At 63.5% G+C, this 229,885-nt stretch carries 202 protein-coding genes and 2 pseudogenes (2 of these 204 only partly in view); 84 read left to right on the forward strand and 120 right to left on the reverse strand.

The window, feature by feature from the left end:
- The 6 genes from AC0L2F_RS04245 to AC0L2F_RS04270 form a co-directional block, all read right to left on the reverse strand.
- On the reverse strand, positions 1–330 hold the 5' portion of the coding sequence (locus tag AC0L2F_RS04245) for a sensor histidine kinase (protein WP_473247593.1). Its footprint begins 1,719 nt before the window's first position; 330 of the gene's 2,049 nt are visible here — the first part of the coding sequence; its start codon is at positions 328–330; the stop codon falls past the left edge of the window.
- 142 nt (positions 331–472) lie between these two features.
- Positions 473–3,568 carry a MexW/MexI family multidrug efflux RND transporter permease subunit gene (locus tag AC0L2F_RS04250; RefSeq protein ID WP_007607851.1) on the reverse strand — a complete coding sequence of 1,032 codons (3,096 nt, stop codon included), beginning with the start codon at positions 3,566–3,568 and terminating at the stop codon, positions 473–475.
- Between the two features lie 76 nt (positions 3,569–3,644).
- Positions 3,645–4,838 carry an efflux RND transporter periplasmic adaptor subunit gene (locus tag AC0L2F_RS04255; protein WP_473247594.1) on the reverse strand — a complete coding sequence of 398 codons (1,194 nt, stop codon included), beginning with the start codon at positions 4,836–4,838 and terminating at the stop codon, positions 3,645–3,647.
- A 1-nt stretch (position 4,839) separates the two neighbouring features.
- Positions 4,840–5,541, reverse strand: a complete 702-nt coding sequence (locus AC0L2F_RS04260) for a TetR/AcrR family transcriptional regulator (RefSeq protein WP_084777318.1) — start codon at positions 5,539–5,541, stop codon at positions 4,840–4,842.
- A gap of 134 nt (positions 5,542–5,675) precedes the next feature.
- Positions 5,676–6,266: a thiamine pyrophosphate-dependent enzyme gene (locus tag AC0L2F_RS04265; protein ID WP_473247595.1), complete on the reverse strand. Its 591-nt coding sequence runs from the start codon at positions 6,264–6,266 to the stop codon at positions 5,676–5,678.
- Positions 6,263–6,817 carry a phosphonopyruvate decarboxylase gene (locus AC0L2F_RS04270; RefSeq protein ID WP_473247597.1) on the reverse strand — a complete coding sequence of 185 codons (555 nt, stop codon included), beginning with the start codon at positions 6,815–6,817 and terminating at the stop codon, positions 6,263–6,265. The genes AC0L2F_RS04265 and AC0L2F_RS04270 overlap by 4 nt, the downstream gene beginning before the upstream one ends.
- 107 nt (positions 6,818–6,924) lie before the next feature.
- Between AC0L2F_RS04270 and AC0L2F_RS04275 the strand changes: the two genes are divergently transcribed.
- Entirely contained in the window at positions 6,925–8,145 is a 1,221-nt protein-coding gene (locus AC0L2F_RS04275; RefSeq protein WP_473247598.1) for a cytochrome P450, read from the forward strand.
- Positions 8,146–8,281: 136 nt separating this feature from the next.
- Here AC0L2F_RS04275 and AC0L2F_RS04280 read toward each other — a convergent pair whose 3' ends face one another.
- The 9 genes from AC0L2F_RS04280 to AC0L2F_RS04320 form a co-directional block, all read right to left on the reverse strand.
- Positions 8,282–9,145, reverse strand: a complete 864-nt coding sequence (locus AC0L2F_RS04280) for a sugar phosphate isomerase/epimerase family protein (RefSeq protein WP_473247599.1) — start codon at positions 9,143–9,145, stop codon at positions 8,282–8,284.
- Positions 9,145–10,350, reverse strand: a complete 1,206-nt coding sequence (locus AC0L2F_RS04285; protein ID WP_473247600.1) for a dihydrodipicolinate synthase family protein — start codon at positions 10,348–10,350, stop codon at positions 9,145–9,147. Before AC0L2F_RS04285 ends, AC0L2F_RS04280 begins: the two co-directional genes overlap by 1 nt.
- 137 nt (positions 10,351–10,487) lie before the next feature.
- The gene (locus tag AC0L2F_RS04290) at positions 10,488–11,639 is read right to left on the reverse strand and encodes a Gfo/Idh/MocA family protein (RefSeq protein ID WP_473247601.1); all 1,152 of its coding nucleotides are present in this window, start codon (positions 11,637–11,639) and stop codon (positions 10,488–10,490) included.
- Positions 11,636–13,033: a hypothetical protein gene (locus AC0L2F_RS04295; RefSeq protein ID WP_473247602.1), complete on the reverse strand. Its 1,398-nt coding sequence runs from the start codon at positions 13,031–13,033 to the stop codon at positions 11,636–11,638. The genes AC0L2F_RS04290 and AC0L2F_RS04295 overlap by 4 nt, the downstream gene beginning before the upstream one ends.
- A gap of 204 nt (positions 13,034–13,237) precedes the next feature.
- Complete coding sequence (locus AC0L2F_RS04300; RefSeq protein ID WP_473247603.1) at positions 13,238–14,083, reverse strand: ABC transporter ATP-binding protein; 846 nt, start codon at positions 14,081–14,083, stop codon at positions 13,238–13,240.
- 151 nt (positions 14,084–14,234) lie between these two features.
- Positions 14,235–15,227, reverse strand: coding sequence for an ABC transporter substrate-binding protein (locus tag AC0L2F_RS04305; RefSeq protein WP_473247604.1), 993 nt, complete (start codon positions 15,225–15,227; stop codon positions 14,235–14,237).
- A 63-nt stretch (positions 15,228–15,290) separates the two neighbouring features.
- A complete protein-coding gene (locus tag AC0L2F_RS04310; protein WP_007593901.1) occupies positions 15,291–16,100 on the reverse strand; it encodes an ABC transporter permease in 810 nt (269 codons plus the stop codon).
- A 327-nt stretch (positions 16,101–16,427) separates the two neighbouring features.
- Complete coding sequence (locus AC0L2F_RS04315; protein ID WP_035973911.1) at positions 16,428–17,087, reverse strand: TetR family transcriptional regulator; 660 nt, start codon at positions 17,085–17,087, stop codon at positions 16,428–16,430.
- Between the two features lie 230 nt (positions 17,088–17,317).
- On the reverse strand, positions 17,318–18,166 hold the full coding sequence (locus AC0L2F_RS04320) for a VOC family protein (RefSeq protein WP_473247605.1): 849 nt from the start codon (positions 18,164–18,166) through the stop codon (positions 17,318–17,320).
- A 209-nt stretch (positions 18,167–18,375) separates the two neighbouring features.
- On the opposite strand from AC0L2F_RS04320, the gene AC0L2F_RS04325 reads away from it, so the two are divergent.
- The gene (locus AC0L2F_RS04325) at positions 18,376–19,269 is read left to right on the forward strand and encodes a sugar kinase (RefSeq protein ID WP_007593904.1); all 894 of its coding nucleotides are present in this window, start codon (positions 18,376–18,378) and stop codon (positions 19,267–19,269) included.
- A 32-nt stretch (positions 19,270–19,301) separates the two neighbouring features.
- Complete coding sequence (gene rbsK / locus AC0L2F_RS04330) at positions 19,302–20,219, forward strand: ribokinase (protein ID WP_473247606.1); 918 nt, start codon at positions 19,302–19,304, stop codon at positions 20,217–20,219.
- Between the two features lie 150 nt (positions 20,220–20,369).
- On the opposite strand, the gene AC0L2F_RS04335 is transcribed toward rbsK, so the two are convergent.
- Positions 20,370–21,590 carry an NAD(P)/FAD-dependent oxidoreductase gene (locus tag AC0L2F_RS04335; protein ID WP_473247607.1) on the reverse strand — a complete coding sequence of 407 codons (1,221 nt, stop codon included), beginning with the start codon at positions 21,588–21,590 and terminating at the stop codon, positions 20,370–20,372.
- A 225-nt stretch (positions 21,591–21,815) separates the two neighbouring features.
- Between AC0L2F_RS04335 and AC0L2F_RS04340 the strand changes: the two genes are divergently transcribed.
- Positions 21,816–22,610, forward strand: coding sequence for an enoyl-CoA hydratase/isomerase family protein (locus AC0L2F_RS04340; protein WP_473247608.1), 795 nt, complete (start codon positions 21,816–21,818; stop codon positions 22,608–22,610).
- Between the two features lie 3 nt (positions 22,611–22,613).
- Here AC0L2F_RS04340 and AC0L2F_RS04345 read toward each other — a convergent pair whose 3' ends face one another.
- From AC0L2F_RS04345 to AC0L2F_RS04360, 4 genes are all read right to left on the reverse strand, one after another.
- A complete protein-coding gene (locus tag AC0L2F_RS04345; protein ID WP_007607804.1) occupies positions 22,614–23,954 on the reverse strand; it encodes a TRAP transporter large permease in 1,341 nt (446 codons plus the stop codon).
- Positions 23,951–24,532 carry a TRAP transporter small permease gene (locus AC0L2F_RS04350; protein WP_473247609.1) on the reverse strand — a complete coding sequence of 194 codons (582 nt, stop codon included), beginning with the start codon at positions 24,530–24,532 and terminating at the stop codon, positions 23,951–23,953. Before AC0L2F_RS04350 ends, AC0L2F_RS04345 begins: the two co-directional genes overlap by 4 nt.
- A gap of 172 nt (positions 24,533–24,704) precedes the next feature.
- Positions 24,705–25,712 (reverse strand): TRAP transporter substrate-binding protein, encoded by a 1,008-nt coding sequence (locus AC0L2F_RS04355; protein WP_473247610.1) that lies wholly within the window; start codon positions 25,710–25,712, stop codon positions 24,705–24,707.
- 63 nt (positions 25,713–25,775) lie between these two features.
- On the reverse strand, positions 25,776–27,506 hold the full coding sequence (locus AC0L2F_RS04360; protein ID WP_473247611.1) for an IlvD/Edd family dehydratase: 1,731 nt from the start codon (positions 27,504–27,506) through the stop codon (positions 25,776–25,778).
- A 176-nt stretch (positions 27,507–27,682) separates the two neighbouring features.
- Here AC0L2F_RS04360 and AC0L2F_RS04365 point away from each other — a divergent pair, with 176 nt between their 5' ends.
- Complete coding sequence (locus AC0L2F_RS04365) at positions 27,683–28,387, forward strand: GntR family transcriptional regulator (RefSeq protein ID WP_063993224.1); 705 nt, start codon at positions 27,683–27,685, stop codon at positions 28,385–28,387.
- Positions 28,388–28,741: 354 nt separating this feature from the next.
- Entirely contained in the window at positions 28,742–31,006 is a 2,265-nt protein-coding gene (locus AC0L2F_RS04370) for a hybrid sensor histidine kinase/response regulator (RefSeq protein ID WP_245313418.1), read from the forward strand.
- 126 nt (positions 31,007–31,132) lie between these two features.
- Here the strand turns inward: AC0L2F_RS04370 and AC0L2F_RS04375 are convergent, their stop codons facing one another.
- On the reverse strand, positions 31,133–31,546 hold the full coding sequence (locus AC0L2F_RS04375; protein WP_473247802.1) for a hypothetical protein: 414 nt from the start codon (positions 31,544–31,546) through the stop codon (positions 31,133–31,135).
- A gap of 299 nt (positions 31,547–31,845) precedes the next feature.
- On the opposite strand from AC0L2F_RS04375, the gene AC0L2F_RS04380 reads away from it, so the two are divergent.
- Complete coding sequence (locus tag AC0L2F_RS04380) at positions 31,846–33,117, forward strand: MFS transporter (protein WP_007607789.1); 1,272 nt, start codon at positions 31,846–31,848, stop codon at positions 33,115–33,117.
- Positions 33,118–33,155: 38 nt separating this feature from the next.
- Here the strand turns inward: AC0L2F_RS04380 and AC0L2F_RS04385 are convergent, their stop codons facing one another.
- Positions 33,156–33,980, reverse strand: coding sequence for an NAD-dependent epimerase/dehydratase family protein (locus AC0L2F_RS04385; RefSeq protein ID WP_007607787.1), 825 nt, complete (start codon positions 33,978–33,980; stop codon positions 33,156–33,158).
- Positions 33,981–34,069: 89 nt separating this feature from the next.
- Between AC0L2F_RS04385 and AC0L2F_RS04390 the strand changes: the two genes are divergently transcribed.
- Positions 34,070–35,047: an SMP-30/gluconolactonase/LRE family protein gene (locus AC0L2F_RS04390; protein ID WP_473247612.1), complete on the forward strand. Its 978-nt coding sequence runs from the start codon at positions 34,070–34,072 to the stop codon at positions 35,045–35,047.
- Between the two features lie 155 nt (positions 35,048–35,202).
- Here the strand turns inward: AC0L2F_RS04390 and AC0L2F_RS04395 are convergent, their stop codons facing one another.
- Complete coding sequence (locus AC0L2F_RS04395) at positions 35,203–36,633, reverse strand: aldehyde dehydrogenase family protein (RefSeq protein WP_007607780.1); 1,431 nt, start codon at positions 36,631–36,633, stop codon at positions 35,203–35,205.
- A gap of 142 nt (positions 36,634–36,775) precedes the next feature.
- A complete protein-coding gene (locus AC0L2F_RS04400) occupies positions 36,776–39,139 on the reverse strand; it encodes a transketolase (RefSeq protein WP_473247613.1) in 2,364 nt (787 codons plus the stop codon).
- Between the two features lie 133 nt (positions 39,140–39,272).
- Here AC0L2F_RS04400 and AC0L2F_RS04405 point away from each other — a divergent pair, with 133 nt between their 5' ends.
- Positions 39,273–39,734: an Lrp/AsnC family transcriptional regulator gene (locus AC0L2F_RS04405; protein ID WP_007607777.1), complete on the forward strand. Its 462-nt coding sequence runs from the start codon at positions 39,273–39,275 to the stop codon at positions 39,732–39,734.
- A gap of 96 nt (positions 39,735–39,830) precedes the next feature.
- The gene (gene ppk2, locus AC0L2F_RS04410; protein ID WP_473247614.1) at positions 39,831–40,751 is read left to right on the forward strand and encodes a polyphosphate kinase 2; all 921 of its coding nucleotides are present in this window, start codon (positions 39,831–39,833) and stop codon (positions 40,749–40,751) included.
- A gap of 160 nt (positions 40,752–40,911) precedes the next feature.
- Here ppk2 and AC0L2F_RS04415 read toward each other — a convergent pair whose 3' ends face one another.
- The 8 genes from AC0L2F_RS04415 to AC0L2F_RS04450 form a co-directional block, all read right to left on the reverse strand.
- Positions 40,912–41,991, reverse strand: coding sequence for a zinc-binding dehydrogenase (locus AC0L2F_RS04415; protein WP_473247615.1), 1,080 nt, complete (start codon positions 41,989–41,991; stop codon positions 40,912–40,914).
- A 59-nt stretch (positions 41,992–42,050) separates the two neighbouring features.
- A complete protein-coding gene (locus AC0L2F_RS04420; protein ID WP_473247616.1) occupies positions 42,051–42,992 on the reverse strand; it encodes a DMT family transporter in 942 nt (313 codons plus the stop codon).
- 185 nt (positions 42,993–43,177) lie between these two features.
- On the reverse strand, positions 43,178–44,017 hold the full coding sequence (locus AC0L2F_RS04425) for an aldo/keto reductase (protein WP_473247617.1): 840 nt from the start codon (positions 44,015–44,017) through the stop codon (positions 43,178–43,180).
- 45 nt (positions 44,018–44,062) lie between these two features.
- Positions 44,063–44,965, reverse strand: a complete 903-nt coding sequence (locus AC0L2F_RS04430) for an SMP-30/gluconolactonase/LRE family protein (protein ID WP_063996600.1) — start codon at positions 44,963–44,965, stop codon at positions 44,063–44,065.
- Positions 44,966–45,219: 254 nt separating this feature from the next.
- Positions 45,220–47,925 carry a nitrate reductase gene (locus AC0L2F_RS04435; RefSeq protein WP_473247618.1) on the reverse strand — a complete coding sequence of 902 codons (2,706 nt, stop codon included), beginning with the start codon at positions 47,923–47,925 and terminating at the stop codon, positions 45,220–45,222.
- Positions 47,926–47,940: 15 nt separating this feature from the next.
- On the reverse strand, positions 47,941–49,158 hold the full coding sequence (locus AC0L2F_RS04440; protein WP_084777320.1) for an NAD(P)/FAD-dependent oxidoreductase: 1,218 nt from the start codon (positions 49,156–49,158) through the stop codon (positions 47,941–47,943).
- A gap of 10 nt (positions 49,159–49,168) precedes the next feature.
- Positions 49,169–49,597, reverse strand: coding sequence for a globin family protein (locus AC0L2F_RS04445; RefSeq protein WP_007593949.1), 429 nt, complete (start codon positions 49,595–49,597; stop codon positions 49,169–49,171).
- A 119-nt stretch (positions 49,598–49,716) separates the two neighbouring features.
- Positions 49,717–51,096, reverse strand: coding sequence for an MFS transporter (locus AC0L2F_RS04450; RefSeq protein ID WP_473247619.1), 1,380 nt, complete (start codon positions 51,094–51,096; stop codon positions 49,717–49,719).
- A gap of 107 nt (positions 51,097–51,203) precedes the next feature.
- Between AC0L2F_RS04450 and AC0L2F_RS04455 the strand changes: the two genes are divergently transcribed.
- A complete protein-coding gene (locus AC0L2F_RS04455) occupies positions 51,204–51,443 on the forward strand; it encodes a hypothetical protein (RefSeq protein ID WP_473247620.1) in 240 nt (79 codons plus the stop codon).
- Here AC0L2F_RS04455 and AC0L2F_RS04460 read toward each other — a convergent pair.
- From AC0L2F_RS04460 to AC0L2F_RS04470, 3 genes are all read right to left on the reverse strand, one after another.
- Positions 51,424–53,139: an ABC transporter ATP-binding protein gene (locus AC0L2F_RS04460; protein ID WP_473247621.1), complete on the reverse strand. Its 1,716-nt coding sequence runs from the start codon at positions 53,137–53,139 to the stop codon at positions 51,424–51,426. The genes AC0L2F_RS04455 and AC0L2F_RS04460 overlap by 20 nt on opposite strands.
- A 7-nt stretch (positions 53,140–53,146) precedes the next feature.
- Positions 53,147–54,235: an ABC transporter permease gene (locus tag AC0L2F_RS04465; RefSeq protein ID WP_473247622.1), complete on the reverse strand. Its 1,089-nt coding sequence runs from the start codon at positions 54,233–54,235 to the stop codon at positions 53,147–53,149.
- Positions 54,236–54,314: 79 nt separating this feature from the next.
- Complete coding sequence (locus AC0L2F_RS04470) at positions 54,315–55,778, reverse strand: CmpA/NrtA family ABC transporter substrate-binding protein (RefSeq protein WP_473247623.1); 1,464 nt, start codon at positions 55,776–55,778, stop codon at positions 54,315–54,317.
- Positions 55,779–55,915: 137 nt separating this feature from the next.
- On the opposite strand from AC0L2F_RS04470, the gene AC0L2F_RS04475 reads away from it, so the two are divergent.
- The 3 genes from AC0L2F_RS04475 to AC0L2F_RS04485 all read left to right on the forward strand — a co-directional run bounded on the left by AC0L2F_RS04475 (position 55,916) and on the right by AC0L2F_RS04485 (position 59,099).
- Positions 55,916–56,158, forward strand: a complete 243-nt coding sequence (locus AC0L2F_RS04475) for a hypothetical protein (RefSeq protein ID WP_473247624.1) — start codon at positions 55,916–55,918, stop codon at positions 56,156–56,158.
- Between the two features lie 309 nt (positions 56,159–56,467).
- On the forward strand, positions 56,468–57,307 hold the full coding sequence (locus tag AC0L2F_RS04480; protein WP_007607755.1) for a formate/nitrite transporter family protein: 840 nt from the start codon (positions 56,468–56,470) through the stop codon (positions 57,305–57,307).
- Positions 57,308–57,362: 55 nt separating this feature from the next.
- On the forward strand, positions 57,363–59,099 hold the full coding sequence (locus AC0L2F_RS04485; RefSeq protein ID WP_035973908.1) for a bifunctional protein-serine/threonine kinase/phosphatase: 1,737 nt from the start codon (positions 57,363–57,365) through the stop codon (positions 59,097–59,099).
- Positions 59,100–59,122: 23 nt separating this feature from the next.
- Here AC0L2F_RS04485 and AC0L2F_RS04490 read toward each other — a convergent pair whose 3' ends face one another.
- A complete protein-coding gene (locus AC0L2F_RS04490; protein WP_063993236.1) occupies positions 59,123–59,797 on the reverse strand; it encodes an NAD(P)-dependent oxidoreductase in 675 nt (224 codons plus the stop codon).
- 42 nt (positions 59,798–59,839) lie between these two features.
- Positions 59,840–60,709 carry an SDR family oxidoreductase gene (locus AC0L2F_RS04495; RefSeq protein ID WP_007607740.1) on the reverse strand — a complete coding sequence of 290 codons (870 nt, stop codon included), beginning with the start codon at positions 60,707–60,709 and terminating at the stop codon, positions 59,840–59,842.
- Between the two features lie 102 nt (positions 60,710–60,811).
- Here AC0L2F_RS04495 and AC0L2F_RS04500 point away from each other — a divergent pair, with 102 nt between their 5' ends.
- Positions 60,812–61,705, forward strand: a complete 894-nt coding sequence (locus AC0L2F_RS04500) for a LysR family transcriptional regulator (RefSeq protein WP_473247625.1) — start codon at positions 60,812–60,814, stop codon at positions 61,703–61,705.
- 30 nt (positions 61,706–61,735) lie between these two features.
- Here the strand turns inward: AC0L2F_RS04500 and AC0L2F_RS04505 are convergent, their stop codons facing one another.
- The gene (locus AC0L2F_RS04505; protein ID WP_473247626.1) at positions 61,736–62,653 is read right to left on the reverse strand and encodes an intradiol ring-cleavage dioxygenase; all 918 of its coding nucleotides are present in this window, start codon (positions 62,651–62,653) and stop codon (positions 61,736–61,738) included.
- A gap of 171 nt (positions 62,654–62,824) precedes the next feature.
- Here AC0L2F_RS04505 and AC0L2F_RS04510 point away from each other — a divergent pair, with 171 nt between their 5' ends.
- Positions 62,825–64,099: a serine hydrolase domain-containing protein gene (locus AC0L2F_RS04510; RefSeq protein WP_473247627.1), complete on the forward strand. Its 1,275-nt coding sequence runs from the start codon at positions 62,825–62,827 to the stop codon at positions 64,097–64,099.
- A gap of 48 nt (positions 64,100–64,147) precedes the next feature.
- Here the strand turns inward: AC0L2F_RS04510 and AC0L2F_RS04515 are convergent, their stop codons facing one another.
- The 4 genes from AC0L2F_RS04515 to AC0L2F_RS04530 form a co-directional block, all read right to left on the reverse strand.
- A complete protein-coding gene (locus AC0L2F_RS04515) occupies positions 64,148–65,467 on the reverse strand; it encodes a TRAP transporter large permease (RefSeq protein ID WP_007607727.1) in 1,320 nt (439 codons plus the stop codon).
- The gene (locus AC0L2F_RS04520) at positions 65,464–65,979 is read right to left on the reverse strand and encodes a TRAP transporter small permease (protein WP_473247628.1); all 516 of its coding nucleotides are present in this window, start codon (positions 65,977–65,979) and stop codon (positions 65,464–65,466) included. Before AC0L2F_RS04520 ends, AC0L2F_RS04515 begins: the two co-directional genes overlap by 4 nt.
- Before the next feature lie 84 nt (positions 65,980–66,063).
- Positions 66,064–67,062, reverse strand: a complete 999-nt coding sequence (locus tag AC0L2F_RS04525; RefSeq protein ID WP_473247629.1) for a TRAP transporter substrate-binding protein — start codon at positions 67,060–67,062, stop codon at positions 66,064–66,066.
- Positions 67,063–67,440: 378 nt separating this feature from the next.
- On the reverse strand, positions 67,441–67,674 hold the full coding sequence (locus AC0L2F_RS04530; RefSeq protein WP_007607722.1) for a hypothetical protein: 234 nt from the start codon (positions 67,672–67,674) through the stop codon (positions 67,441–67,443).
- Between the two features lie 138 nt (positions 67,675–67,812).
- On the opposite strand from AC0L2F_RS04530, the gene AC0L2F_RS04535 reads away from it, so the two are divergent.
- The 3 genes from AC0L2F_RS04535 to AC0L2F_RS04545 all read left to right on the forward strand — a co-directional run bounded on the left by AC0L2F_RS04535 (position 67,813) and on the right by AC0L2F_RS04545 (position 71,113).
- Positions 67,813–68,157, forward strand: a complete 345-nt coding sequence (locus AC0L2F_RS04535; protein WP_063993242.1) for a DUF1236 domain-containing protein — start codon at positions 67,813–67,815, stop codon at positions 68,155–68,157.
- A gap of 348 nt (positions 68,158–68,505) precedes the next feature.
- A complete protein-coding gene (locus AC0L2F_RS04540; protein ID WP_473247803.1) occupies positions 68,506–69,963 on the forward strand; it encodes a sensor histidine kinase in 1,458 nt (485 codons plus the stop codon).
- Between the two features lie 13 nt (positions 69,964–69,976).
- Positions 69,977–71,113, forward strand: a complete 1,137-nt coding sequence (locus AC0L2F_RS04545) for a mandelate racemase/muconate lactonizing enzyme family protein (RefSeq protein ID WP_473247630.1) — start codon at positions 69,977–69,979, stop codon at positions 71,111–71,113.
- Here AC0L2F_RS04545 and AC0L2F_RS04550 read toward each other — a convergent pair.
- Positions 71,110–71,841, reverse strand: coding sequence for a cytochrome c biogenesis CcdA family protein (locus tag AC0L2F_RS04550; RefSeq protein WP_473247631.1), 732 nt, complete (start codon positions 71,839–71,841; stop codon positions 71,110–71,112). The two genes, AC0L2F_RS04545 and AC0L2F_RS04550, sit on opposite strands and share 4 nt — an antisense overlap.
- A 206-nt stretch (positions 71,842–72,047) precedes the next feature.
- A complete protein-coding gene (locus AC0L2F_RS04555) occupies positions 72,048–72,314 on the reverse strand; it encodes a hypothetical protein (protein WP_473247632.1) in 267 nt (88 codons plus the stop codon).
- 528 nt (positions 72,315–72,842) lie between these two features.
- Between AC0L2F_RS04555 and AC0L2F_RS04560 the strand changes: the two genes are divergently transcribed.
- The 5 genes from AC0L2F_RS04560 to AC0L2F_RS04580 all read left to right on the forward strand — a co-directional run bounded on the left by AC0L2F_RS04560 (position 72,843) and on the right by AC0L2F_RS04580 (position 77,372).
- Entirely contained in the window at positions 72,843–73,889 is a 1,047-nt protein-coding gene (locus AC0L2F_RS04560; RefSeq protein ID WP_063993246.1) for a LysR family transcriptional regulator, read from the forward strand.
- 29 nt (positions 73,890–73,918) lie between these two features.
- The gene (locus tag AC0L2F_RS04565) at positions 73,919–74,290 is read left to right on the forward strand and encodes a helix-turn-helix domain-containing protein (protein ID WP_026233304.1); all 372 of its coding nucleotides are present in this window, start codon (positions 73,919–73,921) and stop codon (positions 74,288–74,290) included.
- Between the two features lie 370 nt (positions 74,291–74,660).
- Positions 74,661–76,010 (forward strand): L,D-transpeptidase family protein, encoded by a 1,350-nt coding sequence (locus AC0L2F_RS04570; RefSeq protein WP_473247633.1) that lies wholly within the window; start codon positions 74,661–74,663, stop codon positions 76,008–76,010.
- Positions 76,011–76,121: 111 nt separating this feature from the next.
- Positions 76,122–76,943 carry an enoyl-CoA hydratase gene (locus AC0L2F_RS04575; RefSeq protein ID WP_473247634.1) on the forward strand — a complete coding sequence of 274 codons (822 nt, stop codon included), beginning with the start codon at positions 76,122–76,124 and terminating at the stop codon, positions 76,941–76,943.
- A 144-nt stretch (positions 76,944–77,087) separates the two neighbouring features.
- Positions 77,088–77,372: a hypothetical protein gene (locus tag AC0L2F_RS04580; protein WP_473247635.1), complete on the forward strand. Its 285-nt coding sequence runs from the start codon at positions 77,088–77,090 to the stop codon at positions 77,370–77,372.
- A gap of 33 nt (positions 77,373–77,405) precedes the next feature.
- On the opposite strand, the gene AC0L2F_RS04585 is transcribed toward AC0L2F_RS04580, so the two are convergent.
- The 3 genes from AC0L2F_RS04585 to AC0L2F_RS04595 all read right to left on the reverse strand — a co-directional run bounded on the left by AC0L2F_RS04585 (position 77,406) and on the right by AC0L2F_RS04595 (position 81,065).
- Complete coding sequence (locus AC0L2F_RS04585) at positions 77,406–78,485, reverse strand: isocitrate/isopropylmalate dehydrogenase family protein (RefSeq protein WP_473247636.1); 1,080 nt, start codon at positions 78,483–78,485, stop codon at positions 77,406–77,408.
- Between the two features lie 131 nt (positions 78,486–78,616).
- Positions 78,617–79,684 (reverse strand): alcohol dehydrogenase, encoded by a 1,068-nt coding sequence (locus AC0L2F_RS04590; RefSeq protein ID WP_473247637.1) that lies wholly within the window; start codon positions 79,682–79,684, stop codon positions 78,617–78,619.
- Positions 79,685–79,868: 184 nt separating this feature from the next.
- Complete coding sequence (locus AC0L2F_RS04595; protein ID WP_473247638.1) at positions 79,869–81,065, reverse strand: CaiB/BaiF CoA transferase family protein; 1,197 nt, start codon at positions 81,063–81,065, stop codon at positions 79,869–79,871.
- A 195-nt stretch (positions 81,066–81,260) separates the two neighbouring features.
- Here AC0L2F_RS04595 and glgA point away from each other — a divergent pair, with 195 nt between their 5' ends.
- Positions 81,261–82,676, forward strand: a complete 1,416-nt coding sequence (glgA, locus tag AC0L2F_RS04600) for a glycogen synthase GlgA (RefSeq protein ID WP_473247639.1) — start codon at positions 81,261–81,263, stop codon at positions 82,674–82,676.
- A gap of 138 nt (positions 82,677–82,814) precedes the next feature.
- On the opposite strand, the gene AC0L2F_RS04605 is transcribed toward glgA, so the two are convergent.
- The 3 genes from AC0L2F_RS04605 to AC0L2F_RS04615 form a co-directional block, all read right to left on the reverse strand.
- Positions 82,815–83,795 (reverse strand): oxygenase MpaB family protein, encoded by a 981-nt coding sequence (locus AC0L2F_RS04605; protein WP_473247640.1) that lies wholly within the window; start codon positions 83,793–83,795, stop codon positions 82,815–82,817.
- A 94-nt stretch (positions 83,796–83,889) separates the two neighbouring features.
- Entirely contained in the window at positions 83,890–85,035 is a 1,146-nt protein-coding gene (locus tag AC0L2F_RS04610; RefSeq protein ID WP_473247641.1) for a patatin-like phospholipase family protein, read from the reverse strand.
- A 69-nt stretch (positions 85,036–85,104) separates the two neighbouring features.
- On the reverse strand, positions 85,105–85,929 hold the full coding sequence (locus tag AC0L2F_RS04615; RefSeq protein ID WP_473247642.1) for a 3-hydroxybutyrate dehydrogenase: 825 nt from the start codon (positions 85,927–85,929) through the stop codon (positions 85,105–85,107).
- A 185-nt stretch (positions 85,930–86,114) separates the two neighbouring features.
- Here AC0L2F_RS04615 and AC0L2F_RS04620 point away from each other — a divergent pair, with 185 nt between their 5' ends.
- The gene (locus tag AC0L2F_RS04620; protein WP_063993255.1) at positions 86,115–87,002 is read left to right on the forward strand and encodes a LysR family transcriptional regulator; all 888 of its coding nucleotides are present in this window, start codon (positions 86,115–86,117) and stop codon (positions 87,000–87,002) included.
- 53 nt (positions 87,003–87,055) lie between these two features.
- Here AC0L2F_RS04620 and AC0L2F_RS04625 read toward each other — a convergent pair whose 3' ends face one another.
- Complete coding sequence (locus tag AC0L2F_RS04625) at positions 87,056–87,772, reverse strand: peroxiredoxin-like family protein (RefSeq protein ID WP_063993256.1); 717 nt, start codon at positions 87,770–87,772, stop codon at positions 87,056–87,058.
- An 85-nt stretch (positions 87,773–87,857) separates the two neighbouring features.
- Positions 87,858–88,124: a hypothetical protein gene (locus AC0L2F_RS04630; protein WP_473247643.1), complete on the reverse strand. Its 267-nt coding sequence runs from the start codon at positions 88,122–88,124 to the stop codon at positions 87,858–87,860.
- Positions 88,125–88,352: 228 nt separating this feature from the next.
- Between AC0L2F_RS04630 and AC0L2F_RS04635 the strand changes: the two genes are divergently transcribed.
- From AC0L2F_RS04635 to AC0L2F_RS04650, 4 genes are all read left to right on the forward strand, one after another.
- Positions 88,353–88,847 carry a DUF302 domain-containing protein gene (locus tag AC0L2F_RS04635; protein ID WP_473247644.1) on the forward strand — a complete coding sequence of 165 codons (495 nt, stop codon included), beginning with the start codon at positions 88,353–88,355 and terminating at the stop codon, positions 88,845–88,847.
- A gap of 10 nt (positions 88,848–88,857) precedes the next feature.
- Positions 88,858–90,219, forward strand: coding sequence for a dihydrolipoyl dehydrogenase family protein (locus AC0L2F_RS04640; RefSeq protein ID WP_473247645.1), 1,362 nt, complete (start codon positions 88,858–88,860; stop codon positions 90,217–90,219).
- A gap of 114 nt (positions 90,220–90,333) precedes the next feature.
- A complete protein-coding gene (locus tag AC0L2F_RS04645; RefSeq protein WP_007607691.1) occupies positions 90,334–90,816 on the forward strand; it encodes a cupin domain-containing protein in 483 nt (160 codons plus the stop codon).
- A gap of 100 nt (positions 90,817–90,916) precedes the next feature.
- Complete coding sequence (locus AC0L2F_RS04650) at positions 90,917–92,119, forward strand: MFS transporter (RefSeq protein WP_473247646.1); 1,203 nt, start codon at positions 90,917–90,919, stop codon at positions 92,117–92,119.
- On the opposite strand, the gene ccoS is transcribed toward AC0L2F_RS04650, so the two are convergent.
- The 10 genes from ccoS to AC0L2F_RS04700 all read right to left on the reverse strand — a co-directional run bounded on the left by ccoS (position 92,116) and on the right by AC0L2F_RS04700 (position 101,668).
- On the reverse strand, positions 92,116–92,283 hold the full coding sequence (ccoS, locus tag AC0L2F_RS04655) for a cbb3-type cytochrome oxidase assembly protein CcoS (protein ID WP_007607689.1): 168 nt from the start codon (positions 92,281–92,283) through the stop codon (positions 92,116–92,118). The genes AC0L2F_RS04650 and ccoS overlap by 4 nt on opposite strands.
- A complete protein-coding gene (locus AC0L2F_RS04660; protein ID WP_473247647.1) occupies positions 92,283–94,475 on the reverse strand; it encodes a cation-translocating P-type ATPase in 2,193 nt (730 codons plus the stop codon). Before AC0L2F_RS04660 ends, ccoS begins: the two co-directional genes overlap by 1 nt.
- Positions 94,476–94,486: 11 nt before the next feature.
- Positions 94,487–94,972: a FixH family protein gene (locus AC0L2F_RS04665; RefSeq protein WP_007607687.1), complete on the reverse strand. Its 486-nt coding sequence runs from the start codon at positions 94,970–94,972 to the stop codon at positions 94,487–94,489.
- 15 nt (positions 94,973–94,987) lie between these two features.
- On the reverse strand, positions 94,988–96,454 hold the full coding sequence (gene ccoG, locus AC0L2F_RS04670) for a cytochrome c oxidase accessory protein CcoG (protein ID WP_473247648.1): 1,467 nt from the start codon (positions 96,452–96,454) through the stop codon (positions 94,988–94,990).
- 109 nt (positions 96,455–96,563) lie between these two features.
- Positions 96,564–97,439 carry a cytochrome-c oxidase, cbb3-type subunit III gene (gene ccoP / locus AC0L2F_RS04675; protein ID WP_007607683.1) on the reverse strand — a complete coding sequence of 292 codons (876 nt, stop codon included), beginning with the start codon at positions 97,437–97,439 and terminating at the stop codon, positions 96,564–96,566.
- Between the two features lie 6 nt (positions 97,440–97,445).
- On the reverse strand, positions 97,446–97,610 hold the full coding sequence (locus AC0L2F_RS04680; protein WP_007594016.1) for a CcoQ/FixQ family Cbb3-type cytochrome c oxidase assembly chaperone: 165 nt from the start codon (positions 97,608–97,610) through the stop codon (positions 97,446–97,448).
- Between the two features lie 13 nt (positions 97,611–97,623).
- Entirely contained in the window at positions 97,624–98,358 is a 735-nt protein-coding gene (gene ccoO, locus AC0L2F_RS04685; RefSeq protein ID WP_007607682.1) for a cytochrome-c oxidase, cbb3-type subunit II, read from the reverse strand.
- A gap of 10 nt (positions 98,359–98,368) precedes the next feature.
- Entirely contained in the window at positions 98,369–100,018 is a 1,650-nt protein-coding gene (gene ccoN, locus AC0L2F_RS04690) for a cytochrome-c oxidase, cbb3-type subunit I (protein WP_007607681.1), read from the reverse strand.
- Positions 100,019–100,370: 352 nt separating this feature from the next.
- Positions 100,371–100,796 (reverse strand): CBS domain-containing protein, encoded by a 426-nt coding sequence (locus AC0L2F_RS04695; RefSeq protein ID WP_007607679.1) that lies wholly within the window; start codon positions 100,794–100,796, stop codon positions 100,371–100,373.
- Positions 100,797–100,834: 38 nt separating this feature from the next.
- Entirely contained in the window at positions 100,835–101,668 is an 834-nt protein-coding gene (locus AC0L2F_RS04700) for a universal stress protein (RefSeq protein WP_473247649.1), read from the reverse strand.
- A gap of 204 nt (positions 101,669–101,872) precedes the next feature.
- Here AC0L2F_RS04700 and fixL point away from each other — a divergent pair, with 204 nt between their 5' ends.
- The 4 genes from fixL to AC0L2F_RS04720 all read left to right on the forward strand — a co-directional run bounded on the left by fixL (position 101,873) and on the right by AC0L2F_RS04720 (position 105,295).
- Complete coding sequence (fixL, locus tag AC0L2F_RS04705; RefSeq protein ID WP_084777322.1) at positions 101,873–103,390, forward strand: sensor protein FixL; 1,518 nt, start codon at positions 101,873–101,875, stop codon at positions 103,388–103,390.
- A gap of 3 nt (positions 103,391–103,393) precedes the next feature.
- Positions 103,394–104,011, forward strand: coding sequence for a response regulator FixJ (gene fixJ, locus AC0L2F_RS04710; RefSeq protein WP_007607675.1), 618 nt, complete (start codon positions 103,394–103,396; stop codon positions 104,009–104,011).
- A gap of 59 nt (positions 104,012–104,070) precedes the next feature.
- Positions 104,071–104,493: a response regulator gene (locus tag AC0L2F_RS04715; protein WP_063993263.1), complete on the forward strand. Its 423-nt coding sequence runs from the start codon at positions 104,071–104,073 to the stop codon at positions 104,491–104,493.
- Positions 104,494–104,596: 103 nt separating this feature from the next.
- On the forward strand, positions 104,597–105,295 hold the full coding sequence (locus tag AC0L2F_RS04720) for a helix-turn-helix domain-containing protein (protein ID WP_007607671.1): 699 nt from the start codon (positions 104,597–104,599) through the stop codon (positions 105,293–105,295).
- Positions 105,296–105,334: 39 nt separating this feature from the next.
- Here AC0L2F_RS04720 and AC0L2F_RS04725 read toward each other — a convergent pair whose 3' ends face one another.
- The 4 genes from AC0L2F_RS04725 to AC0L2F_RS04740 are packed head-to-tail and all read right to left on the reverse strand — an operon-like array spanning position 105,335 to position 111,237.
- Positions 105,335–106,645 carry an MFS transporter gene (locus AC0L2F_RS04725; RefSeq protein WP_035973900.1) on the reverse strand — a complete coding sequence of 437 codons (1,311 nt, stop codon included), beginning with the start codon at positions 106,643–106,645 and terminating at the stop codon, positions 105,335–105,337.
- Between the two features lie 23 nt (positions 106,646–106,668).
- On the reverse strand, positions 106,669–107,190 hold the full coding sequence (locus tag AC0L2F_RS04730; protein WP_063993265.1) for a PRC-barrel domain-containing protein: 522 nt from the start codon (positions 107,188–107,190) through the stop codon (positions 106,669–106,671).
- A 22-nt stretch (positions 107,191–107,212) separates the two neighbouring features.
- On the reverse strand, positions 107,213–109,417 hold the full coding sequence (locus AC0L2F_RS04735) for an amylo-alpha-1,6-glucosidase (RefSeq protein WP_473247650.1): 2,205 nt from the start codon (positions 109,415–109,417) through the stop codon (positions 107,213–107,215).
- Positions 109,418–109,473: 56 nt separating this feature from the next.
- Positions 109,474–111,237 (reverse strand): ABC transporter ATP-binding protein, encoded by a 1,764-nt coding sequence (locus AC0L2F_RS04740; RefSeq protein ID WP_473247651.1) that lies wholly within the window; start codon positions 111,235–111,237, stop codon positions 109,474–109,476.
- Between the two features lie 277 nt (positions 111,238–111,514).
- Between AC0L2F_RS04740 and AC0L2F_RS04745 the strand changes: the two genes are divergently transcribed.
- On the forward strand, positions 111,515–112,585 hold the full coding sequence (locus tag AC0L2F_RS04745; RefSeq protein WP_007607665.1) for a glycosyltransferase family 4 protein: 1,071 nt from the start codon (positions 111,515–111,517) through the stop codon (positions 112,583–112,585).
- A 177-nt stretch (positions 112,586–112,762) separates the two neighbouring features.
- Here the strand turns inward: AC0L2F_RS04745 and AC0L2F_RS04750 are convergent, their stop codons facing one another.
- The 6 genes and pseudogenes from AC0L2F_RS04750 to AC0L2F_RS04775 all read right to left on the reverse strand — a co-directional run bounded on the left by AC0L2F_RS04750 (position 112,763) and on the right by AC0L2F_RS04775 (position 120,151).
- On the reverse strand, positions 112,763–114,697 hold the full coding sequence (locus AC0L2F_RS04750; protein ID WP_473247652.1) for an alkyl/aryl-sulfatase: 1,935 nt from the start codon (positions 114,695–114,697) through the stop codon (positions 112,763–112,765).
- Between the two features lie 69 nt (positions 114,698–114,766).
- On the reverse strand, positions 114,767–115,933 hold the full coding sequence (locus tag AC0L2F_RS04755) for a diguanylate cyclase domain-containing protein (protein ID WP_473247653.1): 1,167 nt from the start codon (positions 115,931–115,933) through the stop codon (positions 114,767–114,769).
- Between the two features lie 120 nt (positions 115,934–116,053).
- Positions 116,054–117,334 (reverse strand): TRAP transporter large permease, encoded by a 1,281-nt coding sequence (locus AC0L2F_RS04760; protein ID WP_473247804.1) that lies wholly within the window; start codon positions 117,332–117,334, stop codon positions 116,054–116,056.
- Between the two features lie 222 nt (positions 117,335–117,556).
- A pseudogene (locus AC0L2F_RS04765) lies at positions 117,557–118,114 on the reverse strand (TRAP transporter small permease); the annotation flags it as partial.
- Positions 118,115–118,181: 67 nt separating this feature from the next.
- Positions 118,182–119,195 carry a DctP family TRAP transporter solute-binding subunit gene (locus AC0L2F_RS04770; RefSeq protein WP_473247654.1) on the reverse strand — a complete coding sequence of 338 codons (1,014 nt, stop codon included), beginning with the start codon at positions 119,193–119,195 and terminating at the stop codon, positions 118,182–118,184.
- A 185-nt stretch (positions 119,196–119,380) separates the two neighbouring features.
- Positions 119,381–120,151: a methyltransferase domain-containing protein gene (locus AC0L2F_RS04775; protein WP_473247655.1), complete on the reverse strand. Its 771-nt coding sequence runs from the start codon at positions 120,149–120,151 to the stop codon at positions 119,381–119,383.
- A 138-nt stretch (positions 120,152–120,289) separates the two neighbouring features.
- Here AC0L2F_RS04775 and AC0L2F_RS04780 point away from each other — a divergent pair, with 138 nt between their 5' ends.
- Positions 120,290–121,033 (forward strand): SDR family NAD(P)-dependent oxidoreductase, encoded by a 744-nt coding sequence (locus tag AC0L2F_RS04780; RefSeq protein WP_473247656.1) that lies wholly within the window; start codon positions 120,290–120,292, stop codon positions 121,031–121,033.
- 657 nt (positions 121,034–121,690) lie between these two features.
- Positions 121,691–122,725, forward strand: a complete 1,035-nt coding sequence (gene lpxD, locus AC0L2F_RS04785) for a UDP-3-O-(3-hydroxymyristoyl)glucosamine N-acyltransferase (RefSeq protein WP_473247657.1) — start codon at positions 121,691–121,693, stop codon at positions 122,723–122,725.
- Between the two features lie 116 nt (positions 122,726–122,841).
- Here the strand turns inward: lpxD and AC0L2F_RS04790 are convergent, their stop codons facing one another.
- From AC0L2F_RS04790 to AC0L2F_RS04800, 3 genes are all read right to left on the reverse strand, one after another.
- Positions 122,842–123,693, reverse strand: a complete 852-nt coding sequence (locus AC0L2F_RS04790) for an ABC transporter substrate-binding protein (protein ID WP_473247658.1) — start codon at positions 123,691–123,693, stop codon at positions 122,842–122,844.
- A 325-nt stretch (positions 123,694–124,018) separates the two neighbouring features.
- On the reverse strand, positions 124,019–124,975 hold the full coding sequence (locus tag AC0L2F_RS04795) for a c-type cytochrome (RefSeq protein ID WP_063993277.1): 957 nt from the start codon (positions 124,973–124,975) through the stop codon (positions 124,019–124,021).
- A gap of 348 nt (positions 124,976–125,323) precedes the next feature.
- Positions 125,324–126,385, reverse strand: a complete 1,062-nt coding sequence (locus AC0L2F_RS04800) for an isocitrate/isopropylmalate dehydrogenase family protein (RefSeq protein ID WP_473247659.1) — start codon at positions 126,383–126,385, stop codon at positions 125,324–125,326.
- Between the two features lie 170 nt (positions 126,386–126,555).
- Between AC0L2F_RS04800 and AC0L2F_RS04805 the strand changes: the two genes are divergently transcribed.
- A complete protein-coding gene (locus AC0L2F_RS04805) occupies positions 126,556–127,944 on the forward strand; it encodes an MFS transporter (protein ID WP_473247660.1) in 1,389 nt (462 codons plus the stop codon).
- Positions 127,945–127,948: 4 nt separating this feature from the next.
- Here the strand turns inward: AC0L2F_RS04805 and AC0L2F_RS04810 are convergent, their stop codons facing one another.
- Positions 127,949–129,568, reverse strand: a complete 1,620-nt coding sequence (locus AC0L2F_RS04810) for a B12-binding domain-containing radical SAM protein (RefSeq protein ID WP_473247661.1) — start codon at positions 129,566–129,568, stop codon at positions 127,949–127,951.
- A 257-nt stretch (positions 129,569–129,825) separates the two neighbouring features.
- On the opposite strand from AC0L2F_RS04810, the gene AC0L2F_RS04815 reads away from it, so the two are divergent.
- The 10 genes from AC0L2F_RS04815 (at position 129,826) to AC0L2F_RS04860 (ending at position 138,976) form a co-directional block, all read left to right on the forward strand.
- Positions 129,826–130,275, forward strand: a complete 450-nt coding sequence (locus AC0L2F_RS04815; RefSeq protein WP_473247662.1) for a (2Fe-2S)-binding protein — start codon at positions 129,826–129,828, stop codon at positions 130,273–130,275.
- A gap of 11 nt (positions 130,276–130,286) precedes the next feature.
- Positions 130,287–132,473, forward strand: coding sequence for a xanthine dehydrogenase family protein molybdopterin-binding subunit (locus AC0L2F_RS04820; RefSeq protein ID WP_473247663.1), 2,187 nt, complete (start codon positions 130,287–130,289; stop codon positions 132,471–132,473).
- Between the two features lie 54 nt (positions 132,474–132,527).
- On the forward strand, positions 132,528–133,799 hold the full coding sequence (locus AC0L2F_RS04825; protein WP_473247664.1) for an FCSD flavin-binding domain-containing protein: 1,272 nt from the start codon (positions 132,528–132,530) through the stop codon (positions 133,797–133,799).
- A complete protein-coding gene (gene soxX / locus AC0L2F_RS04830) occupies positions 133,792–134,244 on the forward strand; it encodes a sulfur oxidation c-type cytochrome SoxX (protein WP_473247665.1) in 453 nt (150 codons plus the stop codon). Before AC0L2F_RS04825 ends, soxX begins: the two co-directional genes overlap by 8 nt.
- Before the next feature lie 8 nt (positions 134,245–134,252).
- Positions 134,253–134,720 (forward strand): SoxY-related AACIE arm protein, encoded by a 468-nt coding sequence (locus AC0L2F_RS04835; RefSeq protein WP_473247666.1) that lies wholly within the window; start codon positions 134,253–134,255, stop codon positions 134,718–134,720.
- A complete protein-coding gene (gene soxZ / locus AC0L2F_RS04840; protein ID WP_007607634.1) occupies positions 134,720–135,037 on the forward strand; it encodes a thiosulfate oxidation carrier complex protein SoxZ in 318 nt (105 codons plus the stop codon). Before AC0L2F_RS04835 ends, soxZ begins: the two co-directional genes overlap by 1 nt.
- Positions 135,034–135,813: a sulfur oxidation c-type cytochrome SoxA gene (gene soxA / locus AC0L2F_RS04845; protein ID WP_063993285.1), complete on the forward strand. Its 780-nt coding sequence runs from the start codon at positions 135,034–135,036 to the stop codon at positions 135,811–135,813. The genes soxZ and soxA overlap by 4 nt, the downstream gene beginning before the upstream one ends.
- A gap of 81 nt (positions 135,814–135,894) precedes the next feature.
- Positions 135,895–137,220: an ABC transporter substrate-binding protein gene (locus AC0L2F_RS04850; RefSeq protein ID WP_473247667.1), complete on the forward strand. Its 1,326-nt coding sequence runs from the start codon at positions 135,895–135,897 to the stop codon at positions 137,218–137,220.
- A gap of 5 nt (positions 137,221–137,225) precedes the next feature.
- Positions 137,226–138,155, forward strand: a complete 930-nt coding sequence (locus AC0L2F_RS04855) for a carbohydrate ABC transporter permease (protein ID WP_371449403.1) — start codon at positions 137,226–137,228, stop codon at positions 138,153–138,155.
- Entirely contained in the window at positions 138,152–138,976 is an 825-nt protein-coding gene (locus tag AC0L2F_RS04860; RefSeq protein WP_007607625.1) for a carbohydrate ABC transporter permease, read from the forward strand. The genes AC0L2F_RS04855 and AC0L2F_RS04860 overlap by 4 nt, the downstream gene beginning before the upstream one ends.
- Here AC0L2F_RS04860 and AC0L2F_RS04865 read toward each other — a convergent pair whose 3' ends face one another.
- The 3 genes from AC0L2F_RS04865 to AC0L2F_RS04875 form a co-directional block, all read right to left on the reverse strand.
- A complete protein-coding gene (locus tag AC0L2F_RS04865) occupies positions 138,977–140,632 on the reverse strand; it encodes a regulator (protein WP_473247668.1) in 1,656 nt (551 codons plus the stop codon). It abuts the gene before it with no gap.
- A 10-nt stretch (positions 140,633–140,642) separates the two neighbouring features.
- The gene (locus tag AC0L2F_RS04870; protein ID WP_007607621.1) at positions 140,643–141,347 is read right to left on the reverse strand and encodes a cysteine hydrolase family protein; all 705 of its coding nucleotides are present in this window, start codon (positions 141,345–141,347) and stop codon (positions 140,643–140,645) included.
- A gap of 204 nt (positions 141,348–141,551) precedes the next feature.
- On the reverse strand, positions 141,552–142,508 hold the full coding sequence (locus AC0L2F_RS04875; RefSeq protein ID WP_473247669.1) for a hypothetical protein: 957 nt from the start codon (positions 142,506–142,508) through the stop codon (positions 141,552–141,554).
- Between the two features lie 165 nt (positions 142,509–142,673).
- Between AC0L2F_RS04875 and AC0L2F_RS04880 the strand changes: the two genes are divergently transcribed.
- Positions 142,674–146,150: an indolepyruvate ferredoxin oxidoreductase family protein gene (locus AC0L2F_RS04880; protein WP_473247670.1), complete on the forward strand. Its 3,477-nt coding sequence runs from the start codon at positions 142,674–142,676 to the stop codon at positions 146,148–146,150.
- Between the two features lie 140 nt (positions 146,151–146,290).
- On the opposite strand, the gene AC0L2F_RS04885 is transcribed toward AC0L2F_RS04880, so the two are convergent.
- The 4 genes from AC0L2F_RS04885 to AC0L2F_RS04900 form a co-directional block, all read right to left on the reverse strand.
- On the reverse strand, positions 146,291–148,015 hold the full coding sequence (locus AC0L2F_RS04885) for an FAD-dependent oxidoreductase (RefSeq protein WP_473247671.1): 1,725 nt from the start codon (positions 148,013–148,015) through the stop codon (positions 146,291–146,293).
- A gap of 59 nt (positions 148,016–148,074) precedes the next feature.
- Entirely contained in the window at positions 148,075–149,094 is a 1,020-nt protein-coding gene (locus AC0L2F_RS04890) for a S1C family serine protease (RefSeq protein ID WP_473247672.1), read from the reverse strand.
- A 91-nt stretch (positions 149,095–149,185) separates the two neighbouring features.
- A complete protein-coding gene (locus tag AC0L2F_RS04895) occupies positions 149,186–149,635 on the reverse strand; it encodes a hypothetical protein (protein WP_473247673.1) in 450 nt (149 codons plus the stop codon).
- Between the two features lie 198 nt (positions 149,636–149,833).
- Positions 149,834–151,432, reverse strand: coding sequence for a GMC family oxidoreductase (locus AC0L2F_RS04900; RefSeq protein WP_473247674.1), 1,599 nt, complete (start codon positions 151,430–151,432; stop codon positions 149,834–149,836).
- Positions 151,433–151,628: 196 nt separating this feature from the next.
- Here AC0L2F_RS04900 and AC0L2F_RS04905 point away from each other — a divergent pair, with 196 nt between their 5' ends.
- Positions 151,629–152,417: a thermonuclease family protein gene (locus tag AC0L2F_RS04905; RefSeq protein WP_473247675.1), complete on the forward strand. Its 789-nt coding sequence runs from the start codon at positions 151,629–151,631 to the stop codon at positions 152,415–152,417.
- Between the two features lie 219 nt (positions 152,418–152,636).
- Here the strand turns inward: AC0L2F_RS04905 and cyoD are convergent, their stop codons facing one another.
- Genes cyoD through AC0L2F_RS04925 form a run of 4 tightly spaced genes read right to left on the reverse strand, consistent with a single transcriptional unit; the run spans position 152,637 to position 156,487 of the window.
- Positions 152,637–153,026 carry a cytochrome o ubiquinol oxidase subunit IV gene (cyoD, locus tag AC0L2F_RS04910; RefSeq protein ID WP_007607599.1) on the reverse strand — a complete coding sequence of 130 codons (390 nt, stop codon included), beginning with the start codon at positions 153,024–153,026 and terminating at the stop codon, positions 152,637–152,639.
- Entirely contained in the window at positions 153,023–153,664 is a 642-nt protein-coding gene (locus AC0L2F_RS04915; RefSeq protein WP_473247676.1) for a cytochrome (ubi)quinol oxidase subunit III, read from the reverse strand. Before AC0L2F_RS04915 ends, cyoD begins: the two co-directional genes overlap by 4 nt.
- Positions 153,664–155,664, reverse strand: coding sequence for a cytochrome o ubiquinol oxidase subunit I (cyoB, locus tag AC0L2F_RS04920; RefSeq protein WP_473247805.1), 2,001 nt, complete (start codon positions 155,662–155,664; stop codon positions 153,664–153,666). Before cyoB ends, AC0L2F_RS04915 begins: the two co-directional genes overlap by 1 nt.
- Positions 155,654–156,487: a cytochrome ubiquinol oxidase subunit II family protein gene (locus AC0L2F_RS04925; protein ID WP_473247677.1), complete on the reverse strand. Its 834-nt coding sequence runs from the start codon at positions 156,485–156,487 to the stop codon at positions 155,654–155,656. The genes cyoB and AC0L2F_RS04925 overlap by 11 nt, the downstream gene beginning before the upstream one ends.
- Positions 156,488–156,947: 460 nt before the next feature.
- Between AC0L2F_RS04925 and AC0L2F_RS04930 the strand changes: the two genes are divergently transcribed.
- Positions 156,948–157,502 (forward strand): carboxymuconolactone decarboxylase family protein, encoded by a 555-nt coding sequence (locus AC0L2F_RS04930; RefSeq protein WP_035974910.1) that lies wholly within the window; start codon positions 156,948–156,950, stop codon positions 157,500–157,502.
- 1 nt (position 157,503) lies between these two features.
- Entirely contained in the window at positions 157,504–158,304 is an 801-nt protein-coding gene (locus AC0L2F_RS04935; RefSeq protein WP_473247678.1) for an SDR family NAD(P)-dependent oxidoreductase, read from the forward strand.
- Positions 158,305–158,404: 100 nt separating this feature from the next.
- Here AC0L2F_RS04935 and AC0L2F_RS04940 read toward each other — a convergent pair whose 3' ends face one another.
- Positions 158,405–159,745 carry a PQQ-dependent sugar dehydrogenase gene (locus AC0L2F_RS04940; protein WP_473247679.1) on the reverse strand — a complete coding sequence of 447 codons (1,341 nt, stop codon included), beginning with the start codon at positions 159,743–159,745 and terminating at the stop codon, positions 158,405–158,407.
- A 233-nt stretch (positions 159,746–159,978) separates the two neighbouring features.
- Between AC0L2F_RS04940 and AC0L2F_RS04945 the strand changes: the two genes are divergently transcribed.
- On the forward strand, positions 159,979–161,169 hold the full coding sequence (locus AC0L2F_RS04945) for a urate hydroxylase PuuD (RefSeq protein WP_473247680.1): 1,191 nt from the start codon (positions 159,979–159,981) through the stop codon (positions 161,167–161,169).
- 145 nt (positions 161,170–161,314) lie between these two features.
- Positions 161,315–162,172, forward strand: coding sequence for a VOC family protein (locus AC0L2F_RS04950; RefSeq protein WP_473247681.1), 858 nt, complete (start codon positions 161,315–161,317; stop codon positions 162,170–162,172).
- Positions 162,173–162,247: 75 nt separating this feature from the next.
- Here the strand turns inward: AC0L2F_RS04950 and AC0L2F_RS04955 are convergent, their stop codons facing one another.
- Complete coding sequence (locus tag AC0L2F_RS04955) at positions 162,248–163,282, reverse strand: L,D-transpeptidase family protein (protein ID WP_473247682.1); 1,035 nt, start codon at positions 163,280–163,282, stop codon at positions 162,248–162,250.
- 183 nt (positions 163,283–163,465) lie between these two features.
- On the opposite strand from AC0L2F_RS04955, the gene AC0L2F_RS04960 reads away from it, so the two are divergent.
- Both AC0L2F_RS04960 and AC0L2F_RS04965 read left to right on the forward strand, forming a co-directional pair.
- Positions 163,466–164,422, forward strand: coding sequence for a lytic transglycosylase domain-containing protein (locus AC0L2F_RS04960; RefSeq protein WP_473247683.1), 957 nt, complete (start codon positions 163,466–163,468; stop codon positions 164,420–164,422).
- A gap of 104 nt (positions 164,423–164,526) precedes the next feature.
- The gene (locus tag AC0L2F_RS04965) at positions 164,527–165,012 is read left to right on the forward strand and encodes an NUDIX hydrolase (RefSeq protein ID WP_473247684.1); all 486 of its coding nucleotides are present in this window, start codon (positions 164,527–164,529) and stop codon (positions 165,010–165,012) included.
- Here the strand turns inward: AC0L2F_RS04965 and AC0L2F_RS04970 are convergent.
- Positions 164,999–165,973, reverse strand: a complete 975-nt coding sequence (locus AC0L2F_RS04970; RefSeq protein WP_473247685.1) for a Bug family tripartite tricarboxylate transporter substrate binding protein — start codon at positions 165,971–165,973, stop codon at positions 164,999–165,001. The two genes, AC0L2F_RS04965 and AC0L2F_RS04970, sit on opposite strands and share 14 nt — an antisense overlap.
- 455 nt (positions 165,974–166,428) lie before the next feature.
- Here AC0L2F_RS04970 and AC0L2F_RS04975 point away from each other — a divergent pair, with 455 nt between their 5' ends.
- From AC0L2F_RS04975 to AC0L2F_RS04990, 4 genes are all read left to right on the forward strand, one after another.
- Positions 166,429–167,085 (forward strand): hypothetical protein, encoded by a 657-nt coding sequence (locus AC0L2F_RS04975; RefSeq protein ID WP_473247686.1) that lies wholly within the window; start codon positions 166,429–166,431, stop codon positions 167,083–167,085.
- Positions 167,082–167,363 carry an HGGxSTG domain-containing protein gene (locus tag AC0L2F_RS04980; protein WP_473247687.1) on the forward strand — a complete coding sequence of 94 codons (282 nt, stop codon included), beginning with the start codon at positions 167,082–167,084 and terminating at the stop codon, positions 167,361–167,363. Before AC0L2F_RS04975 ends, AC0L2F_RS04980 begins: the two co-directional genes overlap by 4 nt.
- 340 nt (positions 167,364–167,703) lie before the next feature.
- The gene (locus tag AC0L2F_RS04985) at positions 167,704–168,201 is read left to right on the forward strand and encodes a hypothetical protein (RefSeq protein ID WP_473247688.1); all 498 of its coding nucleotides are present in this window, start codon (positions 167,704–167,706) and stop codon (positions 168,199–168,201) included.
- 299 nt (positions 168,202–168,500) lie between these two features.
- Entirely contained in the window at positions 168,501–168,851 is a 351-nt protein-coding gene (locus AC0L2F_RS04990) for a hypothetical protein (protein WP_063993311.1), read from the forward strand.
- A 557-nt stretch (positions 168,852–169,408) separates the two neighbouring features.
- Here the strand turns inward: AC0L2F_RS04990 and AC0L2F_RS04995 are convergent.
- On the reverse strand, positions 169,409–170,437 hold the full coding sequence (locus AC0L2F_RS04995) for a lysozyme family protein (RefSeq protein ID WP_473247689.1): 1,029 nt from the start codon (positions 170,435–170,437) through the stop codon (positions 169,409–169,411).
- A gap of 356 nt (positions 170,438–170,793) precedes the next feature.
- Between AC0L2F_RS04995 and AC0L2F_RS05000 the strand changes: the two genes are divergently transcribed.
- Both AC0L2F_RS05000 and AC0L2F_RS05005 read left to right on the forward strand, forming a co-directional pair.
- A complete protein-coding gene (locus tag AC0L2F_RS05000; protein ID WP_063993313.1) occupies positions 170,794–172,185 on the forward strand; it encodes a serine hydrolase domain-containing protein in 1,392 nt (463 codons plus the stop codon).
- A gap of 406 nt (positions 172,186–172,591) precedes the next feature.
- On the forward strand, positions 172,592–173,596 hold the full coding sequence (locus AC0L2F_RS05005) for a hypothetical protein (RefSeq protein ID WP_473247690.1): 1,005 nt from the start codon (positions 172,592–172,594) through the stop codon (positions 173,594–173,596).
- Positions 173,597–174,383: 787 nt separating this feature from the next.
- Here AC0L2F_RS05005 and AC0L2F_RS05010 read toward each other — a convergent pair.
- Complete coding sequence (locus AC0L2F_RS05010; protein ID WP_007607565.1) at positions 174,384–174,665, reverse strand: DUF3551 domain-containing protein; 282 nt, start codon at positions 174,663–174,665, stop codon at positions 174,384–174,386.
- Positions 174,666–176,342: 1,677 nt separating this feature from the next.
- On the opposite strand from AC0L2F_RS05010, the gene AC0L2F_RS05015 reads away from it, so the two are divergent.
- On the forward strand, positions 176,343–178,184 hold the full coding sequence (locus tag AC0L2F_RS05015) for a caspase family protein (RefSeq protein WP_473247691.1): 1,842 nt from the start codon (positions 176,343–176,345) through the stop codon (positions 178,182–178,184).
- Between the two features lie 133 nt (positions 178,185–178,317).
- Here the strand turns inward: AC0L2F_RS05015 and AC0L2F_RS05020 are convergent, their stop codons facing one another.
- A complete protein-coding gene (locus AC0L2F_RS05020; RefSeq protein WP_473247692.1) occupies positions 178,318–179,349 on the reverse strand; it encodes a serine hydrolase domain-containing protein in 1,032 nt (343 codons plus the stop codon).
- A gap of 259 nt (positions 179,350–179,608) precedes the next feature.
- Here AC0L2F_RS05020 and AC0L2F_RS05025 point away from each other — a divergent pair, with 259 nt between their 5' ends.
- Both AC0L2F_RS05025 and AC0L2F_RS05030 read left to right on the forward strand, forming a co-directional pair.
- Complete coding sequence (locus tag AC0L2F_RS05025) at positions 179,609–179,899, forward strand: hypothetical protein (RefSeq protein WP_473247693.1); 291 nt, start codon at positions 179,609–179,611, stop codon at positions 179,897–179,899.
- A 193-nt stretch (positions 179,900–180,092) separates the two neighbouring features.
- Positions 180,093–180,516, forward strand: a pseudogene (locus AC0L2F_RS05030) (bleomycin resistance protein).
- A gap of 182 nt (positions 180,517–180,698) precedes the next feature.
- Here the strand turns inward: AC0L2F_RS05030 and AC0L2F_RS05035 are convergent.
- Complete coding sequence (locus AC0L2F_RS05035) at positions 180,699–181,889, reverse strand: lysozyme family protein (protein ID WP_473247694.1); 1,191 nt, start codon at positions 181,887–181,889, stop codon at positions 180,699–180,701.
- 196 nt (positions 181,890–182,085) lie between these two features.
- On the opposite strand from AC0L2F_RS05035, the gene AC0L2F_RS05040 reads away from it, so the two are divergent.
- Positions 182,086–183,372: a L,D-transpeptidase gene (locus AC0L2F_RS05040; protein WP_473247695.1), complete on the forward strand. Its 1,287-nt coding sequence runs from the start codon at positions 182,086–182,088 to the stop codon at positions 183,370–183,372.
- A 135-nt stretch (positions 183,373–183,507) separates the two neighbouring features.
- Here the strand turns inward: AC0L2F_RS05040 and cax are convergent, their stop codons facing one another.
- Positions 183,508–184,608, reverse strand: coding sequence for a calcium/proton exchanger (gene cax / locus AC0L2F_RS05045; RefSeq protein WP_473247696.1), 1,101 nt, complete (start codon positions 184,606–184,608; stop codon positions 183,508–183,510).
- A gap of 391 nt (positions 184,609–184,999) precedes the next feature.
- Between cax and AC0L2F_RS05050 the strand changes: the two genes are divergently transcribed.
- The 5 genes from AC0L2F_RS05050 (at position 185,000) to AC0L2F_RS05070 (ending at position 187,010) form a co-directional block, all read left to right on the forward strand.
- Entirely contained in the window at positions 185,000–185,518 is a 519-nt protein-coding gene (locus AC0L2F_RS05050; protein ID WP_473247697.1) for a Spy/CpxP family protein refolding chaperone, read from the forward strand.
- 76 nt (positions 185,519–185,594) lie between these two features.
- Entirely contained in the window at positions 185,595–185,924 is a 330-nt protein-coding gene (locus tag AC0L2F_RS05055) for an SHOCT domain-containing protein (RefSeq protein ID WP_473247698.1), read from the forward strand.
- 34 nt (positions 185,925–185,958) lie between these two features.
- On the forward strand, positions 185,959–186,174 hold the full coding sequence (locus tag AC0L2F_RS05060; protein WP_473247699.1) for a DUF302 domain-containing protein: 216 nt from the start codon (positions 185,959–185,961) through the stop codon (positions 186,172–186,174).
- Positions 186,175–186,234: 60 nt separating this feature from the next.
- Positions 186,235–186,603: a hypothetical protein gene (locus AC0L2F_RS05065; RefSeq protein ID WP_473247700.1), complete on the forward strand. Its 369-nt coding sequence runs from the start codon at positions 186,235–186,237 to the stop codon at positions 186,601–186,603.
- 173 nt (positions 186,604–186,776) lie between these two features.
- Entirely contained in the window at positions 186,777–187,010 is a 234-nt protein-coding gene (locus AC0L2F_RS05070) for a hypothetical protein (protein ID WP_473247701.1), read from the forward strand.
- 274 nt (positions 187,011–187,284) lie between these two features.
- Here the strand turns inward: AC0L2F_RS05070 and AC0L2F_RS05075 are convergent, their stop codons facing one another.
- The 4 genes from AC0L2F_RS05075 to xylB all read right to left on the reverse strand — a co-directional run bounded on the left by AC0L2F_RS05075 (position 187,285) and on the right by xylB (position 192,564).
- Positions 187,285–188,232, reverse strand: coding sequence for an ABC transporter substrate-binding protein (locus tag AC0L2F_RS05075; protein ID WP_473247702.1), 948 nt, complete (start codon positions 188,230–188,232; stop codon positions 187,285–187,287).
- A 95-nt stretch (positions 188,233–188,327) separates the two neighbouring features.
- Positions 188,328–189,383 carry an ABC transporter permease subunit gene (locus tag AC0L2F_RS05080; RefSeq protein WP_473247703.1) on the reverse strand — a complete coding sequence of 352 codons (1,056 nt, stop codon included), beginning with the start codon at positions 189,381–189,383 and terminating at the stop codon, positions 188,328–188,330.
- The gene (locus tag AC0L2F_RS05085; protein WP_473247704.1) at positions 189,376–190,911 is read right to left on the reverse strand and encodes a sugar ABC transporter ATP-binding protein; all 1,536 of its coding nucleotides are present in this window, start codon (positions 190,909–190,911) and stop codon (positions 189,376–189,378) included. Before AC0L2F_RS05085 ends, AC0L2F_RS05080 begins: the two co-directional genes overlap by 8 nt.
- 207 nt (positions 190,912–191,118) lie before the next feature.
- Positions 191,119–192,564, reverse strand: coding sequence for a xylulokinase (gene xylB / locus AC0L2F_RS05090; RefSeq protein WP_473247705.1), 1,446 nt, complete (start codon positions 192,562–192,564; stop codon positions 191,119–191,121).
- Between the two features lie 143 nt (positions 192,565–192,707).
- On the opposite strand from xylB, the gene AC0L2F_RS05095 reads away from it, so the two are divergent.
- The 5 genes from AC0L2F_RS05095 (at position 192,708) to AC0L2F_RS05115 (ending at position 199,125) form a co-directional block, all read left to right on the forward strand.
- On the forward strand, positions 192,708–193,961 hold the full coding sequence (locus AC0L2F_RS05095) for an MFS transporter (RefSeq protein ID WP_473247706.1): 1,254 nt from the start codon (positions 192,708–192,710) through the stop codon (positions 193,959–193,961).
- Positions 193,962–193,985: 24 nt separating this feature from the next.
- The gene (locus AC0L2F_RS05100) at positions 193,986–195,179 is read left to right on the forward strand and encodes a M20/M25/M40 family metallo-hydrolase (protein ID WP_027516586.1); all 1,194 of its coding nucleotides are present in this window, start codon (positions 193,986–193,988) and stop codon (positions 195,177–195,179) included.
- A 325-nt stretch (positions 195,180–195,504) separates the two neighbouring features.
- Complete coding sequence (locus AC0L2F_RS05105) at positions 195,505–196,512, forward strand: alpha/beta hydrolase (RefSeq protein ID WP_473247707.1); 1,008 nt, start codon at positions 195,505–195,507, stop codon at positions 196,510–196,512.
- 102 nt (positions 196,513–196,614) lie between these two features.
- The gene (locus tag AC0L2F_RS05110; protein ID WP_473247708.1) at positions 196,615–197,703 is read left to right on the forward strand and encodes a mandelate racemase/muconate lactonizing enzyme family protein; all 1,089 of its coding nucleotides are present in this window, start codon (positions 196,615–196,617) and stop codon (positions 197,701–197,703) included.
- A gap of 273 nt (positions 197,704–197,976) precedes the next feature.
- Complete coding sequence (locus tag AC0L2F_RS05115; protein ID WP_473247709.1) at positions 197,977–199,125, forward strand: amidohydrolase; 1,149 nt, start codon at positions 197,977–197,979, stop codon at positions 199,123–199,125.
- 27 nt (positions 199,126–199,152) lie between these two features.
- On the opposite strand, the gene AC0L2F_RS05120 is transcribed toward AC0L2F_RS05115, so the two are convergent.
- Entirely contained in the window at positions 199,153–199,464 is a 312-nt protein-coding gene (locus AC0L2F_RS05120) for a hypothetical protein (protein WP_231171106.1), read from the reverse strand.
- Here AC0L2F_RS05120 and AC0L2F_RS05125 point away from each other — a divergent pair.
- Complete coding sequence (locus AC0L2F_RS05125; RefSeq protein ID WP_473247710.1) at positions 199,463–200,248, forward strand: DUF72 domain-containing protein; 786 nt, start codon at positions 199,463–199,465, stop codon at positions 200,246–200,248. The two genes, AC0L2F_RS05120 and AC0L2F_RS05125, sit on opposite strands and share 2 nt — an antisense overlap.
- Here the strand turns inward: AC0L2F_RS05125 and AC0L2F_RS05130 are convergent.
- The gene (locus tag AC0L2F_RS05130) at positions 200,245–201,432 is read right to left on the reverse strand and encodes a CaiB/BaiF CoA transferase family protein (protein ID WP_473247711.1); all 1,188 of its coding nucleotides are present in this window, start codon (positions 201,430–201,432) and stop codon (positions 200,245–200,247) included. The genes AC0L2F_RS05125 and AC0L2F_RS05130 overlap by 4 nt on opposite strands.
- Before the next feature lie 165 nt (positions 201,433–201,597).
- On the opposite strand from AC0L2F_RS05130, the gene AC0L2F_RS05135 reads away from it, so the two are divergent.
- On the forward strand, positions 201,598–202,485 hold the full coding sequence (locus tag AC0L2F_RS05135; RefSeq protein ID WP_456765465.1) for a VOC family protein: 888 nt from the start codon (positions 201,598–201,600) through the stop codon (positions 202,483–202,485).
- 238 nt (positions 202,486–202,723) lie between these two features.
- Here the strand turns inward: AC0L2F_RS05135 and AC0L2F_RS05140 are convergent, their stop codons facing one another.
- The 3 genes from AC0L2F_RS05140 to AC0L2F_RS05150 are packed head-to-tail and all read right to left on the reverse strand — an operon-like array spanning position 202,724 to position 206,334.
- Positions 202,724–203,785, reverse strand: coding sequence for an ABC transporter permease (locus tag AC0L2F_RS05140; protein WP_063993327.1), 1,062 nt, complete (start codon positions 203,783–203,785; stop codon positions 202,724–202,726).
- Positions 203,782–205,308: a sugar ABC transporter ATP-binding protein gene (locus AC0L2F_RS05145; RefSeq protein WP_473247712.1), complete on the reverse strand. Its 1,527-nt coding sequence runs from the start codon at positions 205,306–205,308 to the stop codon at positions 203,782–203,784. Before AC0L2F_RS05145 ends, AC0L2F_RS05140 begins: the two co-directional genes overlap by 4 nt.
- Before the next feature lie 60 nt (positions 205,309–205,368).
- Positions 205,369–206,334 carry a sugar-binding protein gene (locus AC0L2F_RS05150; RefSeq protein ID WP_007607528.1) on the reverse strand — a complete coding sequence of 322 codons (966 nt, stop codon included), beginning with the start codon at positions 206,332–206,334 and terminating at the stop codon, positions 205,369–205,371.
- Positions 206,335–206,589: 255 nt separating this feature from the next.
- Here AC0L2F_RS05150 and AC0L2F_RS05155 point away from each other — a divergent pair, with 255 nt between their 5' ends.
- Positions 206,590–207,852: an ROK family protein gene (locus AC0L2F_RS05155; RefSeq protein ID WP_473247713.1), complete on the forward strand. Its 1,263-nt coding sequence runs from the start codon at positions 206,590–206,592 to the stop codon at positions 207,850–207,852.
- Between the two features lie 797 nt (positions 207,853–208,649).
- Here AC0L2F_RS05155 and AC0L2F_RS05160 read toward each other — a convergent pair.
- Positions 208,650–208,820, reverse strand: a complete 171-nt coding sequence (locus AC0L2F_RS05160) for a hypothetical protein (RefSeq protein ID WP_156526760.1) — start codon at positions 208,818–208,820, stop codon at positions 208,650–208,652.
- A gap of 1,100 nt (positions 208,821–209,920) precedes the next feature.
- Here AC0L2F_RS05160 and nhaD point away from each other — a divergent pair.
- A complete protein-coding gene (gene nhaD, locus AC0L2F_RS05165) occupies positions 209,921–211,201 on the forward strand; it encodes a sodium:proton antiporter NhaD (RefSeq protein ID WP_473247714.1) in 1,281 nt (426 codons plus the stop codon).
- Positions 211,202–211,340: 139 nt separating this feature from the next.
- On the forward strand, positions 211,341–212,561 hold the full coding sequence (locus AC0L2F_RS05170; RefSeq protein ID WP_473247715.1) for a cytochrome P450 family protein: 1,221 nt from the start codon (positions 211,341–211,343) through the stop codon (positions 212,559–212,561).
- A 342-nt stretch (positions 212,562–212,903) separates the two neighbouring features.
- On the opposite strand, the gene AC0L2F_RS05175 is transcribed toward AC0L2F_RS05170, so the two are convergent.
- The 7 genes from AC0L2F_RS05175 to AC0L2F_RS05205 form a co-directional block, all read right to left on the reverse strand.
- Positions 212,904–213,065, reverse strand: coding sequence for a hypothetical protein (locus tag AC0L2F_RS05175; RefSeq protein ID WP_473247716.1), 162 nt, complete (start codon positions 213,063–213,065; stop codon positions 212,904–212,906).
- A gap of 83 nt (positions 213,066–213,148) precedes the next feature.
- Positions 213,149–214,522: a Na+/H+ antiporter NhaA gene (gene nhaA / locus AC0L2F_RS05180; protein ID WP_473247806.1), complete on the reverse strand. Its 1,374-nt coding sequence runs from the start codon at positions 214,520–214,522 to the stop codon at positions 213,149–213,151.
- A gap of 512 nt (positions 214,523–215,034) precedes the next feature.
- Positions 215,035–216,240 (reverse strand): ABC transporter substrate-binding protein, encoded by a 1,206-nt coding sequence (locus tag AC0L2F_RS05185; RefSeq protein ID WP_473247717.1) that lies wholly within the window; start codon positions 216,238–216,240, stop codon positions 215,035–215,037.
- 78 nt (positions 216,241–216,318) lie between these two features.
- Positions 216,319–217,017 carry an ABC transporter ATP-binding protein gene (locus AC0L2F_RS05190; RefSeq protein WP_007607511.1) on the reverse strand — a complete coding sequence of 233 codons (699 nt, stop codon included), beginning with the start codon at positions 217,015–217,017 and terminating at the stop codon, positions 216,319–216,321.
- Complete coding sequence (locus tag AC0L2F_RS05195) at positions 217,014–218,861, reverse strand: branched-chain amino acid ABC transporter ATP-binding protein/permease (RefSeq protein WP_473247718.1); 1,848 nt, start codon at positions 218,859–218,861, stop codon at positions 217,014–217,016. The genes AC0L2F_RS05190 and AC0L2F_RS05195 overlap by 4 nt, the downstream gene beginning before the upstream one ends.
- 11 nt (positions 218,862–218,872) lie before the next feature.
- Positions 218,873–219,748, reverse strand: a complete 876-nt coding sequence (locus tag AC0L2F_RS05200; protein ID WP_473247719.1) for a branched-chain amino acid ABC transporter permease — start codon at positions 219,746–219,748, stop codon at positions 218,873–218,875.
- Positions 219,749–219,847: 99 nt separating this feature from the next.
- On the reverse strand, positions 219,848–221,182 hold the full coding sequence (locus AC0L2F_RS05205; protein ID WP_007607508.1) for a substrate-binding protein: 1,335 nt from the start codon (positions 221,180–221,182) through the stop codon (positions 219,848–219,850).
- Positions 221,183–221,640: 458 nt separating this feature from the next.
- Between AC0L2F_RS05205 and AC0L2F_RS05210 the strand changes: the two genes are divergently transcribed.
- Positions 221,641–222,051: a hypothetical protein gene (locus AC0L2F_RS05210; protein WP_473247720.1), complete on the forward strand. Its 411-nt coding sequence runs from the start codon at positions 221,641–221,643 to the stop codon at positions 222,049–222,051.
- 113 nt (positions 222,052–222,164) lie between these two features.
- Positions 222,165–222,659, forward strand: coding sequence for a MarR family winged helix-turn-helix transcriptional regulator (locus AC0L2F_RS05215; RefSeq protein WP_473247721.1), 495 nt, complete (start codon positions 222,165–222,167; stop codon positions 222,657–222,659).
- 145 nt (positions 222,660–222,804) lie between these two features.
- Here AC0L2F_RS05215 and AC0L2F_RS05220 read toward each other — a convergent pair whose 3' ends face one another.
- From AC0L2F_RS05220 to AC0L2F_RS05255, 8 genes are all read right to left on the reverse strand, one after another.
- Positions 222,805–222,996 (reverse strand): hypothetical protein, encoded by a 192-nt coding sequence (locus tag AC0L2F_RS05220; protein WP_007607498.1) that lies wholly within the window; start codon positions 222,994–222,996, stop codon positions 222,805–222,807.
- 150 nt (positions 222,997–223,146) lie between these two features.
- Entirely contained in the window at positions 223,147–225,411 is a 2,265-nt protein-coding gene (locus AC0L2F_RS05225; RefSeq protein WP_473247722.1) for an alpha,alpha-trehalose-phosphate synthase (UDP-forming), read from the reverse strand.
- 105 nt (positions 225,412–225,516) lie between these two features.
- Positions 225,517–225,711, reverse strand: a complete 195-nt coding sequence (locus AC0L2F_RS05230) for a hypothetical protein (protein WP_007607496.1) — start codon at positions 225,709–225,711, stop codon at positions 225,517–225,519.
- Between the two features lie 360 nt (positions 225,712–226,071).
- Positions 226,072–226,347, reverse strand: coding sequence for a DUF5985 family protein (locus AC0L2F_RS05235; RefSeq protein WP_007607495.1), 276 nt, complete (start codon positions 226,345–226,347; stop codon positions 226,072–226,074).
- Positions 226,347–226,604: a DUF5985 family protein gene (locus AC0L2F_RS05240; protein ID WP_007607494.1), complete on the reverse strand. Its 258-nt coding sequence runs from the start codon at positions 226,602–226,604 to the stop codon at positions 226,347–226,349. The genes AC0L2F_RS05235 and AC0L2F_RS05240 overlap by 1 nt, the downstream gene beginning before the upstream one ends.
- Positions 226,605–226,606: 2 nt before the next feature.
- A complete protein-coding gene (locus tag AC0L2F_RS05245) occupies positions 226,607–226,978 on the reverse strand; it encodes an SMC-Scp complex subunit ScpB (protein WP_007607493.1) in 372 nt (123 codons plus the stop codon).
- 170 nt (positions 226,979–227,148) lie between these two features.
- On the reverse strand, positions 227,149–227,655 hold the full coding sequence (locus AC0L2F_RS05250) for a PRC-barrel domain-containing protein (RefSeq protein ID WP_473247723.1): 507 nt from the start codon (positions 227,653–227,655) through the stop codon (positions 227,149–227,151).
- A 390-nt stretch (positions 227,656–228,045) separates the two neighbouring features.
- Positions 228,046–228,843 carry a Crp/Fnr family transcriptional regulator gene (locus tag AC0L2F_RS05255; RefSeq protein ID WP_354056810.1) on the reverse strand — a complete coding sequence of 266 codons (798 nt, stop codon included), beginning with the start codon at positions 228,841–228,843 and terminating at the stop codon, positions 228,046–228,048.
- A 137-nt stretch (positions 228,844–228,980) separates the two neighbouring features.
- Here AC0L2F_RS05255 and AC0L2F_RS05260 point away from each other — a divergent pair, with 137 nt between their 5' ends.
- Positions 228,981–229,885: the 5' portion of a sensor histidine kinase gene (locus AC0L2F_RS05260; protein ID WP_473247724.1), read on the forward strand. It continues 1,189 nt past the right edge of the window; only the first 905 of its 2,094 coding nucleotides appear in the window; it begins with the start codon at positions 228,981–228,983; the stop codon falls past the right edge of the window.

The raw sequence follows: 229,885 nt of genomic DNA on the forward strand, positions 1-229,885 counted from the left end.
CGAGCCCGCCGACCACGGCAGCTGCGTGGTCCAGCCGAGCTGGCTCTCGATCTCCTTGACGAACTGACCGATCTTGGCCGCTGCCGCCTCCGCCTGTTCATGCTGAACCCGGATCAGCGCGGCCTTGTGCTCGCGATAATAGAAGAAGACCTCGAACAGCCCGTTGGCCAGCAGCGCGATCGCGACGACGGCCACGAACAGCGCGACATATTTGGTGAAGAGCCGGCTCCTGATCCCCTGCCCCGGCGTCGTACCGGACGCGACGCCATCCGGCGCCGCGCTTGGCAGCGTCCTGGATTGTGGGGTGTCGGGGTGGAGGAAAAGGCTCATCCTGCCGAACCTAGCAAGAAGACCGGACCTTGTCTCTCGCGAGCGCGGGAAAGCCTGATGGGCAGTCGGGGGACCCGGGGCAAATAGAAAAGGGCGGCAGCGGATTGGCCGCTGCCGCCCTCTCGTTCGCTTGTCTGCGGCCTCAGGTCGGGCGCAGCGCCTTGGAGCCGAGGTCGAGATCGTTGACCTGCTTGTTCCGCTCGGAATCGGCCGCCGCGCGATGGTCGGTCGCCAGCACCACGTAGACCGCCGGCAGCACGAACAACGTGAACAGCGTGCCGATCGACATTCCGGCGACGACCACCAGACCGATCGAGAAGCGGCTGGCGGCGCCCGCGCCGGTCGCGGTCAGGAGCGGGATCAGGCCCGTCACCATCGCGGCCGTGGTCATCAGGATCGGCCTCAGACGAATGCGGGCCGACATTTCGATGGCGGAGCGGCGATCGAGCCGCTCGTTGATCTGGAGCTCGTTGGCGAATTCCACCATCAGGATGCCGTGCTTGGTGATCAGGCCCACCAAGGTCAGCAGGCCGACCTGGGTGTAGATGTTCATGGTCGCCACGCCAAAGAACAGCGGGATCAGCGCGCCCACGATCGCCATCGGCACCGAGATCATGATGACCAGCGGATCGCGCAAGCTCTCGAACTGCGCCGCCAGCACCAGGAAGATGATGATCAGCGCGAAGCCGAAGGTGATCGCGAGCTGGTTGCCTTCCTGCACATATTGCCTGCTGTCAGCCAGATAAGCATGGCTGAAGCCTTGCGGCAGGTTTTTGGCCTCGCTCTCAAGGAAGTCGACCGCCGCACCGACGGTCACGCCGGGCATCGGCACCGCCGAGAAGGTGGCCGAATTGAGCTGATTGTAATGTGTCAGCGAATTCGGCTCGGTCTTGGTCTCGATCGACACCACCGTCGAGAGCGGAAGCTGCTGTCCGGTGTTGGTGGTCACATAGTAGCCGGCAAGAGATTCCGGCGAGAGCCGCAGGCCGCGCGGCACCTGCGGGATGACCTGATAGGAACGGCCCTCCAAGTTGAAGCGGTTGATGTAGTTGCCGCCGAGTAGCACCGCGAGCGAGCTGCCGAGGTTCTGCATGCTGACGCCGAGATCCTGCGCCTTCGTGCGGTTGATCGTCACCTTCACGTTCGGCTGGTTGTAGGCAAGATCGCTGTCGGAGACGATGAACATTCCGCTCTTGCGGGCGGCAGCCTTCAGCTTCTCCATCTGTTCGTAGACAGTCTGGAAACTGGCGGTGGAGTTGATCACCATCTGCACCGGGAGGCCGCCCGGGCCGCCCGGCAGCGGCGGCAGGTTGAACGCGAACGCCTGCACGCCCTCGATCTTGGAAAGCTCGGCCTGCACCAGCGACTTCAGCTGGATCGACGAGCGCTTGCGCTCCTCCCAGGGCTTGAGCAGCATGCCGGCGATACCGCCCTGCGGGCCGTTGATGCCGTTCAGCACGAAGCGCAGATCGGTCTCGGGGAACTTCTGGAATTCCTTGTCGAGCTTTTCGCCGTAGAAATCGACGTAGTCGATGTTGGCATATTTCGGCGCCTTGGTCACCGCGAACACGATGCCCTGGTCTTCCTCAGGCGCCAGCTCCTTCGACGTGTGCATGTAGAGGAAGCCGACGAGCCCGAGGATGGTCACCGCAAACAGGCCGGTGATGGCCTTGTAGTCGAGCGAGCGGTCGAGCCTGCGCCCGTACCACCGCGTCAGCGCGCCAAACACCTTGTTGACCGCCTTGGCGAAACGACCTTCTTCGGTGTTCTTCAGCAGCACCGAGCACATCATCGGCGATAGCGTCAGCGCGATCACGCCGGACACGATCACCGAGCCCGCAAGCGTGAAGGCGAATTCACGGAACAGCGAGCCGGTCAGGCCGCCGAGGAAACCGATCGGCGCGTACACGGCTGCGAGCGTGATGGTCATCGAGACGACGGGACCCACGATTTCGCGCGCGCCTTCCAGCGACGCCTGGACCGGCGTTTTCCCTTCCTCCAGATGACGATGGATGTTTTCCACCACGACGATGGCATCGTCGACCACGAGGCCGATCGCGAGCACCATCGCGAGCAGGGTCAACAGGTTGAAGCTGAAGCCCAACGCCAGCATCAGCGTGCAGACGCCGATCATCGACAGCGGGATGGTGACGACGGGAATGATCACCGAACGGAACGACGCCAGGAACAGGAAGATCACCACGATCACGATGATCACGGCTTCACCCAGTGTCTTCTCGACCTCGTCGATCGAGGATTGGATGAACTTGGTCGAATCGTAGGCGACCTTCATCTTCATCGACGGTGGCAGATTGCGCTCAAGCTCGGGGAACAGCGCCCGCACGCCCTTGACCAGCGTCAGCGGGTTGCCCTGCGGCGTTGCCTGCACACCGATGAAGATGGCGTGCTCGCCGTTGAAGGCGACGCTCGCGTCCGTGCTCTGGGCCGCAAGCTCGACGGTGGCGATGTCCTCCATCCGCACGAAGCCGCCGTCCTTGGCCTTGACGATCATCTTCTTGAACTGGTTGACGTCGGTCAGGCCCGTATTCGTCGAGACGTTCGAGACGATGAGATAGCCCTTGGTCTGCCCCGCCGCGGACTGGAAGTTGTTGGCGGTGATCGCGGTCGCGACATCCGCAGGCGACACGTTGCGGCCGGCCATCTTCAGGGGATCAAGCCACAGCCGCATCGCAAAGGTCTGGCCACCGAGAATGTCGGCGGAGGCCACGCCGTCGACGGTCGACAGCACCGGTTGCACAACGCGCGTCAGATAGTCTGAGATCGCCGAGCCCGACAGCTCTTCGGACGAGAAGCCGAGATACATCACGGCCGTGGTCTGGCCCGTGGTCTTGGTGACGATCGGGTCGTTGGATTCCTTCGGGATCAAATATTTGACCGAGTTCGTCTTGGCCAGAACCTCGGTCAGCGCCTGGTTCGGATCGAAATTCAGCTTGATGTAGACCTGGATCGTCGAGGTGCCGAGCACCGAGGACGAGGTGATGTAATCGACACCTTCGGCGGAAGCGACCGCCTGCTCGATCGGCGTGGTGATGAAGCCCTGGATCAGGTCCGCGGACGCGCCCGGATAGACGGTCGTGATGTTGATGACCGTGTTCGACAGCTTCGGATATTGCCGGATCGGCAGCGTCGTTGCCGCGCGCAGGCCGATCAGCAGGATCAGTAGGCTGACGACGACCGACAGGACCGGGCGTTTGATGAAAATATCAGTAAAGCGCATCGCGGCGATCTCGATTTCTTTGACTTGCAAAGCGCATGACCCGGCCGTGCCGGATCATGCTGCAACGTGTACGATGTCAGTAGCGCGGGGGCTGCGCCGGGATCTGCGGAGCCGGGTCGGTCGAAATCGACACCGCCGCGCCCGATTGCAGCTTGAGCTGGCCGACGGCGACGACCTTGTCGCCCGGCTTCACGCCCTTGACGATTTCGACGCGGCCTTCGACCCGGCTGCCGGTCTGCACGAAAGTGCGCACCGCGCTCAGGCTGGTCTTGCCGTCAGCTTCCTTCTTCTCGGTGATCACGAACACCGAGTCGCCGTACAGCGTGTAGTCGACCGCCGTCTCCGGCACGGTGACCACGGCCGGCTTGTCCGGCAGCACCACCGTGGTGGTCACGAACATACCGGGCTTCAGGATCTTCTCCGGATTGGAGACGGTCGCCTGCACGCGGATGTTGCGGGTGTCGGCCGAGATCTGCGGCTCGATCGTGGTGATCTTGGCGTCGAAGGTGCGACCCGGATAGGCGTCGACCTTCAACCGGACCGGCTGACCGACCTTGAGGCTGCCCGAGTCCTTTTCCGTCACCGTGAAGTTGGCCCACAGCTCCGACAGATCCGTCAGCGAAACGATGGCCGTGCCGGCGGTCAGATACTGGCCGACCTCGACCTTGCGGACGCCGAGATCGCCGGCGAACGGCGCGCGGACCAGCTTCTGGGAGATCAACGCTTCGGTCTTGGCGATACCCGCCTGCGCCTGGTCGTACGCGGCCTGCGCGGTGTCGACGGTTGCCTGCGGGCCGAACTGTCGCGATGCCAATTGCTTGGCGCGGTCGAGCGACAGCTGCGCGACGGTGGACTGCGCCTTGTAATTGGCAAGGTCGCCCTGCTCCGGCGCGTCGAACATCTGCACCAGCGGCGTGCCGGCCTCGACATGCGTGCCTGGCGCGAACTTGATCTCGGTGACGCGGCCGTTGACGTCGGCGCTGACATCGACCTGGTGCACGGCGGCGAGACCACCGACCGCGGTCAACACGTTCGGCACCACCTCGGACTTCGCCTCGGCGGCGCTGACCGCGACCGGCGGCGGCTTGTTGTTGGCGAAGAACTGCTTGATCATCTGGCCGCGGAAATAATTGAACCAGACGAGGCCACCGACGAGCACGGCCAGAAGCGTGCCGACGATGATGAACCAGAGCACCGGCCGGACCGGACGCTTGGGAGCCTTGTTGTCGATCGGTTCGCCCGAAATCTTGTGTTCGGTGACGATGTTCATGTCATGCACTCTCTGCAATCGCCGACTTGTCCGCACACACGGCCTGATTGCGGCCCAAATGCGAGACAATTGCGGCGTCGTTAAGTCCGATACCCCTCAGGAGAAACTCACAGAGCTGCCGCTCGAGGTCGTTCGCCTTGCCGTAAGCGAGACACGGCGTGGCCGGCAGCCTGGTCAGCGCAGCGGTCATCACGGTGTGATGCGCAAACCAGAACAGGTTGAGCGGTTCGCCGTTGTATGGCCGCGCGTCCCCCGCGGCAACCGCACGCTTGAGCGAGGCAACGAAGGCCGCCCCGATCAGCGCCTCGATCTTGGCATATAGCAAACGCGCGAATTCGCCATCATCCAAATGACTCGTGGTCATCAGTCGCAGGCGCTGGGCTTCTTCCTGGTCGGGCCCGTCGGCGATGTGCATGAAATGCCCGACCATGCCGCGGATCACTTCGACCAACGTAGCGGTCGACGGCTCACGTTCGAGCAGCTCCATGAGCGCCGGGTCCGCCTCGCATTCGTCGCTGAGAATTTCGGCGTACAGCGCGGCTTTGGATGGGAAATGTTTGAACAGCAACGCTTCGGAAATGGCAGCGGCGGCCGCCACGCTCTTTGTCGTGGTGCCGGTATAGCCGTGTCGGGCAAAGCAACGCTTTGCGGCGCCGAGGATCAATTGACGCCTCAGGTCGCTCGTCATACGCAATGAGCTCATGCTAGTGAGTAAGCACTCACCGACGCAAAAGTCAAGCACTATGCTGCATCGCAACCTGAATGCGTTGTAATTCCAGTGGAAATTGACCTCGCCCACACGGCCCCCGTGCAGGACGGGAGCGCCAGAAGGCCCGCCTAGATTGGCTGGAAACCGAGGTCGCCGCGAATTCGGTTGAGGATGTAGGTCCCATCCCGACTCGGCAAGATCCGCTCCAGATTGGCGCTGTCGATCTTCACATTGGCAAAGCGCGGCCCGGCCGTGACGTCGTGGACGGCTTTGGAGAAGGCCTCGACCTCGGCCATGGTCGTCACAGACCGACTGTCCCCGATGCCGCAGGCCTTGGCGACGCCGACGAGATCGGCGGCCGCGGCGGTATGGCTGGTCTGACCGCCGGTCTCGCCATAGGCCTCGTTGTCGAGCACTGCGATCGAGAGATTGGGCGGCTTTTGCAGGCCGATGGTGGCAAGGCTACCCATGCCCATCAGCATCTCGCCGTCGCCGGTGATGACCAGCACCGGCAACTTTGGCTGCGCCAGAGCGAGTCCCAGGCCGATCATCGCCGCCCCGCCCATGCCGCCCCAGAGGTAGAAATTCCGGGCGTGGTCGCCGGCCGCGCACATGTCGTTGGTGGAGGCCCCGAGGCCGCCGATCGCAACCACATTCTTGCGGTCCGCGAGAAGCGTGGACACCACCTGACGGCGGTCGAGGAGATTGGCCTTGCTCATTTGGTGAAAACCTTGGCGCCGATCAGGCGCTGCGACAGCAGAACGGCGGTGGGCGTGAGGGCGCTGTAGGCCTGCGCGGCCGCCGCCTCGAGCACGGCCGGCACCTCGGCTGCGGTCGAAGCCCGCAGCACCTTGACGCCCGAGAGCTCGAATATGCCCTGCGTGGTCGACCCCATCGGCACCTGCCACGGATTGAACTCGCCCCACTCGCCTCGCATGGTCACCAACGTGAGGAAGGGAAAGCGCAGGATCGGGATCAGCGACAGCATGTTGATGCAATTGCCGACCCCGCTCGACTGCATCAACAGCACACCGCGCTGGCCGCCGGTCCAGGCGCCGGCGAGAAGCGCCACGCCCTCCTCCTCCGTCGTCAGCGGAATGCCGCGCATCGTGGACGAGGCCAGCACGCGCTGGATCAACCTCGAATGACCGGCGTCAGGCACGTAAGGCACCTGCCGAACGTCGAAGCGTTGCAAGGCCGCGAAAATATCGTCGGGCCAATGAGTGCCGGACTCGGTGGCCGTATCGGCAGCGTCAGAGCGGGCGTGCATTTTCCTGTCCGGTCGGCTTGCAAATCGCAGCTCGACTGTAGACGGTGAACCGAGCCGCTCAAAAGAGCGAATACAGCATATCGGACTCAACCGGCGAGTATGGTGGCATGAACGCAAGTGCGAATGAACTGGCGGCCAGTTTCGATCTGGAGCAGCTGACGCCGGAATTCTACGACAATCCCTACCCGACCTATCGTGCACTGCGGGAGAACGAGCCGGTCAAGCGCCTGCGCAACGGCACCGTGTTCCTGACCCGCTATGACGATCTCGTCACGACCTACAAGAACACAAGATCGTTCAGCTCGGACAAGAAGCGCGAGTTCGCGCCGAAATACGGCGACACCCCGCTCTACGAGCACCACACCACGAGCCTCGTCTTCAACGATCCGCCGGCACATACGCGCGTGCGGCGGCTGATCATGGGCGCGCTGTCGCCGCGCGCGATCGCGGGGATGGAACCTGATATCATCAAGCTGGTCGACGGCCTGCTCGACGCCATCGCCGTCAAGGGCACTTGCGAGCTGATCGAGGATTTCGCCGCCTCGATCCCCATCGAGGTGATCGGCAATTTGCTCGACGTGCCCCATGACGAGCGCGCGCCGCTGCGCGATTGGTCGCTGGCGATCCTGGGCGCCCTCGAACCGGTGGTGTCGCCCGAAGTCGCTGTCCGCGGCAACAAGGCGGTGACGGATTTCCTCGGCTACCTCCGAGCGCTGGTCGCGCGCCGGCGCAAAAGGCCCGGCAATCCCGAACGCGACGTGCTGACGCGCCTGATACAGGGCGAGGACAACGGCGAGCGGCTGACCGAGAAGGAGCTGCTGCACAACTGCATCTTCCTGCTCAATGCCGGCCACGAGACCACCACCAACCTGATCGGCAACGGCCTCGTGGCGCTCGACCGCAATCCGGATCAGAAGCGGCGGCTGATCGACAATCCCGAGCTGATCAAGACTGCGGTCGAAGAGATGCTGCGCTACGAGAGCTCGAACCAGCTCGGCAACCGCATGACCACGGAGCGGGTCGAGCTCGGCGGAATCATGCTCGATGCCGGCACGTCGATCACGCTGTGCATCGGCGCGGCCAACCGCGATCCGGCGCAGTTTCCGGACCCCGAGAGATTCGACATCGCGCGCACGCCGAACCGGCATCTCGCCTTCGCCACCGGCGCGCATCAATGCGCCGGCATGGCGCTGGCGCGGCTGGAAGGCGCCATCGCGGTCTCACGCTTCTTGGCGCGCTTCCCGAACTATGCCGTGAGCGGACAGCCGGTCAGGGGCGGACGGGTGCGTTTCCGCGGGTTTTTGAGCGTGCCTTGCGCGATCGGCTGAGGCCTCAAACAAAAAAACGCGAAAACAACCCCATGCACAGTAGAAAGTTACCGCCGCGCGATGCGCCGGTGATCCCGCGCAACCATTTGACATCTCAGGCCATCGGCGCCGCCGCGCGCAACAAATTCCGGAAGGCCTAAACCACCGTCTTGTGCCGCGCGATGCAGGTTTGCAGCACCTCGTCCATCGGTTTGCTCCACCAGTCGTTGGAGAAGATTTCGATCTCCGAATAGCCGGCAAAGCCGCGTGCTTCGACGGCTTCACGCACCGATTTGATGTCGATCACGCCGTCGCCCATCATGCCGCGGTCGTTGAGAATGTCCCTGGTCGGCACCAGCCAGTCGCAGACATGGAAGGCGAGCAGGCGATCTCGGCCCGCGCGCGCGATCTGGGCCATCAGCTCCGGATCCCACCAGATGTGATAGACGTCGAGCGCGACGCCGAGCATGCCGCTGCGTTCAGGATCGAGCCGGTCGCAGATATCGAGCGCCTGCTTCGTCGTGTTGACGCAGGCGCGGTCCGCCGCATAGGCCGGATGCAGCGGCTCGATCGCCAGCGGCAGCTTTGCCTGTCTGGCGCAATCGAGCATATCCGCGAGCGCTTCCTCGACCTGCGTCCGCGCGCCGGCGATGTCCTTCGACGCCTCGCTGCCCGGCCGCGAATATTGCGGCAGGCCACCGACGACGAGCACGATGCAGGGGGCCCCCAGCGCCTTGGCTTCGTCGACGCAGCGCCGGTTGTCGTCGCGCACCTCGCTCCGGCGCGATGCGTCCGACGTGAACATGCCGCCACGGCAATAGCCCGACAGGTCGAGACCGGCATCGCGCACCGCACGCGCGGCGCGATCGAGGCCGACGGAAGCGACTTGGTCACGCCAGGGGTCGATGGCGCGGATGCCGTGCCTGGCACAGGCGTCGATGATTTCGACGAGGTCACCCTGCTTGCGGATTGTCGCCGTGTTGAGCGAGAGCCAGCGATGGTCGGACGAAAAATCACGCATCAGGATTCGATTCCGTGCGTTGAGAGCACCGCCTTCATCCGCCGCGTCGCCAACTCCGGATGGGCGAGCAGCCCGGCCTTGTCGGCCAGCCGGAACAGCTCGGCCAGATGCAGCATCGAGCGCGTGCTCTCCTGCCCACCGACCATGGTGAAGTGGTCCTGGTGACCATTGAGGTATGCCATGAACACCACGCCGGTCTTGTAGAACCGCGTCGGCGCCTTGAAGATGTGCCGCGACAGCGGCACCGTCGGCCCCAGCACGTCGTGGAAGCCCGCCTCATCACCAGCAGCCAGCCGCGACAAGGCGTAGGACGCCGCCGGCGCGATCGCATCGAAGATCCCGAGCAGCGCGTGCGAAAAGCCCTGTTCGTCCCCGGCAATCAGCTCCGCATAATTAAAATCGTCGCCGGTGTACATCTTGATGCGCTTGTCGAGACGACGGCGCATGTCGATCTCGCGCTGCTTGTCGAGCAGCGAAACCTTGACACCGTCGACCTTGGCGGCGTTGCCGTTGATGATGGCGACCGCAATATCCATCGCCTTGTCGAGATCGTTGGTGCCCCAATATCCCGTCAGCGCCGGATCGAACATGTCGCCGAGCCAGTGGATGATCACGGGTTCGCGAACCTGCGACAGCACGCGATCGTAAACCTTGGCGTAGTCGTCGGCGTTGCGACCAAGTTTCGCCAGCGCGCGCGATGCCATCAGGATGATGCGGCCGCCGACCTTCTCGACCGCCGAGATCTGCTCCTCATAGGCGCGGATCACGTCGTCGAGATTCCTGGCGTCCTCGACTGCGAGATGGTCGGTGCCCGCTCCGGAAAACACCAGCGCGTTGCGCCGCTTCGCGGCAGACACCGAGCGCGTGATCAGCTCCAGCGAGGTCGGCCAATCCAGCCCCATGCCGCGCTGCGCGGTATCCATGGCTTCGGCCACGCCAAGACCGAGATCCCAGACGTGCTCGCGAAAGGCGATGGTCTTGTCCCAGTCGACGGCGGCGGAAAGCCACGGATCGTTGTCGGCGAATGGATCGGTCACGGTATGGACGGCCGAGAACGCGATGCGGTTCAGCGGTCCCTCGAGCTTTGCGGGAAACGTTCGCGAGGCCGCGAGCCGGTAGGTCTCGATCGAGCGATCGGCCTTCGGCAGCTTGAGCGACAACGACGACATCGGCTGGACGGGCTTGGGCTGGACGGGCTTGTTCATGATTTCAGACCTCTCCCCGTCATTGCGAGGAGCGAAGCGACGAAGCAATCCAGACTCTCGCCGCGGAGACACTCTGGATTGCTTCGCTTCGCTCGCAATGACGGCTCAATAACATCGACACACTTGTCCAATAGACCTCAGACCTTGATCGGGGCGACGTCGATCCAGCGCCGCTCCTTCCAGCTCTTCAGGGCGCATTCGGCGAGTTGCACGCCCTTGACGCCTTCGAGCAGCGTGAACTTGTAGGGCGCATCCTCGTAGACGTGGCGGATGAACATCTCCCACTGCTCCTTGAAGCCGTTGTCGTAGGTGACGTTGTCAGGCAGCTTCTGCCAGTCGCCGTAGAAATCGTGCAGCCGCTTCTCGTCCGGATTCCACACCGGCCGGGGCGTCGCCTGCCGCGTCTGGATCATGCAGTCAGAGAGGCCGGCGACCGCGGAGCCGAGCGTGCCGTCGACCTGGAAGGTGACGAGATCGTCGCGATAGACGCGCGTCACCCAGGACATGTTGATGTGGGCGATGGCGCCGCCCTTGAGCTGGAACGTGGCATAGGCGGAGTCGTCGGCGGTCGCCTTGTACTTCTTGCCCTGCTCGTCGAAACGCTCGGGAATGTCGGTGTTGCCGACACAGCTCACGCTCTCGACCTCGCCGAAGAGATTGTCGAGCACGTAGCGCCAGTGGCAGACCATGTCGAGGATGATGCCGCCGCCGTCCTCGTCGCGGTAGTTCCAGGACGGTCGTTGCGCCTCCTGCCAGCCGCCTTCGAACACCCAATAACCGAACTCACCGCGCACCGAGAGGATGCGGCCGAAGAAGCCGGAGTCGCGCAGGAAGGCGATCTTCTTCAGGCCGGGCAGGAACAGCTTGTCCTGTACCGTGCCGTGCTTGACGCCCTTGGCGTTGGCGAGCTTGACGACCTTGAGCGCCGCCTCGAAATTGGTCGCGATCGGCTTCTCGCAATAGACGTGCTTGCCGGCATTGATGGCCTGGGTCAGAAGGCCCGGCCGCGCCTGTGTGGTCGCGGCATCGAAGAACATGGTGTCGTTCTTGTCGGCGAGGGCCGCATCGAGATCGGTGGTCCAGCGCGTGATGTTGTAGCGCTTGGCAAGGGCCTCGACCTTCTCGGCGCTGCGGCCGACCAGGATCGGATCGGGCATCACGCGGTCGCCGTTCTTCAAGCGGACGCCGCCCTGCTCGCGCATCGCGACGATCGAGCGGATCAGATGCTGGTTGAGGCCCATGCGGCCGGTGACGCCGTTCATGATGAGGCCGAGGCGTTGGGTGGTCATGCCGATTGCTCCTGCAGTGATTTGGGCCATTCGAGCGGGCGTAGCGCCGACCAGTCCGGATGGACCGACGTCGCAAAGCCCGTTGCATTGAGCGATCCGGTCAGGAGATCGCCTTGGTGAATCGAGAGACGGATGCCCTGCCCGGCATCGGCGTAGAGATCCGGGTGGGCGGCGGCGAAGGCCTGGGCTTCAGCGGCGGGCGTGTCACCGAAGCCGTCCACGTAGTGATGGCCGTTGCGCTCCGCGTGGGTGATGCCGATGAACGCGCCGAGCGCAAGGTCCTGCTGCACGGCAAGACCCGCTTGGCAGGTGAGGTCCTCGCCGGTCACGAAAAATCTTTCGCCGGCCGCGCTCCATTTCGCTGCGCGCGTCGCGTTGACGATGGACTTGTAAGGCCCTTTGCAGGATTTCGACGAGATGCCGCGATAGCCAAGCGCCCGTGCCGCAGGAAACGCGTCGTAGGAATCGTCGGCTTCGTCGATGATGAAGCCGCGCGCAGCGAGCGGGCCGAGCGGCGACTGCCTCGTGACATCGCGCGGCATCGGCTGCTCGACATAGAGCAGCCTGGATGAAATCGATCGCAGGGCGGGATCATGGTCGAGCCGGTCGATCAGCGCATGCAACGCCGCGAGATCGGCATATTGCTCGTTGGCATCGAGCGTCACCTTGTAGTCACGGTCCAGCGCATCGAGCTCCTTGCCAATGCGCGCCAGCCGCGCTGCATCGGCGACGGGGCCCCCCGACAGCTTCAGCTTGAAGTATCTTGCACCGGAGTTCTCGCGGGCATCCGCAACCCCGCCCTCACCTTCAATGGTATCGTCGAGGCCGACGGTATGCCTGATGGCAACACGCGACAGCGGCTTCCGGCCGGATAGAAACGTCGTGAGATCCCCTTCCCTCAGGTCGGGCGAAAGCCGCGCATCGATGCCGGCGATGTTGCCGGCCATGCCATCGAAAAAATTGGTCTCGGCAGCGCGGAGCAGCGCATCGAGGATCGCTTTGTCGATTTCGGCGGGGCCGTAAGCCGCCGCAAGCGCCGGAATGTTCTTTTTGGCACAAGTTGCGACCTGGGCGCCGATGCAGGAGGCATGCAGATCGAATGCCGTCAGGAACCCCGTTCGCGCAAGATAAAGCCCCCGCGCGATTTCCAGGGAACGGCGCAAGTCATCGACGGTCTGCGCCGGCGACAGCTCCGGCCGCTTGTCGAACCATTTTGGCACCAGCAGCTCGGCACTGGCACCGACCGCGCTTCCCCTGCCCTCCACCTCGATCTCGACCCGCACGAACAGCTGCGGCGTCGCGTTGATGGTGATCGCGCCGAAGCGGAACGGCCGCGCGAAATGCACGGGACGTTCGAAGAAGGTAATGTCTCGCAGCTTCAGGCGCGGGGACATGGTGCTACTTGGCTTCCGAGACGCGGCTCAGGCGGCAGTGCACCTCTCCCGCCTGCGGGAGAGGTCGGCACGAAGTGCCGGGTGAGGGCTTTCTCCTCTGGGGGGTTCTCGCGCGTGGAGACACCCTCTCCCCAGCCCTCCCCCGCAGGCGGGGGAGGGAGCGCACCGTGCTTGCGGTCACGATCAAGGGACATCCCATCCGTCCTAATCCAATGCCCCTTGCGAGAAAAAGTGCTTGCGGATGCGCTGCACCAGCTCCGTGAAAACAGGATCAGCCATCACGTCCAGCGAACGGGGCCGCGGCAGCGGCACGTCGTAGATCGCGGCGATCGCGCCGGGCCGCTCGGTCATGACCAGCACGCGGTCGGCGAGGAACACGGCCTCAGGGATCGAATGCGTGATCAGCAGGACCGTCTTCCGGGTTTCGCGCTGGATCCGCATCAACTCGACATTCATGCGCTCGCGCGTCAGCGCATCAAGCGCGCCGAACGGCTCGTCCATCAACATGATCCTGGGATCATGCACCAGGGCACGGCAGATCGAGGCGCGCTGCTGCATGCCGCCGGAGAGCTGCCACGGCAGCTTCTTCTCGAAGCCTTCGAGCCCGACCAGCTTCAACAGCGCCTTGGCGCGGTCGAGATATGTCTGGCGCGGCAGCCGCTTCATGTCGATCGGCAGCATCACGTTGGACAGGATGTTGCGCCATGGCAGCAGCAGCGCGTTCTGGAACACGATGCCGACATTGCCGTGCGGCGCCGTCACCTTCTCGCCCTCGACCAGGATCTCGCCCGTCGTCGGCCGCAACAATCCGGAGATCAGCTTGAGTAGCGTGGACTTGCCGCAGCCGGATGGGCCGACCACGACGAAGAACTCGCCGTCGTTGATATGGAAGTCGAGCGGCCGCAACGACGGCACATCGCCGTCGCGCGTCCGGTAGGTCTTCGACACGCCGGAGAGCTTGATGCCCGATGCATCGCCGGCAGCCCGGTCGCTCACCAGCCTCAGATGCGCGGTCGGTTGCGTTTCGATTGGTTGGGTCGCAGCGTTCATCGCAGCTCTCTCCGACCGTCGTCCCGGCGAAAGCCGCGACCCATACGCCGTGCCGGCGCGTTTGAGCTCACGGGTGGGGACCTTTCGCAACAAGTGTTGCCGGTGGTTATGGGTCCCGGCTTTCGCCGGGACGACAGCCGAACTTTATGACTCACGAGCCGCTCTTCGGCAGATAGTCGTTGGTGTAGAACGCCTTCGGGTTCTCCTTGGCCTTGGCATCGAGCCCGCCATATTCGACCATCAGATTGACCGTATCAGTCATGTTCTGGTCGGTAACCTGGAACGGCCGCTTGCTCTTGGTCTCGGGTGTCCGGTAGAGCGGAATGGTCAGCTCAAAACCCTGCGTCAGCGTGTCGATCTTGCCGCCCTTGGGGTTGGCATCGAGGATCGACTGCGCCGCGGCCTTCGGCTCCTTCTCGGCGGCTTCGACCGCCTTGGTCGTCGCCGACATGAAGCGGCGGACGAGGTCGGCATTGGCTTTCACATAATCAGTGTTGGCGATGATGCCCGAGGAGACCATGTTGATGCCGTAGTCGGCGAACTTGATGGGATAGACGTCCTTGCCCGTGGCGTCCTTGATCTTCATCGACTGGTCCATGACGTAGCCGAGCAGGAGATCAGCCTGGCCATTGATGACAGCGTTGAGCTTGGTCTGGCCATCGCCCGCCACCGTCTGGAAGTCGCTTTCCTTGAGGCCGGTCTTCTTCAGGAACAGCGGCCAGATCTGGGTCATGGAATCGGCCGGCGTGATCGCCACCGTCTTGCCCTTGATATCCTCGGGCTTCCTGATGTTCTTGTCGACGAAACCCATGGCGGACATCGGGCTGGTCTGGAGCAGCACGCCGGTCGCAACCACCGGCGCGCCCTTGATCGCTGCGCGCATCATGGTGGGCACGTCGACATAGCCGAAATCGGCGGTCTTGGCGGCGACGGCCTGCGTGGTCGCGGCCGAGCCGCGGCCTTCCTGGATCTCGAGGTCGATGCCTTCGGCGGCGTAGATGCCCTTCGCCTTGCCGTAATAGAACGGCGCGTGCTCACCATAGACGTACCAGTTGAGCATCAGCACGACCTTGTCGGCTGCTTGCGCCGGCATGGCCGCGAACACCATCAGCGCCGCCGAGACAGCTCCTATCCACCGCTTCATCGTCACTCTCCCTTGTCGTTGTTTGCGTCGGCCTTTGGCGGCCGTTCGTTGCTTTGGTTGGTGTCAAGAGGCGAAAATCACGTCCTCGCGCTGGCTGACATGCCAGGGAATGACCAGCTTCTCGATCCGGTCCACGATCCAGAACAGGATGACGCCGAGCAGCGCGAGGATCACGAGCGCCGCGAACATCGTCGGCAGGTCGAAGGTGCCGATCGAGCGCTGCATCACATAGCCGATGCCGGAATTGGAGCCGACGAACTCGCCGACGACGGCGCCGACCACGGCGAGCGTCACCGACACTTTGAGGCCGGAGAAGATCGCGGGCAGCGCATGCGGCAGGTTCACCGCGCAAAACACCTGGAAGCGGCTGCCCTGCATGGCGCGGGCGAGATCGACCATATCTGGATCGACCGATTTGAAGCCCTGCACGGCGGAGACCACCACCGGAAAGAAGCCGAGCAGGAACGCCGAGATCACTTTCGGAATGATGCCGAAGCCGAACCACACCACGAACAGCGGCGCGATCGCGATCTTCGGCACGGATTGCGAGAACACCAGCAGCGGATAGACGTAGCTCTCCACCGTCTTGGAGCCCGCGATCAGCATCGCGATGGGGATACCGAACAGCGCCGAAAGCGCGAAGCCGCAGACGGTCGCATAAGTCGTCGGCCAGGACTGGCGCAGCAGTTCCGGCCAATCGGTGCGCAGCACCGCAATGACATCGCCCGGCGACGGGATCTGGTAGGCGGGAATCTTGAACAGCCGGATCGCGAGATCCCAGGCCACGACGATGAACACCAGAAACAAAAACGGCCGGATCCAGGCCGCGTTCAGCATCTTGGACACCGCACTCTGCGGCTTCAGCTCAGCCACGTCTCACTCCCGGTCGTCTTGTTCGTTGCGGAGAAATTAACCCGTTGGATAAATACTGTCCAGAGGTTTTCCTGCGACGTTTTGGGCGGGGGTTCCGGCGGGTTTGGGCGGGGGGATCGCGGGCGAAACGTGCCGTCCCTCCAAACATTCGGTGTCGTCCTGGCGAAGGCCAGGACCCATAACCACAGGGTGAAGTTTGGCGAAGGCTGGTCGTTCGGGATTGGCACCACGCGCGATCGATGGATCACGCGGTATGGGTCCTGGCCTTCGCCAGGACGACGATGGAGAGGCAGATCGCGTCAAACAAGGAGACGAGCGGCAGCAGTGCTAAACCGTCTGCGCCACCGCGGCGCGCGACTTCGGCGCCTTCGTCATGGCTAACAGCGCGCCCGACTGTCCCGTCAGCGCTGCCAGCACGAGGCCGACCATGTGGTCCAGCCGCTCGTCCTTGGCGTCCTTGGCCAGCAAATCGCGACCGAAGATCACGCTGAGCGTCGCCGAGTTCGACAGATAGAAGAAGCACAGCCCCGCGATCGAGATGTAGAGCTGGACAGGATCGACCGCGACCTTGAAGTCGCCGCCGGACACACCGCGCCGCACCACCGTGCCGATCATCTCGACGAAGGGCGAGTGCATGGATTTGACCTTGGTCGAGCGCTTCAGGTGCTTTGCGCGCGCGAGATTCTCGGTCTGGAGCAACGACAGGAATTCGGGATTGCGCAGGAAATAATTCCAGGTGAACTCGATCAGGCGGCGGATGGCCTCAGGCGGATCGAGATGCTCGAGATCGAGCCCGCGCTCCTCGCTGCGGATCTTGTCGTAGGCGCCTTCGAGCACCGCGAGATAGAGTTCGTCCTTGTTGCCGACGTGATAATAGAGCATCCGCTTGTTGGCGCCGGCGTTGGCCGCGATGCGGTCGACACGCGCACCGGCAAGCCCGTGCGCCGAGAATTCCTGCTTGGCGGCTTCGAGAATGCGCAGCCGCATCCCCTCGGGATCGCGCTGCCATTTCAGAGTTCGCTTTGCCGCTGCTTTCGCCAAACCGGGTGCTCGCTGGTGGTCTCAGGATGCCGTGTAACACGGGAGCGCGCGTTTGAGAAACGTGGTCATTCCGGGGCGCGCCCTCTTGGGCGCGAGCCCGGAATCCATCGTGCGACAGGGCAAGTGGAGGAATGGATTCCGGGCTCGTCGCTTCGCGACGCCCCGGAATGACTCCCTCAATCCACCGGCTTCGGCGAGCGCTCCAGCAGGACCGTCTGGATGCCGCAGGTGCCGGTCCGCACCGTCACGATCCGCGTGCCGGGCTTGCGGCCGTTGCGCACTTCGCTGATTTCGAGGCCGGCGGCGATCAGGCGGGCGCGCGTAGCATCGATGTCGGTCACCCGCCAGCTCAGGCCCCAGAGGCGGTCATGCTGGGGATCGCCGCCCGCGACGGGACGGCGGACCACCTCGACGACGAGATCGCCGCAGCGGAAGAACATCAGCTGGCCCCAATCCTGATGCGAGCGGTCGAGCGCCAGATCGAGCCCGAGCCGCGCGCCATAGAGCGCGGCGGCGCGATCGGAATCCTCGGTGGTGATCACGACGTGGTCGAGCGCATCGATCGGCGCAATATCGGTTGCCGGCGAAAGCGGACGCTCAGCAGCCAGTTCGAGGAAGAAAATGCGCACGCCGCGCGTGAGCTCCGTGGCGGCGCGCGTCCGCTTCCAGTGCAGGGCCGCGCCGCTCTCTGCATCGCGGCTTTCGACCTCGGCAACCGGATCCGGCTTGAGCGCGACCCGCTCCAGCCGCCGATGCATCTTGCTCATGTCCGCGACACGAAAGCACAGGCTGGCGAGCACGCCTTCCTGGTCGCCGAGCAACGCGCGCATGCGGTCGGCGGTCACGCTGAAGCCGTTCGGCGCCATCAATTCGATGGTCATGTTCGCGAGAGTGAACAGCACCCGGTCGGCGCCCTCGCCCGAATTCTGCCAGGCCGGCGCGCGCCCGAGCAGCGTCTGATAGGCTGCCTTGGCCGCACCGATATCCCTGACCAGTGCGACGACGTGATCGAGGCCGGTGATCATGTTTCCCCCTGTTATCGGCCCGGAACCGTGGACCGAGAGACGGCGTTTGTCCGGGCTTGGCATTGCCCGGTGATGGTCGTATTCCGGCCGCATGCCGACCTCAAGCACTCCCAGCGGCGGTTTTGCGAATAATTTCAGCGGTCCCGCGGCGGAACCGGTGTTACAGTAAGCGCGCCGGCCGGGACCACAAAGCGCATCACGGACAAGCAATGCAGGCTCTCTTCATCGGACAGACCTATATCGACGTCGTCTTCATTACCGACCACATGCCGACCGGCGACGAGAAGCACGTGGCTTCCGACTACGCGGTTTCCTTCGGCGGCAATGCGGTGACGGCGGCGTTCTGCTGCGCCAAGCTCGGCATCGTGCCCGATCTGATCGCCACGGCGGCCAATGACTGGCTCGGCCGCATGTTCATGGACATGTGCGCGAAATATGCGATCTCGCTGCATGGGCGGAAGGTCAACCAGTCCTCGCTGTCCTTCATCATGCCCAAGGACGGCAAGCGCGCCATCGTCCGCTGCCGCGACGACGACCACATCCATCCGTTCCCGATGCTCAATCTCGGCGGCTGCCGCGCGCTGCATGTCGACGGCCATCAGCCCGACGCGGCGATCCACTACGCGAAAGTCTGCCGCGAGGCCGGCATCTTGACCTCGCTCGACGGTGGCGGCCTGCGCACCAACACGCATGAGCTATTGGAATTCATCGACGTCGCCATCGTTGCCGAGCGCCTGTGCGAGCAGATGGACCTGACGCCGGAGAAGATGCTGGACTACCTCAAGAGCCGCGGCTGCAAGATCGGCGGCATCACCATGGGCGAGAAGGGCCTGCTCTGGTACGACGAGACCGGAACGGTGCAGGTGATGCCGGCGATGCCGATTCCGCGCGAGCGCGTGATCGACACCAACGGCGCCGGCGACGTCTTCCACGGCGCCTATGTCTATTCCTATCTTGCCCATCCCGGCAAAAGCTGGCGCGAGCATTTCGATTTTGCCCGGGCAGCCTCGACCTTCAAGATCCAGCGTCTTGGCAACGAAGCCGGCCTGCCGACGCTGGTCGACATCGCCAAGGTCAGGCACGAGTTCGAGGTCAGGGTCTAGCGTTCGCCGAGGTCTCTCATCCGAGGTTTTTTATGGGGCGCGTCTTCGTCGCCGGCAGCATCAACATGGATGTGGTGGCGACGGCCGATCGCCATCCGAAAGTCGGCGAGACCGTCGCCGGCAAGCGGGTGCTGTATTTTCCCGGCGGCAAGGGCGCCAACCAGGCGGTCGCGGCGTCGCGGCTTGGCGCGCGGACCACGTTGATAGGCCGGCTGGGCAAGGATTCGTTCGGCGGTGAGCTGAGGACGTTCCTCGGCACACAAGGTATCGATCTCGGCGCGATCCGCGAGACGGCCGAGGCGCACACCGGCACGGCCATCATCACAGTGGCGGAGGCCGACAACACCATCGTCGTCATTCCCGGCAGCAATGCGCTCGTCGGCGTCGACGACGTCGCGGCCGCGCCGCTGGCGAAGGGCGATGTCGCGGTCAGCCAATTCGAGATCCCGCTGCCGACGATCGCCGCGTTCTTCCGGCGGGCTCGCGACGCCGGAGCCACGACGCTGCTCAATCCGGCCCCGGCACAAACCATGTCGAGCGAATTGCTCGCGCTGGTCGACATCCTCGTACTGAACGAGACCGAGCTCGGCCTCCTCGCCGGCGTGGAGTTGTCCGACAGTGACGAGGCCGCGCGGATCATCGACGTCGCGCGAAAACTTCGGGCGCGCCAGGACCAGGCCATCTGCGTCACCCTCGGCAAGCGCGGCGTGCTGGCGCTCGCGGGACACGAGGAGATTTCGGTGAAAGGCCGCGCGGTGAAGGCGGTCGACACCACGGGCGCAGGCGATTGTTTTGTGGGAGCGCTCGCGGCGCAACTCGCCGACGGTGTCGACTTGCGCCCGGCACTCGCCTTCGCCAATGCCGCCGCCTCGATCTCCGTGCAGCGCATGGGCGCGGGACCGTCGATGCCGACGGCTGGGGAAGTCGTCGCGGTCATCGATGCGAACTGATGCCTTTCTTACCTCGCCCCGCTTGCGGGGAGAGGTCGGATTGCGAAGCAATCCGGGTGAGGGGGTACAGGTTTCACTCTCATCTCCCTTGCGGAGAGAGCCCCTCACCCCAACCCTCTCCCCGTAAGAACGGAGAGAGGGAGAAGAGACTCACGCCAGCGCGCCCTTCAGGTCGAAGCTTTCATCGGCGGCCTGCTCCGGAGTGATCGAGCGATCCAGGCCGAACAGGCGGCGGCCGAACATGTGGTCGCCGGCACGGTTGATCGATTCGATGCCGAGCAGATTGTCCCCCTTGTAGCAGAACGCCGAGAACGCCTTCCTGGCGGGATCGCCGCGCAGCACGACGCGGTCGTAGCCGGTGGTGAGGCCCGCGATCTGGAGCTTGTCCTCGCCCTGGTCGCTCCAGAACCAGGGATGGCTGTCATAGGCCTTGCGGTCGCCAGTCAGCCGCGCCGCGAGGCAGCGCGCGTGATCGGTGGCATTCTGCACCGATTCTACCCGCAGCGAACCGCCGAAGCGCGGGCTCTTGAACAGCGCGCAATCGCCGATCGCCGAGATATCGGGATCAGCCGTCGAGAGATATTCGTCGACGATGATACCGGCCGCGACCGGCAGCCCCGCCTCCGCCGCAAGCTCGATGTTCGGCAGCACGCCGACGCCGACCACGACGAGATCCGCCGGCAGATGCCTTCCGTCGCTCAAGGAGACGCCGGTGACCTTGCCGTCCTCCGCCTCGATGGACGTTGCCTGTACGCCGAGGTGAATGCGGATGCCGGCCTCGCGATGCCGCGCCTGAAAATACTCCGAGACCTCCGCCGTCACCGCGCGCGCCATCACGCGCGGGGCGAGTTCGAGCACGTCGACCTCGAGGCCCTTGATGCGCGCGGTGGCTGCGAATTCGAGGCCGATGAAGCCGGCTCCGATCACCACCACCCGGGTCTTCGACGGCATGATCGTTCGCAGCGCCTCGCTCTCGTCGAGGATGCGCAAATATTTCACGTCCGGAAGGTTCGCATTGGGCAGATCGAGCAGCCGGTTGCGCGCGCCGGTCGCCAGCACGAGGTGGCCGTAGGGCAGCGTCCTGCCCGAGGCGAGCAGCACCTTGCGCCCCGCGCGGTCGATCGACACGGCGCGGTCCGCGACCAGCTCGATGGTCTGGTCCTGGTAGAATTTCTCCGGCCGGAACATCAGGCTCTCCGGTCCGGCGGAACCCTTGATGTAGGCCTTGGACAAAGGCGGCCGCTGATAGGGCAGATGCGCCTCGTCGTTGATCAGGCAGATAGCAGCAGAAAAGCCCGCCTGACGCAGGGATGCCGCGAGCTGGTAGCCGCCATGGCCGGCACCGACAATGACCACCGGACCATCCGTCATCGGACAGCCCATTTCCGCAAGACACGAGCGTCACCCATGTCGTCTCCTCTCGCGCTGATTTTGGCTTGCTTGCCCAGGAGGAGCCGGCGCTCGTGTCCGTCCCTGACGAAGGCCGGTCCATTTGAGCCTATCGTTCCGCATTGCGCAAGGGCGCCTGCCGGGGATTGTCACCCCTCGCCTTCTGCGTTTTAGTTCGAGCTCCAATCTCATGCCGGGGATTTCAAGATGCCAGCTCCCGTCTCCCAGCCCGACGATCCCGCCTTGCTGCGGATCGAGGGCCCAATCGCGACCGTCACGCTGAACCGGCCCGCCGCGTTCAATTCGATCAACCTGGCGATTGCGCAAAAGCTCGAACAGCTTGCGGCTTACATCGAAGGCGCCGACGATATCAGGGTCGTGGTCCTCGAAGGCGAAGGCCGCGCCTTCTCGGCCGGCGGCGATCTGCAGACGATCGGTGCGGCGGCTGAGGCCAACACGGTGACGCCTGTCGTCGGCGAGCTCTTGAAGCACTATCATGCCTTCATCGAGATCATCCGGCGCATGCCGAAGGTCTCGCTGTCCAGCGTGCACGGCTCGGCGGCCGGCGCCGGCATGGGCCTCGCCTTTGTCACCGATCTCTGCATCGCTGCGGAGGATGCCAAATTCACGCCGGCCTACGCCAAGATCGGGGTGTCGCCGGATGGCGGATCTACGGTCGGCATCGTCAACACGGTCGGCTCGCGCCGCGCGCTGCAGATTTTCCTGGCGGAGGACAATTTTACCGCACAGCAAGCCTATGAATGGGGCCTGGTTGCCAAGACCGTCCCTGCGACTGAGCTGAAAGCGGCCACGCGGCTGCTTGCCGAACGTCTCGCGCAGAACCCGCCGGCCGCAATCGGGGGCACCAAGTCGCTGGTCTATTCCGCGGCCACCACGCCGGTGAAGCAGCAACTCGACGCCGAGGAGCACAAGATCATCATGGCGATGAACACGGAGGAGTTTCGAACCGCCGTGAAGAAATTCACGAGTAAAGGCAAGTAGCTCTTACTGCGGACAGATATACCCCGTCCCCGCCGGCGACTTGAAGCAGCCGACCGACTCCGGGAGCACTTGGCGCGGCAGCCACAGCACCACGCTCGGGAAGTAGATCGCGAACGCGATCGTCCCGAGGAACACCAGATAGATCGGCAACGCGGCGCGTAGCGCCTTCGCGAAACTGACGCCGACGAATTTCGAGGCCATCAGCAGCACCAGACCGTAAGGCGGCGTGATCAGGCCGAAGGCGAGCGTGGCGATCAGCACCACGCCCATATGCACGGCGTTGATGTCGCCGGCTTCCGTCAGCGTGTTGACCAACGGCATGAAGATGATGATGGTCGGCACCGGCTCGATGAAATCGCCGACGATCGTGAACAGCAGCACCATCAAGAGCATGATCAGATGCGGATCGTTGCCCGCGAGCGACGTGATGACTTCGGCGATGTAGCTTGCACCGCGCAAGTACGCGAGCATCCAGCCGAACGCGTTGGCGGCGCCGATCGTGATCAGCGGCAGCGAGAAGATCAGGCCCGCAAGGCAGAAATCGTACGGAATCTTCCTGATATGGCCGCGGTTGAGCGCGGGGATCACGACCGCGACAATCCAGACCACGGCAACGACGCCGGCTTCCGTCGGCGTGAACCAGCCGGTCAGAATGCCGCCCAACAGGATCACGGGGATCATCAGCGGTAGCGCCGCGTCGCCGGCCGCGAACACCACCTGCCGCAGCGGCGCGCGCGGCTTGCGCAGGCCGGAGGGCCCGAAGAAATAGCAGTAGATCATCAACCCGAAGCCGATCATCAGGCCCGGCACGACGCCTGCCATGAACAGGCCGGCGATCGAGACGTTGCCGACGGCGCCATAGACCACCGCGGTGATGCTCGGCGGCACCAGCGCCGCAATCGTCGAGGCAGATGCGATGATGGCGGCGATGAAGGCGGGCTCATAACCCTCGCGCTTCATCGGGCCGCCCAGAGCGCGGCTCATCACGGCGACGTCGGCCGTGGTCGAGCCCGACATTTCCGAGAAGAACATGCTGAAGACGACCACGACCTGCGACAGGCCGCCTCTGATATGCCCTACCAGCGACACCGAGAGGTTGGCTATTCGAACCACCACATTGGCCGAGCTCATGAGTTCGCCGACCAGCAGGAAGAACGGGATTGCCAGCAGCGCCTCGGAATCGACGCCGTCGAAGATTTTCTGGATGATCGCGGCGAGCGAGACGTCCGACAGCAGCGCGCCGATGAAGACACCGGCCATCAGCGAGAACGGCACGGGCACACCGAGATAGCCGAAGGACAGGAAGCAGACCGTCATCAACGCCAGAACAATGGGTGCGCTCACGGCTGCGCCCTCATCTGTACGTCGGTGATGACAGGCGTCCCGTCGTCCTCCTCGGGCGGCTCGGGGTGGTCAAAGCCGTTGCGCAGACCGTTGACGAGCTGCTCGACGGTGAACAGGCCGATCAGCACGCCCGACAGCGGGATGATCGCGTAGAGCGAGGCAATCGGCGTGCCCGACGGCAGGCGGAAACTGCCGAAGCCGCGGAGATAGTTCTGATAGCCGTAGACGATCAGGCAGAAGGCGACGCCGAGCACCACGATCCGGATGATGATCTCGACGATCAGACGCGGCGTGCCGTGCATCGCCTCGGAGATCGCGGTGAGATAGAGATGGTCGTTGCGCCGGGTCGCAGCCGCGGTGCCGACGAAAATCGCATAGATGAACAGCGTCGAGGTCACTTCCTGGAGCCAGAGCCAGGGATGGCCGATGGTGCGGGTGACGATGTCGGCGGTCACCGACAGCGAGAAGCCGAAGCAGAGCACGCCGCAGAGGATCATCAAGGTGAGCTCGAGCCAGTCGAGCCCGCGCCATTTGAGGTGGCGCTGTCGTTGCACCAGCAGTTTGTCGGCGATGGCCATCAATGTCGTCCCTGCCTAGTGCGCTACTGCGCACGGGGGCCGGGACCCATAGCCCCAGCTGCGTGTGGTCAAAGCAAGCTGGCGGCTATCCTGCCCCAAGCTTCGCCGCGGCGTATGGGTCCCGGCTTTCGCCGGGACGACTCGTGAAGGCACGGACATTTCCGCGGGCGGCCTAGTTGATCGAGCGGATCAAATCCTTGATCTTCTCGGCGTGCGGGCCGAGCTCCTTGGCGAGCTTGTCGAGATAGGGATCGGCGATCGCCGTGAAGGTCTTCTTGTCGACGTTGTCGACGATCTTCACGCCCATCTTCTTCAGCTTCTCTGCCGCGGTGCGTTCGAGGTCGAAGGCCTTCTGCGGCTCCTTGGAGCTGACCTCGTTCCCCGCCGCCTGCACCCACCCCTTCTGCTCGGCCGACAGGCTCTGCCAGAGCTTATCGGAGATGAACACCAGCGCGTTGTTGGCCTCATGCTCGGTGATGTTCAGGACCGGCGCGACCTCGTAGTGCTTGTTGACGAGGTAGACATTGATGCTGTTCTCGGCGACGTCGACGACGCCGGTCTGCAGGCTCGTGTAGACGCTGCCGAACGGCATGTGCACGGTCTGGGCGCCGTAGGCCGGGAACATGGTGTCCTCGGTCGCGGTCGCCTGCACCCGGATCTTCAGGCCCTTGATGTCGCCGACATTGTGGATCTCCTTCTTGGAGTACATGTGGCGCACGCCCTGCGAGCCGGTCGCGATCACATGCAGACCCTGCGTGGTCTCGTCGATCATGGTCTTGAGCGCTGCGAACACTTTTGGATCGGCCAGACCCTTGACCACGTGGTTCTCGTCGCGGAAGAGGAAGTGCAACGACATCACGCCCGCTTGCGGCGAGATCGTCGCGGTGTTCGCCGAGGAGATGATCGCAAATTCGACGTCGCCCGCTTTCACGAGCTGAAGCACCTGCGGCTCCTGCCCGAGCTGCGCGCCCGGATATTGGTCGATGATCATGGTGCCTTTGCTCAATTCCTTGAGCTTGTCGGCAAAGAGGTCGCCCGCGATGGAATAGCCGGTGTTGCGCGGCTGGTCGTAGGCAAAGCGATAATGCTTCACCTCCTGTGCCGATGCGCCCGTGACGAACAGGATCGCGGCCGTTGCCGCCAGCCGATGTAAGAATCTTGGCATGGATCGTGCGATCATCGTTTCCCCCTGTTTTTAACGCCCGCCGCTTGTGCGGTATGGGCTACGCTTCCGGGTGGTTGGTCACCCTCTCTTAGTTTTCTGCTCAGTCTTCTTCCCAGTCCTCTGCATGAAATCGAAATCGCAGCCCTCGTCGGCCTGCATGATGGTCTCGTTGAACAGCCAGGCATAGCCGCGCCGCGCCTCGTCGGGAGCGGCTGCCGGCTTCAATGAGGCATGGCGCCGTTCCAGCTCGGCCGCATCCACCAGAAGTTCGATGCTGCGCTTGGCGACGTCGAGGCGGATCATGTCGCCGTTCTTCACCAGCGCCAGTGGCCCGCCGACGGCGGATTCCGGCGTGATGTGCAGCACGATGGTGCCGAAAGCGGTGCCGCTCATGCGTGCGTCGGAAATGCGCACCATGTCCTTGGTGCCGGCGCGCGCGAGCTTCTTCGGGATCGGCAGATAGCCCGCCTCGGGCATGCCGGGCGCGCCCTTGGGGCCGGCGTTGCGCAGCACCAGCACGTCATCGGCGGTGACGTCGAGATCGGGATCGTCAACCCGCAGCGTCATATCCTCGACGGATTCGAACACCACGGCACGTCCGGTGTGCTGCAACAGTTTCGGGCTTGCAGCTGACTGCTTGATCACCGCGCCGCGCGGGGCGAGGTTACCGTGCAGCACGGCGAGGCCACCTTCCTTCTTGATCGGATTGTCGCGCGGGCGGATCACTTCCTGGCCGGGCACGTCTTCCGCGTTGGCGACGACATCGCGCAGGCTCTCGCCGGTGATGGTCTTCGCATCGAGATCGACGAGGTCACCAAGCTGCGCCAGCAGTTTCGGCACGCCGCCGGCGTGATGGAAATGCTCCATGTAGTGCTCGCCCGACGGCTTGAGATCGATCAGCACGGGCACCTCGCGGCCGATCTGGTCGAACACTTCGAGATCGAGCCGGTGCGGCGAGCGATGGGCCATCGCGGTCAGATGGATCAGGCCGTTGGTCGAGCCGCCGATCGCCTGGAGCACGACCTGGGCATTCCTAAAAGATGCCGGCGTCAGCACCTCGCTCGGCTTCGGCCCCTTGGTCTTGGCCATCTCGGCGGCCACCCTGCCGCTCGCCTCGGCAAGCCGAAAGCGCTCCGCATGCGGCGCAGGAATCGTCGCGCTCATCGGCAGCGACAGGCCCATGGCCTCGATTATGCAAGCCATGGTGGAGGCGGTGCCCATCACCATGCAGGTACCGACAGACGGTGCGAGCCGGCCGTTGACCGCCTCGATCTCGACATCGTCCATTTCGCCGGCGCGATACTTGCCCCAGAGACGGCGGCAATCGGTGCAGGCGCCCAGCACCTCGCCCTTGTGATGACCAACCACCATGGGGCCAACGGGAATGACCACCGTCGGCAGATCGGCGCTGATTGCGGCCATCACCTGCGCCGGCAGTGTCTTGTCGCAGCCGCCGATGACGATCACCGAATCCATCGGCTGCGCGCGGATCATCTCCTCGGTGTCCATCGCCATCAGATTGCGCAGATACATCGAAGTCGGATGCGCAAAGCTCTCCGCGATCGAGATGGTCGGGAACACGAACGGCATCGCGCCCGACAGCATCACGCCGCGCTTGGCGGCCTCGATGATCTGCGGGACATTGCCGTGGCAAGGATTGTAGTCGCTGTATGTATTGGTGATGCCGACGATCGGGCGCTCCAGCGCGTCATCGGAATAGCCCATGGCCTTGATGAACGCCTTGCGCAGGAACAGCGAGAAGCCGGCATCGCCATAGCTCGTCAGCCCTTTGCGCAACCCACTCGTCATCATACCACTCCCATTATCGGGTCATTGTCGTACAGCCTGCCCCTTGATTGTCAATAAGACAGACGTCAAACCTGCTATTTTCCGGATCGGCGTACTGGTCGGCGACCGGATTATTGACAATCCGAGCCTTCCCTGCTCCACAGGACGGACCGGCCAGGCGCCGGGAGGCCGAGGGCATGTCCGACACTCACATCGCAGATGCCATGACGGTCCGGCGCGACGATCCGGACGACATCGTCGCGCGGCTCGAGGAGGACATCATCTTCGGCCGTCTCGCGCCCGGCGCGCGCCTCACGGAAGACGCGCTGATGTCGGCTTACGGCACCTCGCGCCACTTCGTGCGCCAGGCGCTGGTGGATGCGGAGCGCCGCGGCATCGTCCGCCGCGAAAAGAATGTCGGCGCCACCGTACGGTTCTATTCGGCCGAAGAGGTCCGGCAGATCTACGAGGTCCGGGAGATGCTGACCCGGCAGGCGGCGCTGATGATCCCCCTGCCCGCACAGCAAGGCCTGATCGACGAGCTCTCTGCATTGCAGCGGCAATATTGCGCGAGAGCGGATTTGCAGGACCTGCGCGGCATCCACGAAGCCAACGACGCCTTCCACCTCGCGCTGTTCTCGGCCTGCGGCAATCCCTATCTGGTGCGCTCGCTGCAGGACTACATGAACCTGACCCTGCCGATGCGCGCCAAGAATCTCGCTGACAGCGACGGGCTGGCACAATCGCGGCGCCAGCACGAGTTCATGATCGAGCTGTTGAAGGGCCGTGACAGCTGGGCGCTGGCCCAGCTCTGCGTCGATCATATGCAGTTCAGCAAGAAGGATTATCTGGCGCGGATTGCGGGCGGCGAGGTCGAACGTCGGGACGCGCCGAATAAGTGAAAGACGTCCACTTACACCGCTGAGATTCGTTCGGACAAAGCCGCGATTTCGGCTTCCGCCTCGCGTTCCGAACCCGATCTTGCACCTTTGGCCGAGACGGGTTTCAACTGTATGTTGGTAACAAACAGCTGGCGCACTGGTTGAGGCTCATGCCCATGATCGACCGTACGGCGGCGCAGAGCTGCGAGAACATTGATGGTTGACCTGCCTAGCGCACAGCCGCCGGAGAGAGGCCCGCCGGTCCAGGCGCTCTTGCACAGCTGCGATTGGTCCAGGTCACCGCTCGGCCCACCGCAGGGGTGGTCACCGACGCTTCGGTCGGTCGTCAGTCTTGCGATGGACTCGAAATTTCCGATGTTCGTGGCTTGGGGCCCGGAACTCGGTTTCATTTACAACGACGCCTACGCTGAGATCCTCGCCGACAAGCATCCGGCCGCTTTCGGCGCTCGCTTCCATGACATTTGGGCCGAGATCTGGGACGATATCTCGCCCCTGATCCAAAAAGCCATGGCTGGCGAGGCAACTTGGCAGGAGAACCTGCCGCTCATCATGAACCGGCGCGGCTACGACGAGCAGACCTGGTTCACCTTCTCCTACTCGTCGGTCCGCGAGCCTGCGGGCGAAGTGATGGGTATGTTCTGCGCCGTCGCGGAGACCACCGGCCAGGTGCTTGCAGAAGCCGCGCTGCGGGAAAGCGAAGCCAGGGCCGCGGCGATCACGAACTCCATCGACCAGATGATCTGGTCGACGCGACCTGATGGGTTCCACGACTTCTACAATCAGCGTTGGTACGAGTTCACCGGCGTACCACAAGGTTCCACCGACGGCGAAGCTTGGAACGGAATGTTCCACCCCGAAGATCGAGAGGCCGCATGGTCCGCTTGGCGTCACTCCCTGGAAACCGGCGAACCGTATCAGATCGAGTATCGTCTCCGTCATCGATCCGGGCAGTACCGATGGGTGCTTGGACGTGCGCAGCCAGTGCGCGACGCAGATGGTGTGATCTTGCGTTGGTACGGGACCTGTACAGACATCGAGGACATGGTCGCCGCTCGGGAGATCCTGGCCCGATCGCGCGAACAGCTCGAACACCTGGTTCAGGAGCGCACGGAGGAGCGCAATCAGCTCTGGAGTGGGACCAACCTGTTGGTCGCGGTGGTCGCTTTCGACTCGACCATCCGAGAGGTCAATCCGGCCTGGCCAGCGCTGCTCGGCTGGTCGCAGGCTGAGATCGTGGGACGACCCTATACGCAGTTCATCCACCCCGATGACATCGAAGGATCGCGCCTCTGGGCCAACGAACTCGCGGCTAACGATGAATCCGGCGAATTCGAGAACCGTTACCTATGCAAAGACGGAGCCTATCGTTGGATCGCCTGGTCGGTCACCGCCAGCAAGGGAGCTTTTCACTGTATCGGTCGTGACATCCATCGTCAGAAAGAGCAGGCCGAAGCTCTGAGAGCCGCCGAAGAGGCCCTCCGCCAAGCGCAAAAAATGGAAGCCGTCGGGCATCTCACGGGCGGCATCGCGCACGACTTCAACAACATGTTGTCGATCGTGATGGGCTCACTCGATCTTCTGAAGCGCCGAATGGTCGAGATCGACCCCCGCGCCAAGCGCTATCTCGAAGCTGCCATGGACGGGGCGCGCCGCGCTGCCTTGCTTACGCAGCGCCTCCTTGCGTTCTCCCGGCAACAGCCGTTGAAGCCCCAACCCATCGATATCAACAAGCTCGTCTCGGGGATGTCCGGGTTCATACGCGGCTCACTCGGCAGCGATGTCAGGCTAGAGACTGTGCTGGATTCAGACGTCTGGCGCATCTCAGCCGATGCAAACCAACTTGAAAATGTCCTTCTCAACCTGGCCGTGAATGCCCGCGACGCAATGCCGGAGGGCGGCCGGCTCACCATCGAAACTCACAACGCTGATTTGGACGACCGCTATCTGGCAAGCGAACCAGGCGTCCTGGCAGGGCAATATGTATTAATCGCGGTGACGGACACCGGCTCCGGCATGCCTGCGGACGTAATGGCCAAAGCCTTCGACCCCTTCTTCACCACCAAGGCTGTGGGCAAAGGCACTGGCCTAGGTCTCAGCCAGGTATACGGCTTCGTCAAACAGTCGGGCGGCCACGTCAAGATCTACTCGGAGCCCGGCGAAGGGACAACATTCAAGGTCTACCTACCGAGGCTCGTGGATGCGACCGAGCCCGTTTTCACGGAAAAAGCAGCCGCGTTCCTGCCTACCGACGACAATCACGAGCTTATACTGGTGGTCGAGGACGAGCCCGCAGTGCGCCAGTATAGTGTCGATGCATTGATTGAACTGGGCTACCGCGTGATGGAGGCAGAAAGCGCAGAAGCGGCGCTGCAGCTTTTGGACGAAAACCCGGACGTCAACCTGCTATTCACAGACATCGTCATGCCGGACATCAACGGGGCGAAGCTCTCTGAAGAAGCGCTTCGGCGCCGAGCGGATCTGAAGGTTCTTTTCACGACAGGCTATACGCCCAACGCGATGCTCCAAAATCGTGTGGCAAGACCCGGCGTGGCCGTGCTCAGCAAGCCTTTCACTGTCGAGGAACTCGCAGCGAAGGTGCGAGAGGTGCTGGACGGTTAGCCAGCGAGAGCGCACCGGTTCTGCGCAACGGGGTACGTTGCGCCCCGCCGTCATACGCAGATGTCGCTCCCACGGGCCCACTCTGGCGCCGATTCCCGTCAGGCCGCGGCAGGCCAGAATGCGCGTTCAATACCGTCTCAGCAGGCCGCGATCCACGCTGGTATCGCCATAGTCGGCGCAGGCTCTCTTCGGGTTTCTGATCAGATCGGTCCGGACGCGCCTGAACGTTTTGCCGGCCGCGTCGGACACTTCGGAGCGGAATTTACCGGGATCGGAGCTCTCGCCATCGCGGGTCTTAATGGCCGCCGCATAAGCGTCGATCATCGCCATCGCGGCATCCGTGCTGCCGAGAAGCCGGGCGCCGAGTTGGACACTGCCGGCACCATTGACCTCGTAGCCGACGCATCGTTGTTCGAGCACCGCGGACGCGGTGACGAGCTGGTCGAGAAACGTCGCCTCGGCGTCGCTGAGCATCGCGGCTCGCGCCGGTCCCGAGATGATCAACGGGAGCAGTACGACGGCTGGCAATTTGATTCTCATTGTCCTGACTCGCGCTGCCGCCGTTGAGCCGTGATCAAGGCACCGATTGCCGAATTGCGGTCGCAAAATCGAGAGCCAGACGGCCAGAGCAACGTTGATCTGGATCAATGGGCGGAACGGCCAAAGCGAGGCTCAGGCCTTTGCGTCGCTCGCCCTGTGTGAATCGAGGCACCGCGGCAGGACGGACACTAAAACTGTTTGTCAAGCCATCGAAATTTCGCAGCGCCGGAAATAAATACCGCCCGGGCTCCGGCGCCACGTCGCGCGTCCTCCTCCACCTCCCTCCCGAATGAAATGCCATGACCGAACAAACCCTGACCGAGCCGATCGTCGAGCCGCAACAGCTGTCCCGCAGCTTCTCGCGCTACCAGGCGATCCTCGTTGCGCTGCTGGCGTTGGTCCAGTTCACGATCATCATCGATTTCATGATCATGTCGCCGCTCGGCGCCATCATGATGCCGGCGCTTGATATTTCGGCCGCCCAGTTCGGGGTGGCCGTCTCGGCCTACGCATTCAGCGCGGGAATTTCCGGCATCCTGGCGGCCGGCTTTGCCGATCGGTTCGACCGCAAACGGCTGCTGTTGTTCTTCTACGCCGGCTTCACCCTTGGCACGATGCTGTGCGCGATCGCGCCCAACTATCATCTGTTGCTGCTGGGGCGGATCGTGACCGGCCTGTTCGGCGGCGTGATCGGCTCGGTCGTGCTCGCCATCGTCACCGATCTGTTTACGCTGCAATTACGCGGCCGCGTCATGGGTTTCGTGCAAACCGCCTTTGCCGCGAGCCAGGTGCTGGGTATCCCCGCCGGTCTTTTCCTCGCCAACCAGTGGAACTGGCACGTCGCGTTCGGCGCACTGGTCGGCCTGTCTGTCATCGGCATGGCCGCCGTGATGTTCCTGATGAAGCCGGTGAACGGCCATCTCGGGCTGAAGCAGGATCGAAACCCGTTCCGGCATCTGATCGCAACGGTTTCGCAGCCGCGCTATTGGATGGCGTTCTCGGTGACGACCCTGCTGGCGACCGGCGGCTACATGCTGATGCCGTTCGGCAGCGCCTACACCGTGCACAATCTCGGCATCGACATCGTGCATCTGCCGACGATCTATCTCGTCTCCGGCCTGTTCAGCATTGTCATCGGACCGCTGGTGGGACGGGCGAGCGATGCCTTCGGCAAATATCCCACCTTTGTCTTCGGCAGCGCCATGTCGATCGTCATGGTGCTGATCTACACGCACCTCGGCGAGGTGAGCCTGACGGTCGCGATCCTGGTCAACGTCCTGATGTTCGTCGGCATCTTCTCCCGCATGATCCCGTCGCAGGCGCTGATTTCCGCAATCCCCGAGCCGGCGCAACGCGGCTCCTTCAGCGCGGTCGGCGCGTCGCTGCAACAGCTCTCCGGCGGGCTCGGCTCCGTGCTCGCCGCCGCGCTGATCGCGCAGGATCCCGACGGTACGCTGCGGCATTTCGACCGGCTGGGATACGTCGTCGTGACGACGGCGGTGATTTCCCTGATCCTGATGTACTTTGTGCAGCGGCCCATCGCGGCCCAGGCCGGCAAGCGCGTGGTCTAGGGCGTCGATTCCGACGCCCTGGATTCGCGAATGCGCTCCTACCGCTTATTCCAATCGATGATGCGACTTGTGTCGCCGTCGAACTCGTTGCTGCAGAACGCGCCGCCCTGATAGTGATCGCCGATCGGATCGGGCTTCAACTTGGCCTGCTCGGCCATCGCATGCGCCACGTGGTCCTCGGAGCGGCCCGTGGGACGGTAGCCGAACTCGTAGGCGCGGTGGTTGTCCCACCAGGCGCGCTCGTTGAGGGACACGCCGTAGAAGATCTCGAAATGAATGTCGGGATGCTCGAGCCCGATCTGGCAGAGCTGCACCAGGTCTTCCGGCTTCAGCCAGATCGAGATCCGGCGATGATCCAGCGGCACGTCGCCGAAATTACCAATGCGAAGGCAAGTCACCTTCAGGCCATGCTTGTCCGCATAGAGCGCCCCAACCGCTTCGCCGAACACCTTGCTGACGCCATAGCGGCCGTCGGGGCGCGGGGTCACGTCGGTGCCGATCTTGTGGTGGCGCGGATAGAATCCGACGGCATGGTTCGAGGAGGCGAACACCACGCGCTTGACGCCCTTGCGATACGCGGCCTCGAACAGATTGTAGCCGCCGATGATGTTGGCCTGGAGGATGTCGTTCCAGGGACCCTCGACCGAATAGCCGCCGAAATGGATGATGCCGTCGACGCCCTCGCAGATCGCCTCGCACTGCGCAAGGTCTGACAGGTCCGCCGCCTTGAATTGCTCGTTCGCGCCGAGATCGGCCGGCGGGCGGATATCAGAGAGCAGCAGGTCGGGATAGATCGGCGGCAACAGCTTCCGCAGACGCGTTCCAATTCCGCCCGAAGCTCCCGTCATCAAGATACGCGGCATGTCTTTCCTCGCCTTTGGCGACCAATTTGCGGTCACATGTCTCTAATGATAGCAGGATTGTCCAGAGGGAACGAAACGAGAGAACCGACATGAATGAGGCATCGTCCCATCCCCAGGAGCGGCCAGGCTGGCGGCCGGCGAGCTACTATCCCGATCCGGCGATAAAGGCACTCGATCCCCGCTTCGAAAAATACTGGCTAAAACTCTCGGCGGTGGAGCGGCTGACGACCGGCCTGCGCTGGGCAGAGGGTCCGGTGTGGTTCGGCGACGGGCGATATCTCCTGTGCAGCGACATTCCGAACCAGCGCATCATCAAATGGGAGGAGGAGACCGGCGCGGTCTCGGTGTTCCGCAAGCCCTCCAATTTCGCCAACGGCAACACCAGGGATCGACAGGGCCGGCTCGTCACCTGCGAGCATGGCGGGCGACGCGTCACCCGCACCGAATATGACGGCAGCATCACCGTGCTGATGGACTCGTTTGGCGGCAAGAAGCTCAACTCGCCGAACGACGTCGTGGTGAAATCCGACGGCGCGGTCTGGTTCACCGATCCCACCTTCGGCCTGCTCGGCAATTACGAGGGCTACAAGGCCGAGCCCGAGATCGAGCCGAACGTCTACAGGTTCGACCCCACGACCGGCAAGGCGACCATCGTTGCCGAAGGCGTGCTCGGGCCCAACGGCCTGTGCTTCTCGCCGGACGAGAAAATCCTCTACGTTGTGGAATCACGCGGCGTGCCGAACCGGAAAATCCTCGCCTATGACGTCTCGGCGGACGGCACCACGATCTCGAACAAGCGCGTCCACATCGACGCGGGTCCGGGCACGCCGGACGGCATGCGCTGCGACATTCACGGCAATCTCTGGTGCGGCTGGGGCATGGGCGATCCCGAGCTCGACGGCGTCGTGGTGTTCGCGCCCGACGGCGTCATGATCGGCCGCATCGCACTGCCCGAGCGCTGCGCCAATCTCTGCTTCGGTGGCGTCAAGCGCAACCGCCTGTTCATGGCCGCGAGCCAGTCGATCTACGCGTTGTATGTGAATACGCAAGGCGCGCTCGGGGGATAGTTTCTCCGCCGTCTTTCTGAGCCCGTAGCCCGGATGGAGCGAAGCGCAATCCGGGACAGTCCCCGCATTCCGCTTCGCTCCATGCGGGCTACGAAAAAGCAAAGACGCCGGAGCGGTTGCCCGCTCCGGCGCTTTGTTGGTTCAGGCGCTAACGCTTACGCCGCGTTGAAGCCGGCGACCGCCTTCACTTCGAGGAAGTCCTCGAGGCCGTACTTGCCCCACTCGCGGCCGTTGCCGGACTGCTTGTAGCCGCCGAACGGCGCGGAGCGGTCGTTGGGCACGCCCTGCAGGTTAACGTTGCCGGCGCGGATCTGGCGGCCGACACGCTTGGCGTCCTCGACGGACGCACCCGTGACGTAGCCGGCAAGCCCATAGGGCGTGTCGTTGGCGATGTGCACCGCTTCGGCTTCGTCCTTGGCGCCGATGATGGTCAGCACCGGTCCGAAGATTTCTTCGCGAGCGATCGTCATGTCGGGGGTGACGTCGGCGAAGATGGTCGGACGGACATAGAAGCCCTTGTTGACCCCTTCAGGCAGGCCGGGGCCACCGGCGACGAGCGTTGCGCCCTCGTCGATGCCCTTCTTGATCAGACCCTGGATCTTGTCCCACTGGCCGCGGTTGACCACGGGACCGATGGTGGTGCCTTCGGCGCGCGGATCGCCCGCCTTGGTCTTGTCGGCGACGGCCTTCGCGATCGCGGCGACTTCCTTCATCTTCGCGGCCGGCACGATCATGCGCGAGGGCGCGTTGCAGGACTGGCCGGAGTTGTTGAACATGTGCATCACGCCGCCGGTCACCGCCTTCGTGAGATCGGCGCCTTCGAGAATGACGTTCGGCGACTTGCCGCCGAGCTCCTGGCTGACGCGCTTCACGGTCGGTGCCGCGCGCTTGGCCACGTCGATGCCGGCGCGGGTCGAACCGGTGAAGGAGATCATGTCGATATCGGGGTGCTCGCTCATGGCGGCGCCGACCTCGGGGCCGAGACCGTTGACGAGGTTGAACACGCCCTTCGGCACGCCGGCTTCATGAAGGATTTCCGCGAAGATCAGCGCCGAGGTCGGGGTGAACTCCGACGGCTTCAGGATCATGGTGCAGCCGGCGGCGAGCGCGGGCGCGACCTTGCAGGCGATCTGGTTGAGCGGCCAGTTCCAGGGCGTGATCATGCCGACTACGCCGACCGGCTCGCGCAGCACCATGGCGGTGCCGACCGGTTCCTCGAAATGATAGTTCTTGAGCACGTCGAGCGTGGTCATGAGGTGGCCGAGGCCAGCACCGGCCTGCAGCTTTTCGGCCATCGGCAGCGGCGCGCCCATTTCGTCGGAGACGGCGGCACCGATCTCCTTGAGGCGGCCCTTGTAGATCTCGATGACTTTGGTGAGCAGCGCGACGCGCTCGTCACGGCTGGTCTGGGAGAATGTCACGAACGCGCGCTTGGCGGCGGCGACAGCTTTATCAACGTCGGCCTTGGAGCCCAGCGCAACCTCGTACATCGCCTCTTCCGTCGCCGGATTGACCACGGCGGTGGACTTCTTGACGGCGGGATCGACCCAGGCGCCGTCGATGTAGAATTGCATGCGATTGACCATTGTGAACCTCTTCTTGGGGCTTGGGGGGCGTTTCGGCAGGCATCCTTGCACGAAAGCGCCGGCAATTGAACCCGCCACCTGTCGCTTACAACAAGCGCCGCGGCGTATGGGTCCTGGCCTTCGCCAGGACGACGACGGAGACTTACACCGCCATCTTCCGATGCAACACCGGCGCGCCGGTGGTGAGGCTTTCGGCCGCATCGATGATGGCGTTGGCGTCGATGCCGTGGTGGCGGTACAGGTCGGCGATGGTGCCGGTCTGACCGAACTGCTCGACGCCGAGCGCCTCGACGCGATGGCCGCGGACGCTGCCGAGCCAGCCGAGAGCCGCCGGATGACCGTCGATCACGGTCACGATGCCGCAGTCGCGCGGCAGCGGCGCGAGCAGTCTTTCGATGTGGCTGAGATGCTGCACGCCCCTCCGATCACGGCGCAATTTCCGTGCGGCGGTCCACCCCGCATGCAGACGATCCGCGGACGTGATCGCGAGCAGGCCGATGTCGCGCCGGCTCTCGCCGATGAAGCCGGTCGCCTCGATTGCTTCCGGCGCAACGGCGCCGGTATAGGCGATGACGGCTTCGGCATTGGGGCCCGGCTTGCGCAGCCAATAGGCGCCGTCGGTGATGCCCTGTGCAAGCTCGGGTGTCATGATCCGCTGCGCCTGCTCGATGCTGCGCGTCGACAGCCGCAAATAGACCGAGCCGCCCTCGCCGGGATCACGCTGCATGTGATTGAAGCCCCACCCCATGATCACGGCGAGCTCGTCGACGAAGGCCGGCTCGAACGAGGCGAGGCCGTCCTGCGCCATGCCGATCAAAGGGGTTGCGATCGACTGATGCGCGCCGCCTTCGGGCGCGAGCGTGATACCTGATGGGGTCGCCGCCACCATGAAGCGGGCATCCTGGTAGCAGGCATAATTCAGCGCATCGAGACCGCGCTCGATGAAGGGATCGTAGAGCGTGCCGACCGGCAGCAGCCGCTCGCCGTTGAACTGGTGCGACAGGCCGAGGGCCGAGAGCATGATGAACAGGTTCATCTCGGCGATGCCGAGTTCGAGATGCTGACCCTTGGGCGAGAAATCCCAGTTGAAGGTGGATGGAATTTTCTCGCTGCGGAACAAATCCGCCTTCTCGCCGCGCGCAAACAGGCCGCGCCGGTTCACCCACGGACCGAGATTGGTCGAGACAGTGACGTCAGGCGATGTCGTGACGATGCGCTGTGCAAGCTCGCTGTCGCCGCGCGCGATCTCGTTCAGCACCAGCCCAAAACCCTGCTGGGTCGACATCTGCGGCGCCGGCTTGAAGGCGAGCTGCGACGGCACCTCGATCACAGGCGCGGTGAGCCGGCGGCCGTCCTGGTTGAACGGCACGCCCGCGAGGAAGGCGTCGAGCTCGGCGGCACTTTGGGCGAGACCCTCGTATCTCTCCCATTCGTGTCCGGGCCGGATGTTCTGGCTGTCGCGATATTTCTCCATCTGCGCGACCGTCATCAGACCGGCGTGATTGTCCTTGTGGCCCTGGAACGGCAGACCGACGCCCTTGATGGTGTAGGCGATGAAGCAGACCGGGCGATCGTGATCGATGGATTCGAAGGCGTCCAGCATGCTCGCCATGTCGTGGCCGCCGAGGTTCGACATCAGCGCCAGCAATTCGTCGTCGCTGCGCTTGTCGATCAGCTTGGTGATGGGGCCCTGATCGCCGATCTCGTCGTGGAGGTGTTTGCGGAATGCCGCGCCGCCCTGGAAACACAGCGCGGCGTAGAGCGCGTTCGGGCAATTGTCGATCCAGCGCTTCAGCGCCTCGCCGCCAGCTTCCGCAAAGGCCTCGCGCATCAGGCGGCCATATTTCACGATCACCACGTCCCAGCCGAAATTGCGGAATACGGTCTCGAACTTTTCCCAGAGACCTTCGCGGACGACGGCATCGAGCGACTGCCTGTTGTAGTCGACCACCCACCAGGTGTTGCGCAGGCCGTGCTTCCAGCCTTCCGCCAGCGCCTCGAAAATGTTGCCCTCGTCCATCTCGGCGTCGCCGACCAGGGCAATCATCCGCCCCTCGCGGCGATCCTTCATCCAGCCATGTGCCTTGACGTAGTCCTGCACCAGCGAGGCGAACAGCGTCTGCGCGACGCCGAGGCCGACCGAGCCGGTGGAGAAATCGACGTCGTCAACGTCCTTGGTGCGCGAGGGATAGGACTGCGCGCCCTTGAAGCCACGAAAATTCTCCAGCTTCTCGCGGCTCTGCCGGCCGAACAGATATTGGATGGCGTGGAACACCGGGCTTGCATGCGGCTTCACCGCGACGCGATCTTCGGGCTTCAGCACGTGGAAATACAGCGCCGACATGATGGTGGCGAGCGAGGCCGACGAGGCCTGATGTCCGCCGACCTTCAGGCCGTCCGCGTTCGCGCGGACGTGGTTGGCGTGATGGATGGTCCATGACGACAGCCACAGCGCCTTGCGGGCGAGCGCGGTCAATGTGTCGAGGCGGGCGATATCAACGGGCATGGCAATGCTCCCGGCAAACAGGTGCCTGATGATACCCCTGCGGGAAGCGCCGAACTTCTCAATTTTTGGCGCAATACCAACTAATGTTGGGATAGATTACCAAGTAATCGCCGAAAACGACAGGTTCATCCCAATGCCCGACCTCGACGCCATCGACCGCAAAATCCTCGGCTACCTCCAGAACGACAGCCGGCTGACCATGCAGGAGCTGGCCGACAAGGTCGGGCTGTCGGTCTCGCCCTGCCATCGCCGGGTCAAGCTGCTGGAGGAGCGCGGCGTCATCTCGCGCTACATCGCGACCGTCGACCAGAAGGCGCTGGGGCTGCATGTCAGCGTCTTCATCTCGATCAAGCTGGCGCGGCAGAAGGAGGAGGATCTCAACCGCTTCGCGCGGGCGATCTCGAAATGGGACGAGGTGCTGGAGTGCTATCTGATGACCGGCAACCGCGACTATCTCTTGCGCGTGGTCGCGGCCGACCTCGCCTCCTACGAGACCTTCCTGAAGACCAAGCTGACCCGGCTCGACGGCATCGCCTCGATCGAGTCCAGCTTTGCGCTCAGCCAGGTGAAATATTCGATCGCGCTGCCGGTGTGACGGCCCCGCCGGGCTATTTCGGAACCGGTGTCACATGGACGCAATAAGCCCCGCCGATGGTCACGGGCGACAGGTACCCTGCCGAAAGAAGGACCCATGACCGCATCCGACCGCACCCCTGAAATGGCCAAACGCAAGCGCATCATCCGGGAAATGACCGACGATCTCGACGAAGAGCTGGAACTCGAGCTCGACGACTCCAGATTCGACGAACTGCTGGACGAGACCGACGCGCTCCGACCGACGGTGGATCGCAGGCTCTATTTCCGTGAGCTGCTCCGCCTTCAGGGCGAGCTGGTCAAGCTCCAGGACTGGGTGCAGAGCGAGAAGAAGAAGGTCGTGGTGCTGTTCGAGGGCCGCGACTCCGCCGGCAAGGGCGGCGTGATCAAGCGCATCACCCAGCGCCTCAACCCCCGCATCTGCCGTGTCGCCGCGCTTCCGGCACCGAGCGAGCGCGAGCGCACGCAATGGTATTTCCAACGCTATGTCTCGCACCTGCCGGCCGGCGGCGAAATGGTGCTGTTCGATCGCAGCTGGTACAACCGCGCCGGCGTCGAGCGCGTGATGGGATTCTGCACGGACGAGCAATACCAGGAGTTCTTCCAGTCGGTGCCGGAATTCGAGCGGATGCTGATCCGCTCCGGCACCATCCTGATCAAATACTGGTTCTCTATCACCGACGACGAACAGCAGTTCCGCTTCACCATGCGCATCAAGGATCCGCTCAAGCAGTGGAAGCTGAGCCCGATGGACGTCGAGGCGCGCAGCCGCTGGGAGGCGTACACCAAGGCCAAGGAGACGATGCTGGAGTACACGCATCTGCCGGATTCGCCGTGGTGGATCGTCGATGCCGTGGACAAGAAGCGCGCCCGGCTCAACTGCATCTCGCATTTGCTCAGCCAGATCCCGTACCAGGAGGTCTCGCGCGCGCCTGTGGTGCTGCCGCCGCGCGTCCGCAACCCCGACTATCACCGCGGACCGATTCCGGCGGAGATGCACGTGCCTTCGAAGTATTGACGAAGGTGAACGAGCGCGGCCTGCGTGGTTCGAGACGCCCGCTTCGCGGGCTCCTCACCACGAGCGTCTAGCATTTCGCCGCATGTCAGGACCTCATCCTGAGGGCCCGCCGCAGGCGGGCGTCTCGAAGGATGGCCGCAGAGAGATGTTCAACCAGCCTTCACCGCCATGGCTGCACGATGATCTTGGTGTGCGCTTCGGGATTGGCGAGATCGACGAAAGCCTTTGCGACGCCGTCGATGCCGACTTCCGCCGTCACCATCGCCGCCGCATCCACCTGCCCTTCCGAGATCAGGCGCAGCGAGGCTGCGAACTCGGCCGGCGTATAGCCCAGCACGTACTGGACGTTGAGCTCCTTCATGATGCCGAGCATGGGCTCACTTGTGTCGGTCTCCATGCAGACGCCGACCACGACGATCCTGGCATCGCGCGGGGCGCCTTCGAACACCTGCTGCAACAGCCCGGGCACGCCGACGCATTCGAAGATGATCGCGGGCTTCAGGGCGGGCAGCATCGCCTGGAATGGTGGCCGCGCCGCCTTCTCCGCATCCGACATCTGCGCATGCTCGGCCCAGGTCGCATAGGGCTGCGACACCCTGGGATCCACGACGATATCGGCGCCGAGTTTTGCCGCAAGCGCGCGCCGCGCCGGCGAATAGTCGGCCGCGACAATCGGATGCAGGCCCTTGAGCTTCAGCGCCGCAATCACCGCCAGCCCGACCGGACCGCAGCCGATCACGAGCGGCACTTCGCCGCCTCGGATGTTGGCCTTGGCGACCGCGTGAACGCCGACCGCGAGCGGTTCGGTGAGCGCGGCGTGCTCCGGCGCGAGACCGTTGGGCACCTCGAGCAGCAGCGCTTCGCTCAACAGCATCGCCTCGGCATAGCCGCCAATATTGTCATTGGAATAGCCGATGCCCTCGATGCCCTGCGACGTCACGAGGGCCGGCAGCGAACAGACGCGCGTGCCCGGCTTGAGCTTGCGCACAGTGCCCGGACCGAAATCGACGATCTCGCAGCAGAACTCATGGCCGAACACGACGTCGCGGGCGAGGTCCATCGGCTTGCGGCCGGTCTTTCGCGCCATCTCCACCATGCGGTGGGCGTGCTGGCGCGCGTGCAGATCGGAGCCGCAGATGCCGCAGGCGAGCGTCTTGACCAGCACCTGGCCGGAGCCCGGCTTTGGCTCCGCCATCCGGTCGACGACAATCTCGCCGTTCCTGAAAATCGCAGCGCGCATCCGGCTCCTCCCGTTTTATTGGAGCCGTTGATAGCACGAAGCGGACGCGCGATCTTGCGTCAGGGGTTCGGGGACCGCTCTTCCAGGATCAGGAGCTGGGCGCGGCGGATGCGCTCGCGATGGGCGATGTAGAGCCCGCTGGCGACGATGAAGGCCGCGCCGGTGACGGTCCAGACATCAGGCACTTCGCCGAACAGGAAGAAGCCGAGAATGCTCACCCACAGCAGCTGGGTGTAGGAAAACGGCGCCAGCACCGAGGCATCGCCGTAGCGATAGGCCAGCACGATGATCCACTGGCCGACGGTGGAGGCGACGCCGATCACGATGCCAAGCCCGATCGCGGTCCAGGTCGGCGTGACCCAGACGAACGGTACCATCAGAGAGAGGATCGCAACGCCCGTCAGCGCCGAATAGGCCATCGTGGTGAGGACAGCTTCACGCCCGCTCATCATGCGCGTCAGGATCAGCGCCGCAGCCCAGCAGAACGCCGAGACGATTGGGAAGAACGCGGCGGCGTGAAACGCGCTGGAGCCGGGGCGCAGGATGATCAGTACGCCGGTCAGGCCGATCGCCGTCGCGATCCAGCGGCGCATGCCGACCTTCTCGCTCAGGAACACGATCGAGAGCGCGGTGACGAACAGCGGCGAGACGAAGCCGGTCGCGGACGCTTCCGCGATCGGCAGGAAGCTCAGGCCGGTGATGAAGAACAGCGAAGAGCCGAGCAACGCCGCGCCGCGCATCAGCTGCAGGCCGAGGCGTTCGGTGCGCATGGCATGGAGCGGCGAACCCGGCAGCATCACCGGCGTGAACATCAGCGCGAACGTCACGAAGCGGATCCAGGTGATCTCGATCGACGGCAGGCTCGACGACAGATATTTCGCGGTGACATCGGAGCAACCGAGAAAGATGGTCGACAGCAGCACCAGCGCGATGCCCTTGAAGGGATGATCGACGCGCGCCGGCGCGCGGCGCGCCTGCGGCTTCTTTTCCGGCATGGACATGGGAATACTGTCGAGCCTTGCGGCTGCGGCGGGCGGCGGGGTCACGGCTGGAACCTAGGAATGCGAATCGGGAATGATCGTAAAAAACGATAATTGCGCCGCTTTCACAACTTCCGAAAACAGGATGCCGATATGCGCTCACGTCCGCGCGCGTCAAGACTCCATTAATAACAGGCGTTTGTGCACTACAGCATGGGCAGGCCGCGCGGCTTCGGACCGCGCGGAAACGCCGCATCGAGCGCCGCAATCTCATCTTTCGTCAGCACGAGATCGCCGGCCGCGGCGTTTTCGCCGGCATGCTCCGCGGACGACGCCTTCGGGATGGCGAACACCGTAGTCGCACGGGTGAGGAAGCTCAGTGCGACCTGGCGCGGCGTCGCGCGCCGCGCCTCCGCGATGCGCGCCAGTACTGCGCCGCCCTTGCTGTTGCTCGCAGGGAAATCGTCGTGGCCGAACGGCGAATAGGCGACGACGGCGACACCATGCTGTTCGCACCACGGGATCACCGCGTGCTCGATTGCGCGTTCCTTCAGATGATAGAGCACCTGATTGCAGGCGATGCGGCCTTCGCCGGCAGCGTCGAGCATCTCGTCGAGATCGTCGGCATCGAAATTGGAAACGCCCCAGGATTTGATCTTGCCGGCCTTCACCAGTTCCTCGAACGCGGCGACGGTGTCCTCCAGCGGATAGGAGCCGCGCCAATGCAGCAGATAGCAATCGAGCCGATCAGTTTTCAGCCGCTTCAGCGAGCGCTCACAGGCGGTGATAGTTCCGCGGCGCGAGGCGTTGCTCGGCAGTACCTTTGACACGAGGAACACCTCGTCGCGTCGGCCCGCGATTGCATCGGCAATGACGAGCTCGGCATCGCCATACATCTCGGCGGTATCGATGTGGGTCATGCCGAGATCGAGCCCGCGCTGCAGCGCCGCGATCGCGCGCTTGCGATCGCCATGGTCGAGATACCAGGTGCCCTGCCCGATGACGGAGACGCTGCCGCCGGTTTTGCCGAAGGGTTTTGTGCTCATATTTGCTCCGATACCGCTCGTTCGCTCAGGCAACCGCCATCGAGCTCAAGAGTTCAACACGCCGATGTCAGCGACCAATACGCTACCGGTTGCGGACTCCGTGATGTAGAGCCGATCTTTGTTCGCACCACCGATGGCAACATTGGTGCAATTCGGCCCTGCACACGACTTGACCCGCGCTATCAATTCGCCATTGGGCGCGAACACGAAGACATGGCCGAGCGAGGCGTGGCCGACGAACAGGCGGCCCTTGGCATCCATGGTCATGCCATCGGGGCCGCTGGTACCGAACAGCGAGCAGAAGCGGCCGACCTTCGACACGCTGCCGTCCTTCATGAACGGCAACCGCCACACCGCGTTGTCGCGCGTCATCGCGACGAACAGCACGGTCTCGGTTGGATCGAGCACCAGACCATTCGGACTGATGCCGGTGTTAACAAGGCAATCCAGCCGGCCGCCTGGCGTCAGGCGATAGACACGGCCGCTCGGGTCATGCAGGCCGGTCTGACCCTGGTCGGTGAAATAGATGTCGCCGTTGGAAGCGAGATGCAAATCGTTGCAGCCGCGGAATGATTCCGAATTGCGCGCGGTCAGAACAGGCCTGATGCGTCCTGCCTCGGCGTCGAGCTCCATGATGCCGTGCCTGTAGTCGGCGACCAGGATGCGGCCGTCGGCCGCGATCTTCAGCCCGTTCGGCCAACCCTCATATTCGATCGCCAGCGACCATTCGCCGTCGGGCGCGATGCGGAAGATGCGGCCGAACGGAATGTCGACGATGTAGAGATTGCCATCCTTGTCGAACGACGGCCCTTCGATGAAGGAGTCCGTCGGCACTCCCGGCCGGTTGGCATCGGCCCAATCCGTTCGCTCGCCTTTGCGGCGGAATTTGTCGGGCATGGCGGAAAAGAGCTTGGTCTCGATCAGGCGCGGCGGCGTTTCCAGGTACATCATTGTTGTTATCTTTGTTGAACTGACGGAATGCGCGGCAGCATAGGGCACAAAGCAGAGGCCGTCGATCCGCGCGACAGCTTCACCACGCTCTCGGGGTCGTCCTGGCCTAGTGCGCAATTGCGCACGGGAGCCAGGAGCCATTACCACACGAAGATGTTGTTGCGGATGATGGTGGCCACAACGGGCTTCGACAAACGCTGACCGGGGTAATGGGTCCTGGCTTTCGCCAGGACGACGAGGAGGAGAGACCTCTACCCCGCGGCGCCCGCGACCTTCGCCTGCTTCACTGGTGCCACCTCCGTCGTCGCGATCAGGCGCTTCAGCTCGGGGATGCAGGAGCCGCAATTGGTGCCGGCCTTCAGCTTTGCGCCGATCTCGGCGGCTGTGCGCGCGCCTGCGGCGATGGTGTCGCAGATGGTGCCGCGGCCGACGCCGAAGCAGGCGCAGACGACAGGACCGGTCGAAGCCGTGTCCTCGCTGGACTTGCCCGACAACAGCATGCGGCGCTGCTCGTCGGTGACATGGTCAGCCACGAACAGGCTCTTCACCACCTCCCAGTCGCCGGCATCATGCGCGGGGCCGACGAACAGGCAGGTCTCGATGCGGTCGCCGGCAAACGAAGCCGCGCGATAAACGCCGCCGCCGAAGTCGCGATAGTCGGCAACGTCCTCGCCGGCAACGCTCTCGAGCCAGGCCGGCCAGCGCGACAGGTCGGCATTGTCGGCAAAGAGGTAGCCGAAGCCGCCGGCAACAGTTACGCGGGTCCACATCAGGTTCGGCGGCAGCTCCAGCTGCTTGCGCGACAACGCAAAGCCGCGGAAGACGTACTCATAAGGCGCGATCGCAGCCGGTGTCGCCTTGGACTCCGGCTGTCCCGAGAACGGATCGGTGAACGGTGCGACCAGCGCCCCGACGCGACCGTGCGAGGCGTTCATCGCACTCCAGTGGATCGGCGCGAATAGCGTGCCGCGCTGCTGACGGTCGCTGACGACGACCTTGAGGGTGCACTGGCCGTAATCGGTGGTGACGCGGGCATAGCCGTCATGGACGATGTTGTATTTGTTCGCGTCATCGGGATGAATCTCGACGAACGGCTCGGGAAGATGCGCGCCGAGCCGCTGGCTGAGACCCGTACGGGTCATGGTGTGCCACTGGTCGCGGATGCGCCCGGTATTGAGCCGCAGCGGCCGCGACGGCCCGGTCTCGCCACGCAGCGCCGGCACCTCCGGCGCGACGAAGCGGCCCTTGCCGTCATTGGTGAAGAACCCGCCGGCCGCGAAGAAGCGCTCGCCGGGCGCCTCGCCTTCACGTGCGGGCCACTGCACGGGCTTCAAGGCGTCGAAGCCTTCGTCGGACAGTGAAGTCAGCGCGCCGATATCGAAGTCGCGGCTGCCATCGTTCTCGAACGCCGAGAGCGCGGCGTGCTCCCGAAAGATGTCGGCGGCGGATTTGTAGTTAAAACTGTCGCCGAAGCCGAGGCGTTTTGCGGTTTCGCTCAGGATCCACCAGTCCGGCCGCGCCTCGCCGGGCGCCGGCAGGAACGAGCGCTGGCGCGAGATCCGGCGCTCGGAATTGGTCACGGTGCCCGACTTCTCGCCCCAGGCGAGCGCGGGCAGCAGCACGTGCGGGCCGGCATCGACCGTGTCGTTGGAGAGCACGTTCTCGGAGACCACGAACAGCTCGAGCTTCTTCAGCGCCTCGCGCACGAAGTCCGCGTCGGGCAGCGACACTGCGGGGTTGGTGCCCATCACCCACAGCGCCTTGACCTCGCCGCGGTTGATGGCTTCGAACAGCTGCACCGCCTTCAACCCTTCATGGGTGGCGATGCGCGGCGCCTTCCAGAACCGCCGCACGCGATCGATGTCCGGCGGCGTGAAGTTCATGTGTGCGGCGAGCTGGTTGGCGAGGCCGCCGACCTCGCGGCCGCCCATCGCGTTGGGCTGGCCGGTGAGCGAGAACGGCGAGGCGCCGGCCTTGCCGATGCGGCCCGTGGCGAGATGGCAGTTCAGGATCGCATTGACCTTGTCGGTGCCCTGCGCCGACTGGTTGACACCTTGCGAGTACAGCGTGACGACGCGGGGCGTGTCACGGAACATCTTGAAGAAGGTGGCAACGTCCTGCTCGGAGAGGCCGGTCGCCAGTGCGGTGGCGGTGACGCTGCCGGCGATGCTGCGTGCGCGCGCCAGCGCGTCGTCAAAGCCCGACGTGTTTTGCCCGATGTAGTCCTGATTCAGGGCACCATTGTCGGCGAGGTGAACGAACAGGCCGGAGAACAGCGCCGTGTCGGTGCCGGGCTTGAGGCCCAGGAACAGATCGACATCGGTCGCGGTGTCGGTGCGGCGCGGATCGATCACGATCATGCGCGCGCCGCGTTCCTGCCGGTTCTTCAGCATGCGCTGAAACAGCACGGGATGGCACCATGCGGCGTTCGAGCCGACAAAGACGAGCAAATCGGCCTGGTCGAGATCCTCGTAGCAGCCGGGTACGGTGTCGGCACCGAAGGCGCGACGGTGACCGGCGACCGAGGACGACATGCATAGCCGCGAATTGGTGTCGACGTTCGCCGTGCCGACAAAGCCCTTCATCAGCTTGTTGGCGACGTAATAATCCTCGGTCAGCAGCTGGCCCGAGAGATAGAATGCGACCGCGTCGGCGCCGTCGCGCGCGACGATGTGCTGCATGCGGTGGGCGACGTGATCGAGCGCATCGCTCCAGGCGACGCGTTCGAGCACGCCCTTGCAGCGGATCATCGGATAGAGCAGCCGGCTTTCCAGCCCGACGGTCTCGCCGAGCGCCGAGCCCTTGGAGCACAGCCGGCCGAAATTGGCAGGATGATCGGGATCGCCCGCGATCGCCGCGCCGCCCTTGCCGTCTGGCGTCGCCAGCACGCCGCAGCCGACGCCGCAATACGGACAGGTCGTCTTGGTGGCGCGGAGCTCAGGATCGATCGCCGTCATATCAAGCCGCCTCTATCAAGCCGCTTTGGAGGGACCCGCGAGCGCGCGGCCGAACATCATGTCGGCGCGGATCGCCGCCACCTTTTCGCGGTTGCGGATCAGTTCGAGATACCAGAGCGCATCGACGGTATCGCCAATCAGCAGGGCGCCGGTGAGCCGGCCCTCGGCGATGACGAGCTTCTTGTAGGTGCCGCGCCTGCGGTCTGACAGCACGAGGCTCTCGCTGCCCTCCCCGCCCATGAAGTCGCCGGCGGAGAATACGCTGACGCCCGACACTTTCAGATTGGTCGAGACCACGCTGCCCTGATAGGCCGCGGGACGGCCGGAGAGATGCCGCGCCAGCACGCGCGCCTGCTCGTAGGCAGGTTCGACCAGGCCGTAGCAGGTTCCGCGATGCTCGGCGCACTCGCCGAGCGCGTAGATATCGGGTGACGCCGTCTGCATCTCGTCGTTGACGACGATGCCGCGGTTGACTGCGATGCCGGCGTCTTTTGCGAGCGCAATGTTGGGCCTGATGCCGGCAGCGAAGATCACCGCATCGGCCTCGATGCGGCTGCCGTCGGCAAGCTCGACCGCTTCGACATGGCCCTCGCCATGGATGCGGGCTGTGGATGCATTGAGCAGGATGCGAATGCCCTTGCGCTCGACCAGCGTCTTGAGCAGGTCGGCGGCGGGGGCATCGAGCTGGCGCTCCATCAACCGGTCCATCAGGTGCAGCAGCGTCACGGGCGCTCCCGCCTTGGCGAGGCCGTAAGCCGCTTCGAGTCCGAGCAGACCGCCGCCGACCACAACGACGCGCTTTTTGGCGGCAGCGAGCGTCAGCAGCAGGTCGACGTCGCGGGTGTCGCGAAAGGTGTGCACGCCGGCGAGATCGGCGCCCGGCACGTTGAGCCGCAGCGGCGTCGAGCCGACAGCGAGCACGAGCTTGGAATATTCCATGCTCTCTTCGCCTTCGATCTTGAGCTCGCGTCGGCCGGTGTCGATCTCGGTGACGCGATAGCCGTAGCGCACCGTGACGCCGCGATGGCGCCACCAGTCGGCGGGCCGGAGCTCGATCTCGTGCGAGCCGGTCTCGCCGGCCAGCACCGAGGAGAGCAGAACGCGGTTGTAAGCGAGCCGCGGCTCTTCGCCGATCACAGCGACCGCGTAGCGGCCGAGCGAGGTCTTGGCGAGCTCGTCGACCAGACGCGCGGCCGCCATACCGTTACCGACGATGACCAGCGGTTCACTCACAACGCATCTCCTATTCAGCGGCCTGCGGCTGTGCGCCGTAGGCCTCGGAAATCATGTAGCCGGACAACACGCCGTAGGCGTCGGTCCAGGCGGTGGCGAGTTCGGGCGTCCAGGCCTCGCCGAGCCCCTTCTCCAGGGTCCACAGCAAGGTCGCGCCGACCACGGGGTAGTGCTCGGCCTTGGCGCCGTAGCCGACGTGACGCTTCGCAAGCGCCGAGGCCGCGGGAAGAATCGAGTCGAGGTTCGACAGACCGCCGACGACGGCGGCGAGCATGCCCATCAGCTTCTTGCGCTGCTCGGTCATGTCCTCGGGAAACATCGCGCGCACGGATGGCGCGACCTCGAACAGGCGATCGTAGAACAGCACCGCGGCTTGCGCGGAAATCGGCGCGACCTTGGCAAAGCTCTGCTGGACGAGGGTGATCTGTTCTGGCGTCATGATGTTCTCCTGCCTGTTGGGTTTGCCTTGGTGCGCGCCATTGCGAACCAGGTTCATTGTCAAACTGTCGGGCAATGCTTCTCCCCGCGTACGGGGAGAAGCGAGATTCGTACCAAGTGTTAAACTCGCGCGCCGGTGAGGCTTGACGCGCCTTCACCCTGCGGGCTGCGACGCAGATAGAACCACCAGGTCAGCGCGAGACAGGAGGCGTAGAAGCCGAGATAGATCGCAAGCGCGAGCTGCGGTCCGCCGGTCAGCGCGATCGACTTGCCGAACCCGGTCGGGATCAGATAGCCGCCGACGGCGCCGACCGCTCCGATGAAGCCGACCGCAGCACCGCTCTCGATGCTCGCTGTCTTCAAGGCGACCGCGCGCTCCGCAGCGCCCTTGCCGCGCACCCTGAACAAATTCTGCTCGCGGAAGATCGAGGGGATCATGCGGTAGGTCGAGCCGTTGCCGATTCCCGTCGTCACGAACAGGACCAGGAACATCGAGAGGAAGCCGATGAAATCCTTATGCCCGACGAAATAGAGCACGCCGATCGTGGCGCCTGCCATCACGATGAAATTCCAGAACGTGATCACCGAGCCGCCGATCCTGTCCGCAAGCCAGCCGCCGAGCGGCCGCGACAGCGAGCCGACCAGCGGTCCCAGGAACGCGATCCCGATCGTGACTTGCGGGAACTGGGTCTTGATCAGCAGCGGAAATGCCGCCGAGTAGCCGATGAAGGAGCCGAACGTGCCGATATAGAGATAGGCCATGATCCAGGTGTGCTTGCGCTTGACCACGGCGAGCTGGTTCTTGATCGACGACTTGGCCGTGGTCAGGTTGTTCATGAAGAACACTGCGCCGAACACCGCGATCGCGATCGGCAGCACCCACATCAGGCCGGCGTTTTGCAGGAAAACACCGTCGACAGGGGTTGCCTGGAACAGGTTGATGACGGCGAGCGTCATCAGGATCGGGGTCAGGAGCTGCACGCTGGAGACGCCGATATTGCCGCCGGCCGCATTCAGTCCGAGCGCCCACCCCTTCATCCGGTCGGGGAAGAAGAACGAGATGTTGGTCATGCTGGACGCAAAATTGCCGCCGCCTAGGCCGGCGGTCGAGGCAATCAGCAGCATCAGCCAAAACGGCGTGTCGGGCTGGCCGACGAAATAGGCGAGCGAGAGCGTCGGAATGAACAGGATCGCCGCACTGAAGATGGTCCAATTGCGACCGCCGAAGGTCGTCACCGCGAAGGTGTAGGGAAAGCGCATCAACGCGCCGATCAGCCCGGGCACCGCGACGAGCTGGAACAGCTGGTCGGTGGTGTAGTGGAAGCCCGCCTGCGGCAGCTTGGTGGTGACGATGCTCCAGATCAGCCAGACCGAGAAGCCGATATGTTCGGCCACGATCGACCAGATCAGGTTGCGTCCCGCGATAGTTTTGCCAGTCGCATTCCAGAACGCCTCATCTTCGGGACGCCAGTCCGAAATCCAAGTCCGACTCTTGGTCATTGCAGAATCCCTTCCAGGCTCACCGCTGCGTCGTTGCAGGCTCAGCCTCCGGCCACGGAGGCGCGCTCCGAGGCTTCACCCCCGGTGGCGAGTTATGATGCTGATTGATGATGTTGAGGGACGTCGTCGTTGGCGTCGCGATTGGTATTTCAATTTCCGTGCCAACTGCCCGCATTCCGGAAACGCAAGAGATTCAGGAGCTTGTTCGTAGTGCTCCGGACTTTCGCAGGACTATTTCGCACGCAAATTTTGCGATTCGCTCAATCCCTGTGCGGCGCACAAGGATTGAGCTTGATGCAACCGATTTGAACGTGCATGCGCGCCTGCTCACGCCGCTTCCGGATTGACCGCTGGTTTCGTCGGCGCCTTTGACACGGCTCCATGCTCGTAAGCTTCGAGAAAATCGAGCAACTCGCGGCGATATCGGTAGTAATTGGGGTGCTCGAGCAGAGCCTTTCGCGTGCGCGGCCGAGGGATATCGACCTCCATGATGTGACCGATCCGGGCGTATGGTCCGTTGGTCATCATCACCACGCGGTCGGCAAGCAGGATCGCCTCGTCGACATCATGGGTCACGCACATCGCCGTCACTTGCGTGCGCTTCCAGACCTCCATCAGTACCTCCTGGAGGTCCCAGCGGGTGAGGCTGTCCAGCATGCCGAACGGCTCGTCCAGCAACAGCAATTTTGGCGACAGCGCGAAAGCACGCGCGATGCCGACTCGTTGGCGCATGCCGTTCGACATTGCCGCAGCCGACTTGTCGAAAGAATCCGCAAGCCCGACCCGCTCGAGGTAATAGTCGACGATCTCGTCGCGCTGCCGCCGCGTGGCGTGCGGATAGACACGGTCAACACCGAGCGCAACGTTCTCGCGCGCCGTCAGCCAGGGAAACAATGAAGGCGCCTGGAACACGACCGCTCGGTCTGGACCGGCCGTCGTTACCTCGCGGCCGTCGAGAATGATGCCCCCGAGGGAGACCTCGTTGAGACCTGCGGTCATCGACAGCACCGTCGACTTGCCGCAGCCGGAATGACCGATCACCGAGATGAACTCGCCCTTGCGAACCTTGAGATCGAAGTTCTCCACGATGGTCAGCGGCCCCGTCGGCGTCGGATAGACCTTCGAGAGCCGGGAGAATTCGAGATAGCGGTCGGTGTTGATGGTCACCGTAGCAGCCGCCTTCTGATAGGCCGTCGGCGGCTTGTCCATCTGTGTGATGGATACGACGTTGGGCAGCGTACGAACCGTCGCATCGGCATCGGCCGAGCGCTCTTTCGCGACGTCAAGGAGATAGCCGGTGACGGCCTGCCGCAGCCGCTTGAAATGCGGATCCTCGTTGATCGAGGACCGGTCGCGCGGGCGCGGGATGTCGACTTTGAACTGCTGCCCGAGCGTCGCGTTCGGGCCCGGCAACAACGGAATGATGCGATCGGCGAGCAGGATCGCTTCGTCGACGTCATTCGTAACCAGCACCACGGTGCGCTTGTCGCGCGACCAGATGTCGACGATCTCGTCCTGGAGCTTGGCGCGGGTCAACGCGTCGAGTGCCGATAGCGGCTCGTCGAGCAGCAATATCTCAGGGCTGGTTGCAAGCGCACGGGCAACGGCGACGCGCTGACGCATGCCGCCGGACAGTTCGGCCGGCAGGCGGGTCGCCGCGTGCGTAAGCCCGACCATGTCTATGTAGCGGTCGACGCGGCCGGCGCGCTGAGCCTTGCTTTCGCGGGCAAACACCTGATCGACAGCGAGAGCGATGTTGCCGCGTACCGTCAACCACGGCATCAGCGAGTACGACTGAAAGACGATGCCGCGGTCCGGGCCGGGCCCCGCGACCGGTTTGCCCTTGAGCGTGATCTCGCCGGCATCCGGCTGCACCAGCCCGGCGATCGCCGAGATCAGTGTCGTCTTGCCGCTGCCCGAGAAGCCCACGATGGCGATGAACTCGCCCTCGGCGACCTCAAGATTGACATTCGACAGCACGTCGGTGCGCTTGGCGCCGGCACCGTAGCCCTTGCGGAGCCCCTTCAGCGACAGGAACGACATCAGGGCCTCAGCGCTGGCTGGAAAAGGTGAAAGCGGACTGGAGCGCGTACATCACGCGATCAAGCAGGAAGCCGATGATCCCGATCGTCAGCACAGCCAGGATGATCCGGGCCAGCGACTGCGACGAGCCGTTCTGAAACTCGTCCCAGACGAATTTCCCAAGGCCCGGATTCTGCGCGAGCATTTCCGCCGCGATCAGCACCATCCAGCCCACGCCGAGAGAGAGTCTCAATCCGGTGAAGATCAGCGGCAGCGAACTTGGCAGGACCAGCTTGGTGACGGTGCGCCATGTCGGCAGCTGCAGGACGCGGCCGACGTTGAGCAGGTCCTTGTCGATCGAAGCCACTCCAAGCGCGGTGTTTATCAATGTCGGCCACAATGAACACAGCGTTACCGTGATGGCGGAGATGACCAGCGACTTCGGTAGCAACTCCGACGGGTTCACATAAAGCGCCGAGACCACCATGGTCACGATCGGGAGCCACGCAAGCGGCGATACCGGCTTGAATATCTGGATCAGGGGGTTGAGAGCACTGTTCATGGTCCGCGAGAGGCCGCACAGGATACCGAGCGGCACGGCAACAAGCGTCGCCACGGCAAAGCCGAGCGCCACCGTCATGAGACTGGTTAGTATTTGGTCGAAGTAAGTTGGCTTGCCGGCATAGCCACGATGCCGGACATCCTCGGGATGACCGTCAGCCACCACTTTGGCGTTACGTTGATCCTGGCGTTCGTAGAAGGCCGCCCGCTTGGCGCGCTCCGCCAGATGGTCGGCGTACAGGTTTCCGGCCTGCGTCCAGACCTCGGCCGGCCCCGGGATGGCGCCGAGCGACGTCTTGACCCGCGGCGCGGCCCAGGCCCATGCCAGAAGGAAGACACCGATGCCAATCAGCGGCACCAGCAATCCCTGGCGTAGCTCCTTCAACTGCGGCTTGACGCTGTCGCCGGCCGCAATGCGGGCCAGCGGCACGAGCCATCCCAATCCGAGAATGTTGAGATAAATCGCTGCTGCATTGATGCGCGCAAACACCCGCTCCCGGCGGGCACGCTTGCGCTCCTCTGCGCTGAGGTCGATGTAGTCGGTAGCCGCTGCCATAGTCTTGTCCCTCGGCGTTCATCGCCCGACTTCGAGTGAGGAGACCGGGCCGGCCTGACGGCGGCCCGGCTCATGCGCGTCAGCCGTCGATGACCTTGGCACCGTCGATCTTCTGCTTGCCCTTTAGACCGATCTTCAGGCTATCGATGTAGGCGTTGGGCTTGCGACCGTCGTAAGTGACGCCATCGATGAATTCCGAGGTCGGCGCACGATAACCCTCGCTCTCCCAGGGGAAGTCGTCCTTGTTCGCTTTGCCGTCGGCGATCAGAAGCTTGGCCGCGGAAAGGTAGATATCCGGACGATACACGCTCTTGGCCGTCGCCTCGTACCAGGCGTCGTCCCTGGCCTCCGCGATCTGCCCCCAGCGGCGCATCTGCGTCAAATACCAGACCGCGTCGGAATAGTAGGGATAGGTCGCGAAATAGCGGAAGAACACATTGAAGTCCGGAATGGAGCGCTTGTCGCCTTTCTCGTATTCGAATGTGCCGGTCATCGAGTTGGCGATGACCGCCTTGTCGGCGCCGACATATTCGGGCTTCGACAACAGCTCGACGGCCTTGGCGCGATTGGCGTTGGCATTCTCGTCCAGCCACATCGCGGCGCGGATCAGCGCCTTGGTCAGGGCCAGCACGGTGTTTGGATTCTTGTCGGCAAAGGCCGCGGTGATGCCGAACACCTTCTCCGGATTGTTCTTCCATATCTCGTAATCGGTGATCACGGGCACGCCGATGCCCTTGAACACGGCGGCCTGGTTCCAGGGCTCGCCGACGCAGTAGCCGTTGATGGTGCCGGCTTCGAGCGTCGCTGGCATCTGTGGCGGCGGCGTCACCGACAGCAGCGCTTCGGCGCCGACCGTTCCGGTCACGTCGCCGGACGAATAATAGCCGGGGTTGATGCCGCCCGAAGCGAGCCAGTAGCGCAGCTCGTAATTATGGGTCGACACCGGGAAGACCATGCCCATTTTGAAAGACTTGCCGTCGGCCTTCAGCTTCTCGATCGCCGGACGCAACGTATCGGCCTTGATCGGATGCACGAGCTTGCCGCTCGCATCCTTCGGGATGTTCGGCTTCATCATCGCGAAGATCTCGTTCGAGACCGTGATGGCGTTTCCATTGAGGTCCATCGAGAACGGCGTGATGATGTGCGCCTTCGTGCCAAAGCCGATCGTGGCCGCCAATGGCTGGCCCGCCAGCATGTGCGCGCCGTCCAGCTCGCCACTGATGACGCGGTCCAGCAGAACTTTCCAGTTGGCCTGCGCCTCCAGCGTGACGAACAGACCTTCGTCCTCGAAGTACCCGTTCTCCTTGGCCACCGCGAGCGGCGCCATGTCGGTGAGCTTGATGAAGCCGAGCTTCAGTTCTTCCTTCTCGGGTTTGAGCGCGGCGGCGCGGACGCGGCCGGGAGCGACCGCAAACGCCGCGGCGACGGTGCCTGCGGCGAGGAACGTGCGGCGGTCGAGGAGCATGAGCGCGTTCGCGCTGGCTCCGCCAAGATGGTGGCCGTGACGACTGCTGCGCGAGGACTGATCAATTGGCTTCGTCATTGAATGTGATGATCCTTTGTGACCGGAGCGACCATCCGCACATGCCGACCGCACGACGCGCACGGCGGCGCGTCTCCGGGGAAGCCCCGGATGGCAGAAGTCACAATTCGGATGGAGATCTTCGAGGGACGGCATCGATGGCGTCGCGCATTCTCAAACAAGAAGCGTGCCAAAGCGAAGAAATCGACGATGCCAAGCAAAAACAGAGCGTTGCGCCGAAGCGACTCTCTGTTGGCAAATCTCCGCGCGCCGTCAAATTTGGCGAACAGCCCAGTTCTTGTGCGTCGCACAAAAATTGGGCAGGCCTGACTTCGTGCCTCTCGGAACCTTGGTCCATCGATGGTCCGCTCGACATATGGAAGGCGCAAAACACACTGTAACCGCGCCAGCACTCGGTCGCGATGCATGGCCCGTCATCTGGCACGTGGATTGCTTGCACAGTAACCACTCAGTCAACGACGACTGCGGTCCGCCGACATGTTGAGGCCTCCAAAGGCTGAAACTCGGGGAGAGCAATATTGCTTCGCTGGGCCCATCGGGCACAGTCGTCGTCACGCGATCCCAAGCGAGATTCCGAATTCCTTTGGTCCGCAGATTGCCGGTTCACCGGCTCGTGCGGAGGCAGCATCTCGACAACGGTACCGTCCGAAACCGCCACGCTATTCTCACACGAGCAAAAGGAACCATTGATGTCGTATCTCGCGCCTTCGGAATTCGTCACCAAGATGGTGGATGCGGGCGAATCCAAGATCTTCATGTCCACCCGCGATACCATCATCCGCGCCTACATGGCCGGCGCTATCCTCGCGCTGGCGGCATGGTTCGCCGTCACCATCAACGTGAACACCGGCCAGCCTCTCATCGGCGCGTTGCTGTTCCCGGTCGGATTCTCGATGCTCTATTTGTTGGGCTTCGACCTTTTGACCGGCGTGTTCGTGCTGGCGCCGTTGGCGCTCATCGACAAGCGCCCCGGCGTAACCTTCGGCGGCGTGCTGCGGAACTGGAGCCTCGTCTTCGTCGGCAATTTCGCAGGCGCCCTTACGGTGGCCTTCATGATGGCCTTCGTCACGACTTTCGGCTTCACGCAGGATCCGGACAAGGTCGGCACGGCGATCGGCAATATCGGCGAAGGCCGCACGCTCGGCTATGCCGCGCACGGCGCGGCCGGCATGGCGACGCTGTTCATCCGCGGCATGCTCTGCAACTGGATGGTCTCGACCGGCGTCGTCGGCGCCATGATCTCCACCTCGGTCCCCGGCAAGGTCATCGCGATGTGGATGCCGATCCTGGTGTTCTTCTACATGGTGTTCGAGCATTCCGTCGTGAACATGTTCCTGTTCCCGTCCGGCCTGATGCTGCACGCGAAATTCTCGATCATGGACTATTTGATCTGGAACGAGATCCCGACCGTGCTCGGCAATCTCGTCGGCGGCCTCGCCTTCACCGGCATGACCCTCTACGCCACGCACGTCCTGACCCAGCCGAAGCGCCAGGCGAGCAAGGCCTCGTCGCCCCGCATTGCGGCCTGATACGTCTCGACAGGAGAGCCTCGCCCGATCAGGGTGAGGCTCCCCTTTGCCGGTGATGACGATGACCCGCGGACTTCAGATCTCGGTCGGCCAGCATTCCGACAAGGGTCGCAAGCCCATCAACCAGGATTTTCACGGCGTCCTCGTTCCGGACGAGCCGATGCTCAGCCTGAAGGGCATTGCGGCCGTCCTCGCCGACGGCATCTCCAGCAGCACGGTGAGCCAGATCGCCAGCGAGTCGGCGGTCAAGAGCTTCCTGATGGACTATTACTGCACGTCGGAATCCTGGACGGTGAAGACCTCCGCCCGCCGCGTGCTCGACGCGACCAATTCCTGGCTCCACGCGCAGACGCGCAAGAGCCAATATGCCTATGACCGCGACAAGGGTTATGTCTGCACGCTGAGCGCCATGGTCATCAAGGCGACCACCGCGCACATCTTCCACGTCGGCGACTGTCGCGTCTACCGCGTGGCGGGCAAGGCGCTCGAGCAGCTGACCGACGATCACCGGATCATCGTGTCCTCGGAGCAGACTTATCTTGGCCGTGCGCTCGGCATCAATCCACAGCTCGAGATCGACTACCAGAATTTCGAGATCGAGACTGGCGACACGTTCCTGCTGGCGACCGACGGCGCCTATGAATTCGTCGACGCGCGTTTCGTCACCAGCGCGCTCAGCGAGCATGCAGCCGAGCTCGACGGGGCGGCGAAGGCGATCGTCGAGGAAGCCTACCGGCGCGGCAGCGACGACAACATCACGGTCCAGATCCTCCGCATCGATGCGGTGCCACAACGCGAGCCGGCCGGTATCTTCAACCAGACCTCGCAGCTGCCGCTTCCCCCGCTGCCGGAGCCGCGGGCCATCTTCGACGGCTACAGGATCGTCCGCGAAATCCACGCCAGCAGCCGCAGCCATATCTACCTTGCCGTCGACGCGATGACCGAGGAGCCGGTCGCGCTCAAGCTGCCGTCGATCGATTTGCGCGACAATGCCGCATACCTCAAGCGCTTCCTGATGGAGGAGTGGATCGCGCGCCGGATCGACAGCCCGCATGTGCTCAAACCGCTCTCACAGTCGCGCCGGCGCGGTTACCTCTACGTCGCGACCGAATTCGTCGAAGGTCAGACCTTGCGGCAATGGATGACGGACAACCCGCGCCCCGATCTCGAAACCGTCCGCAGACTGGTCGAACAAATCGCCGCGGGCTTGCGCGCCTTCCACCGCATGGAAATGCTGCATCAGGATCTCAGGCCCGACAACATCCTGATCGACAAGACCGGCACCGCGAAGATCATCGACTTCGGATCGGTGAAGGTGGCTGGCGTCGCGGAGGCCGCGCCACAGGACGAGGCCGACGAAATTCTGGGAACGGTCCAGTACACGGCGCCGGAATATTTTCTTGGGCAGGGCGGCTCGCCGCGCTCCGACATGTTTTCACTCGCCGTGATCTGCTACCAGATGCTGACGGGAAAGCTTCCCTACGGCACTCAAATCGCCAGGATCCGGCGCAAGGCGGACGTGCGGAGGCTCAAATACCGCCCGGCCGATGACGACAGCAACGTGCCTGCCTGGGTCGACGGCGCGCTCAGACGTGCGCTCCATCCGGATCCCTACAAGCGGCACGAGGATCTGTCCGAATTCGTCTTCGAGCTTCGCACGCCCAATCCGGCCTATCTCGACACACGGATCACGCCGCTATTGGAGCGCAGCCCGTTGATGTTCTGGAAATTGACCACGGCAGCGCTCGCCTGCGTCGTCTTGGTCCTGCTTGCGATGTTGCACGCGCGCTGATCAGGGGTGTCGCCACGCAAGGGTCACCACGTGATGAGCGGAGAACGATGCAGCCAGGTATCGTTGCGCACCTGATCGAGCACGAATTTCGCAACGTCTTCGCGCGCGATGCTGCCGCCATGGAAGCCTGAAAGATCCGTCAGGGCCCGAACCGAGCCTCGGCCGGACTTGTTATTGAGGATCGAGGGGCGAACCAGGACCCAGTCCAGCCCGCTGTCCCTGACGATCGCTTCCTGCCGGTTCTTGTCGGCGTACACCTTCTTGAGGAGAAGCGGAAAGATCACATTGTCGGCGACAAAGCCGCCGTGCCCTGCACTGTCGCCGGCGCCCATCCCCGTGATGCAAACCAGCCGCGAGACCTGCTCGGCCTTCATCGCGCTCACGAGCGTGCGCGTCGCGGTCGAGAGAAGCGTCACCTCGCGGAACGGGCTTACCGGTGTACCCAGCGCACTGACCACGGCGTCACGGCCTATGAGGGCTTCGCGCAGGGCTGTTTCGTCGCGGGCGTCTCCGGCGATGAGCTTCGCCCCCGTGATGTCACTTGCCTTCCCTGCGGAACGCACCAGCACAGTGACGTCGTAGCCCCGCGCCACCGCCTGGTTGACGATCAGGCGACCGGTGCCACCGGTCGCTCCAAGCACCAATATCTTCGTTGCGCCTCCCGGATTCACCGGAACAGTGGCGATTGAAGAGGTCATGATAGGAGTCCTCGTTGTCGTGATGGGGACGTGCCCATGCCGTCAGGCAGTGGCCGTGATCTCGGAGACGAAGTCGCGATAGGAGCGCAGGGGACGGCCCAGCAGCGCGGTCAGGCGCTCGACGTCGCCTGTCTCGGGGACCATTCCCTCGGTGAGGAAACGCTCGCTCATCAGCCGCATGTCGAAAGCCATCCAGCTCGGCATGAACTGCCGGAGATTCTTCTCGAAGCCGGCGGTATCGTCACCGGGATAGGCGATCGCGCGGCCCAGAACCTCCGACCAGACGGCGGCGGCTTTCGCGCCGGTCAGCGTATCGGGACCGACGAGATTGATGCGCGTGAGCGGAAGCGGTGTTGCGGCGCGCTCACGACGGATGAGCTCGAGGGCCGCGATCTCGCCGATGTCGCGCGCGTCGATCATGGCGAGTCCCCTGCTCCCGATCGGCATCGGATAGATGCCATATCCGGTCACCACGTCCTTGATCGTGAGATCGTTGTTCATAAAATAGGCGGGGCGCAGGATGGTGGCGTTGAAGCCCATCTGCTCGATCATCCGCTCGACGCCGAACTTGCCGGCAAAGTGCGGGACGTTCACGTAGCGATCGCTGTGGATCACCGAGAGGTAGACCACCCGCTCGACGCCGGCGTCGCGGGCGACGTTGAGCGCGATCAGTGCCTGCGTGAATTCATCCGGCACCACTGCGTTGAGCAGGAACAGGGTCGAGACGCCCTTGAATGCGCTACGGATCGAGTCGACGTCGAGCAGGTCGCCCCGCACGACGGTAACGCCTGCCGGGAGGTTTGCCTTGGCAGGATCGCGGGCGAGAGCACGGACATCGGCACCGCGCTTGACGAGCTGTTCGACGACGTGGCGGCCGATGGTGCCGGTTGCGCCGGTAACGAGGATGGTCATGGGGATCACTCCGGGTTGGGTCAGAAGACACAAGGGAAATTAGTGATCCACAAACGAACAGATAGCCGCTATATCTGGACGGACTGTCTCACTGGTGGAACGATGGACCTGCTCGCACTCACTGACTTCAATCTCGTCGCCCGGCACGGCGGGTTCGGACGGGCCGCACGGGCCGCCGGACGCCCGAAAGCCACCCTGTCCCGGCGGGTCGCCGAGCTGGAGGCTGCCCTCGACCTCCGCCTGTTCGAACGGGGAGCGCGCACCCTGAAACTCACGCAGGAAGGGCGCGCCCTTTACGAGCGGACGGGGGCCTTGCTCACCGAGCTTGACGAGACGGCGACAGCGATCGCTTCGGGCGGGGACAGGCCGCGGGGGCGCTTGCGGATCAGCGCGCCTTTGCTGTTCTCGCAGACTGCAATGGGAAACCTCGCGGCGGGGTTCGCGCTCAGATACCCGGAGGTCCGTCTTGACGTCACGACGGAAGATCGCTCCGTCGACATGGTGGAGGAAGGGTATGACCTCGTCATTCGGGTCAATCCCGATCCGGATGACAGCCTTGTCGGACGAATCTTTCTGCGCGATCGGCTGGTGGTGGTGGCGAGCCCAAACCTGGAACGACCGAGGGACGGCATCGCTGTGCCGGCTGTCATGCGCGGCGCGGGCGACCAGCTGACAAGCTGGGAAGTGATGATGCCAGGCGGAAGATCGCGGATCGCGATTGATCCGGTCCTGCGCCTGTCATCGCTCGTCATGGTCCGCGATGCGGTCCGGGCGGGCGTCGGCGCCGCCCGCCTTCCGGTGTCACTGGTCAGTCACGACCTGGCTGCCGGCACGCTGGTGCATTGGGGCGACATCGAGGGACCAGAGATCGCGTTGTGGACGCTCTATCCATCCCGCCGGCTCCTGAGCGCGCGCGTATCCGCCTTCCTCGACTTTATCAAAGAAGCCTTTCCGATGGGGACGCCTGATGAGCTGGCGGCCTTTATCGGGCAATGAGAGACGGCGGGCGCTGCTCGCGCCTGACGGTCAGGCGGGCTCCTCAGCCTTGGTTCCCAGCGGCTTCGGCGCCATGCCGCCGCCGGGCTTGAGGTGGAATTCATAGGTCATCAGGTGCCACTGCCCGTTCGCCTTGGTGCCGTCGGGCATCTCAAGGTCGTTGCGCGGCTCGACCTTGGCGACGAGGTCATCCTTCACGCCGAATACCACGTCGGAATCCAGATATTTGTCGCCATCCATGAAGACGTGGGTAATCAGCGGCTCGTAGCCCTTGGCATTGACCAGGAAGTGCACATGCGCCGGGCGCATCGGGTGGCGGTTGGTCTGCACGATCATCTCGCCGACCGGGCCGTCGGTCGGGATCGGGTAGCTGCATGGCAAGATGGTGCGGAAGAAGAAGCGGCCGTCGCTATCAGTGATGAAGCGCGCCCGCGCCGAGGCGCCGACCACGTCATAGTTCGGCTTCTGCGAGTCGTAGAAGCCGTCATCGTCGGCATGCCAGACGTCGACGGGGACATTCGCGAGCGGCTCGCCCTTGAGATCGGTGACACGGCTCTGCACGAACATCCGTTCGCCGGTTTGATTGTTCGGAGAGATGTCGGTGCCGTGCGCCGTCACCTTGTGCTCGCCGACATAGAACGGCCCGAGCACGGTGGTCTGGGTGGCGCCCTCGCGCTCGCGGTGGTTGACCGCGTCGACCAGCATGGAGACGCCGAGCACGTCGGACAGCAGGATGAATTCCTGCCGGGTGTCCGTGCATTTCTGGCCGGTGCGAGTCAGGAAATCGATGGCGTATTCCCACTCCTCGAAGGTGAGGCCGGTCTTGCTCACGTAATCGTGCAGCGACTTCACCAATTCCTGGAGCAGGAATTTCGCGCGCGGGTCGGGTGTCCGGTCAAAGCTCCGGACGACGGCTTCGGTGAGTTCGGTCTCGTTGAACTGGGTCATGGTGCGTTTGCCTGCGTTTTCTCGTTGGCCCGTTGGGGATCTTTTGGGCTGCTTGGAGGCGTTCCAAGGTGAAGCCTACACCAAACAGCCGGCCGGCGTTAAGCGCGACCGGCTTGGAATGAGACCGCCATATCGGCTATCAACGTCGGACAAAACTGCCCGGAGGAACTGATGCTCGCCCCCACCCCCGCCTCGCCCGAATCCGTTGGCATGTCCAAGGCCGCGCTCGACCGTGTCGATGCGCATCTGAAGAGCCGGTACATCGATGCCGGTCGCTTCCCGGGCACGCATCTCCTGGTCTATCGCCGTGGCAAGATCGCCCACAGCTCGGTGCAGGGTTTTGCCGACCTCGAGCGCAAGCTGCCGGTCAAGGACGACACCATCTACCGCATCTATTCCATGACCAAGCCGCTCACCAGCGTCGCCTTCATGATGCTGGTCGAGCAGGGCCTCGTCGCGATCGATGAACCCGTCGCCAAGTACATTCCGGAATGGAGGGATCTCGGCGTGTTCGTCGCCGGCACCGCACCTTCCTTCCTGACCCGTCCGCCGGCGCGGCCGATGCTGATCGTCGACCTGCTGCGCCACACCTCCGGCCTCACCTACGGCTTCCAGCAGCGCTCGAATGTCGATGCCGCCTACCGCGCCGAAAAGATCGGCGAGGTCGAGAAATCAGGCACGCTCCAGACCATGATCGAGAGCCTTGCGAAAATCCCGCTGGAGTTCTCGCCGGGCGAGGCCTGGAACTACTCCGTCTCGACCGACGTGCTCGGCTACCTCGTCGGCAAGATCTCCGGCATACCCTTCGAGCAGTTCCTGAAACAACGCATCCTCGATCCACTCGGCATGACCGACACTGATTTCCACGTGCCGGCTTCCAAGGCCCACCGGTTCGCCGCCTGTTACTCGGCCGACCCTGGTGGCGGCATGACCTTCCATGCCGGCCAGCGGCGCGAGGGACTGACCCTGCAGGACGATCCAGCCAAGAGCTCGTTCCTGTCGCCGCCGTCCTTGATCTCGGGTGGCGGCGGGCTGTGCTCGACGACGGCCGACTATCTCACCTTCTGCCGTGCGCTGCTCAATGGCGGCGAACTCGGCGGCGTCAGGTTGATCGGGCCGAAGACGCTGGCGCTGATGACGACCAACCACATTCCGGGCGGTCGCTTCCTCCCCGAGGTGTCCCGCTCGCTGTTCTCCGAAGCGACCTATAACGGCATTGGCTTCGGCCTCGGCTTCGCCGTGACCATGCGCCCGGCCGAGACACTGGTCGCCGGCAGCCCCGGTGAATACAATTGGGGCGGCGCGGCCACGACGTCGTTCTGGATCGACCCGGCCGAAGAGCTGATCACCATCTTCATGACGCAGGTGCTGCCGTCGAGCGCCTACCCGCTCCGGCGCGAGCTGCGCAGCATGGTCTACGCCGCGATCACCGAGAGCAATCTCTAGGCAAATGCACTGATCCCGCTGCGTCAGAGCCGCGGGATCACACCCCGCTCATTTCAACATCTCCGGTACGATCAGACGCGGCAGGAACAGCGACACGCTCGGCCAGACGATGACGGCAGCCAGCACGAGCAACATCGGAATCAGCATGATCACCGTGTCCTTCAGGGCATAGCGCAGCCGCACCCCCGCGATCGAGCAGGCGATCATCAAGCACAGGCCATAAGGGGGCGTCACCAACCCGAAGGCCAGCGATATGATGGAGATGATCGCGAACTGGACCGGATGGAGGTCGACTGATTTCGCCAGGGGTTCGAGAACGGTGCCGACGATGATGATCGCCGGAATGGCGTCGAGAAAGCAGCCCACCACCAGAAAGCATAGCGCGATGAAGAAGCCGGCCCCGATCGCGCCCATGCCCCAGGTCGAGACGTTGGCCAGCAGTTCCTGCGGAATCCTGTAGTAAGCCAGCAGCCAGCCGAACGCGCTCGCGGTGCCCACGCAGAACAGCGCGACGCCGGCCAGGCGCCCGGTGTCGAGCAAAGCCTTGTAGAGTTCGCGCGCGCCCGTTTCACGGTAGAAGAACGTCGACAGCGCCACGGAATAAAGCACCGCGACGCAGGCGGATTCGGTCGCGGTGAACCACCCCAGCAGGATGCCGCCGACGATGATGAACGGCGTCAGCAGCGCCGGTATCGAGCGCCAGATGGCGCAGCACATCTCCCTCCAGGTGTCCTTCGGATAGGTCGGATAACCGCGACGCGTCGCGTAGACATGCACGGTCGCCATCTGCGCGCCGGCGATCAGCAATCCCGGCACGATGCCCGCGAGATACATCGCAGCGATCGAGGTGGAGATCAGTCCACCCCACACGATCATCAGGATCGAGGGCGGGATGATGACGGCGAGCACGGCCGAGACCGCGGTGATGGCGATGGAGAACGAGAGGTCGTAACCCTCCTTGGTCTGGGCATCGATGAAGATCTTGGACTGGCTCGCCGCGTCCGCGGTGGAGGAGCCGGAGATGCCGGCAAAGAACACCGACAGCACCACGTTGATCTGCGCCAGCGACCCCGGCCAGTGCCCGACCATCGAGCGGGACAGCGCGACCAGCCGGTCGGTGATGCCGCCGATGCTCATCAGATTGGCGGTGAGCAGGAAGAACGGCACCGCCAGCAGAATGAACGAATTGTAGGCGTTGAAGGTTTCCTGCGCGAGCGTCATCAGCGACAGATGCGGCTCGATCAGCAGGATCGGCACGCAGGCAAGGCCAAGCGCGAAGGCGACCGGCACGCGTATGATGAGCAGGCCAACGAAAGTCCCGAACAGGACCATTGCGGCCTGTCCGGCAGAAAGAACATTGCCGCTCATTGATTTGCCCCAACCAGAATCCGCAACTCGTCGACAATCTGCTCACCGGCGAACACGATCCAGGTCACGCCGGCAACCGGCCAGGCGACGTGGATCAGCCAAAGCGGCAGATCGGCCAGCTCCGAAGTTCTGTTCCAGGCAAAGCGGGTGAACTCGATGCCGGCGGATACGAACACCAGTGCCAGCGCCAGCACGCCGAGCCGCGCAAGAATCCGCACCATGGCTTCGCTTCGGCGTGACAGGTCAGGCCAGACGTCGACTTCAAAATGCTGCGACTCTCTGATGCCGACCATGGCGCCGATCATGATCGTCCAGATGAACATGAACCGCGCCATCTCCTCGGTCCAGATGTAGGACGGAATCAAAGGCGTGTAGCGCGAGATGATCTGCAACGTGACCGGAATGACCAGAAGGCCGACAGAGGCGGCGAGCAGGATTTCCAGCAGTTTTGCATAGGCCGCCGTTGCTCGGCGCCATGGCGACGGGTTCGGTGGCATCGATATTTCGGTCATTACGACTCCGGAGGATCACAATCATGCAATGGGGCAAGCCGTCTGGCTTGCCCCGACGTCCTGTCGCGTGGGCGGCGACAGTTCTCAGACGACGTTGATCTTCTCGAAAATGCCTTCCGCGCCGATTTCCTTGGCGTAGGTGGCCATCACGGGATCGGCGAGCTTCTTCATGGCGTCGCGCTCTTCGAAGGGAACGCGCTTGAGCTTGCCCGCCTTCTCCAGCGTGTCGAGCTTGACGACCTCTTCGCTCGACTCCAGCTGACGACCATAGTCGCCGGCCTCCTTGCCGGCCTTCATGATCGCGTCCTGCAACTCCTTCGGCAGGGTCTTCAGCGTCTTCACCGAGAAGCAGATCGGCCGTATCGACACGGCGTGCTGGGTCAGGTTGAGATGCGGAGCCACTTCGTAGAACTTCATCGCCTCGACGCCGGCCGCCTCGTTCTCCCCGGCCGCTATCACGCCGTTCTGGATCGCGTTGTAGATTTCGTTATAGGCGATCACCGTCGGGCTCATGCCCACGGCCGCAAAGGTCTTCGACCAGATCGGCGCGCCCTGTACGCGCACTTTGAGGCCCTTGAGGTCGGCGACAGTCTTGAGCGGCTTGTTGGCGAAAATGTTGCGGATGCCACCGCCGGAATAGCCGATCAGAACGACCTCGGCCTTGGCCGCAACTTCGTCAGCGATCGGCGCCAGGATATTGGCTTCGACGACCTTGTTCATGTGTTCGATGCCCTTGAACACGAAGGGCGCGTCGATGAACGGGGCCGCCTTGGCGAAGGTCGACATGTGAGCCGGCGAGACGATGCCGTAGTCGACGGCTTTGCCCTGCGACATGTACTCGAAATACTGCTTTTCGAGGCCAAGCGAGGAATTCCTGTGCAGTGTGAAGTTGACGGGCTTGCCGTAATACTTCTTCACCAGCTCTTCGAACCGGAGCAGTGCCCGGTTGAAGGCGTGGTCGTCGTTGAACTGGACCGCGCCGTTCAGCGTGATCGGCGACTGCGCCCGGATGATCGACGGCATGCCGATCGCAGCCGCTGCAGTGGTCGCGCCGAGCCCAGCGAGAAATGACCTTCGCTTCATCGTCTCCCCTCCCTTTTGATGCTCCGGCCCTGTCGCCGGGCCGTGAGCGCAGCCGGTATGCGGCTTGCGAGAGGGAAGCGTATGGAAAACGTCGGCGGGACGGAAGTCATTTCGCGTGCGCGGGAGGTCCTCTTCGTCGCAGGGCCACCCTTTTCGCGAACTGCTGCACTGCAACTTGCGCTCCCGCCGATGCGTGGCAGGCCGAGGGGCGCCCTCCTCCTCTCGGAGCAGACGGCTTGCGGACCTGTGCGCTGCACGCACAGACCCGCTCGCTTCCCACTGCGCTTAATGCAAATGGCCGATCAGATAGATGCCGCCGCCGATCACCAACACGGCCGGAACGGCCCAGAGAATCAGAACTGGCATTTGTCATCCTCCTCAGTTGGACGTGCAGACCTTGACGGTCTTCATGCCGCTTTCAGCCTCGGTGCGCGACTTGTAGATCGTGCCCGATGGGCTGACGACGGTCATGGACGTGTCCGTCGGCTTCTTGTCGACGATCGTGCACTTCTTGGTTTTGACGTCCTGCACGACGTAGAACTCGTCGGCCGCGAACGCCGGCAGGGATATTGCGGCAAGCATCAGTGCTGCAGTTACTATCTTCAACTTCATTTGTCGTCCTCCTCCAGAGCCCGAGCCGTTCAACCCGGTGAGCTATAAACGGGAAAAAGCGGCAATTAGTTCCCAGCGTCGGGAACGCTGTCGGCGATGAGGGGTTGTTGCGGCGCATCTTCAAACGAGGAGAACGAGATGAAGAAGTTGTTCCTGCTTTCCGCCGCGGCGGTCCTGATGTCGACCGGTGCTTTCGCGCAATCGACCGTCGTGACGACGACCGGGACGGGCCACGCGGCGGCCGTTCAGATCGAGCCGCAGTACCGAACCAAGATCAAATCCTACGTCACCGAGCACCGCGTCCGTCCGGTGACGACGAAGGAAAAGATCGTTGTCGGTGCGGCCGTGCCGAGCGACGTCGAACTCGAGGCCGTTCCCGCAGACTGGGGTCCGTCGCTGACCAAGTATCGCTACGTCTACTCCGGCGATCACGTGATGCTCGTCGATCCCGGCTCGCGCACCGTCGTTCAGGAAATTGATTGATCCAGGTGTAAGGGGGCCGCCCTTGAAGGCGGCCGCCCTCTCCGGGAGTTGAAGTGATGAAATCGTATCGAGAGGCCCGGATCGCCGGGCTCAGCCTGGCTGCCGTCTACGCCATGTGCCTGCTGCTGACCGCAATCAGCATGAGCTGAGGGGCAGCCGCGGACTGCGCTGCAAAATCTTGTCCCTGGGCGGCTCGTCCGGACGCGAAAAATTATGGCGCAGCGCAAATCCCGCCCCTATGGTCTCCCAAAATCATAAATCCGGCGCTCCCCTGCGCTGGAACCGGGACGCCCGCGTTTGTCAAAGCTCACTTTGCCGGTCCGGCTCGCTCTTCTGGTCACGGGAACGATGTTGCCGCTGATCGTCTTCGCGGTCGGTATTGCGGTCTACAATTACAAGCAGGACCGCAACGATGCGACCCGCCGCGTGCTGGAGAACGTGCGCAGCATGCGCCTCGTGCTGGATTCCGAGGTGCAGCGGATGACCGGCGGCTTGCAGGTGCTTGCGCTGACGAATTCGCTGCGCAACGACGACTTCCAGAGCTTCCGCCGCATCGCGCTCGGCTTCGTCGACCAGTACGGCAAGGGTGGCCTCGTGCTGATCTCCGATCGCAAGGGCCGGCTGTTGTTTTCCTCTGCGACCGAGGACACCGCGAGCCTGCCGCCCCGCGGTCATCTCGAGATCATCGAGAAGGTGTTTGCGACCAGGTCGCCGCAATATTCCGACCTGTTCACCGGCGCGATCAACGGCCGGCCAGTGCTTACGGTCGAGGTTCCGGTGCTCCGCGACGGCGAAGTGATCTACGACCTCTGCTTCAGTCCGCCGATCAGCATCTTTCAGGACCTGGTCGAAAAGCAGCGGCCCGACCGGGACTGGACGGTTTCCCTGCTCGACACCAAGGCTTTCGTGTTCGCGCGCACGCCGAAACCTACGGAGATCTTCGGCAAACGGGCTACCGGCACGCTGTATGAGAGTATGTTGCGCACGCCGGAAGCCGCACTCTCGACGGTTTCGCTCGACGGTGTTGCGTTGTCCACCGTCTATACGAGGTCGCGGCTGACCGGCTGGACCATCGTGGCCGGCGTCGCCGAGAGCTCGCTGATCGCGCCGCTCTGGCGCAACATCGCGATCACCAGCCTGATCGGGGGCATCCTGCTGCTGACCGGCCTGACCTTCGCGGTCAGGATGGCGACCACGATCGCGCGCGGCGAGATGCTGCACGATCTCCTGATCGACGAGCTCAACCATCGCGTCAAGAACACGCTCGCCTTGATGCAGGCGATCGCGGTGCAGACCTTCCGCAGCGCCAGCCGGGACGAGCGGACGAAATTCGAGGGCCGGCTTGGCGCGCTGGCCGAGGCGCATAATTTGCTGAGCCAGGAGAAATGGGCGGGCTCCGAGCTGCGGGACGTGATCGCCCGCGCGCTACAGCCGTTCCTGCTGAACAATCCAGAGCGCATCCGCATGGCCGGCCCCGCGGTGCCGCTGTCGCCGCGGCTCGCCGTGGTGCTGTCGATGATCGTGCACGAGATCGCCACCAACGCCGCGAAATACGGTGCGCTGTCCAACGAGACCGGCCGGGTGACGCTGGAGTGGGAGGTCCTTGCCGAGGCGCCGAAGCCGCGGCTGCGCCTGATCTGGACCGAGACCGGCGGACCGCCGGTGACGGCGCCGGTGCAGCGCGGCTTCGGCTCGCGCCTGATCGAGCGCAGCGCGCGCGACCAGCTCGGCGGCGAGGCAACGGTCGACTTCCTGCCACGCGGCGTGGTCTGCACGGTGATTTGCGCGCTGGACGAGGCGCGATGAACGGAGGCTGGCAATGAAGATCACAAGGGTTCGCACGCACATTCTCGAAGCGAAGCTGTCGCAGCCCTTCGCCTATTCGCGCGCCTGGTACGACACGCGCACCGCGATGCTCGTCGAGATCGAGACTGACGACGGTCATGTCGGCTGGGGCGAATGCTACGGTCCGGCACGCATGACGGCGGCGGTGGTTCGCAACATCGAACCATGGCTGATCGGCGAGGATCCGTTGCGCACCGACGTGCTGTGGCAGATGGTCTACGCGCGCCTGCGGGATCACGGGCAGAAGGGCGTCGTGATCCAGGGGATGAGCGGTATCGACATCGCGCTATGGGACATCAAGGGCAGGCATTTTGGCGTGCCCGTGCATCAGCTTCTCGGCGGCGCCGCGCGCAAGCAGGTTGCGGCCTATGCGACCGGTCTCTACCGGCGCAAGTCAGGCGATCCGCTGACCTATCTGCCGGAGGAAGCGGCGGGCTATGCCGCCGAAGGATTCTGCGCCGTGAAGCTGAAGGTCGGTTTCGGCATCGCGGAGGATGCCGCAATCACCCGCGCGGTGCGCGAGGCGATCGGCCCCGATGTTGCGCTGATGGTCGATGCGAACCACGCCTACGATTCGGTCGCGGCGATCCGGCTCGGCCGCATGATCGAACGCCATGACATCGGATGGTTCGAGGAGCCGGTGCCGCCGGAGGATGTTGCAGGCTCTCGCGCGGTGCGGTCGGCGCTCTCGATCCCCATCGCAGGCGGCGAATGCGAATTCACCCGCTTCGGCTTCCGCGACCTCTTCGCTTCTCGCGCGATCGACATCGCCCAGCCCGACACCTGCGCGGCAGGTGGTTTGAGTGAATGCAAGAAGATCGCCGACATGAGCGAGGCGTTCGGCATCCGCTACAATCCGCACGTCTGGGGCACCGGCATCGCGATCGCCGCCTCGCTCCAGCTGCTCGCCGTGCTGCCCTCGCACACGCCGACCTCGCTGTCACCGCTCGAACCGATGCTCGAGTTCGACCGCACCGAGCATCCGATCCGGCAGGCGATTTTGAAGGAGCCGATCGAGCACGCGAGGGGCGTCGTGCGGGTGCCCGAGGGGCCGGGCCTCGGGATCGAGATCGACCGCGCCGCGCTGGCGCGTTTTGCGGCGGACGCCTAACCGAACGTCTGCAGCGCCGGAAACGTCTCCAGCAGCCAGATGCTCACATTCGAGACCGCGCCGGTGAGGAATCCAATGCCGGTGATCACCATCAGGACGCCCATGGCGCGCTCGACATTGACGAGATGGCCCTTCATGCGCGCGAACAGGGTTGAAAACTGCTCGATCATGAGGGCGGCGATCAGGAAGGGGATGCCGAGGCCGGCCGAATAGACCGCGAGCAGGCCGGCGCCCTTCGTCACCGTCGCTTCGGCGGCGGCGACCGAGAGGATCGCGGCGAGGATCGGGCCGATGCAGGGCGTCCAGCCAAAGGCAAAGGCGAGCCCCATCACATAAGCACCCCAGAGGCCGACGGGCTTGGGCGCGGTCAAGCGTCCCTCGCGCATCAACAGGCCGATGCGCGTCAGGCCGAGGAAGTGCAGGCCCATGACGATGATGACGATGCCGGCGAGGATCGAGAGTTCGGCCGACCAGGCGCGGATCAGCCCGCCGATCAGCGAGGCGCTGGCGCCGAGCGCCACGAACACCGTGGAGAAGCCGAGCACGAACAGGAGCGCCGACATCATGATCGCGCGTTTGGAGGCTGATGCGGGCTCGTTGCTTTCGACATGCTCGATCGTCGCGCCCGTCAGATAGATCAGGTAGGGCGGAACCAGCGGCAGGACGCAAGGGGAGAGGAAGCTGACAAGGCCGGCAATCAGCGCCGCCGGGATCGAAACATTTTGCATGATGCAGTCGGAGCCATCTCAGGCGCCGGTGCGGCGCGCGGGGAATGCGCGCGGCCCGGAGCCGAACCGGCTCTGGTGTAGCCGATGCCAGCGAATGCGCAACAGAGGCGCACAAAACCAGGGCTCCTCCCGATGCCGTCTGTAATCACAGATGCGGCATCGGGACACGCACAAATCTCGCCTAAAAGCGAAACTCGGCGGCGCGGCTACTTCACCACGCGGAGCAGCGGACGCCGGGGCTGGTCCTGCGTCTGCTTGGAGGGGGGCTGCGGTTCGCTCGTGGCCGTCCGCAGCATTTCGTCGCACAGCGCCTTGAGATCGGCACCGTCAATTCCTTTGAGCTTCATCCGCACGTCCAGGATGACGATGGACAGCAGCTCGGCCGACTCACGGCTGTTGCTCTCGTTGAGCACCCTGCGGCACTCTTCGAGCGTTTCCAGCACCGACTGCAACTGTTCGTCTGTATGCGACACGGCGTTCTTTCCGCTAATTCGGCCTGTGAGACGTGGTTGTGACGACCTCTTTGGCCCCCATGGAGCGTCGAGGATAACACGAGGCCGCTGCGCCCCCGAATATGATTTCAGTGTGTTTCTGCCTTGAAACCGCGGTTCCGGCGCGTATTGCGTCGCGCCGCCGGCCGTCGAAACGCTCAGTCGTAACGCCCTCGATCGTAAAGCCCTCGATCGTAAAACCCTCAATCGTAAAACGCCTGGCGTGCTGCAATTGATCCATCGCGGAAGGCACCGGCTCTCGCGCAAGTACGTTCATTGCGGACAGCGCCGACGATCCCGCAGCCCTGTCGCGGCTCACAACGGAACTCACGCCACACCCCTCATACGGGCGATGGTTTGCCCGATTCCAACCCTTGTTCCCGGCTCTGGCAGCATCAGAATACCACGTGCGGCGTAGTAAGGATGACGTTCAAAACTCGTCGTTCCCCAACCCGCCGTGGTTGTGGTTTGCCCCAGATTCTGCCAGTTTAGCGACCCGAAGGGACTTGTATGCACTCCTTGGCGGAAAGGGGCGTTCCACTGGAGGAACGCCCAAAGACAAACATCAGCGGCCTGTCGGACTGGGATGCGGCGCGCATTTTCCTGGAAGTCGTCCGATGCGGAAGTTTCCGCTCGGCGGCCGAGCGCCTGTCGCTGTCGATCAACGCCGTCCGCCGCCGGATCGATGATTTCGAACGCCAGACCGGCACCACCCTGTTCACCCGCGACGTCCACGGCACCCGTTTGACCGACGAAGGCGCGCTGGTGGTCTCCGCCGTCGAGCAAATGGAGGCGGCCGCGTTCGACGTGCTGCGCACCAGCGATTCGACGGCGAACGCCCTGTCCGGCGAGGTCCGCGTCGCCGTCACCGAGGGACTTGGCACATTCTGGCTCGCCCCCCGGCTGGTCGAATTCCAGCAGACCTATCCGAAGATCCTGGTCGACCTGCACTGCGCGATGCGTTCGGCCGACGTCTCCCGCCACGAGGCCGACGTCGCCATTCACCTGTCGCGGCCCTCCGCGCTCGACGTCAAGCTGGTGCGGCTCGGCCGCATGCATCTGATGTTCTGGGCCTCCGAGAAATACATTTCGAAACATGGCGCGCCGCGCTCGGCGATGGAGTTGATCAAGCACCGCCTGGTGCTGCAGTTCGCCGACCAGCTCGCCGCCAAGCAAACTTTCGAGAGCTTTTTCCCCGGCGTTCCGGAACGTGACCTTCTGGTCATGAAGACCAACGTCTCGAGCGCCAACTACTGGGCGGTCGCGAATGGCGCCGGAATCGGCGTATTCCCGAGCTACGCCATTGCGCTTGGCGGGAAGTTGATTCCACTGGAGGTCGAGCTGAACAGACCGCTGGATATCTGGTTGTCCTACCATCCCAGTAGCGGCCGGATTCCGCGCGTGCGGCACATGATTGACTGGCTGATCGAAGCCTTCAATCCGGCGCGCTTCCCGTGGTTTAAGGAAGAGTTCGTGCACCCGCATGAATTCAAGGACGAGTATATGGGCGAACCCCTGACCCAGCTCTTCGGGGGGTTTTCAACCGAAGACCGATGAGAAAAAAGATGAAGACAGCGGCGAAGAGAATGAAGCAGCGCAGTGCCGGCAAGCCGGACATTGAGCTGGGCAAGCGAATCCGTCTGCGGCGCGTCGAGATGAAGGTCTCGCAGGCCGAGCTCGGCGAGAAGCTCGGCGTCAGTTTCCAGCAGGTCCAGAAGTACGAGAAGGGCGTCAATCGCGTCGGCGCGGCCCGGCTTCAGCAGATCGCCACCGCCCTCGATGTGCCCGTGACCTTCTTCTATGACGGCGACAACAAGGCGCGCGAAGTCGAGAGCCTGCTCTTCCTGGACTCGGCCTTCAGCCTCCGCCTGCTGCGCGCCTACAGCAAGATCAAGGACCAGACGGTGCAGCGTCAGCTCGTGTCGCTGATGGAATCGATCGCGGCGAACGAAGCCTGAGCCGATCGGCGTTCGCGCCTTTCTGCCCGATGTTCAATCCGCCGCGTCACGGGGCGCGGCTGGATTGGACGAGACCCGGACGAGATCTATCCGGCCCGCGCTCGCGCGGACTTCTCGGGGCGGCATGACCGCCCCTTTTTGTTGACCATTTTTCCGCCGTCGCCCGCGGTTTTCGCGAACCCATTCCGGCCCTGTCGCGACCCAATCCAGAGACCGCCGTCCGACGTGCGGGCTCGCGATGCGCCGTGCTTAAGGGAGCCGCAACCGGGAGGCGCTAGCCTCCCGCCGATTTCTCGAATCAGCACGACGAACCGGGAATTTCCGATGCGATCGCTCGTCCGGGCCTCGCTCTCATGGGAAGATGGGACACATGTCGAAGCGCCATGCGATGATCATTGCCGTCGGCATGCTTGCGAGTGCCTCTGCGCTTGCTCAGACCGAGACCATTGGACAGGCCGGGCCCAAGCCGGCGACTACGGCTGGCACGGTGCCGGCCACCGCCAATCCGGCCCACGCAGCCGCACCGAAAACTGCCGCGCCGGGGTCCGCTTCGACGGCAGAGAGCCGTTCGGCCGCGGCGCTCGCGCTGACGCATGAGCCGACCTATGACGAAGGATCCGCCCAGCGCATCAAGGATGCGGCTCTCAGCTATTCCGATCTGGCAGTGCGCGGCGGCTGGCCGGCGATCCCGGCAGACGCCAAATTCGCGCCCGGCGCCCAGGGCGCCAATGACGATGTCCTGCGCAAGCGGCTGGTCGTCTCCGGCGATCTTTCCGCCGACAAGGCGAGCGGCGCCTTCGACCAGGATCTCGCCGATGCCGTAAAACGCTTCCAGGCCCGCCACGGCCTCGCGCCGACCGGGACGATGACGCCGCGCACGATCGCGGCGATGAACGTGCCGGTGCAAAAGCGCATCCGGCAGCTCGAGGCTTCGCTGCAGCGGCTCGAGAACATGAATTTCGGCTTCGGCCAGCGCTATGTCGTCGTCAACATCCCCGCCGCCTTCGCCGAAGCGGTCGAGAACGACGTCGTGGTAAGGCGTTATCGCGTGATCGTCGGCAAGACCGAAAAGCCCTCGCCGACGCTGACGGCCCAGATCAGCAGCGTCGTCCTCAATCCGACCTGGACGGTGCCCTCCTCGATCGCCAAGACCGAGATCTCCGCGCATATGCGCAAGGATCCCACCTATCTGTCGCGCATGCACATGGAGGTGCTCGACGCCCACGACAATCCGATCGACCCGAATTCGGTCGACTGGTCGGGCACGCATACGCCGAATTTTACCGTGCGCCAGCACAACGGCACGTTCAACGCGCTCGGCGCAGTCAAGATCGACATGCCGAATTCCTACTCGGTCTACATGCACGACACCAACCAGCGCAATCTGTTCAGCGATGACTACCGCTTCGATTCTCATGGCTGCTCGCGCGTCGACAATGTGCGCGATCTCGCCGCATGGCTGTTGAAGGACCAGCCGAAATGGAGCCGCGCCGCGATCGACGCGGAAATCGCCAGCGGCCAGCATCTCGACGTCGCCATGGTGAAGAAAGTGCCGGTGGCCTGGATCTATCTCACGGCGTGGATGACCAGGGACCAGACCGTCCAGTTCCGCAACGACGTCTATAACCAGGACGAGCAGCTGCTGGAGGCGACCGCCGAAGAGGCGGCCTTCTTCAGCAATGCCGGCAGCCATCCGCTGACCGCGCACATGACGAGATAGACCGCGCCATGCAATCGCGGCACAGGCGACTGCAAAGCCACCTCCGCTGCCGCGGTTGACCCTGGCCTCGCCCCGGCCGAACATTGCACCTCGCCAACGAAAGCGAGCGCGATGTCCGACATATCAAGCACGACCGAAATTCCCTACGCCGACGGCAATATCCTCAAGCACACAGCCGGTGGCGTCGGCGTGATCACCTTCAACAATCCCGACAAGCGCAACGCGATGTCGCTGGAGATGTGGGAAGGATTTGGCGAGGCGCTGACGGCCTTGCGCGACGACGCTGCCGTGCGCGTCGTCATCCTGCGCGGCGCCGGCGGCAAGGCGTTCGTATCGGGCGCCGACATCAGCCAGTTCGAGAAGACTCGGCATAACGCCGCCGCTTCCGAGGAATATGGCAAACGCAGCGCCGCCCAGCGCGCGCTGCTCGCCGATTATCCCAAGCCGACCATTGCCTGCATCCAGGGTTTCTGCCTCGGCGGCGGCATGCAGGTGGCGATGCTCGCCGACATCCGCATCGCCTCCCATGGCAGCCAGTTCGGCATTCCCGCGGCGAAACTCGGCATCGCCTACGGCTATGATGGATTGAAGCACCTGGTGTCGCTGGTCGGACCGTCCTGGGCCCGACTCCTGATGTATACGGGCATGCGCATCGATGCGTCGGAAGCGCTGCGCATCGGGTTGGTCGAGCGCGTGGTTCCGGAGGATCAGCTCTGGGGCGAGACCATGGGCATCGCCGAAACGATCTCGCAAAATGCGCCACTCGCGATCAAGGCCGCCAAGCTCACCATCGCTCAGGTGCTGAAGGACGAAAGCGCGCGCGACATGGAGGCAATCAGGGCCGTCGGCACGGCCTGCATGGACAGCGCCGACTTTCGCGAGGGCCGGCAGGCCTTCATGGAGAAGCGCAAGCCGCAGTTCCAGGGACGGTGATTCCGTCATTGCCACGACGCGCAGCAACGACGGCAGGCAACGTGAACATGCATTCAGGAAGATTAAATTCCCACGCCGCTGCAACACCATAGCAACCAGCTGATTTGCTGGAAGTTCTCTCGCCATCAAGAGAGGGAGATTGCGATGAAACTCAAATTTGCCGTTGTTGGTCTGGCTGCCCTGGGCGGCGCAGCGCTCATGTCAGGACACGCACTGGCGGCGATGCCGAACGGCATTCCGCAGGCCGACCGTATCGCGAGCGGCCCGGCAGTCGACGTCGATCAGGTGCGCTGGGTCTGCAACCCCTGGGGTCGCTGCTTCCGGCGTCCGAACTATTATGGCGCCTACGGCTATTACGGCGGCCCGCGACGCTTCTACGGCCCACGTCCGTGGGGCTGGGGCCACCGCCACCACTGGCGTCGCTGGTGAACTACAAGGGGCCGCGAGGCCCCTATTCCTTGACTACAGCGCCGCGAGCACCGCCTTCGTGATGTCGGCTGTGCCATTACTGCCACCGAACTCCATCGGCTTGAGGCCGCCGGCGTAGACCTTGTCCACGGCGCGCTCGATTTGCTCGCCGGCCTCGGCCGCGCCCTCGACGCCGTGCTTGTCGGCGAGCCAGTCCAGCATCATTGCAGCCGATAGGATCATCCCGGTGGGATTGGCCTTGCCCTGCCCCATGATGTCGGGCGCGGTGCCGTGGCACGGCTGGAACACGGCGTACTTGTCGCCGATGTCGGCCGACGGCGCCATGCCGAGGCCGCCGATCAGGCTCGCGGTGATGTCGGAGACGATGTCGCCGAACATGTTCTCCATTACCATCACGTCGAAATCCCAGGGACGCTTCACCAGCATCGCCGAACAGGCATCGACATAGAGCCGGTCGGTCTTCACCTCCGGATGACGCTTGGCGATCTCGTCGAAGATGCCGCGGAAAAACGCAAAGGCCTTGAACACGTTCGCCTTGTCGACGCAGGCCAGCGCCCCGGGCTTGCCGCGCGCCTTGCGCCGCTCGGCGAGGCGAAACGAGAACTCGAACAGGCGCTCGGACGTCTTGCGCGTGATCACCATGGTCTCGCGCGCCTCCTCATGGGTGACGACGCCCTTGCCCATCGAGGCGAACAGGCCTTCGGTGGACTCCCTGATCACGACGAGATCGATGCCACGCTGGTCGGCGCCGACGATCGGGCTCGGCACGCCCGGAATGAGACGCGCCGGGCGCACACCGGCATAGAGATCGAAGATGAAGCGCAACTCGATCTGCGGCGCGATCTCGGTGTTGTCGGGATAACGCACCGACGGCAGGCCGCAGGCGCCGAGCAGGATCGCGTCCGCCTCCTCGCACAGCTTGATGGTAGTGTCGGGCATCGACTTGCCGGTGGCGAGATAATGATTGGCGCCCGCCGGCGCCTCGGTGAAGCGGAAGCTCAAGCCGGATTTCGTCTCGATCTTGCGCAGGACTTCGATGGCCGGCGCCATGACTTCGGGACCGATGCCGTCACCGGCGAGCACGGCAATGTGGAAGGCGTTATTTGCGGACATCGGGTTTCCGAATGAAGGAGAGAGACTCGTCATTGCGAGGAGCTCTTGCGACGAAGCAATCCAGACTGTGTCCGCGGAGGGATTTCTGGATTGCTTCACTACGCTCGCAATGACGGCGGATAGAGCGGATGTTACGGAGTCAGCACCGTGCGGCCAACCACCGCGCCCTGCTGCAACTGCACCAGCGCGTCGTTGGCCTTGGCGAGCGGCTGCCGCGTCACGGGGATCGGCGCTATGTTCTTCGCGCGCACGAGGTCGAGCAACTCCTGCGTCTCGCGCAAATTGCCGACATAGCTGCCCTGGATCGTCACCGCCTTGATCGGGATCAGCGGCAGTGCCCAGGTCGCACCGCCGCCGAACAGGCCGACGATCACGAGCTTGCCTCCCTTGGTCAGGCAGTCGAAGCCGAGTTGCGTGGTGGCGGCGTTGCCGACCAGATCGAGCACGGCGCGGATGGGACCACCGGCTTTCTTGGCAAGCTGCTCCAGCGCGTCGGGCGCCTTGGGATCGACGGTCGCGAGCGCGCCGGCCTTCTCCGCGGCTTCGCGTTTCTTCGCGTCGATGTCGACCATGATCGCGCCCTTGCCGCCCATCGCCTTCAGAAGCGACAGTGCCATCAGGCCAAGTCCGCCGGCACCGAACATCACGATCGGCGTGTCGAAGTGCTGCTCGAGCTTCTTCAGCGCGCTGTAGGTCGTGACGCCCGAGCAGGCGTAGGGTGCAGCCGACGCGGGATCGAGGCCTCTAAGATTGAGCAAATAGCGCGGATGCGGCACCAGCATGTGGTCGGAATAGCCGCCGTCGCAATAGACGCCGAGCGAACGCGGTGTCAGGCACATGTTCTCGTCACCGGCGAGGCACGTTGCGCATTTGCCGCAGCCGATCCAGGGATAGACCAGGCCGACATCGCCGATCTTCACGTCGCCCTGGTCCGACGACTTCACGTCCGGGCCGAACGCCAGGACCTCGCCGACGGTCTCGTGCCCCATGGTCAGCGGCAGGTTGATGCCGCGGTCCTTCAGCGAGAGCGGCTTGCGGCCGTGGCCGAGATCGTAGCCGCCTTCCCAGATGTGGAGGTCGCTGTGGCAGACGCCGGCGGCCTTGACCTTGATAAGCACCTGCGTGCCGGACGGCTGCGGCGTCGCCTCGTCGAACTCCTGCAGCGGCGCCTTGAAATCGGCGACCTTGAAACTTTTCATTGGCGTCCTCCCGGATACTTTTCTTGTCGTCGCCACCATGCCATGGGCGGCAGGACGAGACAAACGCGGACCTGTCTAATTTAGGCTGACGGACGATGGCAAGCCGGCCACGCGCACGGCCGCATTGCATGCCGCAGCGTGGTATCCATCAGCCTTCCCCTCAGATTTGCCGTGAGACTTGCCCTCAGCCTTGCACGGCTGTTTTGCCTGACGGAATTGGCGCATTGTCGGTGAGCCCGATCTCCGCGCGCAGCCGGTCGGTGTGCTCGCCAAGCACGGCCATCGTCCTGGCCGGCGCCGTGTCGGCACCGGACATCCGGAACGGCAGATTGAGGACCTGGAACGTGCCGCCTTCGTCCTCCACAGACGAGAGCGCCTCACGATGCGTAAGCTGCGGATCGGCCAGTGCTTCGGACACAGTGCGGTAGGCCGACGCCGGCACGCCCGCCGCACCTAGCGCGACAAGACAGACATCGGTCGAGAGCTGCCGCGACCAGGCCTCGACACCGTCCATCAAGTCGGCCCAATTATCGCGACGCGCGGCATAGGTGGAGAAGCGCGGATCGGAGATCCATTCCGGGCGGCCGATCACCCCCATCAGTCCCTGAAACGTCTTCTCGCTGGCAACCGTGATCATGACGTAACCGCTCGCCGTCTCGGTCGGCCCAAACATCGGACGCGGCGGCGGCTTCACGGTGAACTGCGAGTTCTGCAACTCGATCAATGTCAGCGTCAGCATCGATTCCAGCATGGAAACGTCGATGTGCTGGCCGAGCCCGGTCAGGGTGCGCTGGTAGAGCGCCGACGCGATCGCGCCAAATCCGTAGGTGCCGGTGACGACGTCGGCATGGTAGATGCCGCAATAATCCGGGCGGCTGCGGCCGGGCTGGTAGGCGAGATGCGCCATATCGTAGCCGGAGGCTGCATGGATCACCGGCGCATAGGCCGGCAGCTCGGCCGACGGGCCGCTCTGGCCGTAGCCCGAGATCGAGCAGTAGATCAGCTTCGGGTTGACGGCGTGCAGTCTGTCATAGTCGAGCCGCAGCCGATGCATCACGCCGGGGCGAAAATTCTCGACCAGGATGTCGGCAGTCGCGGCCAGCCGGCGAACCGCCTCCTTGCCGTCCTCGGACTTGAGGTCGAGCACGACGCTCTTCTTGCCGACGTTGAGCTGGCCGAAAACGGTGCTGCAGCCCTTGCGTAGCGGCGGCCGGGTCCGCATCGTCTCGCCGCCGTCGGTCTCGATCTTGATGACCTCGGCGCCCATGTCGGCGAGCATCCGCGCACAATGGGGACCGGCGATCGTGGTCGAAAAATCCAGGACCCTGAGGCCGGCGAAGGCCTTTGTCGTGGTCCTCTCATGCTTATCTGATAGCTGCATGCCTGCTTGCGTCCTCGAGTCACTTAGGAACTTATCGAAGTTCTCTGTTGTTAGTGCGCCGACCCTAGAGGGCGGCGGCTGAGTAGGAAAGTCTTTACCGAACAGACACGTCTCGCGGGCGGGCTTGGGAATTCCAGGGCAACTGGACCCGTTCTTGCATAGCAGCAATCGGGCTCCGGCAGAGGGCAGCAGTTCTTGAGGGTCTTGTTCGTTACGACAGAAATGGACGACTTTGTCCGCGTCGGCGGACTTGGAGCCGTTTCCGCTGCACTCCCCCGAGCCCTTCGTCCTTTCGCCGACATCCGGGTCATGTTGCCCGGCTATCGCGACATCATCGAACAACTCACGCATATTCAAGTCGTTGGCCGCTGTCCGCCTTTTGCGGAGATGCCGGCCTGCTCGCTCGGCCGCGCCGCGACCAAGGACGGCCTGCCGGTCTATGTGCTGTTGTGCTCGCAACTCTACGACCGGCCTGGCAACCCCTATGGCGACGAGTCCGGGCGCGACTGGCCCGACAACGACATCCGTTTCGCGCGCTTTGCCTCGGCCGCCGCTGAGCTGGCCATGGGCACGCTGGACAAGGATTGGGCAGCAGACCTGATCCATGCCAATGACTGGCAGGCTTCGCTCGTGCCGGCCTACCTCGCCTGGCGCGGCTCCAAGCTGCCGTCGATCCTGACCATTCACAACCTCGCCTATCAGGGCCTCTTCCCGAAGGACTCGCTGCGGCGGATCGGCGCACCGGAGAGCTCCTTCCACATCGACGGCGTCGAGTTCTACGACCAGCTCTCCTTCCTCAAGGCCGGGCTGGTCTACGCCTCGCATCTCACCACCGTCAGCGGCACCTACGCGCGGGAGATCACCACGGATGAATTCGGCTGCGGTCTCGAAGGTCTGCTTCGAGTCCGCTCGGACGCGGCCGAGCTCACCGGCATCCTCAACGGCATCGACGAGAGCTGGGACCCGCGTTCCTGCGCCCAGCTTGCCCAGCAGTTCGGCGCCGGCGACTGGATCGGCAAGAAGGCCAATGCCGACTATGTGCGTAAGCAGTTCGGGCTTGCGGTGTCGCGCGGCCCGATGTTCGGCATCGTCGCCCGGCTGGTGCACCAGAAGGGCATTGATCTCGTGCTGGCGGCGGCCGACGAGATCGTCGATGCCGGCGGGCAGATCGTGGTCACCGGCTCCGGCGAGCCGGCGCTCGAGCAGGCGCTGATCGACGCGCATCGCCGGCGGCCTGACGCGATCGGGGTCGTGATCGGCTTCAACGAGGCCCAGGCGCGCCGCATCTTCGCCGGCAGCGACTTCACATTGATGCCGTCACGCTTCGAGCCCTGCGGGCTCAGCCAGATGTACGCCCAGCGCTTCGGCTCGCTGCCGATCGGCCACCAGACCGGCGGCCTCGCCGAGACCATCACCGACGGCGAAACCGGCTTCCTGTTCTCAAAACCTTCGCACGAATCCTTCCTCGGCGGCGTCCGCCGGGCGTTCTCCGCCTTCATGGCGCAGGACCAGCTCGACACCATGCGTCGCAGTGCGATGGGACGGTCGTTCTCCTGGAGCATCCCGGCCGGCAGCTACAACGCGCTGTACCGGAAGCTGGCGGCGGTGTGAGCGCCACTCCATCTCCCGTCACCCTGAGGTGGCCGCTTCTTCAGCGGCCCTCGAAGGGCGACGGCCCGGCTGCAGCAACGGGGCCGTGCATCCTTCGAGGCTCCCCTTGCGATGCAGTCGCATCGCAAGCCTCGCACCTCAGGATGACGGGGTTAGGGGCGGAGCACTTCGTTCCTTGCCGCGCCGATCCATCTGCGGGCGGCCGATCCAGATCCTGTTGAGGCACCGTGTCATCCAGTCGGGCTGCGGTTCGCCGCGCAGCCGCGCTTGCGCTTCCTGGTAGGGACCGACGTAGCGCAGCCGGTCTGGCAATCTTGGATAGACCCTCCGTATCCATTGCAGCGCGTTCTCGGCGGATCTGGTGTCGCGCTCATCGAGCTCGAACCCAAATCCCACACGCAGGCGTTCCGGCAGCAGGCTTCCCGTGAGCGCGCGATACCAGCGCGGCGGACGCAACCACGGGCGCGCGCCACCAAAGATCTGCGCGGCAATCTCGCGCGCCGCCGGACTGACAGTCAGCGTGTCTGATTGCGCCATCGCCGCCGTGTAGGCCGCGAAGCCCGACCAGTCCGCCGGCAGATCGTGCGCCGTCAATCCGAACAGGGCACCGAACAGCTGGCTCTCGGTCCAGTAGCGTTCGCGCTCCTCCGCCGAGAGCGGCGGCAAAACCAGATCGTGCGCCATCAGCGCGGTCTCGACCAGCGTTGCATGAACCCAGCGCAGCGACGGGATGTCGTTGGCACAGTAGCGCGAGCCTGCCGCGAACGGACCGACGGTCTCCGGCATCTCGCCGACGATCATGCTGTGGCGCCGGTGCAATTGCCGCGACGATGACAGCGCGCGGTCAAGCGAGCCGAACACCATGGCAAAGACGATGTCGAAGGTACGGTGAAATCGTCCGATCGGATCAGCAAAGGTTTTCGAATGCTCGGCGATGGCGGCGGCGACCCAGGGATGCGCGAGCTGCAGCAACAGCGCGCGACCGGCGCCGAGAAAGATCACGGCCTCGCGGTCGATCTGCCAGGTCACCGTGTCAGGGCCGAACACGCCGGCAACCGGTCCCGCCGCATCGGCGCGGACGTGATCGAGGGCAGATTCCAGATCTCTCTCAGCGACCAATTGCAAGGCCTCGCGACGAAGACAGCGGGCGACAATAACCCGGACTGCCTTCCCGTGAAATCGTCACTGCGAGAAACAATGACGGACGAAGCCCTTACTCTGCCGCAATCGGCATGACGTCCATATGTTCGTGCAGCACCACGCCCGCGAGCGGATCGAACTCGCCAACCCACGGCCTTCGCTCCAGCACGGACTTGGTGTGCGAATAGCCGGCATCCCAGCGCCGCATGATGCCGGACGGACTGAAGTCGATATCCTTGGTGTGGCTCTCGCGGTCGAGCTGCGGCGCAAGCAGGCGCACGACATGCATCCTGGTCGGGCAGCCGTAGCTGGTCAACTCCCTCACGGCCGGATCGCTGCGCTCGCCCTCGGGCAGTCGCGCGGCGAGCTGGTTGATGACGTGGCGCAGGCGATGGGCTTGCTGCTGGCGCGCGATCTGGCTCGCGATCCGGCTGGAATATTGCACATCCTTGTGCCGGTTCAGCACCTCCGCCATGGTGGTCGGCTCGGCGCCGACGGGGTTCCATAGGTGTACGGCGAAGATCAGCGAGTCCTTGCGCGGATTGTCGTCGAAGACCGCTTCCGTCGGCGTGTTGGACAGGATGCCGCCGTCCCAATAGAGCTCGCCATCGATGCGCACGGCCGGAAACGCCGGCGGCAGCGCGCCTGACGCCATGACATGCTTCACCGTCAGCTCGCCGTCGCGGCTGTCGAAATAGCGCATCTGGCTGCTGCGGACGTGAGCGGCACCGACCGTCAACCGTGGCACGCAGCGATTGATCCGGCCGAAATCGACGAGCTCGAGCAGCGTCCGCTCCAGCGGCGCCGTCGAATAGAAGCCGGCGTGATCGGCTCCGAGCGGATAGGAATCGCCCGCATGCGCCAATGGATTGGGGCGGAAGAAGCCGGGAATGCCGTGGGTCACGATCGACCAATAGGCGAGCTTTTCGTTGAAGCCGGGAAACGCGGTGCGCAGATTCCAGACCGGATTTTGCTCCATTCGTTTCCAGAACTCCTTCAGGCGCTGCAGCCGTTGATCAGGCGCGTTGCCCGCAATGAGGCAGGCATTGATGGCGCCGATCGAGGTGCCGATGATCCAGTCCGGCTCGATGCCGGCCTCGTGCAGTGCCTGGTACACCCCGGCCTGATAGGACCCGAGCGCACCGCCGCCCTGAAGCACCAGCACCACCTGGCCGGGCAGATCTTTCGACACGCTGGTATCGCGCTTCACACCGTTCATATCCTGCTCCCTGAGAGCCCGTATCCTTGCCATGTTCGTTCCTCGCGATCGTTTGTTACGCACTCGCCTTCAATGCGCGGTCCAGCCTCCGTCGACGGGCAACGCAATACCGGTGATCGTGGCCGCCGCATCGGTCGACAGAAACACGGCGAGCGCGCCGAGCTCTTCGACCGTCGAGAAGCGCTTATTTGGCTGCTGCGCCAGCAGCACATCGTGGATCACCTGGTCGCGCGAGATGCCGTGTGCTTTCGCCTGCCCGTCGATCTGCGCCTCGACCAGCGGCGTGTAGACGTAACCGGGGCAGATCGCGTTGCAGGTGATGCCTTCTTCAGCCGTCTCGAGTGCCGTCACCTTGGTGAGCCCGACGATGCCGTGTTTGGCGGCGACATAGGCGGCCTTGAACGGTGATCCGACCAGGCCATGGCTCGAGGAGATGTTGATGATCCGGCCAAACCCATTCTTGCGCATGGCCGGCAGCGCAACTCGGGTGGTGTGGAAGGCCGACGACAGGTTGATCGCCAGGATCTGGTCCCACTTCTCGACCGGGAATTGATCGAGGGGCGCCACATGCTGGATGCCGGCATTGTTGACGAGGATGTCGAGCCGGCCGCATTGGGCTATGGTGGCCGCAATCATCTCCGCGATGGATTTTGGCCTCGTCATGTCCGCCGGCGAGAAGCTGGCGTTGACGCCGAAATCGGCGGCGATCTGCTCGCGCGTCCTGCCGATCTCGTCAGCGGCGCCGAGGCCGTTCAGCACGATGTCGGCGCCGGCTGCGGCAAGCGCTCGGGCGATGCCGAGCCCGATGCCGCTGGTCGAACCGGTCACCAGCGCAATCTTGCCGGCGAGCGCGCGTGAGGATACCGAGGTCTGTGGTTTGACCGGAATATTCATGGTGCAAATCCCTCCAATGAGGCCCGCGCCGCGCGGACCCTGGCTTTCGCCAACTCTGGGGGATGACCCATTCCTAAGGAAATGCCCGTTGGCTTCCGAAACCATGCCCGCGCGCTATCACGGTCGGGATGTCATTCGCCTGGCTAATCGGTTAGGTTCCGGTCGGTTTTGCCAGGAGCCGATCCATGGAAATGCACCAGGTCCGCTATTTCCTCGCGGTGGCGCAACTCTTGAACTTCACGCGTGCCGCCGAGGACTGCAACGTGACGCAGCCTTCGCTGACGCGTGCGATCAAGCAGCTCGAGGCCGAGCTCGGCGGCGATCTGTTTCGCCGCGAACGCCCCGCGGCGCAATTGACCGAGCTCGGCCAGCGCATGCATCCGCTGCTGAAGCAATGCTATGATGCCGCCGCCGGTGCGCGTTCGCTCGCCTCCTCGTTTCGAAGCGGCGAGATCGGCGCCCTGAGGGTCGCCCTGACGCATTCGATCGATCTGGCGCTGCTCATCCCGCACCTCAACGAAATCAAACGACAGTTCAACCGGCTCGAACTCCGTTTCCTGCGCGGCTCGAGCCGCGAGGTCGGCGAATTCCTGAAAAAGGGCGAAGCCGAACTCGGCATCGCCGCCGAGATCGACGAAGCCTGGGATCGTCTCGACGTCTGGCCGCTGTTCACCGAACCTTTCGAGCTCGTCGTCAGCAAAGAGAATCGGCTCGCCGAGTGCAGCAGCATCGAATTGGATGATCTCCGCGCCGAGCAATTGCTCGTCCGCAACTATTGTGAGCACGCCAAGCGTATCGGGGCGAGCCTTCGCGAACACGGCATCGACTTCGATCGCGGCCACGAAATTTCCAGCGAACGCGACCTGATCGAACTGATCGAGGCCGATATCGGCGTCGCCATGCTGCCGCACACCTCACCGGTCCCGGACAGCCTGAAGCGAACCGCCGTCTCAGGGCTGGATGCGCGGCGCACCGTCAATCTCTATGGCGTCGCGGGCCGCCAGCGCACGGCGGTCGCCAACGCCGTGATGCGCATGCTGCGCGGCGCGGACTGGCGACCGATTGCGGGATAGTGTCGGGGGCTACTGTCCCTACGGGAATGAACAGAGCTCACCTCGCACGAAGCTCAGTGTTCACGGCTCGCGCTTTCGAGCGCCTCGAGCAGATCGTCAATCTCCATGCGCTTGCGGAAATCAGGATCGACGAAGCGGGCTTTCACGAGACCATTGCGGCCGACCACGAATACGGCGGGGATCGGCAACATCCACCCATCGTTGCCGTGAAATCTCGCCATGTCCTGGTAGGACAGCAGCTGCTGGATCTCCGTCCCGAGCCAGATGGCCAGGTTGAGAGACAACGCATAGCCGTTATCGAGATCGGTAAGCACCGGGAACGGCGCACTCGAATCAGCTTTGAATACGCCGGCGAACTCCTGCGTTTCCGGCATGATCGCCACGATCTGCGCGCCCATTGCCGCGATGCGATCCTGCGCCTGGATCACGGCGCGGACATTGAGCCGGCAATAGGGACACCAATGGCCGCGGAAGAACATCACCGCGACCGGGCCGTCCGTCAGTAGCGACGGCAGCGAGACCAGCCGTCCGGTCTCGTCAGGCAGCATGAAAGGCGGCATTGCCTCGCCTGGTCGCGGCGCGTTATCGCCGCCGCCGTTCTGGCCTAGCCTTGTGACGAGGCGGTCGACGGCTTCGCCATATGCCGGAAAGATTTCACGCCCCGCATCTGCATAGGCGCGGAGTTGCTCGTTCAGCGGGCCCTCCATGTCCCGACAGCGTTGGAAGGCGACCTTGAGCCGTTCGGCATCGGTTGTCGAAAGGGCAGTCATTTTGCGCTCCGGCTTTCGGTTCCAATACTAGTTTCCTGGTCCGGCCGTCCGCAAGGGGCGGCCCCTACGCGGGGATCGACCTAGTTCACGTAGAAATTGCCGGTCGGATCGAGCCGACCAGCGACCCATTGTCCATGAAGAAGACGGTATGCTCAGGCACCTTCTTGGCGTTCTTCGTCATGGACTCATGGTTCTTCTCGGTCGAGGCCATGGCCATCGCCGACATCTTGCCGGGCCCACCATAGATGTAGGCCATGCCGGCCTTGAAATCCCAGGCGGCTTCCGAGAAGGCGAATGTGGCGATAACCGCGAACGCGGCGGTGGCAATGAGAGTCTTGGACAGTTTCGTCATGAGATGTTTCTCCGGATTGACGTAAACGCCCGCCAATCGGACGCCCTGCCATCGAACGGCGGAAGCCGCCAAGGCGGAAATGCCGATCCACAATCGGTTCGATAGCCGCTGCCTATCGCGCCACCATAGCGGTCGGCTATCGCGTTCAGAGGCGTTTCGCATTTCACTCCGCCGAGCGCCGCGTCCATCCTGGCTGCGATCCAAGCTGCCACTCACAGGAGGACCGCCATGAGCCGTCACATCGCATCGCGTGTTGCCACTTTCGCCACCTCGCTTCTGCTGCTGTTCCTGCTGCTATCGGCCGCAACATCGGTTGCGCGAGCCGATAGCGATGACGGCATTGTCCGCGTCAAAAGCGCGATCCCCTTGTCGGAGGCGATCAGTCGCATCAAGGCCGATATTGCGGCAAAGGGCGTCAAATTCTTCTTCGAAGTCGATCAGTCCAAGCTTGCTTCCGACGCCGGAATCAAGCTTCGCCCCTCCACCCTGCTCGTCTTCGGCAATCCGCCGCTCGGCACCCAGTTCATCACCGCCAACCCCAACGCCGGACTCGACTGGCCGGTCCGCCTGCTGTTGACCCAGGACGACAATGGCGACGTCTGGGCCGTGTGGACCGATTTCGACTGGATCGCAAGGCGGCACAACATCCGAAATCGCGAGGCGCAGTTCAAGATGGCGACCATGGTCGTCAAGTCCATCACGGCCACCATCACCGTCAAATAACGAGGGTCCCATGGTGCGCCAAACATTCGATGTCGTCATCCTCGGCGGCGGAAACGCAGGCATCGGCGTGACCGGCCCCGTCCGGCGTGCCGGCCTCTCGGTCGCGATGATCGAGCCGCTCGATCTCGGTGGCACCTGTCCGAATCGCGGTTGCACGCCGAAGAAGGTCCTCGTCGCCGCCGGTCAGGTGCTGCACGACATCGAGCGTGCTGCCGCTCATCATATCGCGGTCGGCAAGCCCAGGCTCGACTGGGCGGCGCTGATCGAGCGCGAGAAGAACATGATCAAGGATATCCCCGCCAACCTCGCCCGCACGATGGCGCGTCGCCAGGTCGAAGTGATCAAGGGGTATGGTGCCTTCGTTGCACCCAACACCGTCCGCGTCGGCGATCGCGTGCTCGAGGCCAAACACGTCGTTGTCGCGACGGGCTCGAAGCCGCGGCCGCTACCGATCGCCGGCGCCGAGTACATGGTCACCTCGGACGCGATATTGAGTGATCGCGACTTGCCGGCTTCGGTTATCTTTATCGGCGGCGGCGTAATCTCCCTGGAATTCGCCCACATCTACGCGCGCGCCGGCGCAGCAGTGACGATTCTCGAGGGACTGGCGCAGCTCCTGCCGGCAATGGACACCGATGCGGTTGCCCAACTGGCGATGGAGAGCGAACGCATCGGCATCAAGATCCGGGCCGGCGTCAGCGTGCAGACGATCGAGCGGACCGGCAACGGGTTCAGGGTGGTCTTTGCCCAAGACGGGGTCGAGCGGGCGGTCGAGGCGGATCGTGTAGTCAACGGTGCCGGCCGGGTGGCCAATACCGATTCCCTCGACCTTGCGGCCGGTCAGGTCGAACACACAAACGGACGAATCTCGGTCGACTGCCACTTGCGTTCGACCTCAAATCCTCGGGTTCATGTCTGCGGCGATGCCGTACCGATCTCGCCACAACTTTCGCCGGTTGCTACCTACGAAGGCGACATCGTAGGCCGCAACATCGTCGACGGACCACGACATGCGCCCGACTACGCGGGCATGGCCACGGCGGTCTACACCGTACCGACGCTTGCTGCCGTCGGTCTGACCGAAGCGGCGGCACGGCAGAACGAATCCGCCATCGAGGTCCACGTCAACGACATGCGCGACTGGTTCTCGGCGCGGTCCTATGCCGAGACCGTCGCCTGGTCGAAAGTGATCGTCGATCGCGCCACCGACCGTGTGATCGGCGCGCACCTTGTCGGCCACACCAGCCAGGAGCTCATCAATATCTTCGGGCTTGCGATCAAGTTTGGCATCACGGCGAGCCAGATCCGCGAGAACGTCTATGCCTATCCGACCTTCTCCGCCGACATCAAGCACATGCTCGGACGCACATAGCGGCTCGCTATGGTTTCGAGAGATACACGGCATTTCAACGAACACATGATCTCGAAGAAACTGAGATCATAGCCGACGGCATTCGAGGTCGCGGCCAATAGAGGAGACTTCCCGATGTTCAACACTATCGAACTTTCCCGCGCAAGCTGGCTGGGACTTGCGGTCGCCGGCGCTTTGACGCTCTCGGCACAGCCCATCTTCGCAGGCGAATGCCCGGCCGACAAGATCAAGCCGAACGCGCACCAGATGGTCGACTACAAGCCGGTCGGCGTCACCGATACGACGCTCGGCGCGATCGACCTCGGCAAGCAGCCGGCGCATATCGAAGGTCGCGAGCTGCGCTTCCGCAAGCTGACCATCGAGCCCGGTGGCATCGTGCCCTGGCACAGTCATGACGACCGCCCTGCCCTGATCTTCGTGCAGCAGGGCGAGATCGTCGAATATGCCTCCAACTGCGTCGATCCGATCGTGCACAAGGCCGGCGACATCCGCCCGGAGGTGTCCGGCACCTCGCACTGGTGGAAGAACCTCGGCAAGGAAACGGTCATTCTCTATGTCGGCGACGTCCGCAAGGACCCGCACGACCACAACATGTAACGGGTGCGCGACCCCAGCGCACGCGTGACGGAATGTGGCGCCCGCGATCCCCATGCTGCCCCGCACGCGGGCGCCACATTCATCACAAGGGAGGCCTGCCGTGACCGATCTTTCCGCGCCGATCAAGCCGACCGCGATGACGACAGACGCGTATTCGCCAGGTCTCGCGCTTCGCTCCCTCGTCATCGGCTTGACCGCCTTCCTGACTGTCGTCGACCTGTTCGCGACGCAGGCGATCCTGCCTTCGCTGACGCGCCATTACGGCGTCACACCGGCGGCGATGGGCTTTGCCGTCAATGCCAGCACCTTCGGCATGGCGGTAGCCAGCCTCGTCGTCGGCTTCTTCAGCCCGCGCATCAACCGGCGGACCGGCATCCTGCTCAGCCTCGCGCTGCTGGCAGTTCCCACCAGCCTGCTGGCGACCGCACCAAATCTCGCGGTCTTCACCGCTTTGCGGGTCGCGCAGGGCCTGTGCATGGCATCCGCCTTCGCGCTCACCCTCGCCTATCTCGGCGAGCAATGCAGCACGATGGATGCCGGCGGCGCCTTTGCCGCCTACATCACCGGCAATGTCGCCAGCAACCTGGTCGGCCGGCTGATCTCGGCGGCGGTCGCCGACGGCTTGGGCCTCGCCTGGAATTTTTATTTCTTCGCAGCCCTCAATCTGGCCGGCGCGGTGCTGGTCTATTTCACCATCGGGCGCGTGCAGCCGATGCATGCGATGATGACTGCGGGATCGCCCCTCTCCGCCACGATCGCGCACTGGCGCAATCCGCAGTTGCGCGCGGCCTTCGGCATCGGATTCTGCATCCTGTTCGCCTTCATCGGCACCTTCACCTTCGTGAATTTTGTGCTGGTCCAGCCGCCGCTGTCGCTTGGCATGATGGACCTGGGCCTTGTCTATTTCGTCTTCCTGCCGTCGGTCGTCACGACCTTGCTGGCGGGCAGAGTGGCATCGCGCCTCGGAACGCGTCCGACGATCTGGGGCTCGCTCGCCATCGCCGGGATCGGGCTGCCGCTGATGCTGGCGCCGCATCTGGGCGAAGTCATCACCGGCATGGTTCTGGTCGGCGTCGGCACCTTCTTCGCGCAAGCGGCTGCGACAGGATTCGTAGGACAGGCGGCGACCGACAGCCGCGGCATCGCCAGCGGGACCTATCTTGCCTGCTACTTCTGCGGCGGCCTGGTCGGGACGGCCGTGCTCGGCCGACTGTTCGACGGCTTCGGCTGGCAAGCGTGCGTCGCGGGTGTCGGCGCGGCCCTCGCTGCGGCCGCTCTGCTCACCCTTGGCCTGAAGCGCTAGCGCTTGGCCGGCGCTTCCTGCGGCGGCTCGTCGTCGGCGATGGCGCGCCAGGCGGCGCCGTCGAGATCGTCGTACTGGCCGCTCCGGAGCGACCAGAGGAAGGCGACGAGACCGGCGAGACCGAGCATCAGCGCCAGCGGTACCAGGATGACCAAAATTTCCATCACACGATCTCCCGCGAGGCGTTGCGCGCACGCAGCGAATTCAGCATGACCAGGATCGATGATCCGCTCATGGCGGCAGCCGCGATCAGGGGCGTCACGACTCCGCTGATCGCGACCGGCACCGCGAGTAAATTGTAGCCGATCGCAAGCCAGAGATTCTGCCGCATCAAGTGCAGCGCCTTGCGTGACGCATCGATAGCGGCGACGACCGGGGCCAGCGGCCGGCCGAGGAAGACGAGATCGGCGGTCGCCTGGCTCAAATGCGCGGCCGAGATCGGCGACATCGAGACATGGGCCGCCGCCAGCGAGGGCGCATCGTTCATGCCGTCGCCGATCATCAGGACCTTCATGCCCCGCTGCTTCAAGACCTCGATCCGCGCGATCTTGTCAGCCGGCGTCACCCCGGCCCGCCATTCGGAGACGCCCAACGCGTGGGCCGCCGCGATCACCGCCGGTTCACGGTCGCCGGAGAGAATCTCGATGCCGATATTGCGCGCCTTCAGCGCCGCGATCACAGCCTGCGCATCGGGACGGAGGCCCTGGCGCACAGAGAGGATGAATTTTTCGCCACCCTTGCTGAAAGCCACGACGGAGGCTTCGGGATCCAGATTTGTCACGTCCGAGACCAGCGTCTCGGCGCCGCAGAAGGACGGACGGCCGAGGCGAATCTCGATGCCATCGACGACAGCGCGCACGCCCTGGCCGGCCTCCTCGACCGCGCCGACGATAGGCGATCTGGCGTCGCAGGCCTGCGCGACCGCGGCGGCGACCGGATGATGGCTCGACAGCGCGAGCCGTCCGGCAAGCTCAAAGATATCAGCGGGGATATCGGCCGCATTCATCACTTCGAGATCGGGCAGCGTCAGCGTCCCGGTCTTGTCGAAGATGACGTGATCGGCTTCCGCGAGACGCTCGATGGCATCGCCGGAATTCAGCAGGACACCCGCCTTGAACATCGCGCCCGAGGCCACTGTCTGCACCGTCGGAATGGCGAGTCCGAGCGCGCAGGGACAGGTGATGATCAGCACCGCGACGCCGGTCACGATCGCATCATGCCAACCGGCGCCCGCAATGACCCAGCCGAGGATGGTGACGAGCGCGGTGGCATGCACCACGGGCGCGTAGAGTCGCGAGGCGCGGTCGGCGAGCCGCATGTAGCGCGAGCGCGCCTGCAGCGCATTGTCGAGCAGCCGGGTGATCTCGGCGAGCAGCGTCGCCTCGGAGGCCGCCGAGACCCGCACCCGCAAGCTGCCCGAGATGTTCATCGACCCCGCATAGACCGGCGTGCCCTGGCCTGCCGTGACGTAGAGCGTCTCGCCGGTGATCAGGCTCTGGTCGATCTCGGAACGGCCCTCGATCACGGTGCCGTCGACCGCGCAACGCTCGCCGGGCCGCAGCAGGACGATGTCGCCGGGATAGAGCGCGGCTACCGGCACTTGAGATATCTCGTCGGGCCCGACGAACTTGGCCGCGGTCTCCGCCTTGAGCGCGGCGAGATTGCCCGCGACCGCGCGGGTCCGCCGCCGCATGTTCTGGTCGAGGACGCGGCCGACCAAGAGGAAAGTGAGCAGCATGATCGCCGCGTCGAAATAGGCGTGCTCGGCGTGGTTGATGGTCTCGACCACGGACATGCCGAGCGCCAGCGTCACGCCGATCGAGATCGGCACGTCCATGTTGGTGGTCTTGGCCGACAGCGCGCGCCAGGCCGAGCGGAAGAACGGTTGGCCGGCATAGGCCGCCGCCGGCAGTGCGATCAGCGCCGATAGCCAGTGGAAGAAATCGCGCTGCTCCGGCAGCATGTCCGAGACGTTGCCGGACCACACCGGGATCGACAGCATCATCACGTTCATGGTGGCGAACGCGGCGACGCCGAGGCACCGCAGCAGGAAGCGCGATTCGGCGACCTCGCTCGCCTCCGCGCTCTCGGTCTCGTAAGGATAGGCCTTGTAGCCGAGCTCCTCGAGGCGATCGATGAAGCGGGCCGGATCGAGCGTGCCCGCCTTCCATTCCAGCGCAACGCGCCGGTCGGTCAGGTTCACGCGCGCCAGCGTGACGTCGGGAATGGCGGACAGCCCGCGCTCGATCTTGGCCATGCAGCCGGCGCAGTGAACGCCCTCGACCGCGAGATCGATGTGCTGGACGCCCTCGCCCGCAGTCCGGACGTAATGCGAAAAGTCCCGCGAGACGTGCATGGCAAAATCCTTCAGTTCAGGATCACGCGGTTGCGCGACATGAACACGCGCGTTCCCCGCGCCTCGCCCTCGATCACGAGGTCCCACTGGCCCGGCGCGACCGATGCGGCATTGCCGCGATAGAGACCGATGCCGGCCTCCGAGAGCTCGATGGCGAGATCGGCGCGCTTGTCGGTCGGCCGCTCCAGGCGGCCGCCGAATTTCAGTCCGGCGATCGGCTGGCCGCTGGCGTCGCGCGCCTCGACCTGAAGCACGGCGCCGCCATCGGCGCGGCGCTCGACATGGGCGTTGACCTTCCATTTGCGCGCGGTCTGGTCCTGGGCCGCCGAGATCTCGCGGTCATAGGTCAAGCCCGCGGCATAGGGGCTGTCGACGTCCGTCCCTGGCAGTGTCGCGATCGCAAGCTTCATCATGGTCACGTTGACGCCGATCACGACGCCGAAGAAGGCGACCAGCATCAGAAACACCTTGGTTCCGGTCAGCGGCTTGGTTGCCATGGCGGGCTCCTGATCCTACGGCGCGACGAAATTGTCGGTGGCGCTGGCGACTTCGCCGAGGCCGATATCGGTGACGTGAAAGCGAACCGGGATCGACTTTTCCGGGTTGCCCTCCGCCGGCGCGGTCACGAGCAGTCGCAGCTCGCTGGTGGAGTCGCGCGGAACCACGATCATCGGCCGGTCCGGCGTCACGGAATCGATCCCGATGACATGGATCGTCGCATTGACCGGACCGTTCGCGTCGATCGCGATGACGCGGTCGTAGCCGCTCTTGTTGAGCAGCCGCACCGTGTAGGCGTTGCGGATCGAGCCGTCGCTGAGCCTGACCGCGACCGGATTGCGGTCGTGCAGCACGTTGACGTCGAGCAGGCTGCGGGTCGCCAGCGTATAGATCATGATGCCGCCGACCGCCGCGATGATCGCGCTGTAGGCGACGGTGCGGGCCCGGACGATGCGATAGACCGGCGCCTTGCCTTGCTGGCGGCGCTGGATGTTGACGTCGTTGTCATAGCCGATCAGCCGCTTCGGCCGGCCGATCTTCGTCATCACGTTGTCGCAGGCGTCGATGCAGAGCCCGCACTGGATGCATTCGAGCTGCGGTCCATTGCGAATGTCGATGCCGGTCGGACACACGGCGACGCATTGATAGCAGTCGACGCAGTCGCCGACTTGCTCGCCGAGCGCGCGCAGCTCCGCCGCCTTCTTCACCGACGTACGCTTCTCGCCGCGATCGTAACGATAGGTCACGTTCAGCGCCCATTCGTCTGTGAGCGCGGCCTGGATCCGCGGCCACGGGCACATATAGGTGCAGACCTGCTCGCGCATGAAGCCGGCGAGCACGTAGGTCGTCGCAGTCAGGATGCCGATCCAGATATAGGCGATCATCGGCGCCTGGAAGGTGACGAGTTCCCTAACCAGCGTCGGTGCGTCGTTGAAATAGAGCACCCAGGCTCCGCCGGTCCACCATCCGATCAAGAGCCAGATCGAATGCTTGAGCACGATCTCGGAGATGCGCTCCAGCTTCATCGGGTCGGACGATTTGTCCTTCTTCATCCGCTCGCGTCGGTCGCCCTCGATCAGACGCTCGACCGCATAGAACAGGTCCGTCCACACCGTCTGCGGACAGAGATAGCCGCACCAGATGCGGCCGCCGACCGAGTTCATCAGGAATAGCGCCACCGCGGCGACGATCAGCAGGCCGGTGAAGTAGTAGACCTCCTGCGGCCACAGCTCGATGAAGAAGAAATAGAAGCGGCTGTTGGGAAGATCGATCAGCACCGCCTGGCTCGGAGCACCGAGGCCGCGGTTCCAGCGCACGAACGGCAGGAAGTAGTAGACGCCGAGGCAGAACGCCATCAGGCCCCATTTGATCCGGCGGAAGGTGCCGGAGATGCTCTGAGGATAGACTTTCTTCTGGGCCACATAGAGCGGCCCGTTGTCATCGTCTATTGGGAGGTCTTTTGGGTTCACGGGCCTGTTCATCGCCTGCAGCTTTCGAGAGGTGCGATAAAACCTAGACCCGACGCCGCCGCGTCAGTTGATCCAGCGCAAGCGGGGGCACTTTTGTTCGCCCCCGTTTGCTGCCGGTTGGCTATTTTCCGCCGCCCAGGGAATGGACGTAAACTGCCATCGCCTTGATGGTGGCGGGATCGAGCCGGCCTTCCCAGGCCGGCATCACGCCCGCGCGGCCCTGGCTGATGGTCTCGATCAGCGTCGCCTCGTCCGAACCATAGAGCCAGATCTTGTCCGTCAAATTGGGGGCGCCCATCTCCGGGTTGCCCTTGCCGCCGTCGCCATGGCAGGCGACGCAATTCTCCGCGAAGATCTTCTCGCCCTTGGCCGCGTCATAGCCCTTGCGGGTCGGAAGGCCCGACAATGCCCGGACATAGTTGGCGGCCGTGACGATCTCGTCCGGTTTCAGCACGCCGTCCTTGCCGAATGCGAGCATCTGGCCTTCGTGCGCCTTGGCATGGCCGGAGCGTGCGCCGAACTGGATGGTCTGCATGATCTGGTCGAGCGTGCCGCCCCACAGCCAGTCGTCGTCGTTCAGGTTGGGATAGCCCTTGGCACCGGCGCCGCCTGAGCCGTGACATGGCGCGCAATTGTCACCGAACACGGTCTTGCCCTTGGCGCGCGCGAGCGCCAGCAGCGCCGGATCCTTCTCGATGTCGGCGAGCGAGGCCGAGCCCAGGGCAACCATCTTGGCTCCGCGGATCGTCTCGAGGTTGGCGAGCTCGACCGCAACGTCGGCACGCGAGGAGTACCCCATCACGCCGTGCGTATTGCCCGAGATCAGCGGCCAGGCCGGATACACGATCCAGTAGCCGATCGCCCAGACGATGGTGAGGTAGAAGGTGATTACCCACCAGCGCGGCAGCGGCGTGTTGAGCTCCTTGATGCCGTCCCACTCATGTCCGGTCGTGGACCTCCCGGAGACGGGATCGATGTCGCTATGATGATCGGTCATGATCTCTTACTCCTCCCGCAACGGCAGGTGTGCCGCTTCGTCGAAAGCTGCCTTGTTACGGGGCCAGAATGCGTAGGCGATGATCGCGACAAAGATCGCGACGAACACCGGCGTCCAGATCGTGGTCACGAGACCGGACGCGAGATTGTCGAGGGTCAGGATGGCTTTCATCGTTGGTGCCTTCTCAGCGAAGATTGGCTTTCTCGTTGTAGATCTTGAAGTCGACCAGCGTGCCGAGCATCTGGAGATAGGCGATCAGCGCGTCCATCTCGGTCGGCGTGCCGGCCTTGCCGTCGAAGTTGCGCACCACGGCCTTGGCGTAGCGCTTGGTGAAAGCGTCGGAGCCTGCATTGTCAGGATCTGCCTGGGCCTTCATGTCGGCGCCCGCATTGGCGATCTGGTCGTCGGTGTAGGGCGTGCCGACGGTCCGCAGCGTGCGCATGTGGTCGGCGATCGTGTCCGGATCGACCTCGGTCTTGCTGAGGAATGGATAGCCCGGCATCACCGACTGCGGCACGATTGCGCGCGGGTTGGTCAGATGGGTGACGTGCCAGTCGTCGGAATATTTGGCGCCGACGCGGGCAAGATCGGGACCGGTGCGCTTCGAGCCCCACTGGAACGGATGGTCGTACATGCTCTCGGCGGCCAGCGAGAAATGACCGTAGCGCTCGACCTCGTCGCGCAAGGGGCGGATCATCTGCGAATGGCAGAGATAGCAGCCCTCGCGGACGTAGACGTTGCGCCCGGCGAGCTCCAGCGGCGTATACGGCCTGATCCCGTCGACCGCCTCGATCGTGCTCTTGAGGTAGAACAGCGGGGTGATCTCGACGAGACCGCCGATCGCGATCACCAGCAGGATGCCGACGACCAGGATGATCGAGTTCTTTTCGAAGATTTGGTGGCGTGTCCAGAACGACATGGAAAACTCCTCATTCCGCCGGCTGGAGAGCGACGGGCATCTGGACTTCCTGTTCGCCGACGCGAACCGTCATCCAGAGATTATAGGCCATGATCAGCGCGCCGATCAGGAACAGCCCGCCGCCGGCAGCGCGGATGATGTAGAAGGGATGCATCGCCTCGACGGTCTCGATGAAGGAATATTCGAGGAAGCCGAGCGAGGTGTAGGCGCGCCACATCAGGCCCTGGAGGATGCCGGACACCCACATCGCCGAGATGTAGAGGACGATGCCGAGCGTCGCGATCCAGAAGTGCCAGTTGACGAGCTTGAGGCTGTAGAGGCCCTTCCGATTCCAGATCCAGGGCACCAGGCAGTAGAGCGCGCCAAAGGAGACGAAGCCCACCCAGCCGAGCGCGCCGGAGTGCACGTGGCCGATGGTCCAGTCGGTGTAGTGGCTGAGCGAATTGACCACCTTGATCGACATCATCGGGCCTTCGAAGGTCGACATGCCGTAGAAGGCGACGGAGACCACGAGCATGCGCAGCACGGGATCGGTGCGCAGCTTGTCCCAGGCGCCCGACAGCGTCATCAGGCCGTTGATCATGCCGCCCCAGGACGGCATCCACAGCATGATGGAGAAGGTCATGCCGAGCGTCTGGGTCCAGTCCGGCAGTGCCGTGTAGTGCAGATGGTGCGGGCCGGCCCAGATGTAGAGGAAGATCAGCGCCCAGAAGTGGATGATCGAGAGGCGGTAGGAGTAGATCGGCCGCTCGGCGCGCTTGGGGATGAAGTAGTACATGATGGCGAGGAAGCCGGCGGTCAGGAAGAAGCCAACCGCGTTGTGGCCGTACCACCACTGGAACATGGCGTCCTGGATGCCGCCCCAGGCGATATAGGATTTAGAGCCGAACACCGAGACCGGCAGCGCCGGGTTGTTGCCGAGATGCAAGACCGCAATCGTCACGATGAAAGCGAGATAGAACCAGTTCGCGACGAAGATGTGCGGCTCCTTGCGCTTGATGATCGTGGCAAGGAAGACCAGCAGATAGGTGACCCAGACGATGGTGAGCCACAGATCGGCGTACCATTCCGGCTCGGCATATTCCTTCGACTGAGTGACGCCGAGCAGATAGCCGGTGCCGGCGATCAGGATGAAGAAGTTGTAGCCTACGACGACGAACCAGGGCGCCAGATCGCCTGCAAGGCGAACGCGGCAGCTCTTCTGGACGACGTAGAAGGAGGTCGCGATCAGGACGTTGCCGCCGAAAGCGAAGATCACCGCGGACGTGTGCAGCGGACGCAGGCGGCCGAAGCTGGTCCAGGGCAGATCGAAGTTCAGCGCCGGCCACGCCAGTTGCGAGGCGATGATGAGGCCGACGAGAAAGCCGGCAATGCCCCAGAACATCGCCATGACCGAGGAGAACTTGATCGGCCCCATGTTGTAATTGGGGCGCCCATTGATCTCCGCAGGCGGCAGCGCCGCCGGCCGGTCGAGGTAGCGGTTGATGATGCAGAAGACCGCCGCGAGGCTCGCCGCCGCGCTCAGCGCGGCATGGAAGGCGAAGGGCGCATCGAGCGCCTTGGCCGAGGCAATCACGCAGAGGAAGGCGGTGACCGCGAACACGACAGCCAGGCCGCTTTCACCTGACGTCATGGACTTGGAGATGGAGGGCTGGCTCATGCGGATTCTCTCTGAAAGAACACAGGGCCAGAAACCACATTCATCCTCGCGGGGAATTGATTGAAATCAAGGGAGATGGATTTCTGTTAATGTGGGCGATGCGGCGCCAGTTGCAGTGCCCTCTCCCCTTGCGGGAGAGGGCAGCGAGGACCGTCCCGCACACTCACTTGGGTGAGGGGTTGGTCCCGCACGAAGAGTCTTTCGGGGGAGAAAAACCCCTCATCCGGCGCCATAGCCGCAGCTTCGCTCCGGCCTTCTTAAGAACGGCGGCCGAAGGCCGCCCATGCCACCTTCTCCCACAGGGGGAGAAGGGAAGAAAAAGAATCTTCCGGAAAATCACGCAGCCGCCTTGTCACTCCCGTGCCGTCGCCTTGAGCGCCGTAATAACGTCCTCGCGAGCGACGATTCCGACCAGCTTCTGCGCGCCATTGAGCACGATGATGCTCCTGATGCGGTGCTCGACCATGATCTGGAGCACGCGCGTCAGCCGCGTGTCGGGGCTGACATAGATAAAGTCGGGCGTCATGACGTCGCCGATCTTACGGCTCATCAGGTCGTGGTAGCGCGGCAGCATCTGGCTCGGCGTGAAGGCGAAGCACTTCAGGATGTCGAATTTGGTGACGATGCCGACGACCTGTCCGTCGTCCTCGACGGGATAGGAATTGAAATCGTCGCGTTCGAACATCTCGCTGAGCGCGAGCAGGTCGAGGTCGCGCCTCACCGTCCTGACGTCGTGCGTCATGTAGCCGTCGACGGTCTGCTCAAGAAATCTGTACACGGCGCGTCCTCTTTGATTCGTCTTGCATCGCTCCCGCGTCAGTGCGACAGCAGCACGCAGCGGGCAGATTGAGTGACCAGATACTGGGTGACGCCGCCGAGGATCAGTTCGCGGAAGCGCGAATGACCGTAGGCACCGGCGACGACCAGGCTGGCGCCGACATCGCCCGCAACTTTCTCCAGTTGCCCGGCGACGGTTTCGTTCCGGGCCGCTTCGGAAACGCGCGCCGTCGCGGTCACGCCGTGGCGGGCAAGCCACGCCGTCACGTCGGTCGCGCCGGCGACCACGGCAGGGCGGTCGTCGTCGCCTTCGGGAATTGCGAGGACGGTGACATCCCTGGCCTTGCGCAGGATCGGCAGCGCATCGGCGAGCGCCCGCCGCGCTTCCGGCGTATCCTTCCACGCCACCAGGATGCTGCGCAGGTCGAGCCAGTTGACGCCGTCGGGCACGACCAGGATTGGCCGGCCGGCTTGCATCACCAGATCCTTGGGGCTCGCGAGCGCGAAGGCGTCGGAGAAGGCCGGGCTCTGCCCGCCGGTGACGATGATGTCGGCGCAACGCGCCTGGGTGAACGTAAAGCGCGCCGGGAAATCCATGGCGCTGCGCCATTCCACATGTCCGCCGCGATTCCTGATTGCGGCGCGGAATTGCGCCTCGAGTTCGCCCAGGCGTCGCCTGACGGAGGCCTCTCCCTCATCGATCAGTCCCTGCGCTACGGTGCCGTCGCTGAAATAGAGCGGCGGGGCGAACTGCGCCGCAGCAACGCCGATGATCGACGCCTCAAATCGTTCGGCAAGCTCGCCCGCGACCTGAAGCCGCGCCTCGTTGGACTGATCGAGCGCCAGGCTGACCATTACGGTCGCGTATGTCATCGGAGTCTCCGGGGCAATGAGCTTTGATCCGATCGTAGGCCCGCCGCCGCCTGGCAGGATGAGATAGATCAAAACCTTGGATCACCGCGCCGGAGGGAAATCTGCCAATGGTATAAGACATCGGAACTTGCCTCTGGCCCCTCCTTGGGTACATTGCCGACGGTAACGCTGTGCGGTTCCCCGCATCAGAATGGGAGTGATCGTTTGGCGCCGACCCGTGTGATTCATCCGCAAGATGACGGCCGGGGCGAACATTTCCGCGTTCGAATCGAAGGATTTGGCGTCGGGACCTGGGATCTCGATCTCAAGACACTCGAATTGGAGTGGTCGGAGACGGCGAGAATCCTGTTCGGAATCGAATCTGGCCAATCGGTGAGTTACGCGCTGTTCCTGTCCCGGCTGGAGCCCAACGACCGCGAGCGGATCGAGATCGCGATCCGGCGCGTCTCCGAACGGGGCGGCAGCTTCGACGTGTCGTTCAAGGTCACGGGGGCGTCGGGCAAAGGGCAGTGGATCCGCGCACGCGCGGGGCTGATTCGGGACGAGGCCGGCGCCGCCCGGCATCTCAGCGGCATCTTTCTTGACATTGATGAGGAGAAGCAGGTCGAGGAGGCCCTTCGCACCCGCGAGAACCACCTCCGCTCGATCCTGCAGACGATTCCCGACGCCATGATCGTCATCGACGGCCACGGCATCATCCAGCTGTTCAGCTCGGCGGCCGAGCGCCTGTTCGGCTGGGCCGAGCCGGAGGTGATCGGCCAGAACGTGCGCATCCTGATGCCGGAGCCCGACAACTCGCGTCACGACGGCTACATCGCGCGCTACCGGACAACGGGCGACCCGCACATCATCGGCATCGGCCGTATCGTGACCGGCAAGCGGCGCGACGGCACGACCTTCCCGATGCACCTGTCGATCGGCGAGATGCAGTCGGGCGGCGAGCCCTATTTCACCGGTTTCGTCCGCGATCTCACCGAGCATCAGCAAACCCAGGCGCGGCTCCAGGAACTGCAGTCCGAGCTCGTCCACGTCTCGCGGTTGAGCGCGATGGGCGAAATGGCGTCCGCGCTCGCCCACGAGCTCAACCAGCCGCTGGCAGCGATCAGCAACTACATGAAGGGGTCGCGGCGGCTGCTCGCCGGAAGCCAGGATCCGAATACACCGAAGATCGAGAGCGCGCTGGACCGCGCCGCCGAGCAGGCGCTGCGCGCCGGCCAGATCATCCGCCGCTTGCGCGACTTCGTCTCCCGCGGCGAATCCGAGAAAAGGGTCGAGAGCCTGTCCAAGCTGATCGAGGAGGCCGGCGCGCTCGGGCTCGCCGGCGCGCGCGAGCAGAACGTACAGCTCCGTTTCAGCCTCAATCCCAACGCCGATCTCGTGCTCGCCGACCGGGTGCAAATCCAGCAGGTGCTGGTCAACCTGTTCCGCAATGCGCTGGAAGCGATGGCGCAGTCGCCGCGGCGCGAGCTCGTCGTCACCAACTCTCGCGTCGCCGACGACATGATCGAGATCGAGGTCTCCGATTCCGGCTCCGGCTTCCAGGACGACGTCATGCCAAACCTGTTTCAGACTTTTTTCACCACCAAAGACACCGGCATGGGCGTGGGACTGTCCATCAGCCGCTCGATCATCGAGGCTCACGGCGGCCGGATGTGGGCCGAGAGCAACGTATCGGGTGGGGCGACATTCCGCTTCACGTTGCCGGCAGCCGACGAGAACTGATCCATGACGACCAAGGGAATCATCTACGTCATTGACGACGACGAGGCGATGCGGGATTCGCTGAATTTCCTGCTGGATTCAGCTGGCTTCGGCGTCACATTGTTCGACAACGCGCAGAGTTTTCTCGATGCCCTGCCCGGCCTCGCCTTCGGTTGCGTCGTCTCCGACGTGCGGATGCCCGGCATCGATGGGATCGAGCTTCTCAAGCGCCTGAAGGCCCAGCGCAGCCGGTTTCCGATCCTGATCATGACCGGCCATGGCGACGTGCCGCTCGCGGTCGAGGCGATGAAGCTCGGTGCCATGGATTTCCTGGAAAAGCCGTTCGAAGATGACCGCCTCGTCGCCATGATCGAATCCGCGATCCGCGAGGGCGAGCCAGCGGCCAAGAACGAGGCCATCGCCCAGGACGTCGCCGCTCGCGTCGCTTCCCTGAGCCCCAGGGAACGCCAGGTCATGGAGGGGCTGATCGCGGGCCTCTCCAACAAGCTGATCGCCCGCGAGTACGACATCAGCCCGCGGACCATCGAAGTCTACCGGGCCAATGTGATGACCAAGATGCAGGCCAACAGCCTGTCCGAGCTGGTCCGGCTAGCGATGCGCGCCGGAATGCTCAACGATTGAAGTCAACAGGAGTTGAGGCAAGTCAAAACCCTCCGCTCGCCCTGTGCTACCAGATCGGAATGATTGCGATCAGCTCCCATCCCGAGCGGCTCCAGATGTCATCACCCGCAAAGCCAACCGTCTATGTGGTCGACGATGACGCCGCTGTGCTCGGCTCGCTGAAGTTCTTGTTGGAAACCGACGGTTTTGCCGTGCGGACCTTCAGGAACGCCACGGCGCTGCTCAATGCGGCGAGCCCGTCCGGTGCAGACTGTTACGTGATCGACTACAAAATGCCCGACATCAACGGCATCGAGCTGGCCGGGCGACTGCGCCAGTCCGAGGGCGATACCCCGGTGATCCTGATCACCGGCTATCCCGACTCGAATATCTCGGCCCGGGCGGCGGCCGCGGGCGTGAATGAAGTGATTCTGAAGCCGCTTCTGGACGAAAACCTGGTCAAACGCATTCGCCACGCCATCCAGAACCGGGTCCATAGCTGACCTACGGGATTCTACGTAAGGCAACACCCTTAAGATATCTCGCGAAATTTTCGAGGCACCCGATACCGCGTACCAAGGCGTCATCACAACGGAGATGGCGCAGATGCTGACCCAGACCTTCAACACCCCGGCGATCAACACCCCGATCGGTGGCAAGATCGCACCCGCCCATCCCGTCTCCGATCAGTTCGGCGCGATCGCCGGCCATGTAGGCCTCGTGGCCACCGAGTTCTCCTACCGCAAGGAAGAGGAGATCTATGGTGAGGACGAGCCGGCTGAGTATGTCTATCAGGTCGTCACCGGCGCCGTGCGCAGCTACAAGCTTCTCTCCGACGGCCGCCGCCAGATCGGCTCCTTCCACCTTTCCGGCGATGTGTTCGGCCTCGAATCCGGCACCACGCACCGCCTTGCCGCTGAAGCTATCATCGACACCACGGTGCGCCTCGTGAAGCGCGCGAGCCTCGAGAAGGCCGCTGCCACCGACGTCCAGGTCGCCCGCAAGCTCTGGGCGATGACCGCCGGTGAGCTTCGCCACGCCGAAGACCACATGCTGCTGCTGGGCCGCAAGACCGCGATGGAGCGCGTCGCCACCTTCCTGCTCGAAATGGACCGTCGCCTCGCGGTTGCCGGCATGATGGCGCTGCCGATGTGCCGCCGCGACATCGGCGACTATCTCGGTCTCACGCTCGAGACCGTCTCGCGCGCGCTGTCGCAGCTTCACGCCCAGGGCATTCTCGGCTTCTCGGGCGCCCGCCAGATCGTGCTGCGCAACCGCGCACGCCTGCACAATCTCGACGCCTGATCTCCCCTCTCCCACCCGCTCATGGCCGGCTGAATTGGTTCAGCCGGCCATTTCTTTTGCTGCGACCATGCCCTTGCGCCGCGTCTCCGGCATCACAAGCAGAATCAGCAGAAGTCCCGTCGCCGCGACGCCGGACAGTCCGGTGAACGCCATGGCATTTCCGAATTTATCGCTGACATAGCCGCCAAGCGCGGTGCTCATCGACGCGCCGATGCCCATTGCGGTGCCGACGATGCCCTGCGCGAGGTTGAAATGGCCGCTCCCGAAGGCGACGTCGGCCACGATCAACGGGATCATCACCGCGAACACTGCCGCGGTGAGGCCGTCGAACACCTGCACCAGCACCAGCAGATACGGATCGCGCACGGTCGCGAACAGCAGACCGCGAATCGTCAGCGCCGCGAATCCGATCAGCAGCAGCGGCCTGCGGCCCCACGCTTGCGCCTTGCGCCCTACGCTCGGCGACAGCAGCGCCACGATCGCCTGCGGCACGACGATGCAAAAAGCGACGAGCACCGTCGCCCACTCGCTCGATCGCGCCGTCACCGCGCTTGCCATCAGCGGCATCATCGAGGCGTTCGCGAGCTGCAACAGGAGCACGCTGAGCGCAAAGACGATGAGCGGGCGCTGCCGGATCAGATGCCAGATATTGGTGTCGCCGCGATCCTCCGCCTCGCGCGGCATCTCGCCGTGACAGCGCGCGATGTCGACCTCATGCTCGCGGATGCGAGAGAGCGCGATCAAGGTGGGGATTGCGAGCAGGAAGGTGACCAGGAATACCGAGCGGCTCGACAGCAGATAGCCGGCCGTTCCCATCACCGCGGCCGCAACGCCGTTGCCAAGCGAAGCAAAGCGCGCGTTGCGGCCGAGACGCTCGCCGATCGCGAGCGGGCCGACCAGACCGAGGCTGATCGCCGCGATCGCCGGTCCGAGCACGCAGCTCGCTGCCGCGTGCAAGGTGGCCGCAGTCACCACCACGGGGAAGATCGGCATCGCCGCATAGGCGAGCGCGCAGCAGCCGATGGTGGCGATCGCGAGACCTGCGACCAGTCGCTCGGATTTCGCAGCATCGATAATGGCGCCGCCCGGCATCTGGCCGATCAGCGCAACGATGCCGCCGATCGACAGCACGAGGCCGATCTCGACCTGGGTCCATTTCTGGGTCGTCAGATAGACGGCGATAAACGGCCCGAATCCGGTCTGCACGTCGGCGAGGAAGAAGATGAACCAGTCGAGGCCGCGCAGGCTCTGGCGCGACGGCGCCGGAATGGCGGCAGGCGACAGCGAAACGTTGTCCTGCTCAACGCGGCCCTCGCGATCCGCATGATTCGGCTTCCTCGACAACAGCACCGGCGGCCATCCCTCCCCGCGCCTCACTGAACAGCTTGCAGCGGCTGCAGGCTGCCGGACGCGCCGAGCACCACCATCGGCGTGTCCTCCTTGTATTCCGGCGCGGCTGCGACCTGTGCCTTGGTCAATTCCAGCGTGATGCTGTCCTTCTTGTTGACGATCTTGCCGAACCGCATCGCGTTCCAGTCCACCACGATCTTGCGGCTGCCAACGCCGAGGAAGCCGCCGAAATCGATCACGGCGGCGCGCACGTGCCCGCTCCGATCGACGATGACGTCGACGATGCGGCCCATGTCCTCGTTCGCCGCGCTGAGCACGTCACGGCCAAGCACACCGTGCGCATCGCTCGCGCCGATGATCGTCACCGACGGCGGTGGCGCGGCATTCTTTGGCGTGACGGGGACCGCCGACGCCGGCGGCTGCGCCGTCGGCGGTGCATTCGCTTCGGTCGAGGGTGCGGGCGACTCCTCCGCGGCGCGTGACACGGCGAGCGTCATTCCGCAGACGATCACGACGCCCAAGGCCAACCATCCGGCGGTACGCATGCACCCTCCTTCCGGCGCGCCGCTAGCGCGCCAGCACGATCGAGACCTGGATCTGGCCACGCGTGCGCAACACCTCCAGCGCCACGTCGTCGCCATGGCGGCTGACGCGCAGGTCCACGCTGGACTCGCCCAGACGCAGATCGCGCAAGATCACCTCGTGCAGAAACACCGGCAGATGCGGATTGCGCAGCCGGATCTCGCCGCGCGCCACGTCGAACTCGATGCCCAGCGCCGCCTCCAATAGCGTGAACGCGGTTGCGCTGGCCCAGGCCTGCGGGGCGCAGGCGACCGGATAGAGCGTCGGGCCGCGCCGCTTTTCGCGCCGGAAACCGCAAAACAATTCGGGCAAGCGGCGCAGGTCCATGTAGGTCGCGGCGTCGAATAGTCCCTTGAAGACATGCGCGACCGAATGCTTGAGCCCGTAGCGCGCGAGCCCGAGCGCGATCAGCGCATTGTCGTGCGGCCAGATCGACCCGTCATGATAGGACATCGGATTGTAACGCACCTCGCCGACAGCGACGGTGCGGATGCCCCAGCCCGAGAAGAAATGCGGCCGCATCAAATCGGCGGCGACGAGGCGCGCGCGGTCCTCGCGGATCATGCCGCTGAACAGGATCTGGCCGGCGTTCGAGGTCCGCACCTTGCAAGGCCGCTTCTTGCCGTCGAGCGCAAGCGCATAGGTGCCGAGCTCCTCGCACCAGAACGCGGTCTCGAAACGCTCGGCCAGCGTCTTGGCCTCGGCCTCGAGCTTCCTGGCGAGATCAGGCTTACCCAGCCGGAGCGCGCAGCGCGCGGCGCGCCGCTTGGCGGCGAAGACGTAACCTTGCACTTCGGCAAGCGCGAGATTGCCTTCCGCAAGCTGGCCGTCGGCATGGAAGATCGCGTCGTAGGAATCCTTCCAGCCCTGGTTGGCGAGGCCCTTTTCCGTGGCGCGCTGATATTCGACGAAGCCGTCCTTGTCGGGGTCACCCGGACCGTCGATCCAGGCCAGCCCCGCCTCGATGGCCGGCCACAGCTCGGTCAATGTCTTCTCGTCGCCGGTGCGCTCGAAATAGCTTCCTGCCAGCAGGACGAACAAGGCCGTGGAATCGACGCTGCCGTAATATTGCGCGAACGGCACCTCGCGCAGCGCCGCCATCTCGCCCCCGCGCATCTCGTGCAGGATCTTGCCCGGCGCGGCATCGGCGAGCGGATCGACCGCCTTGGCCTGGAAATGAGCGAGCCGCCGCAGCACGCCCTTGGCGATCCGCGGATCGACCCACAGCATCTGTAGCGCGGTGATCAGCCCGTCGCGGCCGAACGTCGTCGAGTACCAGGGAATCCCCGCATAGGGATAGCGGCCCTGCGGCGTCTCCGTCATCAGCATGTTGAGGTCGGCCATGGCCTGGCACAGCACCTCGTTGAAGATGTTGTTGGAGGTCTCGATGCTGGCGGCGCCCATCGTCGATCGGCGCATCTCGCGGCGGTGGGCGAGCAGGCTTCTGAAAAAGCGCGCCGGCTTCTCCGCGACCGGCCGATTGCAGGACACGGCCACGAACAGGGATTTCGACTCATGAGGGTCGAGTTCGAGCTGCCAGGTCGCGGCGTTCACCGACAATTTTGTCGGGCGCGGATCGAAATGCAGGCCCGTGGTGCGCTCGGCGTCATCAAGACCGCGGTAGTCGAACAGCACGTCGGTCGGTCCCAATAGCCGGCTCGAGCCGATGCCGCGGCGCGGGCGCCGCTCGCCGCGGACTTCGAACAGATCGGCGAAATCGTTGTCGAACAGCAGCGTCAGCGCGAAAGCGGCCGGGCGGTCGCCGTGGTTCTGCACGCCGATGCGCTGATAGGCGGTGCCGCGCCACAGGAAGATCGTGCGTACGATGTGCAGCAGGTCCTTTTGCAGCACAAGGCTGCCCTGCCGGTAGATATCCGGATTGGTAAGATCGACGGTCAGGGCTGAATTGTCGTCGCGCAGGTTCGAGCCCAGCAGCAACGGCTGGAGATCGTCGAGCACGAGCTCGAGCCTCGCAAGGTAGCGCGTGTCGTGATGAAACAGGCCATCGGGACCGCCGGCCGAAGCGCCGATGTCGCCATGGCTGTCGAGCACGATAAAGGTGTCGTCGTGCTTGAGTGAACGCCGCGGCCGCGCCGACGGTCCCGTCATCGGGATATAGAAAGGCTGCTCCGCGACCTGGTCCACGGTCCGCGTCACGGAGACGAATTGGGTAACGGCTTCAGCCGACATCAGCAGCTCCCCTGCGCTTGTTTCGACACGCAACCGACTCGAACGCGACTGTTGGTTTACGCGGCGGCTTGGGCGAGCCGGCTCATTTCCTGCGTGACCAGCTCACGATAGGGCCCGTGGCCCTGCATCAGACGCTCGGGCGACCCGTCCTCGATGATCTTACCACCCCTCAACACGACCACGCGATCGAAATTGCGCAGGGTCGCGAGGCGATGCGCGATCGCGATGACCGTGCGGCCGCGCATCAGCCGCGACAACGCCTCGCGGATCGCCTCCTCGGATTCGCTGTCGAGCGCGGCGGTCGCCTCGTCCAGCAGCAGGATCGGCGCGTCCTTCAGGAAGGCGCGCGCAATCGCGATGCGCTGGCGCTGGCCGCCGGACATCTTGACGCCGCGGTCGCCGACCATGGTGTCGAGACCGCCAGGCAGGCTTTCGACGAAATCGCAGCGTGCCGCAATCGCGGCACGCAGCACCTCGTCGTCGGTCGCGTTCGGGCGGCCATAGCGGATGTTCTCGCGAATCGACCGGTGGAACAGCGAGATGTCCTGCGGCACGACCGAGATCGCCTCGCGCAGGCTCTGCTGCGTCACTTTCGAAATGTCCTGGCCGTCGATGGTGATGCTGCCCTCGTCGGTATCGTAGAAGCGCTGGAGCAGCGTGAACAGCGTCGACTTACCGCCGCCGGACTGGCCGACCAGGCCGACGCGCTGGCCGGGCTGCAGGCGCAGGCTGAAGCGTTCGAAGATCTTCTCAGCCCCGGGATAGCCGAAAGTGACATTGTTGAACGCGATCGCGGCACCGCTCTTCACCAGTGGCTCGGCCTCGGGGTGGTCGCGCAATTCATGCGGCACCAGCAGCGTGGCGATTGCCTCGGTCAGTCGGGCAACGTGCTGGGTGACGTCGACCAGCGCCACCGCGAGATCGCGCGTGGCGTTCAGAATGGAGAGACCGAGGGTGCAGACCAGCACGACGTCGCCCGTGGTCGCCCGGCCATCCTGCCAGAGCATGATCGCCCAAGCCATCAGGGCGATCGTGAGCACGACAGTGACGCCGGCATGGATAAGCCGCAGCTTCTCGAGATACCGCAGGCTGCGGCCGCGCGCGGTGAGCTCCCGGTTCACGGTCGCGTCGAACCGCTCATGCTCGTGCCCGATGCCGCAGAAGGCGCGCACCAGCGGCATGTTGCTGATGACGTCGATCATCTCGCCGTCGACGACGGCGGCCTTGTCAGCGAAATCGTCGTGCAGCGGCTTTCCCGCGGCAGCCAGGCGGAACATCGCAAGCACCATGCCGCCGGCAATCACCATCAGGCCGAGTGCCATGTAAGGGCTGACGGTTCCAATCAATGCGATGGCCGCAACCGTTGCGATGCACGGTGGCAACACATTCCAGACGAACATGTTTTCGACCGTGAACACCGCATTGGACGTCGCCGTGATGCGGCTGGTCAGCATGCCGGGCATCCGGTCGGAGAAGTAGCTCGGCGCGTGGCCGGTCAGATGACGAAATATGTCACGGCGTAAATCACCCGTGACACGCACGAAGGTGAAGCTGGCCGTCCAGCTCGCGATCCGCCAAAGGAAATTGTCGGCGGCGATCAGCGTCATGAGGAAAATGAATGCCAGCCATACGTTCCCACCATGCGAAGCGCCGGCCGACAAGCTGTCGACGAGGGATTTGACGCCATATTGCGTGCCTACGGAGCAGGCAACGGCCGCCACGACCGTGGTCAGGATCACGAGATGCGACGCGAGGCGACGCCGAAGATAGCGCAAAACAAAAGCAAACGGCCGGTGCGCATACCCAGAAAGATGATCCATGTGACTATTGACCCCGTCGTGATGTTTTCAATTTTTCTGTTAGCCGACTGAACATCGACTACTTCGCCTCGGTTCCCGGGCACACTCATCACGACATGCGGATGCGGGCGTTCTGCGAAGTTGTGATGGCAGCATCGCGACGAGCATCCGACGTGTCGAATAAGTAACGTTCTGAAGAAGGAACTTCGCAAGTGCGGGAACGTTCCCTTGATTGGCGTGCCGGTGCTGAACAGGCGGGGGCTTTCTACAATCATGATCGCACAGAGGAGATGGTGAGATGCGCATTGCGCAGGTAGCTCCGTTGACGGAAGCTGTTCCACCCAAGCTGTATGGCGGCACCGAGCGGGTGGTGCATTGGTTGACGGAAGAGCTGGTGGCCCTTGGGCACGATGTGACGCTGTTCGCCAGCGGCGACTCGCAAACCTCGGCAAAGCTGGATGCGCTGTGGCCGCGGGCGCTCCGCCTCGACGGTTCCGTGCGCGATCCCAATGCTCTGCATATGGTGATGCTGGAGCGGGTGCGGCAGAAATGTGACGACGAGGAGTTCGACTTCCTTCACTTCCATCTCGATTATTATCCGTGGTCGCTGTTCTACCGGCAGCCGACACCGTTCCTGACCACGCTGCACGGCCGGCTCGACCTGCCGGAGCATCAACCGGTCTTCAACACCTTCTCGAAGGTCCCCGTCATCTCGATCTCGAACGCGCAGCGCCGGCCGGTGCCGCAGGCGAACTGGGTGAGGACGATCCACCACGGCCTGCCGGAGAACCTGCTGACGCCGAAGCCGGCGAAACAGGAATACCTCGCCGTGCTCGGCCGCATCGCGCCGGAAAAGGGCGTCGACCGCGCCATCAAGATCGCGACGCATTGCGGCATTCCGCTCAAGATCGCCGCCAAGGTCGATCGTGCCGACCAGGATTACTATGACGAGCTGATCCGGCCGATGATCGAGAACAATCCGCTTGTGGAATTCATCGGCGAGATCAGCGATCACGAGAAGGCGGACTTTTTGAGCGGCGCGCTTGGCTTGTTGCTGCCGATCGACTGGCCGGAGCCGTTTGGCCTGGTGATGATCGAGGCCATGGCTTGCGGAACGCCGGTCATCGCCTTCAACCGCGGCTCGGTGCCGGAGATCATCGACGAGGGCCTCACCGGCTTCGTCGTCGAGGACGTCCTCAGCGCAGCCGGCGTCGTCGGCCGCCTGCAGCAACTCGACCGCTCCGTTATCCGCAAGCAGTTCGAGACGCGCTTCACGGCGCGGCGGATGGCGCTGGATTATCTCGCGGCCTATCGCAGCCTCGGCGAGGAACAGGCGCCGCGGATCAAGCTGGTGAGCAGCGCGGAGTAGCAGTAGCGGGCGGCCATCCCATCGCGACCGTCATGGCCGGGCATGTCCCGGCCATCGACATTTGCGCCATGCTCCATCAACACGTCATTGCGAGCGTAGCGAAGCAATCCAGACTGCCTCTCCGGAAAGACTCTGGATTGCTTCGCTACGCTCGCAATGACGGAAGAATGCGCTGCCCTACCTCACCACCGCCCGCTTCGGCTCGACGATCTCGAACATGCGCGGGAATTCGTCCATCAGGCCCATCAGCTCGGCGAGGCGCATCGGGTTGCCGGCGAATTTGACCTTGCCGGCGGCCACCGCCTCCGGGAAGCTGGTCAGTTTGGCGATCACCTCGTCGAGCGTCGACCGCGCGAGCGTGAAGCTGGCATCGGCATTGTCAGCCTGCACGCCCTCTGTGTAGGTCAGCGCACAGTTCTCCAGATTGAGCACGAAGCTCTCACCGGTGTCAGAAAAATCCCAGTTCAGCACGATGTGCTTTCCTTCCGCCTTGGGTCCGTTGAGGCGGATGCCGAGCACGTCCCAGAGCTGTGAGGTGCGCAGCGCCGCCAGCGTCTCGCGCGGCATCGGCGGGCGTGCCGGCACCTTCGGCATGCCCTGGCGCAATTCCTGCGCGCCGAACAGATAAGCATTGCGCCAGGTCGCGCTTTCTGCGGCGTAGCCGAGCTGCTCCAGCGTATCCGCCAGCAACGCACGCGCCGCCTGATTGTCCGGCTCGGCAAAGACGAGATGGCCAAGCGCCTGCGCCACGAAGCGGAATTCGCCCTTGTCGAAATCGACACGCGCCCGCGCGAGGATGGCGCCAGCGCCGCCCATGTACTCGACATATTTCTTGCCCGACGCCACCGGGGGCAGCGGATCGAGATTGACCGGATTGGCGTCGTACCAGCCCAGATATTTTTGATAGATCGCCTTCACGTTATGCCGGATGTGGCCGTAATAGCCGCGGCCGTGCCAGGCGCCCTCCAGGCTCTTGGGCAGCTGGATCGTTTCGGCGATCTCGGCTGCGGTGAGGCCGTGGTTCATCAGGCGGATGGTCTGGTCATGCGCGAACTTATAGAGGTCGCGCTGCTGCCGGATCATCGTGCCGATGCGTTCGCGTCCCCACACCGGCCAGTGATGCTGGCCGCACATCGCCTCCGCCTTGCCGTCCCAGAGTTGCAGGGCCTCGCCCAGATATTTCGACCAGGCCAGCGCGTCGCGCACGTCGGCGCCGCGGAACGGCAGCAGATTGTGGAAATTGTGGGTGCAGTTTTCGGCGAGGTTCAACAGCTTGTAGCGCGGGACGAAGAAATGCATCTCCGCCGGCGCTTCGCTGTTCGGCGCCATCTGAAATTCGAACGCGACGCCGTCGATCACGCGCCTGTCGCCGGTCGCCATGATCAAATCGGTCGGCCGCAGCAGCGCCACCGAACCTGCCGCCATCGACTTGCCGAGGCCGCAATCGACCTGCCCGCGCGCGCCCTTGGCGAGGAGCGGCCCGAACTGGTACTGCGCCCGGCGCAGCATCGCAGGTCCCGCGATGATGTTCTCGGAGACGGCATGCTCCATGAACAAGTTCGGCGCGATGATCGGCACGCGGCCGCTCGCGAGCGCATCCTCCTCCAGCACGCCGCGCGCGCCGCCCCAATGGTCGGTGTGGGTATGGGTGAAGATCACGGCCGCGACCGGTCGCTGGCCGCGATGCTCGTAGTAGAGATCGAGCGCGGCGCGCGCGCCCTCGATCGAGGTCAGGGTGTCGACGACGATGACGCCGCTGTCGCCTTCGATCAGCGTCATGTTGGCGATGTCGAGCCCGCGCACCTGGTAGATTCCGGGCACGACCTCGAACAGGCCGTGCTGCATGTTGAGCCGGGACTGCCGCCACAGGCTCGGATTGACCGTGGCCGGCGCCTGCTCGGCGGCGAGAAAGCCGTAAGGCTCGAGGCTCCAGACCGTCCGCCCTTGTGGATTGGTGATCTCCGCGTTCTCGATCGTGCCGAGGAAGCCGCGCGCGGCGTCGTCGAAATCCCGCGTGTCGGAAAACGGCAGCGCATTCAGCATCGCCGTTTGCTGCGCGATGACGGACGGCGTTGCGCCCTTCGGCGCGTCGCTGGCTTCAATGCTGCTCATAAGGCCCTCCCCGGCTCGTCGCTCTTGGGAGGCATCTAACCGCATCTCGATTGCGGTTCCAACAGGTCCTTACGCAGCCAAACCTCCAGTCACCGGCTTGCCGGAGGCGCGCATCTCCGCCATCCGCAGCTCCCGCGCCAGCACGTAGCCGCCCCCGTCCTGCTTGGCGCGGTACATCGCCCGGTCGGAGCGCGATAACAGCCCCTCCACCGTGCGCCCATCCTGCGGCGCGACGGCAACACCGACACTGACGCCGAGCCCGATCACCTGCCCGTCGACATCATAGGGCGCGCTGATCGATTGCACGATCCGCCGTGCCATCGCTTCCGCATCGGCCGCCGCGCGCTGCACCAGGATGAACTCGTCGCCGCCCATCCGGACCACGAGATCATCAGCTGCGGCAAGCGCCTTGAGCCGTCCGGCCACCTGCTTGAGCAGCGCGTCGCCGACGGGATGGCCGAAGCGGTCATTGGCCTCCTTGAAGCGGTCGAGATCGAGCGCGTGGACCGCGATCATGCCGGAATTTCCGTTCGCCAGCATCCGCGGCAGATCCTCCGCCAGCACCGAGCGGTTAGAGACGCCGGTCATCGAGTCCGAGCGCGCGAGCTGCTCGAACTGTCGTTTGAGCGTGATCTGGCTGATCGAGGCATTGAAGCTCAGCCGCACCATCTCGAAGCTCGCGGCCACATACATCAGGATGAGGAGCCCGAGCCCGACATGCCGCAAATCGGGCTGCATCAACGTCACGATCGCAGCAGGCGCGGCGATCGCGACGAGATCGAGCAGCGCTGCGACTGGACGTAGCGCCAGCCGCGCCACCACGCCGGCACCGAAGCCGAAACCAATGCCGACCGCCATCACGCAGCAGAGCGCATCGCCCAGCACGATGCTGCGCGCCGCAAACACGCCGAGCACCAAGGCCGTCATGACGGTGCCGGCAATGTACCGCCGTTCCCAGCGCGCGGCCTCGGCCCGATCGAGCTGCGGCGGCTGCGTGAGGCGACGGCGGAACGCAGCGATTTCAAACAGACGGATGATGGCCACCACGACACCGGCGACCGTAAGGGCTGCCGTTACCGCGTCACCGGTCTCGTAGGTTGTGATCGCGCCGACCATCACCTGGCAGACGGCGGCGAGAATAGTGGGCACCGTCGTGCCGTGCAGCCCCGTGATCACTTCCATGTAGACGGCGTCGGAAATCGACGCCCGTCCGGATTCCATTCTGTTGAACAACATGCCAGCCCCATCCGCTGGAACGGTTCTACCGCACATCCGTAAAAATGCGTGCACCGCACAGTGGTGGCATTTGAGCGAGCGGATTTACCTCGCGTTAGCCATGCGTCGCCCGGCGCTCGGTTACATCCCCAGCAGCCTCGGCAACCACAGCGACAGGCCCGGCCAATATGTCACGACCACGAGGAATCCCAGCATCGTCAGCAGCCATGGCCACACCGCGACCGTGAGCTCGGTGATGCCCATCTTGGCGATGCCTGAGGCGACGTAGAGATTGAGGCCGACCGGCGGATGGCACAGCCCGACCTCCATGTTGACCGTCATCAGGATGCCGAAATGGATCGGATCGATGCCGAGCTTGATCGCAACCGGAAACAGGATCGGCGCCATGATCAGGATGATCGAGGACGGCTCCATCACGTTGCCCGCCACCAGCAGCAGGAGATTGACGAGGAGGAGGAAGCCGATCCAGCCGAGGCCCTGGTCGATCATCCATTGCGCCAGCGCTTGCGGCACGTTCTCGTAGGTCATCAGGAACGAGAACAAGACTGCGTTGGTGATGATGTAGAGCAGCATCGCCGAAAGATTTGCCGACGACAGCAGCACGCGCGGCACGTCTCGCAGCTTCAGATCCTTGTAGATGAACACTGCGACGATGAAGGCGTACACCGCGCTGACGGCGGCAGCTTCGGTCGGTGTGAACAGGCCGCTGTAGATGCCGCCGATCACGATCACGATCAGCAGGATACCCCAGATCGACTTGCGGAACGCATCGAAGCGTTCGTAGAAGGTTGCTTTCGGCATCCTCGGATAGTCGTTACGCCAGGCCCGATAGAACGTCGTGGCGCCGAGCAGCATGGCGAGCACCATTCCCGGCACGATGCCGGCGATGAACAGCTTGCCGACGGAGGTGTTGGTGGAGACGGCAAAAAGCACCATCGGAATCGAGGGTGGAATGAGAATTCCCAGCGAGCCCGAGGTCGTGATCACGCCCGCCCCGAACCTCTTCGGAAATCCCTGCGCGACCATTGCGGGCAGGATCACCGATCCGATCGCCACCACGGTGGCCGGCGACGAGCCGGAAATCGCGGCGAACAGCGCGCAGGCGACGACGCCCGAGAGCGCGAGGCCGCCGTACCAATGCCCGACCAGCGAAGTCGCGAACGCGATCATCCGGCGCGCCACCCCGCCATGGGTCAGGAAGTTGCCGGCAAGGATGAAGAACGGGATCGCCATGATCTCGAAGCTCTCGATGCCGGTGAACAGCTTCAGCGCCACCGATTCCGTTCGCACGTCGGTCAGCGTGAACATGAAGCTGAGCACGGTCAGGCCGAGCGCGATCGAGATTGGCATGCCCGTGAGCATCAACGACAGCAGAAGGCCGAAAACGACGGCGACACGCATGCCCTGCGGCAGCGTGATCACGTGCGCTGAATGGGCGAAGCACACGGCCACGATCAGGACCGGCAACAACATCAGGACCCAGCCGAGCGGGCTGCGCTCGTCGCGGATGACCTGACTACGCGTGACCGGGGCCGGATGGACCGGGTCTACTTCCACGCCCTCGACGCCGGCCACGTCGTGATGCGGCAGCTCGCCGGTGTGATAGAACGACCAGGCGACTTGCAGAAAGCGGAAGCACATCAGCCCGGAGCCGAGCGGGATGGTGAGATACACCAGCCACATCGGTGCTTCCAGATCGTTGGATTGCTGGCCGGTCTGCCACATCTGGCCGACGAACGCGGCCCCGAAATAGCACACGATCGCAGTGAAAAGAGCGCCGCACATCAGGCCGAACGTGATGACGCGGCGGCGCGATCCGCCGGGAAGGATGTTGACCAGGACGTCGACGCCGACATGAATGCCAGTGCGCACCCCGTAGGCCGCACCGAACTTCGCCATCCAGATGAACATGTAGATGCAGAGTTCCTGCGCCCAGGACAGGTCGAGAGCGGCGAGCCAGACGAACGCGGCTCGCATGGGGACGGCCAGGAAGGCCAGATTACGGGCCTCCGCCCATTTGGCGATGTCGATCGACAGCCCGGCGCCGTACCGGTGCAGCACGGCAACGAAGATGAGCGATGTCGCGGCCGCGATCATCGTCGCGATCAGCCATTCCTCGAGATGATTGAGCACACGATTCAATGCACGCAGCAACTTGGTCCCCTCAGCTTGGCTCATCATTCAAGAGCAACGGCCGGGAGTGCGATCACTCCCGACCGTTCATGGTTGTTCTCAAAGCGCGCCGGCGTCAGTTCATCTTGACGTCGAGTTCCTTGGCGACGAGATCAAGCACCTCCTGCCCAACCCGCCCCTTTGCCCATTTGTAGGTCGGCTGCATCGCTTCCTGCCACGCCTTGCGATCGGCATCCGTCAGATAATGCAGCGTGGTCTTGCCTGTCTTCTTGATCTCGGCCAGCGCGTCTTCGTTCTCCTGGTGCGCGATCTTGTTGGTGTAGTCGGTCGCCTCGTTCATCGCCTTCTCGAGCTGGGCGCGGATATCCGGCGGCAGGCCGGACCAGAATTTCGAATTGACGATGACAGCATATTGCAGGTGCGCGTGATAGGACACCGTGATGTCCTTCTGCACCTCGTAGAACTTCTGCGTCAGGTAGTTGGACGCGGTGTTCTCGCAGCCGTCGACCACGCCCGTCTGCAAAGCCTGGTAGACTTCGGAAAACGCCATGATCTGGGGGATCGAGCCCATGATCCGGAGATATTGGTCGGCGACCTTCGATCCGGAGATGCGGAATTTGAGACCCTGGAAATCGGCGGGCTTCATCAGGGGACGGTTGGCGGAGAGCATGTGGAAGCCGTTGTCCCAATAAGCGAGCCCGGTGATGCCCTTGGTCTCGAGCCTCTCGAACAGCCACTTGCCGATCGTGCCCTTCATCGCGTTCGAATAGGTCTGGTCGTCCTTGAACAGCCAGGGCAGGTCGAGCGCCTCGAATTCCTTGATACCGAGCGGTGCGAACTTCGCGGTGGAGGGGGCGAGCATCTGCACCGAGCCGAGCTGCAGCGCCTCGATCTCCTCCTTGTCCTTGTACAGCGTGGAGTTCGGGTAGATTTCAACCTTGACCTTGCCGTCGGTGTACTTCTCCGCGAGCTCCTTGAACTTCAGGGCGCCCTTGCCCTTGGGAGTGTCGTTGGCGACGACGTGGCTGAATTTGATGATGATCGGGCTCTGGGCCTGGGCCAAGACAGGAGACAAGACAGGCACCACGAGAATGGCCGCGGCGGCGACCGCAAGAAGCAGCTTGCGCATGAACGAACCTCCCAACAACCTCTAAAACCGGGTCTTTTTTGTTTTCCGATTTCAGTAGTGACAGCAATCCGCCACCCGAACAACTAGACCTAAGCCCAATTTGCCGCAGCCAGGCTATCTTGCGCAACCCGGCTCCCGCTGCCGTTCCCGGAAGCGAGCGCTTATGTCGCATTGCGGCAGTGCGATCAGCCGTTGCGCTGGGCGACCATGAACAGACGCCGGAACGGAAACAGCGTCTGTCCCGCGGCGTTCTTCGGATAGGCTTTCGCGACCCGCATCCCATAGGCGGCTTCGAATGCCGCCTTCTCGTCGCCCTGCAAGATGTCGAGATAGCGCGTCAGCCAGGTCCCCTTGGTCCACTCCTTCACGGGGTTCTCGCCTTCCAGCACCTGCAGATATTCGGTCTCCCAGATGTCGATATTGGCCGACATCGGAGCAAGAAGACCGTGATAATAGGCCGGCGTTTCGACCGGCGGCGGCGTGACGAGATGCTCGACCTTGGACCGCCAGGGACCGTTCAGCGCGGTCTCGCCGATCAGCACATGCGAGGGCGCAAGAAAGTTGCGCGGCATCTGCACCGCGAGGATCCCGCCGGGCGTCACCTTCTCCATGATCGATGGAAACAGTGCCGCATGATTGGGCAGCCAGTGCAGCGCGGCATTGGAATAGACGACGTCATATTGCTTCGTCGGGCGCCAACGGCCGAGGTCCTCGTGGGACCATTCCACGTCCGGCGCCGCCTTGCGGCCGGCGGCAACCATCTCGGCTGAGCCCTCGACACCGGCCACCGTCGCGTCCGGCCAACGCTCCTTGATCAGCCTGGTGACGTTGCCGGCGCCGGCGCCGAGATCGGCAACCGCACGCGGACCAGAATCCGGAATCCGCATCAAGAGGTCGACGGCGGGCCGAAGCCGGTGGCCGGAGAACTTTAGATATTGCTGCGGATCCCACACCATCGCTCGGCGCCTTTTCTTTTTCGTGTTTCCTTCAACGCGGCTCTTGGTTACCACTGCTCGTCCCGTTCAGGCAATTCGCAAGCCGGCGGGACGGGGCAGGAAACGAACAGCAAAAAACAAACAAGAGGGCGTGTCACCATGGATCTCGGGCTCAAATCGAAAACCGCCGTCGTCACCGGAGCGAGCGTCGGCATCGGCCGTGCCATCGCGAAGGGCTTGGCTGCCGAAGGCGTGCGCGTCGTCGGCGTGGCACGGCGCACCGACCTGCTCGCCGGGCTGGTGACGGAAGTCGGCTCCGGCCTGATCACGCCGTTCGAGCAGGACGTGATGGCCAAGGACGCGGCGGAGAACATTTCGGCCTTCGCGCTCAGAGAACTCGGCCATGTCGACATCCTCATCAACAACGCCGGCGGCAGCCGCCCCCTCCCCGTCGATGCGCCCGACAGCCAATGGGACGAGGCGATCGCGCTGAATTTCACCAGCTACCGCCGCATCGCGCATGCGCTGCTGCCGCAGATGATCGAACGCAAATGGGGCCGCATCGTCAACATCACCGGCAAGTCCGAGCCGGAAGGCCTCAACGCCGCGTTCGCCGCCAAAGCCGCCGTGCACGCCTGGGCCAAGGGCCTGTCGCGCGAGATCGGCGAGCACGGCATCACCATCAATTGCATCCCGCCCGGCCGCATCATGAGCGAACAGATCCGCCGCAACTACGCGCCTGATTATCGCGAGCGCTTCGCGGAAGAAGAGATTCCTGTCGGATATTGGGGCGAGCCGGAAGACCTTGCGGCGTTGGCGGTGTTTCTGGCGTCACCCGTGGCGCGCTACATCACGGGCACCGTGATCCCGGTGGACGGGGGGCTCAGGAGGTATCAGTTCTGAGGCTATCATCCCTGGCGTCCATCAGTCCCGGAGGCGGGTCCTTTCCGGACTGTCTTCAGGAGGAGCGGAAAGTGCCAGTTCGCCCTGACGAACTGGCGAAGGACACCAGCAGAGCGGTGACGAACCGCCCGCAATCATCTCCATACCTCCAAAAGGATTTGACCGCCTGCCCGATGGCAGCCTTGCAATCGTGCGGCGCGAGGTCCTTCCAGACGGGATAGTTGCCGTTTAGCGTCGTTAGCCTAGCCGAAAACAACGTAAGCCATCGCTAGCGGGCCCGCGATCAATGCCGTCCTGATGAATCTTGGTCCTTTATGGACAGCGATGGCGCCTTATCGCCATCGAGTTGGCCCACATGCAGCATTGTCGGGTTCTTTCGAGGCCCCGCAACGGATGGTCCTTGACCATTGATCTAAATCAACCGACGACAGGTTGGTTCGTTCTCCTCTCAAAAGAATCGCTGGTCATCGTAATCGTACCGAAATCGAGCGATCGAGCTTCAATTGGAGAAAGGATGAAGCAGACTTGGTACGTAACCTTTGAATTGCCCTTACGGAGCTTTTCAAGGTTGGACGCAAGACCAACAAGAACGGCGATTCAGGTTGCAGCGATATCGCCTCACCCTATTCGCAATCGTTCCGCAATGGGGGTGGGGATATGCGAGACGGCAAGTTCTTCGATAGCCCCGCAGGCTTGACGGTAGCCAGAATTATCTCGCTAACCGGCGCCGAATGTCACGACGCGACACGACTTTCACATCTGATTACAAACGTTGCGCCACTTGAACTCGCCGGGCCGAATGACCTCGTTTTTATCGAAAGCGGCAAGTACGCCGACGCGCTGACTACAACGCGCGCGGGGGCCTGCCTGATGCTTCATCGCTTCGAAAACTGCGCCCCAAGTACTCTCATCTCGCTGCTTGCGAAGCAGCCCTACCAAGCATTTGTCGACGTCCATAGCGAACTTTACCCCCGATCTCTTCGGCCCACCTCCGTTTACGAAGCCAGCGATATAGCTTCCGGCTCGACGATCCATCCAACTGCGCGCCTTGCTGACGGAATCACGGTTGATCCGGGAGCCGTGATCGGACCCCGAGCTGAGATTGGAGCGGGAAGCATCATCTCCGCCACGGCCGTGATCGGCCCGGATGTTCTGATAGGCCGCAACTGCACGATTGGCGCGGGCTGTTCGATTACACATACGCTCATGGGCGAGCGCGTCGTAATCCATCCGGGTTCCCATATTGGGCAGGACGGTTTTGGCTATGTCGCCGGTGTCCGATGGCAAAAAGTCCCGCAGACCGGGCGAGTCATTATCCATGACGACGTAGAGATCGGAGCCGGCACGACGATCGATCGGGGCGGTATAAGAGACACGATCATCGGAGAAGCTACAAAGATCGACAATCTCTGTCAGATCGGTCACAACGTAGTCATTGGCCGCAATTGTATCATCGTCGCACAATCGGGTCTTAGTGGCAGCGTTACGATTGAAGATTTTGTCGTCCTTGGTGGCAGAGTTGCGATTGCTCCTCACGTCACGATAGGCAAGGGTGCAAGGGTGGCGGGGGGCTCGGGAGTTATGACCAACGTTCCCCGGGGAACGACCTGGGGTGGCTATCCAGCCCGGCCTAGAATGCAATGGATGCGGCAACTCGCTACGCTGGCTCGACTTACGAAATCGGGCATATAGCTGCCGCCACCCCGAAGCCTCCATAAAAAACACGCAAGGCCCCGCAGGGCGACCTCATCCCAGCGGCAAGTTCTCCGCGATCGCGGAGAACGAGGCTACTGCAGAGGTTGGCGCTGTTATTCGATCACGTCATCCGCGCGCACCAGCAACGACGGAGGTATCTCCACGCCGAGCGCCTTTGCGGTCTTGTGGTTGATAACCGTCTTGAACTGCGTCGGCTGCTCGATGGGAATCTCGGCGGGGCTGGCACCCTTCAAGATCTTGTCGACGAAAACAGCCGCGTGGCGGAACATTGCGGTGAAGTCCACCCCGTAACCCATCAGGGCGGCCCCCCGGGAGGCGACAATGGGTGCGGCGACCGATGGCACGCGGCACTTGTCCACGATCGCGGCGACCACGGACGTGTTGGTGACGAACGCGTTTGCGTCCGTGATCACGAGGCCGTCCATAGGGTTAGAGCCGACGAGTGACAGCGCGCTTTCGAGATCGCCGGGGACGTCGACCTCGATAGGTAGCAGCTCCATCTTCAACGCCTGCGCTGCGTTCCTCATGGTGCTCATTGTAGCGTTGTTCAGTGGATTTCCTCGCTGCATGAGCACCCCTACGCGTCTCGTCGAGAGAGCCAGGCCTGCGAGAATCTCCAAGCGCTTTGCAGCCAGTTCTGTCAGGAAAAAGGTCTGTCCCGTGATGTTGCCGCCAGGATGAGCCATGCTGGCTGCAAGGCCTATGGTCACCAGATCGGGGCCCACGATCATCACCGTCGGGATTTTTGCCGTTGCGTTGTGAGCGGCAAGAATCCCGGGAAATGTGGCTGTGACGAGAACGTCAATATCAAGAGCGACGAGTTCGTGCGCAAGCGCCGGCAGCCTTGCGTCGTCGCCACCGGCGTCGCGATATTCGACATGAACGTTCACGCCGTCAACCCAGCCGAGATCGCCGAGCCCCTTGAGGAATGCGTCTACTTCCAAATTCCGCGGTGGCGGGAGGAGAAGGCCAATTCGAGGTCTTCGCTTCGCTTGCTGTGCTCGCGCTGCCAGAGGCAACGCAGACGCCACACCAACCAGAGTCAGGAATTCTCGTCGTTTCATTACCAATCCAATCTCATACACCCCGGCTGAGAACAGCCAGTGCTCTACGTTGCTCCAAGCGAACTGACGACCGGATCGGGGCAAAGGCGGCAGTCTGCACCGGAGCGATGACTTCTGCTCTCCCCAGACTCGGGACCTGCCGTGCCCTACGCCAACCGACGAGAAGGGCCAAGAAACGACGTCATTCCCGCAACAGCTGCTTGGATCATGGCGAGAGCGATGCCACGTAGGCAGCCAGCGCGATCATATCGTTCTGCGACAGCTTTTCGACAGTCTGTTTCATCAGGGAGCTTGCGTTTGCCACGCGCCCCCCGCTTTGGAATTCATGGAGCTGGCGCACGATGTAGGTCGGCGAGCGCCCGGCAATCGGCGGAATATCACCGACGCCCTTCAACTCCGGACCGTGGCAGCTACCGCAGGCAACGGTTATTCCCGATCCGCCCGTCTTGGCGAGCGTTTCTCCCCTCGTCAGGCTTCCAACCGGCACATAGGCTGTGAAGGTCGCCCGGGAGTCTCGGAGCTCGAATTGATCCACATCGTCCGGCATCTCGACGATGCGCGGGCCGAGGATTTCGGAGCCGCCCTCGGGGCTTTTGACATAGAACAAGCGGGATGGCCCTGTCTTTGGAATGCTTTCGCTTTCGACGACCTTGATAATCTGCTGGGGCTTCTGCGCAGAGAAATACGCTGCCGCAGCACGCACCTCGGCGTCGGTCATGGCTTTGACTGACGCCATCATCAATTGTGTGGCAGGCCTCTCCGGCCCCGACATCTTTCGCGCGCCGCTTTTGAAATCAGCGAGTTGCTGAACGAGATAGCTCTCCGGCAAGCCCGCCAGACTCGCATTTTCAGGACCGCCGGTGCCCTCGACGCGATGGCACGATCCGCAAGCGCGGACATCCGGCTTTCGTCCGTTGGCAACGATCTCCGGCATGGCCGGATGGTCATCAGGATGCCAATCAGGCGCAAAGAAAAGGTCGCGCGCCTGCTTCCAGCTGAACGCGGCATTACTGCCGGCGAGTTGATTGGGCTTGTCGTCAGCCGGGGGCACCTTCACGGTCGGATCCCACAAGAACGCCCAGGCCGGAAGCCCATTCTGCGCCAAGGCAGCCGTTGCTGTAAGGATCACGGCTGCCCACAAAATTGGCACAGACATCTTCATGGCAATAAACCTCTGCAAATGTATCGAGCAAAATCACCAAAAAAGAAAAAAGAAACTTAGCACTTCGAAAGCGGAATGCCGGAGTTGCACGCCCAGATCTGCTTCACCACAGGAAGCGCACATCGCTCCTTCACGGGAAGCACACAATGGTCTTTTGCCGACCGGTGCAATCCTGGCATCCTGCCAGTGTTTTGCCCGACGCGTCAACGTCATGGCCGCGGCGAATGTCGTCGCTGCGCGTTTCGGAAATCCCTTATTAATCAAGGGGGCTTCTACTGTGCATGGGGTTGTTTTCGCGTTTTTTGTTTTGAGCCCTTAAAAAAAACACGCAAGACCCCGCATGACCACTCACCCGGCCTGCAGGATCTCCGCGATCGCCGCCCCCGCCGCGATGGTGCCGAGCTCGCCGCCGACATCGCGCGTTGCCCTGCCCTCGCCGATCGCCTTCGCTACCGCCGCCTCGATCGCACGCGCGGCCTCCTCGTAGCGGACCGCGCCACTCTTCTCACCATGCCAGGCCAGCAGCAACGCCGTCGACAGGATCAGCGACACCGGATTGGCGACGTCCTGCCCGGCAATGTCAGGCGCTGAGCCGTGCGCGGCCTGCGCCATGGCGTGGCTGTGACCGACATTGAGCGAACCGCCGAGCCCGAGGCTGCCCGAGAGTTCGGCGGTGAGATCGGACAGGATGTCGCCGAACATGTTGGTGGCGACGATGACGTCGAAGCGGTCGGGGTTGCGCACCACATGCGCCATCATGGCGTCGACGAGGATGTCTTCAACCCCGAGGCCGGGATAGGCCTTTGCCGCCTCGCGGCAGATCTGGAGGAACATGCCGTCACCGAGCTTGAGCACATTCGCCTTGTGAACGATCGTCAGATGCTTGCGCCGCTTCATCGCCAGCCGGCACGCCGCGTGCGCGATGCGCTCACAGCAATGGCGCGTGATCCGGCGCAGCGAGATCACGACATCCGATGTGACCAGCATCTCGCCATTGCCCTGCTCCATGTTGCGGTCGGCGTAAAACCCTTCCGTGTTCTCGCGCACCACGACGAGGTCGAAATCGCCGACCCGGCCGGACAGCCCCGCATACGTGCGTGCCGGCCTGAGATTGGCGTAGAGGTCGAGGTTCTTGCGAAAATGCCGCGACGGGTTGATCTCGCCATGGGCTTCGTCCTTGAAATCGAAGGTCGCGGTCGGCCCGAGCACCAGGCCATCGGCGGCGCGGACGATGTCGAGCAGCTCGGGGCGCACCGTCGTACCGAACTGTTTGAGGCTCGCATGGCCGACTACGTGCTCCTCCAGGCGCAGATTGAGCTGGAAGCGTTCGGAGGCCGCGCGCAGCACGCCTGATGTCGCGGTCGTGATCTCGGGCCCGATGCCGTCACCGGGCAAAACGACGATGTGCATGGCGCTCCCCTGACATTGCAGCCGTTCGCGCGATCATACGCCGGCGCCCGGAATCATCGCCCAGCCTTCGCGCATACACTGCATGCAAGCATATGCCTGTGGCAGGCGGCCGCGCCGTAGTACATGCCAAAGTCCCCTGGAGCCGGCCGCCGGAGCAACGCGCCAACGCAATGACAATCACGTTACCTGCCGCAGCGCGCAAGCCCGACCACACCATTTCCGACGGCCTTCCAGCCGCACAGCGGCGCTGGGCCATTGCCGCGATCTTCACCGCGCTGGCGATGGCCTCGCTCGACACCGCGATCGCCAACATCGCGCTGCCCGCCATTGCCGGCGACCTGCATGTCAGCCCGGAGCAATCGGTCTGGGTGGTCAACGTCTACCAGATCGCGTTGGTGGCGACGCTGCTGCCGTTGGGAGCACTCGGCGAGATCGTCGGACACCAGCGCATCTATCTCGGCGGCCTGATCCTGTTCACCATCGCCTCGCTGTTCTGCGCGGTGGCCTGGTCGCTTGAGAGCCTGCTGGTTGCGCGCACGCTGCAAGGGCTGGGTGCGAGCGGCATCATGAGCGTCAACACGGCACTGGTGCGCTTCGTCTATCCCGGCCGGATGCTGGGCCGCGGCTTCGGCCACAACGCGCTGGTGGTCGCGACCGCCTTTACCTTCGGTCCTTCGATCGCCTCCGCCATCCTCGCGGTCGGCCCGTGGCCATGGCTGTTCGCCGTCAACATCCCGTTCGGTCTGGTCGCGATCGGCATCGGCTTTGCGATGCTGCCGAAGACGCCGCGCGCCGATCACGGCTTTGACTTTCTCGGCGCGGCCCTCGCGTCGGCCTGCCTCGGCCTGTTCATCACAGGCATCGGCAGTGCCGCGCACAATCTCTCTCCGGTGGTCGTGGGCATCGAGCTGCTCACGGCCTTGGTGCTCGGCTTCATCCTGACGCGCCGCCATGCCGATCATCCGGCCCCGATGCTGCCGATTGATCTGTTCAGCCGGCCGATGTTCGCGCTGTCGGCGGCGACCGCGGTGTGCTCCTTTGCCGTGCAGGGTCTCGCCTTCGTCTCGCTGCCGTTCTATTTCGAGGACGTGCTGGGGCGTTCGCAGGTCGAGACCGGCTTTTTCATGACGCCATGGCCGCTGGTGGTCGGCATCATGGCGCCGATCGCCGGACGCCTCTCCGACCGGCACGCGGTCGGATTGCTCGGCGGCATCGGGCTCGTGCTGCTCGGCCTCGGCATGGCGTTGCTCGCGATGCTGCCAGCCAATCCTGCGATCCCCGACATCATCTGGCGGATGGTGATCTGCGGCATGGGGTTCGGCTTCTTCCAGGCGCCGAACATGAAGGCGGTGATGTCGAGCGCGCCGCCGCATCGCAGCGGCAGCGCCTCGGGCATCGTCGCCACCGCGCGCCTGACCGGGCAGACCACGGGGGCGGCGCTCGCCGCGCTCTGCTTCTCGCTCGCTGGTCACGATGGCGCAGTCGTGGCATTGGCACTCGGCGCCGGCTTCGCAGCGCTCGGCAGCGTGATGAGCTTTTTGCGGCTGGCGGTGAAGTAGACCGTCAGGCCAGATGTCGGGCCGCCGTCACCTCGACAGTCGCGGCCGGAATGACCGTCTCTTCGTCGAGTGCGGCGAGGCGCTCATCGATGGCAGCGATCACCTTGCGCGAGAACGGCCCGAGATGCGCATAGGCGGCGATCATCTGCACGGCGATCCGCGCCGATGTGGTGTCGCGCTTGGCGCAGTTCATGAAGGTCTGCCACAGCGGCCCGCGCGCCTCGGGAAGCGCTGTGACCACCTTGTGCACCGTTTCCATCGCGCCGATCCGGGCGCGGATATCGCCTTCCGCGAGCTCCTGGCGCTGGCGAGAGCGGTCGAGCAGCGTCATCAGACGGTCGATGCGCCTTGCATAGGCCTCCGGGCTGTAGATGTGCTCCAGCACGCGCTTGTAGTCCGTCAGGATGTCGCGCAACGGGCGCACCGGATCGAAGTTGATCCCGGCGGTGCACTGATCGGCGCCAATGGTCGGCGCCAAATCGTGGCCCGGATGCAGCCGGCCTTCGCGCTCGAGGCGGCGCGTCAGCTGCGTGTTCGGCAAGGCATAGAGCAGGCCGACCATGCTGACCGGGATCGCCGCCTCTTCGATGAAGTCGATCATGGCATCCGCCATCGAAAGCTTCTCATTGTCGAAGCCGACGATGAAACCCGCGGTGACGAGCATGCCCGCGGCGTAGATCTTGTGGATGCTCTCGGCGATGTTGCGCCGCGTGTTCTGCTTCTTCCGCATGGCGACCAGCGTCGCCGGATCCGGACTTTCAATGCCGACGAAGATGGCGAAGAAATTCGCCTGGCCCATCAGGTCCAATAGCTCGGGATCGTCGGCCAGATTGACCGAGGCTTCAGTCGACAGTTCGAAGGGATAGCCGTGGGCACGCTGCCATTCGGCCAGCTGAGGCAGGAACAGCCGCAGCGACTTCTTGTTGCCGATGAAATTGTCGTCGACGAAGTCGAGATGGCCGCGGTAACCCATGGCGTAGAGCTTGTCGAGCTCGACCAGCATTTGCTCATTCGTCTTGGTTCGCGGCACCCGGCCATAGAGTTCGATGATGTCGCAGAACTCGCAGGTGAACGGGCAGCCGCGGGAATACTGCACACCGAGATAAAGGTAGTCCTCGAAGTTGAGCAGGTCGAAGCGCGGCACCGGCGTCTTGGTGACGTCGGCCTGGAATTTCGGCGCGATGAAGACGCCGGAGCGTGCGCCACTGTCCCAGGCCGCGACGAATTCGTGGAGAACGCTTTCGGCCTCTCCGAGCACCTGGAAGTCGGCCCTCTCATAGAGATGGGGGCTCGAGGTGGGATCGGGACCGCCGACGACCACCGGCTTGCCCGCGGCACGGCAAATTTCGATCAGGCGCAGCGTGTCGGCCTGCTGCGGCATCATTCCGCCGGTGAAGACGACGTCGGCCCAGGAAAGATCCTCGTCGCTGAAGGATTCCGTGTTGCAATCGATCAGCCGGACCGTCCAGTGCTCGGGCAACATCGCGGCAACGGTGATCAGCCCCAAAGGGGCCGCGGGCCGCTTCACGCCCAATACTTTGCAGGATTCGCCAAAGCTCCAGAAGGACTCTGCCGAGAACAGCGGATAGAGCATCAGGACGTTGCAAGGCTGCGGTACGTTCATGGAACCCCTTTTTGGCTGATTCCACTGTAGCAGAGCATTGTCGACTTGCACCCTGCCAAAAGGGACAAACTGTCGCTCTCGGTTCCACGGGCGTCGGCGCGGAAGCCGGTAGACGTCGCCCCAAGCCATGCCGCGGGCGCCCAGGGAAGGAATCCCCGGCGGCTGCCCCTCGGACTATTGATTTGAACGTTTCCAATTTGCCGGACACATTGCGCCCCTGAGTCCAATCGGTGGATTGGGCCAATCAGGGGACTGCGATGGCAAACCTAACAATCAACGGAAAGACCTTCACCCTCGACGTCGAGCCGGATACGCCGCTGCTCTGGGCGATCCGCGAGAACGCCGGCCTGACCGGCACCAAATATGGCTGCGGCATTGCACAATGCGGTGCCTGCACGGTTCACATCGACGGCGTCGCCATTCGCTCCTGCGGCGTTTCGGTCAGCGAGGCCGCGGGCAAGAAGATCACGACCATCGAAGGGCTCGCCTCCGGCAACGCGCTGCACAAGGTGCAGGAAGCCTGGATCGCCCAGGACGTTCCGCAATGCGGCTATTGCCAGAGCGGCATGATCATGGCGGTTGCGGCGCTGCTGAGCGAGAAGCCGAAGCCGACCGACGCCGACATCGACGAGGCCATCACCAATATCTGCCGCTGCGGCACCTTCCAGCAGGTGCGCGAAGCGATCCACACGATCGCAAGCGCGTAAGGAACCGCCCCATGAACAAGCATGTCTCTCCCAGCATGAACCGCCGTGCCTTCGTCATCGGCACCGCCGCGGTCGGCGCGGGTCTCGCAATCGGCCTCGATATCCCCTTCGGCGGTCCCGCCGTGGTCCGCGCGGCCGACGGCTCCCCCGAGATCGGCGCCTGGGTCGTGGTCAGGCCCGACGACACCGTCGTCATCCGCATCGCCCGCTCCGAAATGGGCCAGGGCTCGCTCACCGGCCTCGCCCAGCTCGTCGCCGAGGAACTCGAATGCGACTGGTCGAAGGTCTCGACCGAATATCCGACACCGGGCCAGAGCGTCGCCCGCAAGCGCGTCTGGGGCGATTTCTCGACCGGCGGCAGCCGCGGCATCCGTTCTTCGCAAGACTATGTCCGCAAGGGCGGCGCCACCGCCCGCGTGATGCTGATCCAGGCCGCCGCCGAGGCGTGGAAAGTGCCGGCGTCGGAATGCACGGCCGCCAACAGCGTCATCACGCACACGCCGTCCGGCAAGACCACGACTTATGGCAAGGTCGCCGAGGCCGCGGCCAAGCTGACGCCGCCGGCCGACGTCAAGCTGAAGGACCCGAAGGACTGGAAGCTGATCGGCAAGGGCGTGAAGCGGCTGGACACCGCCGAGAAGACCACCGGCACCATGATCTACGGCATCGACGTCAAGCTGCCGGGCATGCTGAACGCCGCGATCAAGGATTGCCCGGTGTTCGGCGGCAAGCTGAAGAGCTTTGACGAAGCCAAGGTCACCGGCATGAAGGGCGTCAAGAAGGTCGTCAAGGTCGGCGATACCGCGGTTGCGGTCGTTGCCGACACCTGGTGGCACGCCAAGACTGCGCTGGATTCGCTGCCGATCGTCTGGGACGAGGGCGACAACGCCAAGGTCTCGAGCGAGTCGATCGCGAAATGGCTGACGGAGGGACTGGCCAATGAGCAGCCGGCCTATGTCGGCAACAAGAACGGCGATGCCAAGGCGGCGATTGCTACTGCCGCCAAGAAGATCGAGGCCGTCTACAGCTATCCCTACCAGAACCACGCCACGATGGAGCCGATGAACGCCACGGCGCTCTACACGGCCGACAAATGCGAGGTCTGGTGCGGCACGCAGAACGGCGAGGCGGCCTTCGCAGCCACGTTGGAAGCGTCGGGCCTCCCGGCGGAGAAGTGCGACGTGCACAAGGTGATGCCGGGCGGCGGCTTCGGCCGGCGCGGCCAGACCGACTATGTCCGTCAGGCCGTCATGATCGCCAAGCAGATGCCGGGCACGCCGATCAAGCTATTGTGGTCGCGCGAAGAGGACATGGCGCACGGCCGATATCACCCGATCACCCAGTGCAAGATGACCGGCGCGTTCGATGCGGACAACAATCTGGTCGCGCTGCACTACCGTCTGTCCGGGCAATCGATCCTGTTCTCGCTCCGTCCCGAAGCGCTGCAGAACGGCATGGATCCGGCCGCATTCCAGGGCGTCGCCCAGTCCGGCGAAGCCGCGTTCGGTTATTCCGTGCCAAACCTCCTGGTCGAGCATGCGATGCGCAACCCGCACGTTCCGCCGGGCTTCTGGCGCGGCGTCAACGTCAATCACAACGCGATCTACATGGAATGCTTCATGGACGAGCTGGCCCAGGCCGCAGGCCAGGACCCGCTCGAATTCCGCCGCAAGCTGATGGGCAATCACCCCAAGCATCTGGCGGTGCTCAATGCCGTGGCCGAGAAGATCGGCTGGAGCACCCCGGCGCCGCAGGGCATCTATCGCGGCATCGCGCAGGTCATGGGCTATGGCAGCTATGTCGCCGGCGCCGCCGAAATCTCGGTGACCGACGGCAACAAGATCAAGGTGCATCGCATCGTCGCCTCCACCGATCCCGGCTACGTCGTCAATCCGGCGCAGGTGGAGCGGCAGATCGCGGGGTCCTTCGTCTATGGCCTCTCCGCGCTGTTCTACGGCGGCTGCACCGTCAAGGACGGTAAGATCGAGCAGACCAACTTCGACACCTACAATTCGATGCGCATCAACGAGATGCCGAAGGTCGAATCGGTGATGGTGCCGAGCGGCGGGTTCTGGGGCGGTGTCGGCGAGCCGACCATCGGCGTCGCGGCGCCGGCGGTGCTCAATGCGTACTTCGCGGCGACGGGCAAGCGCATCCGTTCGGTGCCGTTGCGCGACCAGAACATCACCTTCGCCTGAGAAACGCCGCGGCGGCCGTAACGGCCGTCGCGGCACACGTTCCGGACAAGACTCATGAATGCGTCGGTGACACGGCGGGATGCCGTGCTCGGCATCGCCGCCGCGGCCACATCATTCGCCGTCCCTTCGATCCTGCGCGCGCAATCGGCGGGCCGCGTCGTCGTGGTCGGCGGCGGCTTTGGCGGTGCGGCCTGTGCGCGCGCGCTGAAGCGCGCGCAGGCAAACTTGCAAATCATCCTGATCGAACCCAGTACCGTCTTCACCTCCTGCCCCTTCAGCAACGAGGTGATCGCCGGCCTGCGCGACATCGAAGCTCAGCAATTTGGCTATGACAGGCTCGGTGCCGAGGGCATCACGGTGATCAGCCAAGCCGTAACCACAATCGAGCCGCAGCTGCGCAGTGTCGTGACGGCCGATGGCGTTGCGCTGCCCTATGACCGCCTCGTCCTCTCTCCCGGCATCGACTTCCATTTCGAAGCCCTGCCCGGCTACGACGACGCGTCATCGGGAAAAATGCCGCACGCCTGGAAGGCCGGCGCACAGACGCTGCTGCTGCGCCGGCAATTGGAGGAAATGCCGGACGGCGGCACCGTTGCCATTGCCATCCCCGCCAATCCATCGCGCTGTCCGCCGGCGCCTTACGAGCGCGCCAGCCTGATCGCGCATTACCTGAAAACGAGGAAACCGCGCTCGAAGGTCTTGATCCTCGATGCCAAGGACACTTTCTCCCAGCAGCGGCTGTTCGAGAAGGCGTGGAAGGAGCTTTACGGCGACATGATCGAACGCATCGGGCTGTCGCAAGGCGGCCGCGTGACCTCGGTCGATGCCGCGACCAGGACCATCGTCACCGAATTCGGCAACTACACGCCTGATGTCGCCAACGTCATTCCGCCGCAACGCGCCGCGCGCATCGCCCAGATCGCGGGCGCTGCGGATGCGACCGGCTGGTGCCCGATTGACCCCGTTACCTTCGAGTCGAAGCTTGTCCAGAACGTCCACGTCATCGGCGATGCCTGCCTCGGCGGGGGCATTCCCAAATCGGCATCCGCGGCAAGCGCACAGGGCAAGGCCTGCGCTGCCGCGATCGTGAACCTCCTTGCCGGCCGCGCACCAGAAACGCCGCGACTGACAGGCGTCTGCTACAACATGGTCGCACCCGGCTACGGCTTTTCGCTCGCGGGCAATTACCAGCCCAAGGGCGACATCTTCGCCGAGGTCGAGGGCGGCGCGACCAGCCCGGTCGATGCACCGCGCGAATTGCGCGCCCGCGAGGCGGCTGAAGCCGAGCACTGGTTTCAAACCATCACGGCGGACACCTTTGGCTAAGGCATCGGTCCATATCGCAGCTCTGATCGCCGCCAGTTGCGCCTTCGCCTGCCATGTGGGAGCCGAGGAGCTCCTGCCCTACAACATCGCCGGCGACGGCATCGCGGAATCCCTCACCGGCGCGCCCGGCGATGCCGCGCGCGGGCGCGCGCTGGTGCTCGCGCGCACGACAACCTGCATCCTGTGCCATTCCGGCCCGTTCCCGGAAACCCGGTTCCAGGGCGACCTCGCGCCTGACCTCTCGGGTGCGGGGAACCGCTGGACGGTGAGCCAATTGCGGCTTCGACTGGTCGATGCAGCGCGTTTAAACCCCGAGACCATCATGCCGTCCTATTATCGCAACGACCACCTCGTGCGGGTCGGGCGAAATTTCGTCGGCAAACCGATCTTGTCCGCCGCCGAGATCGAGGACATCGTGGCTTTTCTTGCAACGCTTCGGGACTAGGACTGTTCATGCCAACCACGCGACGACAATTCCTAAATCTCGCCGGAAGCGTGACGTTCGCCGGGACGATCCCGATCGTCACGCTGCGGCCTCTGGGGGCGACACCGGCGATGCTCACCGCCGCGATCCGCAACGTCGTCGGCGAAGCACCTGTCCGCACCGGCAAGGTGAATCTCGACATTCCGCCGCTGGTCGAGAACGGCAACACGGTGCCGCTGACCGTGAGCGTCGCGAGCCCGATGACGGCGGACGACTACGTCAAGAGCATCCACGTCTTCAACGAGAAGAACCCGCAGCCGAACATCGGCAACTTCCATCTCGGCCCGTCCTCCGGCCGCGCCCAGGTCTCGACCCGGATTCGCCTCGCGGACACCCAGAAGGTGGTGGCGATCGCGCGTCTTTCCGACGACACGTTCTGGCAGGTCACGACCGAAATCGTCGTGACGCTGGCCGCCTGCACCGAGGAGATGAATTAATGGCCGCGCTCATCAACGTTCCGGCGAAGGCCAGGCGCGGCGAAATCATCGAGATCCGCACGTTGACCTCGCACATCATGGAGACCGGCTTCCGCCACACGGCGGACGGCGCGCTGGTGCCGCGCGACATCATCACGAGCTTTACGTGCCGCTACAACGGCACCGAGATTTTTCGCGCCGATCTCTTTCCTGCGATCGCGGCCAATCCCTATCTGTCGTTCTTCACGGTCGCGAAGGACAGCGGCGAGTTCGAGTTCGAATGGATCGGGGACAACGGCTATTCGTCCAGCGCATCGGCGTCGATCACGGTCGAATGAGTTTTTGGCGCGCGATAGCGGCCGCGGCGCTCCTCGCCACCGGCCCTGCCCTGCTCGCCGGCGAGATTCCGCCGGACGCGCGCCGCTCCGGCTATTCGTTCATGGGGCCCGACACGCGCGCGATGCAGGATGACGACACCTCGAATCCCGGCATGCTGTTCGTGCTCGACGGCGAGGCGTTGTGGACGAAGAGGACCGGCAGTGCCGACAAGGCCTGCGCTGACTGCCATGGCGATGCACGCCGCAGCATGAAAGGCGTCGCCGCGCGCTATCCGGCGTTCGACAAGGCGCTGGCGCGCCCCGTCACGCTCGACCAGCGCATCAATCTCTGCCGCAGCAATCATCAGCAGGCAACGGCGCTCCCCTACGAGAGCCGCGACCTGCTGGCCCTGTCCGCCTTCGTCGCGCACCAATCGCGCGGCACCGCGATCACGGCTGGCGGCGATCCACAACTAAAACCCTTCGTTGAGCAAGGGCGCAACCTCTTCATGCAGCGCGAAGGCCAGCTCAACCTCGCCTGCGCCAATTGCCACGACGACAACTTTGACAAGCGCCTCGCCGGCGCGCCGATCACGCAAGGACAGCCGACCGGCTACCCGCTCTATCGCCTGGAATGGCAAACGCTGGGGTCGCTGGAGCGCCGGCTTCGCAGTTGCATGACCGGCGTCCGCGCCCAGGCCTATGATTACGGCGCACCCGACCTGGTCGCGCTCGAGCTCTACCTGATGTCGCGGGCGCGCGGCCTGCCGATGGAGACGCCGGCCGTGCGGCCGTGATCCGTCAGATTAGGGCTAGGCACGCGCGGCACGGCCGCTAGTATCCCTCCCAAACAAAACGAGTCATCCGGGAGGGATACAGTGGCTTACCATCAGATTTCGCGTCGTACGCTCTTGACGGGCACTGCCGCAGCTGGCGCGCTCAGCCTGACGGGATTGGCAGCCCGCGCGGAGGTGAACTGGAAGAAATACGCCGGGACCAAGCTAGAGGTGATCCTCGCCAAGGGCCCGCGCGGCGACAACCTGCAAAAATACGTCAAGGAGTTTACCGAGCTCACCGGCATCCAGGTGGAGGCGGAGCAGATTCCCGAGCAGCAGCAGCGCCAGAAGGTCGTGATCGAGCTCACCTCGGGCCGGCCGAGCTTCGACGTCGTCCATCTCAGCTATCACGTGCAGAAACGGCAATTCGAGAAAGGCGGCTGGCTCGCCGACCTCACGCCTTACATGAAGGACCCGACGCTGACCGCGCCCGATCTCGTGGAGAGCGATTTCTCGGCCGCCGGCCTGCAATACGCCAAGAACGACAAGGGCCAGATGCTGTCGCTGCCCTGGTCGGTCGACTATTTCATCCTCTATTACAACAAGGAGCTGTTCCAGAAGAAGGGCGTCGCCGTCCCCAAGACCCTCGACGAGATGGTCGCGGCCGCCGAGAAGCTCACCGATGCCAAGGAAGGCACCTACGGCTTCGTCGGACGCGGCCTGCGCAACGCCAACATGACGTTGTGGACCAACTTCTTTCTCGACTATGGCGGCGAATTCCTCGATGCGAAGGGCAACATCCTGACCGACGGTCCGGAAGCCATTGCTGCAACCAAGCTCTATCAGACATTGTTGACGAAAGTCGCTCCGCCCGGCGTCGCCGGCTTCAACTGGATGGAGTCGATGGCCTCGTTCACGCAAGGACGTTCGGCCATGTGGATCGACGGCGTCGGCTGGGCGCCGCCGCTGGAAGACCCGGCGGCCTCGCGCGTGGTCGGCAAGGTCGGCTACACCGTCGTGCCGGCCGGTCCGAAGGGACAATATTCAGCGACCTATGGCGACGGCATCGGCATCGCCGCGGCGAGCAAGAACAAGGAAGCCGCCTATCTGCTCTGCCAATGGGTGGTGTCGAAAACGCAAGGCGCCCGGCTGTTGCAAGCCGGCGGCGGCGTGCCGTTCCGCAACTCGATCCTTGGCGATGCCGAGGTCCAAAACGGCGTGAAGATGCCCAAGGAGTGGCTGCAGTCGGTGATCGATTCCGCCAAGATCAGCAAGCTGGGCCTGCCCGTCGTGATTCCGGTCGCCGAATTCCGCGATCTCGTTGGCGCGGCGATCACCGCAACCCTTGCCGGCGCCGATCCCGCGACAGAGTTGAAAAAGGCCCACGAGCAGTACCGGCCAATCCTGGAGCGCAGCGAAAAGGCGTGAGTGCGATCATACAGGCTAATCCGGCAGCGGCACCGTCAGATGCCGCGCCGGAGAAGGAGTTGCGGCCGCCGTCCTACTGGCCGTTCGTGGTGCCGGCGCTCATCGTCGTGCTCGCCATCATCATCTTCCCGTGGGTCTTCACGATCTGGATGAGCCTGAACGAGTGGAAGGTCGGCTCGTCAACCACCTTCGTTGGACTGTCCAATTATCTGCGGCTGACGAGCGATCCCCGCTTCATTGAGGCCATCGGACATACACTGGTCTACACCGTACTCTCCGTGCTGCTGCCGCTTGTGCTCGGCACGTTTGCGGCCGTGGTGTTTCACCAGAAATTCCCAGGCCGCGGCTTTCTGCGCGGCGTTTTCATCATGCCGATGATGGCGACGCCGGTGGCGATCGCGCTGGTCTGGACCATGATGTTCCACCCGCAGCTCGGCGTGCTGAACTATCTGCTGTCGCTGGTCGGAATCCCAGCGCAGCTCTGGGTGTTTCATCCCGCGACCGTCATTCCCTCGCTGGTGCTGGTTGAGACCTGGCAATGGACGCCGCTGGTCATGCTGATCGTGCTCGGCGGCCTGGCCGCGATTCCGAGCGAGCCTTATGAAAGTGCACAGATCGATGGCGCCAGCCTCTGGCAGGTATTCCGATTCATCACCCTGCCGCTGATCATGCCGTTCCTGTTCATCGCCGGCATGATCCGCATGATCGACGCCGTGAAGAGCTTCGACATCATTTTCGCAATCACCCAGGGCGGACCGGGATCGGCGTCGGAGACGATCAACATCTATCTCTACAGCGTCGCCTTCTCCTACTACGACCTCGGCTACGGCTCGGCGATCGCTGTGGTGTTTTTCCTGCTGATCGTTCTGCTCGCGGCGATGATGCTCTACGCGCGCCAGCGCATGCTGTGGACCGAGATCGCGAGCGGCACATGACTCCAAGGCAAATCATCGGCAAGATCGGCCTGTGGTTCTCGGTGTTCGTCATCGTGTCCCCGGCAATCCTGTTCTTCCTCTGGATGCTGTCGCTGTCGCTCAAATTCGAGATCGACAATGCCGCCTATCCGCCGGTGTTCATTCCCGAGCATATCGCCTGGAAGAACTATGCCGACGTGCTCGCCTCCAACCGCTTCCTGACCTATTTCATCAACAGCCTGATCGTGACCGGCAGCGCGACGTTGCTTGCGCTGCTCGTCGGCGTTCCCGCCGGCTACGGCATCGCGCGGATGGCCGCGCACAAATCCGCGATCGTGATCCTGATCGCCCGTATCACGCCGGGATTGTCCTATCTGATCCCGCTGTTTCTCATGTTCCAGTGGCTGGGACTGCTCGGCACGCTGGTGCCGCAGATCATCATCCACCTCGTGGTCACGGTGCCGATCGTGATCTGGATCATGATCGGCTATTTCGAGACGACGCCGATGGAGCTGGAAGAAGCCGCGTTCATCGACGGCGCCACGCGCTGGCAGGTCTTCCGCCATGTCGCGCTGCCGATCGCCAAGCCCGGCATCGCCGTCGCCTTCATCCTGGCCGTGATCTTCTCCTGGAACAACTTTGTCTTCGGCATCGTGCTGGCCGGACGCGAGACACGCACTTTGCCGGTCGCGGTCTACAACATGATCTCGTTCGACCAGTTGAGCTGGGGGCCGCTCGCGGCCGCCGCGCTGATCGTCACCCTCCCGGTGCTTCTGCTCACGGTGTTCGCCCAGCGACAGATCGTCGCCGGGCTCACCGCTGGTGCCGTCAAGGGCGGGTAGCTACTCCGCCGGTGCCGCGTGCATGTCCGCATGCGGCATGTAGGGCTCGCTCGCGCCGAGCTTGCTGGCCGCGAACAGACCGGCGGCCATCGCGGCATAGGCGAACGCGACCGCTGGCGTGACGCCAAAGCCGCCACCGATGCCGACGGCTTCGCCGTGCATGAAGCCAAAGTAGGTCAGGACCGCACCAACCAGCGCAAACGCCGAGGCCTTCTCGAAGTCACGCTCGATGATGAAGACGCCGATCGCACCCAGGATCAGGCCGCCGAGGATGGAGCCGCCGCCCATCACTTCTAACCCGTGATAGAACACGCCCTGCTGCGGTAGTGCTGCGATCGCGGCAGTCTTGACCGCGTCGGCCTTGTCGGCGGCCATTCCGCCGACGGTCGCAGCCGCGTTCATGGTCGAGCCCAACATGGTGTCGATCTGGAGCTTGGCCCACGCGGCCAGATGCGGCGTCAGCGCCAGCACGACCGCGGGTGCATGCTTGACCGGCGTGGTCTGGAATGCCTGTGCGCCGATGAGCATGCCGATATAGAGCAGGATCGGCGAGATCGCGACGACCGGCACCAGCGCCAGCAGCACCGGGATGATGCCGAACCACGCCAGAACGACCACCATGATGCCGGTCGCGGCCGAGTAGCCGATCCGGCCGCCCATCGCCTTCCAGCCGGGATGGCCGATATAGACGGCGTTAATGAAGGGGTTTCCCATCAGGCAGCCGATCAGGCTGACGACGCCGTCGGCCGTGAGCACGCGCGTGGTCGGATATTCGTCGCCAGCGGCTTCCGCGCTTTCGACATTGTCCATGGCCTCGACAAGGTCGTAGATGCCGAAGGGAATGGCGGTGACCAGGATGACGCCGAGGAATTCGAATCCGGAGAAGACGTAGCCAACGGCGGGGATCGGCACCGAGAAGCCGAAACTCGCAAAGGCGTCAACCACGCCCTTGATGCTCAATCCACCCAGATTGAGCCCGAACAGGTTCGAGCCCCAGGCGATGACCATCCCGACTGCGATCGCGATCAGGCCCGCTGGAATGCTCTTTGGATATTTCACGCCGCCGAACCAGCTCACCAGGATGATGGCGAAGCAGACCAGGCCGATCTGCGGCGTCATGTACATTTCGAGCGCCGGTCGCATCGAGATGAAGGTGACGGAGACGCCGGCGAGCGTACCCAGCAGCGCCGCGCGCGGTGTGATTTTTCGAATGAAAGGCGCAATGAAACCGCCGATCATCAGGATGAAGCTCTGGAAGAACACCCAGACCAGGCCAGCCGACCAGCCCTTGAGCGGATCGCCGGTCTTGATCGTGATCGGCAGCATGATCACGAAGGTGACGATGAACATGTGCGGCACGCTGACGCCCGAGGGCAGCGCACAGACGTCGTTGCGGCCGGTCTTCTGCGCCAGACGATAAGCGAGGTATGCGTAGTAGAAAGTGGAAAGGCACATCATCAACCCGAGTGCGGGAAGGATGCGGCCGAACACGAGACTGTCAGGCATCTTCAGGACGAAGCGCAACAGGCCCGTGAGCACCAGCATGTTGACGAGGATGTTGGTGCCGAAGCCGAAAAACGCGTTCCAGTCGCCCGGTGTCCATAGTGCCGGCTTGAACTCGGAGGTGCCGGCCGTCCCCGTCGTGCTTGTGCTCATGGTGATGCCCCTAAGCTGGAATGTTTGAAGTCTTCATCGCCTCCAGAACCGCGGCTGAGCTTGCGACCCAGCCGAAGATGCCGCCCTGGGCCTTGATCATTTTCAGGCCCATCTCATGAAACTCGGGAAAGTAGGACGCGCAGCCGTCCGAGATGACGACGCAGCGATAGCCGCGGTCGTTGGCCTCGCGCACGGTGGTGTTGACGCACACTTCGGTGGTGACGCCGCACACCAGCAGATTCTCGATGCCGTATTTCTCCAGCACGTCGGTGAGCTCGGTGGCGTAGAACGCGCCCTTCCCCGGTTTGTCGACCACGATCTCGCTGTCGAGCGGATAGAGCTCCGGAATGATGTCGTGGCCAGCCTCGCCGCGAATGAGAATGCGTCCCATCGGACCGGGGTCGCCGATGCGCAAGGATGGCGCGCCGCGCTCGATTTTCGCCGGCGGCGCGTCGGAGAGATCGGGCAGATGGCCCTCCCGCGTGTGGATCACCAGCATGCCGGTATCCCGCGCGGCCTTCAGCACCGCACCGATCGGTTTCACCGCGCGCGCGAGCTGGCTGACGTCGTTGCCGAGCGTCTCGCCGAAGCCGCCGGGCTCCATGAAGTCGCGCTGCATGTCGATGATGAGGAGCGCGGTTGCAGGCCAGTCGAGCTCGATCGGCCCGGGTTCGGCGCTGATGACGCCCAATGTCGGCTTGCTTGAGTTCAACATGACGCCCGCCCCTCGCGAGAACTCTCTGTGCCAGGAGTTCTGCAAGCGCCGTGCCATTGTGTACAATGACGATCGGGCGGACAGCGCGGGAAAATTTGCTGCACTGTCAGAACGTTATCAGGACGGCTCGCGTCTGCTTATTCGCTGTGCGGCGACTTTGCGACGTGCATTTGCTCAAAGGATGAGCGACAACGAAGCTCGTTTTTAGCGGGCAGTATCTCCGTACAGCCGTCGATATTCTTCCTCATACGGCGCGTAGGAATCCTTCAGCGTCGCCATGTTCAGCAGCATGGTCGCCACCACAATGTTCGCCTTGTCGAACACGCGCGTCTTCACCCAGGCGCTCTCAGTGCGTCGACTGCCGGAGAGCGCGACCACCTCGCGCTCGACTTCGTACTCCTCGTCCACAAAAAGCGGGCCCTTCACCAGCCTGATCTCCTGGTCGGCGAACAGGCCGACGGCCGGGCCCTTGGCCGGGAGAGGATCGTCCTTGGAGCGGTACTGGAACAGCACGCTCAGCATCTCCATCGGAATGATGGGCTTGCGCCATGGATTGTCCCCGCTCGAATAGTAAGGCAAGGTCTCGGTGATCACCGCGAGCTTCTGCCGCAGCGAAAACGGATAGAGCTCGCCCATGATCTGATCGAACGCCATCCGCACCGCCTGCCGCCGGCTCGTCTGCGCCACCTTCAGGTCGCGCAGGATCACGGGATCAGTGAGCGGCTTGAGTTCGCCAAGACGCGCCTCCAGGGCGGTTGCGGCGTGCGGTTCTCCGACCGAGGCCGTGCCGCGCAGCACCTCCGTGCCGTCGCGCTTCACCATCTGGATCTGGCACTGGCTGGTGCCGGGCAACGGCTCCGATAGGATCGCCTGCACCTCCTCGCCTTCGTAACAGACGCTGCGGTAATGCGCGGAGAGACAGCCGCTCTCGAACCAGGCCTGTCCCCACAAACGCGCACACAGCGGTGCGAACTGGCTGAAATGGGTCGGCCCCTCGATGGTGCCGCCCTTGAAGCCAAGCTTCTGCGCGGTGGCGTCGTCGTGGATCGAGGCGTGCGCGTCGTAGGTTTGGGCTTGCAGCATTTGACGCGGCTGACGCCACGGCCCGATCAGAGCGCCTTCGGTCTCCGTGATCTCGGTATCGAACGCTTGTGCCGTCATGATGTCCTCCGCAAGCAAGCCATGACTAGCAGGAGCGCCACGGATGCGGCCAGCGATATTGACTTCGCCTGTGCATGCCCTTGACTGTCACAATTCGCGTCGCGCAGCCGCTCCTTCCTCCCGCAGCGCAAACCCCAGGTCAAACAAGAAACGAGGACTTCCGAGATGACGCTGATGCAGGTCGAGCTGGACGACAAATACCGGCTCGAATCGAAGCGGATCTTCCTGTCCGGCACGCAGGCGCTGGTCCGGCTGCCCATGTTGCAGCGCGAACGCGACCGGCTTCAGGGCCTCAACACCGGCGGCTTCATCTCGGGCTATCGCGGTTCCCCGCTCGGCATGTACGACCACGCACTGTGGCGGGCGAAGTCGCACCTCCAGCAGCACGACATTGCCTTCGTCCCCGGGCTCAACGAGGACCTCGCGGCGACCGCGGTCTGGGGCAGCCAGCAGGTCGGCCTGTTTCCCGGTGCCAAGGTCGATGGCGTGTTCGGCATCTGGTACGGCAAGGGGCCCGGCGTCGATCGCTCGGTCGATGCGCTCAAGCATGCGAATGCCGCCGGCACCTCGCTCAATGGCGGCGTGCTCGCGCTTGCCGGCGACGACCACGGCTGCCAGTCCTCGACACTGGCGCACCAGAGCGAACAGGTGTTCGCGGCGGCGCTGATCCCCGTCATCAACCCGGCGACGCTCCAGGATTATCTCGATCTCGGCCTCTACGGTTTTGCGCTGTCGCGCTTCTCCGGCTGCTGGGTCGGCTTCAAGGCGATCAGCGAAACCGTGGAGAGTTCGGCCTCGATCTTTAGCGACCCCGAACGCATCCAGATCAAGCTCCCCGACGATTTCGAGATGCCGCCCGGCGGCCTCAACATCCGCTGGCCCGACCCGCCGCTCGACGCCGAGAAGCGCCTGTTCGGCCCGAAGATGGCGGCGGTACAGGCCTTTGCGCGCGCCAACCAGCTCGACCGCATCGTGCTCGACTCCAGGCCGGCACGGCTCGGCATCGTCGCGACCGGCAAGGCTTATCTGGATCTGCGGCAGGCGCTGGCCGATTTGGGCATTACCGACAAGGACGCGCAGGACCTTGGCTTGCGCATCTACAAGGTCGCGATGACCTGGCCGCTGGAAGAAAGCGGGGCCAAGCGCTTCGCCGAAGGACTTCAGGACGTGCTGGTCGTCGAGGAGAAGCGCGGCTTCATCGAAGACCAGCTGATGCGCATCCTCTACAATATCGATGCATCGAGGCGCCCGACCGTGACGGGAAAACGCGACGAGCGCGGCGCGCCGCTATTGCCGAGCGAGGGCGAGCTGACGCCGACCATCGTTGCATCCGCCCTGGTTGCGCGGCTGCGCAAGCTCGGGCATCACAGTCCGGTGCTTGAGCAGCGCCTCGCCCGGCTCGAGGCCTTCGACAATCCCGCCACCACCAGCACGCCGATCAAGCTCGCGCGCACGCCGTTCTTCTGCTCGGGCTGCCCGCACAACACCTCGACGCGCGTGCCGGAGGGCAGCCGCGCCATGGCCGGCATCGGCTGTCACGGCATGGCCCTGAGCATGCCGACGCGCCGCACCGATCTGATCTCGCATATGGGCGCCGAGGGCGTGAACTGGATCGGGCAAGCGCCCTTCACCACCGAGCAGCACATTTTCCAGAACCTCGGCGACGGCACCTACACCCATTCCGGACTGCTCGCCCTTCGCGCGGCATCGGCCGCCGGCATCAGCATCACCTACAAGATCCTCTACAATGACGCCGTCGCGATGACCGGCGGCCAGCCGGCCGAGGGCGGCTTCAACGTCGCCCAGATCGCGCATCAGGTCTGGGCCGAGGGCGTCAAGCGCCTCGCGATCGTGTCGGACGATCCGGGCAAGTATCCAAACGGCAATTACTTCCCGCAAGGCGCAACCATCCATCACCGCCGCGAGCTCGACGCCGTGCAGCGCGAGCTGCGCGACATCAAGGGCCTTACGGTCATCGTCTACGACCAGACCTGCGCCGCGGAAAAGCGCCGCCGCCGCAAGCGCGGGCTCTATCCGGATCCCGCCAAGCGCGCTTTCATCAACGAGCGGGTCTGCGAAGGCTGCGGCGATTGCTCGCAAGCCTCGAACTGCGTCTCGGTGCAGCCGCTGGAGACCGAGTTCGGCCGCAAGCGCCAGATCGACCAGTCGAACTGCAACAAGGACTTCTCCTGCGTCGAGGGCTTTTGCCCGAGCTTCGTCACCGTGCATGGCGGCATGCTCAAGCGGATCAAGACCTCGGCAGTGGACTCAGGCCAGCTGTTTGCCGACCTGCCGCTGCCGCCTGCCCGCGAGCTGGATGCCCCCTACAATATCCTCGTCACGGGCATCGGCGGCACCGGTGTCATCACCATCGGCGCGCTGCTCGGCATGGCCGCCCATGTCGACGGCCGCGGCTGCTCGGCGCTGGATTTCACCGGCCTGTCGCAGAAGAACGGCGCGGTGATGAGCCATGTGCGCATCGCCGCGAAGCCGGAAGACATCTCCGCGGTCCGGATCACCACGGGCGGCGCCGATGTCATCCTCGGCTGCGACATGATCGTCTCGGCAGGTCCCTCCGCGCTCAGCCGCGCCGAGCGCGGAACGACGAGAGCGTATATCAACGCCGACCTGCAGCCGACCGCGAGCTTCGTGCAAAACCCCGACCTCGATTTTGAGATGGGAACGATGCAGACGGTGCTGCGCGACGCGATCGGCGACAAGAACCTCGACATCATCGACGCGACCGGCATTGCCTCGGCGCTGATGGGCGATTCGATTGCGACAAATCCCTTCATGCTCGGCTTCGCCTTCCAGAAGGGCGCGATCCCGCTGTCGCTGGAAGCGCTGCTCCGCGCCATCGAGATCAACGGCGCCGCGATCGAGATGAACAAGCTCGCCTTCACCTGGGGACGCCTCGCCGCCCACGACATGTCGCGAGTGCGTAGCGTGCTGCAGTTCAGGAGCCGGGCCTCCGCGCCGACGAAGTCGCTCGACGACATCATCGCGACCCGCGCGGAGTTTTTGACCGGCTATCAGGACAAGGCCTACGCCGACCGCTACCTCGCCGCCATCGCCAAGGTGCGCAAGGCGGAAACGGCCGCCTCGCCCGCGTCCACGGAGTTGGCCGAGGCTATCGCGAAGAACCTGTTCAAGCTGATGTCCTACAAGGACGAGTACGAGGTCGCACGGCTCTATACCGACGGCAGCTTTGCCAAGAAGGTCTCGGAGAAATTCGACGGCGACTTCAAGCTGAAGTTCTATCTGGCCCCGCCGATCTTCGCGCAGCGCGACAAGACCACCGGACATCTCCAGAAGAAGGAATTCGGCGGCTGGATGATCCATGCCTTCCGCGTACTGGCCAAGCTGAAATTCCTGCGCGGCGGCGCGTTCGATCCGTTCGGCCGCACCGAGGAGCGCCGGACCGAGCGGAAGCTGATCGCGGATTATCTCGGCATGATCGATCAGCGGATCGCCGGCCTGAAAGCGGAGCAGATCCCGCTGCTGACGAGGCTCGCGCGGCTGCCGGAGACGATCCGCGGCTTCGGGCATATCAAGGAAGCCAACATCAAGCTGGCGGCGGCCGAGAAGGCGCGGCTGGAAGCGGAACTGGAGAACAGCCGCTTTGCGGCGGCTGCGGAGTAGCGGAAGACTGGCGCTACATTCTCGGTGTCATCGCCCGCGAAGGCGGGCGATCCAGTACTCCGAGGCGGTTGTGATTAGTCCGATGGGCTGCGGCGTACTGAATCCCCCGCCTTCGCGGGGCATGACAGCGGTGGGGATGGTTAGACTGAGGCTGCGGCCGTGCCCATCGCGGCCACACTCCCCTCCGCCAGATGCCTTGCCGCGATGTACCCGAACGTAAGCGCCGGTCCCAGCGCGATCCCTGGCCCCGGACAATTGCCGTTCATGATCGAGCCCATATCGTTGCCGCAGGCGTAAAGCCCCGCGACCGGCGTGCCGTCCTCACGCAACACGCGCGCCTGGGCATCCACCTTCAAGCCGATCGCCGTGCCGAGATCGGCGGGATAGATCCGCATCGCAAAGAACGGCGCGCAGAGGATGGGTGCGACGCAGGGGTTCGGCTTGTGGCTGATATCACCAAGGTGTCGCTGATAGATGCTACTGCCGCGACCGAATTCCGGGTCACGCCCGTCCTCCGCATCGGAATTGTAGTTGGCGATGGTCGCCACGAGTGTCGACGGCTTGATGCCGATCTTCGCTGCGAGCTGCGCGATATCAGCAGCCTCGACCAACTCGCCGCTCGCCGCATAGCGCCTGCTATTGCGCGTGAACGGCTGGATGCGGCCGAGGCCATAGCGCCAGAGGAACTGACGATCGCAGATCAGATAGAACGGCCGGTCCGATTCGCCGTCGCCGTCGCGCAGCATGGCGAGCATGAATTCGTGGTGCGACAGCGCCTCGTTGACGAAGCGCCGGCCGGCCGCATTGACCGCGATCACGCCGGGCTTGGCGCGGTCGGTCACAATGTGCGGGAAAACACCACGGCTTCCATCCGGGCGCCGGAACAGCGAGGCCGGCACCCAATAGGCCGGGCTTGTCGCATCCGTATTGAGCGCTGCCCCGGTTGCGGTCGCGAGGCGGATCCCGTCGCCCGTAGCGGACGTGTGGGCCGCCGAGATGAATCCGGCTGTGGGCGGGAAGAAGCGTTTGCGCAAGGTTGCGTCGTGCGAAAAGCCGCCGGTTGCGAGCACCACACCGCGCCGCGCGGCGATCAGGCGATCGCGCGAGCCATGACGGATGACCACGCCGCCGACGCGCTCGCCCTGCATCGACAAATCCTCGACGTCGGCGCTGAAGAGGATCTCGACCTGCCGCGCCAGCAGCGAGGCATACAGCCGTGCGGCGAGCGCGTTGCCGAGATGCAGCGCCGTGCCACGCGGGCTGCGCAGCCGCTGCCATGCATACTCCGAAACCAGCCGCGCCGCGCGAAGAGTCGAGCTTAGCGATTTTCCGGCCCGGCGCAGATGCGGGATGTCGAGGCGGTTGACCATCATCCCGCCGAACAGCGTGAACTCCGGCAGCGGCGCGCGCAGCCGCGCGAAATGCGCGCCAAGCCGCGTGCCGTCGAAGACGACCGGCTCAAGCACGCGCCCGCCCGGCGTCGCGCCTAATCGCTCCGGATAATAGTCCGGACAGGCTTCCACCGGTTGGAGGCGCACTTGCGTGTTGGCTTCGAGATAGGCGACCGCCTCTGGTCCGCGCGCGAGGAAAGCGGCGCGCAGGCCCGCATTGGCAGGCTCGGGCACCGTGTTCGACAAATATCGCACGGCATCGGTGACGCTATCGGAGAGCCCCGCCTCTTTCATTTTGGCATTGGCGGGAATCCAGATCATGCCGTCGGACCATGCGGTCGTGCCGCCGACGAAAGCGGTCTTCTCGATCACCAGCACGCGCAGGCCCTCGGCGGCGGCGACGGCCGCGGCCGTCATGCCACCGGCGCCCGCGCCGACGACGATGACATCGTAGGTCTCATGCGCCGGCATCATGCGGCGGGGTTCCCGAAGCGAGGCATGACACCGTCATACCCCGCCTGGGCGCCCTCACGCTAGCGGGCCGGCTTGCGCTCGACCGGGTCGATATCGATCGCCCGCAGGCGGCCGAGCCGCAGCACGTCCATGGCCAAGCGGCGGCCGATCCGGTCGCGGTCGAGCACGCGGATCAGATCGTCGACGCCGTTGATCTCGACGCCGTCGAGGCCGATCACGACATCGCCGGACAACAGGCCCGCCTTCGCCGCCGGCCCGTCCGGCTCGATCTGCGCCAGCAGCGCGCCCATCTTGTTCTCGACACCGGCCAACACCGCGTGCCGGCGCGGGATCGGCGCGGTCTGGCCGGCCACGCCGATATAGGCGCGACGGACATAGCCGTGGCGGATGATCTCCGACAGCACGAACTGCGCGGTGTTGCTGGCGACCGCAAAGCAGATCCCTTGCGCGCCATTGATGATCGCGGTGTTGATGCCGATCACCTCGGCATTCGACGACACCAGCGGCCCGCCGGAATTGCCGGGGTTGAGCGCAGCATCGGTCTGGATCACGTCCTCGATGGTGCGGCCACTGACCGAGCGGATCGAGCGCCCGAGCGCCGAGACCACGCCGGCAGTGACGGTCGATTCAAAGCCGAGCGGATTGCCGATCGCGATCACGAGCTGGCCTCGCCGCAAGGTCTTGGAGTTGCCGAGCGCCGCGTAGGGCAAGTCACGCACCCCGTTGGCGCGCAGCAGCGCAAGGTCGGTGTCGGGATCGACGCCGAGCACCCGGGCGTCGCCGACATGGCCCTCGACGTCGCGCAGCCGGATCTCCTTCGACGAGCCGACCACGTGGCTGTTGGTGAGCACGAGCCCGTCCGGCGAGATCACGATGCCCGAGCCGAGCCCGCCGCGCTCGCGGCCGTTCGGCACCTTCGGTCCCGTCTCGACGCGGACGACGGCCGGACCGACACGGTCGGTCACGTCGATCACGGCATTGGAATAGGCGTCCAGCAGGGCCCGGTCATTGTCCGGGATAGCCGCCGCCGCTCGCGATGACGGTGCGTCATCGACGATGTCTGAAGTAAAATCCAACATGGCAAGAGTCCTTGAGGCTCACACAGATGGTGGCCTGCTCCGTGAGGCGCAAGGGACCCGTCCGGGGCGCAAGGCTGGACTGCCCAGGTGGCTAGGGCGCCCGTCGCAGCGTGCCGCCCCTCGCCTTGACCGGCTCCAGCAGCGACCAGTCACCATCCGGCAGCACATGGCCCTTGGGAAAAGGTGCGCGCGGCTCGAGCCCGAGCGAGCCCAGCACGCGGTCGTCGCGGTAGTAGCATTGCAGTACCACGCGAACGAGCGTGTCCCCAGCCGCACCGCCGGAACCGCGAAGCTCCTGCGCCACCACATCGCGCCTGGCAGCATCGAGCTCCGCGAGCGGTTGGCCGGCTAGCCGCGCCAGATGGTCGAGCGCCGCCACCACCAATTTGCTGTCCCGTCCCAGCGTCGCCAGCATGTCAGCCTGGATCGCGGGATCGTCGGCGCCGGGCACCTTGTACTCGTCGCTGGCGGGAACGATCATCGCGGCGATGGTGCGGAGGTCGTCGCGCTGTCGCGGCGTGAGGGGGAGTTGATCAGCCATTATGTCCTCTCGTTAGAACTTTACAGCCGCGGTGACGGTGCGCTCCCTCCCCCGCTTGCGGGGGAGGGTCGGGGAGAGGGTGCCTCCGCAGAGAGACTCCCTCAGAGGAGAGAACCCTCACCCGGCACTTCGTGCCGACCTCTCCCGCAAGCGGGAGAGGTGCACCGAACGCGCGGTCAGGTTTGAACATAATCATTCTCAATCGAAGAGGTTGGAGAGGCGCTGCTTCATCTGGTCGGCGATGTAGAGCGCGAGGGCCTGGATGGTGGACGTCGGGTTGACCCCGCCCGAGGTGACGAAGATGCTGCCGTCAACGATGAAGAGGTTTTTCACGTCGTGCGAGCGGCCCCATTCGTTGACGACGGAGCGTTCGGGGTCGGTGCCCATCCGTGCTGTCCCGAGCAGGTGCCAGCCGCCCCACGGGATCGGCGAGTTGACACAGATGTCGCTCGCTCCGGCGGTTTCGAGAATCTCCCGCCCGCGCGCCAGCGCATGCTCCATCATCTTCCGGCTGTTCTCGCTGATCGTGTAGTCGATCCTCGGCGCGGGAATGCCGTGGCTGTCCTTCAAGAGCGGATCGAGCGTGACCTGGTTATGCTCCTCCGGCAGGTCCTCGCAGATCGCGGAAAATCCGAGCCTGTGGCCGTTGAGCTTGCGGAAGACGCGGTGATGATCGGCGCCCCACGGCAGAATGCCCTTCTGCTCGCTGACGACAGCCTCGAACACCGGTCCGGCGCCGCGCACGAACTGAACGCCGTAGCCGCGCACGAAGCCCCGCGACGGGTCGGTGTCGTACCACTCCTTGCTCCACAGGCAGGTCGGCGGCGCGCGATTGCTGTCGGTCGGCTCCTTCACATAACCGTAGATCTGCGCATAGGGATGGAACATCAGGTTCTTGCCGACGAGGCCAGACGAATTGGCAAGCCCGTTCGGAAAGCGGTTCGACGCCGAGTTCAAAAGCAGCCGCGGCGTGCCGACGCCGTTGCAGGCGATGATGACGACATGCGCCGGCTGGAATTGCTCGACGCCGTCCTTGTCGTAATAGACCACACCGGTGGCCATGCCGTTCTCGTCGGTGGTGATCTCGCGCACCCGGCAGTGCGTCCGCAGTTCGACGCCGGCGCGGATTGCGTGCGGCCAATAGGTGATGTCGGTCGAGGATTTTGCGCCTTGCGCGCAGGCCGGCGTGCAATGGCCGAGATTGATGCAGCGCGCGCGGCCCTCGTAGTCCATGGTCGCGACCGTCGTATCCGACGGCCACCAGTGCCAGCCGAGCTTGTTCATGGCCTTGCCGATGATGGCGCCGGACAATCCGAGCGGCTGTTGCGGCATCGGCGGATGCGTCAGCGGCGAGAGCGGGTCGCCCGACAGGCCGGACGTGCCCATCATCCGGTCGTTCTCTTCGAAGAACGGGGTCAGCGCGTCGTAGTCGATCGGCCAGTCGTCGGCGACGCCGTCGAGCGTCCTCACCTTGAAATCGGAGGGATGCAAACGCGGCCAGTGCGCGGTGTACATCACTGTCGAGCCGCCGACTGCATTGTAGTTGACGACCTTGATCGGCGAATTGTCGTCGTTGATCGGATAGTCCTCGGGCCGACCGCGGACGTTGGGGCTGGACGACCACTCGCCGTAGAACTTGGCCTCCCAGTCCCGGCCCGTGCTGGGATATTCCGCCGGGTTCATCCAGCCGCCCTGCTCCAGGCAGAGAATGTGCATTTTGGTCTCGGCCAGCGACCACGCGACCGCCGCGCCTGAAGCGCCGGCGCCGATGATCAGGACGTCCACGGGGTCTTTCATCGCGAAATTTTCCTCCCTTCGCCGCTTCCCGGGCGATTCGGCCTCCGCTCCGCAAGGCCGGCGAACGATAGGATCAGAGCGACGGCCGAGTAAAGCCACGGGGCCGGAATGTCGCACTTCGCGGGGCGCAGACCATTGGTATCGCCACATCCGGATGCTAGGAACAAGGCGCACGAGCCATCGATAGCGAGACCTTATGTCCTTCCGAAAATCCTTTGCCAGCGCCCGCGCTTTTGCGCTCGTTTCCTTTATTGCCCTGTCCGGATTTCTGGGCACCTCCGGCCCCGCCTCCGCGCTGACCGCCGCCGCGACAGTCCGCGACGGCAACGCCATCCAGCTCGGCGACGTCACCTACCGCCTCGACGGCGTCGACGCGCCGGAGCTGGACCAGGTCTGCATCGACGATCACGCCGATCCCTGGACCTGCGGCATCGAGGCCCGCGACCAGCTCGCCAGGTTGATCGGCAAGCGATCCGTGCGTTGCGACGATGTCGGACCTGAAAAGAGCTTCGGCAAACGGCACCGCGCGATCTGCACGGCCGAAGGCGACAAGACCAGCTTGAACGAGCAGCTGGTCAAGCTGGGCTTTGCCATCGCCCGCGAGCCGGTCAAGGCGAACGTCAAGTCGGCCGCGGCCGACGCGAAATCAACCTCGGCCGGAATTTGGAAGGGCTGCTTTGTTGCACCGCAAGAATTCCGCACCGGCAAGAAGGACGGCGCGCTCCTGGGCGCCGCCTGCCGCGCCGACCGCGACAAGGAGATTCGCGCGGCGTTGTTCCCCGAAAATCTGACGATGCCACCGAGCTGTGGCATCAAGGGCAAGCTTGCGGTGCGCGCGCGCGTGACCGGCAATATCGGCATCTACCATTTACGCGGCTGCCCGAGCTACCCCGCGACGACCAAGCCGGACCGCTGGTTCTGCTCGGAGGAGGACGCCCAGGCCGCGGGCTTCCGCAAGGCCTACAACTGCCGGCGGCCGAAATAACCAAGCCCATCACGCAGCCGTGAGCGCTAGCCGGAGACAGTATTCATCCGGAATTGAACTCTATCGGGAGTTGCTGCATTTGTAAGCGTATGCAAGCGCTTTGCGCGAGCGTTTCCTTGGCGGCAATCCGGCTCCGGCCCGATTGCTTTGCTCGGGCGTTTCCTCCCTAGACTTGGGCCGCTTGTCACAACAAGCGGCTCTTCTTTTTTTCACAATGCGCTAGTGGCGCATCGGCACGATCTGATCCATGGCCGGCATGTTCGCATTCAGATGCGCCATGATCCAGACGGTGCCACCGACCACCAGGAACACGACCAGCAGCCCGAACGCGAGCGCCAGCACGTTGTTGGTGTTGTCGGGGCCGGTGGTGATGTGCAGAAAGAACACGAGGTGCACGCCCATCTGCGCGATCGCCAGCACGATCAGCGCGACGGGAATGGAGGGCTGCCAGACCAGATCGGTGCCCGCGATGAAGAACGAGGTCGCCGTGAGCAGCAGTGCAAGCACGAGGCCGACCACATAGCCGAGGACGCGCGTGCCGACACTGTGTTGCTCCTCATCGCCCGGCGCAAGGTCATGACCGGCCGGCATGTGCGTCTGATCGCTCATAGGCCACTCCCAAGCAAATAGACGACGGAGAAGACTCCGACCCAGACGATGTCGAGCGCATGCCAGAACAACGCAAAGCACATCGTCCGTCGCAGCACGTCGGCACGAAAACCCTTCGCAGAGACCTGGGCCATCATGGTGAGGAGCCACAATATGCCGGCCGAGACGTGGAGGCCGTGGCAGCCGACGAGGGAGAAGAACGCGGTCAGGAACGCGCTGCGCGATGGGCCATCGCCTCGCGCGACGAGATCGGCGAACTCGCGAAACTCAATGACCAGAAAGATGAGGCCGAGCAAACAGGTCACGGCCATCCCGAGATAGAACCAGAACCGATTGCGCACATCGGCGGCGATGCTGGCCATGCCGCAGGTGAAGCTCGACAGCAGCAGGCAGACCGTCTCGATCGCAACGTTTCGCTGATCGAATATCTCCGAACCCTTCGGGCCGCCGGCGGTCTGGTCGGCCAGCACCGCATAGGCCGCGAAGAAGCAGGAGAACATCACGATGTCGGAGAGCAGGAAGATCCAGAAGCCATAGGCGGTCACGATGCGCTTCGGCGCTGGGCCGGGATGCTCGATGACGAGCCCGATGTGATGCGGATCGGCGTGTGCACGGCCGGCGGTTGCGGTCATTGACATCAGACTGTCCCCGCCATGCTGACAAGACTGCGCCGCTCCTCGAGATTGACACGGTCTATTGCAGCGACTTCGTCGGCCGGAATGACGTATTCGTCATGGTCACGCCAGGCGAACACGACGAAGGTCGCGAACGCTCCGATGCCGCCCAAAATCACCATCCACCAGATGTGCCAGATCAGCGCAAAGCCCATGACCGTGGCGAAGAACGCGCAGACGAAGCCGGTCGGCGAATTCCTGGGCATCTCGATGTCATGATACTCGGGCGCATCATGATCGAGCGATTGCTGCTGGCCACGTGTCTTAATGTCCCAGTAGGCATCCTCGCCGCGCACATCGGGATTGAAAGCGAAGTTGAAAACCGGTGGCGGCGACGACGTCGCCCATTCCAGCGAACGGCCGTCCCAGGGATCGCCAGTGCGATCGCGCAGGGCCTCGCGGTTGCGGATGCTGACCACGATCTGCATGATCTGACAGATCACGCCGATCGTCAGCACGGCCATACCGACGGCTGCAACCAGCATCCAGGGCCGCCACGCCGCGACGTCGTAGTGCTGCATGCGCCGCGTCATTCCGAGCATGCCGGCGACGTAGAGCGGGATGAAGGTGACGTAAAAGCCGAGGAAAGTGAACCAGAACGCGAGCTTGCCCCACCTGTCGTCGAGGCGAAAGCCGAACGCCTTCGGGAACCAGTACTCGAAGCCGGCGAAGGCGCCGAACAACACGCCGCCGATGATGACGTTGTGGAAGTGAGCGACCAGGAACATACTGTTGTGGAGGATGAAATCGGCCGGCGGCACCGCGACCAGCACGCCCGTCAATCCGCCGATGATGAAGGTGACCATGAAGCCTATCGACCACAGCATCGGCGTCTCGAAGCGGATGCGGCCGCCATACATCGTGAACAGCCAGTTGTAGATCTTCACCCCGGTCGGTATCGCGATGATCATGCTGGCGATGCCGAAGATGGCGTTGACGTCGGGGCCCGCGCCCATCGTGAAGAAGTGATGCAGCCAGACCATGAAGGAGATGACGCAGATCGCCATCGTCGCCAGCACCATCGAGCGATAGCCGAACAGCGCCTTGCCCGAGAAGGTCGAGACCACCTCGGAGAAGATGCCGAAGGCCGGCAGCACCAGGATGTAGACCTCGGGATGCCCCCAGGCCCAGATCAGGTTCATGAACATCATGACATTGCCGCCGGCCTCGTTGGTGAAGAAGTGAAAGCCGAGATAGCGGTCGAGCAGCAGCATCGCGAGGGTCGCGGTCAGAATTGGGAACGCCGCGACGATGAGGAGGTTCGAGGCCAGCGTGGTCCAGCAGAACATCGGCATGCGCAGATAGTTCATGCCCTTGGTGCGCAGCTTCAGCACCGTCGTCACGAGATTGATGCCAGCCACCAGCGTGCCGACGCCGGAGATCTGCAGCGACCACGCGTAATAGTCGACGCCGACGCCGGGCGAGTAGGACAGTTCCGACAGCGGCGGAAACGCGAGCCAACCGGTGCGGGCGAACTCGCCTATCACGAGCGAAAGATTGACCAGCAGTGCACCGGTCGCGGTCAGCCAGAAGCCGACCGAATTGAGCGTCGGGAAAGCGACATCTCGTACGCCAAGCTGGAGCGGCACGATGAGATTCATCAGCCCGATGACGAACGGCATCGCCACGAAGAAGATCATGATGGTGCCGTGCGCGGAGAATATCTGGTTGTAGTGCTCCGGCGGCAGATAGCCTTGTGACTGGTAGGCAACCGCCTGCTGGATCCGCATCATGATGGCGTCGCTGCCGCCGCGCAGCAGCATCACCGAGGCCAGCAGGATATACATCACGCCGATGCGCTTGTGGTCGACGCTGGTGATCCATTCGTGCCAGAGATAGGGCAGATGCCCCTTCACCACGACCCAGGCCAGCACGGCGAGAATCCCGACCAGCACCACCGCGCCTGCGATCAGGGGGATCGGCTGATCGAACGGAATGGCCGACCAATCGAGCTTACCGAGCATCATGGCCTCCACTGTGCGACCGGCCTGCTTCGGATGCGAGCTCTGGGCCCGGTCCCGGCGGAATGTGCTGGGTCGCGATCAGGTCGAACAGCCGGGGATCGTCGAGCCTGTAGGTCGGCCTGCCCTTTTCGATGCCCTGCTGCATCAACTTCTTGTAGCTGTCCTCATTGAGGACGGCACCGCTCTTCGCCGTGGTCGCGACCCAGTCCGGAAAGGCGAGCGGAGAGATCACGTTGACCTCGAACATCATGTCCGGAAAGCCGTCGCCGGAGAAATGCGCCGACAGTCCCTGGAGCTTGCCTTCGTTGTCGGCGCGCAGGTTCAGCTTCGTCACCATGCCGTTCATGGTGTAGATCATGCTGCCGAGCTGCGGGATGAAGAACACGTTCATCACGCTCGACGACGTCAGCTGGAAATTCAGTTCGGCGCCGGCCGGCACCGTCAGGGTGTTGACGGTGGCGATGCGCTGGTCCGGATAGATGAAGAGCCATTTCCAGTCGAGCGAGACGGCCTGGATGCGCACCGGGCTGCCGGTGCCGGGCACGGGTGCCGCGGGATCGAGCTGGTGCGAGCCGATCCAGGCCACGCCGCCGAGCAGGATCACGGTGAGCGCGGGGATCGCCCACACCACCATTTCCACCCGCCCCGAATAGACGAACTCCGGTTGAAAGCGCGCCTTTGGATTGGATGCGCGAAACCAGAACGCAAAGGCCAAAATCGCGAAAATGGTCGGCACCACGATCGCGAGCATGATGAAGACGGAATCGACCAGGATGGTGCTGTTGGCCGCAGCCACAGGCCCTTGTGGATCGAGCAGATTCATCGGCAAGCCACTGGCGGTTGGGAAGCCCCGGGACAGAGCCTAGCGCGGGAAAGGCTCCGCAACAAACGCGATCGCGCGAGGTCGGTTCCTAACGGCGCGGGGCGATCGTTCGCCCTTCTCGCGCGGCGGCATGCAATTCCATGCGATGTCAATGACATGAAAGCGGGAGCCCGGCCCTTCTCGCCGCTCGGGGCGATTGCTAGACTGCACGAAAATGTTTGGGGTGAAACGATATGCAGGGGCCCGAGGACGATCCCGGTCTCGCCGGCAAGGTGGCGCTGGTCAGCGGCCGCGGCGCTGCGGGCGACGGCATTGGCAATGGCCGCGCCGCCGCAATTCTACTGGCTCGCGCCGGCGCCAAAGTGCTGGTGGCCGATCGCGACCTCAAGCTCGCCGAACGTCACGCGACAAGCGCCCGAACGCGAGTCACAAGAACACTAGCAAGGAAGGAAACACAGGGATGGCCCGCCTGCCCTATCTCGAGGCCGACCAGGTCGCGCCCGAATATCGCGACATGCTCAAGCGCAACACCAATCTGCACAAGCTGCTGGTCAATTCGCCGGAGATGGCGCGTGCCTTTAACGGCATCGGCGGCTACATTCGCTTCAAGAGCAAGCTCGATCCACGGCTGCGGGAGCTTGCGATCCTCCAGGTCGGCTGGATGGAGAAATCGGAATACGAATTCACTCACCATGTGAAGATCGGCAAGGAATTCGGCGTCACCGATGATGATATCGCCGGCCTGATTGCCGAGACCGACGGCGAGCCCTCGACGCTCGAGCCACAGGCGAAGGCGATCCTGAAAGGTGCCCGCGAGATGGTACGCGAGCTCGCGATGTCGGACGCAACCTTTGCAGAGATCAGGCAGCATCTCTCGGACGAGCACATGGTCGACCTCGTGCTGACCATCGCCTTCTATTGCGGCGTGGTGCGCGTGCTCGCCACCATGAAGATCGACAACGAGCCGTATTACAAAGAGGTACTCCAGCAGTACCCGATCCCGGGAGTGAACTGACATGCGCTTGAAGGACAAGGTTGCGATCGTCGTGGGCGCCGGCCAGAGCCCCGGCGAAGGCATGGGCAATGGCCGCGCCACTGCTCTGACCTTCGCGCGCGAGGGCGCCAAGGTGCTCTGCGTCGATCATCATCTGGAATCGGCGCAGGAGACCGCCGCCATGATCGCGGCGAACCATGGGACCGCCGCGGCGTTCAAGGCCGACGTCACAAAGTCCGCTGACATCAAGGCGATGGTCGCGGAGGCGCAGGCGCGCTGGGGCCGGATCGACGTGCTGCACAACAATGTCGGCGTCAGCCTGTCCGGCGGCGACGCCGAGCTGCTGCAAATTACCGAGGAGGCCTTCGACCGCGTCGTCGCCATCAATCTGAAGAGCTGCATTCTGGCGGCGAAAGAGGTGATCCCGATCATGCGCGTGCAGAACAGCGGCGTGATCATCAACATCTCCTCGATGGCGGCCATCACCACCTACCCTTACGTCGCCTACAAGGCGACGAAGTCGGCGATGATCGCCTTCACCGAACAGCTCGCCTACCAGAACGCGGAATACGGCATCCGCGCCAACGTCATCCTGCCGGGCCTGATGAACACGCCGATGGCGGTCGACACCCGCGCCCGCGAATGGCACAAGACCCGCGCCGAAGTCGAAGCCGAACGCGACAGCAAGGTGCCGCTGCGCAGGAAGATGGGCACAGGCTGGGACGTCGCGAATGCCGCGCTGTTCCTGGCCTCGGACGAGGCGAATTTCATCACCGGTGTGACCTTGCCGGTGGATGGCGGAGCGAGTGTGAGACGGGGGTAGGCACCGCAAGCACGCTGCTCTTCCTTCTCCCTTGCGGCCCTCACCCGTCTCGCCGCTGCGCGGCGAGCCACCCTCTCCCGCAAGGGGCGAGGGTACACCTTCATCGCGGCACGCTTGTCACCCGCCAGATCGTCCCGTTGCCATCCTCCGACACCAGCAGCGATCCATCCTTCGCCACGGCCACACCAACCGGCCGCCCCCACACCTCGGTGTCGCTCACCACGAATCCCGTAACGAAATCCTCGTACTCACCGGTCGGCTTGCCGTCCTTCATTCGGATTCGGATCACCTTGTAGCCGGTGCGCTTCGACCGGTTCCAGGAGCCGTGCTCGGCCGCGAAAGCATCGCCCCGATACTCGGACGGAAACTGCGTGCCCTGATAGAAGGTCATGCCGAGCGAGGCCGAGTGCGGCTGCACCAGCACATCAGGCACCGTCACCTTGTCCTTGAGGTCCGGCCGCGCGCCGGCGTGGCGCGGGTCTTCATTGCCGCCGATATAGAACCACGGCCAGCCATAGAAGGCGCCTTCCTTCACGCTGGTGACGTAATCAGGCACGAGATCGTCGCCGAGCCCGTCGCGTTCGTTGGTCGAGCACCAGGGCAGCCCGGTCTGCGGCTGGACCGCGAGCCCGACACAGTTGCGGATTCCGGTGGCGTATATCTTCCGCTCCTTCCCCTCGGGGGTAAAGGCGAGCACGGTGGCGCGCTCGGTCTCGCTGGCCCAGGCCGCACCGAGCGGTTGCGCTTTCGACCAGGCTTCCACGCCACCCGGCGCCGTGCCCATGCCCTCGGCGACATTGCTGAGCGAGCCGACCGATACCAGCATGCGCTTGTTGTCGGGCGTGAACACGATGTCGCGGGTGGAATGACCGCCGTCATGCGGCAGGCTCGCCACGATCGTCTCCGCCTTGCCGCGCGCCTTGAGATCGCCGGCCTGATAGGGAAAGCGGACGACGCTGTCGGTGTTGGCAACGTAGACCCATTGCGGATTGTCGCCGTTTGGGAAGAAGGCGATGCCGAACGGCTGCCGCAGTCCGGCAGCGAACACCTCGTTGGTCGCGACCTTGCCGCCGTCGCCGGCGCGCAACACGCGGATGTTGCCCGCGCGCGTCTCGGCGACGAAAACATCGCCGTTCGGCGCCACGCGCACGATGCGCGGGGCGCGCAGACCCTCGGCGAACAGCTCGATCTTGAAGCCGGCCGGCACCTGAAGCGCCCCCTCCGGCGGGCGCGGCACCACGCGCGACGAACTCGCAACCGACCGGGTAGCGCCGGGCCTGACCAGATCCTGCGGCCGGATCAACCTGACCGTGCCGGGCTTGTCGGCCTTCCAATCGCCGTAGGCGTCCTTGCCCTGCAACAGCGCCTCAGCCTGGGCGCAGGTCGCGACCGCGACCAGCCACCCCGTGGACATCGCCACGAACGAAATCCTGTTCTTCACATCGTTCCTCCCGGCCGTTACCTCTGGCGCATCAACGCCGATCGACGCGCAAACGTTCTGCGACAGGTCAAATGCCTGCCGAATCCCACGTCAGCTCATGCCCGCACGATGTGCATCAGCCGCAGCCCATCGTACTGGAAAATGCGGCTGATCGGTGCGACACATTGTAAGGGCGGGGCCGCCGGTTGCGGTCATCAAGCTGCGGCATTGGTGTCGCATCTGTTGGGGTGGTCATGTGGGGATCCATCATATCGGAATGGGCGAGCCTGCTGCTCCGCTGGTTGCACGTGGTCGCCGCGATCGCCTGGATCGGCAGTTCCTTCTATTTCATCGCCCTCGACCTCAGCCTCAAGCCTGACAGCGATCTGCCGGACGGCGTGCAGGGCGAGGCCTGGCAGGTCCATGGCGGCGGCTTCTACCGGATCATGAAATACCTGGTCGCGCCCGCCCAGATGCCGGACGAACTGACCTGGTTCAAATGGGAGGCCTACACCACCTGGCTGTCCGGTTTCGCGCTGATGGTGGTGGTGTATTATCTTGAGGCCGATCTGTTCCTGGTCGACAAGTCGATCCTCGACCTCACGCCATTCCAGGCCGGCCTGTTCAGCCTCTGCAGCCTGGCGCTGGCATGGCTGCTCTATGAAGCCGCCTGCCGTACCGGGCTCGCGCAACGCGAGCTGCCCTTCGCAATCGGCGGCTATCTGTTCCTGGTCGCGTTGACCTATGCTTTCACCCACGTGTTGAGCGGCCGCGGCGCCTTCAATCAGATCGGGGCGATCATCGGCACCATCATGGTCGCCAACGTCTTCACGCTGATCATCCCGAACCAGAAGAAGATCGTAGCCGCCCTGCTCGCGGCACAGGCGCCCGATCCGAAGCTCGGCAAGACCAGCAAGGAGCGCTCGGTCCACAACAACTATCTGACGCTGCCTGTCGTCGTACTGATGATCAGCAACCACTATCCCCTGCTCTATGCCACCCGCTTCAACTGGATCATCGTCGCGATCATCCTAGGATTGGGACCGGTGATCCGTCATTTCTTCAACGAGGGTCATGCCGGACGCAAATCGCCGTGGTGGGTGTGGGGCATCGCAGCAGCCGGCGTGATCGCGATCCTCTTCCTCTCTGCGGCCGGCCCGCGCGAGGTCAAGACAAGCGCGCTGTCAGCGCAGCCGACGCTTGCCAACGTCGAGGAGATCGTGATGTCCCGCTGCAGCATGTGCCACGCCGCCGAGCCGGTCTGGGCCGGCATCGTCACCGCGCCGAAGGGCATCTTGCTCGACGCGCCCGAGCACATCCATCGCAACATCCGCCTGATCGGCCGCGTCGCTGCCTGGTCCAATGCGATGCCGCCGGGCAACATCACCGAAATGACCAGCGAGGAGCGCGCCATCCTCGCCGCCTATATCGAGCAGGCGCGCTGACGCCATCACCCGTCGATATCGGCTTTCGCGGAACGAAATTTCTGCATGTCCCGCCGATTTGAAAATGACTTGAACGCTTATCCGGCGTAGACAGAAGCAGTGGCCCGGCGCGGCCTCAAGTCAGTTTGCATGCGGGGAAAGAACAGTGGCCCTCAAGAACGTCATCGGTATCGACCACGCCGTGGTCATGGTTCAGGACCTCGACAAAGCCGCCGAGAACTACCGGCAGCTCGGCTTCACCATCTCGCCGCGCGGCACCCACAGCGCGCATATGGGCACCGGCAACTACACCATCATGTTCGACCCGGATTATATGGAGCTGCTTGGCGTGCTCGCCGCGACCGAGCACAACGCGCCGGCGCGTGCCTTCCTTGACAAGCGCGGCGAAGGCATCGAGCGCATTGCCTTTACCGCGGTCGATTCCACCGCCGGCGCGGAGGAAATCCGCGCGCGTGGCCTGGAGCCGATCGGCCCGACCGATTTCGAACGGCCCGTGACGCTGCCTGATGGCACGATCTCGGCGGCGAAATTCCGCACCTTCATGTGGCCGACCGCGGAGGCGCCCGGCGGCGTGCGCATCTTCGCCTGCCAGCACAAGACCCGCGAGACGGTGTGGATTCCCGAGCTGATGAAGCACGCCAATGCGGCCAAGCGGATCAAGCAGACATTGATCGCGACGCCCGAGCCCGCGAAGGACGCCGCGCATCTGGGACGGCTGATCGACCGCGAGCCGAAGGCTGAGGCCGACGGCGCAGTGACCGTGGCCTCCGGTGGCGGTCGTGCCGATTTCGTTTACTTGACGCTGGAGCAGCTCGGCAAACGCTATCCCGGCGTGCCGCTCGCGGGTCTTTCCGAACGCGGTGGCGCTGCCCTGGTGCTCGTGAGCGGCGATCTCGCGGCCACCGAGAAGGCGCTTGGCTCGGCAGCTGTGCGCAGCGGACCTGCGATCTGCGTGCCGCCGGCCAAGGCGAACGGCACCCTGCTCGCCTTTGTTGCCGGCTGATTTGAACTAATTCTTTAACAAGCTGTCGCCCGGCGATGCCGCCGAGATCGCGATGCGCAAGGACTTTCCCAAAGACTAGTTCGAGGCGCGCCTGCCGCCGGACTTCCCCTGCTGCCTCGACGAGGAGTCCGTCGGCGCATCCAGAAAGACCACCGGTGTGCCGCGCTTGACGTGTTCGCCCAGCGCGCGCACGTCCCAATTGGTCAGCCTGACGCAGCCATGCGACGCGGACTTGCTGACCCTGTCGGGCTCCGCCGTTCCGTGGATGCCGTAACCCTGTGCGGACAAGCCGATCCAGTATGCTCCCACCGGATTGTTCGGGCCCGGCTGAACATCGAACGGCTTTTTCGATCTGACGCTTCTGAACTTGTAGTCGGGGTTGTAGTGATAGACCGGATTCTCGTGCGTGCTGGTGATCTTGAGCGTACCGCTCGGCGTCGGACGATCCGGACTTCCGATTGACGCGGGATAGAAGGCGATCAGGGTGCCGCCCCCATCGAATGCTTTCAGCGTGCCGTTCTTCTTGTCGATGTCGAGCCGCGCAACATCTGGCAGCTCGCTTCGTGCAGAGACATTCGCAACGGTAATCGTCTCCCCAGCCTTGTCGAAGGACTTACCGGGATTGAGCGTCCGAAGCAGGTCTGCGCTCATGTGGAATTTCTCGGCAAGCCCTTCGAGCGGACTGGTGTAGCTCAGCGCCTTCAGCGGCTTCATGTCATCAAGCTTGCCGGGCAGCTCCTTCAGAAACGGGCCCTTCACATCGGAATCCGTGATCTTGTATTCGATGAGGACGGGGCCTTCGCTCGCTGCATTCAACTTGTCCCAAAGCTCCGGTGCGATCATTTTGTCGGATGCAACGCCGTTCTGCTCGGCGAATGCCTTCAGCGCCTTCTGCGCGTTCTCGCCGAGCTTGCCGTCGATCTCCCCGGGCGAGAACCGGGCACGATCGAGCAGAATCTGAAGCTTCACGATTGCGGCGTTGAGCTTGTCGCTAGCAGGTGGCTTGGCGGGACGCGCAGCATCGTTCACCGCTGCTGCATCGAGATTGCCCGCAAGCGCCGGAAAGATCACCGACAGCAAAATCACCGCGCCAAGCATCCACCGCATCATCTCGTTCGTCCCCAATTCGCCGTGCCCGCAAATTCGCGGAGAAAAGAGTTTCCCGGCGGGAACACCGTAGTAACACCGGCGGAACCGACGAGACCGCAGCTTTGCCGCAATCGCAGGGTTAAGAACTCCTTAGCGCCGGCGCACCGCTGGCCGTTCACCCACAGTTCGAGGTTGCTCCAGCAAATGCGATTTGTCGTCGCGGCTTGCGCCGCGTTCATGATTCTGATGTGCGACTTCGATCCGTCGGCGTCCCGCCAAACATCAGCTTTCGACCACACCGTTCTTCAAAACACTCAGGCCTCGCCACTTGTTCCCGTGGTCGAGCTGTTCCTCGCAAGCGTGCAGGCCCTCGAGCTCGCCAATGCGCGTGCGGCCTATGAGGAGACACCCGAGCCGCCCGATACGGTCGAACCCATCGCGCAGGCGCCGGCTTCGCCGACGGAGCGATTCTGCCACGCGCTTCGTGGCGCTGCCGAAGCCAGCGGCATTCCCGTGCCGTTCTTCGCGCGCCTGATCTGGCAGGAGAGCCGCTTCAAGTCGAACGAAGTCAGCCAGGCCGGCGCGCAAGGCGTCGCACAGTTCATGCCGGAAACCGCGGCGGAGGTCGGGCTGGATGATCCGTTCGATGCGATGAAGGCGCTGCCGGCGTCGGCCAAATTCCTGCGCAAGCTGCGCGACGATTTCGGCAATCTCGGCCTTGCCGCAGCCGCCTACAACGCAGGTCCCGGCCGGATCCAGAAATGGCTCGCCAAAGAGAGCGAGCTGCCGCGCGAGACACGCGACTATGTCCGCATCATCACCGGCACCAAGGCCGAGGACTGGACCGAACGCGCGGAAGCCCTCGCGATCCGGATCGATCTGCCGCGCGAAGCTCCCTGCGAGGGCATCGGCAGCCTCTCCAAGACCAAAGACGTCGCCTGGGTTCCGGTGAACCTGACGCCCTCGGTCACGACCATCATTCGCAAGGCGGAGCAACTGGCGGCACGGTTGACGGCCAGCCGCGCGCGCAAGCGCCTCGCGTCCCTGATCCGGAAGAGCACCCACGGCAAGGCACGCAGCATGATCGCCGCGCGCGCGGCGGGAAAGAGCGCCAAGGCCCGCGCCATCCGTTTTGCGGCGCGCGAACGATCTTCGGGCTGATACGAATCCGGAAGCCGCTCGATGGAGCGGCTTCCGGTGGTCCGCGATCAGTTGAAACGTTAGCTAATTGACCTACGCTATGCGCCGCCTGCACGGAACCAGCGATGCCATCGAAAAGCGCCGGGATCATTGCCTATCGGAAGCGCCTGGAGGTCGAGGTCCTGCTCGTTCATCCCGGAGGACCGTTCTGGCGCAACAAGGACCTCGGTGCATGGTCGATCCCGAAGGGCGAGTATGCGGACCGAGAAGACGCAGAGATCGCCGCGCGACGGGAGTTTGCGGAGGAGCTTGGACTTGAGCTGTCCACGCCGCTGACTTCGCTTGGTCAGGTCAAGCAGCGCGGCGGCAAGGTCGTCACCGCGTTCGCGGCCGAGTTCGACGACGATTTGCGCAGCATTCGCAGCAACACTTTCGAGATGGAATGGCCGCCACGCAGCGGCAAACGTCAGACCTTCCCGGAGGTCGATCGTGCAGAATGGTTCACGCTCGCAGAAGCGCACGAAAAGATCAACGCCGGACAGCGCCCGCTGCTCGAGCGGCTGGCGGAGGTGGTCGGCAGCACGCCAAGCAGACGCGCTACTCCGCCTTGATGTTCGCGGCCGCCACGACTTCGGCGAGCTCCCTGGTCTCCTTTGCGATCTTGGCCGCATAGTCGGCCGGACTCAGCACGCTGACGACGCCCTGCGTCTCCAGCCGCTCCCGTAACACCGGATCGTTGGCGGCGGCGACGATCTCCCGATGCAGCATCTCCAGCGTCGGCGCGGGCGTTGCTTTCGGCATGAAGAAGCCGACCCAGAACGAGATGTCGAAGCCGGGATAGCCGGCCTCCGCGACGGTCGGCACATCCGGCAGCGCCGGCAGCCGCTCGGCTGAGGACACCGCGAGCGCGCGCAGCTTGCCGGCCTTCACCAGCGGCACAGCGGACAAGGGATCGAACACCGCCAGGACCTCCTGCGCGAGGATGCCGACCTCGGACGCAGCACCGCCGCGATAGGGCACGTGGATCATCTTGACGCCGGCCTTCTGGCTGAGCAGCTCCATGGCGAGATGGGCGAGGTTGCCGTTGCCGCCCGAGCCGTAGGCAAGCGCGCCGGGCGCAGCCTTTGCCGCCGCGACGAGATCGGCGACGGTGTTGATATTGGCCGTCTTGGGATTCTCCGGATTGACCACGAGCACGAGCGGCGCGGACACGACGGTGGTGAGCGGCGCGAAGTCTTTTTCCGGGTCGTAGCGGATATCCCTGAACAGCGTCTTGTTGAGCGTGATGGTGGAGGAGTTGCAGGCTAGCATCGTGTAGCCGTCGCCTTCCGCACGCGCGACGCCTTCGGCGGCGATCATGCCGTTGGCGCCGGCGCGGTTCTCGACCACGAAGGCCTGTCCGAGCTTGTTGCTCAGCCGATCGGCAACGATGCGCGCGACGACGTCGACCGGGCCGCCCGCGCTGAAGCCGACCATGATCTTGACCGGCCGCACCGGATATTTTTGTGCGAAGGCCCCCGTCGTCGCGCACAATCCGGCGACGATCGCCAGCAGGCGAAGCGTTCGTTGCATTCGTTCTCTCCCCAGACGACTCAGGCCTCTTTTGCATGAGGCGGCGCATTCGCAGATCATGATGAGCGGACGCGCCGGATTTCGCAATCGCGTTTGCAGCCGGGCATTCCGTCGCGCGGCAGGTCGGAGCAGCTTCAAAACAAAAACGCAAAAGCAACCCCATGCACAGTAGCCGGCACTTGCGAAATCAAGGACTTGCAAGAACAAGGAATCGCACGAACAAGAACTTGCACGAACGAGGATTGCGCGCTCTGCAATCTTCGTTTGACTCGTCGGGCAAAACACTGGCAGAATACCATCATCGCAACATTCGCCAGCGTCCACGCCGCCCGACTACGGGGCGCCTCGCGGCAATTGCGCGTAAGCCCTTCATCAACATCTCGAAAATCCCATAGGCGCGCAGCGAGCGATCGATGTCGCGCGCAATGAGCCCGCGCGGGCAAAGGACACAGCACATGACGACATCTGCGAAACGCCACAGCACGCTGCCGGTTGCGGCAAACGATCGCAGCGGCCCCGCCGCGAGCCCGCGGGTCAAGCTCTACAAGCGGCGGATTGCGATCCGCCATGCCGACCCGCAAGCCGGCGAACGGTTACTCGCCGAGGCGCTCGGCGCCGCCGACCGCGACGCGCTGCATGGTCTGCTCAGCCAATTGGTGAAGGCCAGCGTGATCGGGCGCAAGCCCGATGAAGCCAACCTCGCCTTCCTGATCTCGCTGGTGAAGAATATCGCGCCGAAGGACTCGATCGAAGCCATGCTCGCAGTGCAGATGGTGTCCGTTCACGCCGCAGCGATGCGCTCCGCCTGCCGCCTCGGCCTCACCGACGACATTCCGCAGCAGGAGATCCTCACACGCGCCCTGACCCGGCTGGCCCGCACCTTCGCAAGCCAGATCGAGGCACTGAGCCGGCACCGCAACAACGGCGAGCGCGCGATCACGGTCCGGAATTTGTCGGTGCAGGACGGCGGCAGGGCGATCGTGGGCAACGTCACGCAACACGCGAGCATGATCGTCGCGGAGCCGAACGTTGCGACGGCCGCAGGACCAGTCCCGCCGCGCGACGCCGGCGAATACGAACGGGCCGAATCCAGACACGGCGCCAGCGCATGAGCGGCGATCACATCCGCTACACGAGCGCGATGTGGACGAGCCCGCGTTGCGGCGCCGAAACGCGACGCGGCACCACCTGCCGCGCGCCCGCAGTGCACGGCAAGTCCCGCTGCCGCATGCACGGCGGCGCACGGAAATCAGGCGCGCCGAAGGGAAATCAGAATGCGCGGACGCATGGCGCATTCACGGGCGATGCCGTCGCGGAACGAAGGCAGGTTCGCGAGGTGCTGGATGATGCGTTGAAGCTACTTGGGGAGCTGTCGTCGGTTGCCGAATAGATTCTCAAGGCAAGCCAGCGTAGATCGCAATCGTTGTTGACGGACACGCTTGCAGAGACCCGCAACAGATGCCCTGTAGACTTGCACCGTGGGTCATTTCTTAAGTCTGTGAGGGCTTTGGTCCGCTACGCCATCACGAGCGGACAAGCTCGGCGCCAGCGTGGAAGTCGGCTGAGGGTCACAAGCGGTCTTCAACCGCATGCACACGGCGGTGTCGGCTATGGGCCAAGAGCGGAAGTCAATTTCAAGCGCCCAACAAAGGTAAGGTGTGCTGGTTGATTGACCGGCTGAAACCTGCAACGGTCATTTGCTCAACCCCTCGTTGATCGGAGACGAGCATATGGGTCAGACATTGGAGTTCTTCTGCTTCATCGCACTGCTAGGGCTCGCGTCTGGTGGCTCTGCATTAGCAGCAGATCCGCCGAAGGAAGGCAGCTACGATTACACGGCCTGCTGGTCCGGCGCGAACAACGTGATTGCGTTCTCAAAAACCCACACTGCATCTAGTTTTGAAATGACCGGCACTACCCGCAGCAATCCTCCCGAGGGCATGTTTGATAAGAACACCTTCCGATGCGTTGGCATGAACGCTTCGCTTGACGGAAAATTCACAGGGTCCACTGTGTGCGAGACGGTAGATGTCGACGGAGACAAACGCCTGGCATATTTCTCGCTCGCAAGTGACGGCAGTCTCACCCGAGAAAACGTTTCAGGCACCGGAAAATACGAAGGCATGAAGGCAAGCGGCACAGTCCACCCCTTAGGGCCTTTTCCGGTCGTGAAAGCGGGAACGTTTCAGGACTGCAATCATCAGACCGGCACCTACAAGCTGAAGTAAGCCAGAAGCGACATATCCGCTTTTGGTCGGGCATGTTGAAAGTCCTCTTTCCGATAGGAATCGATTTTATAAAGCCGCTGATACACCTGGCGTCAATCAGGCTCTGGGACTGCTTCAATCTGAGCGAATGCCTTTGCCCGAATTATGGGACCCGAAGGTATTCCACGACGAAGCGTCGAACGATTGTTGCTTTTGCGCTCATCGCCGAATCTCAGCTGTAATCGCTATCTTGTTTTCCGGGTGCCAGCCATATCCGCGTCAAGTCTGCGGACAGCGGTTAAGATCGCGGAGGCAATGAGATGTTTTCAGCAAGAGCCGCTGCCATGTTGCTTGGCTTAACGATGCTACTGACGCCGGTACTTGCACGTGACGATGGCCGATACGACCACTCTCCGCTGAAGTCGTGGTTTGAAAGCTTGCAGAGCGAATTTGGAAAGTGCTGTACCGATGCCGATGGATATATCGTGTCCGATGCCGATTGGGAGTCCAGTCGGGGCCGTTACCGCGTCCTCATTGACGGCGAATGGGTGCTCGTACCTGACGGTGCGGTTGTCACACAACCAAACCGCTTCGGCCGTACAATGGTCTGGAGGCATTACATAGACGGCCATCCGCGCGTCCGATGCTTCATGCCTGGCATCATGACTTGACTTCACTTTCAAGGTGCTCCCGACATCGCAATTCGCGACGCCGCGCAATTTCGCGCCAAGACCTACCCGACCTCTTTCACGGCGAAAAACCGCGCGTCTATCCAGACGCGGCAAGGCTGTCTACGATCGCGATCAAGAGAATAATGACACTTACTTCGTCTTCTGCGGCGAGGTCATGTTCGTCTTTACCAAGACGCCGGCGGGGTTCCTTTTTACCGATGTCGGCGCGAATGACTGATCAGGCAACAATGCTATCCACTGCTGCCGACGTATGATCGGCGCCTTGCTCGGCGACGTATTGGATACCGCAACCCGGGCGATGGGCCGCACTCGTCAACGGAAAGACTCACCGCGAGCACAACGAGTCGGCTCGGCTCCCCATTAACGGACACGCAACGGACAGCGGCGACTTGGCCTTCGAGTCACAAGCGGTCCTCACCACCTGCGCCCGGCGGGTCAGCGATGGGACCTGAGCGGACTTGGTCTACCCAGCAGGGTCTGTTTCGCCACGGCGGCTAAAGGCAATGCAATCGTGGCAAGGCCCCGCGGACACGGAATTATTGGCTTGCTGCGGCAGCAGCGGTCGCCGCATATTTCGTGTAGAAATCGGCGACCCGGCCGCGCCACATGCCGACGAACGCCTCTGACGTTACGTTGTCCACCGATTTCCAGGTGCGCTTGAACGCGGGAAGTACATTGCCCCAGATCGCGCGTTTGCACCACCTCTCGCCCTTCTCCTTGCCTTCGCTGGTGGCGCACATGGATTTCCAGGCGGTGCGAGCGGGCCGGCTGATGTGCTCAGCGGCGCCTTCCCAGCCCTGCTGATGGATCAGGTAAAGATCGCTCATGTCCGGCGTCCGGTGCGTGATCCACTCGAACTGGACGCCTTCGGTAATGATTTTGTAGGCGGCCGCAACGGCGTTGTCCCGCGGATTGCGAATCTGCCCGAAGCCGAACTTCCCGAACTCATAGAGGCTCAGTTGAAACAGGCCGATATAGGACCCGGTACGTTGATTGGGGTTAAAACCGGATTCGATCTTGGCAACCGCCATCATGAAATTGAAATCGAGACCAAACGCGTCGGAGACGCGTTTGATCTCCTCGGCCGGCGTTCCGACCGGAATGTCCTTGAACGCACGCAAGACGATCTCCGCCGGTTTGTCGACGGGCGGCAGTTCGGACCAGACGTAGTAGACCAGATAGCGGAAATCCTGCGTCGACGCCCCTTTCGGAGCATCGTCAGACGCACCGCGTTCTGCCAGCACCGGCCGGACGATATCCTGTCCCAACGACGCCAATTTCGGTGCGACGGGTTCATCGACGATCTCGGCTCCGGTGCTCAACGATCCGGAACGTGCTGACGACGCCGCACCAAGCTCTGCTCTTTCTGCTCGAAGCGCTGCCGCAAGTCTGGCGGATGCCTCGGCGTACAAGGTAGGCGTCACCATATGCGCAGGAGCCATCATGTTCGCTGCCGCTTTCGGCGTGCCGTCCGGCTCCGTCGCAGCCGGCTTGTTTCCGCCGGCCAGATAGAGTCCCACGGATCCGATGACACACAGGATGAAGCTGCCCTGCAAACCCTTCATTGCCCGAGGTCCACGGATGGCTTCTCTACGAAGGGTGTCCGCATGTTTCCTGCGCCCCGTGGTGAGCCTTCTTCGTAAAATCTTAAGGTTTAAATGTGGTGAACGAGAGCAGACTTTCTGCCTCGCCACGTATGATCACAAGTGGCACCTGGCGGGAGACGCCCGCGGGTTCGGCTATGGGTCACAAGCGGTCCCCACCGCCTGCGCCCGGCGGATCAGCTATGGGCCAACAAGAGACGTCGCTATGAGAACACGTTGGCGGGAATCCAAAGAATATACTTCAATAGGCGTTCTGCCGAGCTCCCTTGATGAGTATTATGCTGCGATCAGGTCAAGCTCGCAGTGCGTGGGGTCCAATGTATATTCGCCAGATTGTTTTCGCCGTCGTGCTGCTCGGCGCTTTGGTTTGGTTCGGGCCTGCTACAGCTGAAGATGGCTTCCCAGCAGCGGAGTGGGAGCGCGTCGCCCCCGCAGAATTGGGCTGGTCAGAGACCGAATTGGCCCAAGCGCGATTCTTTTCGGATCAGATTCACTCGAGCGCGGTTGTGATTGTTCAGCACGGAAAGGTGGTGGCCGAGTGGGGCAATACGACGAAGCCAATGGAACTCGCTTCAATCCGCAAGAGCCTGCTCAGCGCCCTGATCGGCATCGCAGTGTCGGATCACCTGATCAAGCTCGACAGCACGCTTGGCGAACTCGGCATCGACGATAATCCGCCTGGTTTGACCGGGATAGAGAAGAGCGCGACGGTGCGCGAACTCCTCGAAGCGCGTTCCGGGGTCTACCACGCGGCGCTTTATGAGACGCCGGACATGGCCAAGATGAGACCGCCGCGCGGCAGCCACCCTCCCGGCACCTTCTGGTATTACAACAATTGGGACTTCAACGTGCTAGGCACGATCTACGAGCACGCAACTGGCACCGACATCTTCGAGGCGCTCGACCAAAAGATCGCAAAGCCAATCGGCATGCAGGACTACCGGCAACAGGATGGCAGCTACGTCCGCGGCGAAGCGTCTATCCACCCCGCCTATGCGATCCGCATGAGCGCACGGGACTTGGCGCGTTTTGGACTTCTCTATCTACATAAAGGCAATTGGGCCGGACACCAGATCGTGCCGCGGGAGTGGGTGGAAGAGAGCACGCGCAGCTATTCGAAAGCAGTGTTCGGGATGGGCTATGGCTATCTCTGGTGGATCGGTTTTCTGGGTGGTGACGTTGCGCCTACGGTGACTTTGCCCGAGGGCAGCTTTATGGCCCAAGGTGCCGGCGGCCAATACGCCTTAGTCGTACCCGCACTCGACCTTGTCGTGGTTCATCGTGTCGACCGCGATGCGCCTTACGTTGAACCTTCATTTCGTAACATGGCCAGGCTCTTTTGGCTCATCCTGAAGGCCGATGGCTATAATCCGGGACCCGACGCCTCGCTCTCCGCAGCAACCGGCGAAAGACCGAGAGGTGAGACCTTGGCCGCAAATTTCAAGGGCAAGACGATCAGCTTCGGTCCGAAGCTCAAGAATGGTCCGTTATCCATGCGATTCGAGCCCGACGGCCGGATGACTTATCCGCACTGGGACGAGTCGTTTGGACCTGCAACCGGGACATGGGCCGTCGCGGGGGATAAGCTCTGTATCTTGATCTCGGCTGCTAGACGTCGTTGCTACATCCCAGTGCTGAACGGCGAGCAGATTGAGTTGTTCGACGAGCTTGGCGTCATGCAAATCGCCGGGGTGGCGCTGCCTCAGTGATCTGCAAGCAGCAATCGGCTCGCGACGTCCGTTCAGGGTCGATAGCGCCGGTTTCGGCCGTGGGCAGTCAGGGCCGGTCTACCTTCAACTTCGGACATGACCGAGCACCGCAAGGGCAATTGCGACGGGGCCACTTCCAGACATCGCCGATGGGTATATAGAATCATCGTCCACCCTGGAGCACAGCCAAGTGGCCCGAATAGAAACCTTCGTATGGATCGTAACGACTTTCATAGTCATTTTGGCCGCCACTCCACTACGGGCTTTGGCAACACCAGAAGCGTCTGCATGCGGGTACCTCGCTGGTCTAGTCGATAAGGCACAGCCAGGGCCGTTGTTTTTGCCCAGCTATCCGACCGTGGAATCGGGGCCTCTCCATGGCGCCGCATACCTTTATGACAATGCGGTGGCCGCCATCGCGTTGGTCGGTTGCGGTGAGCGAGACAAAGCAAATCGGATCGGCGCGGCGATTCTCTGGGCCGTCGATAACGACCGGACCTGGCATGATGGACGGCTCCGAAACGCTTACGCCGCGGATGTGGTGGCGAATGACTCCGCCAAGCTTCCGGGTTGGTGGGACAATACTCGGAACGAATGGTTGGAGGATCGATATCAGGTGGGCAGCGATGTTGGTAACATGGCATGGGCCATGTTGGCGTTGCTGTCGATTGATGATGCGAACACCGGCTCCCGGTTCCGCGATGGGGCAGCGCAGCTCGGCGCTTGGGTCGCGCAATGGGCCGATACGCGCGGTACTGGCGGTTTCACCGGAGGTACGTTTGGGCACGAACCGACGCCGGAAGTGCGGACGTGGAAATCGACTGAACATAATACTGACCTCGCCGCCGCATTTGGCCTTCTTGCGATCCGTACAGGCGATTCGCGCTGGCGCGATAAGGCAACGGTTGCCGAGTACTTTGTAAATACGATGTGGGATCCGGGGTGCGCCTGTTTCGCCGCAGGGACCGCTGAAGACGGTGTCACGCATAATCAGATTTTGGCTCTGGATGCCCAGATCTGGCCCTTGACAGCGCTTCACGGAGCGGCCGGGAAATTTGCATCGGCAATGACGACCGCCGAACAGCGAATGAGTGTCGGCGGAGGCTTTTCTTACGGTGAAGACCGGGACGGTGTGTGGACCGAAGGTACGGGCCAAATGGCTCTCTTGATGAAATTGCTCGGCAAGACCAAGAGGGCAGAATCGTTGATCGCTGTCATCGAATCCCAGAGGTCGCCCGATGGTGGGTTCTATGCCACGACTGTCCGCGCGTTACCGACGGGGTTCGTGTTGGACACCGACCCGACCAAGCCGCGAAACTATTTCCGATTGTCACATCTTGGCGCAGCTTCGTGGGCTGCCCTCGCGGAACGTGGGTTCAATCCCTTTACGATGACAAAAGGACTTCCCTAGCTGAGCCGCAGTGCTTCTCGTCTCGGCCGTTTCGGTCTGTCTTGATGTCGATATGTCCGCTCAGGGTCACAAGCGGCCCTCCACCGGTTGCGCACGGCAGGTCAGCTACGAGCCAACAGCGGAAGGTCGCCCGTCCGAGTCTTCAATCGCCTTATCGACACGAGTCGACATGTTGATTCAAATCAATGGCTGTCCCGACGCTTCGGGATCAATTGCCGCGCGGATACCATTTCATCCTCACGGGAGACGAGCATGCGGATGTTGGCTGTCGCTGCTGTCCTGAGTCTGACGCCGGTTACGGCCCTCGCCGTCTCCGAGTGCCGTGTCACCGGTCAGCCGTCCGTGTTTGGCGTTGACATGACGGCTTACTTCGCAGTCAGGTCGGGGGAAACGTGCAATTTCCCGATGCGAATTCCGGGAGCGATGCATAGCTCGGGCGTCTCGCAGAAGCCTGCGCACGGGACGCTCAGACAGATCAACGTAACGACGTTCAGGTACACCGCAGCATCCGGTTACAAGGGCAACGATACGTTCGCCATCTATGGTGAAGGAAAGGGCCCATACGGGTCAGGCAGATCGGTCATGACCGTGAATGCGACGATAGAGTAGGAAACGAACCGGCGTCGGTTGACGTCCGAGTTGGGTCAAAGGCTCGCTTGGCGCTTCATCCGCAAGCTTCCGTTCGCTTCCTGTAAGACCGACATGCAACTGAGCCGCGTCGATGGAAGCGATCGGCCACAGGCGAAAGCCAGGCATGATGGTAACGGTCAGAACCCTCCTGAACGACTCACGATCCCGGCTCGCATCGACGTCCCCGAGAGTCACATGCTCTCCTGCGCGGCGCCTGCTGCTGGAATCTCGCGCGTGGATTGATATCGCAATAGGTGGTCCACCGTCCGGATGCCGATGCCAGGCACTGCTCTCTCGTCTCATACATACACTCCCCGGGAGCGCCAGCATGGCCACCAAAGACGCACCAGGGATAGTCACGGTCGGCCTCTGCTGCTGAAGAAAGTCCCATCACCAGGAAGCCGATAAGCAAAGCGAGTCGCATTCGACCCTCCATCATGTAAAGCCGACGGACTATAGAACGTCCCGAAAAGCAAGTGGATCCTCAAAAGGCCATCCGTAAGCCGACAGCCATCAGACAATTCTGGCGCTTGGTTTGGACGCTCCCGGATGTCCGTTCGCCCCTCAACAGCAGTACAAAAGCGGACATGGCCGGAGGTCGCCCAAGGCCCCCAAGCCGCCCCTGGCCGCGCCCCACAATAGCCGCAGACTGCGCTTTGGGCGCAGGAAGCGGTGTTCTTGGAACCTGCATCACGGCGCAAGCGCGTCGAAGCCGCCGGCTCTCCTCGAGGGCCCCGCTCGGCCCGGCTGCCAATGCCCCACAGCTCCAGATAGGCGCCGCGCGCCCAAGCGCCTGCACGCGAATGGCGTGCTCTCGCCGAGCATGAGGATGTCGTGCCTGCATCGAACCGTGGTGCTGTTGCTGGAGCCGGGTTGGGCGCGCGCCGAAAAATTCTCAGCGCGTCGGCCCGATGAGGCCGCACAGATCAAGATTATCGTCATCTCTTAGGAACGGCGGCAATTAGCTAGGGTTTGACGAACACAACCTCAAAACGGAGTTGACGATATGCGAAAGACAATTTTCTCGGTGGCGATGTGCGCCATGCTTGCGGGTGCCTCGATCGGCTTCGCCCACGCGCAGGCTGGCGGCGGTGCAGGTGGAGGTGCTGGCGCTGGGGGAGCCGGCGCGGGTGCGGGAGCCGGCGCAGGAGCAGGCGGAGCGGGCATGGGCGGAGCTGGGTCCGCGGGATCGGCCGGCGGCACGAGCGGCTCGGGAAGCGGCGCTGGCGCTAGCGCCGGCGCAAACAGCGGCGGAACGAGCGGCGGCCAGGGTGGCCCGCAAAAGGTTCGTCCGGGCGCGAGCCAGGATCCCACTGGTCGGTGACATTTTGCCTCGTCACCGACACGAAGGAGGCTGCTGGGTCCCTGCTCGGCAGCTTCTTTCAAAGGCACGCTGTGATTAGTGCAGCGGATGCGGGGTCTCTTGCCCGAGGCCCCGCTATCTGCCTGGGAATAGATCAGGAACAGTCGAGGTCAAACTATCGGAGCAACCCGATAGCCTGGGTGGTCGTCGCAAGCGTCGTGATCGCGGCGATCGCCGCCGTTTTCTACAGTACTGGCAACCACACCACCGCATCTAACCAGCCCAGCGCGCCCACAACGAAGACTACCTCGACGAACCCGTCCGCAACGACCGGGTCGGGCGCCGTTCTCCGGCAACTGCGCCATCCACCGCCCTTGCAAATTCCGGGACCGGATCGAAGTAGCTAGGCCAAGACGCCGGTCGCGTGCTGTGGGCTCAGTTCATTGGGAAGCGTCGGCGGGCGTGTCATCGAGCAGCGAACGAGCCAGGTGAAGGCCCAAGCGCCTTGCACATTCTGGGGGAGATGAGCGCTGGGGCCAAGGGCCTCTCCGGGATATAGGCAGCCAGGTCGCCTTCGGGTCATTCGCGTCGGTTTAGTCCTCCCGCGACTGACTGCCGGTCAGCCCCCATGAGCGGACATCTTCGGTTGCCCATCGCAAGGTCTCAAGCGGGCCGCGAGCCACCATCGTAATTCGCTTGCAGGCCAGATCTCAACGAACTTTGGGTCCCGCGGCCGTGTGATGAACGTCACTGATCTTAGTTTGCATTCGACCATGCTGCGGATAATCTCACGCTATTGCATCGGGGGCTGGGATGCGGCTTCGGCTGTTTGTTTTACTAATTCTTGCGGGCTGGCTTGCGACTGGGCTTGGGACCGGCTCTGCGCAGGCGGAGAAGCGCGTCGCGCTCGTGATGGGCAACTCGGCCTACAAGAATGTGGCGAGGCTCTCGAACCCCGCGAACGATGCCGCGCTGGTCGGCGGCATGTTCAGGAAGGCCGGGTTCGATACGGTCGACATCAAGCTCGACCTGAACGTCGCCGAGATGCGCAAGGCGTTGCGCGATTTTGGCGGCAAGGCGCGCGAGGCGGACGTTGCGGTGATCTATTATGCCGGTCACGGCATTGAGCTCGACGGGACCAACTACCTGATCCCCACTGACGCGACGCTGGAGACCGACAGCGATGTCCTCGACGAAGCGCTGCCGCTGGATCGGGCCCTTTTCGCCGTCGAACCTGCCAAGCAGCTTCGGCTCGTCATTCTCGATGCCTGCCGCGACAATCCGTTCGCTAAGACGATGAAGCGGACCATTGCCGCCCGCGCCATCGGCCGCGGCCTTGCCAAGGTCGAGCCGACCAGCCCGAACACCATGATCGCCTTCGCGGCCAAGGCAGGCTCCACCGCCTCGGACGGCGACGCAAAGAACAGCCCGTTTGCCACCGCTCTCGTCGAACGTTTGCCGATGCCGGGGCTCGATCTTCGCAAGGCGTTCGGCTTCGTGCGCGACGACGTGCTCAAGACCACCGGCTACAAGCAGGAGCCGTATGTGTACGGCTCGCTCGGCGGCGATGACGTTTCGCTGGTGCCGGCCATCAAGCCGGCGGCAGCGCCGGGCCCGCAAGCCAGTCCCCAGGATGGCGTGCGCCGGGACTATGAGTTGGCGCTCCAGGCCGGAAACCGAGACGCCTGGGAAGCCTTCCTCCAGGCTTATCCGGACGGGTTCTATGCGGGCCTTGCCCGCGCGCAACTGAAGAACGTGGCAGCCGAGGAGGCGCGCGCAGCTGCGGCCACGAAGGCACGCCAAGCCGAAGACGAAAAGGCAAGGCTAGCCGCCGAGCGCGCCAACAAGGCCGAACAGGAGAAGGCCGCTGCCGCCGCCAAGGCCGCCGAGAACGCCCGGCTTGCCGCCGAAAAGGCCAAGCAGATCGAGGAGGCCAAGGCGGCCGCCGCCGAGCTGCGCCGGAAGGACGCCGAGGCCGCCGTGGCCAAGGCGCTGGCCGATAAGCAAGCCGCCGAGAAGGCGCTCGCCGACAAGATCGCCAGCGAAAGGGCAGCCGCCGAGAAGCAGCAAGGTGCGGACAGCGCACAGAAAGTCGCGGCCCTTGCGCCAACTTCATCGCAGCCCACGGTCTCCCCCGCGGAGACGGCGAGGCTGATGCAGTCCGAACTGCGCCGCGTCGGCTGTCTGGCGGCATCGGCAGACGGCGACTGGAATGCGTCATCGCAGCGTTCACTGACTCTCTTCAACAAATATGCGGGAACGAAGTTCGACGCCAAACTCGCGAACGTCGACGCGCTCGACGCCATCAAGGCCAAGCCGGGCCGGGTCTGCCCGCTGGTGTGCGACCAGGGCTTCAAGGCCCACGGCGATACTTGCGTGAAGATCGCATGCCGCGCCGGATATCGCGTCAACGACGATAACGAATGCGAGAAGGTTCCGGACAAGAAGCCGGTTGCGACCCGCGAGGACAGCAAGCCACGAGACAATGAGCGCAAGAAGGTTGAGTCCACACCGTCAAAGCCGCAGGCGTCTGGTCAAATGATTTGTAACAACGCGGGCTGTCGGCCGGTGAGACCCGGCTGTCGAATCGGAACCCAAAAGTTTGGCAGCGCAGTCTCCATGGTAGGAGGGGGACAAGCAGAAGTCTGCGATTGAGCCGCGTCCGCGACGCAACCATTCTCTGCAGACCAAGCTGTCTGCCGCGATGGGCAGACGCCCGTCGGACCCTGCTCGACTTCGCAGCTGGGCCATAAAGCGGACCAATGCGACGTACGTCGGCGCTCCCAGTTCAGGCAGGAGGCGAGATCGCCCGCAGGACGTCCCTGAAGACGGAGAACTGCGCTTGAAAGGCGCGCGGGCTGTAGTCTTGGTAATATCCCGCGGTCACCGCCACGATCAGATCGAGCTCCGGCACGATGCGGATCGACTGTCCGCCGCGACCGAGTGCGCCAATCCAGTCGATCTCACGCCCATTGACCTTGGCGCGGCCAAGCCACCACAGGTACCCGTAGGATTGACCGTCGGTGGCCTTGAACTTGAATGCCGTCGATTCCGCGATCCATGCCTTCGAAACGATTTGACGTCCGTTCCAGCGGCCGCTGGAGAGGACGAGCTGGCCGATTTTCGCCATGTCGCGCGGCCGCAAGTGCAATCCGCCGCCGGCGTCCGCTTCGCCCCAGTACCGATCCCACGCCACGCGCGTGATGCCCAGAGGCTCGAACAGGTTGACGCGGACAAATTCTTCGAAGGGAATGCCGGTAGCATTGCGCAGGATTGCCGACACCAGTGCGAGCGCTCCGGTGTTGTAGAAGAACTCCTGTCCCGCCGGGGCGGTGACGGGGAGACCGAGGACATAGCGACAGGGATCCCACGCAATACGCATGCGCGCCTCGTCGTTGTTATAGTCCCCAGTGGCCGGAGTCGCCTCCACCCACTTCAGACCCATCGACATTGTGAGCGCGTGCACGAGCTGAATGCGGTCCTTCTCAGGGGATCGCAAGTCCGACAATTCGGGGAAGAAGTTGAAGATCGGCTCTTCGACGCCAGGTATTAGCCCGCGATCGATCGCGATGCCCATTGCGAGTGACAGGACGCTCTTCGAAGCCGATTTCATGATGTGGAGCGTATCGGCATCAAAAGTAACGTATTCCAGCCGGTGGCCGAAAAAGCGGCCGGGGACCTCGTCGTTGCCCCTGAAGTAGCGCTCGAACACCAGCTTGCCGCCCCGTGCGAGCAGGACGGCGTGCACGTCGGCGCTGCCCGCGAGCCGATCGGCCATCCCGCACAGAGCGTTGCGGTCGATGAGCTTGTCCTCGTCCATAGAAGTGGGGAGCCAGCCGTCATCTCGCGCGTCTGGGATACCGCAGCCGCCAAGTTCGGCCCCGAACACACGAGAGGCGGAGAGTGGCGCCAGCACAGCTCCTCCGAGAAGTGAAACGAATTGACGCCGTCTCATTCTCCTCGCAACCCCTCTGACGAGCATCAAGATACATAACACGCTGTTGTTGAGTAGCAAATACTACTCATGCCGAGGTCGGCAATGGGTCACAAACGGCGCTGGCCGCCAAGCTGGTGAGGCTATGGCTCTCCTTGGCGGTCCCGTCGCACAACCGATCAACGTAGGCTCGCCTCCCGGCAAGCTGCCGACGACATTTCGCGTAACCGTCCGGGATCAGGAGAACCGCGTCGTGCATGATCAGACCGGCAGTTCGGACGGGATCGTCGCATCAACAGCTATCTCCCGCGCTCGTGAACTCGCCTTGTTGCCGCTGGATGAGGGTCTCTACACTCTGAGCATTACGCCCTTGATAGAAGTGTCGGCATTAGCTCCATTCCGGACCGAGATCGAGTTCACTTACTCGGGAAAATAGTCGTGGTGCAGGCAGCGGTCCAAGTCAGCTATGGGTCACTAGCGGTCCTCCACCGGCTGCACGCGGCAGGTCAACTACGGGCCACACGCACTCGCAGAGGATCATGATAGATAGCCCCTCACGAGAGCGGCATCGGCCCTGCCGCGGTTCGCTAAACCAAGAGCGTGAGGAATGCCGAGTGATGGGAATAACGATGGATAGATTGCCTAGTGGCGGCTTTGCTCGGCTTGTACCCGAGTTTGACGTATTCGACCTGGAACGCAGCAAGAATTTTTGGTGCGACATACTTGGCTTCCAGATTGCCTATCAAAGGCCTGAGAATCTCTTCATATACATCGAACTACAAGGGGCACAGGTCATGCTGAATCAGAGAAATGGGCAACTGGGAAACCGGGCCTCTGGAGCGGCCGTTGGGGCGCGGGATTAATTTTCAAATCTCCGTCGACTCTGTTGCTCCTCTTCTGGATGCACTGAAGCAGCACAAATGGGCTCTCTTCAGAGAGTGTCATGACGCATGGTATCGGATCGCCGGAGAGGAGCGCGGCAACAGGCAATTCTTGGTCCAAGACCCCGATGGTTACCTCCTGCGGTTCGCTGAGGATTTGGGGAAGAGGTAACCACGCTTTCGAAAGAGAGCCGCGTCAAGTGGCCCGTCCGCTCCGGGCCAGAAGCGGACTTCGTCTACGCAGCTTCACTTTCCTCCCCAAGCGACTGATCAGGCAACGATGTAAAGTGATCCGCGCGACCAGCGACGGTGAAGCCCCGCTCGCCCGCGGGCGCGGCAACTCCTGCTAACCACTCAACGGACATTCACTGGTGCCTGCGCCCGCTCGGCGTCGGCGGTCGCGGTGCCCATGTATTTCGATTGGAAATGAGCAACCCGCTCGCGCCACATTCCGACGAACGCCTCCGACGTCAGCTTCTCCACGGATTTCCACGCCTCTTTGACAGCCGGAAGCGTATTGCCCCAGATCGCGCGCCTGCACCATTTTTCGCCCTTCTCCCTGCCTTCGCCGGTGGCGCACATCGATTTCCAGGCGATGCGATTGGGTTGGCTGAGGTGCTCCGCGGCGCCTTCCCAGCCCTGCTGATGGATCAGGTAAAGATCGTTCAAGTCCGGGGTCCTGTGCGTCACCCACTGGAATAGAATGCCTTCCGTGATGACCTTGTAGGCTGCAGCAACGGCATTATCGCGGGGATTAAGAATGTCTCCGGAGCCGAATTTTCTGAACTCGTATTTGCTCAGCTGGAACAGCCCGATATACGACCCGGTGCGTTGCTTGGGGTCGAACCCGGACTCGACCTTGGCCACCGCCTTCATGAAAGCGAAATCCAGACCGAAAGCGTCGGACGCTCGCTTGATCTCTTCCACCGGCGTTCCGACCGGGATGTCCTTGAACGAACGCAAGACGATCGCAGCCGGCTTCTCGGCAGGCGGCAGTTCGGACCAGACATAACAAATGAGATACCGGAAATCCTGCGGCCCCGTGCTGGAGGCACCGCCGGATGCACCGCACGTGGTCGGCGCCGGCTGGGCGACATCGTGGTGGCCCAGGTCCACCGAGTCTTGCGCAGGCGGTAAATCGGCCGACAGCGTTTGCGACGGATCGGGCAACGCGGCCACGACGATCGATTCCGATTTGTCCGAGGCCACCGTCACGTCGGTGGCCGTCCCTGCCGCGGGCTCAGCGGCCGTCGCCACTTCGGCGCTAGCAACAGCGGCGTTCGCGGGCCCGGTGTTGCCCATTGCGATTGCCTGCGGTTCATCCGCGAGCCTCGCGCTGGCGGCGAGGGATGCTGCGCGCTGCTGGATTGTCACCGCGCGGGAGTTTTCGGTGCCCGCCGGACCGAAGCCAGCCAGCCAGCCAACGATCCACCCCGCGAGAACGACCGTTCCGCAAAACGTCGGCGCCACTATCGCAAATCGCCGCGGGTTCATGATGCCGTCGCCCCCATAGGCTCCACCGGAGCGTGTAGAAAAGCCAAGCATGCGAAGAGGCTCATCCTTGGGATCAATGTGGGCCGCGCAATGGCGCGAACGGCCGCTCGTCAATTTTTCCGAAACGTGTTGCCCGATTGCAACGCGTCGATCACAAGCCATTGCGCCCCTCTCAGCGGCAACTCGCACGGTCATTGTGAGTACCGTCCAATTTTCGACCCACTGCGACCAGATTTGGAGGAGAGGCTTGGCGCGCCGTCAGGATGACGCATCAGGCTTCGGCTTCGGCTTCGCGCATCGTCTCGAAACGATGGAGTCGCGCCTACGGGACCGGGCGATGTTCGTTAAGGAATTACCAGCAATGCAGCGCGCGATAACAACCGCTGTATTCGCCATTTTCATGCTCCCCGCGGGGATCGCACACGCTCAATTTCTGTTTGGACCCCAACACACGTTCTGGCGAAGCCATTACGCTCCGTACAAGGACAAGCACCACCACCGGCAGACAAACTCTGAAACGGCGAAGAGCGTTCGGTCCGAACCCCTTCCAAAGGGCCCGCTCCAGATCATCATCTCGATCGCAGACCAACGGGTCTCGCTTTTTGACAACGGGGCCCTGATTGCACACTCTTCGGTGTCCACGGGAATGGAGGGGCATCCGACGCCCCTCGGCGTGTTCAGCGTCATCAGCAAAGAACGATGGCACCGTTCAAATATTTATAGCGCCGCCCCCATGCCCTACATGCAACGCATCACCTGGTCAGGGATAGCGTTGCACGCCGGTGTCGTCCCTGGGCATCCAGCGTCACACGGCTGCATCCGTTTGAAGAATGATTTTGCCGTTCGGCTCTGGCATCTCACGAAGCGCGGCACGCGCGTGATCATTGCGCATGGTGATGTCCAGCCGGTCGAGATAACCAATCCGCAGCTTTTTCAACCGAAGGCCGCGTCCGGTTCGTCCGAATTCCAGAGTGCCACCGTCGCAACCAAGAGCATCGGTGCAGCCGCGGCAACGCAGGGATCACTGGTGTCAAACGCCGAGACTCCAGAAGCCGCCAGTCTCCAGGAGCCGGGCTCGGCTCCCGCTGCAAGCGTGCCTAAAAAGATCGTCCCGATCTCCATCTTCGTCAGTCGTAAGTTGAGCAAGCTGTTCGTGCGTCAGGGCTTCACGCCGTTGTTTGATGTCCCGGTCAAGATCGAAAATCCGGAGGAGCCGCTGGGAACGCACGTGTTTACCGCAATGGAATTCCAGAACGAGGGAACGGCTATTCGCTGGAGCGTCGTGTCGATTCCAGAGGAATTGCCCCGTATGTCCGAAGCTGCCACGAAACGGCGAGAATCGCCCGCGCAGCAAACCGCGCCGGGACCGTTACCCGACAAAGCCAACGCTGCGCTCAACCGTATCGAAATGCCCCAGGATACGGTTGAGAAGATCTCTGAACTCCTGACGCCGGCCTCTTCGTTGATTGTTTCCGACGACGGAATTAGCCAGGAGACGGGGAAAGACACGGATTTCATCGTGGTAACGCATTGACGCGGCGCAACCCACCAATACGCGATGCCGCTGCGCGACCCGCTGGAATTGTCCGACCGCAATTCTGGGCCAACAACGGACTCACTCACAAACGGCACGGCGCCGACGGACGGTGAGGAAAAGGAGGCGTTGGCGTTACCCAATCCCCTGGCTCGCTGGCGGGACCACGTACAGCGTCAGCGCAAAGACCGCGTAGATGAAGATAAGCAGGGCGCCGACGAACCAGGCCGAGCGCCCGCCGCTCGTAATGAAGCTCGCGGTCACGGTTGCAATCATAACCATGGTGACGGCGCCCGGCCAGAACTGCAGGCTCATTGGCGACGGCCCGACGACATAGCTGAGCAGCACCAGTGCGGGTGCGACGAACAGCGCGATCTGGGAAGCGCTGCCGAGCGCGATGCTGACGCTCATGTCGAGGCGGTCCTTGCGCGCCGCAGAAAATGCCACGGCAAACTCGGCGGCGGCGCCGACCATCGAGACGATGATAAAGCCGACAAAGGCTGGGCTCATTCCAAACGTTTCCGCCGCCTTCTGTACGGACTCGACAAAAATCTCACTCACTAGTGCAACCAACAAAGTGACGACGAGCAGCGTGCCGACCGCAAGGCCAATCGGCCAATGTTCCTCACCCTCGCTATGGTCGGCACTTGCGAACAATTCCTTGTGGGTCTTCAGTGAGAACAGCAGGCCGAGCGCGTAAGCGATGATGAGCAGTATGGCGAGACCGACGCTGAGCTTCCGCATGACAGCGTCGCCTTGTACGAGATCGAGGTCGGCGACCGCCGACGGGGCGAGCAGGGCGACGGTGGCCATCAGCAAGAGACCGGAGTAGAGCCGCGCGCCGGCACGATTATATTCCTGGACGTGATAGCGCAGGCCGCCGAGCAATAAACAGGCACCTAGCATGAACAGGGCGTTGGTGACAATCGCGCCGGCAATCGACGCTTTCACGAGCATATACTGGCCGGCCTGAAGCGCGGTGATCGCAATGATCAGCTCCGTTAGGTTTCCCAGCGTCGCATTGAGCAGCCCGCCGACTGCATCGCCGGTCTTGGCGGCGACCGCTTCGGTCGCGTGGCTGAGCAGAGCAGCCAGCGGCACGATGGCGAGTACCGAAAGCACGAAGAGCAGCGTATGGGAATGCGGTGCGACCGCTTCCGCCACCAGCACGGCGGGAACGAAGATCAGCATCCAGAGCAGCGGGCTGTGCCGGATTTGCTTGAGCAGGGGTTTCATAGCGGGCGCCCTATCCATACCGGAGTGCGACGGCGGAAATTCGGCCCCGTCGCGGGATCGGCATTGATCTGGCTCAACACGGGCCCGAAGGCCGGGAAAGGCGCGCTGGCCGTTGTCCGCGAGCCCCGCAGAAAAGTGTCTTCGTTGGGTCATTCGCGTCGGTTGGCCGGATCATGGCGACTTCCGGTCTACCCCGGTGAACGGACATTCTCAGAATGGGCGGGCATGTCTCAAACGGGCCAACAGCAGTCCTTTGCTTGGTCATCCTGACTGCGGAATCCGATTGCTGTCGCAGCTTTGGCAGTCTTCATCATAAGAGGTTGAGTTTGACCTCGATCAACACCTCCTCGCCTCGTCCTCTCAGATTGGTGCTGAAAAATCGGAGGGTTCCATGCGCAAGACATTGATTTATGGCGCGGCGTTGGCGGCGATTGGGGCAGCCATCGCGGCCGTTCCGTCGAAGACACATGCGCAGCGCGGCTATGGCGGCATGATGGGCCCCGGCCAAGGATACGGCATGATGGGAAACTACGGCCGGGGTATGATGGGCGATTGTCCGATGATGGACGCTACGGCCGATGGCAAGACATCGACTTTCGCGGCGGGGCGTATTGCATTCCTCAAGGCAGAATTGAGCATTACCGATGCTCAAAAGACCGTCTGGGATGCTTACGCGGAGACGATCAAGGGCAATCTGCAAAGCATGCAGGGCATGTGGCAGACCATGAAGACAGTGGCCGAAGCCAAGACCCCCGCTGATCGCCTTGGCGCGCAGATTGCCGCGATGGAAAGCCGGGTCGCTGCGCTCAAGGAAGTCAAGCCGGCCCTTGAGAAGCTCTACGCTGCACTGAGTGACGAACAGAAGAAGAAGGCAGATGAGGTGCTCACGGGCATGGGTTGCATGATGTGATGCGCAGAACGGTGTTGGTGTTCTGTCCCGTCCGACATCGTTGTAGCAAAGGAAAACTCACCGGTCTGGCGGCTCAATGTTGATCGTCATGCCCGGCTATGTGGCCCCGAGTAGGAAACAAATGATGTGGGGCTATGGATCGGATGGCGGAATGATGGGATGGGGTTATGGTGCTTCGGGCATTTCTAACATGATCCTCTGGATCGTACTCGTGGGCCTGGTTGTCGCGGCGGTGGTGTGGCTTGTTCGGAGGCCCCCGATGGAAACGCATCAATCATATGGACGGCGATCTCCCGGCCTCGACGTACTGGAGGAGCGATACGCGCGCGGCGAAATAGACCGCGACGAATATCTGCAAAAGAAGCAGGACATTTCTCCTGATCTCACGCGGAGCGATCGGCACTGATGGTTCGTCGTCTCGATTGCGAAGGGAGTTTCCGATGAGCTACGATTTCAGCAAGACGCTGCCGGTCGGCTTTGATGAGGCCGTGCAGCGCAATATTGAGGGCCTCAAGCAGGAAGGCTTTGGCATCATCACCGAGATCGATCTGAAGGAGACGTTCAAGAAGAAAATCAATATCGACTACCGCATCCTCGGCGCGTGCAATCCCGTGCTGGCCCATGAGGCACTGAAATGCCCGCTTTCGGTCCGATAGCTGATCTTGCCTTGGCAGACAGCCGCGCTTACGCTGCTCTCCCGGAAACGGGACACACGCATGGCCGACGGTCGCAAGCCTTACGCGCAAGCCGCCACACAATACTTGAAGTGGGCGCTGGAAGAGATTGAGAAGGCCGGTCACCTAGAGGCTGCTCTCCAGGTTCAGATTGCCTTAAATGCCTTGAGCAGACCTGCCTCGGCAGATCGGGTCGTTGCCAGCAGGAGCGGCACTGGAACAGCTCCAAGCGCCGTACAAGACGCAAAGCGATTTCGCGACAAAGCCGATGAAGCCGAACAATTGGCTAAACTGGCCGAGACGGCATCGAGGCGTGAAGCTCTCATGAGCATCGCAGAGAGTTACAGGCTCACAGCAGCCCAGCTGGATAAAGCCTCGGCATCTCGCGACGTCGGAACGAAGAGCAAGTAGCTGTTAAGGCCGCTTGGGGTCATAAGCGGTCCTGTCCGGCTGTTCGCGGCAGGTCAGCTTAGGGTCACAACTGGTCCTCGACCGGCTGCGCGCCGCCGGTCAGCGAAGGGCCAACAGGCGACATAGAGCGAGCTGAGTGTTATGGAATAGGGCGATGTGAGGAGAACCTGAGAATGGCCAAGAAGAAGTCGGTCGAATCCATCAGGTACGTCGTCAAGTATGAGCTAGACGGCTCACCGCACTACGGCGCAATTCAGATAATGGATGGGGACCGGCTACATCTCGAAACTCAGCACGGATCAAAAGCTGCCGCGCTGAACCCGAAATCTGATGTCCAATCGCTGACAATGATCCTGCTCATGGAGTTGGGCGCGAAGCTCGTTTCGATCAATGTTCATTCCAGTTAGTGCCAACCTTAAGGCGCTGGTCCGCTTCGGGTCACAAGCTGAACTGGTGCATTGAAAGCCAGGGGCCGGCTTCGTGTCAAAAAAAAGCGGAAGTCGGGTGGTTGAGTCCGCGGGTATGATTAGGGACAGGATTTGAACCTGCGACCTCAAGATCATGAGCCTAACGAGAGCGCGGTCGACCCAGCCCCGGTCAAACGCTGCATGCCGAGTCAACACCGCATCACGCGAGCCCGGCCAGCGCCGCACCCGGCGCCGGCCGTCTCCCGCTCCCTACTTACTGCGACCGGTCCGAGGTCCAGCCCTTGTAGTCTTTGACATTGTCGCGGGTCACGAGTTTCGACGGCAGCAGCTCGACGGTGGATGCCGGCTTCTGGCCGTTGAGAATGTTGACGCCGACCTGCACGGCGCGGCGGGCCATGAAGAACGGGTCCTGTGAGGCGGAGGCCTGGATCTGCATCGCCTGCGGGTCCTTGAGGGCGGCTTCGATGTCGGGTGCGCCGTCGACCGCGGTGATGATGATGCCGGTGCGCTGCTGCTGACGCGCGGCAAGGTCGGTGCCGATCGCCTGCGGATCGTTGATAGCGAAGATGGCGTCGATCTTGGCGAAGCGGGTCAGATAGCCCTGCGCCACCGTGAGGCCGCCTTCGCGCGAGCCCTTGCCGTCCTGGTCGTTGGACAGGACCTTGATGCCGGGGTTCTTGCCGAACACGTTCTTGCAGCCGACGACGCGATCGATCACCGCGGAGACCTGCGGGCCGTTCTCGATGATCACGTCGCCCTTGCCGCCCAGCTTGTCGACGATGTACTGGCAGGAGATCTCGCCGGCCTGGACGTTGTTGGTGGTCACGGTGGCGTCGGCGCCTTCGGCCGCGGTGTCGACGGCAACGACGACGATGCCGGCGGCCTGCGCCTTCTTGATCGCCGGACCGACGGCCTTGGGATCGCCGGGGTTGAGCAGGATCAGGTCGACGCCGGCGGCGATGAAATTGTCGATCTGGGTGACCTGCTTGCCGAGATCATATTCGAAGCCGACGGTCGTGATCTTCACGTTGGGGTTGGTCTTCTTGGCCTCGAACTCGGCGCCCTTCGACAACGCGACGAAGAACGGATTGCCGAGCGAGCCCAGCGAAACGCCGATCGACTTGAGCTCCTTGGCGAGGGACGGCGCGGAGCTCAGGACGAGCGCCATCGCGGCGCCGGCAAACGAGATCGACTTCAACATTGGCTTCCTCCCTGGTCTGTTTGAATCTCCGGCACGGCGACCAGTTGCCGTGACGGAATGGACATGACGGCGCAGCGCCCTGCATTCTCTTGCTCTCAGGTCCGCGCCGAGCCCTGCAGCCGATAGCGGTCCAGCGCCACCGCGCCGATGATCACCAGGCCCTTGATCACATATTGCCAGACGTCGGACACGCCGATCAGGATCAGGCCGTTCGACAACACGGCAATGATCAGCGCGCCGACCAGCGTTCCCCAGATCGAGCCGATGCCACCGACAAAGGAGGTGCCGCCCAGGATCACGGCGGTAATGGCGTCGAGCTCGTAGGACTGGCCGAGCTGCAGGCCATTGGCGGCGTAGAGGCGCGCCGCCTGCATCGCTCCGCCGAGGCCCGCCATCAGGCCGGATACGCCATAGACGAAGATCAGCACGGCCCAGACCTTGATGCCGGCGAGCCGCGCCGCGCTCTCGTTGCCGCCGACCGCGTAGATGTGCACCCCGAGCACGGTACGCTTGAGCACCAGCCACGACACCAGGATGACCAGCAACGCGATCACCCAGAGCCAGGGAATCGACAATACACCGGGAATGAGGGTCAACGCGCCGTTGCCGATGAAGGCATAGGGGATCGACGGATTGAACACCGTGGTGTCGGCGCCGAGCAGGCGCGCCGCGCCGCGCACGGCGGTCAACGACCCCAGCGTGACGATGAAGGGCGGCAAGCGCAACAGCGCGATCAAGCCGCCATTGAGAATGCCGAAGACGGCGCCGGTGAGCACCGCGGCCGGCAACCACAGCACCCCGAGATCCGGGAATTTGGAGATGATCAGCCCGGCCATCGCCGACGCCGCCAGGATGGAGCCGACCGAAAGGTCGATGCCGCCGGTGAGGATGACGAAGGTCATGCCTGCGGCCAGCACGGTATTGACCGCGGACTGCTGCACCACGATGCCGATGTTCTGGCCGGTGAAGAAGCGGCCATCCGACAGCACGTGAAAGCCGATGCACAGCAACAGCAGCACCGGCAGCATGCCGACCGCGCGAATGATCATCCGCGTACGCTGCCGCTTCGTCTCCTGCGCGGCGGCAAGACCGGGCGCGACGGGGGCGGCTTTGGCGGGGGCTGTGCTTGAGGAAGCGCCGTTCTCAGGCATCGAGCTGCTCCGTTCCGGTGGCGAGGGCCATGATCTCCTCCTGATTGAGCGGCGATGTCGCGTTGCGCCGGATCTGCCCCGCGATATGTCCCGCGCGCATCACGATGACGCGGTCGCAGATGCCGATGATCTCGGGCAGGTCGGACGAGATGACGAGAACCGCGGTGCCCGACTTCGCGAGATTGTCGATGATCGAATAGATCTCGGACTTGGCGCCGACGTCGACGCCGCGCGTCGGCTCGTCGAGGATCAGGATCTTCGGGCCGATCGCGAGCAGCCGCGACAGCAGCACTTTCTGCTGGTTGCCGCCGGAGAGCCCGCCGGCGGGAACACCGACATTCGCAGCACGGATGCCGAGGCCTGCAAAAGCGCGCTTGGCGCGGTCGCGGGCCTTGTCGCGGTCGAGAATGCCGCCGAATTTCGCATCCCGGCCGAGCACCGCGAGATTGATGTTGTCGAGGCAGGACATGTCGAGGAACAGGCCGAGCGCCTTCCTGTCCTCGGTGAGATAGGCAATGCCGGCATCCAGCGCCTCACCGGGCGTGCGGATGGAGACCGCGCGCCCGTCGATCTCGACATGGCCCGAAACCATCGGCGCGGCGCCGATGATGAGGTGCGCAAGCTCGGTGCGGCCGGCGCCGACCAGGCCGGCAAGGCCGACCACCTCACCCGCATGCACCGTCAGCGAACATCCCTTGACGCGCCTGCCGTCGGCGATGTCGACGGCCGCAAGCACGGGAGCTCCCGACCGCGCGTTGGGATCGCTCCTGGGATCATGCTCCTTCTTGTAGAAGGAGGAGACGTCGCGTCCCACCATCATCCGGACGATGGTGTCGGCGCGGATGTCGCCCTTGTCGAGCGAACCGACCAGCGTGCCGTCGCGCAGCACCGTGACGCGATCGCCGAGCGCATAGACCTCGTCCATGCGATGCGAGATGTAGATGATGGCGAGACCTTCGGCACGCAGCTGGCGGATCAGCGCGAACAGCCTTTCGCTCTCGCCGGCCGACAGCGCGGTGGTCGGCTCGTCCATGATCAGGATCCTGGAGCGGGCGTGCAGCGCGCGCGCGATCTCGACCAATTGGCGCTGGCCCATCGAAAGATTGGCGACCTGGGTCTGCGGCGTGAAATCCGCGCCGAGTCGCGCAAGGATCGGACCGACGCCGGCCTGCATCGCCTCGCGCGCCAGCAAGCCGCCGCGGGAGACCTCGCGGCCGAGATAGATGTTCTCCGCGACGCTCAGATTGGGGGCGAGCGAGAGTTCCTGATAGATGATTGCGATGCCGGCCGCGCGGCCGCCGAGCGGGCCGCTGATCTGCACGGGCTGGCCGTCGATGCGGATTTCGCTGCCCGGGTCTGGCCGGTAGGCGCCCGACAGGATCTTCATCAGGGTGGATTTGCCGGCACCGTTCTCGCCCATCAAAGCGTGGATTTCTCCCGCGTAAACGGTGAGATCGACGTCGCGCAGCGCCTTGATGCTGAAGAACGATTTGGAGACCCGGCGCATCTCGAGGATGGGCTCGCTCATCACACCTCCCCCGACGCGCCGACGGCGGCCGCAATCTCACGCGCGTCTCGTTGGTCCCTGGCGCGCGCAAGCATTAAACAAAAGGTTGTGGCGCAGGGCAATACCTCCGGCATGCCGACCAACGGTCCGGCGCTGCTTTTATCTTTTGCAGACGGAACCGATCTCGCGCGTGATGCCTTTTCTTCGCCACATCATCGCGCATTGCGATCAGCGCCGCGGCCGGTACAGGCGGCGCCATTGCTGAAGCCGCTCGGCATAGGCCTGTGCAAGCGCGGGCTCAGGCTCGAACGTCTCGACGCGTTCGGGCGCGGTGCAGACGGCATCGATCGCCTCCCCGGTGACGGCCAGGCGGCCAAGCCGCGCCGCACCAAACGCCGCGCCCGTCTCGCCGTCGGCAAAGCGATGCATCGGCACGTTCAGGACATTGGCCAGCACCGCAAGCCAGAACCGCGACCGCGAGCCGCCGCCGATGACGTCCGCCTCCGCGATCGCCAGTCCGGTCTCGGCGAGAACGTCCCGGCAATCCGCAAGCGCGAAGGCGACGCCTTCCAGCACGGCTTGCACGACCGCGTCACGATCGGTGCCATGACTGAGTCCATCGAGCATGCCGCGCACATCCGGGTCATCGTGCGGGGTGCGTTCGCCGGAGAGGTACGGCAGGAAGCTGACCGGCGACGGCGCCCGCGGGCGCAACCCGAGCGGCGCCAGCAGGTCGGCCTCGGAAGTCCCCAACAGCCGGGCGATCCAGGCCAGGCACGATGCCGCCGAGAGGATCGCGCCGGCTTGAATCCATCTATCCGGGACGGCGTGACAGAACGTGTGCACGACCCGCTCCGGGTTGGCCGCGATCGTCTCGGTCGGCACCAGCAATGCGCCGGAGGTTCCGAGCGAAATGAAGGCTGCGCCGGGATTGATTGCGCCGATGCCGACGGCCCCCGCCGGATTGTCGCCGGCCCCGCCGGCGATCATCGGCCGCCCGGCCATGCCCCAGCGCTGCGCCAACTCGCTCCGCAGCCGTGCCGACGGCGCGCAGCCCTCGACGAGACGCGGCATCTGCCGGCGCGATAGTGCGGTCGCGGCGAGCCCCTCATCCGACCAATCGCGGCTGCCGACATCGAGCCACAGCGAACCCGAGGCGTCCGAGACATCCTCGATCGCCTCGCCCGTCAGCACCAGGCGCAGATAGGCCTTTGGTTGCAGCACGAGTTTTGTCGCCGCGAAGGTCTCCGGTTCGTGCCTGGCGACCCACAGCAGTTTCGGCGCCGTGAATCCCGGCATCGCCTTGTTGCCTGTCGTCGTCCGCAAGGCGGGCCAGCGCCGCTCCAGCTCGCCGCATTCCGCAAAGGACCGTCCGTCGTTCCAGAGAATGCAGGGCCGCAAAGGCGTGTGGCTGGCGTCGAGCAGCGTCGCGCCGTGCATCTGGCCGGACAGGCCGATGCCCTCGACCTCGGCCAGTTCGCGCGCGTGATCCGCCTTCAAGGCGTCCAGCGTCGCGAATGTGGCCTCGGTCCACTGCGCCGGGTCCTGCTCGCAATGGCCCGGACGCGGCGAAGAGACCGTCAGCGACCGGCTGCGGCTCGCCACCACACGCTGCGCGTCGTCGACCAGAACGATTTTGACGGCAGAGGTGCCGAGGTCGATGCCGAGATACATGATATCACTTGCCTTGTGCGTCCATTGCGCTGCGCGTCCAGTGCGTTACGCGTCCATGACATTGCGGGCATGGCGGTCCCGATGTTGGCATGCACCCGCCAATCATGTAACCCCACCCGAAACCTTGCCGGGACGCAACGCCTATGACCACTGCCGCCACCAACGACGCGGGAGCCACCCGCGCGCTGATCCTTGCGTTGCTTGCGCTCGCCTGCGGGCACATGCTCTCGACCTTGCTGCGCACCATTCCGGCGGTCAGCCTCGACCTCATGGCGGCGGATTTCGGCATCGAACCGCAGGCGCTGGCGAGCCTCACCTCGGTCTATCCGTTCGCGTTTGCGGCCGCGCAGATCCCGGTCGGTGCGGCGATGGACCGCTTTGGCGTGCGGCCGGTGTCGCTGAGCCTGCTCGCGGGAACCGTGGTCGGCGCCATCGCGTCGGGATTCGCGACGGGACCCGAAAGCTTCGCAGTCGGTCAGGTGCTGCTGGGCGTCGCCACCTCCGGCATGCTGATGTGCCCGATGACATTGGCGGCCAAGCAATTGTCGGCCGCGCGCTTCGGGCTGTGGTCGGGCGCGATCCTCTCGATCGGGAATATCGGCATGCTGTTGTCGTCGAGCCCGCTCGCCTTCGTGGTCGACACTTACGGCTGGCGCGCCGGATTCTGGATCTCGGCACTCGGCGGCGTCGCCGTGGCGCTCGCGGTGTTCCTGCTGGTGCCGAACCAGCCGGCCGAGCACAAGGACGAATCCTCGCCGCTGTCGCAGATGATCGAGGTGCTCAGGCTGGGACTGTCGCGTCCCTTGCGCGGCCTGATCGCGCTGGCGCTGGTGTCGCTTGCGACCTCGCTGGTGCTGCGCGGCCTGTGGGGCGGACCGTGGCTGATGCAGGTCAAGGGATTGTCGCGAGTCGAGGCCGGCAACCAGCTCGGCGCGTTCACGCTCGCGATGATCGCCGGTCCGCTTCTCGTCGGCATGATCGACCGCAGGATCGGCCGCCGCCGCGCGCTGGTGGCGGGAACGCACCTGGCCGGCGCATTGCTGCTGGCGCTGATGGCGTTAGGGGCGCCGCATTATGCCGTCTCGATGCTGCTCGGCCTTCCCGTGATGCCGCCGCAATACGACCTCGTGCTGTTCGTGCTCATTGGCTTGGCGACCTCGGCGCAGCCGCTTCTGTTCGGCATGTCGCGGCAGCTGGTCGACGCCCAAGTCGCGGGCAAGGCGCTCGCGGCGATCAACCTCGCCTTCTTCCTCGGCGCGGCTCTGATGCAGTCGATCACCGGCGCGGTGGCGGCCTTCGCGGGACTGCCGGCGGTGCTGCTGTTCATGGCTGCCATGCTTGGCATGGGCGCGCTGATCTTTTTAGTCTACACCTCGCCAAGACCGGCGATAGAGTAGAGCCCTGCATCAAGGGGACATCTCATGCCTGTCGACACCAAAGCCGCCACCGACCGCCTCATGCGCTTTCTCGCCGTCGAGGGCGTCACCGGACAGGAGGCGGCGATCGGGCGTGAGCTCACGGCCGCGCTGAAGGAGAGCGGCGTGCCGGCGAAGGCGATCCGGCTCGACGACGCCAATACGCGCATTCCCGTGCCGACCGAGACCGGCAACCTGATCGTCGACCTGCCCGGCCGCGGCGCGCTGCACAACCAGCCGCGCATCATGTTCATGACCCACATGGACACCGTGCCGCTGTGCGCCGGCGCCAGGCCGAAGAAGTCGGGTCGCAAGATCGTCAACGAGGCCAAGACCGCGCTCGGCGGCGACAATCGCTGCGGCTGCGGCGTGCTGGTGACGCTGGCAGCCGAGCTCGAAAAGCAGCAGCTCGATCATCCGCCGATCACGCTTCTGTTCTGCGTGCGCGAGGAGAGCGGGCTTTACGGCGCGCGCCACGTCAAGCTGGACGAGCTCGGCTCGCCGGTGATGGCGTTCAACTATGACGGCGGCTCGGCCTCCAACGTCGTCATCGGCGCGGTTGGTGCCGACCGCTGGACCGTCGAGATCTTCGGCCGCGCCTCGCATGCCGGCGTCGCGCCGGAGCGCGGCATCTCCTCGACCATGATCCTCGCGCTTGCGCTGGCGGACGTGAAGGCCGGCGGCTGGTTCGGCAAGGTGGTCAAGCGCAAGCAGCAAGGCACCAGCAATGTCGGCCCCGTCACCGGCGGCGAGGGACGGCCTGCGGGCGACGCCACCAATGTCGTCACCGACTACGTGCATGTGCGCGGTGAAAGCCGCAGCCATGATGGAAAGTTCTTCAAGGAGATCACAAAGGCCTACAAGGCCGCGTTCGAGAAGGCGGCCAAGAAAGTCACCAACGCGCAAGGCAAGTCCGGCAAGGTCAAGTTCAAGGCCGAGACCGATTATTTCCCGTTCCGCATGAAGGACAATTTGCCGGTGGTCAAACGCGCGGTGGAGGCGGTGTCCGCCGTCGGCGGCACCCCGAACGTGCGCACCGCCAATGGCGGCCTCGATGCCAATTGGATGGTCCGCCACGGCGTTCCGACCGTGACCTTCGGCGCCGGCCAGAACGAGGCGCACACGATCGACGAGTGGATCAATCTGGACGAATATGATCGCGCCTGCGCGCTGGCCGTGCAGCTCGCAACGATGCGGTGAGCTGCCCACCAAAACCCCGCCGACAAATTGGAAAACAAAGCCGGCGATATCCTTCGGCGGGACAGCGCCGCACGCGTTGGCTCGGCCGGCCCGCGCCGGCCGCGGATCGAGGCGCCCGGCCCGGTGCGCTTGATCTAAATCAAGTGATACAGAGGCCGAAGGTCCAGCAGTGGGCGGAGGTCGCGAAAGATCGGGGCACGGACCCATTGCCATTCCTCGCAGCAGCATGAGCTCCCAGGCCATCTCCCGCACTTGCCGGCGCGTGACGGGCGTCTTGATCCTGTCTCTTGCTTGCGCATCCTGCGCGGGACGCCCTCTGCAGGGCGTGCTCGTTCCGGTCGAGGCCGCGGAGAGCACGTCGCGTGTTCCGATCCTTGTTGCGACGACGCGCGAGCGCGCGGCCGTCGACACTGGCGACATGTTCGGCCGCGAACGTGCCGCCGCGATGTCCTACGCGATGGTCTCTGTCTCAATTCCGCCTGACGAGGCCCGCGTGGTCGGAGCGATCCAGTGGCCGGTGGCGCCGCCCGGCGATCCGCGCCGCGAGTTCGTCACGGTGTCGGCCGATTACCTCGACAGGGCCGCCTTCAATACTGCCATCAACAGTGTCGCCAAGAAGACCCGCCGCAGCAAGGCGATGATTTTCGTCCACGGCTTCAACAACCGCTTCGATGATGCGGTTTATCGCTTCGCGCAAATCGTCCAGGACTCGAGAGCTCCGGTGATCCCGATCCTGTTCTCTTGGCCCTCGCAAGGCCTGGTCGGATTGCGCGCCTATGAGCGCGACGGCGAGGTCGCCCGTGAATCCGTCGGATCGCTCGACGGGCTGATCGAGCAGGTGGCGCTCAACCCCGCAATCCGCGAGGTCACCGTGCTCTGCCATTCCATGGGCTGCCTGATCACGCTGAATGCCCTCCAGGCCAGGGCACGCCGGACTGGGAAGATCGGCGGCAAGATCAGGAACGTGGCTATGGTGGCCCCCGATGTCGACTTCGCGGCGTTTCGCGAACAGATGCAGGAAATGGGATCGTCGCGGCCGCGCTTCGCGCTGTTCCTGTCGCAGGATGACGGTGCGCTGAAGCTGTCGAAGTCGATCGCGGGCGGCCTCACCCGTCTCGGCGATGTCAACGCGGAGGAAGAGCCTTACAAGGACGAGCTGGCGCGGGCCAATATTCTGGTGTTCGACATCACCCGCTTACAGGGACAAGCGCATTCGCGGGCCTTCGAAGACGTGACCACCGTGATGGGCATGATCGAGCGCAGGCTCGCTCAAGGTCAGCAGCTTGCCGAGGACGTTTCGCGGCGACCGGCCGCTGGCGCGCCGGCGCAATAGCGCAACGCGATCTTGCCCAAGACGCGCCGCGATGTCGCAACGACCGCATTGCCGCGGCGCGAACCTCGGGCTAGCCTGCAAAGAAAACGCAGGAAGAAAATCATGCCGCGCATTGCAAACATCGAGACCGGATTCTACCGGATCCCCCTCCCCGTCATGCTCTCCGACTCGACCCATGGCGACATCGCGGCGTTCGAGCTGATCACCTGCCGGGTGCGCGATGCCGATGGCGCCGAGGGCGTCGGCTACACCTACACGGTCGGGCGCAATGGCGGCGCCGTCGCCGACATCCTCAAGCGCGAGATCCCGCCGCTCGTCGAGGGCCGCGAGGCCGATGATACCGAAGCGATCTGGCATCATGTCTGGTGGGGCCTGCATTATGGCGGGCGCGGCGGACCGGCGGTGCTGGCGCTCTCGGCGCTCGATATCGCCCTGTGGGACTTGAAGGCGCGGCGCGCGACATTGCCGCTGTATCAGTTGCTCGGCGGTTTTGATGCGCGCGTGCCGTGCTATGCCGGCGGCATCGATCTCGATCTCTCGGTCGAGGCGCTGCTGAAGCAGACCGACGGCAATCTCGCCAAAGGCTTTCGCGCCATCAAGATGAAGGTCGGCCGGCCCGATCTCAAAACCGACGTCGCGAAGGTCTCTGCGATGCGACAACATCTCGGCGACGGCTTTCCGCTGATGGTGGATGCCAACATGAAATGGACGGTCGAGGAAGCGATCCGCGCCGCCCGCGCGTTCCAACCCTACGACCTCACCTGGCTCGAGGAGCCGATCATTCCCGACGATGTCGCGGGCCACGCCCGCATCATGCAGGCAGGCGGCGTACCGATCGCGGCGGGCGAGAATCTGCGTTCGCTGTGGGAGTTCAAGAACTACATCGTCGCAGGCGCAGTGTCCTATCCCGAGCCTGACGTCACCAATTGCGGCGGCGTCTCCGCCTTCATGAAGATCGCGCGGCTGGCGGAGGCGTTTAACCTGCCCGTCACCAGCCACGGCGCGCACGACATCACCGTGCACCTGCTCGCGGCCTGCCCGAACCGGTCGTATCTGGAGGCGCACGGTTTTGGACTCGACAAATATATCGAGCATCCTCTGGTGCTTCAGGACGGACTCGCGCTCGCGCCGGACCGGATCGGCCACGGCATCAGCTTCGACTGGGACGGGCTGGCGAAGCTGTCGGCGTAGCGCGGAGCCACGGCCGCGGGTGCGCCCCCTCTCCCGCTTGCGGGAGAGGGTTGGGGAGAGGGTGTCTCCGCAGTGAGAACCCCAATGACGATCGAGCCCTCTCCCGGCCTCTCCCGCAAGCGGGAGAGGTGAAGCGGAGCGCGCAGCGCATTCGGTTTGCCCCAGCAATCACCAACGCGTTGCTGCACGCGAGGCATTCGCTGACGCTTGATGCAAGCTGCGGTTATTCGGCTATGGTGTCGACGCCGACACACAATCCGAGAGAATCCCGCCTTGAGCCCCGAGCTGCACCAGAAACTGACCGCGTGGCGCCGGCACTTGCACGCGCATCCCGAACTGTCCCTTCAGGAGGAAGCCACCGCCGCTTTCGTGCAGGACAGACTCACCGAGCTCGGCATTCCCTTCGTGTCAGGCATCGGCGGTCACGGCATCGTCGCGACCCTCACGCGAGGGGCTGCACAGGGCCGCGTCGGCCTGCGCGCCGACATGGATGCGCTGCCGATCACCGAAGATACGGGGCTAGCTTACGCTTCGCAATATCCCGGCGTGATGCATGCCTGCGGCCATGACGGGCACACCGCTTCGCTGCTCGGTGCCGCCGCACTGCTCGCCGCCGATACCAGCTGGAGCGGCACGGTCGATTTCATCTTCCAGCCGGCCGAGGAAGGTTATGGCGGCTCGCGCGCGATGGTCGCGGCCGGGCTGTTCGAGCGCTTTCCGATGCAGCGGGTGTTCGGATTTCACAACTGGCCGGGCCTTGCCGCCGGCACCATCGCGGTCCATGACGGCGTCGTGATGGCCTCCGGCGGGCGTGTCATCATCACCATCGACGGCCATGCCGGACACGCCGGCATGCCGCATCTGACGCGCGATCCGGTGATGGCGGCCGGCCATTTGATCGTGGCGCTGCAATCGATCGTGTCACGCAGCGTCGATCCGCTCGACGCCGCCGTGCTCTCGCTCTGCACGCTCGAAGGCGGCACGGCACGCAACCAAATCGCCGGACGCGTCTCGATCGGCGGCACGCTGCGTTACCATCGTGATGCGGTGAAGGACACCGTCGTGGCGCGGATCGAACAGATCTGCGCCGGGATTGCCACGAGCTTCGGCGTCAAGGTCACGCCCGAGATCGTCATTGGCGTCGGCGTCGTCGTCAACACGCCGGCCGAGGCGGATCTCGCGCGGCTCGCCGCGGACAAGGTGCGGGCCGAGTTGCGGCGCGACCTTGCGCCCAGCATGGCCGGTGAGGATTTCGCCCATTATCTCTCGCGGCGCCCCGGCGCCTTCGTCTGGATCGGCAACGGCGAATTGCGTGATGGCGCCGAGCTGCACGGCCCGCGCTATGATTTCAACGACGCGATTCTACCGGTGGCGGCAGGCTGGATGGCGGAAGTCGCCAAGGCGGCACTGGCCTCAAACTAGGCGGCGCTAGCCTCGAACTAGGCCCGCTCAGGAGATCTCGCGCGGCAGCTTCCAGCCCGGCTTCGGCTCGAACGTCTCCTCGACCTGCGCGACGTGGTAGCCGGCTGGCAGAAGCCGGCCGCCCTCCTCGTCCGCGACCGGCACGTCGGTCACCAGCCCCTCGATCAATGCGGCTTCCCACACCTCCTTCTCGGAGGGAAAGGGGTCGCCGATCTGCTTGTTGCCTTCGAACAGCGCGTACATCGGTTCCGGTCCTGCGTTGATCAAGCTCACGAGCAACGTATCGGCCGCACGGACGTTCCCATCCGGCAAATCGCAACGGATGGACACGTCGAACATGGCGCGCGTTCTGATCGGAACTTCCGGCTGGCACTACGCCTCCTGGCGAGGCCCGTTCTTTCCCGAGGGCGTGACGCTGAAGCAGCAGCTTAGCTATTATGCCGGACAATTCGACACCACCGAGCTGAACGGGGTGTTCTACCGCACCCCGACGCCGGAGGCCGTCGAAGGTTGGCGGGCGCAGACCGGCCGCGATTTCGTCTTCGCGTGGAAAGCGTCGAAATTCATCACGCATTGGAAACGGCTGTCGGACCGCTCGGTGAACAGCCTCGAGCTGCTCGAGGATCGCATCTCACGGCTCGGCGGCAAGGCCGGCCCGATCCTGTTCCAACTGCCGCCGCAATTCGAGGCCGACGCGGACCGCCTCGCCGGCTTCTTCAAGCTGTTGTCGCGGAAGCGGCGCTACAGTTTCGAATTCCGTCATCCGAGCTGGTATCAGCCACGCATCTTGCGGATGCTGGCCGAAGAGAACATCTCGCTGTGCCTGTCCGATCATCACGACGCGCCCGCGCCATGGAAGCGCACGGCCGATTTCGTCTATGTGCGCGGGCACGGGCCCAGCGGGCGTTATCACGGGCACTATACGAAACCCACGCTGGCGCAATGGGCGCGGCGCATCAAGTCCTGGAAGCGGCAGGGCTGCGACGTCTACGTCTATTTCGACAACGACCAGAAGAGCGCGGCGCCGGCCGATGCAGGAGCGTTGAAGCAATTGCTCAACGTGCGGCAAAGCGCGGCGATCACGACGGCAAGCCGCCGTGCAGGCGTCGTTGTTCACCGCTAGACGATGCCGCCCTGCCGGAGCGCCGCGATCGCGGCCTTGTCGTAGCCGAGCTCGCCCAGGATGAGATCGGTATGCTCGCCGAGCGTGGGCGGGCGCGTCGCGATTTCGCCGGGCGTTTCCGAGAGGCGGACGGCGGCGCGCGCCACCGGTGCGGGCTTCGGTAGGCCGGGATAGTCGACGTCCTGCATGAAGCCGGCGGCGCGGATGTGCGGATGATCGAGCGCCTGCTGCGGGCTCAGCACGGGGCCGGTCGGAATCATGGCCTTGCCCAGGGTGTCGACGGCTTCCTGCGTGGTGCGCTCGGCGCACCAGCGCGCCATCCGCTCGCTGATGACAGGACCGTTGTTGCCGCGGCTGATGTCGTCGGCAAAGCGCGGATCGTTCAGCCAGACCTCCTCCTCGCCCATCAGCTTCGCCCAGCGCTTGAACAGCGGATGTCCCGTGACCTGGCACAGCACCCAGCCGTCCCTGGTGCGGTAGATGTCGGCGGGCGCCGCGGTCTGGCCGAGATTGCCAGTCGGCACGCGATTGACGTTGATGACGGCCTGCTCGATCAGCGGGGCATTGGTGAAGGACAAGGCGGTTGCGAGCAATGCGCCCTCGACGATCTGCCCGCGCCCGGATTTGCCGCGCGCGATCAGCGCGGCGAGCGTGCCGAACGCGCAATGCAGCGCGGTTCCGAAATCGACCCAGTTGACCGCTGCCCGATAGGGTGGATCGCCGGCGCCCGTCATGTACACCGAGCCCGACATGACCTGGCCTACGCCGTCGAAACCGACGCGGTCGGACCAGGGCCCCGGCCCGCCGAACGCGGTTGCCGTCGTCAGGATGATGTCGGGCTTGATCGCCGTGAGCGAATCGTAGTCGAGCTTCATCGCGCGCAAGGTCTGCGGCGGCAAATTGGCGACCACCACGTCCGCGGTCGCAATCAGCCGGCGCATCACCTCCTGCCCTTCCGGCTTCATCGGATCGAGCGTGAGGCACTTCTTGTTGCGGTTGACCTGAAGAAACAGCGCGCCTTCGCCATTTTCGCCCACCGGCGCCACGAAGCGATCCTCGCTGCCGTCGCGCTTCTCCACGCGAATGACCTCGGCGCCGAATTCGGCCAGCAAGGTCGCGCAATAGGGCCCCGCGATATAGCGCCCGAAATCGAGAACGCGGACGCCGTCCAGAACCCCTCCCATCGATCTCTTTCCTTTGTGCTGTTTGTCAGCTTACAGGGATTGGCATTTGCGGCAAGGTGGCAACGGACGTCACGCCCGCCCTCGAGATGTGATCGGCGAATCATTTCGACTGGCGGAAATTGTGCTCTAGTATGGGCCTGTCCCTCCCGCATCAGAGCCCCGTCCATGCCGCAACAATTCGATCGATCCAAAGAAGATCTCGGCAACGCGATCCATTTCGAGCACGTCAACATCCAGGTCCCGGACCAACGGCTTGCCACGCTGTTCTATGTCGCAGGCCTTGGGCTCACCCGCGATCCCTTTCTGATGGTGTCCGACACCAACATGTGGATCAACGCCGGACGTAGCCAGTTTCACTTGCCGAGCGGCCGGCCGCAGGTGCTGCGCGGTCATGTCGGGCTGGTCATCGCGGGCCGCGAGGCGCTGCTGGCGCGATTGGCGTCGGTCGCCAAGAAGCTCGAGGGCACCGCGTTCGCCTTCGCCGAGCATAACGACCATGTCGAGGCGATTTGTCCGTGGGGCAACCGGCTGCGCTGTTACGAGCCCGACGCCGCGCGCTTCGGTCGCGTCGCGCTCGGCATTCCCTATGTCGAATTCGACGTACCGGTGGGATCCGCCGCGCGCATCTGCGCCTTCTACCCCGAGATCATGGGCATGCCATCCGAGTTGCGGAACGGCGACGGCGCGGTTGCCGCCGTGAAGACGGGCCGCGACCAGCATCTGTTGTTCCGCGAGACCGATCGGCCGCAAGGCGACTATGACGGCCACCATGTGCAGATGTACATCACCGATTTTTCCGGCCCGTACCGCAAGCTGCTGGCGCGCGATTTGATCTCGCGCGAGGACAATCAATATCAGTACCGCTTCTGCGACATCGTCGATCTCGACAGCGGCAAGCCGCTGTTCACGGTCGAGCACGAGGTGCGCAGCGCCACCCACCCGATGTTCATGCGGCCAATGGTCAATCGCAATCCGGCGCTGAACAATCGCAATTACGCGTCCGGCCACGATCAATCGCTTTGGGCGATGGGGCCGGACCAGTACGAGGGATAAGCAAACCTTGCACCTGGCAGCAGCAACGTCGGAAGTCCCGGTTGCAGCAGGGCAGCCCCGCTCGGGGCAGGGCCGCCCGCATGCTCCGTGTGCTGCTCAGCCGGGTTAGCGTCCCTCCCGCCGTTCGGGCTTTGCTTGCTTTGCCTCGCGTCCCTGCCCAAAGCCCTCGAGCCTGAAACGCGCCCCTCCCCAGCGGTCGCCGTCCAGGCAGCCTTGTGTCAACTGGAGCGTGGATCCGTCATGCCAGATCACCCGTTCTCGCCGGCAATGCATCCGCGGCGCGCGGTGCCGCGCCTTGAACTTGCTCCGGCGATGTCGATTTCGGCGCGGCGCGGGCGAGGCCGGCAAGCGCCAGCTTGCGGCGCCGTCGTGCCTGCAATTGCTGATCCGCCAACACGCCGATCAGAATGACCGTGCCCATCACCGCGAAATTCAGTGAGTTGGGAATGCCCAGGATGTTCACGAGGTTCTGCAACACCTGCAGCAACGCCGTGCCCAGCACGATACCGAGAATTGAACCCTCGCCGCCGCGCAGGCTGCACCCGCCCAGCACGGCAGCCGCGATCGCGTAGAGCTCATAGAAATTGCCAAAGGAACTCGGAGACACCGAGTTCGTGTAGAACACGAACAAGACGGTCGCAACTCCGGCGAGCCCACCACTGATGATATAGGCAGTGGCGATCACCATATTCGTGTTGATGCCGGAGAAGCGCGCCGCCTCCTCGTTCTTGCCGACGGCATAAAGCCAGCGTCCGTAGACCGTGCGGTGCAGCACCACGCCGAGGACCAGCGCAAGAATGATCAGGAGAATGAAGGTGTTCGGGATGCCCGCCACATGGCCGGAGGCAATGCTGCTCAGGGTCGCGGCCTCGTCGCCGTAACCGAAGCCGCGGGTCGAATCGCTCGTGTAGTAGCGGGCGGCGCCGCGATAGATCAGCAATCCACATAGCGTCACGATGAAGGGCTGCATCTTCAGCCGGGTGATCAGAAGCCCCTGGATGCCGCCGAGCACCAGCCCGCCCAGCAGCACGGCCGCCAGCGCCAGGGGCCACGGCACCTGGTAGGTCGTCAGAAGGTCGACGAACACGACGCCGAGCAGCGCAAACATCGAGCCGAGCGAAAGGTCGATGCCGCCGGTGATGATCACGAGCCCTTCGCCAAGCGCAAACACGCCGAACAGGCCGATCAGATTGGCCATATTCAGCAGGTTCACCAGCGACAGGAAGGCCGGATTGATCATGCCCGTGATGACGGAAATCACCACGAGCAGCAGGCCGAGGCCGAGTTCTTTTTTGTTCATGGGGCAGCGGCTTCCACGGTTTCCAGCGCCTGGCCCATCGCAAGCCGCAGCACGTTGTATTCACTGAATTGCCGTCGCTCCAACACGCCGCTGACACTGCCTTCGTGCATCACCGCCACGCGATCGGAGACACCGATGACCTCCTCCATGTCCGAGGAGATCATCACGATCGCGACGCCCTGGTCGGCGAGTTCGCGCATCAACGCGTAGATCTCGCTCTTGGCACCGACATCGATGCCGCGGGTGGGCTCGTCGAAGAACATCACGCGCGGCTGCATGGACAGCCATTTGCCGAGCACGACCTTCTGCTGGTTGCCGCCGGAGAGCGTCACCACCTCCATGTCGATGCTCGGCGCCTTGATGGAGAGGCGCCTGACCTGCTCTTTCGCGACCTTGCGCTCGGCTGCGCCGCTGACCAGCCACATCCGCACATAATTCAGCAGACCGGCCAGCGTCACGTTCTCCCGGATCGGCAGCTCCAGCACGAGCCCGGATTTCTTGCGGTCCTCCGGCACCAGATAGATGCCTTGCCTGATCGCGTCCCGCGGCGAGGCGATTGCGATCGGCGCGTTGTCGATCCTGATCTCGCCGCCCAGCAGCGGGTCGACGCCGAAGGCCGCGCGGGCAAGAGAAGTGCGGCCAGCGCCCACGAGCCCGGCCAGGCCCAGGATCTCGCCATGCCGCACGGAAAGATCAACCTGCCGGTCGGGAAAGGCTGATGTCACGACGCCGACGATGTCGCAGCCGCCCGGCTGCGGCGGTCGTTTCGGCGGGGTATACAGCGCCTTCAGGTCGCGGCCGATCATCAGCCTGATCATTGCGGCGTGGCTGAGTTGATCTCGCGCCAGCTCTCCCACCGTGCGCCCATCGCGCAGCACCACGACGCGGTCGGCGCAGGTCATGATCTCGCCGAGCCGGTGGGAGATATAGATCACCGAGATGCCGTGCGCCTTCAGATCGGCAATCACCTCCAGCAGACGCTCGGTCTCCGAAATCGTGAGGCTCGAGGTCGGCTCGTCCATGATGATCACGCGGGCATCGATCGAGAGCGCCTTGGCGATCTCAACCATCTGGCGTTCGGCGATCGACAAATTGTCGACCAGCGTGTCAGGGGTGAAATCTGCGCCCAGACGCTGCAGCAGCGGCGTCACGCGAGCGCGCATCTGCGCGCTGTCCACCAGCTTCAGCGGGCCGCCGACGAGCTTCTCGCGTCCGATGAAGACGTTGGCGGCGACGTCGAGATTCTCGAACAGGTTCAGTTCCTGGTGCACGAAGGCGATGCCGGTCTGCGTCGCCTCGCTCACCGTCATTTCTGCATGGTCAGTTCCGCCGATGCGGATAACGCCCGCGCTTGGCGCGATCACGCCGCCCAACACGCGCATCAAAGTCGACTTGCCGGCGCCGTTCTCGCCGATCAGACCCAACACTTCGCCACGGTACACGCGCAGACTGACATCGTTGAGGGCCATGACCCCGGGATAGGACTTGCTGATCCCGGCGAGTTCGAACAGGATTTCCGCCATTCACTTCCTCCCAACCGACGCCCGACGGCATTCTCGCCGGGCGTCGAAAGGTACAGAGGGTCACTTCTTCAGCAGCTCCTTCATGTGAGCGGTGAACTCCGCGACATTGGTCTTGCTGATCACTTGGGTCGGCACGATCAGCTTGCTGTCGGCGGGAATCCAGGACTTGTCGCCCTTCAGCGTCTTGATGATGTTGGTGGCGGAGAGATAGCCGAATTCGAACGGCTGCTGCACCACCGTCGACTCGATCGTGCCGTCGGAAATTCCCCGCAACGTGCGCTGGTCCTCGTCGAAGCCGACGATCTTCACCTTGCCGGCCTTGCCCGCCGCCTTGACCGCGTCATAGATCAGCGGTGTCTCGTAGCTCCAAAGGCCGGACAGCAGCGCGATGTCGGGATATTTGACGAGCACGTTCTCCATGTTCGCCTTGGCCTTGGCGGAGTCCACCTGGTCCGTGAACACGTCGACCAGCTCGATCTTGGTGCCGGCGATCGAATCCTTGATACCCTGCACTCGCTCGCGGGCGTTGTCCGCGTCCATCGTGCCGACGAACAGCGCAATCTTGCCACCGTTCGGCAATGCCTTCTTGAACTCCTCGCCTGCTTGCCGCCCGGCCGCGACGTTGTCGGTGCCGATATAGGCGAGACGCTTGCTCTGCGGCGCGTCGCTGTCCGTCGTAATCAACACGGTCTGGGACGCCACCTTGTTGAGTTCTTCGGTTGCGTGCGGCGCATCGTCGACCGAGATGGAGATGCCGGCAACGCCGCGCACCAGCAGGTCGTCCAGCAAGCGCCGCTGGCCCGCCGCGGTCGCATCGTTGGTGACGATCAACTGGATATCGTATTCCGGATGCTCCTTTTGAGCCTTCTCGAGCCCGCGGCCGGCAATGGTCCAGAAATCGGCCGCGGCATTGGTGACCAGTGCGATGGTCTTTTTCTGCTGGGCCTGCGCCGCCCCCGTAGCAACCGCCAGCGCAGCTGCGGTCGCAAACAGCGACACCATCAGTTTCTTCATCGATCCGTTCATGTACACCTCCCTTGGTCACCCCCGTTGAGGGGTTTCACAGCGCTTATGCGCCATCTTTTATTTACGTCGCGAACAAATGCAGCAGGGCAAACCAGCCGGATCAGGATGTACGTGCCCCTTCTTCCAGTCTAAATAGTACATACGGTACGATATTAGTAAATATGGCTGCTGCAAACCGTATTCCGATTGTGCTTTTCCGGTCGCATCGGCATCTCATTTCTGCATTAAATTTACCTGATGAATTAAAGAGGCAGCATGGTTGACCAAATTGAGCCGTCCAGGCGCGTGTCGAACACGGCCCGTGAATCCAACCGCGGCCGTCTCGTCGACGTCTTGCGACGCCAGGGGCCGCTGCCCCGCGTGGCGCTGGCCCGAAGCACTGGCCTGAGCTTCCCGGCGGTTTCCGGCCTGACGTCGCGACTGATCGCGGAAGAGCTGCTCTGCGAGACAGAGACGGCGGCAAGCCCCTGGTCCGAGGACGGCGAGGAAGAGGATGCGGACGGGCTGAATGGCCGCCGCCGTGGCCGGCCGGCCGTGTTGCTGACCCTGAATCCGGAGTTCGGGCGCATAGCCGCGGTCTCCGTGCGCATGAACCTGATCGAGACGCTGATCGCGGATTTCCGGGGCTCCGGCGTGGCGCAGTCGCGACTTGCACTATCGACGCGCGCGCTCGATGCAGGCGCGCTGCGCGATCTCGTGATCGCGCAGATCGATGCGCTGCTCGATTCGACGGCGACGCCGCGCCATCGGCTGCTGGGAATCGGCATTGCGCTGCAAGGCATCGTGAACGTCGACACCGGCTCGACGCTGTGGAGTCCCGCGCTGTCGATCACCGAGCTCGATCTCGCGACGCCAATACGTCAGGCGTTCGGGGTCGAGGTCGTGATGGCGAACGACGCTGTCGCGGTCGCGCTCGCCATCACGGCCGCCGAACCGGCATTGGCGCAAGGCCTCTCGGCCACTATCATGGTCGGTCACGGCATCGGGATGGGCGTCGTTGCCGATGGTGAAGCACGCTGGGGCGCCGGCAGCGAGATCGGCCATGTCAAGCTGGCGCCGGATGGCCCGCAATGCCGCTGCGGCCAGCGCGGCTGTATCGAGGCTTACCTTGCCGATTATGCGCTCTACCGCGATGCCCGGACCTTTCTCGATCTGCCGCCGGCGGACTCGCAGCAGCCATCCGAGGGACAGATGGCCCTGCTGCGCGAGCGCGCACTGGGCGGCGATCCACGTCTCGAGCACCTGTTCCTGCAGGCAGGTCGCGCGCTCGCCGAGGCGGTCGCGGCAACGATATCCGTATTGCGCCCACACCATGTCATCCTGGCGGGTCCAGGCCTGATGGCATTCGACATGATGCGCCACGCCTATGAAGAGCGGCTTGAGCAGGCGGTGTTGCCATGGCTGCTCAGGTCCACGGCGATCCATCTGCGTCCAAGCGAGTCGGCGGTCATTGTCGAGGGCATGGTGCGGCGGACGCTGCGGGTCGTCGACCAAAACCACATGGAAGCGACCGAGTAAGCGCCGAGAGCTGCGGCGCGCTGGCTGGGGCGGGAGGGTACTCAGCCAGTTTTCGACCTGTGGCCGCTGAAGCTACGCACCTGAAACGACTGGAGAAAATCCGGGCGACACTGGCAATGTGTAGCATCTTGGTGTCGCACTATCAAGAAACACCAAAACCGAAACGGCGGCGGCAATCTTGAAGCCGTCGCATCTGAACCAACTGGCCACCACACTGTCGTCTCACGTCCGGAGCGACCGCAACACAGGATGAGCGACCATACCGCCCCAAGCTGGAAGCCGTTCATGTCGTGCGGCTTGAGCGGCGCGCGGCCAACGTGTGCGACAGCAGCAGCGCCGCGGGGGAGTCGAAGAAGGCGCAGGCCAAGATGCTTGGGGAAGGAGCCGGTTGAGAGTTCGCGTCCAGCACAATGGCTGTGTCGCAGACACAATGAAGCTGAAAAGCTCAGTCAGCCAGGCATTCCGAGTTCTGTACGCTCCCAGATCACGCGTTCCTTGTTCGAGAATTGGCCGTTACAGTTTGCGGGATTACGCGTTACTTTTGAGGGAAGTAACGCAGCTTGCAACACATGCGGGTCCGGCTCACGTCCACCTCGTCGCGCGACTTCCCTGCCTTGTAAGGACCCGGTGCACAACCTGGCCCCCACACGGCCGAAACGCGGTCGGCAGTTCGGAGCGGCATCACCGCAAACAAGGTAACGGCGGTACGGATTGGGCTGGGAGGCGCTCGACACTCGGGACATCAAGCCGCCGGGCCCACGCCGCTTCTTTGCTTGATCACGTTGCGTGTCGCTGGCCTACTGGTCCTCATGCTCTAACTGTTCGGCAAGTCCCCTGTATTCTTCAGTCAGATCCTTGATCTTTTCAGCGAATTCCGGGTGAGCCGCCCCTTCGGCTAGTTGACGCAACCACACGGCCCTTTTGCGCGACCTTTCGGCGTCAAGATCGATAGGAGCTTTCAGATGCATTTGCTTTTCCTCCTATGCTCACAGAAAAGCCGCCCCGAAGAGCGGCCTTTCCATCCTCGGACGTAATTGTGTGCGGCGTTCGAGCGCCGTCTTTGGCAGACGTTGAAGCATACTCCTACTCCTCGGGCGATCGTGCAGCGAACGAGCCACATCACGACTGAACCTTCCTCGCCCGAGCGGAGGTCATGATAGTCAGGATTTTCCTGACGGGCGACAAGCGATCTCCCGACTGCCCGGCGAGCTGCCAATCGCTACATTTCGTTGGGCCTGAAGTGATTGTTCGTGCAGAGTCCCGTGAGGAACGCATTTTTTGAGGGCGCCCCGGCCGACAACTTTTTGCGCAGCATCAAAAACTACTCGCCGTAGAGCCGAGAAACTCGCGTGCAGGTGCCGGCAAGGCTCGGGCTGCAGGCACCGGCCTTGCGTGCGCACACTCATCTGCCCGCTTCTGTCCGCATGTGCAATTGCTCGATCGACAACTCCCCTCTATCCGCGATCTCGGCGCCGCACGTTGTCGAACCACTGGCTGCTCACAGGAGCAGCTGGGTAGGAGTCATCTAAATGTACGGCACCCTGCTGCTACTCGTCATTCTAATCGCTCTCTCCGTCTTCGGCCTCGTGGCCTTGGAGGTCGCGGCGCGTCGATCGCCTGAAGGTAAACCTCAAGCGGCCAGGCCGAAGCGGCGGCTGAGATAATCCACGTTTCTCGGTCCATTCGCTGGAGATTGCTCAGTCGATAACCGCCGTGCAACGGCGGCTATCGCGGCGCTCTGTCCTTGTCCTTATTTACTCGGTGCTGGGAGGCGAACCGGCGAGCGATCGCTCGAGCCGCCCGTCGCATTCGGAGACGAACCCGGTGCGCCACTCGTTGCATACAGGTAGAGGGCCACGACGAACATCAGAATGGATACGATGCTGACGATCCAGCCAACGGGGCCTTTCGCGCGGGAGCCCCACAAGCTTGATCCGTCACCGTTTGGTTGAGGCATTTTGTTCTCCCAAGCCAACGATACTGGACCGCGGCCTTTCAGCACATGAGGCTTCTTAGCGCAGTCCGGTTCGGGCATGATCGGCCCGAAATTCGGATTCGGAGGTTCGTTTTGCTGGTCGCACTCGTCGTCGTTTTCGTCGTGGTTTATGCCGCTATAGCGCTTGAGCACCCGATCCAAATAGAGAAATCAGCTTCCGCCCTCTTTGGGGCCGGCCTGCTCTGGACGATCTATGCCGTGGGTGCAACTGACCACGAAGCGATCGTCGATCAGCTCCGCGAGACCATCGGTTCGACGGCAGGGATCATATTTTTCCTGATGGGCGCCATGACCATCGTCGAGGTCATAGACGCCCACGACGGATTCGAGATCATCACCTCGCAAATCAACACGAAGAAATTGACGACCCTGCTGTGGCTCATCTGCTCCGTGACGTTTTTTCTGAGCGCCGTGTTGGATAATCTCACCACCACCATCGTCATGGTTTCGCTGATCAGGAAGCTGCTGGACAAGCAAAGTGATCGGCTGTTGTTCGTCGCGATGATCGTGATCGCTGCCAACGCAGGCGGCGCGTGGTCCCCCATTGGGGACGTCACCACGACCATGCTGTGGATCGGCGGCCAGATCACGGCTCTCGCCATAGTCAAGACGCTATTCCTCGCGTCCCTTACGAACATGCTGATCCCGCTACTCATCGTGAATTACCGGTTGCGCGGGCGAACCTTCGCGGCTCCCAAGGTCGATGGCAGCGACGATGCCTTCACGCCCGCCTTCGAACGAAACGTCATGTTCACCCTCGGGGTTGCCATCCTCGTCCTGGTGCCAGCGTTCAAAACCGTTACGCACCTGCCGCCTTTCATGGGCATCCTCTTCGGCTTGGGAACATTGTGGCTCGTCGGAGAGGTCATTCATCGCCGGAAGCAACCGCTGGAGAGAAGGCCGTTGACTGTGGCGCACGCTCTTACCCAGATCGACCTCAGCTCAATCGTCTTCTTCCTTGGTATCTTGCTGGCCGTTGCCACGCTGGAGCACACCCATATTCTAGCCGCCCTTGCAGCCTGGCTGGATCAAAGCATCGGCCGCACCGACGCAATCGTGCTTGCGTTGGGGCTGCTCAGCGCCATCGTCGACAACGTTCCATTGGTCGCAGCATCGATGGGCATGTATGGAATGGGCCAGTATCCACCGGACAGTTTCCTTTGGGAATTCATCGCCTACTGCGCCGGCACGGGCGGATCGATACTGATCATCGGCTCCGCTGCGGGCGTTGCCGCGATGGGAATCGAGAAGATCCAGTTCATTTGGTACATGCGAAAAATCAGCGTACTCGCGCTTCTCGGATACTTCGCCGGAGCGGCGGTCTACATTGTGCAGTTCCGGTACTTTCACTGAACGCAGATTCTTTTCAGTGTGTCTGTCCAAGGATTCAACCCCTCGGCAGAGCGGCTAGTCGCACCGCCCGCACGCGCGGCGTTCAGGACGGAGCACCGCTCAATTTCCAACCACAACAAACAGAAGCGCGGAAGCAGACATGTTCGACGAGCGACGGTTCGACATCTTGTCCCCGGAGTTTCACGCGAACCCTTTTACGACGCTCGACCGCATGCGAACCGAAGGCCCGGTGGTGCGCTTGAGGTTGCCGATCGTCGGCCGCACCTGGCTCGCGGCGAGCCATGAGAGCTGCGCAGACCTGTTGAAAAACAGCCAGGACTTCGCGCGCGATCCCGCCAACGCCGGAAGCAGAACGCAGGAGCGGATATTGAAAGTTCTCCCGAGGACGCTCGGGCTTCTTGCGTCGAACATGCTCGGCCACGACGATCCGGAGCACCGTCGCCTGCGTGCCCTCGTCGACCACGCCTTCCAGAGGCGCACGATCGCAGCTCTCAAGCCGACGATCGTTGAGACGGCCGATCGGCTGCTCGACAAGCTGGACGGCAAGCCCGAGGCCGATCTCATGGCAGAGTTCTGCCGAGATCTGCCCCTTTCGGTAATCTGCGCGATGCTAGGCTTGCCGGAGAAGGATCACGACCGGTTCAAGAACTGGTTGGGCGGCCTGAAGGATACCGCGAATGTCTTTGCGGTGATACGCGCCATCCCAGGTGTGATCAGCGTCGTGCGGCACCTTCGGTGCGTTTCGAGACCCGGCGGCGGGGCGCGGCCGGAGGGGCTGATCGCTGCGCTGCGCGAGGCGGAGATCGAAGGCCAGAGGCTCAGCGAGGACGAAATCGTCTCCATGATCTTCCTCCTCTTCGGTGCGGGACAGGAAACGACCACGCATCTGATATCGGGCGGTCTCTACGCGCTGCTCACGAATAGGGACCAGTTGAGCCGGTTGCGCCAAGACCCGGGCCTGATGCCGACATGCATCGAGGAATGTCTTCGCTACGTCTCCCCCGTGCAGATGACCAAGCCCCGTTTCGCAACCCGGGATTTGATCTGGCAAGGACGCCAGGTCCGGCGCGGCGAGATGTTTGCGGCACTCCTTGCCGCAGCGAACTGCGACCCAGCAAGGTTCGAGAAGCCCCACACATTCGACATCGGCCGCCATCCCAATCCGCACCTCTCGTTCGGCACCGGCGCACACTTTTGCCTCGGATTCCAGCTCGCGCGCGCAGAAGCGTCGATAGGCATTCAGCGCATCCTGGATCGCTTTCCCGCTTTGCGGCTTGCCCGGCAGCCCGAAGACATCAGTTGGCACAAGCGGCTTGGCATCCGCGCGTTGGCGAGATTGCCGGTGCGACTGGCGGCCTAAGGGCCGGTCCGAGAACTGGGCCATCGGCTGCTCGCGCCTTGCCGCCTCTTTCGATTGCCGAAGGATGTTGCGGATATGCCAGACCATGGTGGCGGCATAGACGAGGAGAGCAATGCAAATGCCAGCCGCTAGTTGAGGCGTTGAAAGCGACGCTCTCGTCAGGAAGAACACGATGCAAAACAGGGCGATGACGCCCAGCAACGACGGCACATGTTTCATAGTCGCCTACCAACCCTTCCGGGCGGCCGGAGCGATACTACCCCTTCCGCGCTCAGATACCTCGCCTCGCTCATCCCGCCTCCGGTTCACGAGTCCGTACCAGCACCGCGGCTGATGATACCGTTAGATTTCCCCGTTGCGGGTGGAAATGAGCCGAATGGAAGAAGGACCTTCCACATTGGCGCTCGTGTACGCCTCTGACGCTGCAATCAGTTGTGTGACGGCCAAGCGGTCGTAGGCGGGATGCCGCGGATTCAGGTGCAGGTCCGTCTCGACGAGCATCACCTGTGTCACTCCGGAGGATTGGACCTCGACGGCAAATGACACGAACGAGACATGCGGGGCTCTAAAGGGCATCGGTTGGACTTTCACAAGCGCCGGACTTGGCTGAATCCCCAGCCGAGGCCGAGCATGGCTGCGATGAGCGAGCCGAGAAGGACGCCCAGTTTGGCCGCCGTCAGCAGTCCTTCATCAGAGAAGGCGAGCATCGAGATGAAGATCGACATCGTAAAACCGATGCCGGCCAGCAGCCCGACAAGGCAGACCCCAGCCCACGAAACGCCCGGGGCCAACCGACACCAGCCGAGTCGTACGGCCGCCCAAGTCGCGCCGACGACGCCAAGCGGCTTGCCGGCGACCAGGGCGAGCGCAGTGCCCAGCATCACCAAATGCCCGCCCGCGGGCAGATCGACGCCCGTCAGCGCGACGCCGGCGTTCGCCAGCGCGAAGATCGGCATGATGAGGTATGCCACCCACGGATGCAGCGCCGTCTGCACCCGAGAGACCGGCGGCAGTAGCTCCCGTTGGGCCACGCGCAGGTCCCGCAGTGGTTGCGCCAACCTGTGCGGATCCTTCGCCCTAACCGCATCGCTGCTTCGCAATTGCTTGAGAGCGCGAGAGACCATCTCCAGGGGTGGCTCACGCATGGGGATGGCGCGCGCGGGAGTCATCAGCCCGAGCAGCACACCCGCTAGGGTGGGATGGATCCCAGCCGCCATGAACCCGATCCAAACCAGAGAACCAGACAGGAGGTAGAAAAGCGCAGAGCCGACTCCGATCCGGCGAAAGCCCAGGACGGCGACAACGCCGATCATCGACACGACGAAACCGCCAGGCTGAAGGCCTGCGGTGTAGAAGAGCGCGATGATCAGCACTGCAATGATGTCGTCGATGATAGCCAGAGCAAGGAGGAAGACCCGCAAATTGACCGGGATTCTTCGTCCGAGCAGGGCGAGCACTCCGACTGCGAAGGCGATGTCCGTCGCCGTAGGCACGGCCCAGCCCTGCCCTCGATCCGGACCGGCGTTGAGGCTCAGATAGATCAGTGCCGGGAGGACGACGCCACCAATCGCCGCGACCAGCGGCAGCATGGCCTGGTCCAGCCTGCTCAGCGCGCCTTCGTGGACTTCCCGCCGAATCTCCATGCCCACGACGAGGAAGAACACGGTCATCAGCACGTCGTTGACCCAGAAATGCAGCGAGCGTGAAAAGACGAATTCTCCCAGGGCGATCGTCACCGGAAGGTGCCAGAAATCGTGATAACTGTGAGCCACCGGGGAATTCGCCCAGATCAGTGCAGCGGCGGCGGCAGCGAGCAGGACCGCACCGCTGACGGCCTCGACATGCAGGAACCGCTGAAGGGTGTTGAGGGCCTGTTCCGCCAGCTGCTGGGCTTTCGGCAGACCGTCAAACGGAGGATTGTGGTTCACGGGCGCAGGATCTCCGCGTGGCGGCCCGACCATCGCTTTCCTGTCGCTGCCGATACAGCGAACACCCGAGCCCCGGTTATACATCGCATGGGCGTCATTTCAACCTTCCACGACGGAACACGGCGTCCGGGAAGTCGGCCGTGGAGAGGATCAGGCGGCAGCAGCTGCATCATCCGCCCTCTCGGGCGGCACTCATTCCGAGTGTGTGTGCTCGCAGGCGCTCGGAATCCTTTCAGGCTCAGGAGCGGTACCGGCGCGCTACAACGCCTGGCAGGCTCCGCCCTTGCGCTTGACGGCACGTCCCCGGCGGACTGAAATCCGCCTCTGGTTGGTGTTGCGGGGAGTTCTACAGGGGCTCGGCGCAGCGCTGAACAACACGACACCATAGGTTGCCGCCAGGATCGGAGTTTTGGTCGGGCTGCCCGGCAGCGAGAGAGGAAGCGCCGCGGATGTGCCGCCGCGCACGCCCGCCCGTTACGTACTCCAAGAGGAGCGCACCTGCGGGTGCGCTCCTGCTATGCGACCACGCGGTCGGAACACGACTATCAGTGTGTAACCAGCGGACACGCCGAGTCGGACAACTTTCCGAATGCTTCTTCGCCCGACATAGTGTGAACCAGTTTGTAATAGTCCCAAGGTTGTTTGGACTCATCGGGTTTCTTGACCTGCATGATATACATCTCATGCTCCATCAGGCCGTCGGCACGGATCTTGCCGTTGCTGGTGAACATGTCGTCGATCTTCATCTTCTTGAGCTCCGCCATGACCTTCTCTGAATTGGTGGAGCCAGCAGCCTTGACCGCGTTGAGGTAGCTCATGGTCGCCGAATAGTAGCCCGCCTGATTCATGGTGGGCTCGCGCTTCGTCTTCTCATAGTAGCGTTTGGCGAAAGCGCGGGTCTTCTCGTTGAGATCCCAATACCAGCCGGTGGTGAGATACAGGCCCTGTGCGGTCTTGAGGCCGAGGCTGTGAATGTCGCTGATGAAGGCGAGCAATGCGGCCGGCTTCATCGTCTTGGCGATGCCGAACTCGTCGGCAGCCTTGATCGAGTTAGTGAAGTCGTTGCCGGCATTGGCGAGTCCAAGCACCTGCGCACCTGCGTTTTGCGCCTGGAGCAGATAGCTCGAGAAGTCCGACGTGGAGAGCGGAACGCGCACGGCGCCGATCACCTTGCCGCCATTGGCCTCAACCACCTTCGAGGCGGATTCCTGCAACTGGGTACCGAAGGCGTAGTCGGCGGTGAGGAAGAACCAGGTTTTACCGCCCTGCTTCACCATGGTCTTGGCGGTACCGTTGCCGAGAGCCGTCGTGTCGTAGACGTAGTGCACCGTATAGGGTGTGCAGTCCTTGCCGGTCAGCGATGCGCCGGCTGCGCCGATGGCGATGAACGGAATTTTCTTCTCCTTGGCGACATTGTTCATCGCCAGGCTGACTCCCGTGTTCGATCCGCCGAGAATCATCGTAACGCCGTCGCGATCGGCCCATTCGCGGAATTTTTGCGCTCCAACGTCGGGCTTGTTCTGGTGATCGGACACCATGAACTCGATCTTGTTCCCGAGCACGCTGCCGCCAAAATCCTCGATCGCCATCTTGGCCGCCTCGACGCCGCCGGGGCCGATCACGTCGGCATACAGGCCGGACATGTCGTCGATATCGCCGATCACGACCTTGTTTTCGGCCGCGTGTGCAGTCGTCATCGCCATTGACGCCGCCAGCAACAGTTGAACCGTTCTTACCGCAATGTATTTCATTTGACGTGTTCCTCCTTTTCGATTTCAGCGCGAGGTCGTCAAGACTTCGCGTCGTCACGTCGCGCTCGGTGAAATCAACTAGACGCCGAGATAGCGCTGGAGCAGCTCCGGTTGTGCCTTGAGCTCCCGAGCTGGCCCGTCGTGCACGATGTGTCCGTTGTTGATGATGTAGATCCGGCTCGCCAGCGCCAGCGTCGCCGCCAAATTCTGCTCGACCAGCACGATGGTCTGGCCGGCGGCGGCGAGCTCGCGGCAGGCCTTGACGAGATCGTGGACGATGACGGGCGCGAGCCCCTCGAACGGCTCGTCCAGCAGCACGATCTTGGGATCGCGCACCAGCGCCCGCGCGATAGCGAGCATCTGCTGTTCGCCGCCCGACAGCTCGGTGCCGCGGTTGCTACGCCGCTCCTTCAGTCGCGGAAACATCTCGTAGATGCGGTCGAGAGGCCAGCGTTTGGGCGCCGTGATCCCGGCGAGCAGGATATTCTCTTCCACCGACAGGCTGCCGAAAATGCGGCGCTCCTCGTGCACGAGCTGCATGCCGGCCTGCGCGATTCTGTGGCTCTTTCGGCCGGCGATATCGATGCCGTCGAACTTCACGCTGCCGCTACGCGGCGTCACGACGCCCATCAGGCTCTTCAGCGTCGTGCTCTTGCCGGCGCCGTTGCGGCCGAGCAGCGCCACCACCTCGTGACGCTCGACGTGCATGGCGACGTCGAACAAGATGTGGGAGTCCCCGTAATAGCTGTTCAGGCCGTTGACCTCGATCAGGCTCATGCCGCGATTTCTCCGTGCACCCCGCCGAGATAGGCTTCCTGGACGGCGGCGTTGGCCTTGATTTCCTCCGGCGTGCCGGAGACCAGCACCCGGCCTTCCTGGAGCACGGTGACGCGCTCGACCAGCTCGAACAGGGAATCCATGTCGTGGTCGATGATGATCATGGTACGGCCGCGCGCGATCGACTTGAGCAGCTTGACGGTCTCGACACGCTCTCGCGGGCTCATGCCGGCGAGCGGCTCGTCAAGCAGCAGCAGGCGCGGCGACGTGGCGAGCGCAAGCCCGATTTCCAGCCTGCGCTTCTCGCCATACGCAAGCTCGGACACCGGCGTGTCGGCACGACGAGTCAGGTTCACCAAAGCGAGCGTGTGCGCCACCTGCTCCGTCAGGCCCTTGACGCCGGCGAGCGTGCGGAACAGGTCGAGCCGGAATTTTCCGCGCAGCTCTGCGAGTGCGGCGATCGTCAGGTTCTCCCGCACCGTCAGCCCGGTGAAGAGCTGGTTGACCTGATAGCTTTTGGTCAGTCCGAGCTGGCAAACCTCGGTGACCTTCAAGCCCGTGATGTCGCGCCCCTCGAACACGATCTGGCCGGAGGTCGGCGCGATCTCGCAGGTCAGCATCTTGAAGAAGGTCGACTTGCCGGCACCATTGGGGCCGATGATGCCGCGCAATTCGCCCTGGTTGACGCTGAAATCGATGTCGCTGTTGGCGATGAGCCCGCCATAGCGCTTGGTAAGGCCGGTGGCTTTGAGAATCGGCCCGGAATAGACGGGATGCGCGACCTCCTTCGCCTGCATCGGCGCGGGCGGGAGATGCTGCGCGGCCTCGCCGTCAGCGGCCTCTTGCCCCACTTCCGCTTCCCTCCGCTTCCGCCCGTCCGAGACAAGGCGATATAGATCGGCAAGACCGCCGATGATGCCGCCGCGCAGGAAGCAGACCAGCAGCACGAACACGACGCCCAGCACCAGCTTCCAGGCCGCTCCCAGGCCGAGCGCGGACTGCAGGAAATCCTGCAGGAACAGCCACACGGTTGCGCCGACCAGCGGTCCGAACAACGTGCCCCTGCCGCCGATGGCCGTCTGCATCACGAGCTGGCCCGAGGTGTCGAAAGTGAAGGCATCAGGCGGCATGAAGGCCTGGAGCACGCCGAGCAGGCCGCCGGCGAAACCGGCGTAAGCCGCCGCGATCACGAAGGCCGTCAGCTTGTAGCCGTGGATGTTGTGCCCGACCGCGGTGGCGCGCAGCGGATTGTCCCGGATCGCGCTGAAAATAGCGCCGACCGGCGAGCGCACGATCCGGAGCGCGATGATGACGCCGACGAAGTAGCAAAGCGCGATGAACTGGTAGAGCGACCAGCCATTGGTGAAGTGGAGCGTGGTGAAGCCGAGATTGAAGGTCGGCGTCGGCACCCCCGGCAGACCGTTCTCGCCGCCGGTGAAATCCGACAAAGGATTGAACTCGACGAAGAAGAACACCTGCGCGATCGCCACGGTGATCATGGCGAAATAGATGCCGGTCCGGCGCAGCGCAATCAGGCCGACGAGGTATCCGGTCGCCGCGGCCGCAATCATGCCGATGATCAGCGCACCCAGCACGTTGCCGAAGCCGGCGCGCGTCAGGAGGTAGGCGGCGACGAAGCCGCCGGTGCCGTAGAAGGCGGATTGGCCGAACGACAATAGCCCGGTGAAGCCGAACAGGATGTCGAAGCCGAGGCCGAACAGGCCCCAGACCAGGATCCGGTTGACGGTGTTGGGCGCGAAGCCGAGATGGGGCAGCACGAAGGGAGCCACGATCAGGCCGACGGCCGTCAGTGTCTCGATCAGGAACGGGCGTTGCTTGAACATGGGAAAATCGCTTACTCGCGGCCCTGGACGCCGAGCAAGCCATGCGGTCGCACCACGAGCACGAGCGTCATGACCGCAAACAGCATCACATAGGCGTAGCCGGGGTTGAACATGGAGGTGACGCTGATGATCTCGCCGGCGATCAGACCGCCGAGGATCGCGCCCGGAAACGAGCCGACGCCGCCGATCACCACCACCACGAAGGTCTGGACCAGGATGTCGTCTCCGATGCCCGGCGTCAGCGACACCACCGGCGCGTTGACGATGCCGGCAAAGCCGGCGGCCATCGCGCCGATGCCGAACACCACCATCAAGACGCGATAGACGTTGATGCCGAGCGAATCCACCATCACCGAATCCTCGATGCCGGCCCGCACGATCAGGCCGAGCCGGGTCCGGTAAAGGATGATGAACAGCGCGCCGAGGGCGATCGCGACGATGCCGACCACGGCGAGGCGGTAGGTCGGATAGAACATGAAGCCGAGATTGGTGATGCCCTGGAATAGCGCCGGCGGCGGCACCAGCTGCGACTGGCTCGAGAAGATCAGGCGCACCAGCTCGACGAAGCAGATGCCGAGCCCGAAGGTCACGAGCAGTTGATCCTCGTGCGGGCGATCATAGAAGTGGCGGATAATGACGCGTTCCATGACAACGCCGAGCAGCATCACGAACAGCGAGCCTGCGACCACGGCGAGGATGAACGATTCCGTGTACTGGTAGGCCACGAAGCCGGCATAGCCGCCGATCATGAACATCGCGCCGTGCGCGAGGTTCAGCACGCCGAGCGTGCCGTAGATGATGGTCAGGCCGGAGCTGATCAGCGCGAGCAAGGCACCCAATGCGAGCCCGTTGAAAAGCTGTGAAACGAGGTTAGGCCAACTTATCATGCGACAATCGCTGTTGTGGCGCGCGAGGGTGCGCGTCAGAAAAAGGTGACGCCGCGGGACCGGAGTGCAGTCCGCGGCGTCACAGGGGTTTGCGAGATCTCAGCTGTAGTCGCCGAGATGGCAGCCGAAGGCGTCGGGCTTCTGCATCAGGGCTTCGCCCGGGACGATCTCGACGACGTCGTACCAGTCTTCCTTGTTCTTCATGTCCTTCTGCTGCTTGCCCTTGACGATGATCACCGGGCGAACGCACTGATGATCCTCGGGGCGGTAATGCACGTCGCCGACCAGCGACGGGATTGTTTCGCCCTTCTCGTAGGCCTTGATCACGTCGGGCGGACTGAAGCTGCCGGCCTGCTCGCACATGTGCGCCCAATGCGCGAAGCTGACATAGGCGTTCTCGGCGCCCCATTCGGGCTTGTAACCGTACTTCTTCTCGAAGGCTTCGTTGAACATCTTGGCCAGCGGGAACTTGTCCTCGATCGTCCACCAATAGTCGGTGGCGGCATAGACGCCCTGCATCAGGCCGCCGGTCTCGCGCGCGATGAAAGGCACCTGGTAGGGGACGACCAGCTTCATCTTGTCGAGCACGCCGAACTGCTTTGCCTGCTGGGTCGACAGCACCGCATCATGGCCCCAGTTCACGTTGATGAGCACGTCGGCGCCAGAGTTCGCGACGTTCAGCAGGTAAGAGGAATAGTCCGGCGCGCCGAGCGGGGCGACCTGGTTGGTCACGGTGGTCCAGCCAGCGGTCGCCAGGAAGTCCTGCATCGACTTCGTGACGGTGTGGCCGTAGGTGTAGTCCGGCGTGAGATACGCGGCTTTCTTGCCCTTGCCGAACTCCCGCACCATCACCGGGCCGATCGCTGCAGCCGCAGTCTGCCCGTAGAAGTTCTGGCGGAAGCCGTAGCGAACGCAGTCCTTGCCGGTCGTGTCGTTCGAGCCGGAAATGCCGCACACGAAGATCACATGCTCGCGCTGAGCGAGCTTGTTCAGCGCCACCGCAACGGCGCTCGACGTGCCGCCGGTGATCATGATCGCCTTGTTCTCGCTGATGAAGCGCTGCTGCGCCTGCACCGCCTCGTTCGGCTTGGCCGCCGAATCGGCGACGCCGAACTTCAGCTCCTTGCCGAGCACGCCCTTGCTGGTCTTGGGCGAGATCTTCTTGATCAGCTGGTGGCCTTCGTTGATGTGCTCGATCGCGAGCTGGTAGCCCTTGAGCTCGTCCTCACCCTGCACCGCGTAGGTGCCGGTGCGCGGCACCGAGATGCCGATGAAGGCGGTGGAACCCGACACGCCAACCGGATAAGTGCCAATCGCCGGCTTGTCGTCGGCAAAGGCCGGCATCGCCGGCAGCATGGAGCCGCCGATGAGGCCGGCGGTGGTCTGGAGCAGACCACGGCGCGAGATGCCGCGGCGAATGAGATCGTCAGTCATGATCGTTTCCTCCGAATATCACTCTTGTTTGCAGGCGCCAGCACGACCTGTCCGGCGCCAGCCGACCGCAAAGGCCTGCTGCGCCGGGCACGTCACATCCGCGTGTAGCTCTTGGCGCTTAGCATTGCTTGTAAAGCCCCGCTGTCAATTTCGCCTTTGGTCGAACGACAAAAATTATCACGTGAAAACATATCGGATCACGATATATATTAGCCTTTGTGAGTACGAGGCTGGCGAGCTTGGCGAGAGAAATGGCGCGGCGAACGACAGTGGCGGGTACCCGGAAGCGACGGTCGTGGCCGCAAGGTGCGGAGCGGCAGGAGGCGGCGTGGTTGGTGGAAGAGGTGAACGGACAGGGGGCGACACCACAGTCCGGCGATGCCTCGCGCATGCCCGACCCTCGCAATCGAACGACCGGTGAGCGGGGACCGGCAGTCGGCTCTGTTCAGGCGAAGCGTGTGCCCGGGCCGATGAAGCGGCTGAGCGTGCGTGCCCAGAACGTCCTGAAGGAGCTCGCAGTCGAGCTCAACGGCGAGCAACCGCCGAAAGGGAATTGGTCGCCGTCGCGCGAATTGCTGCGGGCGCTCACGGCCGAACGTCTCGCGACGGCGCGCAATTGCGGGCCGCATACGATGCGGGAGATCGTGGACTGGGCGCAGGCCTGCGGCGTGACCATCAAGCCGGTAATCCCGCCCGGCGGTTCGCTGTCGCAGATGTGGAGCGAGCTGATCGCCAATGCCTCGGCAGGCAACCTGACCGGCGCCGAGATCGCCGGTGCACTGCAGCGCTCGATCAGGCGGAAGAGCGCCCGGATCCCGATCGCGTTTCAGGTCATCCTGGTGAAGATCCTACTCTCGAGCTTCGAGTAGAGCGCCGGATAGCTGTGTATCCGGAGTTCCCGCTGCTTGGTGCGGGCGCTCCTGCTTGCTACTTTTGGCTAACGGCCCGCGTCGCCGGGTGGGAAGCACGGAGACGGCATGGCATGGTTCAGGTGAAGAAGGCGCAACGGGCGACTGCGGTCAGGTCTGCGCCATCCGCAGCCACCCACACGATGCATGACTCCGACTATGCTGCGCTGGCGCAGTTCCGGTACCAAATCCGGAGCTTTCTGGCCTTCAGCGAGGCAGCCGCAGCAAAGCAGGGATTGACGCCTACGCAGCATCAGGCGCTGCTTGGCATCAAGGGCTTCGTGCGCCCGGGTCCTGCGACAGTCGGTGATGTTGCGCGCTTTCTGCTGATCCGACCTCACTCGGCGGTTGAATTGATCAATCGTTTGGCCAAGCTTGGGCTAGTAAGCCGGGTTGCCGACCCGCAGGATGCCAGACGTGTGCGCCTCAAGCTGACCGGGAGAGGTGAACAGAAACTGCGGGCACTATCGCAGAGAAATCTTCAGGAGCTCCGCCGTGCCGCGAGCCCGGCGCTGGATCGCCTGCTGAGGTCGTTTCGGGAATCTGGCGGGCCGAAACCAGCGCGCTAGGCCCCAAGGAGGCCACGTCTACTCAGGCTTGCGTTATCGGCACCGGCTACGCATCAGCCTCCTGGACGATTGGTTTCCACCTCCGCGGCTGACGGATCGCAGTTTCCGCCGGATTTTGAGAGCCGTCTCTTGGCTCGAAAGGCGACTATCTGGTGAGCAGGCCTGAAATCAGCGCCGCGGCGCCAAGGCCCAGAAACGACAGAATGACTGGAGGGTACAGAACCAGAGCGGCTTCGAAGCGCAGGAATTTTGGATGATCGCCAGCGCGACTCGGGAGCCCAATGAAAATCAGGACGCCTGCAGCTGCGATCATGACAGCTCCGATCAGGATGTCCATTTCCGCCTTCCTTTCCACATGCCCAAGTCCACATGCCCAAGGCAACAGCTCGCGAACGACAAGAGTGCCAGCGAGCTATTCGCCGTGGAAAGAGGGAACGGTACGCTTCAGTACGGTGTTTGTTGAAAAATCGGCATTTGGAGAGCTCGCTCAGATCTGCTTCACGCCATGACCGGCCTTGGTGGTCAGGCCAAGAACCCGCTCGCGGGTGCGACTTCTCGCTGCGTCCACCAGCATCGTGCCTGCCCAGCGATAGACGTTATGCTCCTTGACCTGCTGTCGCATGAGCTTCATGCGCTCGGCCTGCTCCTCGATTGGCATTGTAAGTGCAAGCTCGATAGCCGATGCCATTTCTTCGGTGTCATAGGGATTGACGATGAGAGCCTCGGATAATTCTCGTGACGCCCCGGTGAAGCTCGACAAGATAAGGACCCCAGCGTTGTCTTCTCGCGAGCTAACGAACTCCTTCGCGACGAGGTTCATTCCGTCATGCAGGCTGCTGACGACGCAGGCATCGGCCGCTCTGAACAGCCGGAACACGTCTGACGGCTCGTAGTGCCGCGCGACCAAATGCATCAAGGGTTGGCGACCGCGGTGCCGCTCGTTTATTTCGGCAGCGAGCGCCTCCGCTTCAGCCTGGAGCTTCGAGTACGCGTTGAGTTTGCTGCGCGTCGGTGCTGCGACCTGGATGAAGGCAAGCCGATCTGTCCAGGCCGGATTTCGCGACAAAAGCGCGTCTACGGCCCGCATGCGATCAAGAATGCCTTTGGTGTAATCGAATCGCTCAACGCCTACGATCAGCCTCGTATCCTCCGCCAATCCGAACTGGGCGAGGATGCTAGATCGGCATTCCGTGGGAGGTGGTAGCTTTTCCAGTTCCCTTGGCGGCCATTCGATCGAGATTGGATAAGGACGTATTCTGGTCTCATGTCCTCCAAGGCTGACTGCCTGCACTTCGCGATCGATCCTGCTCTCCAAGAAGCGATCCACACCCTCGATGAAGTTGTTGCAGTGAAATTGGGTATGAAATCCAACAATGGTGCTGCCGAGCAATCCTTCGATAATCTCCGCCTTCCACGGGCAGATGCTGAAGGTTTCCGCATTCGGCCACGGAATGTGCCAGAAGGTTATGATCGTCGCCCTGGGCAGGCGCTCACGGATCATTCTTGGAGCAAGCGCGAAGTGATAGTCCTGGACCAGCACAATGGGGTCCTCGGCGCGCGCCTCGGCAACGACTGCATCGGCAAAGCGCTGGTTGATCTGCCGATACATTTGCCAGTCGCTGGACCTGAACGTAGGGCGCACGAAAGCGATATGGCACAATGGCCAGAGCCCTTCATTGGCAAAACCGTAGTAATATCCGTCCTGTTCTTTCTCAGAGATCCAGATGCGCCGAAGCGTGTAGGCCGGGGCCGCCTCGGGGACGCGGAGCCTATCGTGGTCGTCGACGGTCTCCCGATCGGCGCTGCCGCTGCCGTGTGCGATCCAAGTGCCACCGCAGGCACGCATGATCGGCTCCAGGGCCGAGACCAATCCACTCGCCGGCCGCTGCACCACAGTCCCCGCTTCCGAAGTGTTGTGAATGTAGGGCTCCCGATTGGAAAGGACGAGAACTTCGGCCCCCGGGAGGACGCTTTGCAGCACCTCCTGAAGCGATTTCGGCGTCCAATCGATCTGGCTTGTAAACGTAACTTGTTCGGCGCTACGCAACAGCTTGTGAATTTCTCGATCAATAGACGAGCCACCGAGTTGGAGTGGCACTCCCTGAGCACCTCGACGGACCTCCTCGACCGCGCGTCGCAATGCCTTCATCCAGCCGCGCATCATGAGGACGGCGAAAATGATCGTGCCAACGGTCAGGACCAGAACGACGCCGGCAAGCGCGGCAAGCAGATACGCCAGCACCTGGCTGGACCTGGCCGCCGCGAAGCTGAGGTCGGTTAGAATGACGAGGTAGGAACGACCTCGGCTACTCGAGATCGGAAACGCAGCTACAAGAATTCGTCGCCCGCCGCTGGCGATGCTTGCGAAACTCTCGTTCTCGGATTTGGCCGACTTTTCGCAGGAGAAGCTCGCCGGCATCTCCGGTGTTGGCGCGAGCAACGAGCCTTCCGGATCACAAAATCCAACCGCGAGAATCTTCTTGTCGAGCGCCACTCTCTTGAAAAGGTCCGAGAGCCGGTCCCAGGCCTGGTCTTCCACATCACGACTAAGCAACGGCTGGATGGCGTTGAAGACCAGCTTGGATCTGGCTTCAACATCGCTTCGCGACCACTGCTGTACGATTCCTCCGGTAAATGGCGAGATACCGAACGCCACGACTGCGGCTACCGCCAGGCCGAAAATACCATAGCGGAAGAACTCCTTGTACGATATCGGGGTCACTCCGGAGCTACCCCGACCGTCCGCTGGCATTTGCTCGAGCCGTCTAGCAGGCGCAGCTCTCGCGGCGCATTGGCCACTGCCGATTGCGCTAAGCGGTAGTGAGCGAACATATACCAGACCAAAGGACGGCTGCTGTTAGCTCGGATTGGCGAGCCGCTTCCCCTCCTCAAAGCCCGTACGCTCGTTGTTGCAGGTGAGACAAGTCGCACGTGCCATTTGCGTACCGTGGATTGCCAGCCGTTCATGCCGATGCGGCGTCTTTTCCTCGCAAGACAGGCAGTACGCTTGCGGAAAGACATTGAGTGCCGTTTGATTCGATTTGCTGATCATGAAAGCCCCCTGCGCAATATCCTTCGGAGGTCGCCCGCGAGCAAGCGGCTGCGGGGCAGATCGGCTGCTATTGTACAGAACTGTACCGTGTTTCGTCACGTAGCAAGCTGTGCGCGCTCTGCCGAAGATCACTCCTGTCCCACACAGCAGCCCGCCAACGTGCGGGTGAATTAGCGCGCGGCGGGAGTTGGAATCCCAGCGTTCCTCGGCTGGGGTCCGCCTCTCCTGACGGCATGACCTGTCCATCCGTCCCGGGCAAGGTCGGTGGTCGATTCCCCTGCCCGTCGTTCAAAGCGCGAAACCGGTTGTACGGTTGCACCCCGAGTAATCTTGCAAGTCAGCGCCTCTTGAATTCGCGCTTCACTTGCGCTTCTTCGGCAGTGCGTTCTTCCCGACGATCGAAAGCGCAATCAGACCGAATGTGATCAGGCGCGGGATGAAGTACACCGGCTCGCTCGCATTCGTCACTTGCACCACAGCCAGGACAAATCTTGCGACGGCGTCGATCACAAACGCAGCCGCAAAGAGCAGGAAAAAGGTGTCGCCCGTCTTACGCCAAAACTTCAGGAAATATATGCTCGCCAGGAGCGATGCGAATGCCGTCGCACCTGAAAGAACGGGATTCAAATGGTCCATCAGTCGGCCTCCCAGATCATGCCGATAAGCAGGACCGTCATGGCGAACAGGCCGATCGATAGACGCACGGCGGAAAGATCAACTTGAGGAAATACGATCTTATCGATCCAGAGAGCAGCATTTTCGAAAGTCAGACCCGCGAAGCAGACGGCGCTCCATAGGAGCAACTTCGACCTGTTACCGATATATGCCCGAATGAGCAGCCATGCACAAAAGCCGCTCGTGATCGCGCAAAGTGTGTAAATCACCGCAGCCATGACTAATCCTTTCGAATCCTGAAGGCATCTGAAAATGCCTGGATGCGGTGTGGGCTGTTGTGGATGATATGTGTGATTGGGATCAAATGCCGCGAATACGCCAAGGCCAAGCTATCGACCACTGGCCGCAATTCGGGCCGCGGCGCAAACGCATAGATCCCCGCCTCGCCGTCGAGGAAGCCATCCTTCCTCAGGGACGCTAGAGCATCGGCCATCTCGATCTTGCCCGCGTAAAGGCGTGCAGCGAGCGACTCCACGTCGAAGCGCTCGCCGGGCCGCTTGTGGAAGAACAAAAGGGCTTCGAGCTGCGCCACAGAGCGAATGTAGCGTCGGACAAGCTCCTCTACCTCTTCCGGCAGTGCTTCATCAGACATCGTCGACCTCAGCCAGCGGCACGCAAGCTGATCGATTCAATGCAGAAATTCAAGACTGCTTTTCCTCTGCCACAAATCTAAGCCGACCGGATCAAATGCAACTGGAAAAGGCGGCGTCATCTCAGATGACACCGCCGATAAGCATGCTGGAAATAGGGACCGAAATCGGCTCAGTACTTGAATTCGGGCATCTTCTTCAGCTGATCCTTGTTGGCGTTCAGCACCACGTGATCCGGATACCAATTATCGCTTCGCTGGGCCGACGTTGATGCGCTTCCCGTCGTGCTCGTCGAACCGGCATTGCCGGTCTTTCCAGCGCCATCGTTGGACACGGTCTTCACCGGTTCTTTGGCGAATTTGAGCTGATCGAACGTTACGGCGACGTTGTGCTCGCCCATTCCAAGGAATCCTCCCACTCCGATCACCACGTTGGCAACCCGCCCGCTGGAATCCAGGATCAGATCATTGATGTCGCCGATCTTCTCGTTGCTGTTGTTATAGACGTTCACGCCAACGAGTTTCGATGCACGCCATTCACCTTCCTTGTGCATGGAGGCGGTCGAGGCAGCCGGCTGCACGTTGGGCGCCGCGGTCGTCGCGTTGTTCTGGGACGACTGCGCCATGACCGGCGTAGCCAGCAGCATCGCGGAGGCAAGAATGCAAAGTGATATCTTCATGACGATTGCTCCTACTTCTGTTGGATCATCGTCAACTCATCGCACGCTCGCAAGTTTCGTTTTCCTGAATGCGAATGTACGCTCCCGCACGAGACTTATCCGACTAGCTTGAGGCGGCTGCGCATCTTTTGATGAAGCATTGCACGTGTCACGGAAGGGTTGCATATGATGAACTCGACCATAGCGATAATGTCGTCCCTGGTGCGATTGCAGCAAGGGTTCTCGTAAGCGGCAAGAAGCCTTTGCGCCTCCTCCAAGGCCCCCACCAGAACTTCGGTATCGGTTCGGATCCGGACTTCTTGCGATGACATCTCCGCCTCTATTGCTTCACGAATATCTGGACACTGTTGGCTGCCGTACAGCCGACTTAACGGCAGTAGGGAATTGCGTTCACGAATATGCAATTCGGAGGGGCGGCACCGCACAAGGACGGTTGTGCGCCGACAGGATGATCCCCTGACAATCGCAAGACATCGCTTTCAGCCTGGCCTCGTCCATGACGACGATCCCCGCCCTGCGACATCCAATCACTCCGTCGCGCATCATACTCCCGAGAGCGACCGTAACGCCGGCGCGTCGGACCGCGAGAGCATTGGCTATGTAACTATGCGTGAAAGGTATCTCGCGAGACCCGAGCCTGTCGCTGGCAACCAGGAGCCACCGGGCGAGGCGCTGGTGCAGCGTGTGCCTGGAATTGCAGGCTGATAGCTGCGAACTGTGAATCAGGATCGCCTGAACATAGCCTAAAAGCATCTTTTCAAGCTCGACGTCCCTCTTGATCAAAGAAATCAGCTGATCGGACTGGATCCGAAGCGCTTGGCCCGGCACTCTCACGCTGCAGCGGTGCGGCGAAACGTGCATGCCCAGGACCAACGGCACGCCGACAAAATCCTTCATCCCGAGCGTATGGATCTCGACCGGCAGGCAGTCGCCCGCACGGGTCGTGACAGAACACCCGCCGGACTCGATGAAGTAGGCATGGCGAAGAGGAGTGCCGCGATCGTAGAGAATTTGTCCTTTGTTCAGAGACACCGTCTCGCAGCTTTCGAGCAAACGGCACTGCGATGAAGCCGACAGTCGGGAGACGAGTTCGTTGCGGCTAGTCCCGCAGAAGGGCTCGTCCAAACCAAGCCGCTTCGGGTTGAATTCGTTTTCGATCAACCGCAGTGGCGATGAAGAATGTTCCATGTCAAGCCCAATTCTAGACCGCTACAATGATTGCCTGTACGATGGGATGGATCGAGCGATCCTGGGAGTCAGGGTGACCGATAGAACTGTCGGGAAAAACCTGACAAGAACCAGAAACATCGAGGAAGTGCCAGCACGTGGGCGTTTTGCTGTCTCATTTGATACCCACCCGCATGGAGGCGCCCACCTCAATCTCCCGGCGCGCAGCCCGCCGCCCCTTGATCCTCGTCTTCATCGCGGCAGCGATGCCTCTTGCGCTTTTTGCGGGTTGGGTCGTTTTCCTGAACGCGCAGCAGCAGCGCAGGGGCTCTCAGGCTGCTGCCGTGGAGACGCTCGATAGCGTCGTCAACCGGCTTGCTTCCGAGATCAGTCTCCAGCTCGAGATCGCCGAGACCGTCGCGGCTTCCGCAACACTCGACAAGCCGGACCTTGACGCGTTCTATCGCGAAGCGACGCGTGTCAACGAAGCACGTCCTCTTTGGCAGACGATTCAGCTCGTCGATCCTGACGGGAATCAGGTGCTTGATGTCAGCCGTCCGCTCGGAGATGGGATGCGCGCCACCGCCGACCGAGAGAACTTCGAACAGATCCTGAAAACGAGAAAGCCGGCGATCGGCGGAATTGGGCCGCGTGGTCCCATCACCGGCAAACGCGTGGTGGCCGTCAGGGCCCCCGTTGAGCGCGATGGACAATTGAAGTTTGTACTCACGGTGGCTCTGGTGCCCGATGCAATAAGCCAGATTTTGAAGAGCGCAGGAGCCCCGGCCGGTTGGGTGGGTTTCGTGGTCGATGCCAAGGGGAACATCGTCGCCCGCACCTTCGGTGAACAATCCGAACTCGGACAATCTGCCAGCGCTACGGTCCGCCAGGCGATAGCCTCAGCGCCAGAAGGAAGCTACGTCAAAACCACCCCTGCCGGCGAACAAGTCGACTCGATCTACAAAGTCATCCCCGGAACCAGCGGATGGTCGGTCCATTTCGGAATACCGACGCAGGAACTGAATGGTCCCGTCCAGCGCTCAGCCATTTTCCTTGCCGGGGG

The sequence above is a fragment of the Bradyrhizobium sp. Ken64 genome, assembly GCF_055807555.1.

Excerpts from the sequence above, each read along its gene's own strand:
- AC0L2F_RS04775 (WP_473247655.1), bottom strand. The coding sequence starts at position 120,151 with ATGGTGTGGGATCCGCAGCAATATCTAAAGTTCTCCGGCCACCGGCTT.
- AC0L2F_RS05110 (WP_473247708.1), top strand. The coding sequence starts at position 196,615 with ATGCCGCGCATTGCAAACATCGAGACCGGATTCTACCGGATCCCCCTC.
- AC0L2F_RS05155 (WP_473247713.1), top strand. The coding sequence starts at position 206,590 with ATGGTTGACCAAATTGAGCCGTCCAGGCGCGTGTCGAACACGGCCCGT.
- AC0L2F_RS05200 (WP_473247719.1), bottom strand. The coding sequence starts at position 219,748 with ATGATAAGTTGGCCTAACCTCGTTTCACAGCTTTTCAACGGGCTCGCA.
- AC0L2F_RS04865 (WP_473247668.1), bottom strand. The coding sequence starts at position 140,632 with ATGAGCACAAGCACGACGGGGACGGCCGGCACCTCCGAGTTCAAGCCG.
- AC0L2F_RS04420 (WP_473247616.1), bottom strand. The coding sequence starts at position 42,992 with ATGTCCATGCCGGAAAAGAAGCCGCAGGCGCGCCGCGCGCCGGCGCGC.
- AC0L2F_RS05120 (WP_231171106.1), bottom strand. The coding sequence starts at position 199,464 with ATGTTCGACGTGTCCATCCGTTGCGATTTGCCGGATGGGAACGTCCGT.
- AC0L2F_RS04560 (WP_063993246.1), top strand. The coding sequence starts at position 72,843 with ATGCACTCCTTGGCGGAAAGGGGCGTTCCACTGGAGGAACGCCCAAAG.
- AC0L2F_RS04975 (WP_473247686.1), top strand. The coding sequence starts at position 166,429 with ATGACGACATCTGCGAAACGCCACAGCACGCTGCCGGTTGCGGCAAAC.
- AC0L2F_RS04270 (WP_473247597.1), bottom strand. The coding sequence starts at position 6,817 with ATGCACGCCCGCTCTGACGCTGCCGATACGGCCACCGAGTCCGGCACT.
- AC0L2F_RS04905 (WP_473247675.1), top strand. The coding sequence starts at position 151,629 with ATGTCCTTCCGAAAATCCTTTGCCAGCGCCCGCGCTTTTGCGCTCGTT.
- AC0L2F_RS04445 (WP_007593949.1), bottom strand. The coding sequence starts at position 49,597 with ATGACGCCAGAACAGATCACCCTCGTCCAGCAGAGCTTTGCCAAGGTC.
- AC0L2F_RS05215 (WP_473247721.1), top strand. The coding sequence starts at position 222,165 with ATGGTTCAGGTGAAGAAGGCGCAACGGGCGACTGCGGTCAGGTCTGCG.
- AC0L2F_RS04550 (WP_473247631.1), bottom strand. The coding sequence starts at position 71,841 with ATGCAAAATGTTTCGATCCCGGCGGCGCTGATTGCCGGCCTTGTCAGC.
- AC0L2F_RS04930 (WP_035974910.1), top strand. The coding sequence starts at position 156,948 with ATGGCCCGCCTGCCCTATCTCGAGGCCGACCAGGTCGCGCCCGAATAT.
- AC0L2F_RS05025 (WP_473247693.1), top strand. The coding sequence starts at position 179,609 with ATGGCTCTCCTTGGCGGTCCCGTCGCACAACCGATCAACGTAGGCTCG.
- ccoN (WP_007607681.1), bottom strand. The coding sequence starts at position 100,018 with ATGAGCCAGCCCTCCATCTCCAAGTCCATGACGTCAGGTGAAAGCGGC.
- AC0L2F_RS04350 (WP_473247609.1), bottom strand. The coding sequence starts at position 24,532 with ATGGCCATCGCCGACAAACTGCTGGTGCAACGACAGCGCCACCTCAAA.
- AC0L2F_RS05225 (WP_473247722.1), bottom strand. The coding sequence starts at position 225,411 with ATGCCAGCGGACGGTCGGGGTAGCTCCGGAGTGACCCCGATATCGTAC.
- AC0L2F_RS05145 (WP_473247712.1), bottom strand. The coding sequence starts at position 205,308 with ATGGCGGAAATCCTGTTCGAACTCGCCGGGATCAGCAAGTCCTATCCC.
- AC0L2F_RS05050 (WP_473247697.1), top strand. The coding sequence starts at position 185,000 with ATGCGCAAGACATTGATTTATGGCGCGGCGTTGGCGGCGATTGGGGCA.
- AC0L2F_RS04340 (WP_473247608.1), top strand. The coding sequence starts at position 21,816 with ATGCCAGCTCCCGTCTCCCAGCCCGACGATCCCGCCTTGCTGCGGATC.
- AC0L2F_RS04835 (WP_473247666.1), top strand. The coding sequence starts at position 134,253 with ATGCCAACCACGCGACGACAATTCCTAAATCTCGCCGGAAGCGTGACG.
- AC0L2F_RS04255 (WP_473247594.1), bottom strand. The coding sequence starts at position 4,838 with ATGAACATCGTCACCGAACACAAGATTTCGGGCGAACCGATCGACAAC.
- AC0L2F_RS04325 (WP_007593904.1), top strand. The coding sequence starts at position 18,376 with ATGCAGGCTCTCTTCATCGGACAGACCTATATCGACGTCGTCTTCATT.
- AC0L2F_RS05065 (WP_473247700.1), top strand. The coding sequence starts at position 186,235 with ATGGCCGACGGTCGCAAGCCTTACGCGCAAGCCGCCACACAATACTTG.
- AC0L2F_RS04925 (WP_473247677.1), bottom strand. The coding sequence starts at position 156,487 with ATGAATCTGCTCGATCCACAAGGGCCTGTGGCTGCGGCCAACAGCACC.
- AC0L2F_RS04595 (WP_473247638.1), bottom strand. The coding sequence starts at position 81,065 with ATGCAGCTATCAGATAAGCATGAGAGGACCACGACAAAGGCCTTCGCC.
- AC0L2F_RS04565 (WP_026233304.1), top strand. The coding sequence starts at position 73,919 with ATGAAGCAGCGCAGTGCCGGCAAGCCGGACATTGAGCTGGGCAAGCGA.
- fixJ (WP_007607675.1), top strand. The coding sequence starts at position 103,394 with ATGACGACCAAGGGAATCATCTACGTCATTGACGACGACGAGGCGATG.
- AC0L2F_RS04365 (WP_063993224.1), top strand. The coding sequence starts at position 27,683 with ATGTCCGACACTCACATCGCAGATGCCATGACGGTCCGGCGCGACGAT.
- AC0L2F_RS05190 (WP_007607511.1), bottom strand. The coding sequence starts at position 217,017 with ATGAGCCTGATCGAGGTCAACGGCCTGAACAGCTATTACGGGGACTCC.
- AC0L2F_RS05125 (WP_473247710.1), top strand. The coding sequence starts at position 199,463 with ATGGCGCGCGTTCTGATCGGAACTTCCGGCTGGCACTACGCCTCCTGG.
- AC0L2F_RS04375 (WP_473247802.1), bottom strand. The coding sequence starts at position 31,546 with ATGAGAATCAAATTGCCAGCCGTCGTACTGCTCCCGTTGATCATCTCG.
- AC0L2F_RS05070 (WP_473247701.1), top strand. The coding sequence starts at position 186,777 with ATGGCCAAGAAGAAGTCGGTCGAATCCATCAGGTACGTCGTCAAGTAT.
- AC0L2F_RS05150 (WP_007607528.1), bottom strand. The coding sequence starts at position 206,334 with ATGAACGGATCGATGAAGAAACTGATGGTGTCGCTGTTTGCGACCGCA.
- AC0L2F_RS04395 (WP_007607780.1), bottom strand. The coding sequence starts at position 36,633 with ATGGTCAATCGCATGCAATTCTACATCGACGGCGCCTGGGTCGATCCC.
- AC0L2F_RS05130 (WP_473247711.1), bottom strand. The coding sequence starts at position 201,432 with ATGGGAGGGGTTCTGGACGGCGTCCGCGTTCTCGATTTCGGGCGCTAT.
- AC0L2F_RS04470 (WP_473247623.1), bottom strand. The coding sequence starts at position 55,778 with ATGACGAAGCCAATTGATCAGTCCTCGCGCAGCAGTCGTCACGGCCAC.
- AC0L2F_RS04860 (WP_007607625.1), top strand. The coding sequence starts at position 138,152 with ATGACTCCAAGGCAAATCATCGGCAAGATCGGCCTGTGGTTCTCGGTG.
- AC0L2F_RS04760 (WP_473247804.1), bottom strand. The coding sequence starts at position 117,334 with ATGCGTGTCGCCGTCGTTTTCGGCCTTCTGCTGTCGTTGATGCTCACG.
- AC0L2F_RS04480 (WP_007607755.1), top strand. The coding sequence starts at position 56,468 with ATGTCGTATCTCGCGCCTTCGGAATTCGTCACCAAGATGGTGGATGCG.
- AC0L2F_RS04505 (WP_473247626.1), bottom strand. The coding sequence starts at position 62,653 with ATGACCCAGTTCAACGAGACCGAACTCACCGAAGCCGTCGTCCGGAGC.
- AC0L2F_RS04610 (WP_473247641.1), bottom strand. The coding sequence starts at position 85,035 with ATGAACGGTGTGAAGCGCGATACCAGCGTGTCGAAAGATCTGCCCGGC.
- AC0L2F_RS04870 (WP_007607621.1), bottom strand. The coding sequence starts at position 141,347 with ATGTTGAACTCAAGCAAGCCGACATTGGGCGTCATCAGCGCCGAACCC.
- AC0L2F_RS04615 (WP_473247642.1), bottom strand. The coding sequence starts at position 85,929 with ATGAATATTCCGGTCAAACCACAGACCTCGGTATCCTCACGCGCGCTC.
- AC0L2F_RS04400 (WP_473247613.1), bottom strand. The coding sequence starts at position 39,139 with ATGCCCGTTGATATCGCCCGCCTCGACACATTGACCGCGCTCGCCCGC.
- AC0L2F_RS05100 (WP_027516586.1), top strand. The coding sequence starts at position 193,986 with ATGCCTGTCGACACCAAAGCCGCCACCGACCGCCTCATGCGCTTTCTC.
- AC0L2F_RS05095 (WP_473247706.1), top strand. The coding sequence starts at position 192,708 with ATGACCACTGCCGCCACCAACGACGCGGGAGCCACCCGCGCGCTGATC.
- AC0L2F_RS04515 (WP_007607727.1), bottom strand. The coding sequence starts at position 65,467 with ATGAGCGGCAATGTTCTTTCTGCCGGACAGGCCGCAATGGTCCTGTTC.
- AC0L2F_RS05055 (WP_473247698.1), top strand. The coding sequence starts at position 185,595 with ATGTTGATCGTCATGCCCGGCTATGTGGCCCCGAGTAGGAAACAAATG.
- AC0L2F_RS04895 (WP_473247673.1), bottom strand. The coding sequence starts at position 149,635 with ATGGCTGATCAACTCCCCCTCACGCCGCGACAGCGCGACGACCTCCGC.
- AC0L2F_RS04250 (WP_007607851.1), bottom strand. The coding sequence starts at position 3,568 with ATGCGCTTTACTGATATTTTCATCAAACGCCCGGTCCTGTCGGTCGTC.
- AC0L2F_RS04680 (WP_007594016.1), bottom strand. The coding sequence starts at position 97,610 with ATGAAAGCCATCCTGACCCTCGACAATCTCGCGTCCGGTCTCGTGACC.
- AC0L2F_RS05185 (WP_473247717.1), bottom strand. The coding sequence starts at position 216,240 with ATGAAATACATTGCGGTAAGAACGGTTCAACTGTTGCTGGCGGCGTCA.
- AC0L2F_RS04530 (WP_007607722.1), bottom strand. The coding sequence starts at position 67,674 with ATGAAGTTGAAGATAGTAACTGCAGCACTGATGCTTGCCGCAATATCC.
- AC0L2F_RS04540 (WP_473247803.1), top strand. The coding sequence starts at position 68,506 with ATGTTGCCGCTGATCGTCTTCGCGGTCGGTATTGCGGTCTACAATTAC.
- AC0L2F_RS04285 (WP_473247600.1), bottom strand. The coding sequence starts at position 10,350 with ATGAACAAGCCCGTCCAGCCCAAGCCCGTCCAGCCGATGTCGTCGTTG.
- cyoD (WP_007607599.1), bottom strand. The coding sequence starts at position 153,026 with ATGAGCGATCAGACGCACATGCCGGCCGGTCATGACCTTGCGCCGGGC.
- AC0L2F_RS04645 (WP_007607691.1), top strand. The coding sequence starts at position 90,334 with ATGTTCAACACTATCGAACTTTCCCGCGCAAGCTGGCTGGGACTTGCG.
- AC0L2F_RS04625 (WP_063993256.1), bottom strand. The coding sequence starts at position 87,772 with ATGACTGCCCTTTCGACAACCGATGCCGAACGGCTCAAGGTCGCCTTC.
- AC0L2F_RS05250 (WP_473247723.1), bottom strand. The coding sequence starts at position 227,655 with ATGAAGATATCACTTTGCATTCTTGCCTCCGCGATGCTGCTGGCTACG.
- AC0L2F_RS04630 (WP_473247643.1), bottom strand. The coding sequence starts at position 88,124 with ATGACGAAACTGTCCAAGACTCTCATTGCCACCGCCGCGTTCGCGGTT.
- AC0L2F_RS04980 (WP_473247687.1), top strand. The coding sequence starts at position 167,082 with ATGAGCGGCGATCACATCCGCTACACGAGCGCGATGTGGACGAGCCCG.
- AC0L2F_RS04730 (WP_063993265.1), bottom strand. The coding sequence starts at position 107,190 with ATGCGTACCGCCGGATGGTTGGCCTTGGGCGTCGTGATCGTCTGCGGA.
- AC0L2F_RS05085 (WP_473247704.1), bottom strand. The coding sequence starts at position 190,911 with ATGAGCGAGCCCATCCTCGAGATGCGCCGGGTCTCCAAATCGTTCTTC.
- AC0L2F_RS04770 (WP_473247654.1), bottom strand. The coding sequence starts at position 119,195 with ATGCGCAAGCTGCTTCTTGCGGTCGCCGCCGCGGCCATTCTCGTGGTG.
- AC0L2F_RS05240 (WP_007607494.1), bottom strand. The coding sequence starts at position 226,604 with ATGGCTGCGGTGATTTACACACTTTGCGCGATCACGAGCGGCTTTTGT.
- AC0L2F_RS04985 (WP_473247688.1), top strand. The coding sequence starts at position 167,704 with ATGGGTCAGACATTGGAGTTCTTCTGCTTCATCGCACTGCTAGGGCTC.
- AC0L2F_RS04280 (WP_473247599.1), bottom strand. The coding sequence starts at position 9,145 with ATGCGTGATTTTTCGTCCGACCATCGCTGGCTCTCGCTCAACACGGCG.
- AC0L2F_RS04460 (WP_473247621.1), bottom strand. The coding sequence starts at position 53,139 with ATGTCGTTCCTGTCGCTGAAGGGGCTCCGCAAGGGCTACGGTGCCGGC.
- AC0L2F_RS05135 (WP_456765465.1), top strand. The coding sequence starts at position 201,598 with ATGCCGCAACAATTCGATCGATCCAAAGAAGATCTCGGCAACGCGATC.
- AC0L2F_RS04750 (WP_473247652.1), bottom strand. The coding sequence starts at position 114,697 with ATGAGCAGCATTGAAGCCAGCGACGCGCCGAAGGGCGCAACGCCGTCC.
- AC0L2F_RS04390 (WP_473247612.1), top strand. The coding sequence starts at position 34,070 with ATGAATGAGGCATCGTCCCATCCCCAGGAGCGGCCAGGCTGGCGGCCG.
- AC0L2F_RS05205 (WP_007607508.1), bottom strand. The coding sequence starts at position 221,182 with ATGACTGACGATCTCATTCGCCGCGGCATCTCGCGCCGTGGTCTGCTC.
- AC0L2F_RS04275 (WP_473247598.1), top strand. The coding sequence starts at position 6,925 with ATGAACGCAAGTGCGAATGAACTGGCGGCCAGTTTCGATCTGGAGCAG.
- AC0L2F_RS04745 (WP_007607665.1), top strand. The coding sequence starts at position 111,515 with ATGCGCATTGCGCAGGTAGCTCCGTTGACGGAAGCTGTTCCACCCAAG.
- AC0L2F_RS04800 (WP_473247659.1), bottom strand. The coding sequence starts at position 126,385 with ATGCACATCGTCGTTTTGCCCGGTGACGGCATCGGGCCCGAGATCACG.
- AC0L2F_RS04405 (WP_007607777.1), top strand. The coding sequence starts at position 39,273 with ATGCCCGACCTCGACGCCATCGACCGCAAAATCCTCGGCTACCTCCAG.
- AC0L2F_RS04815 (WP_473247662.1), top strand. The coding sequence starts at position 129,826 with ATGGCAAACCTAACAATCAACGGAAAGACCTTCACCCTCGACGTCGAG.
- AC0L2F_RS04305 (WP_473247604.1), bottom strand. The coding sequence starts at position 15,227 with ATGAAGCGGTGGATAGGAGCTGTCTCGGCGGCGCTGATGGTGTTCGCG.
- AC0L2F_RS04300 (WP_473247603.1), bottom strand. The coding sequence starts at position 14,083 with ATGAACGCTGCGACCCAACCAATCGAAACGCAACCGACCGCGCATCTG.
- AC0L2F_RS04620 (WP_063993255.1), top strand. The coding sequence starts at position 86,115 with ATGGAAATGCACCAGGTCCGCTATTTCCTCGCGGTGGCGCAACTCTTG.
- AC0L2F_RS04700 (WP_473247649.1), bottom strand. The coding sequence starts at position 101,668 with ATGACATACGCGACCGTAATGGTCAGCCTGGCGCTCGATCAGTCCAAC.
- xylB (WP_473247705.1), bottom strand. The coding sequence starts at position 192,564 with ATGTATCTCGGCATCGACCTCGGCACCTCTGCCGTCAAAATCGTTCTG.
- AC0L2F_RS04990 (WP_063993311.1), top strand. The coding sequence starts at position 168,501 with ATGTTTTCAGCAAGAGCCGCTGCCATGTTGCTTGGCTTAACGATGCTA.
- AC0L2F_RS04915 (WP_473247676.1), bottom strand. The coding sequence starts at position 153,664 with ATGTCAATGACCGCAACCGCCGGCCGTGCACACGCCGATCCGCATCAC.
- AC0L2F_RS04265 (WP_473247595.1), bottom strand. The coding sequence starts at position 6,266 with ATGAGCAAGGCCAATCTCCTCGACCGCCGTCAGGTGGTGTCCACGCTT.
- AC0L2F_RS04535 (WP_063993242.1), top strand. The coding sequence starts at position 67,813 with ATGAAGAAGTTGTTCCTGCTTTCCGCCGCGGCGGTCCTGATGTCGACC.
- AC0L2F_RS04590 (WP_473247637.1), bottom strand. The coding sequence starts at position 79,684 with ATGAAAAGTTTCAAGGTCGCCGATTTCAAGGCGCCGCTGCAGGAGTTC.
- AC0L2F_RS04890 (WP_473247672.1), bottom strand. The coding sequence starts at position 149,094 with ATGTTGGATTTTACTTCAGACATCGTCGATGACGCACCGTCATCGCGA.
- AC0L2F_RS04380 (WP_007607789.1), top strand. The coding sequence starts at position 31,846 with ATGACCGAACAAACCCTGACCGAGCCGATCGTCGAGCCGCAACAGCTG.
- ccoP (WP_007607683.1), bottom strand. The coding sequence starts at position 97,439 with ATGACCGATCATCATAGCGACATCGATCCCGTCTCCGGGAGGTCCACG.
- AC0L2F_RS04385 (WP_007607787.1), bottom strand. The coding sequence starts at position 33,980 with ATGCCGCGTATCTTGATGACGGGAGCTTCGGGCGGAATTGGAACGCGT.
- AC0L2F_RS04995 (WP_473247689.1), bottom strand. The coding sequence starts at position 170,437 with ATGAAGGGTTTGCAGGGCAGCTTCATCCTGTGTGTCATCGGATCCGTG.
- AC0L2F_RS04955 (WP_473247682.1), bottom strand. The coding sequence starts at position 163,282 with ATGATGCGGTGGATGCTTGGCGCGGTGATTTTGCTGTCGGTGATCTTT.
- AC0L2F_RS04525 (WP_473247629.1), bottom strand. The coding sequence starts at position 67,062 with ATGAAGCGAAGGTCATTTCTCGCTGGGCTCGGCGCGACCACTGCAGCG.
- AC0L2F_RS04720 (WP_007607671.1), top strand. The coding sequence starts at position 104,597 with ATGCTGACCCAGACCTTCAACACCCCGGCGATCAACACCCCGATCGGT.
- AC0L2F_RS04465 (WP_473247622.1), bottom strand. The coding sequence starts at position 54,235 with ATGGCAGCGGCTACCGACTACATCGACCTCAGCGCAGAGGAGCGCAAG.
- AC0L2F_RS04485 (WP_035973908.1), top strand. The coding sequence starts at position 57,363 with ATGACGATGACCCGCGGACTTCAGATCTCGGTCGGCCAGCATTCCGAC.
- AC0L2F_RS04935 (WP_473247678.1), top strand. The coding sequence starts at position 157,504 with ATGCGCTTGAAGGACAAGGTTGCGATCGTCGTGGGCGCCGGCCAGAGC.
- AC0L2F_RS04415 (WP_473247615.1), bottom strand. The coding sequence starts at position 41,991 with ATGCGCGCTGCGATTTTCAGGAACGGCGAGATTGTCGTCGACCGGATG.
- AC0L2F_RS04780 (WP_473247656.1), top strand. The coding sequence starts at position 120,290 with ATGGATCTCGGGCTCAAATCGAAAACCGCCGTCGTCACCGGAGCGAGC.
- AC0L2F_RS04875 (WP_473247669.1), bottom strand. The coding sequence starts at position 142,508 with ATGACGGCACAAGCGTTCGATACCGAGATCACGGAGACCGAAGGCGCT.
- AC0L2F_RS05010 (WP_007607565.1), bottom strand. The coding sequence starts at position 174,665 with ATGATGGAGGGTCGAATGCGACTCGCTTTGCTTATCGGCTTCCTGGTG.
- AC0L2F_RS05075 (WP_473247702.1), bottom strand. The coding sequence starts at position 188,232 with ATGTTGAAGTCGATCTCGTTTGCCGGCGCCGCGATGGCGCTCGTCCTG.
- AC0L2F_RS04295 (WP_473247602.1), bottom strand. The coding sequence starts at position 13,033 with ATGTCCCCGCGCCTGAAGCTGCGAGACATTACCTTCTTCGAACGTCCC.
- nhaA (WP_473247806.1), bottom strand. The coding sequence starts at position 214,522 with ATGGTCGGGCCGCCACGCGGAGATCCTGCGCCCGTGAACCACAATCCT.
- AC0L2F_RS04755 (WP_473247653.1), bottom strand. The coding sequence starts at position 115,933 with ATGTTGTTCAACAGAATGGAATCCGGACGGGCGTCGATTTCCGACGCC.
- AC0L2F_RS04355 (WP_473247610.1), bottom strand. The coding sequence starts at position 25,712 with ATGATCGCACGATCCATGCCAAGATTCTTACATCGGCTGGCGGCAACG.
- AC0L2F_RS04945 (WP_473247680.1), top strand. The coding sequence starts at position 159,979 with ATGTGGGGATCCATCATATCGGAATGGGCGAGCCTGCTGCTCCGCTGG.
- AC0L2F_RS04495 (WP_007607740.1), bottom strand. The coding sequence starts at position 60,709 with ATGACCATCCTCGTTACCGGCGCAACCGGCACCATCGGCCGCCACGTC.
- AC0L2F_RS04490 (WP_063993236.1), bottom strand. The coding sequence starts at position 59,797 with ATGACCTCTTCAATCGCCACTGTTCCGGTGAATCCGGGAGGCGCAACG.
- AC0L2F_RS05140 (WP_063993327.1), bottom strand. The coding sequence starts at position 203,785 with ATGAACAAAAAAGAACTCGGCCTCGGCCTGCTGCTCGTGGTGATTTCC.
- AC0L2F_RS05060 (WP_473247699.1), top strand. The coding sequence starts at position 185,959 with ATGAGCTACGATTTCAGCAAGACGCTGCCGGTCGGCTTTGATGAGGCC.
- AC0L2F_RS04575 (WP_473247634.1), top strand. The coding sequence starts at position 76,122 with ATGTCCGACATATCAAGCACGACCGAAATTCCCTACGCCGACGGCAAT.
- AC0L2F_RS04900 (WP_473247674.1), bottom strand. The coding sequence starts at position 151,432 with ATGAAAGACCCCGTGGACGTCCTGATCATCGGCGCCGGCGCTTCAGGC.
- AC0L2F_RS04475 (WP_473247624.1), top strand. The coding sequence starts at position 55,916 with ATGGCGTCGCGCATTCTCAAACAAGAAGCGTGCCAAAGCGAAGAAATC.
- ppk2 (WP_473247614.1), top strand. The coding sequence starts at position 39,831 with ATGACCGCATCCGACCGCACCCCTGAAATGGCCAAACGCAAGCGCATC.
- cax (WP_473247696.1), bottom strand. The coding sequence starts at position 184,608 with ATGAAACCCCTGCTCAAGCAAATCCGGCACAGCCCGCTGCTCTGGATG.
- AC0L2F_RS04970 (WP_473247685.1), bottom strand. The coding sequence starts at position 165,973 with ATGCAACGAACGCTTCGCCTGCTGGCGATCGTCGCCGGATTGTGCGCG.
- AC0L2F_RS04880 (WP_473247670.1), top strand. The coding sequence starts at position 142,674 with ATGACGCTGATGCAGGTCGAGCTGGACGACAAATACCGGCTCGAATCG.
- AC0L2F_RS04315 (WP_035973911.1), bottom strand. The coding sequence starts at position 17,087 with ATGCGGCTGCGCATTCTCGAAGCCGCCAAGCAGGAATTCTCGGCGCAC.
- AC0L2F_RS04500 (WP_473247625.1), top strand. The coding sequence starts at position 60,812 with ATGGACCTGCTCGCACTCACTGACTTCAATCTCGTCGCCCGGCACGGC.
- soxA (WP_063993285.1), top strand. The coding sequence starts at position 135,034 with ATGAGTTTTTGGCGCGCGATAGCGGCCGCGGCGCTCCTCGCCACCGGC.
- AC0L2F_RS04455 (WP_473247620.1), top strand. The coding sequence starts at position 51,204 with ATGATGTTGAGGGACGTCGTCGTTGGCGTCGCGATTGGTATTTCAATT.
- AC0L2F_RS04520 (WP_473247628.1), bottom strand. The coding sequence starts at position 65,979 with ATGACCGAAATATCGATGCCACCGAACCCGTCGCCATGGCGCCGAGCA.
- soxZ (WP_007607634.1), top strand. The coding sequence starts at position 134,720 with ATGGCCGCGCTCATCAACGTTCCGGCGAAGGCCAGGCGCGGCGAAATC.
- AC0L2F_RS05235 (WP_007607495.1), bottom strand. The coding sequence starts at position 226,347 with ATGGACCATTTGAATCCCGTTCTTTCAGGTGCGACGGCATTCGCATCG.
- AC0L2F_RS05170 (WP_473247715.1), top strand. The coding sequence starts at position 211,341 with ATGTTCGACGAGCGACGGTTCGACATCTTGTCCCCGGAGTTTCACGCG.
- AC0L2F_RS04665 (WP_007607687.1), bottom strand. The coding sequence starts at position 94,972 with ATGGCAACCAAGCCGCTGACCGGAACCAAGGTGTTTCTGATGCTGGTC.
- AC0L2F_RS04715 (WP_063993263.1), top strand. The coding sequence starts at position 104,071 with ATGATTGCGATCAGCTCCCATCCCGAGCGGCTCCAGATGTCATCACCC.
- AC0L2F_RS04735 (WP_473247650.1), bottom strand. The coding sequence starts at position 109,417 with ATGTCGGCTGAAGCCGTTACCCAATTCGTCTCCGTGACGCGGACCGTG.
- cyoB (WP_473247805.1), bottom strand. The coding sequence starts at position 155,664 with ATGCTCGGTAAGCTCGATTGGTCGGCCATTCCGTTCGATCAGCCGATC.
- AC0L2F_RS04635 (WP_473247644.1), top strand. The coding sequence starts at position 88,353 with ATGAGCCGTCACATCGCATCGCGTGTTGCCACTTTCGCCACCTCGCTT.
- AC0L2F_RS04820 (WP_473247663.1), top strand. The coding sequence starts at position 130,287 with ATGAACAAGCATGTCTCTCCCAGCATGAACCGCCGTGCCTTCGTCATC.
- AC0L2F_RS04435 (WP_473247618.1), bottom strand. The coding sequence starts at position 47,925 with ATGACGGCGATCGATCCTGAGCTCCGCGCCACCAAGACGACCTGTCCG.
- AC0L2F_RS04640 (WP_473247645.1), top strand. The coding sequence starts at position 88,858 with ATGGTGCGCCAAACATTCGATGTCGTCATCCTCGGCGGCGGAAACGCA.
- AC0L2F_RS05035 (WP_473247694.1), bottom strand. The coding sequence starts at position 181,889 with ATGCTTGGCTTTTCTACACGCTCCGGTGGAGCCTATGGGGGCGACGGC.
- AC0L2F_RS05080 (WP_473247703.1), bottom strand. The coding sequence starts at position 189,383 with ATGCCTGAGAACGGCGCTTCCTCAAGCACAGCCCCCGCCAAAGCCGCC.
- ccoG (WP_473247648.1), bottom strand. The coding sequence starts at position 96,454 with ATGAACAGGCCCGTGAACCCAAAAGACCTCCCAATAGACGATGACAAC.
- AC0L2F_RS05000 (WP_063993313.1), top strand. The coding sequence starts at position 170,794 with ATGTATATTCGCCAGATTGTTTTCGCCGTCGTGCTGCTCGGCGCTTTG.
- ccoO (WP_007607682.1), bottom strand. The coding sequence starts at position 98,358 with ATGTCGTTCTGGACACGCCACCAAATCTTCGAAAAGAACTCGATCATC.
- AC0L2F_RS04580 (WP_473247635.1), top strand. The coding sequence starts at position 77,088 with ATGAAACTCAAATTTGCCGTTGTTGGTCTGGCTGCCCTGGGCGGCGCA.
- AC0L2F_RS04740 (WP_473247651.1), bottom strand. The coding sequence starts at position 111,237 with ATGGATCATCTTTCTGGGTATGCGCACCGGCCGTTTGCTTTTGTTTTG.
- ccoS (WP_007607689.1), bottom strand. The coding sequence starts at position 92,283 with ATGGAAATTTTGGTCATCCTGGTACCGCTGGCGCTGATGCTCGGTCTC.
- AC0L2F_RS04965 (WP_473247684.1), top strand. The coding sequence starts at position 164,527 with ATGCCATCGAAAAGCGCCGGGATCATTGCCTATCGGAAGCGCCTGGAG.
- AC0L2F_RS04885 (WP_473247671.1), bottom strand. The coding sequence starts at position 148,015 with ATGATGCCGGCGCATGAGACCTACGATGTCATCGTCGTCGGCGCGGGC.
- AC0L2F_RS04960 (WP_473247683.1), top strand. The coding sequence starts at position 163,466 with ATGCGATTTGTCGTCGCGGCTTGCGCCGCGTTCATGATTCTGATGTGC.
- AC0L2F_RS05245 (WP_007607493.1), bottom strand. The coding sequence starts at position 226,978 with ATGTCTGATGAAGCACTGCCGGAAGAGGTAGAGGAGCTTGTCCGACGC.
- AC0L2F_RS05020 (WP_473247692.1), bottom strand. The coding sequence starts at position 179,349 with ATGGACGAGGACAAGCTCATCGACCGCAACGCTCTGTGCGGGATGGCC.
- AC0L2F_RS05015 (WP_473247691.1), top strand. The coding sequence starts at position 176,343 with ATGCGGCTTCGGCTGTTTGTTTTACTAATTCTTGCGGGCTGGCTTGCG.
- AC0L2F_RS04320 (WP_473247605.1), bottom strand. The coding sequence starts at position 18,166 with ATGATCACCGGCCTCGATCACGTCGTCGCACTGGTCAGGGATATCGGT.
- AC0L2F_RS04450 (WP_473247619.1), bottom strand. The coding sequence starts at position 51,096 with ATGACCAAGAGTCGGACTTGGATTTCGGACTGGCGTCCCGAAGATGAG.
- AC0L2F_RS04510 (WP_473247627.1), top strand. The coding sequence starts at position 62,825 with ATGCTCGCCCCCACCCCCGCCTCGCCCGAATCCGTTGGCATGTCCAAG.
- AC0L2F_RS04335 (WP_473247607.1), bottom strand. The coding sequence starts at position 21,590 with ATGACGGATGGTCCGGTGGTCATTGTCGGTGCCGGCCATGGCGGCTAC.
- rbsK (WP_473247606.1), top strand. The coding sequence starts at position 19,302 with ATGGGGCGCGTCTTCGTCGCCGGCAGCATCAACATGGATGTGGTGGCG.
- AC0L2F_RS05160 (WP_156526760.1), bottom strand. The coding sequence starts at position 208,820 with ATGCATCTGAAAGCTCCTATCGATCTTGACGCCGAAAGGTCGCGCAAA.
- AC0L2F_RS04360 (WP_473247611.1), bottom strand. The coding sequence starts at position 27,506 with ATGACGAGTGGGTTGCGCAAAGGGCTGACGAGCTATGGCGATGCCGGC.
- AC0L2F_RS04795 (WP_063993277.1), bottom strand. The coding sequence starts at position 124,975 with ATGAAGATGTCTGTGCCAATTTTGTGGGCAGCCGTGATCCTTACAGCA.
- AC0L2F_RS05230 (WP_007607496.1), bottom strand. The coding sequence starts at position 225,711 with ATGATCAGCAAATCGAATCAAACGGCACTCAATGTCTTTCCGCAAGCG.
- AC0L2F_RS05195 (WP_473247718.1), bottom strand. The coding sequence starts at position 218,861 with ATGTTCAAGCAACGCCCGTTCCTGATCGAGACACTGACGGCCGTCGGC.
- AC0L2F_RS05255 (WP_354056810.1), bottom strand. The coding sequence starts at position 228,843 with ATGGAACATTCTTCATCGCCACTGCGGTTGATCGAAAACGAATTCAAC.
- AC0L2F_RS04545 (WP_473247630.1), top strand. The coding sequence starts at position 69,977 with ATGAAGATCACAAGGGTTCGCACGCACATTCTCGAAGCGAAGCTGTCG.
- AC0L2F_RS04370 (WP_245313418.1), top strand. The coding sequence starts at position 28,742 with ATGTTCGTGGCTTGGGGCCCGGAACTCGGTTTCATTTACAACGACGCC.
- AC0L2F_RS04260 (WP_084777318.1), bottom strand. The coding sequence starts at position 5,541 with ATGAGCTCATTGCGTATGACGAGCGACCTGAGGCGTCAATTGATCCTC.
- AC0L2F_RS04825 (WP_473247664.1), top strand. The coding sequence starts at position 132,528 with ATGAATGCGTCGGTGACACGGCGGGATGCCGTGCTCGGCATCGCCGCC.
- AC0L2F_RS04425 (WP_473247617.1), bottom strand. The coding sequence starts at position 44,017 with ATGAGCACAAAACCCTTCGGCAAAACCGGCGGCAGCGTCTCCGTCATC.
- AC0L2F_RS04660 (WP_473247647.1), bottom strand. The coding sequence starts at position 94,475 with ATGCACGTCTCGCGGGACTTTTCGCATTACGTCCGGACTGCGGGCGAG.
- AC0L2F_RS05220 (WP_007607498.1), bottom strand. The coding sequence starts at position 222,996 with ATGGACATCCTGATCGGAGCTGTCATGATCGCAGCTGCAGGCGTCCTG.
- AC0L2F_RS04805 (WP_473247660.1), top strand. The coding sequence starts at position 126,556 with ATGACAATCACGTTACCTGCCGCAGCGCGCAAGCCCGACCACACCATT.
- lpxD (WP_473247657.1), top strand. The coding sequence starts at position 121,691 with ATGCGAGACGGCAAGTTCTTCGATAGCCCCGCAGGCTTGACGGTAGCC.
- AC0L2F_RS04810 (WP_473247661.1), bottom strand. The coding sequence starts at position 129,568 with ATGAACGTACCGCAGCCTTGCAACGTCCTGATGCTCTATCCGCTGTTC.
- AC0L2F_RS04430 (WP_063996600.1), bottom strand. The coding sequence starts at position 44,965 with ATGTACCTGGAAACGCCGCCGCGCCTGATCGAGACCAAGCTCTTTTCC.
- AC0L2F_RS04570 (WP_473247633.1), top strand. The coding sequence starts at position 74,661 with ATGTCGAAGCGCCATGCGATGATCATTGCCGTCGGCATGCTTGCGAGT.
- AC0L2F_RS04585 (WP_473247636.1), bottom strand. The coding sequence starts at position 78,485 with ATGTCCGCAAATAACGCCTTCCACATTGCCGTGCTCGCCGGTGACGGC.
- AC0L2F_RS04290 (WP_473247601.1), bottom strand. The coding sequence starts at position 11,639 with ATGACCACCCAACGCCTCGGCCTCATCATGAACGGCGTCACCGGCCGC.